180 protein-coding genes, 4 tRNA genes and 1 riboswitch (2 of these 185 running past the window's edge) are annotated in these 230,686 nt (G+C 46.1%); of the genes, 90 read left to right on the forward strand and 94 right to left on the reverse strand.

Going from position 1 to position 230,686, the window contains the following annotated elements; all coding sequences use genetic code 11:
- Both K1X61_02200 and K1X61_02205 read left to right on the forward strand, forming a co-directional pair.
- Positions 1–924 carry the 3' portion of an ABC transporter permease gene (locus K1X61_02200; protein ID MBX7107438.1) on the forward strand. It extends 183 nt beyond the left edge of the window, so the window shows 924 of its 1,107 coding nt (coding positions 184–1,107); its start codon lies off the left edge, out of view; the stop codon is at positions 922–924.
- Positions 925–1,043: 119 nt separating this feature from the next.
- Entirely contained in the window at positions 1,044–2,165 is a 1,122-nt protein-coding gene (locus K1X61_02205; GenBank protein MBX7107439.1) for an ABC transporter permease, read from the forward strand.
- Between the two features lie 334 nt (positions 2,166–2,499).
- Here the strand turns inward: K1X61_02205 and K1X61_02210 are convergent, their stop codons facing one another.
- The 3 genes from K1X61_02210 to K1X61_02220 form a co-directional block, all read right to left on the reverse strand.
- Positions 2,500–3,189, reverse strand: a complete 690-nt coding sequence (locus tag K1X61_02210) for a PorT family protein (GenBank protein MBX7107440.1) — start codon at positions 3,187–3,189, stop codon at positions 2,500–2,502.
- A gap of 98 nt (positions 3,190–3,287) precedes the next feature.
- A complete protein-coding gene (locus K1X61_02215) occupies positions 3,288–4,010 on the reverse strand; it encodes a PorT family protein (GenBank protein ID MBX7107441.1) in 723 nt (240 codons plus the stop codon).
- Positions 4,011–4,115: 105 nt separating this feature from the next.
- The gene (locus tag K1X61_02220) at positions 4,116–4,613 is read right to left on the reverse strand and encodes a DinB family protein (GenBank protein ID MBX7107442.1); all 498 of its coding nucleotides are present in this window, start codon (positions 4,611–4,613) and stop codon (positions 4,116–4,118) included.
- Positions 4,614–4,891: 278 nt separating this feature from the next.
- Between K1X61_02220 and recG the strand changes: the two genes are divergently transcribed.
- The gene (recG, locus tag K1X61_02225) at positions 4,892–7,006 is read left to right on the forward strand and encodes an ATP-dependent DNA helicase RecG (GenBank protein MBX7107443.1); all 2,115 of its coding nucleotides are present in this window, start codon (positions 4,892–4,894) and stop codon (positions 7,004–7,006) included.
- Positions 7,007–7,108: 102 nt separating this feature from the next.
- Here recG and K1X61_02230 read toward each other — a convergent pair whose 3' ends face one another.
- Positions 7,109–7,264, reverse strand: coding sequence for a hypothetical protein (locus K1X61_02230; protein ID MBX7107444.1), 156 nt, complete (start codon positions 7,262–7,264; stop codon positions 7,109–7,111).
- A 476-nt stretch (positions 7,265–7,740) separates the two neighbouring features.
- Here K1X61_02230 and K1X61_02235 point away from each other — a divergent pair, with 476 nt between their 5' ends.
- Both K1X61_02235 and K1X61_02240 read left to right on the forward strand, forming a co-directional pair.
- Positions 7,741–8,013, forward strand: coding sequence for an HU family DNA-binding protein (locus K1X61_02235; protein ID MBX7107445.1), 273 nt, complete (start codon positions 7,741–7,743; stop codon positions 8,011–8,013).
- Between the two features lie 146 nt (positions 8,014–8,159).
- On the forward strand, positions 8,160–8,339 hold the full coding sequence (locus K1X61_02240; protein ID MBX7107446.1) for a 30S ribosomal protein THX: 180 nt from the start codon (positions 8,160–8,162) through the stop codon (positions 8,337–8,339).
- A gap of 51 nt (positions 8,340–8,390) precedes the next feature.
- Here K1X61_02240 and pdxH read toward each other — a convergent pair whose 3' ends face one another.
- A complete protein-coding gene (pdxH, locus tag K1X61_02245; protein ID MBX7107447.1) occupies positions 8,391–8,993 on the reverse strand; it encodes a pyridoxamine 5'-phosphate oxidase in 603 nt (200 codons plus the stop codon).
- A gap of 220 nt (positions 8,994–9,213) precedes the next feature.
- On the opposite strand from pdxH, the gene K1X61_02250 reads away from it, so the two are divergent.
- Together K1X61_02250 and K1X61_02255 are read left to right on the forward strand one after the other, a co-directional pair.
- A tRNA-Pro gene (locus K1X61_02250) sits at positions 9,214–9,287 on the forward strand.
- Positions 9,288–9,295: 8 nt separating this feature from the next.
- A tRNA-Thr gene (locus K1X61_02255) sits at positions 9,296–9,368 on the forward strand.
- A gap of 160 nt (positions 9,369–9,528) precedes the next feature.
- On the opposite strand, the gene K1X61_02260 is transcribed toward K1X61_02255, so the two are convergent.
- Both K1X61_02260 and K1X61_02265 read right to left on the reverse strand, forming a co-directional pair.
- Positions 9,529–11,028, reverse strand: coding sequence for a magnesium chelatase (locus K1X61_02260; GenBank protein ID MBX7107448.1), 1,500 nt, complete (start codon positions 11,026–11,028; stop codon positions 9,529–9,531).
- A gap of 42 nt (positions 11,029–11,070) precedes the next feature.
- Complete coding sequence (locus K1X61_02265; protein MBX7107449.1) at positions 11,071–12,165, reverse strand: hypothetical protein; 1,095 nt, start codon at positions 12,163–12,165, stop codon at positions 11,071–11,073.
- A 287-nt stretch (positions 12,166–12,452) separates the two neighbouring features.
- On the opposite strand from K1X61_02265, the gene K1X61_02270 reads away from it, so the two are divergent.
- Positions 12,453–12,526: transfer RNA gene (locus K1X61_02270), tRNA-Asn, on the forward strand.
- A gap of 87 nt (positions 12,527–12,613) precedes the next feature.
- Here K1X61_02270 and K1X61_02275 read toward each other — a convergent pair.
- Positions 12,614–13,456, reverse strand: a complete 843-nt coding sequence (locus tag K1X61_02275; GenBank protein ID MBX7107450.1) for a hypothetical protein — start codon at positions 13,454–13,456, stop codon at positions 12,614–12,616.
- 165 nt (positions 13,457–13,621) lie between these two features.
- Between K1X61_02275 and K1X61_02280 the strand changes: the two genes are divergently transcribed.
- On the forward strand, positions 13,622–14,602 hold the full coding sequence (locus K1X61_02280; protein MBX7107451.1) for a sugar kinase: 981 nt from the start codon (positions 13,622–13,624) through the stop codon (positions 14,600–14,602).
- Between the two features lie 170 nt (positions 14,603–14,772).
- Here the strand turns inward: K1X61_02280 and K1X61_02285 are convergent, their stop codons facing one another.
- Genes K1X61_02285 through K1X61_02295 form a run of 3 tightly spaced genes read right to left on the reverse strand, consistent with a single transcriptional unit; the run spans position 14,773 to position 17,619 of the window.
- A complete protein-coding gene (locus K1X61_02285) occupies positions 14,773–15,006 on the reverse strand; it encodes a hypothetical protein (GenBank protein ID MBX7107452.1) in 234 nt (77 codons plus the stop codon).
- A 39-nt stretch (positions 15,007–15,045) separates the two neighbouring features.
- Positions 15,046–16,599 carry a beta-lactamase family protein gene (locus tag K1X61_02290; protein MBX7107453.1) on the reverse strand — a complete coding sequence of 518 codons (1,554 nt, stop codon included), beginning with the start codon at positions 16,597–16,599 and terminating at the stop codon, positions 15,046–15,048.
- A gap of 12 nt (positions 16,600–16,611) precedes the next feature.
- Positions 16,612–17,619, reverse strand: a complete 1,008-nt coding sequence (locus K1X61_02295) for an aspartate-semialdehyde dehydrogenase (GenBank protein MBX7107454.1) — start codon at positions 17,617–17,619, stop codon at positions 16,612–16,614.
- 277 nt (positions 17,620–17,896) lie between these two features.
- Here K1X61_02295 and K1X61_02300 point away from each other — a divergent pair, with 277 nt between their 5' ends.
- A complete protein-coding gene (locus K1X61_02300) occupies positions 17,897–18,124 on the forward strand; it encodes a hypothetical protein (protein ID MBX7107455.1) in 228 nt (75 codons plus the stop codon).
- 11 nt (positions 18,125–18,135) lie between these two features.
- Here K1X61_02300 and K1X61_02305 read toward each other — a convergent pair whose 3' ends face one another.
- On the reverse strand, positions 18,136–19,140 hold the full coding sequence (locus tag K1X61_02305) for a sulfotransferase (protein ID MBX7107456.1): 1,005 nt from the start codon (positions 19,138–19,140) through the stop codon (positions 18,136–18,138).
- Between the two features lie 82 nt (positions 19,141–19,222).
- Positions 19,223–19,654, reverse strand: coding sequence for a CBS domain-containing protein (locus K1X61_02310; protein ID MBX7107457.1), 432 nt, complete (start codon positions 19,652–19,654; stop codon positions 19,223–19,225).
- 183 nt (positions 19,655–19,837) lie between these two features.
- Between K1X61_02310 and K1X61_02315 the strand changes: the two genes are divergently transcribed.
- Positions 19,838–21,787, forward strand: a complete 1,950-nt coding sequence (locus K1X61_02315) for a cytochrome c family protein (GenBank protein ID MBX7107458.1) — start codon at positions 19,838–19,840, stop codon at positions 21,785–21,787.
- Positions 21,788–21,872: 85 nt separating this feature from the next.
- Positions 21,873–24,740: an FG-GAP-like repeat-containing protein gene (locus tag K1X61_02320; protein ID MBX7107459.1), complete on the forward strand. Its 2,868-nt coding sequence runs from the start codon at positions 21,873–21,875 to the stop codon at positions 24,738–24,740.
- A 46-nt stretch (positions 24,741–24,786) separates the two neighbouring features.
- Here K1X61_02320 and K1X61_02325 read toward each other — a convergent pair whose 3' ends face one another.
- From K1X61_02325 to K1X61_02430, 22 genes are all read right to left on the reverse strand, one after another.
- Positions 24,787–25,155 (reverse strand): DMT family protein, encoded by a 369-nt coding sequence (locus tag K1X61_02325; GenBank protein MBX7107460.1) that lies wholly within the window; start codon positions 25,153–25,155, stop codon positions 24,787–24,789.
- Between the two features lie 182 nt (positions 25,156–25,337).
- Positions 25,338–26,318 carry a GDP-mannose 4,6-dehydratase gene (locus K1X61_02330; protein MBX7107461.1) on the reverse strand — a complete coding sequence of 327 codons (981 nt, stop codon included), beginning with the start codon at positions 26,316–26,318 and terminating at the stop codon, positions 25,338–25,340.
- A 104-nt stretch (positions 26,319–26,422) separates the two neighbouring features.
- Positions 26,423–27,607, reverse strand: a complete 1,185-nt coding sequence (locus K1X61_02335; GenBank protein MBX7107462.1) for a glycosyltransferase family 4 protein — start codon at positions 27,605–27,607, stop codon at positions 26,423–26,425.
- Positions 27,600–28,481, reverse strand: coding sequence for a sulfotransferase (locus tag K1X61_02340; protein ID MBX7107463.1), 882 nt, complete (start codon positions 28,479–28,481; stop codon positions 27,600–27,602). The genes K1X61_02335 and K1X61_02340 overlap by 8 nt, the downstream gene beginning before the upstream one ends.
- Positions 28,482–28,484: 3 nt before the next feature.
- The gene (locus tag K1X61_02345) at positions 28,485–29,408 is read right to left on the reverse strand and encodes a sulfotransferase domain-containing protein (protein MBX7107464.1); all 924 of its coding nucleotides are present in this window, start codon (positions 29,406–29,408) and stop codon (positions 28,485–28,487) included.
- Between the two features lie 9 nt (positions 29,409–29,417).
- Complete coding sequence (locus K1X61_02350; GenBank protein ID MBX7107465.1) at positions 29,418–30,779, reverse strand: hypothetical protein; 1,362 nt, start codon at positions 30,777–30,779, stop codon at positions 29,418–29,420.
- Positions 30,764–31,852, reverse strand: a complete 1,089-nt coding sequence (locus K1X61_02355; GenBank protein ID MBX7107466.1) for a glycosyltransferase family 2 protein — start codon at positions 31,850–31,852, stop codon at positions 30,764–30,766. The genes K1X61_02350 and K1X61_02355 overlap by 16 nt, the downstream gene beginning before the upstream one ends.
- Before the next feature lie 98 nt (positions 31,853–31,950).
- Positions 31,951–32,913 carry a sulfotransferase gene (locus K1X61_02360; GenBank protein MBX7107467.1) on the reverse strand — a complete coding sequence of 321 codons (963 nt, stop codon included), beginning with the start codon at positions 32,911–32,913 and terminating at the stop codon, positions 31,951–31,953.
- Between the two features lie 94 nt (positions 32,914–33,007).
- Positions 33,008–33,934, reverse strand: coding sequence for a sulfotransferase domain-containing protein (locus tag K1X61_02365; GenBank protein ID MBX7107468.1), 927 nt, complete (start codon positions 33,932–33,934; stop codon positions 33,008–33,010).
- A 50-nt stretch (positions 33,935–33,984) separates the two neighbouring features.
- On the reverse strand, positions 33,985–34,875 hold the full coding sequence (locus tag K1X61_02370) for a sulfotransferase domain-containing protein (GenBank protein MBX7107469.1): 891 nt from the start codon (positions 34,873–34,875) through the stop codon (positions 33,985–33,987).
- Between the two features lie 121 nt (positions 34,876–34,996).
- Complete coding sequence (locus K1X61_02375; protein MBX7107470.1) at positions 34,997–36,466, reverse strand: flippase; 1,470 nt, start codon at positions 36,464–36,466, stop codon at positions 34,997–34,999.
- Positions 36,467–36,491: 25 nt separating this feature from the next.
- Complete coding sequence (locus K1X61_02380; protein ID MBX7107471.1) at positions 36,492–37,370, reverse strand: sulfotransferase; 879 nt, start codon at positions 37,368–37,370, stop codon at positions 36,492–36,494.
- A 126-nt stretch (positions 37,371–37,496) separates the two neighbouring features.
- Complete coding sequence (locus tag K1X61_02385; protein MBX7107472.1) at positions 37,497–38,549, reverse strand: hypothetical protein; 1,053 nt, start codon at positions 38,547–38,549, stop codon at positions 37,497–37,499.
- Between the two features lie 4 nt (positions 38,550–38,553).
- The gene (locus tag K1X61_02390) at positions 38,554–39,996 is read right to left on the reverse strand and encodes an MBOAT family protein (GenBank protein ID MBX7107473.1); all 1,443 of its coding nucleotides are present in this window, start codon (positions 39,994–39,996) and stop codon (positions 38,554–38,556) included.
- A 206-nt stretch (positions 39,997–40,202) separates the two neighbouring features.
- Positions 40,203–40,979: a 3'(2'),5'-bisphosphate nucleotidase CysQ gene (gene cysQ, locus K1X61_02395; GenBank protein MBX7107474.1), complete on the reverse strand. Its 777-nt coding sequence runs from the start codon at positions 40,977–40,979 to the stop codon at positions 40,203–40,205.
- A gap of 135 nt (positions 40,980–41,114) precedes the next feature.
- Positions 41,115–41,855 (reverse strand): hypothetical protein, encoded by a 741-nt coding sequence (locus K1X61_02400; protein ID MBX7107475.1) that lies wholly within the window; start codon positions 41,853–41,855, stop codon positions 41,115–41,117.
- An 11-nt stretch (positions 41,856–41,866) separates the two neighbouring features.
- The gene (locus K1X61_02405; GenBank protein ID MBX7107476.1) at positions 41,867–43,027 is read right to left on the reverse strand and encodes a hypothetical protein; all 1,161 of its coding nucleotides are present in this window, start codon (positions 43,025–43,027) and stop codon (positions 41,867–41,869) included.
- Between the two features lie 22 nt (positions 43,028–43,049).
- The gene (locus K1X61_02410) at positions 43,050–45,479 is read right to left on the reverse strand and encodes an SLBB domain-containing protein (GenBank protein ID MBX7107477.1); all 2,430 of its coding nucleotides are present in this window, start codon (positions 45,477–45,479) and stop codon (positions 43,050–43,052) included.
- A gap of 236 nt (positions 45,480–45,715) precedes the next feature.
- Positions 45,716–46,687, reverse strand: coding sequence for an NAD-dependent epimerase/dehydratase family protein (locus K1X61_02415; protein ID MBX7107478.1), 972 nt, complete (start codon positions 46,685–46,687; stop codon positions 45,716–45,718).
- Positions 46,688–46,808: 121 nt separating this feature from the next.
- Positions 46,809–47,891, reverse strand: a complete 1,083-nt coding sequence (gene rfbB / locus K1X61_02420) for a dTDP-glucose 4,6-dehydratase (GenBank protein ID MBX7107479.1) — start codon at positions 47,889–47,891, stop codon at positions 46,809–46,811.
- Between the two features lie 24 nt (positions 47,892–47,915).
- Complete coding sequence (locus K1X61_02425; GenBank protein ID MBX7107480.1) at positions 47,916–49,205, reverse strand: nucleotide sugar dehydrogenase; 1,290 nt, start codon at positions 49,203–49,205, stop codon at positions 47,916–47,918.
- Between the two features lie 33 nt (positions 49,206–49,238).
- Positions 49,239–49,829: an N-acetyltransferase gene (locus K1X61_02430; GenBank protein MBX7107481.1), complete on the reverse strand. Its 591-nt coding sequence runs from the start codon at positions 49,827–49,829 to the stop codon at positions 49,239–49,241.
- A gap of 169 nt (positions 49,830–49,998) precedes the next feature.
- On the opposite strand from K1X61_02430, the gene K1X61_02435 reads away from it, so the two are divergent.
- Positions 49,999–51,291, forward strand: coding sequence for a choice-of-anchor L domain-containing protein (locus K1X61_02435; GenBank protein ID MBX7107482.1), 1,293 nt, complete (start codon positions 49,999–50,001; stop codon positions 51,289–51,291).
- An 85-nt stretch (positions 51,292–51,376) separates the two neighbouring features.
- Here the strand turns inward: K1X61_02435 and K1X61_02440 are convergent, their stop codons facing one another.
- The 6 genes from K1X61_02440 to K1X61_02465 all read right to left on the reverse strand — a co-directional run bounded on the left by K1X61_02440 (position 51,377) and on the right by K1X61_02465 (position 54,827).
- Positions 51,377–52,324, reverse strand: a complete 948-nt coding sequence (locus K1X61_02440) for an SDR family oxidoreductase (protein ID MBX7107483.1) — start codon at positions 52,322–52,324, stop codon at positions 51,377–51,379.
- 170 nt (positions 52,325–52,494) lie between these two features.
- Complete coding sequence (locus tag K1X61_02445; GenBank protein ID MBX7107484.1) at positions 52,495–52,788, reverse strand: T9SS type A sorting domain-containing protein; 294 nt, start codon at positions 52,786–52,788, stop codon at positions 52,495–52,497.
- Positions 52,784–53,308, reverse strand: a complete 525-nt coding sequence (locus tag K1X61_02450) for a tail fiber domain-containing protein (GenBank protein ID MBX7107485.1) — start codon at positions 53,306–53,308, stop codon at positions 52,784–52,786. Before K1X61_02450 ends, K1X61_02445 begins: the two co-directional genes overlap by 5 nt.
- 29 nt (positions 53,309–53,337) lie before the next feature.
- Entirely contained in the window at positions 53,338–54,018 is a 681-nt protein-coding gene (locus K1X61_02455) for a hypothetical protein (GenBank protein ID MBX7107486.1), read from the reverse strand.
- Between the two features lie 45 nt (positions 54,019–54,063).
- Entirely contained in the window at positions 54,064–54,342 is a 279-nt protein-coding gene (locus K1X61_02460) for a hypothetical protein (GenBank protein ID MBX7107487.1), read from the reverse strand.
- Between the two features lie 248 nt (positions 54,343–54,590).
- A complete protein-coding gene (locus tag K1X61_02465) occupies positions 54,591–54,827 on the reverse strand; it encodes a T9SS type A sorting domain-containing protein (protein MBX7107488.1) in 237 nt (78 codons plus the stop codon).
- A gap of 404 nt (positions 54,828–55,231) precedes the next feature.
- On the opposite strand from K1X61_02465, the gene K1X61_02470 reads away from it, so the two are divergent.
- Positions 55,232–56,395: a thioredoxin family protein gene (locus K1X61_02470; GenBank protein MBX7107489.1), complete on the forward strand. Its 1,164-nt coding sequence runs from the start codon at positions 55,232–55,234 to the stop codon at positions 56,393–56,395.
- Positions 56,396–56,418: 23 nt separating this feature from the next.
- Here the strand turns inward: K1X61_02470 and K1X61_02475 are convergent, their stop codons facing one another.
- Together K1X61_02475 and K1X61_02480 are read right to left on the reverse strand one after the other, a co-directional pair.
- Positions 56,419–57,753, reverse strand: a complete 1,335-nt coding sequence (locus tag K1X61_02475; GenBank protein ID MBX7107490.1) for a UDP-glucose/GDP-mannose dehydrogenase family protein — start codon at positions 57,751–57,753, stop codon at positions 56,419–56,421.
- A 180-nt stretch (positions 57,754–57,933) separates the two neighbouring features.
- The gene (locus tag K1X61_02480; protein ID MBX7107491.1) at positions 57,934–59,058 is read right to left on the reverse strand and encodes a DegT/DnrJ/EryC1/StrS family aminotransferase; all 1,125 of its coding nucleotides are present in this window, start codon (positions 59,056–59,058) and stop codon (positions 57,934–57,936) included.
- A gap of 266 nt (positions 59,059–59,324) precedes the next feature.
- Between K1X61_02480 and K1X61_02485 the strand changes: the two genes are divergently transcribed.
- Both K1X61_02485 and K1X61_02490 read left to right on the forward strand, forming a co-directional pair.
- A complete protein-coding gene (locus K1X61_02485) occupies positions 59,325–60,095 on the forward strand; it encodes a hypothetical protein (protein ID MBX7107492.1) in 771 nt (256 codons plus the stop codon).
- Between the two features lie 90 nt (positions 60,096–60,185).
- Entirely contained in the window at positions 60,186–61,448 is a 1,263-nt protein-coding gene (locus K1X61_02490; GenBank protein MBX7107493.1) for a 3-deoxy-D-manno-octulosonic acid transferase, read from the forward strand.
- Here K1X61_02490 and K1X61_02495 read toward each other — a convergent pair.
- Positions 61,417–62,160 carry a hypothetical protein gene (locus K1X61_02495; GenBank protein MBX7107494.1) on the reverse strand — a complete coding sequence of 248 codons (744 nt, stop codon included), beginning with the start codon at positions 62,158–62,160 and terminating at the stop codon, positions 61,417–61,419. The genes K1X61_02490 and K1X61_02495 overlap by 32 nt on opposite strands.
- Positions 62,161–62,229: 69 nt before the next feature.
- On the opposite strand from K1X61_02495, the gene K1X61_02500 reads away from it, so the two are divergent.
- The 3 genes from K1X61_02500 to K1X61_02510 all read left to right on the forward strand — a co-directional run bounded on the left by K1X61_02500 (position 62,230) and on the right by K1X61_02510 (position 65,228).
- Positions 62,230–62,820, forward strand: a complete 591-nt coding sequence (locus K1X61_02500; GenBank protein ID MBX7107495.1) for a thymidine kinase — start codon at positions 62,230–62,232, stop codon at positions 62,818–62,820.
- Positions 62,821–62,995: 175 nt separating this feature from the next.
- Complete coding sequence (locus K1X61_02505) at positions 62,996–65,056, forward strand: OPT/YSL family transporter (protein MBX7107496.1); 2,061 nt, start codon at positions 62,996–62,998, stop codon at positions 65,054–65,056.
- A 101-nt stretch (positions 65,057–65,157) separates the two neighbouring features.
- Positions 65,158–65,228 (forward strand) — tRNA-Cys (locus K1X61_02510).
- Between the two features lie 661 nt (positions 65,229–65,889).
- Here the strand turns inward: K1X61_02510 and K1X61_02515 are convergent.
- Together K1X61_02515 and K1X61_02520 are read right to left on the reverse strand one after the other, a co-directional pair.
- Positions 65,890–66,624, reverse strand: a complete 735-nt coding sequence (locus K1X61_02515; protein MBX7107497.1) for an acetolactate decarboxylase — start codon at positions 66,622–66,624, stop codon at positions 65,890–65,892.
- Between the two features lie 79 nt (positions 66,625–66,703).
- Entirely contained in the window at positions 66,704–67,447 is a 744-nt protein-coding gene (locus K1X61_02520) for a hypothetical protein (protein MBX7107498.1), read from the reverse strand.
- Positions 67,448–67,752: 305 nt separating this feature from the next.
- Between K1X61_02520 and K1X61_02525 the strand changes: the two genes are divergently transcribed.
- From K1X61_02525 to K1X61_02565, 9 genes are all read left to right on the forward strand, one after another.
- Positions 67,753–68,721: an aldo/keto reductase gene (locus K1X61_02525; GenBank protein ID MBX7107499.1), complete on the forward strand. Its 969-nt coding sequence runs from the start codon at positions 67,753–67,755 to the stop codon at positions 68,719–68,721.
- 74 nt (positions 68,722–68,795) lie between these two features.
- The gene (locus K1X61_02530; protein MBX7107500.1) at positions 68,796–71,390 is read left to right on the forward strand and encodes a lamin tail domain-containing protein; all 2,595 of its coding nucleotides are present in this window, start codon (positions 68,796–68,798) and stop codon (positions 71,388–71,390) included.
- Between the two features lie 96 nt (positions 71,391–71,486).
- A complete protein-coding gene (locus tag K1X61_02535) occupies positions 71,487–72,383 on the forward strand; it encodes a response regulator (GenBank protein MBX7107501.1) in 897 nt (298 codons plus the stop codon).
- A gap of 146 nt (positions 72,384–72,529) precedes the next feature.
- Positions 72,530–74,014: a hypothetical protein gene (locus tag K1X61_02540; GenBank protein ID MBX7107502.1), complete on the forward strand. Its 1,485-nt coding sequence runs from the start codon at positions 72,530–72,532 to the stop codon at positions 74,012–74,014.
- A gap of 5 nt (positions 74,015–74,019) precedes the next feature.
- The gene (purN, locus tag K1X61_02545) at positions 74,020–74,586 is read left to right on the forward strand and encodes a phosphoribosylglycinamide formyltransferase (protein ID MBX7107503.1); all 567 of its coding nucleotides are present in this window, start codon (positions 74,020–74,022) and stop codon (positions 74,584–74,586) included.
- A gap of 282 nt (positions 74,587–74,868) precedes the next feature.
- A riboswitch (SAM riboswitch) is annotated at positions 74,869–74,973 on the forward strand.
- A 116-nt stretch (positions 74,974–75,089) separates the two neighbouring features.
- Positions 75,090–76,094: a homocysteine S-methyltransferase family protein gene (locus K1X61_02550; protein ID MBX7107504.1), complete on the forward strand. Its 1,005-nt coding sequence runs from the start codon at positions 75,090–75,092 to the stop codon at positions 76,092–76,094.
- Positions 76,095–76,356: 262 nt separating this feature from the next.
- Positions 76,357–79,098, forward strand: a complete 2,742-nt coding sequence (gene metH / locus K1X61_02555; GenBank protein MBX7107505.1) for a methionine synthase — start codon at positions 76,357–76,359, stop codon at positions 79,096–79,098.
- A 136-nt stretch (positions 79,099–79,234) separates the two neighbouring features.
- Entirely contained in the window at positions 79,235–81,157 is a 1,923-nt protein-coding gene (locus K1X61_02560) for a PQQ-dependent sugar dehydrogenase (protein ID MBX7107506.1), read from the forward strand.
- Positions 81,158–81,195: 38 nt separating this feature from the next.
- Positions 81,196–82,881 carry a S8 family peptidase gene (locus K1X61_02565; protein ID MBX7107507.1) on the forward strand — a complete coding sequence of 562 codons (1,686 nt, stop codon included), beginning with the start codon at positions 81,196–81,198 and terminating at the stop codon, positions 82,879–82,881.
- Positions 82,882–82,949: 68 nt separating this feature from the next.
- Here the strand turns inward: K1X61_02565 and polA are convergent, their stop codons facing one another.
- Both polA and K1X61_02575 read right to left on the reverse strand, forming a co-directional pair.
- Positions 82,950–85,748 carry a DNA polymerase I gene (polA, locus tag K1X61_02570; protein MBX7107508.1) on the reverse strand — a complete coding sequence of 933 codons (2,799 nt, stop codon included), beginning with the start codon at positions 85,746–85,748 and terminating at the stop codon, positions 82,950–82,952.
- 242 nt (positions 85,749–85,990) lie between these two features.
- Positions 85,991–86,329: a carboxymuconolactone decarboxylase family protein gene (locus K1X61_02575; protein MBX7107509.1), complete on the reverse strand. Its 339-nt coding sequence runs from the start codon at positions 86,327–86,329 to the stop codon at positions 85,991–85,993.
- Between the two features lie 90 nt (positions 86,330–86,419).
- Here K1X61_02575 and K1X61_02580 point away from each other — a divergent pair, with 90 nt between their 5' ends.
- The 4 genes from K1X61_02580 to blaOXA all read left to right on the forward strand — a co-directional run bounded on the left by K1X61_02580 (position 86,420) and on the right by blaOXA (position 89,255).
- Positions 86,420–87,043: a LemA family protein gene (locus K1X61_02580; protein ID MBX7107510.1), complete on the forward strand. Its 624-nt coding sequence runs from the start codon at positions 86,420–86,422 to the stop codon at positions 87,041–87,043.
- A gap of 14 nt (positions 87,044–87,057) precedes the next feature.
- The gene (locus K1X61_02585; protein MBX7107511.1) at positions 87,058–87,501 is read left to right on the forward strand and encodes a TPM domain-containing protein; all 444 of its coding nucleotides are present in this window, start codon (positions 87,058–87,060) and stop codon (positions 87,499–87,501) included.
- A gap of 25 nt (positions 87,502–87,526) precedes the next feature.
- A complete protein-coding gene (locus tag K1X61_02590; GenBank protein ID MBX7107512.1) occupies positions 87,527–88,267 on the forward strand; it encodes a TPM domain-containing protein in 741 nt (246 codons plus the stop codon).
- Between the two features lie 178 nt (positions 88,268–88,445).
- Positions 88,446–89,255, forward strand: a complete 810-nt coding sequence (gene blaOXA, locus K1X61_02595; protein ID MBX7107513.1) for a class D beta-lactamase — start codon at positions 88,446–88,448, stop codon at positions 89,253–89,255.
- Positions 89,256–89,427: 172 nt separating this feature from the next.
- On the opposite strand, the gene K1X61_02600 is transcribed toward blaOXA, so the two are convergent.
- The 6 genes from K1X61_02600 to K1X61_02625 all read right to left on the reverse strand — a co-directional run bounded on the left by K1X61_02600 (position 89,428) and on the right by K1X61_02625 (position 96,133).
- Entirely contained in the window at positions 89,428–90,402 is a 975-nt protein-coding gene (locus K1X61_02600) for a deoxyhypusine synthase family protein (protein MBX7107514.1), read from the reverse strand.
- 90 nt (positions 90,403–90,492) lie between these two features.
- Positions 90,493–91,383 carry a septal ring lytic transglycosylase RlpA family protein gene (locus K1X61_02605; GenBank protein MBX7107515.1) on the reverse strand — a complete coding sequence of 297 codons (891 nt, stop codon included), beginning with the start codon at positions 91,381–91,383 and terminating at the stop codon, positions 90,493–90,495.
- A gap of 208 nt (positions 91,384–91,591) precedes the next feature.
- On the reverse strand, positions 91,592–92,035 hold the full coding sequence (gene rpiB / locus K1X61_02610) for a ribose 5-phosphate isomerase B (protein MBX7107516.1): 444 nt from the start codon (positions 92,033–92,035) through the stop codon (positions 91,592–91,594).
- A 43-nt stretch (positions 92,036–92,078) separates the two neighbouring features.
- Positions 92,079–92,954, reverse strand: a complete 876-nt coding sequence (tatC, locus tag K1X61_02615) for a twin-arginine translocase subunit TatC (protein MBX7107517.1) — start codon at positions 92,952–92,954, stop codon at positions 92,079–92,081.
- Positions 92,955–93,042: 88 nt separating this feature from the next.
- Positions 93,043–94,002 carry an OmpA family protein gene (locus K1X61_02620; protein ID MBX7107518.1) on the reverse strand — a complete coding sequence of 320 codons (960 nt, stop codon included), beginning with the start codon at positions 94,000–94,002 and terminating at the stop codon, positions 93,043–93,045.
- Positions 94,003–94,216: 214 nt separating this feature from the next.
- A complete protein-coding gene (locus tag K1X61_02625; protein MBX7107519.1) occupies positions 94,217–96,133 on the reverse strand; it encodes a T9SS type A sorting domain-containing protein in 1,917 nt (638 codons plus the stop codon).
- Between the two features lie 129 nt (positions 96,134–96,262).
- Here K1X61_02625 and radA point away from each other — a divergent pair, with 129 nt between their 5' ends.
- Positions 96,263–97,630: a DNA repair protein RadA gene (gene radA, locus K1X61_02630; protein ID MBX7107520.1), complete on the forward strand. Its 1,368-nt coding sequence runs from the start codon at positions 96,263–96,265 to the stop codon at positions 97,628–97,630.
- 61 nt (positions 97,631–97,691) lie between these two features.
- Here the strand turns inward: radA and K1X61_02635 are convergent, their stop codons facing one another.
- Genes K1X61_02635 through K1X61_02645 form a run of 3 tightly spaced genes read right to left on the reverse strand, consistent with a single transcriptional unit; the run spans position 97,692 to position 101,422 of the window.
- Positions 97,692–98,549 (reverse strand): T9SS type A sorting domain-containing protein, encoded by an 858-nt coding sequence (locus K1X61_02635; GenBank protein MBX7107521.1) that lies wholly within the window; start codon positions 98,547–98,549, stop codon positions 97,692–97,694.
- A gap of 55 nt (positions 98,550–98,604) precedes the next feature.
- The gene (locus K1X61_02640; protein MBX7107522.1) at positions 98,605–101,169 is read right to left on the reverse strand and encodes an alkaline phosphatase family protein; all 2,565 of its coding nucleotides are present in this window, start codon (positions 101,167–101,169) and stop codon (positions 98,605–98,607) included.
- On the reverse strand, positions 101,150–101,422 hold the full coding sequence (locus tag K1X61_02645; GenBank protein MBX7107523.1) for a hypothetical protein: 273 nt from the start codon (positions 101,420–101,422) through the stop codon (positions 101,150–101,152). The genes K1X61_02640 and K1X61_02645 overlap by 20 nt, the downstream gene beginning before the upstream one ends.
- 159 nt (positions 101,423–101,581) lie before the next feature.
- On the opposite strand from K1X61_02645, the gene K1X61_02650 reads away from it, so the two are divergent.
- Positions 101,582–102,283: a ComF family protein gene (locus K1X61_02650; protein MBX7107524.1), complete on the forward strand. Its 702-nt coding sequence runs from the start codon at positions 101,582–101,584 to the stop codon at positions 102,281–102,283.
- A gap of 77 nt (positions 102,284–102,360) precedes the next feature.
- Complete coding sequence (locus K1X61_02655) at positions 102,361–103,776, forward strand: hypothetical protein (GenBank protein ID MBX7107525.1); 1,416 nt, start codon at positions 102,361–102,363, stop codon at positions 103,774–103,776.
- A gap of 12 nt (positions 103,777–103,788) precedes the next feature.
- Here K1X61_02655 and murB read toward each other — a convergent pair whose 3' ends face one another.
- A complete protein-coding gene (gene murB / locus K1X61_02660) occupies positions 103,789–104,805 on the reverse strand; it encodes a UDP-N-acetylmuramate dehydrogenase (GenBank protein ID MBX7107526.1) in 1,017 nt (338 codons plus the stop codon).
- Positions 104,806–104,977: 172 nt separating this feature from the next.
- On the opposite strand from murB, the gene K1X61_02665 reads away from it, so the two are divergent.
- Positions 104,978–105,856, forward strand: a complete 879-nt coding sequence (locus K1X61_02665; GenBank protein ID MBX7107527.1) for an amidinotransferase — start codon at positions 104,978–104,980, stop codon at positions 105,854–105,856.
- A 63-nt stretch (positions 105,857–105,919) separates the two neighbouring features.
- Here the strand turns inward: K1X61_02665 and K1X61_02670 are convergent, their stop codons facing one another.
- Positions 105,920–107,800: an amidophosphoribosyltransferase gene (locus K1X61_02670; GenBank protein MBX7107528.1), complete on the reverse strand. Its 1,881-nt coding sequence runs from the start codon at positions 107,798–107,800 to the stop codon at positions 105,920–105,922.
- A 478-nt stretch (positions 107,801–108,278) separates the two neighbouring features.
- On the opposite strand from K1X61_02670, the gene K1X61_02675 reads away from it, so the two are divergent.
- Positions 108,279–108,635 (forward strand): hypothetical protein, encoded by a 357-nt coding sequence (locus K1X61_02675; protein ID MBX7107529.1) that lies wholly within the window; start codon positions 108,279–108,281, stop codon positions 108,633–108,635.
- On the opposite strand, the gene K1X61_02680 is transcribed toward K1X61_02675, so the two are convergent.
- From K1X61_02680 to rsfS, 4 genes are all read right to left on the reverse strand, one after another.
- Complete coding sequence (locus K1X61_02680; protein MBX7107530.1) at positions 108,632–109,414, reverse strand: UDP-2,3-diacylglucosamine diphosphatase; 783 nt, start codon at positions 109,412–109,414, stop codon at positions 108,632–108,634. The two genes, K1X61_02675 and K1X61_02680, sit on opposite strands and share 4 nt — an antisense overlap.
- Positions 109,414–110,058, reverse strand: coding sequence for an LUD domain-containing protein (locus K1X61_02685; GenBank protein MBX7107531.1), 645 nt, complete (start codon positions 110,056–110,058; stop codon positions 109,414–109,416). Before K1X61_02685 ends, K1X61_02680 begins: the two co-directional genes overlap by 1 nt.
- Before the next feature lie 10 nt (positions 110,059–110,068).
- Positions 110,069–112,144 carry an ATP-dependent zinc metalloprotease FtsH gene (ftsH, locus tag K1X61_02690; protein ID MBX7107532.1) on the reverse strand — a complete coding sequence of 692 codons (2,076 nt, stop codon included), beginning with the start codon at positions 112,142–112,144 and terminating at the stop codon, positions 110,069–110,071.
- A gap of 212 nt (positions 112,145–112,356) precedes the next feature.
- The gene (gene rsfS / locus K1X61_02695; GenBank protein MBX7107533.1) at positions 112,357–112,749 is read right to left on the reverse strand and encodes a ribosome silencing factor; all 393 of its coding nucleotides are present in this window, start codon (positions 112,747–112,749) and stop codon (positions 112,357–112,359) included.
- A gap of 47 nt (positions 112,750–112,796) precedes the next feature.
- Between rsfS and K1X61_02700 the strand changes: the two genes are divergently transcribed.
- A complete protein-coding gene (locus tag K1X61_02700; GenBank protein ID MBX7107534.1) occupies positions 112,797–113,555 on the forward strand; it encodes a biotin--[acetyl-CoA-carboxylase] ligase in 759 nt (252 codons plus the stop codon).
- Positions 113,556–113,618: 63 nt separating this feature from the next.
- Here the strand turns inward: K1X61_02700 and K1X61_02705 are convergent, their stop codons facing one another.
- A complete protein-coding gene (locus K1X61_02705; protein ID MBX7107535.1) occupies positions 113,619–114,287 on the reverse strand; it encodes an MBL fold metallo-hydrolase in 669 nt (222 codons plus the stop codon).
- A 170-nt stretch (positions 114,288–114,457) separates the two neighbouring features.
- Here K1X61_02705 and K1X61_02710 point away from each other — a divergent pair, with 170 nt between their 5' ends.
- The 8 genes from K1X61_02710 (at position 114,458) to lspA (ending at position 126,811) form a co-directional block, all read left to right on the forward strand.
- Positions 114,458–117,844, forward strand: coding sequence for a hypothetical protein (locus K1X61_02710; protein ID MBX7107536.1), 3,387 nt, complete (start codon positions 114,458–114,460; stop codon positions 117,842–117,844).
- A 561-nt stretch (positions 117,845–118,405) separates the two neighbouring features.
- A complete protein-coding gene (locus tag K1X61_02715; protein MBX7107537.1) occupies positions 118,406–119,323 on the forward strand; it encodes a DMT family transporter in 918 nt (305 codons plus the stop codon).
- Between the two features lie 68 nt (positions 119,324–119,391).
- The gene (locus tag K1X61_02720; protein ID MBX7107538.1) at positions 119,392–120,264 is read left to right on the forward strand and encodes a YicC family protein; all 873 of its coding nucleotides are present in this window, start codon (positions 119,392–119,394) and stop codon (positions 120,262–120,264) included.
- A 74-nt stretch (positions 120,265–120,338) separates the two neighbouring features.
- Positions 120,339–120,887 (forward strand): hypothetical protein, encoded by a 549-nt coding sequence (locus tag K1X61_02725; GenBank protein ID MBX7107539.1) that lies wholly within the window; start codon positions 120,339–120,341, stop codon positions 120,885–120,887.
- Positions 120,888–120,981: 94 nt separating this feature from the next.
- Entirely contained in the window at positions 120,982–123,204 is a 2,223-nt protein-coding gene (locus tag K1X61_02730) for a TonB-dependent receptor (GenBank protein MBX7107540.1), read from the forward strand.
- 248 nt (positions 123,205–123,452) lie between these two features.
- A complete protein-coding gene (gene uvrB, locus K1X61_02735) occupies positions 123,453–125,489 on the forward strand; it encodes an excinuclease ABC subunit UvrB (GenBank protein ID MBX7107541.1) in 2,037 nt (678 codons plus the stop codon).
- Between the two features lie 159 nt (positions 125,490–125,648).
- The gene (locus K1X61_02740; protein MBX7107542.1) at positions 125,649–126,167 is read left to right on the forward strand and encodes a hypothetical protein; all 519 of its coding nucleotides are present in this window, start codon (positions 125,649–125,651) and stop codon (positions 126,165–126,167) included.
- A gap of 119 nt (positions 126,168–126,286) precedes the next feature.
- The gene (lspA, locus tag K1X61_02745; protein MBX7107543.1) at positions 126,287–126,811 is read left to right on the forward strand and encodes a signal peptidase II; all 525 of its coding nucleotides are present in this window, start codon (positions 126,287–126,289) and stop codon (positions 126,809–126,811) included.
- Positions 126,812–127,109: 298 nt separating this feature from the next.
- Here lspA and K1X61_02750 read toward each other — a convergent pair whose 3' ends face one another.
- From K1X61_02750 to K1X61_02760, 3 genes are all read right to left on the reverse strand, one after another.
- Positions 127,110–129,386, reverse strand: coding sequence for a T9SS type A sorting domain-containing protein (locus tag K1X61_02750; GenBank protein MBX7107544.1), 2,277 nt, complete (start codon positions 129,384–129,386; stop codon positions 127,110–127,112).
- Between the two features lie 273 nt (positions 129,387–129,659).
- Positions 129,660–130,259: a PorT family protein gene (locus K1X61_02755; protein MBX7107545.1), complete on the reverse strand. Its 600-nt coding sequence runs from the start codon at positions 130,257–130,259 to the stop codon at positions 129,660–129,662.
- A gap of 85 nt (positions 130,260–130,344) precedes the next feature.
- Positions 130,345–131,295: a formylglycine-generating enzyme family protein gene (locus K1X61_02760; GenBank protein ID MBX7107546.1), complete on the reverse strand. Its 951-nt coding sequence runs from the start codon at positions 131,293–131,295 to the stop codon at positions 130,345–130,347.
- A gap of 419 nt (positions 131,296–131,714) precedes the next feature.
- Between K1X61_02760 and K1X61_02765 the strand changes: the two genes are divergently transcribed.
- From K1X61_02765 to K1X61_02810, 10 genes are all read left to right on the forward strand, one after another.
- Positions 131,715–132,425, forward strand: a complete 711-nt coding sequence (locus tag K1X61_02765) for an esterase (protein MBX7107547.1) — start codon at positions 131,715–131,717, stop codon at positions 132,423–132,425.
- Between the two features lie 64 nt (positions 132,426–132,489).
- On the forward strand, positions 132,490–133,452 hold the full coding sequence (locus K1X61_02770; GenBank protein ID MBX7107548.1) for a hypothetical protein: 963 nt from the start codon (positions 132,490–132,492) through the stop codon (positions 133,450–133,452).
- Positions 133,453–133,666: 214 nt separating this feature from the next.
- Entirely contained in the window at positions 133,667–134,773 is a 1,107-nt protein-coding gene (locus tag K1X61_02775) for a carboxylate-amine ligase (protein ID MBX7107549.1), read from the forward strand.
- A gap of 374 nt (positions 134,774–135,147) precedes the next feature.
- Positions 135,148–136,026 (forward strand): homoserine O-succinyltransferase, encoded by an 879-nt coding sequence (locus tag K1X61_02780; protein MBX7107550.1) that lies wholly within the window; start codon positions 135,148–135,150, stop codon positions 136,024–136,026.
- Positions 136,027–136,254: 228 nt separating this feature from the next.
- Positions 136,255–137,445, forward strand: a complete 1,191-nt coding sequence (locus tag K1X61_02785; GenBank protein ID MBX7107551.1) for a hypothetical protein — start codon at positions 136,255–136,257, stop codon at positions 137,443–137,445.
- A gap of 185 nt (positions 137,446–137,630) precedes the next feature.
- Positions 137,631–138,206 (forward strand): redoxin domain-containing protein, encoded by a 576-nt coding sequence (locus tag K1X61_02790; GenBank protein ID MBX7107552.1) that lies wholly within the window; start codon positions 137,631–137,633, stop codon positions 138,204–138,206.
- 171 nt (positions 138,207–138,377) lie between these two features.
- Entirely contained in the window at positions 138,378–139,862 is a 1,485-nt protein-coding gene (locus K1X61_02795) for a hypothetical protein (GenBank protein MBX7107553.1), read from the forward strand.
- A 207-nt stretch (positions 139,863–140,069) separates the two neighbouring features.
- Positions 140,070–140,768 (forward strand): hypothetical protein, encoded by a 699-nt coding sequence (locus K1X61_02800; protein MBX7107554.1) that lies wholly within the window; start codon positions 140,070–140,072, stop codon positions 140,766–140,768.
- A 239-nt stretch (positions 140,769–141,007) separates the two neighbouring features.
- Complete coding sequence (locus tag K1X61_02805; protein ID MBX7107555.1) at positions 141,008–142,030, forward strand: COX15/CtaA family protein; 1,023 nt, start codon at positions 141,008–141,010, stop codon at positions 142,028–142,030.
- Between the two features lie 325 nt (positions 142,031–142,355).
- On the forward strand, positions 142,356–143,183 hold the full coding sequence (locus tag K1X61_02810; GenBank protein MBX7107556.1) for a universal stress protein: 828 nt from the start codon (positions 142,356–142,358) through the stop codon (positions 143,181–143,183).
- 108 nt (positions 143,184–143,291) lie between these two features.
- Here the strand turns inward: K1X61_02810 and K1X61_02815 are convergent, their stop codons facing one another.
- Positions 143,292–144,815, reverse strand: coding sequence for an asparagine--tRNA ligase (locus K1X61_02815; protein MBX7107557.1), 1,524 nt, complete (start codon positions 144,813–144,815; stop codon positions 143,292–143,294).
- 242 nt (positions 144,816–145,057) lie between these two features.
- Here K1X61_02815 and rpoN point away from each other — a divergent pair, with 242 nt between their 5' ends.
- The gene (rpoN, locus tag K1X61_02820) at positions 145,058–146,620 is read left to right on the forward strand and encodes an RNA polymerase factor sigma-54 (GenBank protein ID MBX7107558.1); all 1,563 of its coding nucleotides are present in this window, start codon (positions 145,058–145,060) and stop codon (positions 146,618–146,620) included.
- Between the two features lie 24 nt (positions 146,621–146,644).
- Entirely contained in the window at positions 146,645–147,253 is a 609-nt protein-coding gene (locus K1X61_02825) for a hypothetical protein (GenBank protein ID MBX7107559.1), read from the forward strand.
- 74 nt (positions 147,254–147,327) lie between these two features.
- Here K1X61_02825 and K1X61_02830 read toward each other — a convergent pair whose 3' ends face one another.
- A complete protein-coding gene (locus K1X61_02830; GenBank protein ID MBX7107560.1) occupies positions 147,328–148,140 on the reverse strand; it encodes a DUF4198 domain-containing protein in 813 nt (270 codons plus the stop codon).
- Between the two features lie 176 nt (positions 148,141–148,316).
- Between K1X61_02830 and K1X61_02835 the strand changes: the two genes are divergently transcribed.
- Positions 148,317–150,164, forward strand: a complete 1,848-nt coding sequence (locus tag K1X61_02835; protein ID MBX7107561.1) for a choice-of-anchor B family protein — start codon at positions 148,317–148,319, stop codon at positions 150,162–150,164.
- A gap of 463 nt (positions 150,165–150,627) precedes the next feature.
- On the opposite strand, the gene K1X61_02840 is transcribed toward K1X61_02835, so the two are convergent.
- From K1X61_02840 to dinB, 4 genes are all read right to left on the reverse strand, one after another.
- Positions 150,628–150,789: a hypothetical protein gene (locus K1X61_02840; protein ID MBX7107562.1), complete on the reverse strand. Its 162-nt coding sequence runs from the start codon at positions 150,787–150,789 to the stop codon at positions 150,628–150,630.
- Positions 150,790–151,067: 278 nt separating this feature from the next.
- Positions 151,068–151,886 (reverse strand): helix-turn-helix domain-containing protein, encoded by an 819-nt coding sequence (locus K1X61_02845; protein ID MBX7107563.1) that lies wholly within the window; start codon positions 151,884–151,886, stop codon positions 151,068–151,070.
- A gap of 115 nt (positions 151,887–152,001) precedes the next feature.
- Positions 152,002–155,778 carry a DNA polymerase III subunit alpha gene (gene dnaE, locus K1X61_02850; protein MBX7107564.1) on the reverse strand — a complete coding sequence of 1,259 codons (3,777 nt, stop codon included), beginning with the start codon at positions 155,776–155,778 and terminating at the stop codon, positions 152,002–152,004.
- 131 nt (positions 155,779–155,909) lie between these two features.
- On the reverse strand, positions 155,910–157,148 hold the full coding sequence (gene dinB, locus K1X61_02855; GenBank protein ID MBX7107565.1) for a DNA polymerase IV: 1,239 nt from the start codon (positions 157,146–157,148) through the stop codon (positions 155,910–155,912).
- Positions 157,149–157,467: 319 nt separating this feature from the next.
- Between dinB and K1X61_02860 the strand changes: the two genes are divergently transcribed.
- The 8 genes from K1X61_02860 to K1X61_02895 all read left to right on the forward strand — a co-directional run bounded on the left by K1X61_02860 (position 157,468) and on the right by K1X61_02895 (position 170,428).
- Positions 157,468–158,826 (forward strand): alginate export family protein, encoded by a 1,359-nt coding sequence (locus K1X61_02860; protein ID MBX7107566.1) that lies wholly within the window; start codon positions 157,468–157,470, stop codon positions 158,824–158,826.
- A 204-nt stretch (positions 158,827–159,030) separates the two neighbouring features.
- Positions 159,031–159,924 (forward strand): T9SS type A sorting domain-containing protein, encoded by an 894-nt coding sequence (locus tag K1X61_02865; GenBank protein ID MBX7107567.1) that lies wholly within the window; start codon positions 159,031–159,033, stop codon positions 159,922–159,924.
- Positions 159,925–160,072: 148 nt separating this feature from the next.
- Complete coding sequence (locus K1X61_02870; GenBank protein ID MBX7107568.1) at positions 160,073–161,959, forward strand: aryl-sulfate sulfotransferase; 1,887 nt, start codon at positions 160,073–160,075, stop codon at positions 161,957–161,959.
- Positions 161,960–162,195: 236 nt separating this feature from the next.
- Positions 162,196–164,508, forward strand: a complete 2,313-nt coding sequence (locus tag K1X61_02875; protein MBX7107569.1) for a gliding motility-associated C-terminal domain-containing protein — start codon at positions 162,196–162,198, stop codon at positions 164,506–164,508.
- 382 nt (positions 164,509–164,890) lie between these two features.
- Positions 164,891–166,024 carry an N-methyl-L-tryptophan oxidase gene (gene solA / locus K1X61_02880; GenBank protein MBX7107570.1) on the forward strand — a complete coding sequence of 378 codons (1,134 nt, stop codon included), beginning with the start codon at positions 164,891–164,893 and terminating at the stop codon, positions 166,022–166,024.
- 64 nt (positions 166,025–166,088) lie between these two features.
- Positions 166,089–167,327 carry a hypothetical protein gene (locus tag K1X61_02885; protein MBX7107571.1) on the forward strand — a complete coding sequence of 413 codons (1,239 nt, stop codon included), beginning with the start codon at positions 166,089–166,091 and terminating at the stop codon, positions 167,325–167,327.
- A gap of 441 nt (positions 167,328–167,768) precedes the next feature.
- Positions 167,769–169,004: an MFS transporter gene (locus K1X61_02890; protein ID MBX7107572.1), complete on the forward strand. Its 1,236-nt coding sequence runs from the start codon at positions 167,769–167,771 to the stop codon at positions 169,002–169,004.
- A gap of 245 nt (positions 169,005–169,249) precedes the next feature.
- Positions 169,250–170,428 carry a T9SS type A sorting domain-containing protein gene (locus K1X61_02895; protein MBX7107573.1) on the forward strand — a complete coding sequence of 393 codons (1,179 nt, stop codon included), beginning with the start codon at positions 169,250–169,252 and terminating at the stop codon, positions 170,426–170,428.
- Positions 170,429–170,510: 82 nt separating this feature from the next.
- Here the strand turns inward: K1X61_02895 and lhgO are convergent, their stop codons facing one another.
- The 4 genes from lhgO to K1X61_02915 are packed head-to-tail and all read right to left on the reverse strand — an operon-like array spanning position 170,511 to position 173,321.
- Positions 170,511–171,749 carry an L-2-hydroxyglutarate oxidase gene (gene lhgO, locus K1X61_02900; GenBank protein MBX7107574.1) on the reverse strand — a complete coding sequence of 413 codons (1,239 nt, stop codon included), beginning with the start codon at positions 171,747–171,749 and terminating at the stop codon, positions 170,511–170,513.
- A gap of 34 nt (positions 171,750–171,783) precedes the next feature.
- Positions 171,784–172,290 carry a GNAT family N-acetyltransferase gene (locus tag K1X61_02905; protein ID MBX7107575.1) on the reverse strand — a complete coding sequence of 169 codons (507 nt, stop codon included), beginning with the start codon at positions 172,288–172,290 and terminating at the stop codon, positions 171,784–171,786.
- Between the two features lie 12 nt (positions 172,291–172,302).
- Complete coding sequence (locus K1X61_02910; GenBank protein ID MBX7107576.1) at positions 172,303–172,872, reverse strand: dihydrofolate reductase family protein; 570 nt, start codon at positions 172,870–172,872, stop codon at positions 172,303–172,305.
- A gap of 23 nt (positions 172,873–172,895) precedes the next feature.
- Positions 172,896–173,321 (reverse strand): VOC family protein, encoded by a 426-nt coding sequence (locus K1X61_02915; GenBank protein ID MBX7107577.1) that lies wholly within the window; start codon positions 173,319–173,321, stop codon positions 172,896–172,898.
- Positions 173,322–173,491: 170 nt separating this feature from the next.
- Between K1X61_02915 and K1X61_02920 the strand changes: the two genes are divergently transcribed.
- A complete protein-coding gene (locus K1X61_02920) occupies positions 173,492–176,149 on the forward strand; it encodes a T9SS type A sorting domain-containing protein (protein ID MBX7107578.1) in 2,658 nt (885 codons plus the stop codon).
- Positions 176,150–176,429: 280 nt separating this feature from the next.
- Here the strand turns inward: K1X61_02920 and K1X61_02925 are convergent, their stop codons facing one another.
- Entirely contained in the window at positions 176,430–176,981 is a 552-nt protein-coding gene (locus K1X61_02925) for a cupin domain-containing protein (protein MBX7107579.1), read from the reverse strand.
- Positions 176,982–177,389: 408 nt separating this feature from the next.
- On the opposite strand from K1X61_02925, the gene K1X61_02930 reads away from it, so the two are divergent.
- The 9 genes from K1X61_02930 to K1X61_02970 all read left to right on the forward strand — a co-directional run bounded on the left by K1X61_02930 (position 177,390) and on the right by K1X61_02970 (position 189,641).
- Positions 177,390–178,964 (forward strand): T9SS type A sorting domain-containing protein, encoded by a 1,575-nt coding sequence (locus tag K1X61_02930; GenBank protein ID MBX7107580.1) that lies wholly within the window; start codon positions 177,390–177,392, stop codon positions 178,962–178,964.
- Between the two features lie 171 nt (positions 178,965–179,135).
- Complete coding sequence (locus K1X61_02935; GenBank protein MBX7107581.1) at positions 179,136–179,465, forward strand: hypothetical protein; 330 nt, start codon at positions 179,136–179,138, stop codon at positions 179,463–179,465.
- A gap of 270 nt (positions 179,466–179,735) precedes the next feature.
- The gene (locus K1X61_02940; GenBank protein MBX7107582.1) at positions 179,736–180,077 is read left to right on the forward strand and encodes a hypothetical protein; all 342 of its coding nucleotides are present in this window, start codon (positions 179,736–179,738) and stop codon (positions 180,075–180,077) included.
- Positions 180,078–180,363: 286 nt separating this feature from the next.
- The gene (locus K1X61_02945) at positions 180,364–183,711 is read left to right on the forward strand and encodes a DEAD/DEAH box helicase family protein (protein ID MBX7107583.1); all 3,348 of its coding nucleotides are present in this window, start codon (positions 180,364–180,366) and stop codon (positions 183,709–183,711) included.
- A gap of 9 nt (positions 183,712–183,720) precedes the next feature.
- Positions 183,721–186,993: an Eco57I restriction-modification methylase domain-containing protein gene (locus K1X61_02950; GenBank protein MBX7107584.1), complete on the forward strand. Its 3,273-nt coding sequence runs from the start codon at positions 183,721–183,723 to the stop codon at positions 186,991–186,993.
- Positions 186,990–187,559 (forward strand): hypothetical protein, encoded by a 570-nt coding sequence (locus tag K1X61_02955; GenBank protein ID MBX7107585.1) that lies wholly within the window; start codon positions 186,990–186,992, stop codon positions 187,557–187,559. The genes K1X61_02950 and K1X61_02955 overlap by 4 nt, the downstream gene beginning before the upstream one ends.
- Positions 187,560–187,605: 46 nt before the next feature.
- Positions 187,606–188,898, forward strand: coding sequence for a hypothetical protein (locus K1X61_02960; protein MBX7107586.1), 1,293 nt, complete (start codon positions 187,606–187,608; stop codon positions 188,896–188,898).
- Positions 188,899–188,909: 11 nt separating this feature from the next.
- Positions 188,910–189,122 (forward strand): hypothetical protein, encoded by a 213-nt coding sequence (locus K1X61_02965; GenBank protein ID MBX7107587.1) that lies wholly within the window; start codon positions 188,910–188,912, stop codon positions 189,120–189,122.
- Positions 189,123–189,176: 54 nt separating this feature from the next.
- A complete protein-coding gene (locus K1X61_02970; protein MBX7107588.1) occupies positions 189,177–189,641 on the forward strand; it encodes a hypothetical protein in 465 nt (154 codons plus the stop codon).
- A gap of 559 nt (positions 189,642–190,200) precedes the next feature.
- Here K1X61_02970 and hypE read toward each other — a convergent pair.
- The 6 genes from hypE to K1X61_03000 all read right to left on the reverse strand — a co-directional run bounded on the left by hypE (position 190,201) and on the right by K1X61_03000 (position 196,129).
- Positions 190,201–191,238, reverse strand: a complete 1,038-nt coding sequence (gene hypE / locus K1X61_02975; GenBank protein MBX7107589.1) for a hydrogenase expression/formation protein HypE — start codon at positions 191,236–191,238, stop codon at positions 190,201–190,203.
- Positions 191,228–192,349, reverse strand: a complete 1,122-nt coding sequence (gene hypD, locus K1X61_02980; protein MBX7107590.1) for a hydrogenase formation protein HypD — start codon at positions 192,347–192,349, stop codon at positions 191,228–191,230. The genes hypE and hypD overlap by 11 nt, the downstream gene beginning before the upstream one ends.
- A gap of 13 nt (positions 192,350–192,362) precedes the next feature.
- A complete protein-coding gene (locus K1X61_02985) occupies positions 192,363–192,662 on the reverse strand; it encodes a HypC/HybG/HupF family hydrogenase formation chaperone (GenBank protein ID MBX7107591.1) in 300 nt (99 codons plus the stop codon).
- Positions 192,663–192,681: 19 nt separating this feature from the next.
- On the reverse strand, positions 192,682–195,000 hold the full coding sequence (hypF, locus tag K1X61_02990; GenBank protein ID MBX7107592.1) for a carbamoyltransferase HypF: 2,319 nt from the start codon (positions 194,998–195,000) through the stop codon (positions 192,682–192,684).
- A gap of 8 nt (positions 195,001–195,008) precedes the next feature.
- Positions 195,009–195,824 carry a hydrogenase nickel incorporation protein HypB gene (gene hypB / locus K1X61_02995; GenBank protein MBX7107593.1) on the reverse strand — a complete coding sequence of 272 codons (816 nt, stop codon included), beginning with the start codon at positions 195,822–195,824 and terminating at the stop codon, positions 195,009–195,011.
- Between the two features lie 101 nt (positions 195,825–195,925).
- Positions 195,926–196,129 (reverse strand): hypothetical protein, encoded by a 204-nt coding sequence (locus K1X61_03000; GenBank protein MBX7107594.1) that lies wholly within the window; start codon positions 196,127–196,129, stop codon positions 195,926–195,928.
- A 372-nt stretch (positions 196,130–196,501) separates the two neighbouring features.
- Here K1X61_03000 and K1X61_03005 point away from each other — a divergent pair, with 372 nt between their 5' ends.
- The 4 genes from K1X61_03005 to K1X61_03020 are packed head-to-tail and all read left to right on the forward strand — an operon-like array spanning position 196,502 to position 201,473.
- Positions 196,502–198,265 (forward strand): NAD(P)H-dependent oxidoreductase subunit E, encoded by a 1,764-nt coding sequence (locus tag K1X61_03005; GenBank protein MBX7107595.1) that lies wholly within the window; start codon positions 196,502–196,504, stop codon positions 198,263–198,265.
- Positions 198,266–198,271: 6 nt separating this feature from the next.
- Positions 198,272–199,543 (forward strand): (2Fe-2S)-binding protein, encoded by a 1,272-nt coding sequence (locus K1X61_03010; GenBank protein MBX7107596.1) that lies wholly within the window; start codon positions 198,272–198,274, stop codon positions 199,541–199,543.
- Positions 199,544–199,555: 12 nt separating this feature from the next.
- Positions 199,556–201,007 (forward strand): Ni/Fe hydrogenase subunit alpha, encoded by a 1,452-nt coding sequence (locus K1X61_03015; protein MBX7107597.1) that lies wholly within the window; start codon positions 199,556–199,558, stop codon positions 201,005–201,007.
- Positions 200,988–201,473, forward strand: a complete 486-nt coding sequence (locus K1X61_03020; GenBank protein MBX7107598.1) for a hypothetical protein — start codon at positions 200,988–200,990, stop codon at positions 201,471–201,473. The genes K1X61_03015 and K1X61_03020 overlap by 20 nt, the downstream gene beginning before the upstream one ends.
- A 109-nt stretch (positions 201,474–201,582) precedes the next feature.
- Here the strand turns inward: K1X61_03020 and K1X61_03025 are convergent, their stop codons facing one another.
- The 5 genes from K1X61_03025 to purD all read right to left on the reverse strand — a co-directional run bounded on the left by K1X61_03025 (position 201,583) and on the right by purD (position 209,568).
- Positions 201,583–202,260, reverse strand: a complete 678-nt coding sequence (locus tag K1X61_03025) for an SRPBCC family protein (protein MBX7107599.1) — start codon at positions 202,258–202,260, stop codon at positions 201,583–201,585.
- Positions 202,166–202,732: a hypothetical protein gene (locus K1X61_03030; GenBank protein ID MBX7107600.1), complete on the reverse strand. Its 567-nt coding sequence runs from the start codon at positions 202,730–202,732 to the stop codon at positions 202,166–202,168. Before K1X61_03030 ends, K1X61_03025 begins: the two co-directional genes overlap by 95 nt.
- 115 nt (positions 202,733–202,847) lie before the next feature.
- On the reverse strand, positions 202,848–204,878 hold the full coding sequence (locus K1X61_03035; GenBank protein MBX7107601.1) for a tetratricopeptide repeat protein: 2,031 nt from the start codon (positions 204,876–204,878) through the stop codon (positions 202,848–202,850).
- Positions 204,879–204,978: 100 nt separating this feature from the next.
- Positions 204,979–207,885: a histidine kinase gene (locus K1X61_03040; GenBank protein MBX7107602.1), complete on the reverse strand. Its 2,907-nt coding sequence runs from the start codon at positions 207,883–207,885 to the stop codon at positions 204,979–204,981.
- 408 nt (positions 207,886–208,293) lie between these two features.
- A complete protein-coding gene (gene purD, locus K1X61_03045) occupies positions 208,294–209,568 on the reverse strand; it encodes a phosphoribosylamine--glycine ligase (protein ID MBX7107603.1) in 1,275 nt (424 codons plus the stop codon).
- Positions 209,569–209,780: 212 nt separating this feature from the next.
- Between purD and K1X61_03050 the strand changes: the two genes are divergently transcribed.
- Positions 209,781–210,662: a hypothetical protein gene (locus tag K1X61_03050; GenBank protein ID MBX7107604.1), complete on the forward strand. Its 882-nt coding sequence runs from the start codon at positions 209,781–209,783 to the stop codon at positions 210,660–210,662.
- A gap of 62 nt (positions 210,663–210,724) precedes the next feature.
- Here the strand turns inward: K1X61_03050 and K1X61_03055 are convergent, their stop codons facing one another.
- On the reverse strand, positions 210,725–212,767 hold the full coding sequence (locus tag K1X61_03055; GenBank protein ID MBX7107605.1) for a hypothetical protein: 2,043 nt from the start codon (positions 212,765–212,767) through the stop codon (positions 210,725–210,727).
- A 760-nt stretch (positions 212,768–213,527) separates the two neighbouring features.
- Here K1X61_03055 and K1X61_03060 point away from each other — a divergent pair.
- The 3 genes from K1X61_03060 to K1X61_03070 all read left to right on the forward strand — a co-directional run bounded on the left by K1X61_03060 (position 213,528) and on the right by K1X61_03070 (position 217,118).
- Positions 213,528–215,636, forward strand: coding sequence for a T9SS type A sorting domain-containing protein (locus tag K1X61_03060; GenBank protein ID MBX7107606.1), 2,109 nt, complete (start codon positions 213,528–213,530; stop codon positions 215,634–215,636).
- Between the two features lie 149 nt (positions 215,637–215,785).
- Complete coding sequence (locus tag K1X61_03065; protein ID MBX7107607.1) at positions 215,786–216,508, forward strand: EcsC family protein; 723 nt, start codon at positions 215,786–215,788, stop codon at positions 216,506–216,508.
- A gap of 208 nt (positions 216,509–216,716) precedes the next feature.
- A complete protein-coding gene (locus K1X61_03070; GenBank protein MBX7107608.1) occupies positions 216,717–217,118 on the forward strand; it encodes a hypothetical protein in 402 nt (133 codons plus the stop codon).
- Between the two features lie 106 nt (positions 217,119–217,224).
- On the opposite strand, the gene K1X61_03075 is transcribed toward K1X61_03070, so the two are convergent.
- On the reverse strand, positions 217,225–217,728 hold the full coding sequence (locus K1X61_03075; GenBank protein MBX7107609.1) for an SRPBCC domain-containing protein: 504 nt from the start codon (positions 217,726–217,728) through the stop codon (positions 217,225–217,227).
- A complete protein-coding gene (locus K1X61_03080; GenBank protein ID MBX7107610.1) occupies positions 217,725–218,051 on the reverse strand; it encodes a metalloregulator ArsR/SmtB family transcription factor in 327 nt (108 codons plus the stop codon). Before K1X61_03080 ends, K1X61_03075 begins: the two co-directional genes overlap by 4 nt.
- Before the next feature lie 298 nt (positions 218,052–218,349).
- Here K1X61_03080 and K1X61_03085 point away from each other — a divergent pair, with 298 nt between their 5' ends.
- The 3 genes from K1X61_03085 (at position 218,350) to K1X61_03095 (ending at position 224,203) form a co-directional block, all read left to right on the forward strand.
- Positions 218,350–221,478, forward strand: coding sequence for an ATP-dependent helicase (locus K1X61_03085; protein MBX7107611.1), 3,129 nt, complete (start codon positions 218,350–218,352; stop codon positions 221,476–221,478).
- Positions 221,479–221,480: 2 nt separating this feature from the next.
- On the forward strand, positions 221,481–222,476 hold the full coding sequence (locus K1X61_03090) for a hypothetical protein (protein MBX7107612.1): 996 nt from the start codon (positions 221,481–221,483) through the stop codon (positions 222,474–222,476).
- A 176-nt stretch (positions 222,477–222,652) separates the two neighbouring features.
- Positions 222,653–224,203, forward strand: a complete 1,551-nt coding sequence (locus K1X61_03095) for a hypothetical protein (protein MBX7107613.1) — start codon at positions 222,653–222,655, stop codon at positions 224,201–224,203.
- 63 nt (positions 224,204–224,266) lie between these two features.
- On the opposite strand, the gene K1X61_03100 is transcribed toward K1X61_03095, so the two are convergent.
- Together K1X61_03100 and K1X61_03105 are read right to left on the reverse strand one after the other, a co-directional pair.
- A complete protein-coding gene (locus K1X61_03100; protein MBX7107614.1) occupies positions 224,267–225,349 on the reverse strand; it encodes a mannose-1-phosphate guanylyltransferase in 1,083 nt (360 codons plus the stop codon).
- 129 nt (positions 225,350–225,478) lie between these two features.
- On the reverse strand, positions 225,479–226,381 hold the full coding sequence (locus K1X61_03105) for a KpsF/GutQ family sugar-phosphate isomerase (protein ID MBX7107615.1): 903 nt from the start codon (positions 226,379–226,381) through the stop codon (positions 225,479–225,481).
- A gap of 569 nt (positions 226,382–226,950) precedes the next feature.
- Between K1X61_03105 and recQ the strand changes: the two genes are divergently transcribed.
- Both recQ and K1X61_03115 read left to right on the forward strand, forming a co-directional pair.
- Positions 226,951–229,152: a DNA helicase RecQ gene (gene recQ / locus K1X61_03110; protein MBX7107616.1), complete on the forward strand. Its 2,202-nt coding sequence runs from the start codon at positions 226,951–226,953 to the stop codon at positions 229,150–229,152.
- A 142-nt stretch (positions 229,153–229,294) separates the two neighbouring features.
- A protein-coding gene (locus tag K1X61_03115) for a hypothetical protein (protein ID MBX7107617.1) crosses the window boundary here: on the forward strand, positions 229,295–230,686 show its 5' portion. It continues 846 nt past the right edge of the window; only the first 1,392 of its 2,238 coding nucleotides appear in the window; its start codon is at positions 229,295–229,297; the stop codon falls past the right edge of the window.

A 230,686-nucleotide genomic window follows, 5' to 3' on the forward strand; every position in this document is an offset into this window, starting at 1 on the left:
CGGCTTGAAAACAAGATTCTTTCTTCCGGTTATTTCACTTTGCACAATTATCTGCAATCCAACAGCCAGATTGAAAATGAATTCAGGGAAGGCACGGTAAAAGAAGTAATCGTTATCGGGCCTGACTTCAGCCATCAGCTGGCTCACGATGGCAAGGCTGATATTCAGATCATAGCAGACGCCACCGATCCGAATACGGCCAATACGCTCACAAGTTATACCATGGCAATCATCAGCGATTTCCAGCACGAACAGATGGCAGGGATCAATGTTCCATACACCGTCACGCCAGCGGTACGGTTCTATTACAACCCTGAACTAAAGAGTGTTTTCATGTTTGTTCCCGGCCTTATCACGATCATCCTGATGCTGATATCCGCCATGATGACCTCCATTTCCATCACACGGGAAAAAGAAACGGGTACAATGGAAATACTGATGGTGTCGCCGATGAAACCGTTGCAGATCATTGTCGGTAAAGTAATTCCTTACCTGTTGCTTTCATTCATCATCGCCAACATCATCCTGCTGCTGGGCAGGTTTGTGTTTGAAGTGCCGGTAACCGGCAACATTATTTTGCTGGAAGCAATGGTCACGTTGTTTATCATCACCGCGCTATCGCTGGGCATCATGATCTCTACGGTTACGGATAAGATGCAGGTAGCGATGATGATTTCCATGATCGGACTGATGATGCCGACGATTTTGCTCAGCGGTTTCATCTTCCCGATCAAAAATATGCCGCTGCTCCTGCAAGTGATCAGCAATGTAATTCCTGCAAGATGGTTTATCATCATTGTGCGCGGCATCATGCTGAAAGGAAACGGACTGGAATATATCTGGAAAGAAGCATTGATTCTTTCTGGCATGACTTTTTTCTTTTTAATGGTGAGTGCAAGAAGATACAAGGTGCGGCTGGAGTGAAAAAAACAGACCGGCGTTCTGCAGGCAGTTTATCACTCACTTGCGGAATGAACGGCTCACGGTGCTGATTACCCGTAAACATGCAACCATGAAAAACACAAATCCACATACTCCATAAAATGCGCCGCATCGGATTCATCCTACAAAAAGAATTTCTGCAGATCTTCCGTACGCGCAGCATGATACTCATCATTTTTGTGATGCCGGTGATTCAGCTGCTCATCCTCAGCAATGCGGTAACCTATGAAATCAGGAACATCAGTTTACATGTAATGGATGCGGATCAGAGTACGATGTCGAGGCAGCTGATCAGTATGTTTACGGCTTCCGGTTATTTTCAACTCGTTGATCATTCCTTTGATTTTGCCAGGGCGAATGACAGGCTAGAGAAAAATGAAGCGGAAATCATCGTTCGTATTCCACCGCATTTTGAACGCGATCTCATCCGCAATCAGCACAATGCTGTTGAGTTTATCATCAATGCAGTGGATGGAGCTGCCGGTGGACTGGCGAATGCATATGCTTCTCAGATTGTAAATGCATTCAGCAGGAACATACAGGCTGAACTGATGCCGGTAAGAGACAACCCATCCGCAGGCATAATCAGTGTCAACTATTCAAACTGGTTTAATCCGGATATGAACTACAAGACGTTCATGGTACCGGGCTTGGTGGTATTGCTGATTACACTGATCGGTATGTTCCTTTGCGCCATGAATATTGTTCGTGAAAAAGAGATCGGAACCATTGAACAGTTGAATGTGACTCCGATTTCCAAAACTGAATTTATCATCGGTAAATTACTTCCTTTCTGGATGCTGGCATTGCTGGAGCTGACGATCGGTTTACTCATTGGGAAGCTGGTCTTTAATATACCGATTGTGGGTAACATCGCATGGATTTATCTCTTCGCTGCTGTTTACCTCCTTGTCATCTTAGGAACAGGTCTCCTCATCTCCACTTTCACCGACACGCAACAGCAGGCCATGTTTCTCTCCTGGTTTTTCATGGTTCTCTTTATACTCATGAGTGGCTTGTTCACACCTATAGAAAGCATGCCACTGTGGGCGCAAAAAATTACACTCTTTAATCCAATTGCTTACTTCATTAAAGTGATGCGCATGGTAATGCTGAAGGGAAGCGGATTCCAGGATATCAAGCATTACCTGGCCATTATGCTGGCATTCGCATTAGTGATAAACGGTTTTGCCGTATTCAACTACCGGAAAACAACGGCTTGAAGAAATTTATACACAGCTCATTCCATGAGGCAGTTTTCAAGTCAACCTTACGGCAGATCATCCGGTCTGCCAAAGGGCACACCATACTTGGGGCAGGTGAAAAAAAGTAAATCGTCTTAATGAAACAAGCACAAATTATATCAGAAGCTATCGTAAAATACCTGGAGTCATCCTCCCGATTGATCAAGATCAGGATCTTTTCAATTCATGGACAGATGCCGAAATAAATCCGGCATGACCACATTGATTGCCTGTTATGAGCTAACTTCTGATTCACTGATCCGGTCTCTTTGGCTAGCGGCAACTGTCTTACATAATAACGCAGCAATGCACACTAAAAATAGATGCCGAGCTGCAGCCGGAAATGCGTCAATGATGAAACTGTCTTGTAGTCTTTCGGATTATCAGTAACATCAATAAAACCATTGTGAAACTGAATGCCGGCCAACAGAGCCGTCTTACCACTGATCTCATATTCGATTCCGCCTCCAAGCAGCAAACCAAGATTACCAGGCGTCACATCCTTGCCAAAATCCACTTTCTCTTCGTCAAGCGCGGCGTTATAGGCATCAAGATCGGCCCTCGAACGGATGGCAATTCCACCTTGTAATCCAAACTGGCCAAAATAGGTGAGGTATCCAATCTGATTGGTGCGGAGCTTCATGCTCAATGGAATTTCAATATACTGTAACCTGTAATCTACATTGGTGCCTGCCGGATAAGTATTGTCGGGGTAAGTATTAAATTTTGTGGAATCAGTATAGGTCAGCTTACCGCCCTCATACGAAATCAGCAACCCTGTTGCAAAAGCATAGTTGGTGGGTATCAGGATATCCATCAGCAAACCATAGGAAAATCCAAGGTAAGATCCGTTTCCTTCCAGCCCCTTATCAACAGAGGATAACCAGCTGATCTGCGGTGACAGGGAAAGTCCGAACCGTACACCGGAATCCTGTGAGGTTCCCTGAGCGGAAGCTTTCATCATGCATACTCCGAGTAATACAATAAATAATGCTTTTTTCATTTTCTGCCGTGATTTGATGTGAAACGATGATTGTATAAAATCAAGAGAGCACCAAGATAAGCCGAATTGAATAATGAAGTTTCACGAACGGATGGATTTTAAAAAGGAGAAACTGAAACTCCAATTGAGAACGGTGTAATGGCTGGCCCTTTACTTTCTTCAAAAAGATGGTTCAGCTGATAATATCCAAACAACCCGAATTTATAATACATCAGCCGAAGTGAAACACCATAACGGAAAGGTGAAATATTTTCAATGCCATACACTTTAACCTTTTCCGCGCCGGCAACTGATGAATGATAGTTTAATTTCCAGAAGTCACCTGCCAGCACGCCTGCCCTGAATCCCGGAGCAATTAAAAAACCAAGTCTCCTGTTATTCGGTTTCAGGTGAATATGCACCTCCAGTGGTATTTCAAGATACGAAACAGAGAGCTTGCTCTTTGTGTAAAGCGTATCATAAGGCTTCAGGTCGGTAAATAACACTTCACTGCCGCTGCTGTTAAACTCATAATCATAAACCGCATTACTTTTTACACCGGATACGGAGTAACTGATGCCCGGTGCGATTCCCAGCTTGGAACTGATCACGTTAAACTCATAGAGGAAATTAATGTTCAGTCCGCCTGAAATGAGTTTAGTCTGCACATCATCCGGCGCATTCAGCCATGTGGTATTGCTGATATCAAAAAAGAAAAACTGTTTTGGAAAATTCAGCACACCGGCAACCTGCGGCGGCATCATGGATGCGGTAGTATCATTCACCTGCGCAGATGCAGCAACGGTACAAACAAGGAAGAGAAAAACTAAACGGCATTTCATAGACAAAATATTTCAGTAAAAATAGCTATTGAAGCGTTGACAAATGAGCAGGAGCATTTCAAATATTGACCGACTTTAATCAGCAAGCCAAACAAGCGGTATCCTTCACTTCACTTGCTTTTGCCAATCATCAGCATTGCGTTGTATTTCCCGCATCACCCGTTCAAAGTGGCCCGTGTACAGATCGAGCAGGTCTTCCAAAGATATCTGACCGTTGTCAGGATAGTTTACCGTATTCAGCCAAGCGTCCTGCGAAATATTTTTCAGTAACAGATAATTGCTTGCCCGCAGCAACCGGAACAGTTTCAGCGAAGCCTCCACCGGCTGATTATAATAAGGCAACGATTCCACCCACAAATCCTTATCAAATGCCATGATGCTCTCCGTCGGCTCGGCCACGGCTCTTCTGAAATTAACATAAGCCGTTGCTTCGAGATCTGCCAGGTGAATCACCATTTCATTGATGTTCCAGGCATCATAATGGGCACGGTATGACAGCACTTCTTCCGGAATATTTTGCAGCAACCCCGTTAAATGCTGATACCCGTTGCCAAAGGAACTGATCTTGGATTTTCGTTTTTCAGGCGAGGAAAAAGCGGTCATGATAACTGAATTGGATGAACAAGCTACAAATTTGCAAACATTCGCTGAATCGTTTCAGCTTAAGGTGGTTGCCTGTTGCAAAATCAGGAAGCCGTGCTGAATGAACAACAGCAACAGCGTATTGGTAAGCGCATGCCGTTGTGGATGTACAAAGCTGACTGTTGCACCATGCAGGAGATAGTTGCTGAAACAAGCAGGTCACTGTTTAACCGTCATTTATTATTTTCACTGCTCATATCCTGACAGGTTCCGGCAACGGTATCTTATTTTTGAAAGTTATGGCACAAATTTATCAGCTGCTTGCTTCCCCCATTGAATACCTGAAGGGCGTAGGGCCACAGCGTGCCGATATGCTCAAAAAGGAACTGCACATCTTCACCTTTGCCGACCTGCTGCATCATTTTCCTTTCAGGTACATCGACCGTACTTCATTTTATAAAATAAATCAGCTCACGCCGCATACGCAATACGTTCAGATCATCGGCAAAGTGATGGAGAAAAACCTGGTAGGCGAAAACCGTGGAAAACGGTTTGTGGCTTACTTCGCCGACGAAACCGGTGAAATGGAACTGGTGTGGTTTCAGGGCATACGCTACGCTGAAAAGATGGTGGAGACCGGGAAAAAATATATCGTGTTTGGAAAGCCGGGCATTTTCAAAGGGGAATATTCCATAGTGCATCCCGACATCACACCTTTTGAAGAAGCTGCTGATAAGCCGGATGGCAGGCTGCAGCCGATGTACTCTTCCACTGAAAAACTAAAAGCGCGCGGACTGCATTCCAAAGGGCTGGAGAAACTCATTACCACGCTCTTGGCCATGATCACTGCGCCTGACCTTCCGGAAAACCTGCCGGAGTCATTGCAGCAACGATTTCATTTCGTTTCACGGCACGAGGCTTTCCGGCAAATTCATTTTCCGGACAATGATGCCATGCTGGAAAAAGCGCGTAACCGTTTGAAGTTTGAAGAATTGTTTTTCAGTCAGCTGCAGATTTTACAATTGAAACTGGGGAGGAAACGTTCCTCAGCAGGCTTTCTCTTTGCAAAACTCGAACCCACTTTTAATCTTTTTTATCATAAGAAACTTCCTTATGAGCTTACTGCTGCACAAAAAAGAGTGATTAAGGAAATACGCATGGACCTGATCTCGGGCAAACAGATGAACCGGCTGTTGCAGGGTGATGTCGGGAGCGGTAAGACTATCGTCAGCTTGCTGATCATGCTGATGGCTATTGATAATAATTTTCAGGCGGCCATGATGGTACCCACTGAACTGCTCGCCCTGCAGCATTACCGTAATCTCACTTTGCTGACGGATGGACTTGGCCTGCGTGTAGACCTGCTTACTGCCTCCGTAAAAGGAGCTGACAGGAAAAAGACCTTGTCGGCATTACAGCATGGCGAAACCAACATCGTGATTGGAACACATGCCCTGATTGAAGAAAAAGTCATTTTCAGTAACCTTGGACTGATTGTAATTGATGAACAACATCGCTTTGGTGTTGAACAGCGTGCAAGCCTCTGGACAAAAAATCATTTACCGCCGCATGTGCTGGTGATGACGGCCACGCCCATTCCAAGGACATTAGCCATGACTTTGTATGGAGACCTTGATATATCAACTATTGATGAACTGCCGCCGGGAAGAAAACCCATTACAACTGTTCACCGCTTCGACGCATCGAGGCTCCGTGTCTTTGGATTCATCAAAGAACAAATTCAACAGGGGCGGCAGATCTATATCGTTTATCCGTTGATTGAAGAGTCGGAGAAACAGGATTATAAATTTCTTATGGATGGCTACGAAAGTATCGCAAGGGCTTTTCCATTGCCGGATTATGCCATCAGCATCGTACACGGTAAGATGAAAGCTGATGCACGTGACCTTGAAATGCAACGGTTCATCCGTAATGAGACGCAGATCATGGTAGCCACCACGGTAATTGAAGTTGGTGTGGATGTTCCGAATGCAAGTGTGATGGTGATTGAAAGTGCTGAACGGTTCGGACTATCACAACTTCATCAGCTGCGTGGCCGCGTAGGCCGCGGAGCGGAACACTCCTACTGCATTCTGCTGACGGGTGATAAGCTCTCTGCCGAAGCACGCGCACGCATGAACATTCTCACGCAGACCAACGATGGCTTCCGCATTGCGGAAGAAGACTTAAGATTGCGAGGGCCCGGCGACCTGGAAGGAACGCAGCAATCCGGGCTGGTGCCCTTTCAACTGGCAGATCTCGCCAGAGATCAGAAGATACTCGCACTGGCAAGAAGTGAAGCGGAACAATTGCTGGAGGCAGATCCATTGCTGGAGTCATCAGATAATTTAGGGCTGAAAAACTTTATTGCTGCACATCACAAAAAGGATAAAAAGTGGAGCCGAATTTCCTGATCTATGGAATCTCGATTACATCCTTGCATGCTTCAAAACTTTCAGCTTGTATAATTACAATGCTTCAGCTCCGGCAACATGTTGCTGATGAAAATGACTGTTTTATTTCTTCTTCATTGCCGGCGGAAACAATTCCATTTTCTTTGCCTTGGTACCAGAAGTGCCCGTTGCTTCGCCATTCAGATACGCCGGGCAAACAGACCTGTTGCAGGATGCAATAATTATTAATACAAAGAGTGCCGCAATTATCTTCTTCATACCAGGCAAATTTAACTGATATTGAAATAGCACCTCAGCTTTTGTGTTGACATTCCCCTGTCATCCCGGAATTTTCTATCGAACAATCCTGCAAGACTACAGCCTTATTGTCTCGTCATTGCTCATTCCCACCGAAGAAATTCAAGAACAATAACCAGGCACTGCCGCTTTTTGCATGTCGTGAAAGAGCGAATTTTTCATGACAAAATATGGTTGCGCATGAAAGCCTTTGCCAGTAAGCGTTTCAGACATCAGTTGAAAGCGTGCAGCGTTTGCACTTAGCACGCCTTCCTGCAATAAATGCTGCGATAAGCTGCTGCTTTTACAAGGTATAAAAATTCATAATGCTTTTAAATGCTTGTCCCGTAAGCATTTCATCAAAATAACAGGCCAAATGATTTGGAATATTCTCAAAAGCATATATTTTTGATGCGCTAAAGAACTTAAAACTATTTCACAAAAAAATTTTCATTCTTATGAACAAAGGTCAACTCATTGCTAAAATGGCTGCTGATTCCAAAGTTTCAAAAGCACAGGCAGGTGCTGCGCTGGACTCATTTATTAATACCACGATGAGCACCCTGAAAAAAGGCGACAAGGTGACCTTGGTCGGCTTTGGCACTTTCAGTGTTTCAAGACGATCTGCTCGAAAAGGCAGAAACCCGCAAACCGGAAAATCCATCAATATACCTGCACGCAAAGTGGCAAAATTCAAAGCAGGAAAAGAGTTCGCTGCTAAAGTTAAATAGTAGTATTTAATTTAGTCAGCATCAGATAAACGCATTCCAGGTACGGAATGCGTTTTTTATTTGCGGGTTTAAAAATCCTCATCAATATTCACAGATTTTTATTCACCTTTGCGCATCCTGATCATTCACTAAAAAACAAATAATTCATGGGCAGAGGTGATAAAAGAACCAAACGCGGAAAGATTACCATTGGCTCTTTCGGCAACAGCAGAAAGGCAAGATCCGCCAAGCGGATTGCAGTGAAACCGGTGGCGGCCGTAAAAGAAACTGATGCAGCACCGAAAGAGGCACCGAAGAAAAGAGCACCCAAGAAAAAAGAAAAGTAACATGCAGTGATTGCCGCATGAAGCTGTCCCGACTGTGTTGGGACACTTTTTTTATGGGGCAAGCCGTTCGAGCTTCCATTCCTCTCCCAGGCGTGTAAATAACAACCTGTCATGCAACCGGTTCTCACGCCGCTGCCAAAACTCAATACTGTAAGGAACCACTTTGTATCCGCCCCAATGCGCAGGGCGCCGTATATCCTCTGAAATTAATTCCTTTTGAAGACGCATCCGTTCATCTTCCAGCACAGACCTGCCGGCGATGACCTCACTCTGCGGAGAAACAATTGCGCTGAGTTGACTGGCTGAAGGCCGGCTGTGAAAGTAGGCATCTGATGCTTCGTTCGGCATCTTCTCAATTCTGCCTTCGATGCGCACCTGACGGTTCAGTTCATTCCAGAAAAAAAGCAGTGCGGCATACGGATTCCACAAAAGTTCTTTCCCTTTCCTGCTATTGTAATTTGTAAAAAACATAAACTTCCCGTCTTCGACCCCTTTCAGCAACACCATGCGCGCCGACGGTTTGAAATCTATTCCACAGGTAGCGAGTGTCATGGCATCAGCCTGCGGAATGCCGGCTGATATTGCTTCCTGCAACCACTGCTGAAACTGACGGACCGGATCGCTGTTCACGGATTGTTCGTCAAGAATAGCCATGGGATTTTCCACCTGCCGGCTTCCGCGTTTTTCATTTTCCGTCATGTCCGTTTATTATTGGTGTGAGAGAATAGTAAACCGTCAGATTGTGTTGCCTGCATCCCGATACGTTCCTACATGAAGGAAGAACAAATCTTTCTGCAATTTAGATTTTAAACTAAATTTGCCGTCCCGCTAAATGATCATAGTATTATTTTGCTTTTTAAGTAAGTTAAGCATTCGGGGTGTAGCGCAGTTGGCTAGCGTGCCACGTTCGGGACGTGGAGGTCGGAGGTTCGAGTCCTCTCACCCCGACTATTTTCGCCTCCTTAGCTCAGTTGGTAGAGCAATTGATTCGTAATCAGTAGGTCGAGGGTTCAAGTCCCTTGGGAGGCTCTCTTATTTTATTGCTATGTATTATGCATACATTATTCAATCAGATCCATCCGGATGTTGGTACTACTGAGTTTCACACAATCCATTTTTGCGATTACAGCAACATAATGACTAAACAAATATTTCAACAAGTAACTATCATTACTCCTCCCTCCTCCTGTCACGAATTCCCTTCTTCCTCTTCTTCCCCGATTCCAAAATTCATCATACTGCCCAACAGGTCCTTGAACTGAATGCCTTCTTCCAGCCGATGCTTACTCAGCTGTGAAAATTCGGCAAGACCGTGCAGCGCGAATTCCATCATGAATATCTGCTCCTGCTTTGCCGCGCGCGGAAAATAAAGTTTCACCAGCTCAGGCAACCCTTTCACAAAGAGCAGTGATTTTTCATAGGCTGCCTGCGGTGCATCCTTGATTATGTCCGCTTTGTTTCCTTCATTGAACCAGTTGATCACCTCGGCATAAGGACTTACTGTCTTTGTCTTGCTTTTCTTGTTTTTTTCCGGGTTTGGGAAAATGCCGGCAAACTGTTTTCGTAAGGCCTTTCCGATCAGCATGGTGGCAACAGTGGCAATGCCTTCCACTTCGCCTTCATACACCAATTCCACCTTCCCGGTAATGGATGGCAGAATACCATAAATATCAGCGATCCGCGCATACCCTTTGGATTCTTTATTGATGAGCATTCTCCGCTCAATCGTGCTGTACAGGTTTTCGAGTGCGGAAATGGTGAGACGGGCCGACACTCCGCTTTTCTTATCTACAAAATCACTTTCACGTGCTTCGAATGCCACCTGCTCAATGAGATCATTCAAAATGGAAGGAACCGTTATAGATTCGCGCTGTGCAACGGTAATGTCCGATTCCTGTTCCGTGATGGCACGCGATGTTTCAATGCTCTTCGGATAATGCGTGAGTATCTGACTGTCGATACGGTCTTTTAATGGCGTAACAATCGATCCGCGGTTGGTATAATCTTCAGGGTTGGCGGTAAACACAAACTGAATATCCAACGGCAGCCGCATCTTGAACCCGCGGATCTGAATATCGCCTTCCTGCAAAATATTAAACAGCGAAACCTGTATGCGCGCCTGCAAATCCGGTAATTCATTGATAACAAAAATGCTGCGGTGTGAGCGAGGTATGATACCGTAATGTATTACCCTTTCATCGGCATAATTGAGCTTCAGCGAAGCAGCCTTGATAGGATCCACATCGCCAATCAGGTCAGCCACCGATACGTCAGGCGTGGCCAGCTTTTCCGCATAACGCTGATCACGGTGCAGCCAGTCAACCGGTGTTTGCCCACCCCATTCCGCGACGAGGTCTTTTGCATACCTGGAAATGGGCTGCAAAGGATCATCATTCATCTCCGACCCTTTCACTACCGGAATTTCTTCGTCGAGCAGATGCACCATCAGCCGGGCCAGGCGGGTTTTAGCCTGTCCGCGTAATCCCAGCAGAATAATGTTATGACGGGAAAGAATGGCAGTCTGCAGCTGAGGAATAACCGACTCATCATATCCCTGTATGCCTTCAAACACATTTCTTTTATCCTTCAGCGCGGCGACCAGGTTATCACGCATCTCCTCTTTAATAGGTTTGGGTTGATAACCGGCTGCCTTTAACGCGCCCAATGTGGTAATCTTCTCTCTGTTCATGATCGGTGGTGTAATAGAAAAATGTATCTGTGGAATAAAAAATCAATGCAGGTGCTTTCTCCTGTTGCGGACAAAATCTTCGAACAGATATGTGCCGACATTATCAGGTGATGCATAAAATGCCTTTCCGTTGTTAATTGCTGTAAACTCGCGTACAAACTGTTGGAGGTATGCATCTTCCGCAATCATGAAGGTAGTGATGGGAATATTCAACCGCTTGCATTGCGCTGCCTTGTTTAAAGTCTTATTGACGATCTTCCGGTCGAGACCAAAGCTGTTCTTATAGTACTTTCCATGTTCCTTCAGGCAGGATGGTTTGCCATCGGTAATCATAAAGATCTGTTTGTTACTTGCTTTCTTTCTGCGTAACAACTCCATCGCAAGATCGAGGCCGGCGCAGGTATTGGTGTGGTACGGCCCGACCTGCAGAAACGGCAGGTCCTTAATCTCCACCTTCCACGCATCATCACCGAATACAATGATATCCAGCGTATCCTTGGGATAACGCGTAGTGATTAACTCGGCAAGCGCCATGGCCACTTTTTTAGCGGGAGTGATGCGGTCTTCGCCATAGAGGATCATGCTGTGAGAAATGTCTATCATGAGCGCAGTGGAGGTCTGCGTCTTCAGCTCACGTTCCTGTATCTCCAGGTCATCTTCCGTGAGCCGGAATTCTTCAGTGCCATGATTGATCTGCGCATTCCGGATAGAAGAAGTGATATTGATATGATCAATGGAGTCGCCAAAGGTGAATGGCCGTGCATCAGTGGTGAGATCATCTCCCTGCCCTGAATAAGTGGTCTTATGATGGCCGGGCCTTGATCTTTTCAGCTTTCCAAAGATCTCCTCCAAAGACCGTTTCCGGATTACCTGCCCTGCTTTTTCAGTTACGGAAAAATTGCCGTTGGCAGGATGCTCCTCTATGTAACCCTTGTCTTTCAGATCTTCAATAAAATCACCCATGCCGTATTCATCATCCGTCATCTTGTATTCCTTGTCCAGCTCATTCATCCAATCCAGTGCTTCATACACATCTCCTTTAGTGTATTGTAACAGTTGCAGAAACAAATCGAGGAGCCGTTTAAAGGGATCACCTCCATCGGCAGGCGGAATGTAATTGGTGAATCGGAGGTTCAAAGGAAATTATTAGGTTGATTAATTGATTTAGTCAGTTGAAGATTAAAAGTAAAACAATCCTGCAGGAAAAAGTTCATTCATTGATGCAAAGAACTGCAATTGGCAGGTGCCGGCACCTTCCTTCCTGATGGATGGATATTCCGCATCCGTCCTTTCGCTATTAGTTTCCCCGCGCTGCCATTTCTGAACTAAAGTTTTCTTTTTTGAGCGAAAACTCTATTTTTGCCGTCCCATTTACCGCAGCAATGCGACGAATTTCAGGGAAAAATATCAAAAGGAAATTATACTCCTCCTTAGCTCAGTTGGTTAGAGCGGCTGACTGTTAATCAGTAGGTCCCAGGTTCAAGTCCTGGAGGGGGAGCAGGAAGGCAGTCATCCGTGGCTGCCTTCTTTTTTATACGCTTCAGCCATCGTAAACCGGCAATATCAGTTTTGCCATGACGGTGCATCAGACAGTCTGATGATAAGCCACCAGTTCCTCAATGGGTGACCGGCTAACAGCCTGAATATGGACATTATATTCTTTTGCTGTTTCCAGCAGGCACTCTTTAAAAATAGATGCTACAGAGCCGGTGCAACACATAGGTTGGTTTTGATAGCCTGCATAATGACTGATGAGGTGTTTGAAAAAGTCGTTAAAGGATTCTTTCACGAGCTGCCGCAAATAAGGATCTGAAAGATGATTGACTGCAAAAGGAACAAAGGAAGCAAGGAATCGGTTTGGAGATGGTTTTGTATACAACTGCTGCAGCACCTGTTCACGGTCGAACGGACAGAGCTGTGCGAATTCATTATGCATTTGCTCCGGCAGATAGCCTCGTAAGAAGTCGCGCAAAAGTTTTCTGCCAATCGCTGCACCACTGCCCTCATCGCCTAAAAGATAACCGAGCGAATCGATGCTTTGTACAATCTGGCGGCCATCATACCTGCCACTGTTGGTTCCGGTTCCGAGGATAACCGCAAAACCCGGCTCATGCTTCAGCAGGCTCCTCGCGGCCCCTAACAAATCGGTGGCAATGCTGATGGCCGCTCCCGGGAAAAACCGGTTGAGCACATTGCCGACCTGTTGCTTCCTGCTGTCTGTGCCACACCCTGCACCATAGAAATAGATGCTGCCTACCATTTGGCCGGCTGTATGCGGTAGCACTTGCAACCGGATGATTGTTTCAAATTCATCTGTATTGATAAAATAAGGGTTTAATCCCTGCGTCGGGAAGCCGGTAATCTTATCTGCTTCCACAGCCCGCCAATCCGCCTTGGTTGAACCCGAATCAACAATTAACTGAATCATGCAGCGCGGTCATTTACCGGGCAAATTACAAAATAGGATGGTGAGCATGGAATGGTTAGCACATAGTGATAATATTCATGAGCAGAATGTGAATTTTTTGTGAACTTCGCCGCGCGAACAGGCCTCATGCCAGCAACTGTTCGGCCAACAAACAAAAATCACCGTATGTCGATATTGGATTCCATCCAAAAAACTTTTCAGCCACAAGTGCCCAAATCATCTTCCCTGGTTGTAGTAGGTACCGTTGCATTTGATTCCATCGAAACACCCTTCGGTAAATCAGAGCGTATTATCGGCGGCGCTGCCACGTATATTTCTCTGGCAGCCTCCTACTTTGGCAAGAATATTAACCTGATCTCTGTAGTCGGTGGCGACTTCCCCAGAGAGCAGATTCTGCTGATGAATGCGCGTGGTGTTAAGACGGACGGGCTGCAGGTGAAGGAAGGCGAAAAATCTTTTTTCTGGAAAGGATCCTATCATCTAGACATGAATACCCGCGATACGCTGGTGACAGATCTGAATGTGCTGGCTACCTTCGATCCCATTGTACCGGAAAGCTACCAGGACTGTGAATTCCTGATGCTCGGCAACCTCACGCCCACCATACAGATTACCGTAATCAACCGGTTGCGCCGCCGCCCGAAGCTCATCGTGCTCGACACCATGAATTTCTGGATGGAACATACGCCAAAGGAACTGGCTGAAGTGCTGACCATGATTGACGTATTAACCATCAACGATGCAGAAGCGCGTGAACTTTCCGGTGAATATTCGCTGGTAAAAGCGGCGAAGAAGATACTCGAACGCGGGCCCAAATACCTGATCATTAAAAAAGGTGAACATGGCGCTTTGCTCTTTCATGAAAACAATGTGTTCTTCGCACCTGCATTACCACTTGAAGAAGTGTTTGATCCAACCGGTGCCGGTGATGCTTTTGCCGGAGGATTTATTGGGTACCTGGCGCAAACGAATGATATCAGTTATGAAAATATGAAACGCGCCATCATCTATGGTTCCACAATGGCCTCTTTCTGCGTGGAGAAATTCGGCACCGAACGGCTTGTCGGCATCACGGAAGATGATATCGAAGAAAGGGTGCAGGATTTTGTTGACCTCGTTCAGTTCGACATCTCACTGGTTGAATAGACAACGGTACTTTCAGGATCCACGAATCCTTTCTATTCGGGTCTCCACCGGATTGCATAAGCAGCATCTGCTCCAAACTAGAAGCAGATGTATTCCCACCGGCGCAGCTACCATGTAAGTGACCTTTCGCTTTAATCAGAAAATTTCAGGAATGATCATCAACGGGAATGTCAGATCAGTATCCCCACCTTTTCCCAACCTTCAAATACCTGCTCCGTATGTGGAGCATCTTTCAATTCTTCTGTCAGATCCTGTCCGGCCCAATGCTCGTAATGGTGGCCATTGCGCCAAAGCCGGCTATCGGTCAGATCATAGATGAACCCTTTATAAGCAACCCAAATCTGTGGCTTATCCTGTCCGTTGCGGAGCGCAAGTTGTGAACGGGTGAATGCAGGCAGGGACAATGGCGTAAGTGATAGGTCAGCAGGAAATTAGAATTGGTATTACAGCCTGATAAACGGCAACTGGTAATAAGCATCATGCACCTTGAATCCGAGCCTGTACGTTCCGTGCGGCAATGCCGCAACATTGATACTTCCTGAAACCGCTGGCGCCGTGTACCATAAGTTACCATAAATATCATAGATGGTGATCTTCTCCATGTTACGAAGTCCGTCCGGTATAGACGAATGCACCGTCAACCAGTCTATTGCCGGATTGGGCACAATTTCAAAATCACTTACTTGCCTTGGATCTGTTGCCGCCGCACAGTTTAGCAGGTCGGCGTACACCGCATCAAATATCTCCTTTTCTACCGTATAAAAAGCAGAACCTGCACCAACCACATAGGGGAATTTACTGCCGTTAGTAATGAAGATCACGCCATTCTTTACGCTGTCAAAATACATGTCGCTGATCAAACCGTACGCTTCGCCCGGATGCCCTGCCATAGTACGGCCGGGAAAAACAATATCGCTGCCTGCTGTATTGGTCGTAAGGTGCAAACCCAATCCCCATGCTTTAAACAATCCGTAATAGTCGTTGCCATTGCTGCCATTATATTGCCACTGAACGTCGTGCATTAGTGCTGCGGTAGTACTCTGAAGAATTGCCGTGTTGTTATAGGTTCCATCGTTTGCCAGCATCAACATGAAGGTGGCAAGATCGTTTGCACTGATGCGAAGGCCGCCCTGCGGGCTGAAGATGAAACCGTTGTTTCCCACCACATATTGACTGAGGTTTAACGGCGGCGGCATCACACCGTTATAATTATCAGCCTGTGGCAACCAGTTGTTCCCCGAGTACCGGTACAGAACAGCCACATCAGAAATGTCGGGCAAATCCTGAACATTAAAACTTCCCGTTATACCCAATGGATCGAGTATATGCTGCTTGCAGAAAATATCGAATCTCTGCCCGCTTATCTTTTCAATCAATGTCCCGATCAGGCCAAAATTGGAATTACTGTAACTGAAGTACTGGCCTGGCTTCTTATTCAGAAAAATATTGCCGGTATAATAACTTCCACCTGCCACGAAATAAGTGCTGATGGAAGGAGGAGGATTTTGAGCGTAAGTAGCGCTTAGAAAATTATCATACTTGCTTCCATCCACAATAGAAGAAGTATGTGACAGCAACATCCGGAAGGTGATCGGATCATTTGGGTAATGCCAGTTACGAATCGAATAACCGAGATAATTATTGATATCGTCATCCAGGTCAAAAAACCCCTGATCATATAAAATCATCAAAGCCGTTGCAGTTACCGATTTTGAAACAGACGCAATTCTGTAAAAGGTGTTGCCGGTGACCGGAATATTGTCATCATAGTCGGCGAGGCCGTATGCCCCCGAGAAATTCACTTGTCCTTCGCATACTTCCACAACAGACATCCCCATCAGTTGATAATCGTTCAGGATTTGCGCCAACTCAGTGTCCAGTGACTGAGCAGATACAGGCCGCAGAACCGGCAACTGACAAAGCAAAAAACAGGTGATGAAATACTTGCTGAACATAAGATAAAGCAGGCTTTGGTTTTTAGGTATAATACATTCCAAAAGGAATGAAGTTTAATGAACTGCTTTTGCACCCGCTAATTTCGCCGACACCAAATATTCTGCAATCTGCACGGCATTGGTGGCGGCACCTTTGCGCAGATTGTCGGCAACAATCCAGCAGTTTAATGTTTTGGGCTGAGAAAGATCGCGGCGGATGCGTCCGACAAAGACTTCATCCTTTCCTTCGGCATACAATGGCATGGGATAAATATTCCTTGCAGGATCATCCTGTACAACCACTCCTTGTGTATGCCGGAGCAGTGCATAGATATCCTCCAGCTCAAAATCATATTCAAACTGAACATTCACACTTTCAGAATGACCGCCCTTCACCGGCACCCGAACCGTAGTTGGCGAAACCTGTATATCAGGTGATCGCATAATCTTGCGTGTTTCATTCACCATTTTCATCTCTTCTTTCGTATAGCCGTTTTCCAAAAACACATCGATATGCGGAAGGCAATTCAGATCAATCGGATGCGGATATGCCATCACTGTCTTTTCTCCCTTTCGTTCCTGCATGAGTTGATCAACTGCCTTTACGCCTGTTCCGCTCACCGACTGATAGGTGGAAACCACGATGCGTTTAACCTGGTACTTCAGGTGCAGCGGATGCAGTATCATCACCATCTGAATGGTGGAACAGTTGGGATTGGCAATAATCCGGTCGTTAGCTGTGAGCACATCCCCATTTATTTCAGGAACAATCAAGGGAACAGCAGGATCCATACGCCAGCAAGATGAATTATCAATTACGGTGGTTCCTGCTGCTGCAAACTTTGGCGCCCATTCACGTGATACGGCAGCGCCTGCAGAGAACAATGCAATATCAGGTTCCTGCCTTACCGCTTCCTCCAGCCCGATTACGGTATACTTTGTATGCCGGAAGGTTAGTGCTTTTCCGGCTGACTGCTCGGAAGCAACAACGAGCAATTCATCGAGGGGAAAATGACGCTCCTCCAATATCTTTAGCATCGTATTCCCAACCAACCCGGTGGCACCAACAACGGCTACTTTCATAAAAAGTGAATTTGAATCGTAAAAATACATATTGCTGTAATGCAGTGCTGAATCCATATTGGCCAAAAAATACTTTTAGAACATGTATTTGCAAGACTATATAGATTGAACAACGGATGGCAGGCGCCCATCGCAGTTGGGTTACTTCAACGACTATGCATGAGATCAAGCAAGCACCACTTTTATCTTATTGATAAATCATCACACCATATATTCACCAAGATTATTTGCAGGAAGAAAATGATTCTGCTTAGGTTTGCGCCTCCATTATCATGAAATGAATCTGTTCCACATCATACTGCTGATTGGCGGCATCCTTGTACTGATATTCGGCATAGTCACCTTTTCAGGTAAAACCGCATTAGGGAAGCGATCCTATTTTTTCTCCGGTACCGAACTCGACAAAACCGTGATGGGAATTTTGTTTTTCCTGATAGGTATGCTGCTCATCATCACTTTCCTGATTGAAGTGGTGGGGCCGCATTTTAAAAAGGAAGGGTTATAAATTCCGCCGTATTATTTCAGCCGTTTCTTCAAGGTCTCCATTATATTCTTCATCCGGTGCAGGTTCAGCAAGAAGGCAAATCCAAGTTTCACAGGGAAAATTAGGTAGTAGAAAAAAATGATCACCGGATTCGCAGCCACCTTCACTGGCTCATAACCGTAAGCCTGCATATAATTGCAGCAGGTTCGCTGGCAAAACCAGATTTCTGTGGCGCTCAAACCTCCTTTGCTCCAGCTTTGTGACCGGTCGGGATTAATTCCCTTCACATCCTTTTTATCCATGCCACTGGATGAACCCACCTGGGGCACATCCTTCAGTTTGGCGGAAAAAGGAAGCTGCAGGAAAAAACAGATATTCTCTATCATATTATCAGGATTTTCCAGCAGCTTTTCAAACTGAACGCTCATTACTCGCTTGTCCTTTACATTTTCGCGGGCGCGAATAGCCGAGTTCCAGAGTTTGCTGATGGTAAGCGGGTGATAGTTGGTCCATGCACGGATGGTTTCATACCAGGTGGCATGCGAGCCACCCAAAAAACGGCGCTTCCATTTTCGCTTTTGCGACAATAAAACATCGCGCGGATCGCGGACCATATTAATGAAATAGGAATCAGGGAAAGCATCGAGCACTTCCCGGATATAAAAAACATTCTGTGGTGTCTGATCACAGGGAAATTGCTTCCCCTGCTTTAGGGATTCATGCTGAATAACGGCTGCGAAAATACGCAGCGAGGTAAGTTCATTTTGCCGGATCGCTGTCACTATCTCCTTTGCTTCAGTCTCATATTTTTCAGGTTCCTTCTTTGCAAAATATCCGGCTGCGGAAATATTGAGCAACCTGGCAGCGAGCTTTAATGCCTCTTCAAATGATAAGATTTTGCCTTTGTCTTTGCCCGACCACATCTGTTCAAAGAAATGCAACTCCGGAAAAGTATGCACCTGTTCATGATTGTTGAGTATCCTCCCCATCATGGTGGTACCGCTCCTGCTGTTTCCTACTACAAAAATAAATGGCATGACTGCGCTATGGATTTTGCGCAAAGGTAAAGGAAGCGCTCAGAGAGTCTAAATAGTTTGACAGGTTTTTCGGGCAACCCGGTCACTGGCCGGCAATATAGCTTTGAAGATGTTCAATAATGCCCTTTTGTTCTTCGATCAGCAACTTCACCACATCGCCAATAGAAATAAGGCCGATCACCTTTCCGTTTTCCATCACCGGAAGGTGACGGATGTTTTTTTCTGTCATCATTTTCATACATTCATCAATCTCCGTATCCCTGCTGACGGTGCGTACCTGTGCAGTCATCACCTCTGTAATTGGTGTGTCTTTGGAGGCACGTCCGAGCAAGATCACTTTGCGTGCATAATCCCGCTCCGTAAAAATGCCATTCAGCTGATCCCCCTGCATCACGAGCACACCTCCAAGGTTCTTTTCAGCCATCAGGCTCAGGGCATCATAAACGGTACCTTCCGGGCTAACGGCAAAAATCTGGTTACTCTTGCGGCGAAGTATGTCATTTACTTTCATGATCAGTCAATTGAAGGTGTAAAAAAAGGTGTCGCTATGAAGTTAGTAAAAATCCCTCAACCTGCAATATCTGATTTGTTTATGGTTTCCACTTAAAATAATCAAAGCTACTGACCGCGATGCACGTTTTTTATTATTCAGTTTTGACTGCTTAATTTTTACTTTCGCAATGCCACACCGTTACACATGATATACTTTTCCCGCCGCCATTTTTTTCTGCTTACCACAGGAGTCGTGATACTGCTGTTTATTTTTTCAGCAGGGAAAAACGACGCACAACCATTTCACAGCAGGATAGAGATGGACTATTTTGAAGAGGAAGGCATACGGTCTCCCATTGATTCCGGACAGTATTTCCTCGTTTCCGCACGCTGCAAAGGTTGCCATGGATATGATACGCTGCAGGTTGCCAATGTTGATTCAAACGGTGTTGACATCAACCTGTATGACGACTGGCAAACAACCATGATGGCCAATTCAGCCAAAGACCCGCTCTGGCGTGCAAAGGTCAGCCATGAGATCCTTGTAAATCCGGGCCATGCAGCTGAATTACAGACAAAGTGTACCGCCTGCCATGCCCCGCTCGGGCATTTCACGGCAATGTTTCATGGGTCAGATACTTACACCATAGACGATCTGATCAATGACACGCTTGGCCTCGATGGTGTTTCCTGCGGCGGTTGTCATGAAATAGGCATTGAAAATTTAGGGAAGACATTTTCTGGAGCCATTCCATACGACACCAGTAAAAAGGAGTTTGGGCCATTTGAAAATCCGCTTACCGGGCCGATGCAGCTGTATGAAGGACTCACGCCAACCTTCAGCACGCACATGAGCACCTCACAGGTTTGTTCACCGTGCCATACACTCATCACGCATACGGCCGACCTGGAGGGCAATTATACCGGCAGTACTTTTATTGAGCAGGCTACTTATCATGAATGGCTGAACTCTGCATTTTCGGCTGATAATATTACCTGCCAGAAATGCCACATGCCACAACTGAAAGATTCCATTATCATTGCCAATAACATCCTCGCACTGGGGCCACGCTCACCATTCAATCAGCATCAGTTCGCCGGTGGCAATGCATTTATGATCAGTATGATCAAAGAAAACAAAACATCGCTGAACATTACCTCACCGGATAAGAACTTTGATTCAACATTAGCTGCCACATACAGGTTGTTACAACAAAATACAGTTGGCCTGTTCATGTTTCTCGACAGCATTACAGCAGATACCCTGTACCTGAGAGTGCGTGTGTCAAACAAGGCCGGCCATAAATTTCCGTCAGGCTATCCAAGCCGCAGGGCAGTATTGCAACTCGTGATTACGGATCAAAACGAAGACACCGTCTTTCAAACCGGCACCTTTGATTCGAACTATGAAGTGCATGCGATCAATGCAGGCTATGAGCCACACTATAATATCATCAGCAGTGAATCGCAGGTTCAATTATATGAAATGATAATGGGTGATGTAAACAATAATGTCACCACCGTGCTGGAAAGGGCTGATCATATGATCAAGGATAATCGCCTTCCGCCGGAAGGTTTTACATCGTCGCATCCTGTTTACGATACGGTGCGCATTACAGGTGAAGCAGCTGAGGATGCTGATTTCAATAAATCAGGCGTGGCAGAAGGCACCGGTATGGACTTCGTTCATTTTCACATTCCAATAAACGGCGTAAATGGCATCTTAAACATTTATGCGGGCATGTATTTCCAGGCTGTCCCGCCGCGTTATGTGACTGATATGTTTGGATACAGCGGTGCGGCAATTGATTCTTTTAAGCATATGTACCTTGAAGCAGACCGCACTCCGGTGTTGCTGACTGCTGCACAAATTCAGACGCCTTTCATTTTGTCGGAAGTACAACCTGCCGGAACAGCGACGATCAGCATTGTTAATACAGTCAGCCATTCAGGTGATGTGCAATTGATGAACCTTCAACACCTGATGATAGAATCCATCAGGATCTATCAGCCCGGCGGTGTGTTGCTCTCTCATGCATCACCGCATGATAACGATGCCATGCATTCAGTTACATTACCCGTTCAAGCCGGAATTTACCTGGTTGAGATTTATGCCAATGGCCAACGGTTTGTATTCAAAGCCATCCGGCTGTAATGCAGCCTGCAGGAATTATATTTACAGTGAACATCCGGGATTTATTTACTTTTAATTTTCCTTTACAGCCACAATCATTTTAAACATGCAATTTTTTACAAAACTTAAGCTGATCGCTATCGCTGCTGTCTGCTGCTGCTGCGGAAATGTATCCGCGCAGGTGAGTTTCCTCAATGCCAACGCCAAACTTTCTGCTACCAATATTCACAGCGGATGCCCGGTTGGTGTGGCTGATATCAATGGCGATGGTCTCGATGATATTGTGCGACTGGATCAGGCACACCTCCTTTATATAGACTATCAACGTCCCGGCTTGCTTTTCGATCATCATTATATCGGCGACTACGGCGGTGGCGTGTCATGGGCCTGGGGACTGTGTATTGCAGACGTTGACCACAATGGCTATAAAGACATCGTGGCAGGTGGTTACGGACCGTCTGTCAAGATCATGAAACTAAACAGTACCGGAACAGGTGGCACCTTGTACAGCCTTCCTTCTTCGAACTTCTTTCTTCAAAACATAAATTTTGCCGACATCAACAACGATGGATGGGAAGATATTTTTGGCTGTGATGATAATGCCGAAAGCCATATCTGGCTGAACAACGGCAGCGGAAACTTTACCGTGTCTTCCATTATTGATTTTGATGTTACCGGCACGGATGACTCAGGCAATTACGGCAGCGTGTGGACTGATTTTGACAACGACGGAGATATTGATCTTTACATCGCTAAGTGCAGGCAGGCAGTGAATGACCCTAACGACGGCAGGCGGATTGATGTGCTGTTTGTGAATGACGGCAACAACAACTACACTTCCGATGCCGCTGCCTACGGGCTGGCCGACAGTGCACAAACCTGGACCGCCAATTTTGCCGACATCGACAATGACGGAGACCTTGATGTCATTCAAACAGATTATGATGTGCCCGCCAAACTGCTGGAGAATGATGGTACCGGGCATATGACAAATATCACGGCGGGATCAGGTTTTAACATGACGGTGATTCCTATTGAATCGGTGATGGAGGATTTTGACAATGATGGATTTGTTGATATACTTGTTTCCGGCAGCGACTATCAGTTTTTTCATAATGACGGTGATAAAACTTTCACCAAACTGCCGGGCATCTTCGGAACAAGCAACATGGAGTCATTTGCCATTGGTGATCTTAATCACGATGGCAAGGTTGATGTGTATGCCAGTTACGCCAACATTTACACCACGCCCACATCAGTTGATGATATATACTGGCTGAACAGTTCTTCCAACGGAAATCATTTTATCACCATCAATTTGACAGGAACCACCAGTAATGCCGGAGCGCTGGGAGCACGTGCTACCATTTATGGAGCATGGGGAAAACAAGTGCGGGAAGTGCATGCGGGCGAAAGCTATGGTACCTGCAATACAAGCAGCCTTCACTTTGGTACAGGTTCAGCGTCAGTTATAGATTCGATAGTGATCAACTGGCCTTCCGGTGCCGTCACTTCTATCATGAATCCGGCCGTTGATCAGTTTATTGATGTGGTGGAAAATGAATGCACGACGCCTGATTTAACCATAAGCAACAGCGGGGGAACAGTCATCTGCCCGGGCGAAACAGTTACACTTTCAGCTTCAGCAGTTCCATCAGACTATTCATATCTATGGTCCAACGGAGCCACTACACAGTCTGTGGAAGTAGGCGAAACCGGTGATTACAGTGTGAAAATATCGTCTTCCTCCAATAACTGTTTTACCACTTCTCCGACGATCACGATCACACAAAATCCGGTGGAAGTACCGGCTGTAACCGTATCCGGTGCATTAACCTTTTGCGACGGCGGCAGTGTTGAATTATCTGCTCCGGCTGCCACTTCATATGCCTGGTCAAACGGTGCAACCACTCAATCCATCACCGTAACATCATCCGGCAGCTATACTGTCAGTATTCCGGGTACGTGCCAGTTGATTTCGTCAACTCCCGTGGAAGTAAATGTTTTGATTTCTCCGTCACCTGCAGCAGCTGATGTCCATCTTACTACTCCCGGAACAGCTACGCTCACCGCCACCGGCGACCTGGTGAACTGGTACAGTGAACCCATTGGAGGCACATTGCTCAGCACCGGCAATCAATTCATTACGCCTATACTGTATGACACCACTGTTTATTTTGCCGACAACACAACAGCGTTTGGTGCTGATACTTTCTATACCGGCCAGCCATATCATCAGGGTGTGTTGTACAGTGGCAGCAACAGCACCAACAGCAGCATAATTTTTAATGTTTATCAGCCTTGCGTATTGAAATCAGTGAAAGTTTATACCGATACGCCCGGCGAGCGGCTGATAGAATGGAGAAATCACAATGGAAGTGTGCTGCAGAGTGTATTGATCAATATCCCGATGGATTCAAGCCGTATTACACTTGACTTCAACCTCGTGCCTGGAGAAGATTATGAGCTCACCACCAATAAAACGCAGAATAACCTGTTATGGGGTTTTGACAGCCCGCGGCTGCAGCGCAGTGATGCCGGTGTCAGCTATCCTTATGTGATACAGGACTTCGTTTCCTTAACCGGCTCACCTAATGGAAGCAACCTGTTCTATTATTTTTATGACTGGGAAGTAGATAAAATTCCGACGCTGTGTATCAGCGATCGTGTGCCGGTGACTGTATTTGTCGACCTTGCCTCAGGCATCGCTGCTGCTCATGAAAACATGATACTAAACGTCTTTCCTAACCCATCTTCTGGCATTGTGAATATTGCAGGCGGCAGTATGATGCCTGATCAGGTTAACATACAACTACAGGATATAACCGGTAAATTGTTGCTTTCACAATCAGCGAAGGCCATGAGCAGCGGAGAAAACTTACAGCTCGACCTCAGCAGTTTTCCGGGTGGAATTTACCTGTTGAATATTGAAACGGAAGGCTCCGTGCAGCAACATAAAATAGTCATTCAGTAAACAGGCGATTCTTTACCTGGTTGATTTCATTAACCATGCACAGCTGCTATTTCCTGAAAATAAAATACACCGCAAGTACCAGGAAAGAGAAGCCGACAAAATGATTCCACTTCAGCGCTTCATTCTTAAAAAACAAGACCGTAAAAATCGTGAACACGACAAGTGTCACGACTTCCTGTATAACTTTCAGCTGCACCAGTGAAAATGGCCCGCCATTCTCCTTAAAACCAATTCGATTCGCGGGTACCTGAAAGCAATATTCAAGCAAGGCGATTCCCCAACTGATCAGCACTACTGCTATAAGCGGCAAGGCGGCAAACCATTTGAATTCACGGAATTTCAGGTGTCCATACCATGCCAACGTCATAAAAATATTGGACAGAATAAGCAACCCGATGGTTTGTACTGATTTCATTTAAACAGCTTTTTATTGAGAGTGCAAAAACAATGTAACAAAGTAGGTGCCGGCCAGGAAGAAATCATTCAGCATTATAGAAGCTGAAAACAATTCCCGAATAATGAAAAATCACATGCTGAAAAGGGCTGGCATTGCATCCGAAATGGATTACACCAATTTCAACATGCCATGTTCAGCGTTTAGACAGTTGCCTTCTTTTTCAAATACCGCAACATATCCTGAATAGTCTCTTCCAGGGAATATTGTTGTTTCCAGCCGGTATCCTTTTTAAGTCGCGTACTGTCGCCATAGATGATGGGTTCGTCCGTTGGCCTGAGCAACGCCGGATCTGTTTCGATATTCAGCTTCATGCCGGTCGCTTTTTCAATAAGCGGAATCAGCTCTTTCACCTGGTACACCTTTTCACCACTCACATTATAAACTTCACCGGCAGTTCCCTTATCTGCGAGCAATACCAGGGCTGAGACAAGGTCGCGCACATCGGTAATAGAGCGTTTTGTTTCCAGCGTTCCTACTTTAAACTTATTCTCTGCGCCCTTCATAATCCTGTAAGCACGCAGTACGAAATCCGATGTAACATCATTGGTTTTACGGGCACCGGTAGTATTAAAAATACGGACACGGATACAACGGATGCCGAAGTTCTGGAAATACTGAAAGGAAAGGAGGTCCTGCCCCACCTTGCTCACACCATAAGGATGCAATGGCAATAGCGCGGTGTCCTCCTTAACCGGCGTATTCTCCGGTGTTAATGACAATCCGTATTCAGCACTCGAACAGGCCACCACGACCATCGGATCATAATCCGGCTCTGTCAGGCGTATTTTTTTGACAGCTTCAAACACATTCACCGTGCCATTCATATTGGTGTTAATCGTTTCAATAGGCTTCTCCCAGGAAACGGTAGGATAGCTTTGCGCCGCCAGATGAAAAATGCGGGAAGGACGAAACTGATTGATGATGGAAAAGACTTTCCCGGCATCGGTTACGTCGCATTCGATGGCATTGCAAACCGGCAGGATGTCAGTTACATCAATGGTAGGTTTGAAATATGTGCCAATAATATTTTCCTTAGGCAAAAGGCTGCGGTAGTGATCAATCAGATGCGATCCAACCATACCTGCTGATCCGGTAATCATGACATGTTCTGTTGCTGACATGCGAAGCGATTGTTAATTGATTATTGTAAATTGTTATGTGATTCGGACTGCTGAATGCATTGATGCTTTCGATTAACAGCAGACGAATCCTGCCCTGCCAACGGCTAAGCGCTGTTACTCAGTGCCAATCGGTAAATTTCATTCACCCTGCTGCCAATGAGTTGCCAGCTGAACTTTTCATCTGCGGTTTTTTTTGCCTGCATGCGCAGGCGTTTCATTTTTTCTTCATCCTGCAGCAAGGCCATTATTTTTTCCGCAAGGTCTTTTTCGTCTTCATTCCGGAACATCACTCCATTCTCTCCTTCCACAATTATTTTTTTAAACGTATCGAGGTCGGAGGAAACGATGGCCGCGCTGTAATCGAGTGAACGGATCATCACGCCACTGGAATAAATCTCCCGGTAAGGAAGCGTTACGATATCCGCTGCCGCGAAATAGTATGGAATGATTTCATTCGGCACATAGGAATAGTTGAGGATGCAATCCTTTTCCAAATTCTTCTCCTGTACGATTGCATCAAATTCCTCCTGTTCCACTTTCCACGGCTTGCCGACCACGAGCAGTTTTACATTGGGCATCTTATCGCGAACGATGGCATGTGCGCGCAGCAGCACATCGAGGCCTTTTACCTTTTTTATTTGTCCGAAGAAAAGCACCAGTTGCTGATCCATGGGCAAGTTCAGCTTTTGCCTGGCTTCTTCCTTCGTGATGGGTTTATTGAAAAGAAAATCAGAATCACCATGCGGAACAATGTGAATGTCGTGTTCCGGAAAACCGGGGAAATATTTTTCCAGGGATGTTTTTGCATAGTCAGAATGAACGATGATCTGATCAATAGCATGGCGGAATTTGCCGTATTTGCGCGGATTGATCTCCTGCCCGTATTTATCAAAGCTTTCAATGTCGTGAATGGTAGCCACCACCCTGAACCCTTTTCTCCTGAAGAGGAAAAAGTTCAGGTATTCCCTTAACGCAAAATGATACACGTGAAAGTGAACCACTTTCGCACCGGCTTTAGCGGCATCCTGAGCAGCATGCCATGCGCCGATGGCGTAACGGACACCGCGGATCAGCTTGTTATCTTGTCCGTAAATTTTCTTAAACGGTTTTATCGTGCGGAAAGGAAAGCTGAATTTGGTATCGAGATCGGTTTCATCGCAGGTATAGAAACTGAGTTCTGTTCCCTGGTCGGCCACCGCCTTGCATAAACCAAAATCATAAAAGTCATTACCGCTGTGTCCGCCGATGGGTTCAACCATGGCAACCCTTAACTTATTATTTTCACTCATACCAGCGGCTTAGATCTTTATGGAGCAATTTTTCAAGTTGCATGATATCAGGTTGGAAGATGGCATGCATGCGGTCCACCGTGGCATCATGCTTGTCTTGCTTTTTGCTGCGGGTGAGAAACAGGTTCTTAATGGATTCCACCCGGTGATCCGGGATGATTTTACGGGCAAGCGTACGCAGATTCTTCTGCGAATAGATGGCACGTATGATGCTGTTGCGCGGCGTTGAATAGGTATTGTACTTGCCTTCCAGGTCCGGCAAAAAGGAAGGATCAATCTGGAGAAAATGCAGCAGCTCAACAATCATGGCTCCCATATTTTCTGATAATTCATCGTAAATAAAGATCCTGACGTTCTCTTTTCCGAATGTATCGAGGTAACGCTTTACCTGTTCATAGTAGAGGCCCAGTTCAACATATTGCTGATACCAGAGGTGAGCAAATTTGTGCTTTGACTTTTTACTGACGATATCTTCCAGCGAATCATTCACATAACCCAGCTTATGCTCCATGAAATAATGCGAGAAGGCACGGTCAACAGGATTGCGCAGCGACATGATGATTTTTGCGTCGGGCACCAGTTCTTTGATTTTGGCAGGAACCGGCGGATAGAAAAGATAAGAGACACTTGCTTCACCGATGGCCTTGTGCCGTCCGTTGGCGGCTTCGAAAAGTTGCATGTACTCCTGCAGGGTTCCAACCCCTTTCTCTTTGTGATACAGGCTTTGTTTCACTGTTTCGTCATAGGAGAAATAGTTGGGTTCCTTCACCGGACTCATATACACTTCCGGATGTTTCTTCAGGTAATAATACAGGGAAGTAGTGCCGGCTTTAGGAGCACCTACAATAAAAAAGTTGGGCAATTTCTTTGTCATAGTTCAGCTTAACCAATCAGGCAACTGTGCAATCCCTTTCCCCCTCAGGAATTCAGCTAACCGTTTATTGTAGGGTTCATAAATTTCATTCAGCAGGTTCCGTTCTTCTTCCGTCATCTTTTCCCGTGCGCCGGCATTGGCATTTATCTTTTTATACAAGCCACGTAAAGTTCGCTTCAATCCCACATTTTTTCTCCAGAATGATTCAAACGTTTTGTTAATCCGCAGCATGGTCTTGTGCATCCAGCGGTTCCTGTAAGCGATGGTTTGGTTTTCAATGACAAAATCCTCCGGTTTATACCGGCTGAAATCAAGCTGCAGCCAGGCACACAGCTGTTGCATGAAACCCATTGCATCCTTCTTCAGGTCTTCGAAAAAAAGTATTTTCAGGTTTTCACCATATACATCAAACCAGGCAGGCAGGTAATCGATATAGTAACCTTCGCTGATGCCCCGCATGAAAAGCGCTTCTTCGTCTTCACGGTGTTCATCCGGCCCGGCATCTGTGTAGGCAAGGGATTTCCGGATAAAATCGGTGAAAGTGGTGTTGACGGAAAGGTAGGCATTTGCCTTTTTTCGCTCGTAAAAAGAAAACAAGCGGTCGGCAGGATTACGGAAGATGAATATTATTTTCACTTCATTGCCAAGTTCCTTCAAAATGCGGGATGCAATAATTTCTTTGCCATAAAGATAGCTCGGGCTTGCCTCCAGGCGATATCTTTTGCCTGCATCACAATGCGTAAAGTAGGCTGCATATTTTTCCATTGGCGGAATTTCGCGGCCATATCTAAGCGGCATAAAGAAGCCGATCTCTTTGGCCGATGATCCGCAAACGGCAGGATGCAAGGAGAGATAAGTATAAACCGACGTAGTACCGGCTTTATGAACACCTCCGATAATCAGGTTGGGCAATCGCGAATCAGTCATCAGAGTCAATCAGTTTAAAACCTGCTTATTGGCCCAACGGTAATTCCTGTCAGGGTGGCGCTGGATGTAATAGAAGAAATAATGAATGGCCACGAATGATGCGGCTATGGCAATGCCCGGGTCAAAAAAGCTTCCTCCTGTCGGTATGCCACGGATAAAAAAGAAAATGATGAAAAACAAAATCGACTGGTAGAAATAATCTTTTCTGAATTCCAGGTTCAGTTTTCTATGCGTCCGGTACACGAGCCAGTATTGCAACAAACCTATAAACAAGCCCAGTACGCCAAATTGATAGATCACCCCCAATACACCGATATCCGAAGCGTAGAAGTGGCCTAATTCGGCAGTGGGACCGCCCAGCCAGTCGTTATTGATTTTTCCGTTCCCGAAAAACCAGCTGAAAGAATGCTTGTTGAAATATTTGAATGCGATAGCTGTTTCACGGATTCGTGCATCTGCTGAAGCCTCACCTGTTTCTTGTCCCTGCAGGGCAAGAATAACGTCGGTATACATTAATATAACCCTGTCAAGAATATCAGGCCGCAGTAACCACAGGCCTCCCAACGCGGCGGCAATAAAAAGAATGAAAGAAGCAGTATAGTAAACGATTTTCTCCCAGCTGAGATAAAGCAGGAAATACAAACCTACCGTTCCGAGTAAGGCAATGGAAGTACCTCTTTTCTGATTGATAAAAAAGATATATGCATAAAAACCGATAAAGAACAGTGCATATTTTATATGATTGGTTCTTACATAACGGATAAAATAATAGATGGTGGCGAAGGCAAATCCGAAGATGTCAAACTCAAACTGGCAGCCCCCTTTAATCGAATTGCAATACACGAACAAGGTTCCTGCAAACTGGTTGGGGTTAAGCGCCAGTATCATGGCAAGGTAAAAAGGCAGGTTAAACCAGGCACCGAACAACAACGCATCGCGTACAATAGTTAGATCAATAGATTTTGATTTTAACAGGTAGAACATGAATATACCTGATAGTATGGCCAGCCATGATTTTTCTGCCGACATACCCAGAAACACCGGCTGCCCGAAATAGAAGTTGGTAACGAAGCCTGCCTGCAGCATGATATACGTCAGCAACACCAGGATAATGATCTCATAGATGTTAAACCCTGCTTTTTTAACTATGAGCTTATCTACCAAATAGATGGAAGTAAATGTCAGATAAACAAAAAGCATCGGATATCCGCCAAATACGAGATAGATCAGCGAAACCGGGCTTTTAATAAGGGTGCCGAAAATATTGATGAACAGCAGGTAAATCAAAAATACTTTAATACGACGCCGCCAGGTATTGTGGATGGCCTCAGCAAAATGTAATGGCGTTGTGAGTTCTAATCCCTGCTGCACGTTCTTTTTCCCAGTAGTATTTTAAGGATTAACAGGGATTCCTTTGCATTTCCCTCTGTAAGATTTTTTAAGGCTTTCCCTGCCAGGCGTATGACGGGTGCGAAGATAAGATACGGATAGTAAAGTTGGTAAAATAACATCCAACCTCGGTATTTGCAGCACATAAAAAATAACGGCCTTTGCTTGCTCTTGATTTCTTTGCCGGTAGTAACTCCTTGCTTGTGATAAATAATGCTTTGGTAACAATAACCATGTTGCCAGCCTTTGCGCAAGGCTCTTACTTCCCAGTCCATCTCTTCAAAATAGGCATAGTAAACATCATTCATCAGCCCCACATCCTGCAAAAATTCTTTCCGGATAAAAATAGAAGCACCGTAGACATAATCAAACTTCACATCATCCCTGTCGTACTGACCATGGTCCACTTCCCGCACCCCAAGATGGTATGACCAGGTTGTCCATTTATTAAACATGCCGCCAATGGCATTGATCTTATCCGGCCAGCGGTACCAACGCAGCTTGGAACCAATCATCCCTACCTTTTTTCCGGCAGCCTGATATGCAGCAGCCTTTTCCACGAGGTGTTTTAAGGCATCATACTCCAGCGTGGTGTCGTTATTCAACAGCCACACAAAGTCTCCATCGGCTTTTTGCAAAGCATAACGGGAACCCACATTGTTTCCACCCGCAAAACCGATATCGCTGAGCGCCTGCACAAAGATGAGCGGATACTTAAACGGCGCTTCGGCATTTTCCGCAATTTGTGCTTCCAGCTCCTTTTCCTTCCTGCCATCACCACCCTTTTCAGCCTCAGCCACCTCATAGCTAAGCCAGCGAGCAGGTTTGTTACAGGCCGGTGCGGAATACTGACTGATCTCTGCAGGCGGATTGAATTCCATCACGCGGCTGCCGTTCGCCCATTCCTTAATAATCTGCAGCGAGGAAGGCGTATGGTTATCCACCACCACAATCTGAAACTCTTTGTAAGATTGTTTGGCCAGGCTTTCCATGGTTTCCACGGTATTGTTGTGGCCATTAAAATTCACCAGTACGATGTATATCTTCGGTTGCATCTTGCTCAATTTGAAACAGCTAATCCCTTTATGGGGAAATATCTTAATCCTTTAACTTCCTAATTTAGGTGACTATGGCAACTGCTTGCTGCACATATTCACTTCACCCATCCGCTGAGGTCGCGGTTCAGCAACGTGCCGAGTTTCATTACATCATCGCGAAAGATATCAGCCAGGAATTTGCGTTCTTCAACAGTGATTTTCGGCAGATCCTTATCGGTATAAAAAGTCTTCTTGAAGGCAGACTTCATTGATTTGGGAAGCACGCCCTTCAGCCAGTCTTTCACCTTCTTCTGCGTATTCAGCTTGCCGATGAGTTTATTTTTAGGAATGAAGGAAGGGTTGAATTTTTGGGAATAATCAATATCCACGTCAGGATCAACACCAAGAAAAGAGAACATATCCTTCACCACTGCACCGGGATTCTTCTTGAAATCATCGAAGATATAAATGCGCAGCTGCTGCGCCGGGAAAACATCCATGAACCGCTTCACCTGCCCGGCATACATGCCTATTTCCACATACAGGTTAGAAATACCCCAGCCTTTCGGGTTTCGTGCCATATCCTTCCTGAGCGCTGTCATGAAATCCTCAGTCTCATAACCTATCCGCAAATCCATCAGGTAGTGGCTGAAAGCCCGCTCAACAGGATTGCGCAGCATCATAATAATTTTTGCATCCGGGAATTGCCGGATGATATTTCCGGCAGCTGCTGCTGAATAGAGGTAGGAGTTGGTGATTTCGCCCACCGCCTTTTCATCCTTTACATTTTTAAAAAGCTGAACATACTGATCCCAGTCTTTCACGAAGGCATGAAAGATGCCTTCCTGCATATCGGACTCTAAAAATCTGGTCAGGTCTTTATTCAGCGACCTTGCATAATTGGGCCGGAACTTTGTATTGTCGATGTCAGTAGAAAAATGATGTGTTTCCTTGATGGGTGCCATGTAAATCTGCGGATGCATCTTCATGTACTCATATAAGGAAGTAGTGCCCGATTTTGCCGCACCCACCACAAAAAAATTAGGAAGTTTTGATTCCCCTGTTGTATTCGTTTTCATCTCAGTTTTTTTTCCGGCTTCCATTCACTGCATCAGCTTCTTTGATCTTCTGCAGTTCACAGCTACATAGGCCTGCAGTGATCCTTCTGTGGTATTAATTAATCCAACTGCTTAAGTCTCGCTTGATGAGTTCCTGCAGTTTTAACACATCGGCGCGGTAGACCTTCTTTAACTGTTGCCTTGTTTCAGGCTGCAGTTCTTTCTTTTCAAGATTGTATTTATACACAGTACTCTGCACCTTTAAACGCATTTTGCGGCGCAAATCTTTCGGCAGCAGCTTACCCAGGAAATTCTTCACCGGGTTGGGTTTTTTCAGGAACCGGTTCAGTGATTCCGATTTCGGTTCACCGCTGGCATTCAGTTCATCACCAAAATCAAGCGGACAACGGTCAATCAGCAGGAAATCTTCCAGCGATTGAATGAGGCCGGAAGCGTCCGTACGCAAATCTTCATGCAGGTACACTTTCACATTCCTGAAATTTTCCATGTAGGCTTTCACCTGCTCATAGTACATGCCGCGGCCGGTATACTGATAGTCGAAATGCCAGTTATCCTTCATGCGCTGTGATTCTGTTTTCAGGGCCGCTTCAAAATCGAGCGATTCGGCGCCATCCCGGAGTTTATGCATATACTGGGAAAATGCACGCTCTGCCGGATTACGCAGCACGATCACAATGTTCACACTTTGCGGATCCGGATGAATGCGTTTGATATTCGCAATCGTTTTCGCATAGAAATAAAGGTAGGTGGTCGACGACTCACCACGGATTTTTTTATCCGCTCCTTCTTCAAACAGCGAGAGATATTCATCGAGGTGATTGACGAGGAAACGCGGCCTGGTGACGAGCTTACCGTTATTGATAAAAGACAAATCCTCTTCCGGCCAGGCGAAATAGCCGGGCTCCTTTTTCCTGCTCATAAAAACCTGCGGATGCTGATCGAGTGCATAATGCAATGAAGTAGTACCTGCCTTCGCAGCACCTGCTATTAAAAGATTTGGCCAGCATTTCTTATCTGTCATACTATTATTTGTTATTCATGCGGAGCAGCCGGCACCTGCACGTTTATCATTTATGATGCACTGCGCCCATACCACGTGCTCAGGTCTCTGTGAATCAGTTGCTCGAGCTGATGTATATCGCTGATGAAAAATTTATCAATCAATTCCATTTCCTTCCTGCTGTCAAGCCGTGCATTTTCCGCAACGACGGCGTTCTTGCTGGCGATAAATCGTTGCAACCATTTTCTCATGGTTGAAGGCAACAATTTACCGAGCATGCTTCGCAGCGGATTTTTTTTCCTGGTAAGCTCATGCACGGCCTTGCTTCTCGGTGCAGCGGCTTCATTGCTTCTGATCTGCAGGTTCAGTTCCGCATGCTTAACACCGAGGAAATCCTGGATACGGTTAAATGTTTCCAATCGGTTCTTAATAAAGTCGTCTTCAAAAACCAGGCAGAGTATATTCTCTTCCTTAAAATATTTTCTGAACCGGTTGAGTTGCGCAGTATAGTAGCCCCTGGAGATATAGCTGAAGTTAAATTTCTGTGAAGGGTTTGATTTCAGGCGATCTGCTTCCGCGGCAACAGCGGCATCAAATGAAAGATCCTCAAAACCTTTCCGCTGCGACATCAGATAATGGGAATACGCACGGGCCGCAGGATTTCTGAAGATGAAGATCAGTTTGACATCATTTCCCAACGACTCATAGATGCGCTGCGCGGCTTTTTCTTCATACATCATGGCAGGATCCACTTCCCCTATGGCCGCCTGCATGCCATATTCGCTAAAGTATTCCTTCTCATAAAACTTCAGCCCTTTGGCATACTTTTCCGCATTCACAAAAAACTTAGTCTCCTTCACTTTTTGAGGGAGAAAGATATCGGGATGTTGTTTAAGAATTTCGTAAAGTGTAGTTGTTCCTGCTTTTTGCGCGCCCACACACAGGAAATTGGGTACAGCCATCAGCACTATCCGGTTTTGTTACCAAAGGCGCAAATGTAACAAAAAGTGCAAGGAGGAGAAAGGCCGAAGCCCGATACTGTTTGCCGGTAAACCAATGCAATGATAAAGAGGAACCTGCAGATCAGTCTATGCTGCCTACCTGATCTTCTACCGTAGTTTCCTTTTCTGAGTCGCCCTTCTTTTTCTTTTCCGGCTTTATTGCCTGCCGTATCTGCCTGACAAAGGTTTTCGGATTCACCTTAAATAATTCGGTGAAGTCGAGTGTATAGAAACCATAATAATATTTTATCAGGAAGAAGGGAACCAGGTTCATGATAATGATGCCGAACGTATTGACGCAGGCCGCGCCAACAATACCAAACCGCGGAATAAAGATGAGATCGAGCACGATGGCCAATATCGTGGTAGCAACCATGAGGTTACGGTTGAGCTTTTGCCTGCCTGTCATCATGAGGATGTTGCTCACCGGGCCGGTGGCGGCGTTAATGAACTGCCCGACCGATAAAATGATGAGCGCTTCGGTGCCGGCAAGAAATTCCTTACCAAAAATGCCCATGATAAACGGCGCCAGCAGAATCACGCCTGCGAGTATAGGTGCAGAGCACCAGAAAATGATCTTAGTGGCAAACTGTGCAGATTCTCCAAGTTCCTTCATCTTTCCCTGTGAAAACAATTCGGCAAACTTTGGCGCAGCAGGTACCAGGAAGGCCGTCAGCGCAATGCGCGTGATGGTAGCCACTTTAAAGGCATTGCGGTAAATTCCGACATCCTCAATTGTGGCATATCTGCCAAGTATGAACGTATCGGCATAGCCGCGAATGAGCGAGGCGAGAGAAGCGACAAACAACGAAATGCCGATCAGGAATTTTTCGTTGAACTCGAGTCCCTGCTCCACCTGTGTGGATGAGTAATTGGAATATTTCAGAAAAAAGTAGCCGCTCAGGATGCCGCCAATGGTAACGAATGCGACATAGGTGATGACGGGCACCACCTTATCATCAGTGACAAAATACAAGACAGAAATGATGATACAGCCAAAGAAAAAGTTACTGACGTTTTGCAGCATTGCATAAATACGGATCTTCTTCAATCCGCGCAGGCCGCCATTGGAGATGTTGAAGATAGTAACAGGCAGCAAGGCTAAGGTTGCAATACGGAAGGCCCTGATTAGGTCGGCATCCTGCTTCTGAAATACTTTGGTGGCAATCAGCGGTGCCAGGAAATAAAGTGCCGTGGAAAATAATATGGCCAATGGTACTGATACCATCAGCGACTTATTATACAGATCCTTAATCCATCCGAATTTTTTCTGTGCGTTATACTGCGCACCATAACGCGTCATCAACGTATCGCTGCCCAGCTTGGTAATGCTGGCGGTGAATGTCATCAGGCTTTGCGACAGGTTATAAACTCCGTTTCCGGCGGCGCCATACATCCTGGAGATCAGGAAAGTGAACAGATAGCTGAATCCCATGCCTACCAGGCGGGTAGTAAAGGCGGAGACGCCTCCTTTTACAATCTCATTTTGATGCGCTTTATCCGCTGGCTCTGCCCGCTGCTTTTCATCCATATGATCATCGGTGCTATTCATCTGCCCTGATAGAAGAATTTAATTGTTACTGCAGCCAGTTGTCAAGATTCCGGCCGGTGATTTTTGAGAGCTTTTCGATATCACTCCGGAAGAAGGCAATAAGTTTCTGGCGGGTTGCAGGCTTCATCGGTTCTGTTTGCTCCATAAAATTCTTCGTAAAGAATTCATTGGTCCTTACACCCTGCCGCTTCGGAAAAAATAATTTGTATCCCTTCTTGAAAATATTATCTGACATGAACAGCCAGCGCAGGACCGGATTCTTCCACTTCTTACCGCCTTTATTCCACTGCCTTGAATAGTCAATACTGACCTCAGGATCTATCCCGAGGAAGGTAAAGACACCTTTCAATACTTCCTGCGGGTTACGCCTGAATTCATCGTACCACATGATGTGCACATTCCTGAAATTATCCAGGTATGCTTTCACCGCATCGGCATACAGGCCCATCGACTTGTACTGCATGAACAGCGATGCGTGGTTGGCAAACCGTTCCTCTTCCAGCGCCAGCGCATCTTCAAAAGAATATTTCTCATCAGGATTATTGACATGCACGAAGTTGTATGCCGAATAAGCACGTTCAACAGGATTGCGCAGGATCATGAGGATCCGGACATCATCACCCAGGTATTTCCTGATATTTTCAATTGCCTGCTTGTAGAAGAACAGGTACATCACGCTGGCTTCACCTATTGCTTTCTTACCGGCCGAGCCGTCGAACAGCTTCTCATACTGATCATAATTTTCCACCCATTTCTGTATCCTGTTCCTCACCTCATCTGCCACAAAGAACTGCGGCTCCTTTACCTTAGGCATAAATACCTGAGGATGCTGCGTCATATAGTTATATAACGATCGTGTAGCAGATTTACCTGCTCCTACTAATAAGAAATTAGGCAGTGCCATTTTGTTCGGGTTTACCAACACAACATTTTTTGCGTACCGTCATTGCCTTCTTCTTTTTTTGACAATGAACTGCTGTGCCTGCTGAATTGCCTCATTTTTTTGTAAGCTACTATTAAATAGCTGATTTTAATGATGCGCGAATTGCTTCTTCACATCACTTGCCAGGTTTTTTGAAAACAGGTTCGCACCATCTTTATTCATGTGATTATCAAAAAAGTATTCAATCTTATTGTATTGCAGATCCTGGCTGTAGTCTTTGAATGGAACATTGTATTTGCTGCAAACATCCAGTATAGCCTGGTAAGAAGGCTCCATGGCAAACGGAGCCAGTGCCGGAGACATACTCACATACACCTTTGTTCCCTTTGCGGTGAGCGATGTAAAAATTTCTTCCAACCCTTTTACCTTATTCGGATCCACAATCTTATTTTTTTCATTGCGAAGTTTGGCATTCTCCCTGATCAGCTCATTTGCCTTTTCCTGTGTTATCACTCCTTTCAGCGGCTTGAATCCGGAATCAGATTTTCTGTTCTTGAAAATACCGGTGAGCACATCGAGCAGGGATGAATTATACCGGTAAATCATCGACAGCATTTTGAATCGCTCGGCATTAAATGGAATTGCATATTGTTCCATTGCTCCGTGGGTCATCCAAAAATCTGCGGCCACAGATTCAGATGGTCCTACCAGAAATTTACCTGATGTCTGCCGGTCACGGATACCCTTCAGCAGATAGATATCACGCACTTCCGGGTAATCTTTATAGTAGGGCGCAAGTACATTCAGCCGGTCGTAATGAACGTCCTTGTAATACATTTCCTCAGGGTTCAGATCAAGGATAACAAGTTTTGGTGTATAACGACTGAGCGCCATCCGGATAATCGCCTGCTCATAAAAGATAGTCTGGCCGTCATGCCCTGCATTGTAACAGGATATGCCCAGCGAATCGGCGATAAACTGCGGGTTATAGTTTCTCCTTCCTCTTGATGAACCGAGAATAACAGCGTCCTGGTTCATCTTCGTAAACGTGAAGGTGGATTCCGCTTCCGGGCCATTCTTCTGCGCGAAATACATCTGTTGCAGGATCATGCCAATCATTTGATCGGATACAATAACAGTCAGCAGCAGCAGCAAGCCGTTGCGAAAGAATATCCATGTACCGTTAGTAGTCTTCTTCATCGGCTTAGAATTGGAAGTAGATGAACTGGCTGGCATCGAAAACGCCGATTAACAAGATAATTGAAATGACGCCGGCATAAAAAAGGTATTTAAGCGACCTGTTTTTAGGCTCAGGGAAAATTGCATTCTTGTCTTTTGTCCAGTCTTCCTGGTAGATCTCAACGAGAAAAAGACAGATAATAGCAAACATGCCATACCACATGGTGGAAGCATCACCATCATAAAATTTTGTGCCCCGGAAACTAAACATCTGCCCGTAATAATACAATGCATCGGAAACGGTAGGCGAACGGAAAAAAATGTAGGAGAAGATACCACAATGAAATGCCATGATGGTACCTACGATACGGCCAAACATCGGGTGAATGCCATATACGAGGTTGTCGAATGCCGTTATCTGCTTCTTGATAACAAGCCGTGATGCCAGGAATACAAAAAATACCAGGAAGCAAAGTACATATGTCCAGTTGGCGCCATGCCACAAGCCGGCGAGGAACATCAGGACGCCAAGATTAAAGATGCCTCTCCATTTTCCTTTCCTGTAGCCGCCCAATGGCTTAAAAACATAATCGCCAAACCAGGTGGTAAGTGATATGTGCCATCGCTGCCATACTTCGCCGACAGACTGCCCGAGGTATGGCCGGCGGAAATTCGTCATCAGCGTAAAGCCCATAACCCGTGCAGAGCCGATGGCTATATCGCTGTAACCGCCGAAATCGCAATATAGCTGAATGGCAAAAAACCAGGCCGCCACCCAGAAAGTAAGCGGTTCGCCATCATGCTGATGCGGAAAATTAAACACGTTGGCCACATACGATCCCAGCCTGTCGGCCACCACCACTTTCTTAAACAGGCCCCAGAGCATCAGCTTTAATCCTGATACGACACGATCATAATCAAATTCATGCTTTTCATAAAACTGGTGAATGAGATTCTGCGGCCGTTCGATAGGGCCTGCCACGAGCTGTGGATAGAACATGACATATAGCGAGTAAATACCGAAGTCGCGTACCGGTTTGAAATTGCCACGGTAAACTTCAATGGTATAGCTCATGGCCTGAAACGTGTGAAAAGAAAGGCCTATGGGCAGTATAATATTCAGGTAAGGAATATCGAGCTTAATCCCGAACAAATCGGTAAGCCAGTTAAGATTGCCCAGAAAAAAATTGTAATACTTGAAAACAGCCAATACACCTACATTGGCAGCGATGCTCATCAGCAGGTAAGCCTTTCGTCGCTTTCCTGTTGCCTGATCTATCCAGATTCCCGCATAGTAATCGATAACAATGGTGAAGAGGAGTATGAGAATATACACCGGTATAAAAAACATGTAGAACACACAACTGCTCATCAGCAGGTGGAACCACCTGTATTTATGCGGAAGCAAAAAATAAATGATGGTGACAAGCGGGAAAAACAATAAGAAACTGAAAGAGTTAAAAACCATGATTTCCCCGGTGCTGTGAAGCTGCTTGTTATGAGTTGCGGCAGAAAAAAGCCGCGCAAATGTAAAAATTATCTTGTGATGGGAAAAGGCGCCGGGCAGGGCAGGTACAGGCAGAACGAAGAGGCTGCTTCCTGTATAAGATGATGGTTATTGCTTACCATCATTGATCAGGCACCGGCTTGTATTGGCAACAAATGAAGTTTCGCTCAGAACTCCACGATGAAAAAAGGATTCAGCAGATTCTCCTTGTTGTATTGCAACGGTTGCTTGGTTTCCCAGTTGAGCACCTTCCCTCCTGCTATTGCCACCACGGCATGTCCTGCGGCGGTATCCCATTCCATTGTAGGACCAAATCTCGGATAGACATCTGCTTTACCTTCCGCTACCAGGCAGAATTTAAGTGAACTGCCGGAAGACACAAATTCAACCTCTTTGCCCTGCTTTTTCAACTCCTCTACAAACTGCAGGGTTTCTTCGCTCATATGTGAACGACTGCCTACCACATTCACTTTTTGCAGGTCACGCCAATTGGCTCCTTTGCGCAATGGCATGCGTGTCCCGTCTTCATTTATCATGAAACTGCCTTCTCCCTTTACGCCGTACCACATACGTTTTTGGGCCGGTGCGAATACCACTCCTGCCACCGGTTCGCTGTCACTCATCAGTGCGATGTTCACGGTAAACTCTCCGTTCTTTTTAATAAACTCCTTGGTTCCGTCGAGCGGATCAACCAGCCAGTATTCCTTCCAGTTTTTCCGATCCGCATACGCCATCACTTTCGTTTCCTCAGAAATAATGGGTATGTCCGGATACAGATTCTTTAAAGCTGTCACGATAATACCATTCGCCCTTTGATCGGCCATGGTGAGCGGCGAATTATCGCCCTTTAATTCCACTGAAAAATCCTGCGCATAGATCACCATGATCTCTTCTCCGGCCTTATGCGCGATGTCGATGATTTTATTGATATCAATGTTTGTCATTGGTTGTTCGGCTGTATTTTTTGCGCGGCAAATGTAAGAAAGAAAATGTTGCAGCGAAATGAAGCGACCAACCGCTGCACGATTCCTCTAAGTTAAACAGCACCGATTTCCTGCGTCAGGTGTTGAAGAGATGATTTAAAGTGTGCTGTTCAGCAACTTAACGGATGAAAGTAACCGGATAAAATGGCTGTCGCGCTGCACGTTTTGTAATACCTGCAAATGTTTTTGCTTGTGAAGGTCTGTACCCGCAAACTCAACCATTTCATGCCTGATCAGCGCTCTGGCAGCATCACGAATGCTATTGTTGTAGTAACCGGTGAGTGACATGAGGTTAAGCTGAAAATAAACGCCGTAATCTTTCAGCTTCCCGTATTCGCGCATACTGCTTTCATGAAAATAGGGATACCGTTCCGGATGTGCCAGCACAGGTTTATAGTCATTCAGGTTCAGGTTAAATATCACTTCCTCCATCATGGATGGTCTGCTGTTTACGGGCAGCTCAAACAGCACATAGTTGTTGCCGAAAGTGAGTAATTGCTTCTTTTGCGCCAGCTCAAAAAAATTATGGTCGAAAAAATATTCGGCAGCTGCTTCCAGCAAAATCGGGATGGAGTTTCTTTCACAGATATCCCTAAGCCTGGCCAGTCCGCTAAGAATGGTAGCGGGTGTGTTATTGTAAAGGCCGGGATAACAATGCGGCGTAATGATGCATTTATGGTATCCCAGGTCGAGCAAGCCATTCAGCAACTGCAATGCTTCTTCATCCGATTGTGCTCCGTCATCAATGGCGGGAATTAAATGTGAATGCAGATCAGTACGGAGAGGCGGAGCAGGCTGCGACGGGTTATTGTTTTTCCCTATTAAGAAATTCCACACGACGGATAGGATCAGGCAGCAGCTGTATCACCGTTATTTTGCCCTAACAATTCCTGTCTTTCCCTGAATTTCCGGTTGGATTCAGCCACCGTACGTGCCACGATGGTAAAGATACTTCCCAGGAATATGCCAATGATACCGCCAACGATGAATGCCGCAATTTTAGATACAAAAGAGACGTTGGTAGAGAATACAGGATCATCAATCACCTGCAGGATGGGTGCGGTAGTGAGAATGGTTACTTTCGCCAGCTCCACATTATTCACAGCGGCGGCATATTGTTCATTCAGCAAATCGCGGTCGCGGGTAGCTGACGTTACACCAACCCTTCCTTTTTGACGGATCAGGTTATTCGTCATATCCTGCATATTGGCAACACGGTAATCGAGCGATTTGAGTGCGCGGCCCAATGAATCAACACGGCTGTCGGCGATACCAAGGTTTTTCCGGTTCAGTTCATATACATCCTCGATAAAGTATTTGGCAGACTTATCTACCATCAGCTTCATCATATGCATTGAAAAATCGTAATCCCTGGTGGTGAAAGTGGCCGTATTAAAAGGGCTCGACTCATCATATTCCATCGTGAGATTATTATCAATAATACTTTGATAAATCACGGTGAGCACACTGTCTTCCAGGCGGTTCAGCTGTTCAAGTGGCTTTGGCACAAATTTGAAATCCTTTAACACCGGGCTTTCATTCCATCCCTTTTTCAGAAGGCTCCCGGTGCGCCATTTATACAATTCAATATAATGATTGGCCATGAGGTCTTTCTTGCCATCCATAAGGCCTTCCTGCATCAGCGACTCTTTAACCACCCTGCGTGACTGAATGAGGCTGGCGAAGAATTTATTGTCGAAACCACCACCACCTTTTCCCGTAGTTCCCGATAAACCGAGTGCATTGGCAAGAGAAAGTGATGAACTCAATAATCCGCTTGATGCGCTCTGCCCCTGTGTGGCAAAACTGGTGGTTGCAATATATTTAGTGCCGTACCACCATGCATACAACAGGCCCAGCCCGCCAAAAACAAGCAACCAGATCAATAGCAGGTACCACTTGCGCAGCAGGTAATAGAATGATTGCTTAATACCGGTCCATAGCGGACCCAAATGAATTTCTTCATCGTCCTGGTAAGCGGGTTGTATCTTGTAATTATCCTGGGCCATGAAGGCAAGAAGATTTTTTCCGTTAGAAATTAATTCTTGTTACTAAGATGTATAAGGTAAGCAACCCGGTTATTTTAACCATGGCACTTTCGATAAACTGATTTACATCAAATGGTTCTGCAGGCGCCTGCGGAGCCGCCAAAGGATCAACACTTGGGATATAAGGAACAACGATATAGGCACCCTTTTCCACTTTGGGATATTTCCGGATAAACGTCCAGCGACGCGGATCTTCCACCGTTCCACCAGGCTGTATTACATAGGTGCGTACCCGTTTGGCGCCATCGGCAAAACCCAATCCGTAACGCTTGATATAGAATTTTGCGCGATGTCCTTCATGATAAGGAGCATTTAAGAATCCCATGGAATCAGCGTATGGATAATTAATCATTCCGGAAATACTCACGAGGTCGTTCGTGGTTGGAATATTGATCTTGTCGCCCGGGCGCAGGATGAAGTTGTATTCACTGCCCGGATCTTTCATCGCCTTTTCCAGCTCCATGAAAATGATGCCGCGGTCGCCTTCCGCACGAACGAGTGTTGCCTGATTGGCATTAGCCCATTGTGATAATCCACCGGCGCGGTTAATAACATCTACCAGTTTTTCTTCCTTGTCATTCATCAGGTAATCGCCCGGATAGGTCACTTCACCGGAGATATTGACCATGCCAGGTGACACACCTGAAAGCAACGACCTAACAAAAACAATGTCATAAGGTTCCAGCTGAAACGATTGCGCATCGCTGCCAATCATCAGTGAAGAGTCGATGGGGAAAGAAGCCACCACTCTTTCCTGTGGCGCCGACTTACCGTTATCACCCTTATATCTTGACACTTCAATTTTGGTATTGGCAGCTTCCCGTTTGATACCACCGGCTGTATAAAGCAGATCGTACAATGTCATGCCTTTCGCATAAGTATATTTACCCGGCAGCCTGATTGCACCGTTGATGCTCACTGTCACAGAATCAATGAACGTGGTTTTATCATACAGGTAAATTTCATCGAGGTTTTTCAGCAACAGGTTGTCGACTGATCTTGTATCCTTAATCACATTAGACGGATTAAAAGGAATATATGATGAGGTGAGATCATCATTCTTGCGAATTACGTAAGCGCGATCGGCCAGTGCATCACCACGAAGGCCATGTGCTTTGGCCAGCACATCGCTGATACGAAGTCCTTCCATATAGTTGAATTCACCCGGCTGCATTACAGCACCGCTGATTTTTACAAACTGGTATAGCTGCCCGGGAACGGTGCTGATAAAAACTTCATCGCCACTGAATAATTCATATTTGCCTTTGATGCGGGCAAGACTGTCGACATTGACATCCAGCAGATTCAGCCGGTTACCAACGTAGCGTTTTACCTGCACCGACTTTGTATACGCTTTCGGTGTCATTCCGCCGGCATAATTAATGAGTGTCATAAGGTCTTCACCGTCGATCAACTCATACTTCATCGGGCGCTTCACTTCACCGGTAATAGAAACTGTTTTGCCTATGGGCGGAACAAAAATGTAGTCATTGTTTTGGAGGAAATAATCATCGCCGGTTCCGGGATTCAGCAGGTAAGCATACACATCCAGCGTTTTCACCGTCTGTCCCTGCCGTTTGATATAGATTTTACGCAATGATCCAAGATCAGTTGGGCCGTTGGCAGCGAGCAATGCATTGAATGCCGTATTCAGTGCGGGAATAGAATAGGTTCCCGGATTAAAAACTTCACCCACGATATTGACACCAATCACCCTTGAGTAAATAATCGTCACCTCAATCTGCGAATTAGGCATATCCAGATAAGTAGCAAAACGGCTGCGGATCAGCGCCTTTGCCTTATCAAGTGTTAAGCCTTTCACATATATTTTGCCTACACCTTCCGGGAATACAGATCCTGTCTGATCTACGGTATAGCTTCCGCTGAAACTGGAATAACCCCAGACATTAATGCCAATCTGATCACCCACTCCAATGATGTAGTTGCCTCCTGCCTGTGCATCCAGTGCACGGTCGAACATATTGATGGTTTTGTTGCGGAAAAAACTATAACCATAAAGTTCTGATGCAGGGAGCAGGGTGGTATCACGATAAGCACGTGGAGAATCGGTAGCCGCAGTCGGTGTAACTGCCGGTGCTGCACCAGTGGTGGTGATTGGGTTTGTGGTATTCTTGGGCGCAGCTTCGGAAGATGCCGGTGCAACGTCTGTTGATGTTGCCGGTGTGCCGGTTGCGGGAGTAGTTGTTGTAGCGGCTTTCTTCGTGTTTTTTACCTGGATGGGATTGATGCCCAATAGTTGAAGGGAAGCTGCATTTTCAGTGATGGCTGCTTGAATGGTGCCGCTGCTGGAAGGAGCATTTTTGGGTGGTTCATCTTGCGCAAAGGCTGATTGCGATATTGATAATTGACCAAGTACAACAAACAGTAGTGATAGCCGTAGCAACACGTTCATGGAAGGATTTTTAATCTGCGAGATGCAAAAATAGAATTAGTTTTCAATTTACGCGACCAATGTACTCATTTTTTCAATCTGAAATGCCCGCCAGCATTATATTTCAGGCAACTCTTATCTGTAAAAACAAACTTTAAAGTATCCTGTTTTTGAAGCGGAACAGCCAGTATTATTTCTTTGATAACTATATATAATTAAACTAACTTTTTGCGGTAATGCCCGGCATCGATCGAATATCACCGGTTCAATAAGATTCGCAGACCATCTTCCAGTCTGACAGCCGGCCGGTATTTCAGCAACCTGGCGGCCTTTGAGATATCGGCAAGAGAATGCTGAATATCACCTTGTCGTGCAGTTTCAAAACGGGGAAGCATCCTGCAATTTAAAAAGTGGCAGATGAAATCAAACAGTTGACGGATCGAATATTGTTCGCCAACTGCGACATTGTAGACCTCGTTCAATGCAAGGGCATCTTCAACAAACAGTGCCCTGATGTTAGCCTGTACCGCATTTTCAACAAAGGTAAAATCGCGACTGTTCAAACCATCACCATAGATGAGGGGCGCAACACCACTTTGTATATCACGGATGAAGGCAGGCACTACAGCAGCATAAGGTCCATCAGGGTTTTGCCGCGGGCCAAAAACATTAAAATAACGGAGGCCGATTATTTCCATGCCATAATTTCTTGCAAACACGCCTGCGTAGAGCTCATTTGAACACTTTGATACAGCATAAGGTGATAATGGACGGCCCGTTTGTGCTTCCACTTTTGGCAATACCGGGTGATCGCCATAAACCGAAGAAGACGAAGCGTAAACCACACGCTTTACCTGTTGCTCTTTAGCCGCCCAGAGGATGTTCAGAAATCCACCAGTGTTAATGCTGTCTGTGGTAACCGGATCAAGTATGGATCGCTGCACCGAACCAAGCGCAGCCTGATGCAATACAAAGTCAATCCCGCTACAGGCTTGCCGGCAATCTTCGCTTTCGCGTATGTCGCCTTCCAGCCATTCATAGGCGGGATGATGCCGGAATAACGCTATGTTATCCTTTGAGCCCGTCATCAGGTTATCCATCACCCGCACCTTTCCCGCACCATGCTTCAATAAATACTCAACGAGATGTGAACCGATAAATCCCGCACCGCCTGTTACCAGGAATTTTTTTTCGGACAGGCAACCGGGATGAAATGCAGATTCGTACAAGAATGAAAATATTTAGGACTGCCAGTGAGAAAAAAAATAAGACGGATAAGTGAAACAACTTATTTGCAGCGCCTTGCTTTGTGGCAAGTCAAAATCAACTGCATACCGGCGCATGTGCAACTTATCTTTTTTCATATTGTTCAACATAGTAGTGCTGATAATCACCGGATGTAACATGTTCAAGCCATTCTGCATTGGCAAGGTACCAGTCTACCGTTTTTGAAAGGCCTTCTTCAAAGGTAAGAGAAGGTTTCCATCCAAGTTCCGCAGTAATCTTTGATGAATCGATGGCATAACGCAGATCATGACCTGCACGGTCCTTTACATACGTGAGCAACTTTTCCGCAGATCCTTTGGCACGGCCAAGTTTCTCATCCATAATTGTGCAAAGTTGCTGGATCAGGTCAATATTTTTCCGCTCGTTGAAGCCACCGATGTTATACGTAGTGCCGGGTTTCCCTTTGTGAAAAACCAGATCAATGGCAGCGGCATGATCTTCCACCCACAACCAGTCGCGCACGTTTTCTCCTTTGCCATAGATGGGTACAGCCTTGTTGTTTTTTATGTTATTGATGGCAAGGGGTATTAATTTTTCAGGAAACTGATACGCACCATAGTTGTTGGAACAATTGGTAATCACCACAGGCAGCCGATAGGTATGTCCATAGGCGCGCACGAGATGATCAGCGCTTGCCTTGGAGGCTGAGTAAGGTGACCGCGGATCATATGGTGTGGTCTCGGTAAAGTAACCGCCATGGTCAAGCGAGCCATATACTTCATCGGTTGACACCTGGTAAAAAAGATGCCGGCGGGAAAGTGCACTATCCGCTTTTTCCTGCTGCCATGACTGCCTTGCTGCATTCAGCAGATTGACAGTGCCTACGATATTGGTAAAAATAAAATCCGTGGGAGCAACAATAGAACGATCAACGTGGCTCTCCGCGGCAAGGTGAATAACAGCATCAAACTTATGCTGCCGGAACAACTGCTCAATGAATGCCGCATCCACAATATCGCCTTTGATAAACCGGTAATTGGCTGCCTGCTGCACATCACGCAGGTTTTCCAGGTTACCGGCATAGGTTAATTTGTCAAGATTGTAAATGAGGTAATGCGGATATCGGTGAATGAACCTGCGCACTACATGCGAGCCGATAAATCCTGCTCCGCCCGTAATCAATACTTTTAACTGAGTTTCTGACATCCGCTCTTTTTATGTCAACTGATTTTACAACGACCAATACATCATCCTGGTAATCTTATTCCTGAAATTTCCCTTCACATCCACAAATAATGCTTTCGGTTTGGTGATGGAAAGAAAATAATCTTCCGAAAGGTTATGAAATTCACGGTGATTCACTGCCATGATTACGGCATCATAATCGGCTGCCGGTGATGGAACAAGCCTGAAACCATATTGCTGCAGTACTTCATCACCTGATGCGTGCGGATCCATCACTTCCACTTTGAGGGAGAAAGCTTTCAGTTCTTTGATCAGGTCAACCACTTTTGAATTGCGCAGGTCTGTGATATTTTCTTTGAAAGTAGCGCCCATCACCAACACCTTTGCTTTGCCCGGATCTTTGCCGAGTTTCGTGAGCAACTGCACGGTTTTGCGCGCGATATAAGGGCCCATGTCGTCGTTGATACGCCTTCCGCTGGTAATCACTTCCGGCTCATATCCCAATGCATTGGCTTTATAGGTGAGATAATACGGATCTACACTGATGCAATGACCTCCGACAAGCCCTGGATAAAATTTCAGGAAGTTCCATTTGGTGGCAGCCGCTTCAATCACATCGTAGGTATTAATTCCCAATAAATGAAAAATGAGTGACAGCTCATTCATCAATGCGATATTCACATCGCGCTGCGTGTTTTCAATAATCTTGGCAGCCTCTGCTACTTTAATGCTTGGTGCTTTGTGTATGCCGGCCTTCACGGCAATGCTATACACTTTAGAAATCACATCCAGCGACTCTTCATCGCAACCGGCAACCACTTTTGTAATTTTCTCCAGTGTATGTTCCTTATCACCCGGATTAATCCGTTCCGGTGAATAACCAATTTTAAAACCGGTCTTCACCTTCAGGCCCGACCATTTTTCAATAACCGGCAGGCAATCTTCTTCCGTACAGCCGGGATAGGTAGTTGATTCAAATACCACGTAATCGCCCCTCTTCAAAACTTTGCCAATTGTTGCCGCGGCCAGTAACAATAACTGCAGGTCGGGAACATTGTGAACATCAACGGGTGTGGGCACCGCTACAATGAAAAAGCGGGCTTCCTTCAACACTTCTGTGCTATCGGTAAAGATGATATCGCAATGCTCAAAAGCTTCCGGATTCAGTTCGCTGCTCGGATCAATTTTGTTATTCAGCAATGCAATCCGCTTTGCGTTGATATCAAATCCGATGACGCTGATATGCCTTGCAAAAGCCAGCGCTACCGGCAATCCCACATAACCAAGACCGATAACTGCGAGTTTTGCTTTTTTCTCTAGGAGATCTTCAACCATGATTCAATCTATTTTGCTACGGACACCCTCCGGTTATGGTTTGAGTTTTTCAACTGCCTCGTCAAGCAGTACGTAAATGGCGCCGCTTTCAGGACAGACCGCCCTGTTGTTTTCATCAAAACGCAGGCGATGACCAAATTCACTCATCCATCCTGTCTGTCTGCCCGGGTTACCAACGATTAAAGCATACGGTTTCACATCCTTTGTCACGACAGTGCCCGCGCCGATAAATGCAAATTCTCCAATCGTATGCCCGCAAATCACAGTTGCATTGGCACCAATAGTTGCACCTTTTTTGACGAGTGTTTTGCCAAACTGGTTTTTCCTGGAAATGGCGCTTCTTGGGTTAATCACATTGGTAAATACCATCGACGGGCCCAGGAAAACATCATCTTCACAAACGACGCCTGAATAGATGGATACATTATTCTGAATCTTTACATTGCTTCCCAACACTACACCGGGACTGACCACTACGTTCTGCCCGAGATTACAGTTTTCACCGATCACACAGCCTGACATGATATGGCTGAAATGCCAGATATGCGTGCCTGCTCCAATAGAACAACCCTCATCAATCACCGCGGTTTCGTGGGCAAAATATATATGTTCATTCACTGGCATCTGACGATGATACGGCGTTTTCTGCAGTATCGTATAAAGGCAAAAAACAAATACTGCAATTCCCCCTGCAAGCGGCGCAAACTTAACAGATTTCAAACAGATTTTAACGGGCGGCAGCATCAGGTGGAAATATATGACTATCTTTAAACACCCATAAAACTTTCTACAGATGAAAAAAATTTACACTACATTCCTAAGCGCCGCATTACTCTGCATCATGCTGCCGCAACAGTCTAAAGGACAACTGGTGGTGGATACAGCGATCTCGGTTTCCACCATGCTGCATGATTTTTTCGATAATACCTGTGTAACCATCAGCAATATCACTTACAATGGTGATCCTGCGGCAGTGGGATTTTTCGACGGCTCCGGCACTAACCTGGGCATCAATGCCGGCATCATGATGACGAGCGGCAGTGTGTTTAATGCCATTGGTCCGAATAACACAGGTTCCATCAGTGTGGCAAACAATCTTCCCGGCGATCCTGCGCTCGATTTGATTGCCGCCTTTACGACGTATGATGCCTGCGTTATTGAGATGGATATCGTGCCATCGCTCGATACGCTCTATTTCAAGTATTCATTCGGTTCGGAAGAATATTCAGAATGGGTGAACACTGCCTTCAACGATGTGTTTGCCTTTTATATCAGTGGCCCGGGCATAACAGGTGAACAGAATATTGCACTCGTTCCGGGAAACAACAATCCGGTAACGGTCAGCTCCATTAACTGCATCAGTTCCAACCAGGCTTATTATGTCTGCAACAGTCTTTTTGATTGCCCAGCACCTTCCTCCTGCCCGGGCGATATCAATGAGACGACCATTCAATATGACGGATTCACGGTGCCGCTCACCGCGCAGATTACGGTTGTACCTGAATCTACCTATCATGTGAAACTGGCCATTGCTGATGCCGGTGACGGCATACTGGATTCAGGAATTTTCATCGGCGTAGAGAGCCTTTGTGGCGATGGACAACTGAAACCTGTTGCAGGCTATAGTTTTTCACAGAATGATAACCTCGTTCAGTTTCATAACGAATCACGTTACGGCACGAGTTACACCTGGGATTTTGGTGATGGCATAACATCCACGGAAGCCAATCCTTCCCACACTTACGCTGAACCGGGTTTTTATAATGTATCCCTCAGTGTCCATAATTATTGCTGTGACAATGCGGCAACAGAAACACTGAATATCGGAATGGCTACAGGTTTGCAGCAAACCAATGAGGATAAAGTGTCGGTATTCCCTAATCCTTCAACAGGGCTTGTTACCATTCAACTGGAAAACAATCAGGCAGGCATCGTTACATTATATAATTATGCGGGAACGATGATAGATTCATACGAACTGAATAATTCCACCACACTTGATCTGTCAGGATATCAGAAAGGCATCCTGTTTATGCAGGTGATTACAAATGATAAGGTATACCTGAAGAAGTTAGCGCTGAAGTGACAGGAATAGCTGCAAAGACAAAAGGCGCTGCGTGGCGCCTTTTGCTTTTTGCACGGATTAAATTCAGTTGAACTCAGGGTTTGAATCAATTACCGAGTGCTTTCCTGAAATATTCATAGGTGATTTTCAAACCTTCGCTGCGCTGCACTTTTGGTTCCCAGCCTAAAATGGTACGCGCTTTTGTAATCTCCGGTTGGCGTTGTTTAGGATCATCTACGGGAAGCGGTTTATACACCACCTTTTGATTTGTTTTCGTAAGGGCGATGATTTCTTCCGCAAACTGACTGATCGTGATTTCATCAGGATTACCCACATTCACCGGCAGGGCATAATCGCTGAACAACAGGCGATAGATGCCGTCTACTAAATCACTCACATAACAAAATGACCTTGTCTGTGATCCGTCGCCGTACACCGTAATATCCGATCCGGTAATGGCCTGGTAGAAGAAGTTAGGAAGTACCCTTCCGTCATTGAGCCGCATCCTCGGGCCATATGTGTTAAAAATTCTCACAATACGTGTTTCCAGCTTATGCGCATTGTGATAGGCCATAGTAATCGCTTCCTGGAATCGTTTGGCTTCGTCATACATGCTGCGCGGGCCAACCGGATTTACATTGCCCCAGTATTCTTCTGTCTGCGGATGAACCAATGGATCACCATACACTTCACTTGTGGACGCGACAAGAATACGCGCCTTTTTTGCCCGGGCAAGTCCAAGGCAATTGTGCGTGCCTAAAGAACCCACCTTCATGGTTTGTATGGGCCACTTCACATAATCCACAGGGCTGGCCGGCGAAGCAAAGTGAAGGATGTAATGCAATTCATCAGGCACGTGTATGAACTTCGAAACATCATGATGATAAAACTGGAAATTGGAAAGCGGCAGCAGGTGTTCGATATTCTTCATGTCGCCGGTAATCAGGTTGTCCATGCCAATCACCTGGAAACCTTCATTCACAAACCTGTCGCACAGGTGAGAGCCAATAAATCCGGCCGCGCCGGTAATGAGGATGCGTTTATCTCGATTCATGATTGCTTTAAAAAATTATGGCGGCGAAGGTAACAAAAATGAGTTACGGAATAAGGCTGGCAAAAGGTGTTGAGGTGCGCGACAAATAATTAATGGAGTACCGTGTCACCGCTCTGTTTACATTCCCTGATACAGCAATGCAGTATCAAAGAACAGCAACAAGTTCTTGTCTAATCCTGTTTGATCATCTTCTTAGTATTAATAACATTGCCATCTACGACTAATGAAAAAGTATAAACACCATTTTCCAATTGAGATGTTAGTACAGTAAGTTGACCGTTACCACGACCAATAATTTCAACACGGTTGATTTCCCTGCCGGTTTCATTATTGAAAATGATAAGAGCTTGCTGAACTGATGCATCAATATAGTATGGAATGGTGCATTGATCTTTATGTGGGTTAGGAATAATTTGACCAAGATAGGTTTGATGATTTGATGTAAGCTCAACGATTTGCTTAATTTACATTTTCAACTCCATCATTGAAAGTGTTGCGGATACCTAAGCCGCAGCAACCATCGAGTTGTGCCTGCAGTTCATTTACTTTTTGATCTTCCTGCTGAAGGGCTGAAATCAATATTGGAATAACTCCGATATAGTTCATATAGGAAACATCAAATGCTTCGTGAGTCTGATTACCATCAGCATCGTACTGTGCAGGAATTGTAAAGTTCTTTACCAGACTTGGGTTTGTTTGATGAACATCTTCGGCAATCAAACCATATTGCAGGGTGCCGGGAAGGTTCATGAAATGGAACTGTACAGTATCAAAGTAATAGTTCTTTGGTTGCAGCAGGTTAATCATTGAAAGACCATCTGCCAAAGGTTGCACGCCAGTTTTCAAAATTGCATCAGAAGGATTCCAATTGGTGGTTCCACCTGCATTACCATTTGCATACACGGCCCAGTTTGTAGTTCCGCCGGTTGCCTGACCATACACTCCGTAATTGGTAGTCGCAGTTCCGTTCGCGATGCCTATCACGCCGGTACTCGCCGTACTCGCATCACGGCCTAAAAAATATCCTCCATACGCCGTTGTTCCCCCACGCTTTCCCCATAAACTCCAATATTCTCATTGGTAGAACCTTGCACCAGTGCATTAACCCCGTAGTTGGCGCTTTGTGATCCTGTATTTGTAACTGGATTAGAAATGGTTACACCGGTAGGATAAGGAGTATTCAAATTTGAAGTGCTGCCTGTCAAAGCAACGTTTACGCCGGTATATTTGGCGGCTACATTCAATCCATAATTCAATGCATTTCCTGTAGTTGTTTGAATATCCATCCGGTAATCGGTATTGGGCGAGGTGGTTGCAACGCCGATATGCGTTCCATCATCATAAACCTGGCTGTTGCAAATGCTTGTTGAACCGGTGTACTTCGTAAGGAGATTACTTGTTCCCGAGCAAACCGTTGCCGAAGGCGTTCCCAGGGAATTGTTTGATTCAATCTCCTTCGTGCTCGAATTATAAACAAGGTAGTTAAAGTTAGCGGTATTGGAATTGACCGTATTTATTTTTTCATTTCCAAAAACATGCAAGGTGGCGGTAGGGCTGGATGCGGTTGATCCGATGCCGACATTGGCAATGGGAACAATCGTTAAATTCCCACTGCCATCCGTTGTAAAGTCAGTATAATAGCTCGTTCCCTGTGTAAGACGCAACTGTGCACTGCTTGCATCTTTTACCTCCAACTGTTTGTTTGGACCTGGCACCCCAATTCCTACATTCCCTCCGGACTAAATGATCATGCGCCCCAATGGACTGCCACTACTATTGGTTTGAAAGATTATGTCACCACTGCTGGCAGACGCATACAAGCCAAGGTCGTTATCATTGTTATTCCAGATACGACCCACTTCAGTGGTGCCTCGAAACATTTTCCAATATCCGATAGAAGTTGAACCTACCGTCGTGCGGAAGACTTCGCTCGTGCCAGTTGTGCTTCCGTCTACATGAAGAGCAGAAGAAGGAGAAGTAACACCAATTCCCAACCAACCTCCCGTAGACAACGTCATATACTGAGTATTGTTTGTATAGAAATTGATAGGCAATGCACTACCTCCGGTTTCTATTGTTTTGAGTTGTAGAGCAGATGTTTACGAACCAATTGTCCCTAAGTATTGGCTTGTTAGCGTTACATTATTACCCCCTGTAAAATTCCATTGAGATTGAGCTCTGCTTGTGCACATTGCAAACAAGCAAAAAGCTAAAATTTTAATACCAAATTGATTTTTCATTTTGATTTAATTAAATGATGAAAATTTTAATGATCAATTATGATCGCTTGAGAAAATATCCGTTGATTCAACTCAAATTTTATTAAGTAAATACCATTCGGATAATCTCTTACATCAATTTGTTCTGCTTCTCCTATTACTGGCGATTCATAGACGAGTTGCCCTACAGAATTGAAAACAGATAGGGTTTGGGGTAAGCTGAAATTGAAACGTAAAACAATTAAACTCGAAGCCGGATTGGGGAAAATTGAGAATGGCGTTATTCATCAACCAGCATTATCTAAATCTGTGGTCGGTGAAAACACCGAACGCAGGCAGAAAGATACAGATGCAGGCAACATCGTTTATAGCAACTGTTTCTCTCAGGTGATATGAAAGAAACAGTGAGCAGGTTGGGTTGACCTGATGAAAAATGAAAGACGGAATGTGGAAGAAACATTTGCATATAATACGTATTTAATATGATTAAGTTACAGATTAGTTGAAGTTTACCTGCATGAGCTTTTGCAAATCTATTCATCACGCGAATTCCCAACTGGCGCGATCTTCCCTGCCACACAGCTTCAGTAAGACTTGGTCTGTCCAAGACAATTTATCAATGGTGTACTGTGCCACAGTTCATTTCATATGCCGGACATTTTTTATTTTCGTCTCCCGTAATTTACTGATGAAACCTGGCCTGTTTTCTATCCTTTTGCTGCTTGCCGGAATTGCGACGGCTCAATCCCAGCCACTCTTCCGTGAACTGAGTTATGCAGCAGCATTGGAAAAATCAGCCGATGAGTCGAAGCCGGTCTTCCTCATGTGCTATACTTCCTGGTGCGGTCATTGTAAAAAAATGAAGGAAGAAGTGCTGACCGACAGCGCAGTTGCTGCATTCTACACGGCGCATTTCATTTGCATTAAAGCAGATATGGAAGCCGGTGAAGGCATTAACTTGCACAACAGGTTTTCGGTAAAGATGTACCCGACCTTTATTTTTCTAGATAAAAACGGGACCACGCTTTACCGGTTGATGGGAGAATTTAAGCCTGCCGAATTAATTGAGCAGGGCAAGAATGCCTTAACGCCGGAGAAGCAGCTGCCATACCTGCAACAGATCTTTGAAGCTGACCCTTCCAACGCCGAGAAGTGTTACACCTACCTGATGGCTTTGCGGCGCGGCGCCATGGATTTCACTGCAGTAGCCACCACATATTTCGCCACCAAGCAAGATGCTGATTTACTGAATGAACTCAACTGGAAAATTATTGCCAACGGTGTTACGGATATCAACTCTCATCAATTTCAGTTTGTATTGAAACACCAGCAGGAATTTTCGGCCATTGCTTCGCCGGGAAGGGTGCAGCGCAAGATCAGCAATATGGTAACAGAAACATTATCGCCCATGGTGGAAGCAAAAGACACTGCTGCGTATTTCCGGATGCGACCTTCAGTGGTTGCGATTCAGAACTATAAAGCTGATTCGCTGCTGTTCCTGATGGACAAAGAAATTTATGAGCACACCTTCAACTGGAATGGCTATAAACGTACCTGCCTGGCCGGTGCGGAAAAATTTGCCTGGAACGACTATCACCAGTTGCACGACATGGCTGATGTGTTTTATAAAAACATTACGGAAACAGGGGCGCTCTCCCAGGCTGCCTTATGGGTGCAACATTCAACCGAGTTGAACCAGAACTATGCGGCCTTTGTGCTTGCTGCCAGGCTTTTCCAGAAAACCGGCAATAAACCGGAAGCAACACGCATGGCACAGCAAGGCAAGGAACTTGCGTTGAAAAACGGCTGGGACACTTCAGAAGCTGATCAGCTGTTGTTACAGCTACAATAATGATATCTGTTTTCAGCAGGTGATTACTGACTGTTCCTGCTTTTTTTGCCGGTCACCGTTTGCCGGCCGATACTGTTATAGTAGAAGCCATATTCCTCAATCTGGTCTAGGTTGTAAAGATTGCGGCCATCAAAAATCACTTTCTCTTTCATCAGCGAGGCCATCTTTTCAAAATCCGGTGTACGAAACAGGCTCCATTCCGTCAGCACCATCAACGCATCAGCATCCTTCAGTGGCGCATAGAGATCGGTACAATATTCCACCTTGTCACGGAATGTCTTTTTCAGGTTTCCGAGTGCTTCAGGATCATAAACGGCAACCGAACAACCTTTCTTCAGCAACTCATTGATGATGTATAATGCAGGTGCTTCGCGGATATCGTCGGTATTGGGCTTAAAGGCAATGCCCCAGATGGCAATCCTTTTATGCTCCAGTTTTCCTTTGTAATACTCTTCCATTTTCTTCACCATGCCTACCCGCTGCTTTTCGTTCACACCCATTACTGCATTCAGTATCTTCATTTCATAACCAACATCTTCCGCTGTTTTTGCCATGGCTTTCACATCTTTTGGAAAACAGCTGCCACCATAACCGATGCCGGGAAACAGAAAACGTTTGCCAATACGTGCATCACTTCCCACGCCTTTGCGCACCATATCAACATCGGCGCCCAGCAATTCGCATAAGTTGGCAATCTCATTCATGAACGATATGCGGGTAGCGAGGTATGAATTGGCGGCGTATTTTGTCATCTCAGCCGACCGTTCATCCATAAAAATAATCGGGTTGCCCTGCCGCACAAAGGGTTCATACAACTGTTCCATAAGTTTCTTCGCACGTTCCGATGAAGTGCCAATCACTACACGGTCGGGTTTCATAAAATCTTCCACCGCTATTCCTTCCCGCAGGAACTCGGGGTTCGACACCACGTCAAAATCAACTTTCGCATTTTCAGCAAGCATCGCCCGCACGCGTTCCGCTGTTCCGACGGGCACCGTGCTCTTGTCCACGATCACTTTATATTCTGTAATGATCTTGCCGATATCGCGTGCGCAGTTCAGCACATAAGAAAGGTCAGCGCTGCCATCTTCACCTTCCGGCGTGGGAAGGGCAAGAAACAAAACCTTCGACTGGTCAACTGCTTCTTTCAGACCGGTAGTGAAACGCAGCCGCCCCTGCTTTACGGTTCTTTCAAAAAGCACATCCAAATCCGGCTCAAAAATGGGCACCTTGCCATTGCGCAATGCATCAATTTTTTCCTGGTTGATATCAACACAGATCACGTTGTTGCCCATTTCGGCAAAACATGTTCCTGTAACCAAACCAACGTAACCTGTTCCTATAACTGCAATGTTCATCTTCCTGAGTATTCTGTAATGTGAAAATTAATTTGTGGTCTGCTGATTTTTTGACGCAAGAGCCTGATGTCTTCATGCCACCACTGCTTCATTGCTGTCCGGCATTCTATACGCCTAAAACCTTTTTGCAACGCACTGCTTACTGTTACTATAGTTTACTATCCAACCGTTATTTATTAATCATTTCAAAAATTGCAACACCGCTGCTGTAATGTAACCCAGCTGTTCCTCATCCAGTTCCGTATGCATCGGCAATGAAATCACGCGCTGTACGAGCTGCATTGTGTTATGCATGTCGCCTGTTACTCTTCCCTTTCCCTCAAATGCTTTCTGCAGGTGGCAGGGCACAGGATAATAGATCATGGACGGAATCCCCTTTTCCTGCAAATACTGCACAAGCCCGTCACGATCGCCCTCCACCTGCAGCGTATACTGATGAAAAACATGATCGGAATAAGCTGCCTGAAGCGGAATGGTTATGCGCGGATGATTGGCAAATGCATTGTCATAAAAGGCGGCGGCCTTTCTTCTTGCCGTGATGTATTGATCGAGCAACGGAAGTTTCACACCCAATACTGCAGCCTGTAATGTGTCGAGCCTTGAATTCACCCCAATCATATCATGGTAATACCTGGTCTGCTGCCCGTGATTGGCAATCATGCGCAGGACAGTTGCGAGTGCATCATCATTGGTAAACATAGCACCGCCGTCGCCATATCCGCCGAGGTTTTTGGATGGGAAAAAAGAAGTGCATCCGATAATTCCCATCGAACCTGTTTTCTTTCGCGTACCATCGGCGTACGTATAACTGCTGCCGATACCCTGGGCATTATCTTCAATAACCGGTATGGAATATTTCGCAGCCAATGCAAGCAAAGGCTCCATATTGACAGACTGACCGTAGAGATGAACCGGAACAATCGCTTTTGTCTTAGGTGTAATCGCCTTCTCCACGTTAGCGGCTTCCATGGTAAATGTGCGGAGATTCACATCCACAAATACCGGTGTCAGCTTCAGCAGTGCTACTACCTCCACCGTTGCATAGTAGGTGAAAGAAGGGCAGATCACTTCATCACCGGGCTGTAAGCCGAGCGCCATCATGGCAATCTGCAAAGCGTCTGTTCCATTGGCGCAGGGAATCACATGCTTCACTCCCAGATAAGTGGCCAGCGCTTTTGAAAATTCCTGCACGGGCTTACCATTTATGAATGCAGCCGACGTCACCACATCCTGAATGGCAGCATCTATGGCAGGCTTAATCTGCTGATACTGCGCCTTCAGATCCACCATTTCAATCTTTCTCATAGCTGCAGTTTCTCCATTGAAGGCGCAAATATAGGCAGCCGATGTGAATAAGAAAGGGAAAGTTGACAGCGCGTACTTTACATGCAGCAGTCGAACATCCACGTCACAATTTATCAGCTTCGCTTCAAGTGATGGCCATCTCTGGCAATGCATACGGACACACCATTGCATGATAATCAGTCCAACGCTGATGGCTGCATTAAGTCAATGCTTAACCGCCAAACGATTCATCTGAAAAATATTAATTGAATTACTTTTACCGGCAGATGCAACCCATTCGCAATATCTGTTTCCTGTTCCTGCTGCTGCTCGCTGTTCCGGCATTCGTGCACGCTCAGTTTAAAAGTAATATCAATGATACCACGGTGAATGCGAAGCTGCTCACATTCAGCTATGCCATACAGTTACCGTTTGGTGATTTGGCCGATCGTTTCGGGCCTGCCAACAGCTTGAGCGCCGGTTTTTACTTTAAGCTTTCCCATAATTTTCTGCTTGGCGCAGAGGGCAGTTACCTGTTCGGTGGCGCGGTGAGAGAAGACACTATACTGGATTATCTCTACACGCAATCAGGCGGATTAGTGGGTATTGACGGATACTATGAAACAGTCTTTCTGTTTGAAAGAGGGACGGTCTTCCTGGGCAAGTTTGGTAAAATCATTCCTGTCGGGAAATCCAACCCTAACTCCGGAATTACCCTGATGGCAGGTGCCGGTTTCATGCAGCACCGCATCAAGCTATCTTCGCCAAATCATACGCTGCCCTATGTGGAAGATGACTACGCCAAAGGCTATGACAGGCTGACGAACGGGCTGGCGCTTTCGCAGTATGTCGGGTTCACGCATCTCGACAAGCGAAGGCTGATCAATTTCCAGTTGGGGCTGGAAGCGACCGAAGGATTCACCCAAAACAGGCGCGACTGGAATTTTGATCAGATGAAAAAAGATGAGCAGCAACGGCTCGATGTGATGCTGGGTATTAAACTGAGCTGGATACTTCCGTTTTACGGCAGCGGCGAAGAACGTATCTATACTTTCTGACGCTGAAAAGTCAACATGCCTAGCATATCATAAAGCAGACTTACTCTTAACGGTGAAAGGAAAACGCCAGCAGTCATATAAGTCAACCTGATGCATCCATTCTTCACCCTGCTCTATAACCTCGCCATTCAATGCTACTATGCAGGCATCGTAATAGCCGCTCCCTGGAACAGCAAGGCGAAGCAATGGCTCAACGGCAGAAAAAATCAGTTTGCACTTTTACAAAACACTTTGCAAGAAGATGAGCAACGCATCTGGTTTCACTGTGCCTCAGCAGGTGAATTTGAACAGGGACGGCCGGTGATGGAAGCCTGTAAAAAAAGGTGGCCGCAACATAAAATCTTACTGACTTTTTTTTCACCATCAGGATATGAACTGCGGAAGAATTATGCCGGCGCTGATTATGTGTTTTACCTGCCGCTGGATACTGGGGGTAATGCACAGCAATTTGTATCGCTGGTGAAGCCTGCGGCAGTTATCATTGTAAAGTATGAGTTCTGGTATCATCACCTGCAGGTTTTACACAAACAGGGAATTCCGGTATTGCTCATTTCCGCCATCTTCCGGAAAAACCAGCTTTTTTTTACCTGGTATGGAAATCCCTGGCGTAAGGTGCTGCATCTCTTCCAGCATATTTTCATACAGGATCAGCAATCACTGCAACTGCTGCATTCAATAGATATTGAACATGCCGGTATTGCGGGCGATACACGCTTTGACCGGGTTTGGGAGATTGCACAGCATCCGCAAGTGCTTCCCATCATCCAAAGCTTTAAAGGCAATTCACATCTGTTTGTGGCCGGGAGCACATGGCCGGAGGATGAAAAGTTACTGGCTGATCTGATCCGCATGAATCCGCCGCAATGGAAGTTCCTGATCGTACCGCATGAATTAAAACCACTCCATCTTACTGCATTAATCAATAGGTTTAAGGAAGAAGCTATCCTTTATTCATCTGCCACCGTGGAAAACTGTACTTCCAAACGAATCCTGGTTGTGGATGCAATAGGTTTGCTGTCATCCATCTATAGCTATGGAAATATGGCTTATACCGGTGGTGGTTTCGGCAAAGGCATTCATAATGTGCTGGAAGCCGCCGTATTTGGGTTGCCGGTCATTTTCGGACCGAACTATCATAAGTTCAATGAAGCGGTCGCACTGCTTGCGAATAACGGAGCCATCGCTGTGCATACTGCCGGAGAATTGCACGAAGGTTTTGATCAGTTCAATGAACAGGCAGATGAAGTACACACAATCAACCGGAATTTCATTGCAGCAAATAAAGGAGCAACCGATCGTATCATGGCATACCTGACTCCAATCATTGAAGATACCGGCGCATCAGCAACGTAAAAAATTCCGAGACAAGCGGCGCATCATCTCTCCATTGATAAACGGGCGCAAGTTGCTCCTGCACAAATTGCAATGCATCATGATAGCTGCCAAAACCATCGAGCTTTGCAATAGCATCATCAAACTGCTGCTCGGAGCCATTAAATAACTGATGAATAAAATTTACGCGCTTATTCAGGCCGATATAGGATTTAAGATCCCTGATTGGTGTATGCTTTAAGGCATCCGCAATCTCCTTTCCCTGGCTTTTGTAGCGGTCATTCAGGGTTACACGGCCATTGTCTTTCTTTTCCGCATATATCTCTGAAATACTTTTTTTAACGGAAGTATCTGCTGCAGGCTTGCTCCCGGTAGCATGTGCACCACGGATAACTTCCGGTTTCGTTACCGGAACCTGTTCTTCAATAAAGTCAGGCAAAAGAGTTTCAATCTGTATCGGCTGCTGATTAAGTGCCGTCAACTCCTGCTGCTCCATTGTTGCTTTGTCGGTTATGATGACTTTTTCTTCCATGGCGGGTGGTGATGCAGGTGATGGCTGCAATGGCAGGTTGCTATCGGCTTGAACCGCCAATACTAATTCATATAATTCCCGCATATAACCGGCTAACAGGTCTTTTTCGATACCTGAAAAACGCTCTCCATGTTTCCCTGCCGTTTCCAGCACGTTACTGATCTTCCTGTTCAGTTCGCTGATCCTGCTGTAATCACTCATCCTTTACATTTTTATTTTCAAAAATACAAAGCAAAACGGAAGCGCAGATTCTTTTATTTTCACGCCTGCATGTTTATTGAACCCTACATACGTCAGCAGAAAGCGGGATGGATTGAAGTGATCTGCGGCTGTATGTTTTCCGGCAAAACAGAGGAACTGATCCGCAGGCTGAAACGCGCAAAAATTGCGAATCAGCAGGTAGAGATCTTCAAGCCCGCCAATGACGTGCGTTACCACGAAACAAATATCGTTTCGCATGATACCAATTACATCCATTCCACACCGGTGGCACATTCCGATCAGATATTACTGATGGCCGGTAACATAGAAGTGGTGGGCATTGATGAAGCGCAGTTTTTTGATATGGAATTACCGCGTGTGCTGGAAACACTGGCCGGTAAAGGCATCCGCGTTATTGCTGCGGGGCTCGACATGGATTACACCGGTAAGCCGTTCGGGCCAATGCCCGAACTGCTGGCCAGGGCTGAATATGCAACAAAGGTGCATGCCATCTGCGTAGTGTGCGGAAACCTCGCCTCCTACTCCTTCAGAAAATCGCATGAAAAATCACAGGTGTTGCTGGGCGAAAAAGATTTATACGAACCGCGCTGCAGAGCTTGTTTCCTCGAAGGCATGAAGAAGCCGGACAGTGGCGGATGAAGTGCATGCTGCCAAAAATACAGATACCGTGATGCGCTGGAAGGCAGCAGCAACATCAGCAGTATGACCGGAAGCGCGAAAGGAAATGCAGACATGGTAATTGTTTGAAATGTCCCTGAATAACCTTTCTTTTATGATTCCTTATTAATTCCAAATTTCTAACTCCAAATTCCTGATGTCCGAACCAATCAAATCATTCAAACCCTACATCGAGCCCGAATCTTCGATGAAAGAATTTACGCCGCGTGCCATTGTGCTTGGCGGCATATTCGGAATACTGTTTGGCGCAGCAACCGTTTACCTGGCGTTGAAAGCCGGCCTTACCGTTTCCGCATCCATACCGATTGCCGTACTGGCCATCTCGCTGGGTAAAAGATTTCTGGGTACAACGATTCTTGAAAACAACATCATTCAGACGACAGGATCAGCGGGAGAATCAATCGCCGCAGGCGTGGTGTTTACGCTGCCGGCCTTCCTGTTTCTCAGCACCGATGATGCCACCGGCAACAGCATCGGCCTTGAATATTTTTCTTACTGGACCATTCTGACATTAGCCATATTCGGTGGCATTTTAGGTGTGCTGATGATGATACCGCTGCGCCGTTCACTCATTGTACAGGAACATCATAATCTGCCTTACCCGGAAGGAACAGCCTGCGCTTCGGTGCTGATTGCCGGTGAAAAAGGCGGCGACTTCGCCAAACCGGCCTATATCGGATTAGCTGTTTCCACCTGCTATGCCGTTTTGCAACATATCTTCCATGTAGTGGCGGAATCACCTACGTGGATCACCGCACAAAAAAATAAATATTTTCCTTCGGCGCAGATTGCCGCTGACATCACACCGGAATACATGGGTGTAGGATACATCATCGGCCCAAAAATTTCAGGTGTACTCGTGGCCGGTGGCGTGCTGGCATGGATGTGCCTGATACCGTTGCTTGCCACTTTAATTTCACCGGACCTGATCGCATTGCAACAGATTAAACTCGGCATGCTAAAAGATATGATGACTGCCGGCGGACGCGGAAGCTGGAATCCGGAAACACATGAATGGGGCAACATGGCCGAAGCGCTTTACAGGGCTTACGTCAGGCAGATTGGTGCTGGTGCCGTGGCAGCGGGCGGATTTATTACGTTGCTGAAATCCATTCCCACGATTGCCAATGCATTCAAAGGCGGCATGGCCTCCATGCGCGAAAAAGGCGATGTGATGCGTTCCCGTACGGAAAATGATTTGAACTTTAAGATCGTGATTTTCGGAAGCATCGCCTTGGTTGCTTTGATGGCCTTTCTTCCGCAGATTCCCGGAACGAACATTTTCTACAAGCTGCTGCTCGGTCTGCTGGTGATCATTTTCGGATTTTTCTTTGTCACCGTTTCCAGTCGCATCGTAGGCCTCATCGGAAGCAGTAACAACCCTATTTCAGGAATGACGATTGCCACCATCATGGCTACTGCGCTTGTATTTATTGCCATCGGCTGGACCGGGCATGTTTATGAACCAATGGCATTAGTGGTTGGCGGAATGATCTGCATCGCCGCTGCCAATGCCGGTGCAACTTCGCAGGATCTAAAGACCGGTTATATCATCGGTGCAACACCACGCTATCAGCAGATAGCTTTGTTTATCGGCGTTATTGTTTCTTCACTTGTCATAGGATTCACGGTCGCCTTTCTCGATCAGCCTACTGCAGATCAGGCGGCGCAGGGTATCACCCATCGTATCGGCACGGAGTTTAATGCACCACAGGCAACGCTGATGGCAACACTGATCAAGGGCTTATTGTCCTTCAATCTCGACTGGCAATTTGTACTGGTAGGCGTATTTATCGCCATCGTAGTGGAACTCTGCGGCGTGAAGTCACTGTCGTTTGCCGTTGGTTTATACTTACCACTTTCTACCACGTTTCCTATTTTTATCGGTGGTGCAATCAAAGGGCTGGTTGATTACCTGACTAAGCGCCGTGGCGATAAACAAGAGGATGCTGAATTGGGAAGAGGAAGTCTGCTGGCAACCGGATTAGTGGCTGGCGGCGCTTTGATGGGAGTAATTGTTGCGTTCATGCAGGCTTCGGATGGAATCAGTAGCTGGCTGAAAGATCACAGCCAGGAACATACGCTGATTACCCTGCTCGGTGAAAACGGTTATCAGTTGCTGGGTGTATTATTTTTTGCGGCAATGGGATATATCCTGTTCCGCACTGCAATGAAGAAATCTGAAATAGAATCGTAAGATGCGGAATTTCTGAAGCCAATTTCTGATGGTAAGCTATCAGAAATTGGCTTCAGAATTTCCAAAATATCGATTAGCTTTGCTCCCCCTTAAAAAAATAAGGTCAGATGGCCGAGTGGCTAGGCAAAGCTCTGCAAAAGCTTCTACAGCGGTTCGAATCCGCTTCTGACCTCTGAATTATATACGGCAGATGAAAATTATGTCTCTTGCCGGCAAGCGATGAACCTGCAGCGGCGTTATTTCAACACTACCCGTATATATTTTTGAAAGTCGCCAATCATCATTGTGCATAAATCTATATTCCCGGAAAGTAAATTGACAGAACATGTCTCATAGCGGCAAAGTGGTTTCCGGTTTTAATAGGGTAATTTTTATATAAACTGAAACTTGAAATTGCCGCCGGGATTTTTTTTATGTACCATACTGTTAACCGGATTATTGCCTTACAATAATTTCACCTTGCTTCCGGTCAAGCTGTATGGCATGCAGGTAAAAAATGCCAGGTGAAAGATCGGCAGTATCAAAGTATAGGATGGAGGATTTCCCTTCAACAATCATGGTGGTCTGTGATCCTGGCTGCATACATTTAATCGCCCGTAACGCGACCACGATAAATTGCATATTGATTACCTCTAACCTGGAACAAGCAACTCAGCGGAAGAGGTGAAGAGATGCTTTGATTTTGAAACAGCATGCCTCATCTATGAAACATACTGTGAGAGCTATATCACAGACGGATAAAAAACCAAATCAGCAACCTGGAAAAATTTTCCATTTTGCGATTTGGGCACTTATCCTGCTGAATCATTTCAGCAAATACCGACTCTCAGCAGCTAATCTTTAGCTGTTTCCACCGGCAGGTACAATTTCATCATTCCATTCAGCGCGAGGTCATCGGCATGACCAGAGACCTTTCTGTCGTCGCTCACGAAATGAATGTGCATCTTGGTGCTGTGCTCGGCAAGCACGCGGTACTGTTTGGTACAATAGAAACCAACCAGCGTTGTCTCCACATTGTTGGCTGTGCCTGTAAGCCCTGAACTCTTGACTTTTTTATTGGTTACTTCCTTATCGTTGATGTCCCAGTCTGTCACACGCCAGTCTACGCGTTGCAGCTCGCCTTTCAGCAAAAACGGGAAAGCGACATCCAGGTTGATCTTTTGTCCTTTCGCGGAATTCATGACAAATTCTTCCAGTTGTTTCCAGTTTTGAATATCGGCCGGAACCGGAACCTCAGTCCATTTTTCTACCGATGCGTACACCAGCAAGGTCGCTTCCGTATTCCAGCTTGAATCAATCGCCACTGAATCGCCCTGCACAAATGAAGTATATGGTTTTCCATCATCCACCACTATAAAGCCTTTGAGGTTGGTGACCGAACCGATGGCATAACTGTGTGGCGCAGCGGAGATATCCTTCAATGCAATGTGCGTAGTCATATCGCCTTTCTTGATGAGATCTTCCATCTCACCGATGGTAGTGGCATTATAACTTTTGAAGGAATTGCACGAATTCAGCGATACCGCTGCCAGCAACAGCAGGGTCAACATTCCCAGGTAATGTTTCATGGATTTTTTTTCGCGCAAAGATGCTGACTAAATCGGCATTAAGCTGTGAACAGCTTGTAAATCTTTTTTTAACATGCCATCACTCGGGAGCGGCTTCGGGAAGCAATAATTTCATTCTGCCATCCAGCCTGATATCTTCAATACGCGCCGCCAGCGAATGATCGTGATTCACAAAATGCATGTTCAGTACCGTTTCCTGGTGAACGAATATTTCCTTTGCATCCTTGGAGAAAAAACCAACTACATCCACCTGCTCATCAGATAAATTACCGGTAATGCCGAGCGTATGCATCTTTTTATAGGTAATTTCCCTGATGTTGGGCCTCCACTTCAATACATGCCAGTTGATATTTGCAGCAGTTCCCACAAGACGGAAACAAAATACGGATGTCCTCGAGACATTGTACTTGGTAGTGATATTGGAAATAAATTGTTCGAGTTGCTTCAGTGTAGTTACTTCAGCGGGAATGTCAAATGATTTCCATTTCGAGACGGTTGAATATAGCAGCAGGGTTGCTTCGGTATTGCAACTCGAATCGATGGTCATCGTTCTCATCGTATCAACGGAGCTGGCATAACACTTCCCGTCTATAACGGTAATAAACCCTTCATTATTGGTGGCATTGCCAATGGCGTATAAATGAGGCTGACGATTCAGCTCACTGAGGCGGGCATGCGTGGACAGATCACCGTCGCGAATGAGCTTTTCCAGCTCTCCGGCACGGGTAACGCTTACCACTTCCCTGCTTTCGCAGGATTGGATTAACTGGAGCGGCAGGGCAACCGTAATGATGAAAAACAGCCGGTGAAATGAGTGCAGCATACCGAACAAAAATAGAAAAATGATGGTGTGAACCATAATAATACAGCGTGAAAAATCTCCAACACCGCAAGAGGATGTCAGTTGCAGCGTCAATAACGGAAACTTGCGCTGCTGCAATCGTCCTTTCATCACCTGTCAATTCAGAGAAATCCGGTTGGCATTTTATTGAAATAAATACTTTTACCTTTTGCCACGTCAGCCTTTTCAATGAATAGATGAAACGCATGACAAAGGCAGCGTGCTCCTTAGAAGGTATCGGAATAAATTAAAAAATAGTAATCGTTACTCACCATAAAATGCATCTTATGGAATACAGAAGATTGGGTAAGTCAGGTTTGCCGGTCAGTGCTTTATCACTCGGTTCATGGCTGACCTTCGGAAAACAAATTGAAGACGCTGTTGCGGAAGACCTGATGAAGACAGCCTATGACCATGGTGTGAATTTTTTTGATAATGCGGAAATCTATGCACGCGGTAAATCAGAAAAGGTGATGGGAAAAATACTGAAGAAGATGAAATGGCAGCGCGACTCTTATTGCGTCTCCAGTAAAGTCTTCTTTGGTGTAGGCAGGCTACCCACGCAAAAAGGGCTTCACCGCAAGCATGTAACAGAAGCCTGTGAACAAGCCATGAAACGGCTGAACGTTGATTACCTTGATCTCTTCTTCTGTCACCGGCCTGATCCTGAAACACCTATAGAAGAAACGGTATGGACGATGCATCAGCTTATTCAGCAGGGGAAAATTCTATACTGGGGAACATCGGAGTGGAGTGCCGGTGAGATCACGGAAGCGCATACCATTGCAGAAAAACATCACCTGATTGGCCCTGCCATGGAACAACCTCAATATAACATGCTCCACCGGCAGAGGTTTGAATCGGAGTACGCCATACTTTTTGCAAGGTATGGCATGGGCACCACCATCTGGTCGCCGCTTGCTTCCGGGCTCTTAAGCGGAAAATACCTGTCGGGCAAAACAGGAGAAACCAGGCTCAGCATGGCAGGCATGGAATGGCTGAAGGAACAAAAACTGAATGATGTTGCAGCCTTGGAAAAAGTGCAAAAGCTGAAAACTGTCGCTGATGATTTACAGGTTTCCCTTGCAAAACTGGCCATTGCCTGGTGTCTTAAAAATCCGCATGTCAGCACCGTGATATTAGGCGCCTCCAAAGTTCAGCAGCTTAAAGAAAACCTTGCCGCACCCGAAGTGGTGCCCCTGCTGACAGAGGATGTCATGCAACTTATCGAAGGCTTGCTGAATAATAAAGCATAGTACGCCGCCATTTCTATATTAATAGCAAAACATGCTTACTTTGGTAAGCAAATCACAAGGCATCAGACATCCATATGAAGGCGTTATCGTTCCTCCTTTTCACACTATTATTTTTCGACCACTCTTTTGCCCAGGTACAGGATGATTTTACCGATGGCGATTTCACGGCCAATCCGGCATGGACCGGTGATGCAGCGAAATTCGAGATAAACACCGAACATCAACTGCATCTGAATGCTCCTGCCGTAACCGATATTGCTTATCTTTCCGTACAGAATACAAGCATCAATAACACAGAATGGCTGTTTTATGTTAAGCTTGATTTTTCTCCTTCCAACAGCAATTACCTGAAAGTTTACCTTGTGGCGGATGCGCCCGACCTGAAGCAACCGCTGAACGGATATTTTTTGAGAATGGGTGAAGACGGAAGCAATGATGCCATCGACCTTTACCTGCAGCAGGGAACCACTACAACTTTGATCATGCCTGGCATCGACGGTCATATGGCCGCTTCGGTGAACACCGTTGGCATAAAGGTGGTTCGTGATAATGCCGGTCATTGGGAGGTGTATTCCGATCTTACCGGTGGCACCAGCTTTTCGCTGGAAGGCACCGCTACAGACAATACTATCACATCAACGTCTTATTTCGGATTTCTTTGCACCTATACCAGTACACGGTCCGACGCATTTTATTTCGACAATATCTATGCCGGGCAGCCTGTGGTGGATGTTGATCCTCCGCTGCTTTTGCAGGCCACTGCCCTGTCATCCAATCAGCTTGATATGTTGTTTAATGAACCTTTGGAGCAATCGTCAGCGGAAACAGCTTCCAACTATTCCGTAAACAACAGTATCGGAGTTCCTTCCTCATCGCAGCTTGACTTCAGCAATCCGGAACTGGTGCACCTCTCATTCATTAATGCGTTTCCAAATGGTATTACCTGCACCGCCACTGCCATGCATATTAAAGACCTTGCGGGAAACGAGTTGCTTTCGGCCACCGCCGATTTTGCCTACTACACGTCGCAGGCAAATGATGTTATCATCAATGAAATAATGGCGGATCCCGATCCTGTAGTCGGGTTGCCTTCCGCAGAATATACGGAGTTGTATAATCAGTCGTCGCTGCCTGTTGACCTCAGCGGCTGGACCTTCAGCGATGCCAGTTCCACACAAAACATCTCCGCTTATGTGTTACAACCCGGTGCTTATGTGATACTATGCGACGATGCCAATGCAGGCCTTTTCTCTTCTTTCGGAAATGTAGTCGCTCTTACCTCCTTTCCCAGTTTAAATAATGATGGCGACCAACTGACGCTGAAGAATGCTTCAGGCAGCGTGATAAATTCTGTCGCGTACAGCAGTGCATGGTATGCAGATGTTGTGAAAGCCGAAGGCGGCTGGTCGCTGGAACTGATTGACCCCAACAGCCCCTGCCAGGGAAGCAATAACTGGATCGCATCCACGGATGTGAGTGGCGGGACACCTGGAAAACAGAATGCTGTTTTTGGCGCTAATCCGGATACGACAGGCCCGCACCTTATCAGCGCCGCATTGCTGAATGCTTCCAGCATAAGATTGAATTTTAATGAAACACTTGACAGCGCAGTGGCCTCACAAATAATCAACTACCAGGTGGATCCGGTTACGGCAGTGCTTGCTGCCGATGTCATTGCCCCCGACTTTACAACAGTGGAATTGTTATTGAATCCTGCGGCAGATTCAAATGTAGTTTACACGATCACAGTAACCGGACTTGCTGATTGTTCCGGCAATGTGATAGACAGCAATAACACGGCGCAGTTTGCCATTCCGGGAAAAATTACAACCGGTGATATACTGATCAATGAAGTGCTCTTCAACCCGGCTAGCGGAGGCTATGATTACCTGGAAATCTACAATAACTCACAAAAGATAACCGACCTCAAAGAGCTGAAGGTGGCCACAACTGATGATTTCGATTCTTTGGTCAGCGTGAAAAGCATTACCACGGAAAGCAACCTGCTTTTTCCGGGACGATATATGGTGCTCACAGAAAACCCCGCGGCTGTCCGGCAATTTTACTTTGCTGAAAATCCGGATTGGTTCATCGAAATGGATCTGCCATCTTTCAATGATGATGAAGGCGTGATCGTATTGGTAAACACAGATGGCACACGGATCGATCAGCTGCATTATTTTGATTCCTGGCAGTTTCCATTGATTGATAATGTGGAAGGGGTGTCGCTCGAACGTATCTATTTCAGTTCACCAACGCAGGATTCTCTCAACTGGCACTCAGCAGCATCAACGGTTGGTTTTGGTACGCCGACCTATAAAAACTCGCAGTACATGCAGCCCGGAATTGGTGATGAGATTACGGTTTCACCGCAGGCATTTTCTCCTGATCAGGATGGGTTCAATGATGTATTGTCAATCGCCTATCAATTTGATCAGCCGGGCTACACGGCCAACGTTCGCATCTTTGATGATAAAGGAAGGCAGGTGAACGACCTGGTGCACAATGCCTTGTTGCCGCAGTCAGGATCCTTTACCTGGGACGGCTTAACCGATAAGAATGAAAGAGCCTCCATCGGCATATACATCATTTACCTCGAAATCTTTAAGTTGGATGGCACAGTGAAACATTATAAGAAAGCCTGTGTACTGGCTGCCAAAAAAAGTTAAGGCCCGAAGCCTCCGGCACATCGCACCGCGAAAAATATTTAAACTTTTTTCTATCTAATTACGTAAACCTGTACAAACAACTTATTCCGCTTTAAATTGTCTCACACACTGCTCCTGGTTGACGATGATGTCACCTTCTCCAACGTCATCAAACTCTCACTTGAAAAGGAAGGGTACAAGGTACATGCTGCGCACCATGCCACCGAAGCGATGCAATACCTGAACAAGCATCCGCACGATATACAGGTGATGCTGCTGGATTGGAGCATGCCTGATATATCAGGTATTGAGTTATTGCGGAGCATGAAACAAAACAAGAACTATGAAGACATACAGGTGATCATGCAAACCGTACTCGGAAGTGCTGATGACATCAGGCAGGGCATTGATGCAGGCGCCTTCTTCTACCTCGTTAAACCCGTAAAGAAGAACCTGCTGATCTCCACGATCAATGCTGCTATCCTCGATTTTGAAAGGAAGAAAGCACTGCTCAAAAAACTGTCGGAAAGCGAACGGGCGCTGCACAACCTGTACGAAGGCACGTTTCATTTTCAAACGGTGGCGGAAGGCGATAACCTCGCTGTACTGATCGCCAATGAATGCCCGCAACCGGAGGAAGCCGTTTATATCTCAGAATTGCTGGCCAATGCCGTGGAACATGGAAATGCCGGACTCACTTATGACGAAAAAACAAAACTGATCAGCAAAAATCAGTTGGCTGCAGAAGTAGAACGCCGGCTGTCACTGCCGGAAAACCGGAATAAGTTCGTATCCGTCACACTGAAAAGATCAGACGAATACTTTTCCATTATGATAGAAGATATGGGCAAGGGATTTAACTTCAGCAAATACCTGCAGTTTGAGGATGACCGCATCTTTGATAATCACGGTCGTGGCATTGCCATTCTCAATTCATTGTTTCCGGTTCAGTTCAAGGAAAGAGGAAACAAGGTGATGGTGAAGATTCCCTTGGGAGGCCCTGCAAAACTGTAAAGATTTTTCTTGCTTACCTCCCGTATCATCGCCGTCCAGCATTCATCTGCCTTCCGCGCATTGTCTACGCTGGTCAAAGTAACTTAATCTCAATTCTTACAATCCTTTCTGCATTCAGGTCAAAAGGATATTTTTGAGCATTCGTCATGCGCACTCATCACCTTTCTTTTGGCACTGTAATAGTTTTCAGCGTGTTGCTGTTCGCAGCCTGTAAAAGTTCACTGGAAGGCAACCTGTTGCCTGATACACCTCCCGAGACCTTTACGATTGTAGATACCATTATCCGCAATGGCGACGATCGTTTCAACTCGCAGGTGGAAATACACTGGTGGGCAGATGATCCTGATGGCTACATTGCCGGATATGAATATACCTTCGACAGTATTATTGATGAAGATCACAGCTGGCATTTTACTACCCGGCAGGATAGTATTTTCCTGCTGGCTACGCCTCCGGGCGAAGATACCCTCGATTTTAATTTCCGTGTCCGTGCCATTGACAACCTCGGCATAAAAGATCCGACTCCGGCTACATTAGTGTACCCGGTAAAGAACTCTCCTCCTGCCGTCAAATTTGTTCCGGCTGCCAATAACCCGACAGTCACCTTTCCGGTGATCCGTTTCTATTGGGAAGGAACTGATCCCGATGGATTCGAAAACCTGCATCATTATGAATGTTGCTGGAATGATACAACGTCGCTTCCTTACACTATCGAAATTTCTGCTACAGGTGCTGTGTTTGAAGCGAATGACCTGTCATCAGACTTCCCGCTTTGCAGGGTTTACCTCAACAACAATGGCGACCCGCAGCAAGAGTTGATGAATGGCATGGCGCTCAACGACACTAATGTGTTCTACATACGTGCCGTTGATAATGCGCTGGCGGTATCTCCATTTGTTGCTTCCTACAAAGTGTATGTAAAAAAACCGGTGAGTTCCATCTTGCTCGTTGATGGCTACACATCGGGAACAGCGGCCGTTGAAAGTTTCTTCACACAGCAACTCGCCTCCGCCGGATTCCCGACGGCAGATACGATGCAGATTTTCCAGCAAGCCAACGGCGCCTATACACAGCTGTCAGCCGATAATATTTCTCAATCGAAATTGTTCGCCCTCTTTAACACCATCATCTGGTTCAGCAATGATGCTGTTAACTCACTGTCACTCGGTCAGCGCACGCTCAACGATTTCTTCAATAATAATGGTAAGCTACTGATGTCAGTTTATGTTTCTTCCTTGTTTGATGAACAATCAGACTTCCTTGATTTTACTCCGGTGCAGTCATTCGTCGTACCGGCTGATACCACCTTACTGCTGACCGACACTTCTTCCATCATTCACCTGGCAGCAGGTTACAGCGACCTGAGAAGCGCTTCCTTCCTTGGCGTGGTGCGGCCTTTCCATCTTGCAGTGGGAGCCACAGCATTGTATGATGCAAACCTGATAGCAAAAGACAACAATACGCTTGCGCTCTCTGACTGGACGGGCATCTCCACCGTCATGGCCAAAAAATATGATGGCGCCGGCCATACCAATTTTGTTATCTCCACGCTGGAATTGCAAAAGCTGGACGGGCTGGGCAACATGCATACATTTTTTGAACAGGTACTGATCAACGAATTCGGCCTGTAACAGCTATGAAACGCATCACCATCTTTGCTTCAGGCACAGGCACCAATGCAAGGGCCATACTCCAGCACTTCCGCCATAATCCGCAGGTTAAAGTGGAAGCCATCATCTGCAACAAGCCTAAGGCAAAAGTGATCAGTGTTGCACAGGAATTCCAGGTTCCCTACTACCTCATAACAAGACAAGATCTTTATGAAACGAGTCATGTGCTGGATTTATTAAAAAGTTCTGCAACGGATCTTGTGGTGCTGGCAGGATTTCTCTGGCTGATCCCGGAAAACTTATTGCAGGCATTCCCAAGGCGCATAATCAACATTCACCCTGCCCTGCTTCCTTCACACGGCGGACCAGGAATGTATGGCAGCAAAGTACATGAAGCTGTTTTACAGGCGAATGAAAAAGAAACCGGCATCACGATACATTACCTCAATGATAAGTATGATGAGGGAGAAATTATACTGCAACAACGCACAGCAGTTGATGCAACTGACACGGCGGAAACCATTGCAGCCAAAGTACATGCATTGGAACATGAATGGTATCCGAAAGTGATAGAAGATTTGCTGCTTCATTAACCGGTCGTTGCCATCCGTCAGTATTGCTGCTGCAGGAAATCAATCATCCGCAAGTTATTTGGTCATGAAATCAGTTTTCGAAACGGATTTCACTATCCGTCTAAAGGAACGAAAATGCTGAATCTGTCAAGGAAGCCGTTCTCAATACATGCTGAAATCTAATGTTGCTTTCAGGTTTACATCATATGCATGTCGCATTGGCTGATCCGGAAAACCGTTAATCACATTGCATGCTCAAACAGCGACTGGTTGTATTTAACACTTCATCATGTATATTTGCCCCGCTTATCAAGAAAGACGGAGGGAATAGGCCCTGCGATGTCTTGGCAACCCATCCCGGTGGGTGCTAATTCCTAATCCCGGCTGCAGCAGGGATGAAGATAAGATCAGCGGTTTAACCGACGATTTTTCCTGGTAAGTATTATGCAATGAAGAAAGGCGGTGCAATAAACTGTACCGCATAAATCATTTTTCAGACTTATTCAACAAAGAAATTACTTACCATGGAAATAAAAGCTATTCTCAATGAAAGAATCATGATCCTGGATGGCGCAATGGGCACTATGATTCAACGCTATCAGCTGCAGGAAGCTGATTACCGTGGCAACCGGTTTAAAGATTACGAGGCTGATCTGAAAGGCAACAACGACCTGTTAAGCATTACACAACCATCGGTTATACGCGAAATTCATGAAGCCTACCTCGAAGCAGGTGCCGATATCATTGAGACCAATACATTCAATGCTCAAAAAATCTCACTCGCCGATTATAAGATGGAGACATTGGCATATGAAATAAACTTTGAGTCGGCGAAAATTGCCAAAGCTGCTGCCGAAAAATTTTCACAGCTCACGCCCGGCAAACCGCGTTTTGTTGCCGGTGCACTCGGACCCACCAATAAAACTGCTTCGCTTTCACCGGATGTGAATGATCCCGGCTTTCGTGCAGTTACTTTTGATCAGCTGGTGGATGCCTACACCGAACAGGTACGCGGGCTGATGGATGGCGGTGTCGACCTGCTGTTGGTGGAAACTATTTTCGATACCCTGAATGCCAAGGCAGCATTGTTTGCCATCTATGAAAATTTCGATTCAGTCAACCGGCAGTTACCGGTCATGATTTCAGGTACCATTACCGATCAAAGCGGCAGAACACTGTCCGGTCAGACACCAGAGGCATTCTGGAACTCAGTCGCACATGCCGAACCATTGTCGGTGGGCCTCAACTGTGCACTCGGTGCTGAATTGATGCGGCCTTACATCGAAGAGTTGTCGAATGTTGCCACCTGTTTTATCAGCTGCTATCCGAACGCTGGACTCCCCAATCAGTTTGGCGCCTACGATGAATCACCCCTGCACATGGCAGGCGTGATGCGTCAGTTTGCCGTAAGCGGTTTTCTGAACATCGCAGGTGGCTGCTGTGGTACTACCCCTGAACATGTCAAAGCAATTGCTGCGGCTTTACAGGATTTGGCGCCGAGAAAAGTGCCTCAGCTTGAGCATGCATAAATAATTGAATCCCGGCTATTGGAAATTTTCTCATCACAGAAATATTGTACCTCGTGCCGGCTAAAAATCCTGAACTATTTCCTCATGAACAAAGACTCTTTCAACGGCAAAAGTATTGATGATGTTGGAACAATTTTTTTGCATCTGCTTTCAAATGCATGTAAATACAAGTTGTCATTGCGGAATATGAAAGATCGTTGCTTTCATACAGCAGCGATATTATCGTATTTAACCATGCAGTAAAAAGCCGTTCATACAATCCATGACCACTCATACCATAAAACCATACCTGAGACTTAGCGGGCTTGAGCCACTCACGCTTACACCTGAAACTAATTTCGTCAATATCGGTGAACGCACCAACATCACCGGCTCGAAAGAATTTTCCCGGCTGATCCTGGCCGGAAATTATGAAGCCGCCGTCGCTGTTGCGCGGCAACAGGTTGAAAACGGCGCACAGATTATTGATGTGAATATGGATGAAGGCATGCTTGATGGCAAAGCCGCCATGGTGAAATTCCTGAACCTGCTTGCTGCGGAACCGGATATCTCAAAAGTTCCCGTGATGATTGACTCATCAAAATGGGAAATTATAGAAGCGGGGCTGAAATGCCTGCAGGGAAAAGGCATCGTGAATTCAATTTCTTTAAAAGAAGGTGAAACAGGTTTTCTCCGGCAGGCCACAAAAATAAAACGTTATGGTGCCGCAGTGGTGGTAATGTGTTTCGATGAAAAGGGGCAGGCTGATACTTTTGAAAGAAAAATCGAGATCGCTAAAAGGTCATATGACCTGCTTACTAAAAACATACATTTTCCTCCGCAGGATATCATTATTGATCCAAACATTCTGGCCATTGCCACCGGCATGGAAGAGCATAACAGTTATGCAGTGCACTACCTGCGCGCCACGAAATGGATTAAAGAAAACCTCCCGCATGCCAGCGTGAGTGGTGGCGTAAGCAACCTTTCTTTTTCATTCCGCGGCAACAATACCGTGCGTGAAGCCATGCACACCGCTTTCCTCTATCATGCCATCAAAGCGGGAATGGACATGGGCATCGTGAATGCAGGCATGATCAGTGTCTATGATGAAATTCCAAAGGACCTGCTCACGCTGGTGGAAGATGTGATCCTCAACCGGCGCGCTGATGCCACCGAACGGCTCGTGGCTTTTGCCGATACGGTAAGGTCAAAAGGCAAAAAAGCGGCGGAGGAAGATGCATGGCGCAAACTTCCTGTGCAGGAGCGGCTGAAGCATGCGCTTGTTAAGGGCATCACTGAATTTATTGATCAGGACACCGAAGAAGCACGTTTGCTGTACAAGGCACCCATCGAAGTGATTGAAGGTCCGCTGATGGAAGGCATGAACATCGTAGGCGACCTTTTCGGCTCCGGTAAAATGTTTCTGCCACAGGTGGTGAAGAGTGCCCGCGTCATGAAAAAATCTGTAGCGCTCCTCACACCTTATATTGAAGCCGCGAAAACGGCAGGCAGCTCAAAAAATGCGGGAAAGATTTTACTCGCCACGGTGAAAGGAGATGTTCATGATATCGGAAAAAATATTGTTGGTGTTGTGCTCGCCTGTAACAACTATGAGATCATTGATCTTGGCGTGATGGTGCCGGCGGAAAAAATTCTTGATACGGCCAAAAAAGAAAATGTAGACATTATCGGATTAAGCGGACTGATTACTCCGTCGCTGGATGAGATGGTTCATGTAGCAGGTGAACTGCAACGGCTTGGCTACTCAATACCGTTGCTCATCGGCGGTGCCACCACATCGCGCATACATGCCGCCGTAAAGATCGCACCGGCATATGCTGCTGATACGATTCATGTGGTAGACGCTTCAAGAAGTGTTACGGTAGCCGGCAGCCTCATGGGCAAGGAAACGAAGCAGTCATTTTCGCAAAAGATAAAAGAGGAATACCGCGAACTGCGGGAGCAATATGCAGGCCGCAGGCAAGACAAAAAATATGTTCCGCTCGCCTTTGCCCGCAGCAACAAAATAAAAATCAACTGGGAAAATTACGTGCCGCCACAGCCTTCCTTTACCGGCATAAAAACCTTAACAGCGTATCCGTTGGAGGAAATAAGAAAAAATATTGACTGGACGCCATTCTTTCAGACATGGGAATTGTACGGCAAATACCCTGCTATACTCAGCGATGAAAAAGTGGGAGCAGAAGCGAGGAAGCTGTTGGAGGATGCCAACACTTTGCTTGATGAAGTGGTAAGCAGGCAGCTGCTCACGGCGAATGCCGTCATTGGATTTTTCCCGGCTGCAGCCATTCATGATGATGATATTGAGATCAGCATGCCGCAGCATCATCAGCCTTCAACCGGCTCCGCGGCTGTCAATGACATGCACATGACCTTTCATTTCCTGCGGCAGCAAAATGAGAAGGCAATTTCACAACGTTATTATTCACTCGCAGATTTTATACTGCCGAAAAAACACGCAAAAACCTTAGCTCCTTGCGTACACGACCACCTTGGCTTTTTCGCTGTTACTGCAGGCATTGGCATTGAGTCTTTAATTGAACGGTTCGAACAGTCACATGATGACTATAATGCCATCATGATCAAAGCCCTTGCCGACCGGCTGGCGGAAGCATTCGCGGAAACCTTGCATCAAATGGTGCGGAAGGAATACTGGGCATATGCACCGGCGGAAAACTTATCACCGCAACAGTTAATTGAAGAAGCCTATTCCGGGATACGCCCTGCTCCGGGCTACCCGGCCTGCCCTGATCATACAGAAAAGAAAAAGATATTTGAACTGCTGCAGGTGGAAAAAAATACGGGCATCCGCCTCACAGAAAATTACGCCATGTATCCCGCTTCCTCCGTTTGCGGATTTTATTTCTCGCATCCGGATTCAAAATATTTTGGTGTCGGAAAAATTACACGGGAGCAGGCGGAGGATTATGCCAAACGCAAGGCAATGACGTTGGAAGAAACAGAAAAGTGGTTATCGCCTAACCTCTCTTACCGGCTTTAATTTTTTTTATCTGCCCGTTCCCTGCTACATCGCTATCTGACCATGTTATCCGGTGAACAGCTTTACTTATTACATGGCATTGTTCCCCTGCCTTTCAAAATATTTTAGTCTAAATTTACTGCCCTTAAATGCCACCATGAAGCAAATTCATAGCTACGCTTTCCTGACTTTTTTCACCCTGTTTTCCCTGCAACTTTCCGCGCAGTCACCGGTAATCTCCCTGCAGGTGTTTTCATCCGGTTACAGCAGCCCGGTTGACATAAAAAATTGTGGCGACAACCGTTTGTTCATCGTACAGCAAAACGGTTATATCTACTGGTGCGACTCCGCCGGCGTTAAGAATACAACCCCATTCCTGGATATTCATACCAAGGTCCTTTTTGGCAGTGAACGCGGCTTGCTGGGATTGGCATTCCATCCTGATTATGCAAACAACGGCTACTTCTATGTCTACTATACAAGGACCACTGACGGCTATCTGCGTATTGCGCGTTACACCACCGATTCGCTGAATGCAAATGTGGCAGATCCAAACAGCGAACTGATATTAAAGGAAGTTCCACATCCTAACTTTGCCAATCACAATGGCGGCGGCCTTCAGTTTGGACCGGATGGCTACCTGTATGCAGGCACAGGCGATGGCGGAAGCGGCGGCGATCCGGATGAAAATTCACAAAACACGAAAAAGTATTTAGGTAAACTTTTGCGGTTTGATGTGGATGGCGGTTCACCCTATGCCATACCCGCCGACAATCCTTTTATTGCAGACACTGCCAACTATTATCCTGAGATATGGGCTTATGGCCTGCGCAATCCATGGCGTTTCAGTTTCGATAAACTGACCGGCGATTTGTGGATTGGCGATGTCGGCCAAAACACATGGGAAGAAATAGACTATATGCCGGTGGATGCCGGTGGTGGTCAGAACTATGGATGGGACTGCTATGAAGGCACCCATAACTATGAACCCGGAAATTGCTCCGTCGGTGATGTGCTTACCTGGCCGGTATATGAATATCAGCATTGCATCGGATCTAATTGTGATTGTTCTATCACCGGCGGTTATGTTTACCGCGGCGGACAATATGCCAATCTGTTTGGCAGCTACCTTGCTGTTGATTATTGCAGCGGGAAATTCAGGGCTACCGTACAAAATGCAAACGGCACATTCACCACCTCGCTGGTCGGTGATGAAGTTATCACGCAGGATGAATCTGCCTTCTCATCATTCGGACAAGACCGATATGGTGAGTTGTATGTTGCCAATGTTACCAACGGTAAAATTTATTCCGTGATTGATACCTCCTGTTTACCGGTAGCACAAATTCTTGCGAACAACATCAATGGTTATGCAATAGATTCATTTATCTGTGCCGGAACGCAGTTACAGGCAGTAACCGGCGTGAGTAACAGTTACCAATGGCAATTAAATGGCTTTGATATTATTGGCGCTACATCACCGGCACAGATGGCAGATGAAGCAGGCGTTTATACTGTAGTAGTTACGAATGCGGCAAATTGCACGAACACCTCTGACGCCGTCACAGCCGGGCTGCCAACTCAGCCTGCCATTGACGGCATTGATCTTCTCTATTGCGTGGCACAAGCATCGGATACCCTGCTTGGTAACCCGGCCGGCGGAACCTTTTCCGGCGACGGGATGAATGGCAATGTCTTTAATCCTTCCGATGCAGGTATTGGTTCACACATCATTACCTATACCTATGAAAATTCTTATGGTTGTACGGCCATGCAATCGGAAACCATTGTTGTGGATGCATGTACCGGCATTCAGCAAACTAAAGACAATGCTGATTGTATCATTTCTCCAATGCCCAGCAACGGATCTTTCACCATCTCATTTCATCATCCGGTGATAGAGCCGATTGAACTCAGCATGTTCTCCATGTCCGGTAAACTTATCAGCGAAAACATTTACACCGCATCTCCATCAGGATCCATCGCATGCAATGTTCAGCCATCAGCGGATGCCATGTACCTGTTAAGAATAAAAACAGGTAATGCAATAATTTTCCGGAAATTAGTGATAGCCCATTAACCCTTAGCAATCCCGCCAGCCTCCAAAATATTTTCATCATGCTCCCTTCATTCACAAAAAAGCCGCTGCTGATCATCATCATCATTGTATTGCATGGATACCATGTCAGCTTATTTGCACAGGAGTCAGCGCATGTTCCCGGCGATGTGATCGTGCTGTTAAAACAGGGAAGTGATGTGAACCGTTTGGTTGCTGATTGCAGGATGATAGAAAATCAGTCAACGGAGTTTGCTGCCTTACAACAACTCTCGGCACGATTAAATATTTGGTTGCTTCATTTTAACAGCACGCTTGTTGATGAAGCAAAGATGCTCTCTGCCATTAAAGCACATGCATCAGTGACCCTTGCGCAGTACAATCATTTCACCGAAAGCCGCAACGTGCCCAATGATGATCAGTTTGGTGCGCAATGGAACATGCTGAATATCGGGCAAACCGGCGGAACATCGGGTGCAGATGTGCGGGCAACCAATGCCTGGGACATCACTACCGGTGGCTTTACCGCCGGAGGCGACACCATTGTAGTAGCGATTGATGATGACGGATTTGACCTTGCGCATCAGGACCTCAACTTCTGGAAAAATCACCAAGAAATTCCGGGTAACCTCGTGGATGATGATCACAATGGTTATACAGATGATTATGATGGATGGAATTCACAGACAAGCAGTGGTGTCATCACCTCAATCGGAAGCGGCCATGGAACGCATGTGGCCGGCATAGCCTGTGCCAGGGGAAATAATACCATCGGCGTTGCGGGTGTGAACTGGAATGTTAAGATTCTGCCGGTACAGGGAAATTCAGGCACGGAATCCATTGCAGTGGCAGGCTATGGATACATTCTCGAGCAGCGGGCAAGATACAATGAAACGAATGGTGACTCGGGCGCCTTCATAGTTGCCGTGAATTCATCCTGGGGAACTGATTTTGCTTTACCTGCCAACTTCCCTGTCTGGTGTGCCATGTACGATTCAATGGGCGCTCAGGGCATATTGAATGCTGCAGCCACCAATAACAGCAGCAATGTGAATGTAGACGTGCAAAGCGATATGCCGACAGCCTGCAGCAGCGATTATCTTATTTCCGTTACGAATACGGATAAAAATGATAACCGCACCGCTGCCTTTGGCGCCACCACCATTGACCTGGGTGCACCGGGTACTTCGATTGTTTCCACCATTCCCGGTAATGGCTATGCTTCCAAAACAGGAACCTCCATGTCATCGCCACACGTAGCCGGAGCCATTGCCCTGATCTGCTCGCTTCCCTGCGATTCTTTAAGCAATGATTTAAAGCATGACGCCGCTGCAACCATGTTGCGTATCAAAGGATTTATTCTCGATGGCGTTGATCCTGTCAGCGGGCTTGATGGCGTTACCGTCAGTGGCGGACGACTGAATGTGAACCAGGCACTCCTTAATGCCGCTGCTTATTACAATTGTAATGTTGGCGTGAAAGATCCTGCACAGGCTGTAAACGGAATCAGCGTTTTTCCGAATCCGTCAACCAATGAAGTGACCATTACTGCCGGTGTGCGACTGAGTGGAAATATTTCCATCGCGCTCATCAATGTAATGGGACAAGTAATGAAAGCAGCAACACTGCCGGGCAGCAATAACTATGAAATGCAGACGAATGTATCCGACCTTCCTACAGGAATTTATATGCTCCTCCTGAGCAATGAGCAGGGCGTGATCGGGCAAGAGAAAATCATAGTAGAGTAAAATAATTGTGCTGTCGGTGATGCATGGTATCTCATCTCAGACATGCCACTGATTTCACCAATGATAAATCAATGCGCATCTAACCAATTTCTCCCTACGCCTGCTCCCACCTCAATGGGCACACCAAGCGGCATAGCGTTTTTCATCAGCTCCACAACCATTTCTTTCACTTCTTCAACTTCGGCAACATGCGCGTCAAACACCAATTCATCATGTACCTGTAAGGTCATCCTGGTTTTGAACTTCCGTTGCTTAAACGCGCGGTGAATATTGATCATAGCCACCTTGATCATGTCGGCAGCCGAACCTTGTATAGGTGCGTTGATCGCCAATCGCTCAGCCTGTGCGCGCACGGTGAAATTCGCCGAGTTAATATCACGCAGATAACGCTTCCGGCCAAGCACTGTTTTTACATAGCCATGTTCATGCGCGAAAGCGATATTACTCGCCATCAGCTGACTCACACCCGGAAATTCCTTCTGGTAATTATCAATGATCTCTTTAGCTTCTGTGCGGGAGATGCCAAGTGTCTGTGACAATCCGAATGCAGATTGTCCATATGCAATGCCGAAATTCACCGCTTTTGCATTCCTGCGCATTTCCGAAGTCACCATACTCAGCTCAACATTATACACTTTTGCTGCCGTAGCGGAATGAATATCAAGTCCCTTCTTAAAAGCATCGAGCATATTTTCATCACCGCTCAGCGCTGCAATGATGCGTAATTCAATCTGAGAATAATCGCACGACAACAAGACATACTCCTCATCACGTGCGATAAAGGCCTTGCGAATTTCTTTTCCGCGATCAGTACGGATCGGAATATTCTGCAGGTTAGGATCCACCGAACTCAGCCTTCCGGTGGCAGCAATGGCCTGGTTGAATGAAGTATGTACTCGTCCTGTCTTTGGGTTGATCAGCAATGGCAATGCATCCACATAAGTTGATTTCAGCTTGGTCCATTCACGATAGTCCTGTAATTTCTTCGCGATCTCGTAGTCCTTCACCAGCTTGCCGAGCCTATCTTCATCGGTCGAATACTGCCCGGTTTTTGTCTTTTTTCCCTGGTAAGGAATCTTCAGTTTGTCGAACAGTACTTCCCCTAATTGTTTGGGCGATGCCAGGTTAAAGCGGACGCCGGCCAGATCATACACTTCCTTTTCCACCTGAATGATCTCTTTCTCCAGCTGTTTAGAATAATCATTCAGAAATGTCTTATCAATTTTTACTCCTTCAAATTCCATATCGGCAAGCACCGGCACCAATGGCACTTCCACTTCCATGCATAACTGTTCCACTTCTTTTTCTTTCAGCAATGGCATGAAGATTTCTTTAAGCTGCAGTGTTATATCAGCATCTTCGCCTGCATACTCCGCCACCTTCGACACTTCCACATCGCGCATATTGCCCTGTCCTTTTCCTTTTTTTCCAATCAGCTCCTCAATATGAATCGGTTCATAGCTGAGATAGTTTTCGGCAAGTATGTCCATATTATGCCGCTGATCGGGCTCAATGAGGTAATGCGCCAGCATGGTATCAAACATCGGCCCCTGCACTTGCACGCCATACCACTTCAGCAGCAGCATGTCGTACTTGATATTCTGTCCGATCTTCCGGATTGTTTCACTTTCCAGCGCTGGCCGGAACAGGGCAAGTATCTTCATCACCCTGTCACGATCAGCAGGCAACGGAATATAAAATGCCTCAAAAGTTTTAAAGGAAATGGCAAGCCCAACCAGTTCAGCGAGGTTCGCATCTACATGGGTTGATTCTGTATCAAAACAGAATTCCTCCTGTTTCATCAGTTCCTCCACCAGGTTTTTCATTTTCTCTTCCGTATCAACAAGGTGATAGGTATGCGGTGTTGAAGCTGCATTTTTTGAAGCCTGTGGCTTCGTGGCCGGTGAATCAGGCAGTGTTGCACTTTGGGCAACAGGAACTTCCTGACCGAACAAATCCCTTTGCCTTGCTTCCGGCGCCACTACGGAGTAACCCTCTCCGATTATCCTTTTGCCGAGTGTCCGGAACTCGAGGTCATTAAAAAGCCTGGTGAGCTCTTCCTTATCCGGTTCTTCCATCACCAGTTGTTCTTCTGTTGCTTCCACCGGTACATCGGTTATGATAGTGGCCAGCTTTTTCGAAAGCAATGCCTGCTCTTTCAGGTCGATTACAGTTTGCTGCAGTTTACCTTTCAGTTTTTCCGGATGCGCTATGAGGTTTTCCACGGATCCAAATTCATTCACCAGTTTTTTGGCTGTCTTTTCGCCCACACCGGGCAAACCAGGAATATTATCTACGGAATCACCCATCAACCCTAAGATGTCAATCACTTTTGTTACATCGTCAATCTCCCATTTTTTCATGATCTGTTCAGGACCTAACACTTCTACCGGCCTTCCCTGATATGCCGGTTTATACATAAAAATATTGGGTGAAACGAGCTGGCCATAATCCTTGTCAGGGGTAACCATATATACTTTGTAGCCGTCCTTCTCCGCTTTCTTTGCCAGTGTGCCAATCACATCATCCGCTTCAAAGCCATCGAGCTCGACAATAGGAATCTTAAATGCTTCGATAATCTTACGGATATAAGGAATGGCGATGGTGATATCTTCCGGTTGCTCCTGCCGGTTGGCTTTGTAGTCGGCAAAGTCATCTTCGCGGTTGGTTTTCGCAGCGGTATCAAAGCAGACTGCTATATGCGTGGGCTTCTCGCGCTGTATCAGGTCAACGAGTGTATTGGTGAAGCCAAATACTGCCGTCGTATTTATTCCCTTGGAATTATAAAATGGTGTTTTACTCAACCCGAAGTAGGCGCGGTAGATGAGTGCGAAAGCATCGAGCAGGAACAGGCGTTTATCGGTCATTTCGTGAAACTGTTTTTGCGGCGGATCAAAAATAACTGCAAATACTGATGAATGAATCTTGCAAATGTGGCAATTAATTGATGATTGATGAGGTGACAATACTGCTAAAGAATCTCGCCGTATAAAACACTGCTGTAGTCATATCCATTTACATGATCACCACTGGCGGATTACGATTAAACAACTTTTCGCTGCTGCCAACACATTGGCCTCCGGCAATTGCAATTCAATCGCTTAAGCGTTTAACCTAATTCCTCCCAATACTCCACGGCTCTTCTGAAATGAGGAATCACAATCGTCCCGCCGACAATATTAGCAACCGCAAACACCTCATAAATTTCATCAGTGGTCACACCTTCCTCTTTGCATTTTCCAAGATGATACTTGATGCAGTCATCGCAGCGGAGCACCATCGATGCCACCAGGCCGAGCATTTCCTTGGTCTTCACAGGCAATGCACCTTCAGCATACGTATTAGTATCAAGATTGTATAACCGGTTAATCACTTTGTTGTTTTGTGCAAGAATCTTCTCATTCATCCTCGAACGGTAAGCGTTGAATTCATCTGCTGACTGGCTCATGTTTTATTTTTTTGTATGAGTTAAAGAACTTCAAATAAGTACCTTTGTTATTCGTCTTTCTTCAAAGTAAACACAAAAAAAATTATCGCCATGAACAAAACCATTATCACCATTGCAGTCATCGCATTGATTGCATTCGTGCTGTACTCTACCTTCAAAGGCGCCTACAACAACATGGTGACAAAGGGAGAGGATACCAAATCCAAGTGGTCGCAGGTGGAAAGCCAGTATCAGCGCCGCACCGATCTTTATAACAGCGTAGTGAAAGTGATTGAAGGTTCTGCCAACTTCGAAAAGAGCACACTCGTAGAGGTGATCCAGGCAAGGGCCAATGCCACTGCAGTAAATGTGGATGCTTCCAAACTGACTGCGGAATCTATTCAGCAATTTCAACAGGCCCAGGATCAGCTGAGTTCGGCATTCAGCAAGCTTATGGTAGTGGTAGAACGCTATCCTGAGCTGCAAACCACACAGCAATTCAAGGACTTTCAAACGCAGATTGAAGGCACTGAAAACCGCATCAATAAATCGCGCGATGACTTCAACCTCTCGGTGCAGGATTACAATACCTACATCAAAAAATTTCCCACCAACCTGATAGCCGGCATGTTTGGATTTGCGGAAAAAGGTTATTTCAAATCCAATGCAGGTTCAGAGAATGCACCTGACATCAACTTTAAGATCAACTCATCCGCGCCTGATACGGCCAGGTAATATCATCAGCCCAAATGGCAACATCCGGTACATTTCTATCTGCTGAACAGCAGGCACAGATTGTGACTGCTATCAGGGAAGCGGAAGGCAAATCTTCAGGCGAGATAAAAGTCTATTTCGAAAAAAACTGCAGGAAAGACCTGCTCGACCGTGCCGTGGAAATATTCCACAAGCTAAAGATGGAACAGACCGCGCTGAAAACAGGTGTGCTGATTTACATTGCCTATGGTGACCGTGTCTTTGCGATAATCGGTGATAGCGGCATCAATGAAAAAGTTCCTGCCGGTTTCTGGGAATCCACCAAAACGCTGATGGAAGGTTACTTCAGGGAAGAAAAATTTACGGAAGGATTGCTGAAAGGCATCAAACTGGCCGGCGAACAACTGAGTCAGTTCTTCGAAATTTCCGGTAACAACACCAATGAAATCTCTGACGATATCATCATAAGTAATGAATAAGCTGAAGCATTTACTGTTGTCTGTGATGATACTGTTGACAACAGGATGGTATTGCATGGCCTTTGATATTCCGTCAAGGCCCCAACCACCCAGGCTGGTGAATGATTTTGCCGGCATGCTGAGCAGCGAACAGGCGGATCGTCTGGAAACAAAGCTGGATGATTACAGTGATTCCACCTCCACACAAATTGCCATCGTCACCATTGTATCCCTTGATGGCAGCGACATCACGCAAACAGCTTACCGCATAGGTGATGCATGGGGTGTTGGCGGAAAAAATCAGGATAATGGTGTGGTAATCCTGCTTTCAAGAGATGACAGGAGTGTATGGGTTGCCACCGGAAAAGGTATGGAAGGTGCTGTTCCTGATGTGACAGCCAAAAAAATCATCGACAATATCATGCTGCCTTCCTTCAGGAACGGAGATTTCTATTCCGGGCTTGATGAGGGAACGGATGCCATCATGAAGCTGGCTTCGGGTGAATTTGTGGATGAACTCGGCGATCAGCAGTCACAGGATAAAATTCCGCTCATCGTCATCATTATCATCATCATCATTATTCTGTTTATCATTTCAAGAAACAACCGTGGCCGCGGCGGAAGGTACATCAGCCGTGGCGGCACCTTTTCGCCCTGGTACTGGGGAGGCGGCGGCTTTGGCAGTGGCGGCTTCGGCGGCAGGGGATTTGGAGGAGGCGGAGGTGGAGGCTTTGGTGGATTTGGAGGCGGAAGTTTTGGCGGTGGTGGTGCCGGTGGCCGGTGGTGAGAAATATCGGACAGACACAATTTAAGATGCTATTAATGACAGGCATGCCAACTCATCATACTTACTGCATCTTTTTAATAAATCATTGCGTGGAGATTATATTCGTGTTATGATATTGATCGGAAGACTCCCTCAAACCTTCACACTTTGTTGCCTACTCATCGCAGGACTATCTCTTATGGAATCCTGCACACCGTCCGGTAATCACCGGCAGGATCTGAAACCTTATTTTGATGCGTTCCAGGTAGACGGCTGCTTTGAGTTGTTTGATCTGAACAAAGGCGATTTCACCGACTACAACACCGACCGTTGCAGTCAGCGATTTATTCCTGCATCCACATTTAAAATATTCAATGCACTTGTTGGACTGCAGCTGGGTGTTGTGTCCGATGAGCACTATGTCATGCACTGGGACAGTGTGCAGCGATCCGTTCCTTCCTGGAACCACGATCAGGATATGGAAGAAGCAATGAGAAATTCTACCGTATGGTATTACCAGGAGGTGGCGCGAAAAATCGGGCCGGGCAAAATGCAGCAGTATCTCAACCTCGTGCACTATGGCAATGCGAATATGACCGGTGCGATAGACAGCTTCTGGCTGAATGGCGGCCTGCGCATTTCCTGCGATGAACAAATTGAATTTCTGAAAGATTTTTACCAGAATACATACCACTTTTCAAACCCTGCCATAGCGGCTGTCAAAAAAATGCTAGTGCTGGTGGATACGATGGGCTACCGGCTGAGCGGAAAAACAGGATGGGGAGAAATGAAGGGCGAAGAAACCGGAGGACAGGCCTTAAACATCGGCTGGTTTGTAGGTTATGTGGAGAAAGAGGGGAATGTTTATTTTTTCGCCACCAATATCAGCTCACCGGAACCTGCGCCTGAAAATTTTGGAAGCGCAAGCCGGCAGATCACCTTAAAAATTCTGGAGGAAATGGGCATCGTCAGCAACACAACCCTATCAGGTTCTTTACAAGCACATTGATTTGTATGTTTTCAGAAACGACCTGCTATATGATAAGAAGGTCTGTAATACTTGCTGATCGGTACAGGATGCATTAGACGAATTATTAATTGTGCTTTCAATCACTTCACACAATACGCCTTACGGCAACATTTTCAGGATTACAAAATTATTATCGTGCACTAAGATTGTATCACCAGCCCAATATCCATCCAAACATCAGTGGTGCAACGATGCTTGCATCTGATTCCACGATAAATTTCGGAGTGTCAATTCCCAGCTTTCCCCATGTAATTTTTTCATTTGGCACGGCGCCGCTGTAGGAACCATAACTGGTGGTTGAATCGGATATCTGGCAGAAATAACTCCAGAAAGGAACATCATGCCATTCCAGGTCCTGGTACATCATCGGCACAACGCAGATAGGAAAATCACCTGCAATACCGCCTCCAACCTGGAAAAACCCTACTCCTTTACCACCTGAATTTTTCCTGTACCAGTCGGAGAGTTGTACCATGTATTCAATGCCCGACTTCATCGTTGATGCCTTCAACTGATTTTTGATCACATAGCTGGCGAATATATTTCCCATGGTAGAGTCTTCCCAACCGGGCACTATAATCGGAATATTTTTCTTTGCCGCTGCCAGCATCCATGAATTTTCCGGATCAATCTCATAGTACTGCTCCAACACGCCACTCAGCAGCATCTTGTACATGTATTCGTGCGGAAAGTAACGCTCGCTTTTCGTCTCAGCTTCCTGCCAGATCTTATATATATGCTGCTGTATCCTGCGAAAGGCTTCTTCCTCTGGAATACAGGTATCGGTAACCCTGTTATAATGATTTTCGAGCAAGTCCCATTCATCCTTCGGTGTCAGGTCGCGGTAACCGGGCACGCGTTTATAGTGACTGTGCGCCACAAGATTCATGATATCCTCTTCCAGGTTGGCGCCGGTGCAGGAGATAATCTGCACTTTATCCTTTCGTATCATCTCTGCAAAGGAAATCCCCAGTTCAGCGGTACTCATGGCACCGGCCAGCGTTACCATCATCTTTCCGCCATCATCCAGATGCTGCACATATGCTTTGGCAGCATCCATCATGGCAGCAGCGTTGAAATGGCGGTAATGTTTTTCCATAAACTGCGAAACAGGTCCCTGTGGCATAGCTTATTATTTTTTGCGAAGATAGAAAAAGAGTAGTGAGCTAATGTGAAGCAATGCAGCACAACATGCCTGCCGGCTGCCGTCCTTTCATTACTGCTTCACCCGTTGCAGCGTGGCTACCTGCAGATTGGAAATGCTGTACACGCCAATTAATGGGATGGTATCGGCAGGGTGCTCAATATTTCCGGTAGACCACTGAATGCTTTCCCTGCCGGCAGCGATACTGAACTTCAGCTCATCATAGTTCAGCAATTCATAATCACAATCGAGGAGGCTTCCCATAACAGAAAACCGGCTGACAAAGTGGTTACCGAATAATCCACTCATGATATCAATGCCGTTGCGCTCATCCAGCGAGTAGGAACCCAGTGCCGAGTCGCGCACCACTAACTCATAATTGCGCGGAATGCCATCGTAAATAATATCCCAGCAGTAACGGTCAAGGGCCGGCGTCGGCATAATCGTCAGTTTCATCGGCACATTTTTCTCCAGGCCGCGTTCAGAATATATTTTTAATATGCCGTCCCATTCTCCGATCCAATCTTCCGGAAAACACAATTTATACGGATCAGCCAGCGGAGGTACCGGCAGCGTATTCAAAACAATCACCGGCTCAGGACTCACCTCCTCCACTTTCACCATGGCCCAGCCGGCATGTATGATATCGAGCGAATCTGCCGCGGCACGGGAAAGATCAATGATGCGGCTTTTAATATATGGCCCCCTGTCATTTATGCGCACTATTACAGACTTGTTGTTTTTCAGATTGGTTACCCTTACCAGCGTGCCAAAGGGAAGTGTAAGGTGCGCTGCCGTTAATTTCCTGTTGGAAAAAATTTCTCCATTCGCTGTTTTGCGGCCATCAAACTTGGAAGCATAATAGGAGGCATGACCGGTAGTGGAATACAGTTTTTGTGCATGACTTGTGCCGTACAACAGACACAAGGCTGCCATCAACAAATATTGCCGGAATGGTTTCATCCTGAAGAAAATTTCTGCTTCCACTAATATTTTTATTTGCACAGCACTGCGCCGCTGTTATCACGGAGACAAACCGGCTACATGAGCCACGAACTGCACTGCGGGCGAATGCACATGTTGCTCAATATAAACAAAATCAAGAGACGGGAAAGTAAGGACAGGTACCGGATTTTTTGATCAACGGCCGAAGCAATAACATTGCTATGATTTAAAGCTCAGCAATCTTCTCCACCCTGCGCTGATGACGGCCACCTTCAAATGAGGTATTGATGAATTCCGTCACCATCAGTTTTGCAGACTCCAGCGAAACAAAGCGGGCAGGCAGGCAAATCACATTGGCATCGTTGTGCTGACGGGCGAGATGCGCTATCTCCACGGTCCAGCAAATGGCGGCACGAATCTTCAAATGCTTATTAGCGGTAATTGCTACGCCGTTGGCACTTCCACAAAGGAGAATACCGAGGGCGGCTTCTGCCTGCTCAATAGCCCGGCACAAAGGATGAACGAAGTCAGGATAATCTACGGAGGATAATGAGTCTGTTCCAAAATTGATTACGACATAACCCTGGCTGCCGAGCCATTCGCGTAATGATTCTTTATACTCAAAACCTGCATGGTCGCAACCGATGGCGATTACTTTTTTGTCATTCATGTTTCATTAATTTATTTGAGCATGATGTGGTGCATGTCATTGCTTATGCTGCATGGTAGGTATCATCTGCCGATTCGTTCTCCGCAACCAGCTTGCGGTTGGCTGCCACCTTCCTGGAAATGATGATGCCTATTTCAAACAATCCATATAAAGGTACGGCCACGAGAGTCTGACTGAACATATCCGGCGAAGGCGTGATGACAGCTGCAATCAGCAAGATCACCACCAGCGCCATTTTCCGGTATTGCGACAAGAGCTCGTGGGTTGTCAGCCCCACCTTTGCCAGAAAATAAATCAGCAACGGAAATTCAAAAACCAATCCGCAGGAAAAACTTAAGCCGGTTACCGTATCAATATAAGAGGAAAGGTTGATATTGTTCTTCACCTCCTCACTCACCTGGTAAGAACCCAAAAAATTTACCGTAAACGGAACAATGAGGTAATAACCGAATAACACGCCCAGGTAAAAAAGCAGGGAGGCGGCGAAAACGGCACCACCGGCCTGTTTTTGTTCTCCTTCAAACAATGCAGGCTTAACAAACTTCCAGAACTCCCAGAAGATATAGGGAAAAGTGAATACCAGGCCGAGTACAAAAGCGATCTGCAGGTGGATCATGAATGGTGCCGACAGATCGATATTGGTCAGCGTAAAGGAAATTTCAGTAGTGCACAAACTTTTCCAGTGCAGCAGGTCACCAAGCCGGCACATCATCCGGTATGTCCAGAACTGCGGATTCTTCGGTGCCAGTATCACCTGGTCGAAAACAAATGATTTGTTCAGAAACAAAACAATGCCGACGATGATGATGGCCAGCAAAGAACGGATGATATGCCAGCGTAATTCCTCCAGGTGTTCGAGAAACGACATCTCCGCATCACGGCCACCCCTGCGCTGAATAAATCCATCTAACCAACCCATGCAGAATATTCCCTCTTAAAATTCAAGTTCATAGCGTAAGCAACTCAAAGCAACAAACAGCTTCCATCACAATCCGGAATAGAGCCGCTTAGTTACCCAATATCTTCATCAATTCATCCAGCCGCGGGGAGAGAATGATTTCCGTGCGCCTGTTTTTTGATTTTCCTTCCGGTGAAGTGTTGGAGGCAACCGGGAAATATTCGCCCCTGCCCGATGCTGTTATTTGCCTCGGGTCAACGCCGTTTTCCGTGAGTATCCTGATGATGCTGGTGGCACGTAAAACACTCAGATCCCAATTATCTTTCATGGCACCGGTTCCTGCCAGCGGAACATTATCGGTATGGCCTTCCACTTCAATAGTAAGATCCGGATTCTGTTTCAGCACAACAGCCAGCTTCCTGAGTGCATCAGCTCCTTTGGGATCCACTGCAGTGCTGCCTGATTTGAACAAGAGTTTTTCCGCCATGCTAACGTACACCTTGCCATTGCGTTGTTCCACGGTCAGATCGCTTTTTTCAAATCCGAGCAAAGCCTTATTCAGCTGTGCTTTTAATGCGGAAGCAGCAGAGTCCTTTTGATGAAGCATTGATTGAAGCTCAGACAGTTTCTTCTCACGTGCCGCCAGGTTTTGCTGTAATGAATCAAGCTCCTTTCCTTTATTATACAGATCCGCCTGTTTCTTCTTCAGTGAATCATTGAGCGCCAACCGCTCTGAAGAAGCCTTTGATACCAGCAACTGATTCTGTTGAATAGCCTGTTCGTACAGTTCATTGACATCACTATTGATCTCATTCGCTTTCCGGTATTTTTCTCCCAGGTAAGCAGTATCGCCTGCCAGTTTATTCACCTGGTCATTTGCTTCATTAATCTTCTCTGTAAGCATCTTCAGCTGACTGCCCTGTTCATCCAACTGTTTTCGCATGCTGCTGTTTTCATCCATCAGCCTGCTGTTCAGCGCAGTGGCATCTTCCAGCTTCTTAGCGGGAACACAGGCACTGAAAAGCCCGGCAAGCAGGAGCAGCGACAACATTACTCTGTATCTCATCATGTGTTTTGATTTTAAGCGCCCGAAATTACAACAAATCATCCCTAACCCGTTCATCCGGCTAACATTCTAATTTGTGGAAAACCGGAGTACATGTTCAACGAATAAATAAGAAAGCAAGGAAGAACCATTACCGGATTTGTCGCCATGGAAATTATTGCAGGCATAAAAAAAGCCACCCCGCAAGAGGTGGCTTTTTAATTGATGCAAAGAAATTTTACTTATCGATGCTGAACTTCATGCGGCTGGCTTCATTGCCATTGCGCACTTCGAACATGTACATTCCGGTAGCAATGTTGCTGATGTTAATGCTGTAAGTGTTGGTACCTTCTGTCGCAAAAGTCGACTGGTTGAAGATAACCTTGCCAAGCATATCATACGCGATGAGTTGTACGGCAGAATTTGAAGTACTGCTGTATTCAACTACCATGTTACCGTTGGAAGGATTCGGGTAGATGTTGGTCATTTCACCGCCAATTACCTGGGCAGCAAGTTCAACAGTACGGAAAGGTGAGCTGCTGATACTAGCGGTAAGTGCATAGCAAACAGTTGCATTGGCTGCACCGCCGGTGCTGTAAACTCTTGCTTTGTAAGTACCCACCACGCTAGTGTTATAGTTGATAATATCATCCTGCGTGCCTGTCTTCTTGGAAGCCACGATCTTAGTACCGTTCGGGTCATAAAGATCAAGGTTGTAGTTGGCCGGCAAAGAGGTGAGCGCTACCTGTATATTCGGCTCTGAAACAGTGTTGGCAAATGAGAAGAAGTCAACATCTGTGGAGACATTAATCAAAGCATTAATGGTAACACCGGTAGAGATCGGCTTAGCGGTTGATTTTGTATTATTAGCTTCGTAAGCATCGGTGCAACTTGGTGCGCCGGTAGTGAAGTTAGTAGAAGCAGAGAAAGCACTCGTATTTCCGCCGGAGCATGATGATTGAACCTGGAATTCATATTGTGTGCTTGAACTCAGGCCGCTGATCGCTTTAGAAGTGGTAGCCGAAGTAGTAGAAGTCCAGGTGCCTGAACCTACCATTCTGTATTGAATATTGTAGGTCAATGCGCCGGTAGCAGCACTCCAGTTTAAAGTAGCGCCTGAGGAAGTGATACCGGTGACATTTAAGCCTGCAGGCACATTACAGGTTCCGCCACCGCCCGGAGGGGTGCAACCATCAGAAGAAAGAATGGAAACGCGTGAACCACCTACGCCAAACAAAGCCTGCATTCTTGATTTCTGGCCGGTCGTGAAGAGGTTCATGCAACCATCATCCGTGTAATCCATGTAGTTGGAATACATGTCGCCGTTAGGACCATTGGTACAGCTGATACGAACCGTAGGAAGCGGGCAACCATAGGTCTCATCTGCCTGATTTGGTGTATCGCTTACCTGGTCAGAGCCATTGCAGCCGTTACCATCATCACCCCAGATGTGATAAAGATTCAGCCAGTGGCCAACCTCATGGGTAGCTGACCTGCCATACTGATAAGGAGGCGTAGCACCAATGTTGCCGGTGTAAGCATAATCAATTACAACGCCGTCCGTGTTAGCGGGGCCGCCGGGGAATTGTGCATATCCCAGCAATCCGCTGCCAAGGTCGCAGATCCAGATGTTCAGGTATTTACTGCGGTCCCAGACATCATGTCCGCCCTGTGAAGCGAACTTCACATTGTTATTGCTGGAGAATGAAGTCTTGGTGGTGGAAGTACGGGTGATACCGGTAGTGGCATTTCCTGAAGGATCGCGTGCTGCAAGGCAGAAGTTGATTTCGCAGTCAGCAGCTACACCGGCAAAAACAGCAGGTGTTTCATTAACATCAGGATTCAAACGACGGTAGTCCTGGTTCAACACGTCCAGTTGTGATAATACCTTTGCGTCTGAAATATTTTCAGCAGTGGTATTGTAAACAACGTGAAACACAACAGGAATGGTAACCTGCGTGCGCGTTCCGGAAGGATTTGCCTTGATGTATTCACTGGTGAATGCATCAATCTTTTGCAATTCCTCCTGGTAACCGGGATTTTCCTCGAAGAGTTGTTGCATTACTTCAGTAGTTCCGCAACGGTTTACCTGCTGGGAGAAGGCTGAAGTTGCCATCATTGCAATGACAGCAGAAAGTAGAAACAATTTTCTCATTGATTGTAAAGGGTTTTGAAGGGGGTGAAAAATTAATTAAGTGGGGAGTACTTTAAAATGAGGCGGTAAATGTAAAAAGAATGCGCTAAAAGAAAAAAATTTATTTTACCTCCTGCTTATCGCATTTATATGGCTGCAAACAAGACCATTTTCTTATGCCAGCACTGTGGCGCACAGTCTCCTAAATGGATCGGGAAATGTCCATCCTGTGGTGAATGGAATACTTATGTGGAAGAAGTGATCCGGAAGGAAAGCAGGGCTGCGAACTGGCGCAAGAAAGACCGCGGACTGAAAGAACTTCGGCCGCAGCGAATTGATGAAATCAGTAATGAACTGAATAAAAGATATGTGACGCCCGATGAGGAGATCAACAGGGTATTAGGAGGCGGAATTGTAGCGGGCTCCATTATCTTGATTGGCGGAGAGCCCGGATTCGGGAAATCGACATTGCTGTTGCAACTGGCCCTCAGGCTCAAAGGGAAAAAAGTACTGTATGTGTCGGGCGAAGAGAGTGAGCAACAGATAAAGCTTCGTGCAGAACGGCTGCAGCAGCAGCATGCGGAATGTTATGTACTCACGGAAACCAATACGGAAAATATTTTCTTCCAGGTGGCTTCCCTGGAGCCGGATATTCTCATCATTGACTCCATTCAAACCATGCAGACACCGACGATTGATGCATCGGCCGGAAGTGTGTCGCAGGTGCGGGAATGTACCAATGAATTGCTGCGCTATGCCAAGGAATCAGGAACACCTGTTTTCCTGGTCGGACATATCACTAAGGAAGGTACGCTGGCGGGGCCGAAGGTGCTGGAACACATGGTTGATACCGTTTTACAACTCGAAGGTGACCGTCACTATGCTTACCGTATTTTGCGTACCATTAAAAACAGGTACGGTTCCGCCTCTGAGCTGGGCATCTATGAACTAACGTCGACAGGTATGAGGGAAGTGAAGAATGCTTCCGAACTGCTCATCACACAACGCGATGAAGCTGTAAGTGGTATTGCAATCGCTTCCATGATGGAAGGCATACGGCCAATGCTGATAGAAACACAGGCACTGGTGACTCCTTCCGTATATGGAACGCCTCAGCGTACTTCCACCGGATTTGATTTAAGAAGGATGAATATGCTGCTGGCGGTTTTGGAAAAACGTTGCGGCTTTCATTTTGGCGTAAAGGATGTGTTCCTGAACATTGCCGGCGGATTACGCGTGGAAGATCCGGCAATTGACCTGGCCGTTGTGGCTGCATTGCTGTCTTCTTATGAAGATGTGCCTGTTCAGAATAATTACTGCTTTTCGGGGGAAGTAGGACTCTCCGGCGAGATCAGGGCAGTGAACCGGATTGAACAACGTATCAGTGAAGCGGATAAACTGGGCCTGCAGAAAATATTTGTTTCCAAATACAACCGTAAGGGTTTGGATGTTTCCAAATATGCGATTGAAGTAAACTGGGTGGGAAAAGTGGAAGATATTATCAACCGCTTGATTTAATACAAAGAAAAGAGGCCGTCTTATTATTGAGACGACCTCTTATTCAATATTCCGGCTCAGCTTATTTGCGAATGGCAATCTTTTGTGTGTAGACCGCTCCGCCATTGATTACGGTAACAGCATAAATGCCATAGGCAAGATCTGACACATCAACCTGTGTGGATGAATTGTTAAGTTTCAGCGATTTCACCTGTTGTCCCATCATGTTCGTCATCAGCAGTGAAGCATTGTCAAGCTGCTGACTGATAAGGGTAGCATGCAAAATGCCGTCATAAGCAAAAATGGTAACCGGCTGTGCTGTCGGAACAGCAGCTAGCGCCGTCGGGTCTCCCTGCCCTGCAAACAATCCTTCATTTGCGGTCGGGTTATATGCTATATCTTTTATGGTGATTGCATTTACCAAGCCTGACACATCCAGCCTTGCCCATCCGTAGAATTTATTGGTTCCGATTTTAAAACGCAATGGGATGTAACGGTCTTCCACGCCATACCATTTTCCGAAAACAGAATAAAGCGAACTGCTTCCCGGCAACAATATGCCTTTTCCCATGGTTTGTGAAGCAGCGTTCTGCCATGGAATATTGGCATCAATCATTTCACCGGCTTCAAGCGCATAGGGAAAATGATACACACCGGAATGCGTGCCACCGATAGATCCATTGTATGGTTTGGCAAATATTCTGTTCACGGAATTACCACCGGCTGAGGTGCTGTGCGACAAACCAAGCGTAAAATCATTGGCTGCATTGTTATCCAGATCAATCATGTAAACAGAGCCGCTCTGATCCAGCATAACATCCGGTTCGATATCCGTATAGATCACCTGTGCACTGGCTGTTCCGGCAACTGCCACAATGGAACCTGCCATCGCAGAATAGGAGGTTAGCTTTCTTAAGAGTGTAGTATTTTCCTTTTTCATAGATATTGAGTTTGGCTCAAATGTAAATTATTTTTTTGTTCATCAATACTTCGTGTCAGACCTTTTCGACAAATTTATTCCTGTATAGTGATTTATCGACAGCAGCCACCATTTTGGCGATATCCATGTCTTCCCCGAGAAATTCTGCTACAGCTTCCGCCACTTCTTCCGGCCTTTCAACAGCATCAGCATATTCGACAAACAAGGCATTCACATTTGGCGAGCGCTTGATCCATGCCATGGATTGCTCCAATTGTTTACTGAATGCTTCACTTAATACAATTGGAAAAGCATTTTGCTGCACGGCTGATTTTCTTCCCAGCATCACCTGCTGCGATTTAAGCACTTCGGCCATATCACGCTGCATGAATATTATCTTGTAATCATATTTTGCCGGAAGGTAACTTAACAGCGGTGCCACTATTTTCAGTGTCTTGTTATTGGCTTCTTCCAGCCACGACACATCCGACATCATCTTCTTCACTTTTTCATATTCCCAATATCCTTTCGGATTGTTATTGTCTGCCTGCCGGATTTCATCGGTAACAATTTCCGCGCCGCCGGCTTTCAGCATCTGCATCATCATGCTGGTGCCTGAACGTGGCAAACCGGATACTACGGTGATAACACCTTTTATTCGTTCCTGGATAAACCTGCGGTGCTCCGATGCTTTTTCCGGCTGTTGCAGCTGTTCTTCATACAGCCTGATCAGCCATAAATGCGCTTTGCGGTTACCGGGACTGATGGCACAGCACACTTCAAACGCTTCAGCGGCCCTTTCATATTCGCCTAAATTCATCAGTGCTTCTGCAAGATTATAATGCGCAACGGGATAATAGTATAACAGTCCGATGGCATTTAACGCTGACTCTGCAGCCTCTTCAAATTTGCCCTGCCGCAGATAAACGCCGCCCAGCCCCTGGTGTGCATTGGCATTCTGTGCATCAATAGAAAGTGCTTTTAAAAATGCACGTTCCGCGTCCGGCAGGTGCTGACTCCGCAAATAGATTCTTCCGATCTGCACATGCAGCTGCGACATATGACCGGCCCGTGCTTCCGCCTTCAGCAACATTTCAAGCGCCTTCCTCGGCTTATACTCCAGCAGCAGCAATGCGCCTTCCAGCATATCGAGCTGTACCATATTATTCGATTCAGACTCCGCCTGACGCACTTTTTCCAGGATTGCCCTGAACTCCGCCACCTTGCGCATCTGCTGATAGCAACGGATCAGCGACAAACCATAGCGTATTTCAGGTTCTTCACCGTAAATTTCTTCCAGCAATTCCACCGCTTTATCGTACTGCTTTTTATACATGTATACCCTGGACAGGTACCATTTCGACTCACGGGTTATCTTCTCAATATTCTTCTGTTGATTTTCGCCTGGTGCTTCAATGTAACCGAGCTCGACCAGCTGTTTCATGGCCTCTTTCGCTGCCCATGGATCCTGTCGCCGCTCCGAAGGATGCATGCCCGCTTCGCCTTCCACGTTTTCCCATGATTCAATATAATCAGGCTTGTTCGGTGTTTCGAAAGCCTGCACCAGCACCTTGCCATCCATATCCTGTCCTACAGGCAAGCCTAACATGGTTAAGATGGTGGGCGTTACATCCAGCAGGGTGGCGCCGTAAATGCGCTGATCTTTCTGAATGTTATCCCCGCGCATACAGAGTATGCCGTACGGTGAATGTTCATGCGCCGGGCCGGCCGGTTCTTTCGGTAATTTATTCGGGCGCAGATGATCCGGATGAAAGCCATGGTCACTCATCAGGATCACAGTAGTATCCGGACCGGCAATTTGCAATAGCCTTTCCAGCATCATATCATGAAAACGATAGATGCCGCTTACTGCATCTTTATACAGTTCAAACGCCTCATCCGGAATACCTTTCCGTTGCGGCGGATGAAACTTCATGAATGCATGACTGTAATGATCAATAGCATCATGATACACGGCGAGAAAATCCCAGTCCTTATTCTCCATGATCCACGTAGAGGCATTGTGAATACATGCCGCATTAGCAAGTATCTTGGCTCCCTGTGCCAGTCGCGGATCCACATCCTGGTTGATTTTTTTGAAATTAGGAAATAATGGCGCCAGGTGAGAAAGTGTGAGTTCGCTGGGATGCACCCTTAATTCCTCAAAAACGGAATTCAAATCATCAGGGTAAACGGTTCCTTCTGCCATGGGCCATGGTTCATGATAAGCACCGACAGCACGCTGATAAAAGTTTGATACCATGACGCCGTTAATGGGCTCAGCCGGATGACTCGGCCACCAGCCCACAACGTGCGACTTAAATCCTTTTTGTGTTAAAATATTCCAGATGGCTTTCACCTTACGGGAAGTGGAGAGCACAGGCCTAACCTGCATCTTCTCGGCATCCGGCTCAACAAATCCAAGGATGCCATGCTTATCTGCCAGTTTACCGGTAGCAATGGATGTCCATAAGATAGGCGACAATGGCGGATCGAGTGTTGCCAGATTGGCAATCACCCCTTCATTCACCAATTTGTTCAAGGTGGGCATCATCCCGTTGTCCATTAGCGGGTTGATCACTTTCCAATCAGCGGCATCCCAACCGATCAGCAAAACTTTCTTAGCCGTTCTTTTGCTCATGCTGCTCCTGTTCTTTTTTTAGCTTCGCTTCTTCCAACTTTTTCTGACGTTCTTCTTTCCTGCGCGCACTCTCTGCTGCCTGTTTCCTGCAACGTTCCAACAACTGTTCCTCATATCCTGTCTCCATCCGCTTCTGTCTCCACGGTTTCATGGCAACAGCACCCAAAGCCAGTAAACCCAATGATCCTTCAACAGGAATTTCAAATACCGCACGCTTGTTTGCGGACTGGTTGTTGTTTTCTTGCCCATTCATAGGTTATCAATTTAGATTACCCGTCTCCGGATGAACTGCTTCTTAATATTTTGAGGGCGTGAAGAAATAAAAAAAAACGACGGGTAACAAATTCATTTGGCAGTTGATTGCGGGGCTGATTCGTTTTTACTACCTTTTCATCCTATTTTATCTGTTTGTATGCTTCTTGTTAAAGAATATCTGGCTGACTTTATTTCTCTTTTCTATCCGCAGCTGTGCAGTTCCTGCGGACACGCTTTACAAAAGGGGGAAGAAGTCATCTGCACATTTTGCCGGCACTATCTGCCGAAGACCTATTTCCACCTGGAACGCAATAACGCCATTGAAAAACATTTCTGGGGACGTGTTGCCATTACCCGTGCTGCAGCCTGTTATTATTTTCAGAAAGGCAGCCGGGTGCAGCACCTTATCCACCAGCTGAAATACAAAAACAAAACGGAAGTAGGCGTTACCATTGGAAAGATCTACGGCCATGACCTCCTGCAGTCTGTTGATTACCGCACCGTTGATTTAATAGTGCCCGTGCCACTGCACAAGTCGAAAGAACTGCTGCGTGGTTATAACCAGGCCGACCTGTTCAGTGAAGGGCTTTCGGTAGCGATGGAAAAGCCCTGGAGTAAACATGCGCTGCAGCGTATCTCTGCAACGGAAACGCAGACGCATAAGTCGAGGTTTGAACGATGGCAAAATGTTGGTTCCGTATTTAAAGTTTCGAAGCCGGCTACACTGGCCGGAAAGCATATACTGCTCACCGATGATGTTATCACGACCGGTTCAACACTGGAAGCCTGCGCACAAATTTTACTGGAACTGCCGGAAACGAAGGTGAGTATCGCAACGATAGCCTGTGCAGTGAAATAGTATTTATGGCGATTCCTTTTATGTGACAAGGCGTACACCATGCAACAAGTCGTAATAAAAAATGATCTTTGCCGTTCATGACGTCTGTGCGTATTCCATTCATTCCGCTCTTTCTGCTTTTCCTCGCAGGAGCCGTATTTTCTTCCTGCAAAAAGGACACAATTACTACCAATGCGTCCGACAAACTCTCCTTTTCCACCGATACACTTACGTTTGATACGGTGTTCACAACGCTGGGCACCACCACCCTTTATTTCACCGTACATAATCCGCACAATCAAAGAATCAGCATCAGTGACATACATCTTGCCGGCGGGCAACAGTCATTTTTCCGCTTGAATATTGATGGCCAGCAGGTGAACAGCATCAGCAATATTGAAATTCCGGCCAACGACAGCATTTATATTTTCGTGTCGGCGACCATTGACCCCAATGAGGAAAACAATCCTTATGTGCTGTACGATTCTGTACTTTTTGAAACGAATGGAAATTTTCAGTCAGTCACTTTACAGGCCTGGGGCCAAAATGCCAATTTCATTTATGGTGAAGTGATAGGAACACAGATATGGACACCGGAAAAGCCCTATGTCATCATACACTCCATCCTGGTTGATTCAAATAAAACGCTTACCATTCAGCCTGGCTGCAGGATATTTATGCATGCTGATTCACGTTTTTATGTGCAGGGAACATTGAAAGTGATGGGACAAGTGAATGATTCCGTCATCTTTCGCGGCGACAGGCTGGAATCATACTATGTGGATGATCCCGGAAATTGGGAAGGCATTCATTTCCTGCGCAGCAGCCATGATAACGAGATCAACTATACGGTCATTAAGGAAGCCATTGTTGGGATAAGAGTTGACTCGCTGAAAGAAACGGCAGCTCCCAAACTCACGTTACGCAACTCCCAGATCAGGTTCACCTTATCATCAGGCTTGCTGGGAATTACAGCTGACCTCTATGCAGAAAATTGCCTTATACAAGGTTGCGGTGAATGGAATGTTCAGCTGGAATATGGCGGCAACTACCAGTTTGAAAACTGCACCTTCGCCAATTATTCTTCCATTCTTATCAATCATCAAAGTCCCGTGGTAAGAATGAGTAACTATTATGCGTATAAAGATGAAAACGGTATTGAACAGATCTTACCGGCCAGCCTGAATGCCTCTTTCAGGAATTGTATCGTGTATGGATCACTCGAAAAAGAAATTGATCTTGATCCGAGCAGTCTTGCAGCGTATGATTATTCTTTTAATCATTGTCTCCTGAAGGTGAACGAGGACATTGACACTACTGCGGCTGCCTTCAGTGACTGCCTGTACAACAAAGATCCCTTGTTTGCTGATCCTTTCGATCATGACGACTATCACTTGTCTGAAGGATCGCCGTGTATTAATGCAGGATTCGCCAATGGCATATTACTGGACCTTGATGGTAAGCCGCGCAATGATGGCTTGCAGGACATCGGCTGCTATGAATATCAGCCCTGATAAGAGATGATGTCAGATCAGGTTCACTTCAGGCATTATTTCAATTCCGAATTTTTCGCGCACCGATTGCTGAATCTCCAGGGCCAGATCATAAATCTCCTTTCCTGTGGCATTGCCATAATTTACCAGCACAAGCGCCTGTGATTTATGTGCGCCCGTGTGACCAACAACCTTCCCTTTCCACCCGCACTGTTCGATCAACCAGCCCGCCGGTATTTTTACCTCGCCGCCGGACAGCGGATAGTTTGGCATTAACGGGTTTTTCGCAACCAGCGCATTGAACTGTTTTTTAGGTACCACCGGATTTTTAAAAAAACTGCCGGCATTGCCTGTCACTTTCGGGTCGGGTAACTTTGCTGACCGGATTTTTATCACCGCATCACTCACCGCTTTAAGGGTGATTTCATTTACCCTCATGTCCTCGAGCGTTTGCCGAATGTCACCGTAACCAATTTTTGGTTTGAAATGTCTGCTGAGTTTGAAAGTGACTGCAGTGATCAGGAACTGATCTTTCAGCCTGTGCTTAAAGACACTTTCACGGTAGCCGAATGCGCAGTCGGTGTTTGAAAAAACCTGCATGTCACCTGATAAGATATGCACGGCTTCCACCGTTTCGCAACAATCTTTTATCTCCACACCATAGGCGCCAATATTCTGCATAGGAGCAGCACCTGTCAATCCGGGAATCAGGGATAAGTTCTCAATGCCGGCGAGGTTACGGTTTACACAATGCAGTACAAATGCATGCCATGGTTCCCCGGCACTGACTTTAAGCCATACATTGGCGTGATCCTCCTTCACTGTTTCGATGCCCCTGATCGCATTCCTGATCACCAGTCCGTCGAAGTTTTGTGTAAACAGGATATTGCTGCCTCCGCCAAGTATCAGTTTCTTTTCATGCCTGAAGCGTGGTTCCGCGGCCAGCATATTGAACTCATCCACAGATTGTATTTCCGTAAAATACCTAGCTGACACATCAATACCGAAAGTGTTGAAGGGTTGAAGCGATTTATCCGATTCGATGTTCATGGCATAGCAGGAGGCCGGTTATGGCCGTCAATCGTAAAAGTAAAAATTACCCGCACATTGAAAGACAAGTGCTGAAGGAACAGCCTCAGCGCCGATCCCATTGAAATATTAACTTGCATGCCACTGTATGACATCAACATCACCTGCTTCGCAGGCCACGGATTGCCTGCTGATGGTACGCCCTTCGCGATTCGGCTTCAATGCAGAAACGGCAGGCACTAACATTTTTCAGCAACATATCGCCGGCGGCAACAGCAGGCAGGTACATGAAAAAGCATTAAAAGAATTTGATGGCCTTGTTCAATTACTGCGCAGCCATAAGTTATATGTATTGGTGTTACAGGATCCCGGTAATGAGGAAACGCCGGATTCCGTTTTTCCCAATAACTGGATATCATTTCATGATGACACCATGGTACTCTACCCGATGTTAGCCCCGAACAGGCGAAGAGAACGGCGAAGCGGATGGATAAACCTGCTGAAAAATTCGCTGCGCATGGGCAAGGTGATTGATTTTTCCGGATACGAAAACATGAATCAATACCTGGAAGGCACCGGAAGCATGGTTTTGGACAGGATGCACGGTGCCGTGTATGCAGCACTGTCATCACGTACGAATGCAAAGGTGTTGGAGCATTTTGCCGCGCAGTTGAATTTTGAACCTGTATGCTTCAATGCCACAGATTACGATGGCAGAGAGATTTACCACACCAACGTAATGATGGCTGTAGGCGAAAGGACAGCTGTGGTATGCAGTGAAGTGATTCGCAGTGACGAAGATAGAAGCAGGCTTCTGCAGAAACTATCTGCGGATCATGAAGTCGTAAACATCAGTTACGATCAGTTACTGCACTTTGCCGGCAATATACTGCTGGTAAAAAACCGCGATGATGAAAAATTCTGGGTGATGAGCCAACAGGCATTTCTGTCATTAACGGATGCGCAGATAAAAATCCTTGAAAAAGACGGAACCATTATCTGTTCATCGCTGCGCACGATTGAAACCATAGGCGGCGGCAGTGCGCGTTGTATGATGGCGGAAATCAGCTGAAGGCAACCATTTATTGGACCAGCATAAAATACATGGAACGTAAAAGTACCATCAGGAAAAATACTATGAATAGGCTCTTACATCCTTGCCTTCCATATAGTTGATGAAGGCCCTGTTCACCACTTTATTGCCACCGGAAGTTGGATAGTTGCCTGAAAAATACCAGTCACCGGCATGGTTTGGACAGGCTGCATGAAGGCCATCAATGGTTTGAAAAATGATCTGAACCTCTGCTTTCACATTTTCATCTTTTACCAGCAGGCTGATTTCATCGGCAATTTCTTCATCGGTATATAAATCATACAGCACTTTCACTTCATTCACCATTTCGTGGAGCGGTTGCTGCATCTGCAGCCTGCATTTTTCATACACTTCATCCAGCATATTTTCCTTTCCATGTTTTTTTATGAGTGAAACCAATGCACGGAAAGCGATGAAGTCCTTCATTTTACTCATGTCAATGCCATAACAATCCGGGTAACGGATCTGCGGGGCGGATGAAACAATTACAATTTTCTTTGGCCCGAGCCGGTCGAGCATGCGGATGATGCTGCGTTTAAGTGTGGTGCCGCGAACGATGGAATCATCAATCACCACAATGGTATCAAGCCCTGCTACGATGCTGCCATAAGTAATATCGTAAACATGTTCCACCAGCTCATTGCGTTGTGAGTCCTGCGTAATGAAGGTGCGCATCTTAACGTCCTTGATGGCTATCTTTTCCACGCGCTGCCGCAAAGCCAGCAGTTCCTTCAGCTCCGTTTCATTCAGATCATTCTTACGGATGCGTTCAAACTTGTATTGTTTCAGGTGATCTTCCAGGCCTTTCATCAGCCCGTAAAAAGCAACTTCCGCCGTGTTGGGGATAAATGAAAACACGGTATTTTTCAAGTCATAATCAATGGCATTCAACACCGGTGTGGCAAGCAGATGACCGAGCTTTTTGCGTTCCTGGTAAATGTCCTGATCGCTGCCTCTTGAAAAGTAGATGCGCTCGAAGCTGCACGGTTTAACGTTTCCTTGCTCCGCACATGGATACTCACCCACATTGCCCAGCCTGTCGGCGATGATGGCATGGCCGGGTTTTAATTCATGTATGTCGTCCACCAGCAGGTTGAATGTGGTTTGAATGGCAGGCCTTTCACTGGCTACTACCAGTATTTCATCGCTCTTGTAATAAAATGCGGGCCTGATACCGGAAGGGTCGCGCAGGGCAAAGGCATAGCCCGCACCCGACAAACCGGCAAGTACATAGCCGCCGTCAAACTCGCTTACTGCATTGGTCAGCACCTTTTTAAAATCGATGCCATCACGCAGCCTGTTGCGGAAGTTTTCTTTTGTCACCCGCTCTTCCTGCAGCTTACCGGCAACATGTTTGAGTTCATTTTCCAGGTGCCACGTAACGCGGTCAAGCACAACGGCAGTATCGGGACGGTTTCCATCCTTTCTCCAGCCGAGGTCCTCTATATTGGTGAGGTTGAAATTTCCGGCCATGATGAGAGAGCGGGTGGAGGACTGATGATTATTGATGAACGGATGGCAACTGTCGATTTCATTTCTGCCATAGGTGCCATAGCGCAAATGACCGAGCATCATTTCCGCCACAAAACTTACATGCTTGCGCAGCCATTCCGTATCATCCATCAGTGCAGGATCCATCTTCGTCAGCTTTTCAATGTTATGATGAATTTTCTGGAAGATTTCCGCTATGGCCTGCGGTGAATTGGAACGATAACGGCTCATGAAACGATGGCCCTGGTAAGCATTGAGCTTAATTGCGCCGATGCCTGCACCATCCTGCCCGCGGTTGTGTTGCTTTTCCATCAGCAGGTAAAGCTTATTCAATCCGTATAGTGCTGTACCGTATTTTTCGCGGTAATAACTGATGGGTTTCAGCAGGCGGATAACGGCGATACCGCATTCGTGTTTGATAGGGTCACTCATTAAGCGGATCAGTGCATTTTATTGGTAAAAAGCAGCGTGTGAAGTTAATACAATTATGACTGCCGGAAGATCAGGTGAAAACCGGATATCAACAGCAACGGCAAATGCAGCAACATGCAAACAATGCCGGGAGAATAAATAACGGTCTATTGTATAAGAATTTAAGATCAGGTAATGCCAGGACGCATACTGCTTATGGTTTGCACAAGCTGGCTCATAGAGAAAATGGCTTAAAAATCTTCAGCGGCTTTCTTTGAGGACGGCACCATTGCAGTCATGCTATGATAAGGCGGCTTAACCTTGTTACTACCCTGTTCGGCACGCCTGTTTCCCTGCTCATACCTTCACTGCACCATCCTGTCCATAATACGGTAATCAACCTGTCTGATTAATTGTAATTTTACTTCTTTAAGAAGCAGGAATATTTATCCTGCGCAAGAATACTGAACGTCAGATTATACATTATTATCTGGAACAGATGAGCGCCATATCAAACAGGATAAATCCACGCAAATGGATAGTGTTTGGTTTTTTCATAACATTTCCCAGTGTGATCTTTTGGTGCTTCGTAATTTATGGAAGGATATCTCATGATTATGCTTTACTGAACACCTTGCTTAACAGCGGCGGCGACTTCTGCGACTTGCTGTTAAAAGGATTATTTCCGGCTTTCAGCCTTATGATTGCTTATATCTGTAACAGGGCAATTCAGCGAAGGGCTATTACCCAAAATGTGTGGCACCAGGAGACGAACCTGATGCGGCTGAACAGGATACTGATTAACTGGAATGCATTGTTATTGCTGGTTATGATATTCAGTTACTTCAACAATTAACCTGTTTGCTCTTCTTCCGTGTTAAATTGCTTTAACTGCAATGCGGTGCCATCAAATACGGCATAACTATTAAAACGGATCCAGTCGCCGAGATTGATATAGCGGCTTGTATCCGATAACTTATAATCCAGCATGATATGGCGATGTCCGAAAATAAAATAATCAACAGTTTCCGTTTTTAACACCGTGCGAGCATACTGCACCAGCCATTCCTTGTCTTCTCCCAGAAATTCCGCCTGTTCTTCGCCACTGATCAGCCGGTTATTCTTCGACCATCGCCGGCCCAGCCAGACTCCTATATCGGGATGCAGCCATCCGAAAAGAAAGCGGCTGAACTTTCCCCTGAACAATGTTTTTAAAAATTTATATCCATGATCACCCGGACCCAGCCCATCGCCATGAGCAATCAGAAATTTGCGGCCGGCGATATGGAAACGCCGGGGCTCATGGAATACCGTAATTGCAAGTTCCTTCTCAAAATAATCCTTCATCCACTGGTCGTGGTTACCTGTAAAGAAATAAATCTTTATACCGGCATCATGCATTGCAGCCAGTTTGCCAAGCACCCGCACATAGCCACGGGGTACGACTTGCCGGTATTCAAACCAGAAATCAAATAAATCGCCAACGATGATAATGGTATCGGCGTCTCCCTGAATGGAATCAAGCCATTGAATGAATTTCTTTTCTCGCTTCAGCGAAGTTGCATGATCAGGAATACCAAGATGTAAATCGGAAGCAAAGTAAACTTTGCCTTTCAGGATCGGGATATCATTCATTATGCGCCGGGCTGGTCGACGAAAAATACATAAACTTCTTTAGGCCCGTGCGCCCCGAGCACGAGCGTCTTTTCAATATCGGCGGTTCGGCTGGGTCCTGTCGCAATAGAAATCATCGAAGGCGTATTGCCATTGTGTTTATCTGTCACGAATTGCAATGCTTCCTTCAGATCGTAGATCAGTTGTGAATTGTAGGCCAGCACCAGGTGTACGGGAGGATAGACAGGGATACTTCTGCCGGAAGCCTGGCGCGAGCTGAGCAGGATGCTGCCGGTACGCGCCACAAGGCATTCACATAGGGAAATGCCGGCATCCGCCTTTTCAAGATTGTTACCTACACGCAGTCGTTTAAATCCTTTCTGCTGTAAAAAATCCTGCAGGTAATATTCCCAGGCAAAAATATTATTCCATTTCTTTTCATCAGCTAACGCATTCAGGTTATCGATGAAATCCTTTTCGTTCTCGCAATAGACGAAGTTGCCCTGTATTTTCGTGAACTGTTCCGCAAAAACAATATCAAGCGTGTCGGCAGCCGGCGGAAAAACTACTGCTGCTGTCTCAAAGTTGGGAAATGGCTGATCGGTTGACTGTATCAGTCCTTTCCGGATATTTTTCAGCATTCGTTCCTTCGCAGTAGGCTCCATGCACTATAGGTTAGGCAATCTTCGGTTGAATACGCCCGGAGTTTTCGATCGCCGCTTCATCCTTAATAATGTTGTTATCTGTTTCAGCTTTTTCAGCTGTTTCCACTTCCGGTTCTGCTGCAGGGATTTCAATTTCTGCTGCATGCTTGCTTTCGAATGGCCGTTTTCCAATCAGGCGTTCGAGGTCTTGTTGAAAGAGTATTTCTTTCTTCAGCAATTCCTGGGCAAGTATCTCCAGTTCAGGACGCTTTTCTGTCAGCAATTTTTTCGTATGAATATAGGCTTTGTCTACCAGCGCCCTTACTTCCTCATCAATCATCCGTGCCGTTTCATCTGAATAAGGTTTTTGAAAACCATATTCATTTTGCGGATCATAGTAGGAAAGGTTACCCACTTTTTCATTCATACCATAGATGGTTACCATGGCATAGCTCAGCTTCGTGATACGTTCGAGGTCGTTCTGCGCTCCGGTTGATATCTTATCGAAAATAATATCTTCAGCAGCCCTGCCACCCAGCGTCATGCAGATGCTGTCGAATAATTGCTCTGTGGTATAGAGAAACTGTTCTTTAGGCATATACTGTGCATAGCCTAATGCTGCCACACCACGCGGGATAATCGAAACCTTAACCAGCGGATCGGCATGTTCGAGAAACCAGCCGCAGATCGCATGGCCGGCTTCATGATACGCAACAATTTTTTTCTCATCCTCTGAGATGATTTTGTTCTTCTTCTCCAGCCCGCCAATAACGCGGTCTATGGCATCCTGGAAATCACTCATATCCACTTCCTTCTTGCCTTTACGGGCGGCAATCAAGGCGGCTTCATTGCATACGTTGGCAATGTCAGCGCCGGCAAAGCCAGGTGTCTGAGCAGCCAGCTTTTTCATATCGAGGTCTTTCAGCACCTTGATATTTTTTGAGTGCACTTTAAAGATCTGTTCGCGTCCTACCAGGTCCGGTTTATCGATGGATATCTGACGGTCGAAACGGCCCGGGCGCAACAAAGCGCTGTCGAGCACATCAGGTCGGTTGGTAGCAGCCAGAATGATGACACCGGAATCTGTACCGAAGCCATCCATTTCCACCAGCAGCTGATTGAGGGTATTTTCCCGTTCATCGTTGCCGCCCTGAATCACATTCCTTCCACGGGCACGGCCAATGGCATCGATCTCGTCAATAAAAATTATACAAGGTGCCTTTTCGCGTGCCTGCTTAAATAAGTCACGCACCCGGGAAGCGCCTATTCCCACAAATAACTCCACAAAATCAGATCCTGAGATGGAAAAGAAAGGAACCTGCGCCTCACCGGCCACAGCTTTTGCAATCAGCGTTTTACCGGTTCCCGGAGGGCCAATTAGCAATGCACCTTTGGGAATCTTGCCGCCCAGTGCAGTATATTTTTTAGGGTTTTTCAGGAAGTCCACAATCTCCATCACTTCGGCCTTCGCTTCGTCCAGTCCGGCTACATCGGCAAAGGTGATATTGACCTTCGTTCCTTTGTCAAACAATGTGGCTTTTGATTTTCCAAAATTAAAAATCTGACCACCGGGGCCGCCGACACCACCGGTTACACGGCGCATAATAAAGAGCCAGATGGCCACCAATAACAAGATCGGCAAGAGCCAACCCAAAGCATTAAACCAGTCGGTTCTGTTTTCAGGATAAACTTCTATGGGTTTATAAGCAGGATCATTTGTCCTGACAGCAGTTTCCGCTTCACTCAGCTTTCTGGTAAAATCATCAACACTGAGAATCTTAAACCGGTAATGTGGTCCGGGATTGACGGTGTTGAAGTTAGTAGTAGCTACTGCCTTATATTTCTCTTGTTGCAGCTTATCGGGTTTGATATAGACCTCCACATACTCCTTGTTTACCACCACAAGTTTCTGAACATCCTCCGACTGCAGCATGTTTTGATTCACTTCTTCAAAACTCACCAGCTTTGATGCTTTGGTAAAAGGGAAAAACTGCAGGGCTATCAGTATGATGGCAATAATACCATAAACCCAATAGATATTAAATTTAGGGCCATTGGGCGGCACTATTTTAGGCAGCTTTCTTTTTTCCTGATTATTATTTTCCATTCCTCACTGTTTTTTTAACTGCATTGTCTGACGTATGATGCTACGTAAAATTTTACACGGCTGCACTACCAATTATTAAACCAAATATATCTGCTGACACTTCTCCGGGCTTCACATCCTGCTTATTAAACGATCCGACAGGGTGATTTGTGCAAATGAACCGGATTCAGAAACGATGATACTGCAACTACATCTTACCGTAAAACACAAATTTACTCATTATGTTCTTCAATCACGCCATCGCTCCACAATTCATCCAGCTGATAAAACCTGCGCTGTGGAGCAAGGAAAATATGCACGACCGTATCCACATAATCAAGCAGTATCCATTCGGCATGCTGCAAGCCTTCATGGTGCCATGGCTTTTCACCATGCAACGAAGCGGTTTGCTGCATGATATGGTCGGCAATGGCTTTAACCTGCGTGGTAGATGGTGCATCACAAACGATAAAAAAATCACATACGGCGTCCTGTATCTTTCGAAGATCAATACTGATGATATGTTCTCCTTTTTTGTCGCGGATACTGTCGAGGATGATAGCAACAAGGCCCTGCGGCTTCTTTTTCCTGGCAGGTGTTTTTTTCTTTACTTTCAGCGCTTTGATAGGCTTTTAAAATTTTGGCAAAACTAAGTAAATCCCGATAATAAAATATGCCGGATCCAGCCTTTACAGGCAAGGTGTTGCTGGAGTTTGCATCACTTGCTTCTACCAATGAATATGCACAGCAGTTACTCGCGAATCAACCTGTTTTTGAAGGCACCGTGATACGCGCAGATTATCAGACGGGCGGAAAAGGATATGCCGGAAACACCTGGGAAAGTGAAGCAGGAAAAAACCTGCTGCTCAGTATTATTTTGAAACCTTCCTTTCTGCCACCCAAAAATCAATTCTTCCTGAACCAGGCTATTTCGCTTGCATTGGCCGAGACGGTGAGTGAGGCAACAATGGCCGATGAAGTGAAAATAAAATGGCCTAATGACATCTTTTATGAAGACAAAAAAGCAGGTGGCATGCTTATCGAAAATGCTATACAGGGCAATCAGCTGCAACACTCGGTGATAGGCATTGGGTTAAATGTTAACCAGCAGGTTTTTTCCGGTGTAACAAAGCCGGTGACTTCCCTTAGCCTGATGGCAGGCCACCCACTGAATCTAAGCAACGTGCTCAATTTACTCTTTGAAAAGGTTGAAGCAAGGTACCTGCAGCTGAGAAGCAATCATATAGATCAGCTGCAGAAGGATTATATGAAGCGGTTGTACCGTGTTACGGAAGAGGCATTATTCCTTGCCAATGGCAGGCGATTTAATGCAAGGATTGCCGGATTGACGGCAGAGGGTAAGCTGATCCTTCAACTCGGCGATCACCATGAAGTATTCGGCTTTAAAGAAGTTGAGTTTGTAATTGAATAGTACCGGGAAGATCAGCATAATACCTCCAATGGAAAGCTTGTATTTTCAACAAGGGCTAATGATTCATAAATGCATGTTGGCATCCGCCGCATATTCGAGGATGAAAGGATTGTGGCGCCGTTCTTCACCAATGGTTGTTACGGGGCCATGACCGCTGTAAACCCGGGTCTCATCAGGCAACAACAGGAGTTCCTGGCAAATGCTGTTCATCAATACCTGATAACTGCCTCCCGGCAAATCAGTCCGACCAATTCCGGATCGAAACAGCACGTCACCACTGATCACAACTTTATCTTCCGCAGCATACAATGAAATGCTGCCGGGTGAGTGACCGGGAGTGAACAAAACATGCATTGAAGACTTACCAAAAGTAACCCTCTCACCTGCTGCAAGGTAGCGATCGGGTGCGGGTGAGGTTTCCGCATAAATTCCATACATTTTGCTGATCTCCTCCATGGTCTGCAATACCACTAACTCCTGCTGATGAATAAGCAGATCAACCTGATAGGTTTCCTTCACCCATTTATTACCCAATACATGGTCGATATGGCAATGTGTATTCACAAGCAGCACCGGCTTCAGCTCATTGCCACGGATAAATTGCACCATGTCTGATTTTTCAGCCGGCGTGTTGCAACCCGGATCAATAATCACACACTCATTGCTTTCATCCCATAAGACGTATGTATTCTCCATAAAATCATTAAACACAAAATGCTGTATGTGAATCATGGTTTTCCGTTAAATTGATTAATTTGAACGCTCGAAATGAGTTGTATGTATGCCTGCGGATGCCGAAACGGGGCCGAAGATAACCAACCGCGCTTTTATACATCATTTCATTCGTCGAACATTTTAATTATAGACTATATCCATCCTGTTTATTAAGTAAAGAAAGAAGCGTGAACAGAACTGCCCATCTTTTATTCCTGCTGCTATTGTTCGGTGCCGGCTTCCCCTCATTTGCCCAAACCACCGATGCCGAATTTGGCCAGAATCGTGTACAGTACAAAGATTTTGCATGGTCGTATTACCAGACCGAGCACTTTATGGTGTACTTCTACCTGGGAGGCCAGGATATCGGCAAGTTCACCATCCTCGACGCGGAAAAGGAACTCACTGATGTAGAAAACAAGACTGAATACAAACTGAATGACCGCGTGGATATTCTTGTTTACAACAATTTATCCGACCTTAAACAATCCAATATCGGTTATGGTGCGGAGCTCAACAATACCGGTGGTACCACCAAGATCCTGGGCAACAAAATGTTTGTGTATTTTGATGGCAACCATCAGCACCTCAGGCAACAAATCCGCGAAGGAATAGCGAGCATCTTTTTGCAGAATATGATGTTTGGCGGCAGCATACAGGAAGTGGTGCAGAATGCGGTATTACTGAAACTTCCGGCGTGGTTCAAAGACGGCCTCACTTCCTATATCGGTCAGTCGTGGAGCACTGAGCTTGACAACAGGTTGCGTGACGGTGTTTTGAGCGGGCGTTATAAAAAGATGAACAAACTCACCGGCACGGATGCCCGTTTTGCCGGTCATGCAGTATGGCATTACATCGCTGAGAAATACGGTGAGGCCACGATACCCAACCTCTTATACCTGACACGTATCAACCGCAGCATGGAAAGCGGGTTCAGTTTTGTGCTTGGCAAATCAGTAAAGGATTTTTTGGAAGAGTTTAACCAATATTACACGCAGCTGTATAAAGAAGAAGCGGTGGGCAAGGAAATGCCTTCCGCAAAAGAGGTGATTAAGAAGAAAGACCGGCGGGGAGTTGAATATAATCAGCTACACGTAAGCAATGATGCTTCGCATGTGGCATTTGTCAGAAATGATCTCGGAAAGTATAAAGTATGCCTCAAAGACCTGAAGACCGACAACACAAAAACACTTCTTAAAGGCGGATACAAAAATATTTCGCAGCCAATTGATTATTCGCAACCGGTTTTAGCTTTTGATCCTACCGGTAAAAAATTAGCGATGGTTTATGAGAAACGAAGTAAGGTTGCGTTGTTGCTGTATGATATCGATGAGCGGAAAAAAGACAAACGTTATGTCGCGAATTTTCAAAAAGTGCTTTCCATCAGCTACAGCGATGCCAATACACTCATAATATCCGCTATCAACCGTGGACAATCCGACATCTTCACGCTGAACACGCGCTCTTCCCGGTTTGAACAGATTACCAATGACTTTTACGATGACCTGAATCCGCATTTTATCAAGCTGCCGACCAGGCAAGGCATTGTCTTCTCTTCCAACCGGCACGATGATACGTTACGCACAAAATTCATGGATACCACGCGTGCCATCAATAACTATGACTTGTTTTTTTACAACACGAAGAGCAAATCGAAGGAACTGGTACGGATCAACAAGACGGCAACGGTAAATGAAAATCATCCTTCTCTTTTCAACTCCGATTACTTTTCTTATATCAGTGATGCGAATGGCATTGCCAACCGTTACATCGCATATATTGACAGTGTCTTTGATCACTATGATCAGTATTATTATTTTCAGGATTCAACGGTCGTTAACCCTGCTTACAATATTGATTCGCTGTTGGTGGCTGAAAAGCGGCAACCGGATTCCACTGCGCAGGTGCCTGTATTCAGGGATACCGCGATTTCATTCCCGCAAACCAACTATGCCAGGGGCATACTCGAGCAGGACGTGGCAACCAGGGCAGGAAAGGCTGCACAGGTGATGAAGAATAATGACCGCTTCGAATTCACGCTGGTCAAAATACCTAAAGAAATTGACCGAGCAACGCTGCCGGTTCTCAGCAATACCACTTATGCCAATCAGCTGGCACGAAAAACAGAACCAGCAGCAGATGTTCCCGTGGTAATTCCTGAAAAACCGAAGCTGCCTGAGATAAAGCAACTGCCTGATTCTTTGAGATTGTTTCCCGATTCCACAAAGGCTGACACGACGACACAATCGCTCCAAAACAATTACTACTTCCAGAGTGACTTCTCACTGGCACCTGTAAGGGTGACACTCGATTCGATGATCAACCGTACGCCCGGGAAAGTGCCCGCTTTCCGTTATTCAAAAATTCTTCCATACAATGTAAAGTTTTCCACGAGCCAGGTAGTAACGCAGCTGGATAACAGCCTCGTGATAACACGCTATCAACCCTTCGCCGGAAATGGTGGTGTCTTCGATAATCCAAACCTCAATGCATTGTTGCGCGTTGGAATTTCCGACCTCATGGAAGATTACCGTATCACCGGAGGATTCCGTTTCCCCACTTCTTTTGACGGAACGGAATACTACCTCATGTTTGAAGACCTGAAGCACCGGCTCGACAAGCGGTATACGGCCTACCGGAGATCTAAAACTGTTTCCTATGATGCGAATCCGTTATGGTACCTGCCCGTGAATGCAAAGCAACGCACATACATTGCTGATGTAACCTTACGTTATCCGATTGACTATAACAGAAGCCTGCGGCTCAGCACTTCGTACCGCAATGAACGCATCAACTACCTTGCAACAGACAGCTTCAGCCTTGGACTGGCACAATATACACAACACTGGGCGGTGATGCGGCTTGAATATGTATTCGACAATACGCTAAAAATTCAAACCAATATTTATGACGGCATCCGTTATAAATTTTATGTGGATGCGCAAAGACAGATTAATGAAAAAAACACCTACCTGTTTGCCACCGGTGCCGATTTCCGTTACTATAAAAAAATATCGCGCAACCTGATCTGGGCATCGCGGTTAAACGGCGCCACTTCATGGGGCGATCAGAAAGTGGTTTATTACATGGGCGGCGTGGAGAATTGGTTTGATCCCAAGTTCAGCACAGAGACACCCGTTGACAGGAATGCCGGATATGCCTTTCAGACATTAGCCGTGAATGTGCGCGGGTTTCCGCAAAATATTCGCAATGGCAACTCCTATGCGCTGGCGAATACAGAAATCCGGTTTCCTATATTCTCGTATTTCATTACAGCACCGATCCGCTCTGAGCTGGTGCGCAACTTTCAGCTCGTAGCTTTTGCCGATGCCGGAACAGCCTGGCAGGGTATTTCTCCTTACGATGAAAACAATCCGTTTAACACGCTCAACATTACACAAGGCCCCGTTACCGTGCATGTGAATTATTTCCGTGAACCGGTGGTGGTGGGTTATGGCGGTGGCGCACGCACCACCATACTGGGTTATTTTCTGCGCGTGGATTGCGCACAGGGCATTGACAGCGGCGCCCGCAAAAAAGTGATGTGGATGTTTTCCATGGGAACAGATTTTTAAGGCTTGTGTTTGGCAGGGTTCCCTGCTGTAGTATATTATGTAAGAAATATGATTACGCTGTGATTTGCCAACGGAATCACGACGTGCATGTAAGAAGCCTGTTGTAAGTGATTATCGTTTCCCCTTCTTGCAATCATACGGCTGACGCATGCAACCTGTGGTTACAACTAACGGTCAATGATGCTGCTGCATACAGCGGCATGTGGTGCGGGCAGTATCTGTACAAAATAAATTCGCGGGACAAACTCCTTCATTTCAAAGTGCTGCCGATAAGTGCTGGCCTTCACACAAATGGTGCTGTCCGCTGTAGTTACATATAATTCTATGTGTCGGAAATGCTGCTTATTCAAATCAGCAATTGATAACATCTGCGGCTTGCATCAATTAAATTTCGATTGCATACTGAATGGAAAAAGAATGATTACATGATCCGGCGAGAAGCCAGGGTTTGCACTGCAGCGTATTAGAACCGGTTCATTTTATCGGTGATTACATTCGCGTAATAGCGCGGCTTCAATTCCTGAAAATTCAAAATTAAGCAGGTAGCTTTGCCACCCCGTTATGAACTACCGTTACAGCACGCACTTCTATCTCTTTGCGGCCAACCTGATTTATGCATTAAGCTTTACCATTGCCAAAGATGTGGTGCCGCATTATATACAACCATTCGGGGCAATTGTAATCCGCGTTTCGGTCGCACTCGTGCTTTTTACAGCTGTTCAGCTCCTCTTTATCAGGGAAAGCATCCGGCGAAAGGATATTCCGCTGCTGATCCTTTGCGGACTATTCGGCGTGGCCATCAATCAGTTGCTTTTTTTCAAAGGCCTCAGCATCACCACGCCCATCAATGCATCGCTGATGATGACGACCACACCCATCCTTATTTTATTGCTGTCCGGCATCTTTCATGATGAAAAAATTACCTGGCTGAAGATAACAGGCGTGTTGCTGGGCGCCATTGGTGCAGTCCTCGTCATCATATCCGGCAAAGAATTCACGCTCGGTGGCGGACAGACAACCGGCGACATGCTCATTCTGATCAACGCTGCGTCTTATGCTGTTTACCTGATTATCGTAAAACCTCTGATGAAAAAGTACCGGCCCGTCACCGTCATCACCTGGGTTTTCCTATTCGGCTGGCTCTTTGTGCTACCGGCAGGCTGGCAGGAGTTCTCGGCCATTGACTGGCAGCTATTCACGCCGTGGCTGTGGGCAGAGCTGTCCTTCATCGTCATCTTCACCACCTTCTTTGCCTATCTGCTGAACACCCTCGCCATGGAACATGCCTCACCCTCCGTAGTGGGCATATATATTTACCTTCAACCGGCATTGGCTACGATCTTTGCCCTGTTGCTGAACAGGGATGAGTACCCGCTGATAAAAATCATTGCCACTGTTTTCATCTTTGCAGGCGTTTATTTTGTGAGTGCGAAGAACGCGTTCAGCAGGAATGAAAAGGAAGAAACGAACACCATTTAAAAAAACAATTTCAAAATCAGGAACACCTTTCAACATAAATTATTTTCCATTGAATAATTCAGGCACGCATGATTCAATCAATGACCGGTTACGGGAAAGCAGCATTGTTACAAAACGGCAAAACGATAAAAGCCGAGATCCGATCGCTTAACGGCAAGTTCCTGGATCTTAACCTGCGGCTGCCCTTTTCCATTAAAGACAAGGAGATGGAAATACGCAGCCTTATTGCGGAGCAGCTGCAACGGGGCAAAATTGATCTTTCCATTTCGATCGAAGCTGCCGCCGATGAAAACAATACTACCATCGACCGTGCGCTGGCGGGGCGGTATTACACGGAGTTGCTATCGCTTTCGAAAGAACTGCATGCCGGTAAAAAAAATCTGCTCGAACTCGTGCTGCAGATGCCCAATGTGATGGGCCCGGAAAAAAACATAAACACTGAGGAAGCAGTCGCGCCGATGCTGCAAACCGTGCGGGAAGCAGTTAAAGACCTGCAGGAATTCAGGCGCAAAGATGGCGCAGGGCTGGAAAAAATTTTCAGAGAAAATATTGCGGCCATTCTTTCACTGCTCAGCCAGGTGGAAACACACGAGAGAGAACGCGTAGGCCTCATCCAGACAAAACTGCGCAATCAGTTGTCGGAAATGGTGGCCGCTGAAGAATATGACCGCAACCGCTTTGAGCAGGAATTGATCTATTACCTTGAACGCATTGATTTTTCTGAAGAAAAAGTACGGCTCAGGAGTCATTGCGATTATTTTTTGAAAGTGATGACGGAAAATGAATCCAACGGCCGAAAACTGAATTTCATTTCGCAGGAGATGGGAAGGGAAATCAATACACTCGGTTCAAAAGCAAATCATGCTACCATTCAAAAACTGGTGGTGCAGATGAAAGATGAACTGGAAAAGATCAAGGAACAATTGCTGAATGTGCTTTGATGGGGCATTGCCATACCATCATTTAATACCTGATTCTTGTATTTAACTTCTAAATTTGACGAACCGGTATTTTTTTGAAACTCCTTTCATGCATATTATCCTTCCTGATGGTGCTGTTTTATGCAGCCGGATACTACCTGCTTTTTACATTCAGCGAGTTGCATCTTAAAGAGGAGATGAAGGAAATGATCCGAACCGGAGAGCTCGCTGATTATTACGCAGAGCTGACGTTTCCTGCTCATCAATTCGAGCAAATGAAAATGGATGAGCATGAATTTGTTTATGAAGGTGAACGCTTTGATATCGTAAGCGTCCGTACAGCCGGAGATGATGTAGTAGTTACCTGTGTGCAGGATGCAAAAGAATCCTCCCTCCTTCGCAATGCCATCAGCTGCCTCGACGCGGATTATTCATCAGCTCCCAAACCCACAGCAGCGAATAATACTGTCAACTTACTCAAACTGCTGCAAACTTTTTTTGTAATGCCTGCTGCGGAGCATGCTCCCGTAACCGTACCTGGCAGCCTCCTTTTCGCCAGTCAAATTCCCATCTATCAGATTCCGTGTACCGTGCTCTATTGTCCGCCGCCGGAACACAGCCTTAGCAGACTATTCCATCTTTAATGTTGGGCACAGGAATACTGTGCGGCCAGCGCATTGCATTTGCCAATGCCTGTTCATGGACAGGCTTATCCATTCTCCACTAAACTCCTAATCAATGAAACAGTTTTTCATTTTATCATACTGCCTGCTTTTTCTTTTCACAATCCCTGTTGTGGCACAGACTTCGGATCCGGATACAACTCTTACAGACAGGGTTATTACGCTGGATGAAACAGTTGTATCGGCGAATAAGGTGCCGGAAGAAAAAAGAAATGTGGCGCAACAGGTTGAAGTCATCAATACAAAACAGATTCAGCAATCAAATCCTGCTACTGCATCGGAAATGCTTGCCAATACCGGACAGATAATGGTGCAAAAGTCGCAACAGGGCGGAGGAAGTCCGGTACTCCGCGGATTTGAAGCAAGCCGTGTATTGCTGGAAATAGATAATGTGCGTCTGAACAATCTCATTTACCGTTCAGGCCACCTTCAAAACATCATCACGATGGATCCGTCTATGCTGGAGAATACCGAAATATTATTTGGACCCGCTTCGACCGTTTACGGGAGTGATGCATTGGGTGGCGTCATTCACCTGCACACCAAAGACCCAGTACTCAGTGATGAGAGCAGCAAACTGAATGTGCATGGAAATGCTTTCCTGAGGTTTGCATCTGCCAACACGGAAAAAACCGGTCACATTGATCTGAATATCGGTGGTGCCAAACTGGCTTCCATAACATCCGTCACCTATACAGACTTCGATGATCTGATACAGGGAAAAAACTTAAATAAGACAGCAGACAGCACCTGGTTAAGACCTTATTACATTGATCGGATCAATGACAAAGACTCGCTGGTAAAAAATGACAACATCTATAAGCAGGTTTTTTCCGGATATTCTCAATATGATATCCTGGAAAAATTGTTGTTCAAACAATCAGATCATGTGCGTCATGTGCTGAACCTTCAACTATCCAATTCATCTGATATCCCGCGTTACGACAGGCTGACAGATCCGGATGGTGAAGGGCTGAGAAATGCTGAATGGTACTACGGCCCGCAGCTGCGGACACTGGCATCTTATGAGCTGCATCTTGATGACATGGGTGGCTTTTTCAATGCTTATACCGGACGCCTGAACTATCAGTACATCACCGAAAGCCGTCATCAGCGAAGGGTGGATCGCACAGGACTGCAAAACCGCACCGAAAAAGTGGGCGTATTTGGTTTTGGAATTGATGCCAGGAAAACCACCGAGCGCAATGACCTGCGTGTTGGTTTGGAAGGTTACCTGAACTCACTCACCTCTACAGCGGAAGAGGAAGATATTGAGACCGGGGAAATTTCATCGCTTGATACCCGTTACCCGGATGGTGATAATACGATGAACACTATCGGGCTTTATGCTACTGATACCTGGAAGATTGATGATCATTGGGTCTTAAATGGCGGGCTGCGCCTCGAATCCATCATGTTACATTCTACGTTTGTCAGCAAAGAATTTTTTGACTTTCCATTCAACGAAATCAAACAGTCACATCTCCCGCTCAGCGGTTCGCTTGGTATTATCTGGAACGGCGATACAGGATGGCGACTGGCAATGATTGGTTCATCCGGGTTTCGTGCGCCCGATGTCGACGATCTTGCCAAAGTATTTGAGAGTGCACCCGGCAGCGTGATAGTTCCCAACCCTGACCTTGAACCGGAAAAAACATACAATCTCGATTTGAATGTCTCCAAAATATTCAGCGATAAGGTGAAAGTGGAAGTAGTTGGATTTGCGACCATGTTCCGCAATGCCATTGTCACTGACAAATTCACTTACAACGGGCAGGACTCCATTATCTATGATGGCGAACTCAGTGAAGTGCTCGCTAACCAGAATAAGCGGAAAGCATTTTTATATGGAGCGAATGCGAATCTCTTCATCGACTTTACGGACTTCCTCTCACTGGTAAGTACGATCACTTATACAAAAGGTGAGATTATTGAAGATGAAGGCAATGATCCGCTCGACCATATTCCACCCGTGATCGGCAAAACAAGTGTTATTTATCATCAGAAAGGATTCAGGGGTGAGTTGTTTGCCAACTACAATGGATGGAAGCATATTGAAGATTACAATAGCGGCGGGGAAGACAATGAGCAATATGCCACTCCTGAAGGAATGCCTGCCTGGTGGACGCTCAACCTCAGGTTACAATATCAGCTCACCAAAAACCTGATGATTCAGGCTGCCTGTGAAAACCTGCTGGACGCTAACTACAGGGTGTTTGCTTCCGGCATCAGTGCACCTGGAAGGAATTTTATTATTGCATTGCGGGGAAGTTTCTGATGCTGCAGACAACCTCATCATAAACTGTAACGTAATTATCTGTAAGTAGCGTACTTCATAATACTTGCCGTTGCAGCAGAAAAATGTTTGCCATGGCATCACCGTAATAAATGACCGTTACAGGTCAGCCATTCCGGTGATGCCATGTCAATTTATTTTTTATCCTTACCGGGAATGTGGCAGAACGGAAGAAGCGCTAAATTTGAGCCTTCAAAAAAATTATGAAATAGCGGTTGCTATATTGCATCATGCCTTTCAAATTATCCTCGCAATACAAACCCACCGGAGATCAGCCCGAAGCCATCAGGCAACTGGCTGAAGGCGTGCGCCGTGGTGATAGTGCACAGGTCTTACTGGGTGTTACCGGCTCCGGAAAAACTTTTACCATTGCCAATCTTATACAGGAATTGCAGCGGCCAACATTGGTGCTGAGTCATAACAAAACACTGGTTGCACAGCTTTATGGCGAGTTCAGAAATTTCTTTCCTGAAAACGCAGTCGAATATTTTGTTTCCTACTACGACTACTATCAGCCCGAAGCGTATCTGCCTGTTTCCAACACATATATCGAAAAAGATCTTTCTATCAATGCAGAGGTCGAGAAACTAAGGTTACGTGCCACGTCTTCCCTCATGAGCGGCAGAAAAGACATTATCGTTGTAGCATCGGTATCCTGTATTTATGGTATTGGTAACCCCACGGAGTACACCAACGGCATCATACGCCTGAAGGTTGGTGAAACCCGCAGCCGTAACAGTCTGTTGTATCAGCTGGTCGACAGCCTCTATTCCCGTTCAGACGGTGAGATGAAAGGCGGAAAATTCCGCGTGACAGGTGACACCGTTGATGTCTTCCTGCCGTATGCTGATTATGCTTACCGGATCACTTTCTTTGGGGATGTCATTGAAGAAATTGAGACGCTCGATCCCGAAACAAGCCGGAAGATTGGCAACATGGAAGATGCTGCAATTTTCCCGGCTAATATGTATATCACGCCCAAAGAACAGTTCACACAGATCATGAATGAGATTCAGGATGACATGAATCTGCAGGTGGAATATTTCAAAGAAGCGGGAAAAGTGGTGGAAGCTACCAGGCTGAGAGAACGGGTGACCTTTGACCTGGAGATGATGAAAGAACTGGGTTATTGTTCAGGCATTGAGAACTACTCACGTTATCTGGATCATCGTAAACCGGGCGAAAGGCCTTTTTGCCTGCTCGATTATTTTCCCAAGGATTTTCTGATGGTGATTGATGAGAGCCATGCTACCATACCACAGGTACATGGCATGTTTGGCGGTGACCGTTCGCGGAAACAAAACCTGGTAGAGTTTGGATTCCGTTTGCCTTCGGCGATGGATAACCGGCCACTCAACTTTGAAGAATTTGAAAACATGGTTGGACAGGTGATATATGTTAGTGCCACTCCAGGCGATTATGAACTGGAACAGTCGGAAGGCGCTGTAGTGGAACAGGTAGTGCGGCCAACCGGATTGCTGGATCCGGTGATAGAGGTACGGCCAAGTATCAACCAGGTGGATGATCTGCTGGAAATGATTGATGAACGGGTGAAGCAGGGTGACAGGATACTGGTTACTACCCTTACTAAACGCATGGCCGAAGAGCTATCAAAATATATGACCAGGCTGAATATCCGCTGCCGTTACATTCATTCTGAGGTAGAGACGCTGGAGCGTGTGGAAATTCTGCGTGACTTGCGGTTAGGTGTGTTTGATGTGCTGATTGGTGTTAATCTTTTACGGGAAGGCCTCGACCTGCCGGAAGTTTCATTGGTGGCCATTATGGATGCCGATAAAGAAGGCTTTCTTCGCAATGCACGTTCACTGACACAGATTGCAGGCCGCGCCGCACGGAATGTGAACGGGCTGGTAATCATGTATGCCGACCAGGTTACAGAATCGATGCAGAAAACCATTGATGAAACCAACCGGCGCCGTGAGAAACAGCTGAAGTATAATGAAGCCAATCATATCACACCGAAAACCATTTTACGCACGAAGGAACAGATTCATCAGCAATCATCGGTATTGATGATACGGCCTGTGGTAGAAGGCGCTTATGTTGAACCGGAAGAGGTGTCGCTGGTTGCTGATCCGTTGCTGGAATATATGACGCAGGCACAATTGGAGAAAGTTATTCAGCACACGAAGAAAAAAATGCAGAAATCGGCTAAAGAACTTGATTTCCTGGAGGCAGCAAGGCTCCGCGATGAAATGTTTGCCCTGGAAAAACTGCTCAGTGAAAAGTTTGACGTAAAAGCATGAAGGAGATGCATACAATCAATAGGATCATTCAGAAAGGCAAGTGATTTGCTGTATAATGCTGCTTACGCATCTGTACCGAAATCTTCTTTTTCACTCTTTAAAATATTGCGGAAATTGCAGCCTTGTAAAAAACATCACGGTATTAAAATATCAATGAACATGAAATTACAACATCTCTTTTTCCTGATAGTCATGCTGCTGCCGATGACCTCCTTCGCGCAGGAACAATTACTGGTGTATGAAGATACTGTCAATCATTTCACGATTGGTGTACCGCAAAACTGGCGTTATGGTATTCCCAAAGACAAGTCAACCAGTTTCATGGCCGCCAGGAAAGCGAAAGACAGTACAGATTTGGTGAGAGAAAATTTCTCAGTGAATGTGCTGTATAACAAACCTGCCGACCTGAATACTGCTTATCAGCAGTTTTTGAGTGCGATTCAAAGAGCGCCTGAATTTAAAATTGTGGAGCAGGGAGAGAAAGACATCAACAAGCGTCACTATAAATGGCTTATTGAAACACATAAAAATCAGCGTACCAACGAAACAGTTTATAACTACGTTTATTTCGCCAACAGCGGTAAATCTGTTCTCATCCTCACCATGGTATCCAGTGCACAATCATTTCATAAGTACCGTGAACTGTATGACTTGGTTGCGAAAAGCCTGAAATACTAAAGATTGAATTATTTGCGGCAGCACGCTGATACGCTGCAACAGATACATGGAACGATGTTGGCTGAAAACAGGTGTGCAGGAAAAATCAAATTAACTCCGGCGCGGGAATCCGCGAAATCATGAAGCACAATCCGAAATTATTAAGATCAATAGTGATGTTGCTGATTGTAGTGGTAAACATCGGCTGCGATCAGCTTTCAAAAAATGTGGTTCGTAATAATATCAACCCTGCGGAACCAATCTATTTTCTGAATAATCATCTCGTGCTCATGAACGTAGAAAATTCAGGTGCTTTTCTGAGTCTCGGCACTTCACTTTCCGGGCCGCTGAAATGGTTAATATTATCCGTTCTTCCGGTGCTTGCATTGACGGCATCATTGCTGTACCTGCTCTTTTACCGGCAAGTTTCCGTAATATTTTCTGTTGGGCTTTGTTTTGTAATCGGCGGAGGAATAGGAAATATAGCCGACCGCATCTTGTATGGTTCTGTTACAGATTTTCTGTTTTTCCATACCGGTATATTCAGAACAGGCGTCTTCAATCTTGCTGATATATCCATCATGCTTGGCGCTTGCCTGATGGTGATACCGTTGCTTATGCAGGAAGTAAAGAAGTTTTCCTACCGGCATGCTGATAAATCATAGCCGGAATGTTCTTATGCACTGCTGAAAAGTCTGTGATAGTGCAATTGTTCAATGTTTCTGGTTTTTATCTTGAACCAGCCTTGTGTTCTCAGCAAGAGATAAAGCGTAATCCATAAAGGAAGATTCCTTGCACAATATCATTTACTTTCCATTTGATTTACAGGCACAACCTAAACTGACAAAAGTGCGCGGCCAGCCACTCATTCAAAAACTCGATCTATGGATCGTCAAAAAGAGAAAGGCGGTCATAGCGACCGCCTTCCGGAAAATTACTCTTTGTGTACTGCCTGCACTTTACTTATTGTTTGACCACCTTCCTCATCACACTTCCCTTATCATTCACCAATTCCACAAAATAAACTCCGTCAGGTTGCTTTGATAAATCCAGCGACACTTCCTGTTGTCCTGCAGCATTTTCAACCTGTTGTTCCATTACTGTGGTGCCAACCACATTTTTCAGGCGAAGTAACGTTCCCGCTTCAGCTACTTGCAACGTGACATGCAATATGCCATTCGAAGGATTCGGGTACACTGTAAAACCCGGTTGGGATGCAACAGCCTGTGCTATGCCGGTGCTTGCATCAATCACAAAATTCTGATCGGAGATATCGAAAAAAACATTTCCAGCTGATTGCACCATGATACGAGCCTTGGTGGTAAACAAGTCCTGATCATTAGGTAGGGTGATGGCTTCACTGCCATCATTTGCTGTATTGGATAACAGGGCAACCGGGTAAGTATATCCACCGTCAATTGACAAAAGGATATTCACCGAGCTGCAATTTATCGGTGCGGCATCCGTGGAAGAAACATCCCAAGTAACTGTATGCGTAGTGCCAATGCCCCAGGTATCGGTGGTGGTTGGATAGGTTACTTTAAACGGTGCACCGGTGTTGATTACAGAGAGAGTAACGGGTGTATCATCATAAGTATATCCGCCGCCATCGGGCCGGTTGTCGCGTACGATAAATCTGAATTTCATGGAGCGGGCATAGCCAGGCAAAGTTTCACCATTGGAAACTGCTCCTGTAACAATGCTTGACAGTTTCGGAAAATAACGATAGGGTACAGTGTCTGCTTTAAAGCTGCGGAATGCGGGTGCATTGCCTGTCGGTGCATTCATATTTGTAGCCGGTCCTTTGTCAATTTCCTCCCACATGTAGGAGAGTGAATCGCCATCGGCATCTGCTCCGGTACCGGTTAATTTGAAATATGTTTTATATGGGATGGAATAGTTGCTGCCTCCGTCAGCAGAGGGTGGCGTATTGCCTGTTTCCACCAATACCGGACAACCTGAACCTTCCGCTTCAAACGCATAATCACTGATCTCATCGTAGCTGCCTGTATGAAAAAACGGATCGCTGTGTGACTGCAGGTCGTTGGGTGAACAGATGCCGGCATAAGCCATTATAGATGAACCGCTGCCCGGTTCAAAAGCTGTACCGGGTGCCCTGTTACCACCGCCACAGGCTCCTGAAGTTGAGTTGAAAGTATGGTTGCCACCAAACTGATGGCCCATTTCATGCGCAACATAATCCACATCAAATGCATCGCCCGTCGGATTCGGCAAACCGGTGACTCCATTCGCCTTTTGGCTATTGATACAAACGACACCAAGCCCGGCGATACCACCACCGCCGGTACTGAATACATGGCCAATATCATAGTTGGCACTGCCTATAATTGAGTTAATCGTTGATTGATTCTGATCCAGCATTACATAGCCATCATTATTGGTATATGGGTCTGTTGCGTCAACGAGGTAAATCAATGTATCATTGTTTTCTATCAATTCTAGGCGGATACCGAGTTCAGATTCATAAATACCGGTTACCCTGTTCACCGAGGTTGTCATCCCTGACAAGGCGCCGCTGACCGTGCCTCCTTTAGTGGCAGCATACTGCGCAGTGCAGGCCAGTGCCAGCCTGTAAATTCTCAGCTGATCGCCCGAACTGCGATATTGAAGCGAATTGTGCTTTTTTTCAATACCGGAATCTTCATGTGATTCACTTTTCACTTCACAGTCAAAAGCATATTGCCGCGGAAGATCTCTTTTGTTATAGGCGATATAGTAATCAGTGCTTTCATTGCTGACGGGATCAATAAACACATCACCACGGGGAGATAATATCATGGCATGAAACCCGAAATCAGTTACATCAATACGGATGTGGGCACGCGGATCTGAAATACCTGTTCCGGCATACGTTTTTATTTCAGGATATTTTGCAGCCAGGGCAGGTGCCATTACCGGCGATTCAAAAATCTCAAAATCATCGATTGAACCATCCGGCATCGGCAGGCTCATCACCAGGCTCTTAGAACGCGCTGAGGCAGAAAATTCCATAGGCGCAGACAGCAAATGGTTCCGCATCGCATTGATATCCAGCTGTAGTGTACGGTAAGCTGCCGGAGTGGAATACCTTGAGCCATACATAAACGCAACTCCGGCATTAACGTCCTGCCAGAAGGAAGCAGACTGACCATAAGAATTAAATGCGGTCAAATTTAACAGGATGAGAAAGGTACTCAAGACACTGCGCCGGCGGAAGCCGAAAGACTGTAAAAATTTCATGGAAGACAGAGAATTTAAAGTATGAAGGACTGAAGTTAATAATTGTTATGTTGAACTGTGTACGAAGTGATTCGCCACTCCACCAAACAACGCTAAAATTTTTAACCTGGGGATCCGGATTACTGTCAGACTGCACGGGAAAAAGGCTGTCCGGAAAATCAGTGAAAACTCAACTGGCTGATCTGCCCTGAAAGGGTAAAAAACTGCGCGAAGGTACTTTCCGGCAGCCACTTATGCAAATCAAAATGGTGGGGGCAGATATGTTAGATGATATCAGAATTTGAGGCCAACGTTTAAAAAAGCATAGTTGCCCTTGCCGTCAAAATCGCCGGCAAACAGGTTGCCGAAACCCATTGTATAACCGGCATCAAGCGAAAAGATAAGCACGTCGAGACCGGCACCAAAAGTTCCTTCAACACGGAAGCGTGAAAAATCTTCCGGTGTCATTGAAAGACTGTTGGGCGGGATATTAAAATCATAAGACAATACAGGACCTGCAAAAGCCCTGATATTCAGTATGCTGCCAACAGCGGGCACGAGGTTAAGCCCGCCATAAAGCGGTAACTGTATCCGCTTAAATGTGACATCACCTGAAACTTCCGGTGTTGAATCCACCATCTGAAAATTGCATTTCATCAATTGATATTGCAATCCAAATTGTCCGTAAACCAGCTTGCCTGACCGGTAAAAGATACCAGCCTGGTAACCGGAACGGGTATCAGCATTCAGTTGCGGCGAACTCATATTAATATTGCTGAAATTCGGGCCTATATAAACGCCAAGGCTGTTATTGCGTGCATTGCTTTGGCACAAGGCAGTTTTACCAGTAATCAGTGCAGTGATAAAGAAGAAAACTATGACCTGAAGCTTCATCAGCAAACCCGGATTTTCAATTAAAAGAAATGACTTTGCTTTCCTAAAATCATGCCATCATTGTTTTACAGTCGCGGGCACAGTTTTATTTCTTCTTAATAGAATCCCATTGCTGACTTGTCATGACACACCTGAATCCGCAATGTTCCAGTCCTGTATCCTGGCTGGTTTTCATACGTGCGGTAATCCGGTAACTGGAGCAATAGCTGTCATTACATAAAAAAGATCCGCCACGGTTAACACGTTTTGGTATGGTAGGTTCTTCAGGATCAAAACTATCGGCAGGACCAGCCGGATTAACAACCATCTTTTGGGCTGCACAGTCCTTATAATAGTCGAATCGGTACCAATCGCTGCACCATTCCCAAACATTGCCAGCCATATCATACAGTCCGTAACCGTTTGGCGGAAAAGACTTCACTGGCGCCTGCAATTCATAGCCATCTTCCCTGGTATTCTTATCAGGAAAATGTCCGTTCCAGGTATTAGCATGCCTGGCGTATTCCTTATCATTACCCCACGGATATTTATTGCCGTTTAAGCCGCCCCTTGCCGCATATTCCCATTCAGCTTCCGTTGGCAGCCTCTTCCCGGCCCATTTACAGTAGGCAACCGCATCATCCCAGGAAACCTGTACGACAGGGTAGTCATCCTTACCGGCAATGGTACTACCCGGCCCAAGCGGCTGTTTCCAGTTGGCACCATGCACCCATGACCACCATTGACCAATATTATCCAATGCAACAGGATAATCAGGCGGATCGAATACCAATGAGCCCGGCACAAAGATTGAATCCGGTGGCTTCGGTGTTCCCGGGGGCAGCTGCTTTTTTATCTCTTCCCAGTCGGGTTTTATTTCCGCAGTGGTAACATAACCGGTAGCCTTCACAAATGCAGCAAATTGCGCATTCGTGACTTCCGTTATATCCATCCAGAATCCATCCACATGTACCTGATGTGTCGGTGATTCATCCGGTCTTGCTTCCGCGTCGGAATCTATTCCCATCGTAAAATTCCCGCCCTCAATCCATACCATTCCCGGAGGTCCGCCTGCCGGTAATAACCTGCCGTCATCCGCGTCAGTTATTGCAGGTTCTGCGGCAACAGCGGACATAGCTTCCAGATTGTCTGCGTTTAAGGTTCCCACAACCAGGCAGGAAAGAAAAAAGGGTAATACGACCGCGGAGCGGAATGGATTTATACCGGAATTCATTTTTTTTCAGGAAAGGCCAAATGTACGAGGATTAAAGGAAAAGGACAGCCCTGCCGGTAAATCATGCAATTAGCAATCACACATTCGCAACGGAAAAATTCACATCCAATCAATCCTTCTGCCGTTCTGCAGGACAGTTTATCCTTCCCACCCTTCCTTCTTCAACAATCATTTTCTACCTTTGCGCCTCGTTTTTACATTCTAATGATTCATTTATTCATTCCACTTTAAATTACTGCACTGTGAACGAACAACATATCAAATGGCACTCTCCGATTTTAAACCGTGAAACCGAGATGCTGGTATATGGTGAAAGCGGTTACCCTATCATTACTTTCCCCACTTCCATGGGTAGGTACTATCAAAACCGTGATTTCAAACTGATTGAAAGTGTTGAATGGTATGTAAATAACGGCTACGTCAAAATTTACTGCGTCGACAGTATTGATGAAGAAAGCTGGTACAACAAAAATGTAAGCCCCGCTATCCGTGCACTCAACCACATTACCTATGACCGCTTCATCAATGAAGAAATCATAACCAGGGCACAAAATGAAACCGGCCGCCCGAAAGTAGCTGTCGCAGGCTGCAGCTTCGGAGGATACCATGCCACCAATGTCGCATTCCGTTACCCGGAGAAAGTGGGCTATCTGTTCAGCATGAGTGCGGCATTTGATATTAAGCCGCAGATGGACGGACATTACGACGATAATGTGTATTATAACAATCCGACAGACTACCTGCCAGGACTGGAAAATCCTGCACTTCATGAAATGGGCATTGTGCTGGGTGCCGGCGAACATGACATCTGCCTTGAAGCCAATAAGCAGCTTTCAGATATTCTTAACAGGAAAGGTGTATCACACTGGCTGGATATCAGGATGGGTGCAGTACATGACTGGCCCATCTGGCGTGAAATGTTTCCCCATTACCTTTCCCAGATGAAATTCTAAGGCGGTAAACAGCGCACTCTGCAGCAATAGCACTTTTATTTCTTTACTCAATTCAAATCTTCTCATGAAAAAAATCGGAATTCTTTTCGGCATGGAACGTACGTTCCCAACAGCATTCATTGACCGTGTCAATTCAAAAAATGTGGAAGGCATTACCGCGGAAGCCGTCCGGATTGATAAAGTAGCGCAGGCCTATGCATCCGGCTACGATGTCATTATTGACCGTATCTCGCAGGATGTGCCTTTCTACCGCACCTTTCTTAAGAATGCTGCTTTATGCGGAACAGCCGTATTGAACAACCCTTTCTGGTGGAGTGCCGATGATAAGTTCTTCAACAACTGCCTTGCCATCAAGATCGGTGTTCCTGTTCCGAAAACAGTGATCATTCCATCACATGAACATCCAACGGATACTACCGGCGATTCCTTTTCAAATCTTGTAACACCACTGGACTGGGAAGGCATGCTGGGATACATTGGTTTTCCGGCGTACATGAAACCATATGCCGGAGGCGGTTGGAAAAACGTATATAAGATCACGGATTCCGCCGATCTTTTTGCCAAGCATGCGGAGACAGGCCAGCTGGTGATGCTGCTGCAGGAAGAGATTCAGTTTGATGCTTACTTCCGTTGTTACTGCCTGGGTGGTAAATATGTGAAGATCATGCATTATGAACCACGCAATCCGCATCACCTGCGTTATGTTGCCAATCACAATGTATCGGATGAGTTGATGCAGACGATTCATAATTATGTACTGAAACTGAATCATGCACTCGGATATGATTTCAATACCGTTGAATTTGCCGTACGTGACGGCGTGCCGTATGCTATAGACTTCTGCAATCCTTCTCCGGATGCCGACCGGCATTCTGTAGGGGAAGAGAATTTTGAATGGGTGGTGGAAAACGCGGCGAATATGGCTATTGAAAAAGCACTCGCACACCGTGATGGTGCTGACAACCTTACCTGGGGCACCTACATCAAAAATGCGGCCCAGGGGCTGAGCATCGGTAAAGATTTCTGATAACTCCGGCAATACACGAATCACAGATAGCCTGCAGTACTTCGCCTCCGGCAACTGCAATGAACATCTTGTGATTCGTGTTATTTTATAAGGCTGCAAAGCTGCACTACCGCAGCGAATACACCTGCCTTGCAGCAAAAAGCAACAGACATCTTGCCCGATTCAGCTTTTGTTGTTTATTTTACCAGCCATCGCATAACCTATCTTCTGCACCATGGTCAATAAGCTGTTTACATTAGGCATTGAGGAGGAATTCATGATTATTGATCCTGAGACAAGGGAACTTGTTTCGCACCTGCACCAGGTAGTGGAAGGCGGAATGACCCTGCTTAATGAACAGGTGAAAGCCGAAATGCACAAGGCCGTGGTGGAAGTGGGCACCAACATTTGCCATGATGTTAAAGAAGCGCGCAAAGAAGTGAAGCACCTGCGCAGCATCATTTCCGATATCGCCAAGAAGCAAGACTGCCTGATTGGCGCCGCCGGTGCACATCCCTTTTCCCGCTGGCAGGATGCGATGATTACTGACCATCCGCGATACAAAGAGATCGTGAACGAAATGCAGGATGCCGCCCGCTCTAATCTGATCTTCGGCCTGCATGTGCATGTCGGCATCGACACACGGCAGACTGGTGTGCAGATCATGAATGCTGTCCGATATTTTCTGCCGCACATTTTTGCACTATCCACCAATTCGCCCTTTTGGCTGGGAAGAAATACAGGATACAAATCCTACCGGACCAAGGTATTTGACAAATTTCCCCGTACCGGCATCCCTGAGAATTTTACGAGCGCCGCTGAATTCGATGAATACATCGCACTGCTGGTGAAAACCGGTTGCATTGACAACGGCAAAAAAATCTGGTGGGATCTTCGCCTCCATCCTGTCTTCAGCACGCTTGAATTCAGGATTTGTGATGTGCCCATGCGGTTGGATGAAACTATTGCACTGGCCGCTATTATGCAGGCGGTGGTGGCAAAGCAACATAAACTGATGCAGCAAAATCTCACCTTCCGGACTTATAAACGGGCGCTGATCAATGAAAATAAATGGCGCGCTGCGCGATATGGCGTTGATGGTAAACTCATTGATTTTGGCATCGAACAGGAAGTGCCCTTTCAAAGCCTGCTTGATGAACTGATCAGCTTTGTTGATGATGTGGTGGATGACCTGAACTGCAGGGAAGAAGTGAATTACCTGCAGGAAATTGTGAAGATGGGCAGTGGCGCCGACAGGCAGCTCAAAGTGTATGAACAAACCAATGACCTGCGAAAGGTGGTGGACTTCATTGTAGCCGAAACAAACATCGGCCTGGACTGAAACTTCACAGCGGCTGCTTACGATTGTTATTTTGAAAGACAACCTTCCCTCAATCATCCTGCATCATTGTTCCCGATTCAACTATGAACATAAATATAACCGGAGTAGTAAACTGAACTGATGATTCCGTTATCAGCAAGGATTATCGTCTTCAGGTAACAACTTCCAGAAGACTGACAGGAGATCCATAAATTTCTTTCCTGATAGTTTTATTATACGCTGGCGGCAGAAGATATGGTTTCCATTTATATCTGATAGCTGTGGAAAATTAATTCTCTGTTAGTTTTATATTTGAACCTTATTAACAGATTTTTGATTTAGCAGTTGGCATCAGCAAGCTGCCAATACCATCCGTAAGAAGTTTAGCCACCAATATGGAGAAACCGAATATCAAAGTAGCCGTTCTCGACCTTTACAACCGCGAGAAGAATGAAGGCATGCGCGGCATTCGGTCACTGCTTTACCTCGAACGTCAGAAAACTGATGCCCGTGTCCGTTGGGATGTATATGATGTGCGTAATGCCGAAGAGTTACCGGATGAAAGCTACGATGTGTATATTTCTTCCGGCGGGCCGGGCAGTCCGCTGGCAAGCGGCGAACACTGGGAAAAGAAATACTTCAGGCTCATTGACAACTTATGGGAGTACAATCTGAAGCACAACGATCAGAAGAAGCATGTCTTTTTTATTTGTCATTCTTTCCAGCTGATATGCAGGCACTGGAAAGTAGGTGAAGTCACGAAACGCAAATCCACTTCATTCGGCGTATTCCCGATTCATGAAACCAGCCGTGCCAGTAAGGAGCCGCTCTTTGAACAACTGCCGGAACCATTCTTTGCCGTTGACTCCCGCGACTACCAGGTGATTCAACCGAATCATACGCTGATGGAACGGGAAGGATTTCAGTTACTCGCGCTGGAAAAACCAAGGCCACATGTCAATCTTGAACGCGCGATGATGGCTGTCCGCTTCTCCGATGAATTTATCGGCACACAGTTTCACCCCGAAGCAGATCCGCAAGGTATGTTACGCTACTTTGCCCGGCCCGATAAAAAGGAGCATATCATCAAACATCATGGCAGTGAAAAATATTACCAGATGGTTGACTTCCTGGACGATCCCCAAAAAATTGTATTGACACAAAAAGTTATTCTCCCTACTTTCCTTGCAAACTCTTTCAGGCAGGTGATAGATGCTGCCGACATGGTGCCTGAGCCCGGATTGAACCATGCATTTGAGCGTTTCTCCGGATAAGACCTCAACACTTATGTTTTCTTCCTGCGGGAATTTTCAAAAAAAATCCATGCGGCCTGCCATTTAATCATGTGCAGCGATTGCTCCTTCCGCTATTTTGAAATTAGAAATATTGTTCTCACCACGCAATCATCAGCGCGGCTGAACGGAGCCGTTTCCCTTTAACTTTCTTTATTACCGCCTCTCTGGTATTTAATTATTTTTGATGCTGCTCAAAACGCAACAGTCATGGTTCCTTACTATCGCGAAAAATATAATGCACAGTTTACCGCCGAAAAATATAAACGCTTCCTTGCAAACCTCAATGAAGAAGCCGGCTATCACATTGAATTCAGGATTGCCGAATCGCCGATTTTTGTTCCCCGCAGCTTCGAAGATCAGCTGATTGCCGGCGGCGATGAGATCCTCCGCACCGTGACGTCACCGGAATATTACCGTATCTCCGACCGCGCCATTCCGCCACAGCTGCGGGTTCCCAATGAAGAATCAAGGCCACAGACAATTGCCATCGATTTTGCCATCTGCCGTAATGAAGCAGGCGATTTGTCGCCACAGCTTATAGAGGCACAGGCCTTCCCTTCACTCTTCGCTTATCAGCATTGGCTGGCCGGCAAATTCAGAGAGCATTTCTGGGTGCCCGATAATGTGAGCCACCTTTTCAACGGATTGAATGATGAAACTTATGTAAAGCGCATCAGGCAATGGATTGTGGGGTCCGAAAACCCGGAAAATGTTGTGCTGCTTGAAATTGAACCGGAGAAACAAAAGACGCGTGTTGACTTTGAACTAACGAAGAAAATGCTGGGCATTGAATATGTCTGCATCAGTAAAGTGATCCGTGAAGGCCGCAAACTGTTTTATGAGCAGAATGGCAGAAAGATTCCTATTCACCGTATCTATAACCGCGTGATCTTCGATGAGTTTGTTAAACGAAAAGATCTCACCTGCCAGTTTCACCTGACGGAAGAGGTTGATGTAAGCTGGACCATTCACCCTAACTGGTTTTTCCGCATCAGTAAATTCTCCATGCCATTTATTGACAGCAAGTATGTTCCGAAGACACAGTTTCTCGACCAGGTGACGGTTATTCCGGAAGACCTGGAAAATTATGTGCTCAAACCCCTCTTCTCATTTTCAGGGCACGGCGTAACTTTTGACGTGCAGCGGGCAGATATCGATGCCATTGCCGACCGGCACAACTATATCCTGCAACGCAAGGTCCAATATGCACCGGTGATTGCATCGCCCACCGGCCCGGTTAAAGCAGAAATCAGGTTGTTGTATATCTGGTTGCCGGATGAACCTAAGCCAATGCTTACCATTAACCTCGTAAGGCTGAGTAAAGGAAAAATGATTGGTGTGGATTATAACAAAGATCTCGACTGGGTTGGTGGCAGCGTTGGGTTTTATGAATTGTAATCACTTTTGGTAAGGCAATGAAAGGATGCTGTAATATCGCAGCGATCAACAGATATCTGGTTCTTGACCACATCATGATTGCGTAAGCAAAATCCTGCCTTTTGCATACGCGGCTGTAAATAAATATTGCCGGTTAAATTCTCATTCACAACTGGCCACTTACCTTTGAGGGGAATTGATTTTCCATGAGATGTATTTTATGTTTCAGCCTGCTGGTCATCGTCCTGCAAACCGGTTGTTCAAAAAAGGAATCCGAACCTGATTTTTTTGCAACTGACCTCAATACCGTACAGCATGAAAAATTTTCCTTTGCTGAGCTCCGCTCCGCGAAAGCAGTTGTCATCATTTTTCTTCAGCCGGAATGCCCCTTCTGCAACTCCTATGCAAAAACTTTTCGACGGCTCGACAGCACTTTCCAGGAAGCTGATATCGTGATGTTAGGCGTTGTGTCAGGCAAGAATTATGCAGGCAGTGAAATCACAGAATACAGTACCAAAAACCGCCTTCACTTTACAATACTGCTCGATCCGGATTTTGTTTTGCAGAAAAAGCTGAATGCCACTATTACGCCGGAAGTTTTCCTGATAAGCAACAGCGGTCAAACGCTTTACCGTGGCATGATCGACAACTGGGGTTATGAGATTGGCAAAGTGCGGCCCATGGTTACAGCACATTACCTGACGGATGCCGTAAATGCCATGCTGCAAAACAAACCCATCATCATTGATTCAACCAAAGCTATCGGATGTTATATTGAATGACGGCTGCATTGTCCGGCACTATTCCCGGATAAAAAATTTTCCCGCTAATTTCATCCGACGCATGTTTCATGGTTAGCAGAAGCCACCTTAAAATATCCGGAGTTCTCCTGTCACGACTGATCGGGGTCAGGATCATTTCCATTCATTGACAAATACTGAAATAAATTCGGCATGACCACATTGAATTCCTGTTTTGAGATAGCTTCTGGTATATTGGCCGCCGCTTTTGACAAGATGAAAAAAAAAGCACCTGTCATTCACCAACCTTTTCGATGGCACATGCGCTATGCAGGGTGCTTCCTGCTGCTCATCGCCGCATTATCATCCTGCACACAAAAATCTACTGTCACTTTTTCGAATGATGTCGCACCCATCATCTATGCAAAGTGCACCAAGTGTCACCGGCCCGGTCAGCCTGCACCGTTTACGCTCATCAGCTATAAGGATGTCGCCAAGCGCAGCAAAACCATTCGCAAAATCATTAATCTCGGAATCATGCCGCCGTGGCCTGCAGATGCTACGTACTGGCATTTCCTCGGTGAAAATCAATTATCAGCGCAACAGATCTCCATCATCAACCAATGGGTGGATGCTGGCGCGCCACTGGGTGACACCAGTAATATACCACGGCCGCCGTATTTTCCGGCCGGCTCGATGATCGGCAAACCCGACCTCCGTCTTAAAATAAAACCTTACCTGGTAAAAGGAGATAACACAGACCGGTTTATGGTGATGAAGATACCGTTTGAGTTGCCTGCCGATACTTTCATCAGCGCCATTGAGTTTGTACCCGGCAGCAACCTGGTACATCATGTAAATGGCAGGATCATTTTTTACGACAGCGACCGGAAAGCCGATGTTTTTGCCGGTGATTATGCACTGGACACTAAAGATGAAACACGCGAATCTGTTTTCAGCAAGATGAACCTGCTAAATGATGACGGAAGTTATCCGGGTAATGATCACTACATCCATTCCGCAACGAACTATCTGCCCGGCGCAATCAGCATGTTGTATCCGGAAGGCATCGGCGGTTTCTTTGTGCGGAAGAAAGGAATCATTTACCTGAATGATATTCACTATGGCCCTTCGGGCGAAGATGTGCTCGACACCTCTTTTGTGAATATTTTCTTCAGTGCAACTCCGCCCAAAAGGCCGGTGCAGGAAATTCAACTCGGCACATTAGGTATTTCCGACATTATCCCTTCATTGGTCATTCCGCCGGACACTGTTATGACCTTTGTTACACGTGCCAGGATACTGGGCGATATCTCATTACTCACCATCAATCCGCATATGCACCTGCTGGGAAAATCATTTATAGCCTATGCGTTGCAGCCAAACGGTGATACGATTCCGCTGATCAGGATCAGGCATTGGGACTTCCGATGGCAGTACTTTTATACATTTGAGAAGATGCTCCATATTCCTGCCGGATCAACCATAGAAGTAGTGGCTGTGATGGACAATACACGCAACAATCCCAACAACCCACATCATCCGCCACAACAGGTAGAAGGAAGAAACGGGAGCATGCGCACCACCGACGAAATGCTGCAACTGATCCTCACCTATCTGCCCTATCAGCATGGCGATGAAAACATCAGTCTGAATACGCAGGATGGAGCGGCTGCGATGCAAACTGATCTGAAGTGATGCTTTCTGCGGGCAGTCATGTATGAGGAGCTGTGTTGCTTGCAGCCTTACATTTTTTCGCGGATAAAAATATATCCGGCCATATTTTCTGACAGAAAGAAGCATTCACTTTGAAACAGATTGATTGACGTGCCGGGATAAAAAAAACATAATCCACTTTTTTTTCATCCTGAATTAAACACCCGTTGAAATTCATACATTTGCTGCATGAAAAATCTAATCTACATTCTGCTATTAACATGGGTAATAGCCATCTCATCCTGCGGTGTCTCTCAGGAAATTACAGGTTCATGGGTTAACAAAGAAGTGCTGGCGACCAATCCTGAATATAAAAAGGTGTTTATCGCTGTACTCTCCGGCAACCTTGACGCAAGAACAACAATTGAAAACGATCTTTCCCGTGCTGCCACTGCAAGCGGTATCAATAACATCAAAAGTCTCGATGTATTCCCGCCCAACATTTCCAAGGTAGATACCAACCTGTTGATTCAGAGCATCAGGGAAAAGGGCTGCGATGCCATTTTCACTGTAGCCATGATTAACAGCAAAAGTGAAACACGCTATGTTCCCGGCACCACCACCTATACACCAAGCTATGGTTATGGCTATGGCGGAACGTATTACGGCGGAGCTTATGGCGGATACAGCGCTTATGGCTATTACAGAAGTCCTTACGGTTATTACGATTATATGGGAACCACCGTTACCACGCCCGGTTATTATGTGACGGATGAAACCTATTTTGTTGAAGGAAACTTGTTTGATATCAATACCAATCAGTTATTGTATTCCGTGCAATCAAAGGTCTATAACCCGGTTGATATTGCAACGGAAAGCGCTACTTACACTGCCCTGATTTTCGAACAGATGAAGAAAGACGGTTTGCTACGTAAAGCACCGAAATAACTCAGCTTAATAAATTCGTTAAATGGAAAGCCGGTTCACCCATAAACCGGCTTTTTCTTTATACCCGCAATTAATATTGTATGACTGCATTGAATTCCAAATCACCTCCGCACCACTGAGTGGTTTAAACAATTTATCTGCAACCTGCCAAGCTGCAACATTGCATAAGCTACCATCCTTTCTGTGTACTTTTGCCGCGCATTTTACGCTACGTTATGACTGCATCTGCGAATAAAAAAGTGGCTCATTGGCTTTTGCTCGGCGCCTTCATGATCATGATTCAGGTAATGCTGGGCGGCATTACCCGGCTGACCGGTTCCGGGCTTTCGATTACACAATGGAATGTGATTATGGGATCTGTTCCTCCATTAAATGATGCGCAATGGCAACAAGCCTTTGATCTTTACAAAGAAACGCCGCAGTACAAACTGATGAACAGTGACATGACCACCGATGGCTTCAAGTCTATCTTTTGGTGGGAATATATTCATCGTTTATGGGCGCGCCTTATCGGCTTCGCCTTCGTCATTCCGCTGATTTATTTCCTGCAAAAGAAAATGATAACCCGGCAACTGGGAAAGCAGCTGTTGATCATCGCTTTGCTCGGGGCTTTGCAGGCATTGCTTGGATGGATTATGGTGCAGAGCGGCCTCATCGATAAACCGTGGGTGAACCCCATCAACCTCAGTTCGCACCTGATGCTGGCATTAATACTCTTTTCCTATATCTTTTGGGTAGCGTTATCATTATTGCAGCCACCAATGGAAAGTGGAATTGTATTGAAGACAAAGCGATTTTCCGTGATGTTGCTGGTACTGTTGTTTCTGCAGATACTATACGGAGGACTGATGGCAGGAAACAAAGCCGCGCTCAGTTATCCGACCTTTCCTAAAATTGGTACGTACTATATTCCCGACGGTTTATTTTCCCTTGAGCCATGGTTTGTCAATTTCTTTGAAAACTCCGCCATGATTCAGCTTATTCATCGCACACTCGGAGGCATCGTCGCCATCCTGATGATTTATTTTTTCTGGCAAACGCGCCGGCAAAAAGTAACTGCTTTGCTGAAGCGCGCTTTACGCTGGCTGCCATCGCTGGTGATTTTACAGGTGCTGCTGGGTATCCTCACACTCGTCAATTCACTGGGCAGAATTCCGGTTGTGCCTGGCGTGCTGCATCAAATGGTGGCCTTGCTGCTGCTTACAGTAATGGTTATCATTCATTTTCAGCTTTCCGGAAAAAGGGATTATACAGCTGATTAATACATTGATGTCCTTCAATGCAAAATGAAGGCGGCAATGACTTTTACATCTCATCATTTTCAGCTATGTGGTGTCGACCGTCAACCTGTTTTTCATCCTCAGCAGCAACATATATTGTACAGTTTAGCGTGATAGGCCCGTCTGTGTATCATTGCTCCTGCTAACAATCACCAAATATTTTAGCTGCGCTTGCAGCCAATTCCATAACTTTACTGTGTTGCTTATACAATGTTTTAGCCGGTGCAGTGGGGGGGGGTAAAGAAGTGCCGACCGACAAAGCAAGTGTTCAAAATAACCGGTTCACGTTCACCATAATTTTTCGCGTATGAAAAAGATACTTGTTGCTTTTGACGGAACTGTATTTTCAGAAGGTGCGCTGCAATACGCATTTCATCTTTCAGCCAATGAAAGCGCCATGATCACCGGTGTCTTTATTGAAGATCTCAGCTATGTCGGTTATGCCACCTTGTTCGGTGAAGATTATTTCACCTTCAACCCGGCACTGCTGGAAAAAATGGAACATGAGGATGACCATAAATTAGAAGCGAGCATTGCAAAATTCGAAGGCATCTGTAAAGAGAGAGGGGTTAGCTATCAGGTGCATCTCGACAAAGGTGTGCCGGTGAATGAGCTGGTGCGTGAAAGTTTATTCGCCGACCTGATAGTAATTGGCTACCGAACCTTTTTTTCGAATGTTATGGGCGAAGCCAGTTTTCTAAAGGATGTATTGCTGGATGCTGAATGCCCGGTGCTGGCCGTTCCGGATGACTTTCACCCGATTGAAAGACTACTACTCGCATTCGATGGCAAGTCACCCTCCGTTTATGCAGTGAAACAATTCACGCAACTGTTTCCCGCACTCACGCAGTCATTACCGGCTACCTTATTATCCATTACCAAAACAAAAGAAGAAATACTCGACTACCGGGAATTAATGCTGGAATATGTATCTGCTCATTACCGTACCGTTGATACAGAAAATTTTGCCGGAGAAGCAGACGATGCCATTTTACAGGTAGCGGAAACGATGCCGCATCCGCTGATCATCATGGGTGCGTTTGGCCGTAATGCCGTGTCGCGGTTTTTCTCAAGAAGTGCCGCTTCCAAACTGCTGAAGCATCAATCACTGCCGATTTTTGTGAGTCATAAATAACCGGCCACAGTTGAAAAATTTGTAGGGTAAAAAACTTCACAACACCGGTTTATCATATCAGGCGCACTATAAAATTGAGTACACTCTTTCATGCATGATGCCAGTTGCCTAAGGTTCAAGCCTTCCGTACATCCGCGGGAAAGGAATCGTTTCGCGGACATGCTGCAATTTGCAAACCCATGCAATCAGCCTTTCAAGCCCGAGCCCGAAGCCTGCATGCGGCACAGAGCCAAAACGGCGCAGATCAAGATACCATTCAAAAGCCTGCATGGGTAATTTATGCTCCACTATCTTCTCCATCAGTAAATCAATATCTGTTTCCCGTTCCCCGCCTCCGATGATTTCACCATATCCTTCCGGCGCCAGCACGTCAACACCTTTGGCCCAACGCGGATCCTTATCCCGTTTGAGATAGAATGCCTTTACGGCATGCGGCCAGTTATATACCATTACCGGTACATCAAACAAGCGCGTGATGACCGTTTCATCACTGCCACCAAAATCATTTCCATACTCAAATGTTTTGGCCGAGTTGATCCACTGAGGGATGTTGCGCTCGCTTTCTTCCAGTTCTTTTAACTCACTTTTCAGGTTGTCGATCTTCGACTGGTTAAAGGTGATCTCTCCCTTCTTCATGCCAGGCACGCTCAGCTTCTGTTCCCGTTCGGCGATTTCATTTTTAACGGCAACCATTTGCTCCTGTACATTTTTCAGTTCGACTTCTAAAGAGACAATGGCATTTCTGCCGTTAACATCCTGTTCGCCTTTAATGATGCGCACCGCCTCATCATACGTAAGCCGGGGAAACTTCTTATCCACCAGCTTTTCAAGAATGGCTGTATCGCGCCCGATTAACTTAAACTCGGGAGTACATTCCTGTAATATTGACTTTATGACAAACTTGACCATGGCCTCAATCAGATCCATATTCATGTCGAGATCATAAAAAGCCATTTCAGGTTCTATCATCCAGAATTCTGACAGGTGCCTGCGTGTCTTTGACTTTTCCGCCCTGAACGTAGGGCCGAACGTATAGATTTTCCCCAGGGCCATCGCCATCGCCTCTCCGTATAGCTGACCTGACTGTGAGAGGTAGGCAGGCTTACCATAGAAATCAGTTTCGAACAAAGTGCTTGTTCCTTCCACGGCATTACCGGTGAAGATCGGTGCATCGGCCTGCACAAATCCTTCCAGCTGAAAGAACCGGTGAATAGAAAATATCATGGCATTACGAATGCGCATGATGGCCCATTGCCGCTGTGAACGCAGCCACAGATGGCGATTATCCATCAGAAAATCCACACCATGCTCCTTTTTCGAAATCGGGTACTCCTGCGCTATACTGATGATGGAAACATGTGTGGCATGCAACTCATATCCGCCAATCTGCCTTTCATCCTGCACCACTTTGCCTGTTATCGCGCATGAACTTTCCATCGTGAGTTTCCCTGCATGTTCAAAATCTTTTTCCGACACATTTTTTTCATCCACCACGCACTGGCAAAATCCTGTTCCATCGCGTAACACAATAAAAAAGATTCCTTTTCCCGAACGCTTGTTGGACGCCCACCCTCTTAATGTCACTTGCTGCCCTTCATGCAAAGGCAGGTCACTGATATACACTGTTTTCATGGTTAAAAAAAATTGCAGCTTCCTTGCTGCTGTTTAATTATTTAATATTTCATTGCCGGACCCATCACGCAGATTTTGCAAAATCGCTTTCTGTGATTTCGCTTTCCGATCTCAACACAGTATTACTTCCTTGGCAAGTGGGCGAAATTAACCATTAATTTCTGTACCCTCAGCGCATAAAAACACAACGAGAACGTTGAATACACTATATCTTTACCACCGTTTAACAGCAGATTTTACGCATGCTCAAGCAAGGACAATTCCAGAAGATGTTGCAGAAGCTGTCGCCGCAGCAGATACAGTTGATCAAGCTGCTGCAGGTGCCGACTGACTCTTTGGAAGAACGTATTAAGGAAGAACTGGAGGCGAATCCTGCACTGGAAGAAGGACAGGAAGATGAACGAACAGAAGATGAACGGGATAATGAACAAAGTGAGGAAGATACTGAAACCGCTGAGGACACGGATAAGGAAGAAGAACAGCAGGAAACAGAAAATGAAGTGACCGCCGAAGAAGAGACAGGCAGCACGGAAACAGAAGCAGAGAAAGAAGAAGAAATGACTGTGGACGATGAACCCGATCTCAGCGATTATACAGAAGATGATGATATCGCAGACTACAGGCTGCGTGATGACAACTATCCGGAACAGGATGATAAACGCGTTTTGCCTATTCCTGTTTTCAGAAGTTTTCATGAATACCTGGAAGAGCAGCTGAGCATGGAAGAGCTGGATGAACATCATCACGGACTCGGTGAATACATCATCGGAAGTATTGATGACGACGGTTATCTTCGCCGGCCGCTCGACGCAATGGTGGATGATCTTGCCTTTTCACAAAATGTGACCTGCACGGAAAAGGAACTGTCGGAGATATTAAAAATCATTCAGCAATTTGATCCTCCCGGCACAGGCGCCAGGGACTTGCAGGAATGTCTCTTGCTTCAATTAGGTCGTAAGATCAGCAATCAGCAGGTGCGGGAACTGGCCTTTCGTGTCATTAAAGATCACTTTGATGAATTTGTAAAAAAACATTACGAGAAACTGCAGAAGCAGCTTGATGTGGATGATGAGTTGTTCAGGCAGGTTATTAATACGATCATACATCTCAACCCAAAGCCCGGCAGTGCGTACACCGGCGCCGGCGACCTGGAAAAGATTATCATCCCGGATTTCTTTATCATCAACAATGAAGGCGTGCTCGAACTTTCGCTTAACCAGATGAATGTTCCGGAGTTACGCATCAGCCAGCATTTCCGCGATATGCTGCGCGATTACCAGAAAGGCAATAAGAAAGACCGGCAGCAAAGAGATGCAGTGATGTTCATCAAACAGAAGATTGATTCGGCGAAATGGTTTATTGATGCCATCCGTCAGCGCCAGCAGACCTTGCTGCTCACCATGAATGCCATCATGGAATATCAGTATGATTACCTTATAAGCGGTGACGAAACGAAATTACGGCCGATGATTCTTAAAGATATTGCGGAAACAACCGGTTTGGATATCTCCACGGTGTCGCGTGTTGCCAACAGCAAATACGTGCAGACCGAATGGGGCACCTTACGGCTGAAATCATTTTTTTCCGAATCACTTTCCACTGACAGCGGCGAAGAAGTTTCCACGCGCGAAGTGAAAAAAATTTTACTAGATATGATTTCGGTGGAAAACAAGAAGAAACCACTGTCGGATGAAAAACTAACTGAGTTGCTGAAAGAAAAAGGTTATAATATCGCACGCCGTACCGTCGCAAAATACCGCGAACAACTGGAGATACCGGTTGCCCGTCTCAGGAAAGAACTATAATTACTCACTGTCACCCACCAATCCGTGCAACTTTCTGCCAGGCTCCTTTCATTTTTTTTTCACCCGCTCATCCTGCCCACATATGCATTCCTCCTGATTTGCTGGACCAACCCGTTGTTGTTTTCGAATTATAATGATGAAGCGCTCAGCAAGATTCTGCTTACCGTCTTCATCAACACGTTTCTTTTCCCGGCTATCGCCATCCTGCTTATCTGGCGGCTCGGTTTCGTCAAATCCCTTTACATGGAAACACAACAGGAGCGCCTGGTGCCTTACATAACAAGCGGGGCGATGTATATCTGGACCTATGTTGTCTTCCGCAAATCAGGATTGCCCGAGATCCTCAGCATCGTCATTCTCGGTGCCACCATCACCTTGTTTGCCTGTTTCCTGATCACGATATTCAGAAAGGTAAGTATTCACGCCGCCGCAATGGCCTGCCTCTTCATACTCACTTTTGCCATGTGCCTGCTCTCACAGGCTGATTACAGTTTTTTACTGATAGCAATAGCCATGCTGGCCGGCATAGTTGGCAGCAGCCGTTTGTTGCTTGGTGCGCATGACATCAATGAAGTTTCATTGGGTTTTTTTATCGGTGTGATGAGTCAGCTCGTGGCGCTTAAATTTTATTAAAACACTGTATCCTTATCGAAGCTGAATGATGCTTCCATTTTTTCGCAACTGGCCTGTTACAAACCAATTGGCTGTCATTTTGCCGAAGTCTGAAAACTGTAGCTCGCCCACACACTTTCGTAGTCAGCAGCAGGATTATCCTTCAGCCGGAGCATGTAAACAGTGTGCAGATAATATATGGTGTTTAATGACAAGGTAAATCCGGCCATTCCCTTATTGTCCGTTAACACTGAAATTTCCTTCACGGATCCATCCTCCGCTTTGTAGGCTGCACTGACCCATTGATCCGGTAATGGCTTTCCTTCCCACAAAACTTTTACAACCATGCGCTGATTGGGTTCCATCAGGTACGGATTACTCATGAGCAGTATCTCCAGCCGTTGTCCTACAATTTTATGGTAAAGGTTTTCATTACCCGGTTTGCCGGAAGTGATGAGTGATTTAATACAGCGTGAATAGTTTTCCTTCACTGCGTTTTTCTTCCATTTACTGCTGTCGAAGCGTACCGTAGTAATTTTTTCTTCTGCAAGGTATTTTGCAAATGCGCCCGGCTGCTGTTCTATTGTGGATGCATTGCGCTGCATCTCAATCAGTGCCAGACCTGTAAAATTTGTGGTTGACCGTAGAACAGGCTTAGCACTATCGGCAGCCAATGGCAGCAGGTTGGTTGAATCAACACCTGAATAGAGCATGAAATGCGGCGTCATGCCATGCTGCAATTCCCGTTCGAATTCAAAGTCGAACGGCTCACCTACCATCAGCCGAACAATCAGTGAATCACCGCGCTGAAAGATGAATTGCTGGGGCACTAAAATATAATGATGTGAAAACAGGCAGGCTGCCAGCAGCAGCAAAGTAAACATCAAGGGCAAAGAACGCCGTATCATAGCGGGTGAGTTAAGTGAGAAAAAACGAAAAATACGATGCTCTCTTCACAGATGGCATGCTGTCTCTTTTTATTTCATTTACTTTCGCTGCAACATATTTCGCTACAATAAGTATAATCCTCACCGAAAAACTTCATGCTACCATGAACAGAAACTGCCACCTACTTCTGCTTTTAATGCTCTGTACCTCCACCCTCTTCGCGCAGCAAAACATGAGTTTGCTCGGTAAACTAACTTACTCCAACGACCTTGGCAGCCTTTGGGGTTATGCGGATGGCAATGGAAAAGAATATGCACTCGTTGGCGCTTACAACGGGCTATCCATAGTTGATGTAACGGTGCCGACCAATCCGGTGCAGGTGCAGTTCGTTTCCACCAGCAATTCGTACTGGCATGAAGTAAAAACCTGGAGCCACTATGCTTATGTGGTGAATGAATCCGGCGGCGGCCTGCTGATTGTCGATTTGAATAACCTTCCCAATGCTGTCACTTCCGTTAACTGGACCGGAGGATCGTTAGGATTATCTACGGGGCATACGTTATTTATTGATGATAACGGCATTGCCTATATCAATGGCTCCAATGTCGGCGCAGGCGGTGTATTATTTCTGAATCTCAACAGTAACCCGATGAACCCTACCTACCTGGGATCGTATACAAATGGTTATGTGCATGATTGTTTTGTACGGCATGACACCATGTGGACTGCGCAGATTTACAGCGGCCAGTTTAAGGTAGTGAATGTAGCGAACAAGACCTCACCGGTTATTCTTACTTCACAGTCAACACCCGGAAATTTCACACACAACACCGCATTATCCAATAATGGCAAATACCTTTTCACCACCGACGAAGTCACTAACTCCTATGTAACGGCTTACAATGTTTCCAATTTATCCAACATCAGCGAGACAGACCGTTTTCAGGCCAATCCGGGCACTAACAGCATAGCACACAATGTGCATGTGAAAGGTAATTTCCTGGTGACAGCGTACTACAGGGACGGTGTGGTGATCACGGATGCCAGTGATCCAACCAATCTTATCAAAGTAGGCAACTACGACACTTCACCGATGTCGGGCAATGGCTACAACGGTTGCTGGGAAGCATATCCCTATCTGCCATCCGGCAATATCCTTGCAGCGGACATTGAACAAGGATTGTTTGTTTTAGGCGTCAATTATGTGAAGGCTTGCTTCCTCTCCGGAAAAGTCACTGACTACACAGGAGGAGCCAGCCTGAATGGTGTCACGGTTTCCATTGTAAACGCATCCAATACATCTACCACCACCGACCTGTCGGGCAACTACAAAACAGGTTATGCAACGGCGGGAACATACAGTGTTCAACTATCGAAGTCCGGTTATTATACCAAAACAATCTCCGGTGTTTCACTCGTCAACGGTACGGTGACAGTGCTGAATACCACGTTGAAAAAAACAACCATCCCGCAATGCGTTGTGCCCACCAACCTCTCTGTCGATAATGTTGCGGCCGGTACAGCCACCTTGCACTGGAGCGATGAATACGCGAGCAAGTATACCATTACGCTGAAAAATAATAATACCGGTGTTTCGCAGACACTTACTTCCACAACTAATTCATTGCCGCTATCAGGACTTTCAGCCTGTACCAGTTATAAGTTTAAAGTAAAGGCAAAATGCACCGCCGGTGGCAATACTACCTTTTCACCCTTTTTCACCTTCAATACTACAGGTTCAGGATGCAGGATTACCGGTGAAACTACCGTATCACATTTAACAGGTGAAGAGATGATTGTTTATCCAAATCCTTTCACGGATCAGTTTGAGGTTTCGTTTACACTCGAAACACCGGCTTCTGTGATGTTATCGGTATATGATGCGGCGGGCAGAAGGATAAAAATGATCAGTGATCAGTACGTTGATGCAGGGCCGCAGGTTCTGCAGGTGGATGCTTCCGGCTTCAATGCGGGATTGTATGTTTGTGTATTGCAGGCGGGCGACCGGATAATCATGCGTAAGCTGGTTAAAGAGCAGCATTGAGGAGGAGATGGTCCATTGTCAATAGTCAGTAGTCAATAGTCAGTGGTCAATCGCAAATAGTATAGATTTTTTGATTTGCTGCTGCCCTTTTTAATTCGCTGATGCATCAGCCTGTGAGTCATTGCCTTAAATTGAAAGTCAGGAATTCATTGTGGATTCCTGACCATGTTGGTCTGCCATTTACAAGTTATTGGTCTATCCATCCCTCAAGGCCTTGATTAGGCCCGCAACCGTGGCAATGTTCGCGCAAGCATGGATGAAGATTATTTATTGGGGCGCTGATTTATTTATTGAAAAAAATATCCTCGTTCCATTTTTCCGGATTGCTGATATTGTATGCTGCAATGGTAATACAGGATTGTTCATTGCGGATGATGTGTTCGTAATAATTACGTTGCCATAATTTGCCCATCATTTCATTCATTGATTTGCAGATAACCAAACATGCATTTGAAACCATTGATTAATATGCGCCGGCAATATCACCAACGGTTACATTCTTCAATCCGACACCCGTCGGGGCAATCCATTGCGGTTGCCCTTCTTCGATTTGGGAAGGGGCACGGATGAACCGCACCCCAACGGAATCCATCAATGCAATAATTCCATATACATGGCTGGGCATAATTTGAAAAACATCCAATTCAAAATTTGGAAATCGTTTTCAGTTAGCTTTTAGAATAAGTTGGTCAATATGCTTTTCAACTCCATACTGTTTGGTTTTTTCTGTTTGTCTTTGAAATATATTTGATGCCGTAGTTGGTCTTACCCAAACTGGCAGGAGGCCGGGACCAGCAATGGTGGAAAAAAGATCACTGCATCATGATGCCTGTCAAGATTGGCTTTGATTGCAGGTAACTGATCCGCTTCTGCGTTTCCGGTTATATTGTTTGCTCAGCAGTTTTATCCCGCCGTTGCTTCCAGCTTCAACGCATTCTTAATGATCATCAGCTCTTCTTCCATCTTCTCCACCATACCCAGTAACTCATCTTTATGTCGCACCGGTTCCGGAATTTCGCTGCTGATATAATTGCAGAATTTCCAGACTTCCTTCACCTCCGCCACATCCAGCTCATACGGTTTGTATTGTGTATTGAGTGAATGCAGTTCCAGTTTTTTCTTCTTCCTGAGCTGGTTAAATACATTTTTAAAGACGATACCATCTTCCTGTGTGAGGAGGATATAGGCGTGGCCGTTTTTTATGTCGTGCCAGTTTTCCACATACTCGCCGATTACCCAGCTTTGATCGGGAATGGGCAGCATGGAATCGCCGTCAATCTGGAACATGCGGTACTTGCGGTCGTTGTACAGGATCGGCAGCTGAAACGTAGGCAGCCTTTTGATAAAATCAGGATCTGCATAGCCGTTGCGGTAACCGGCTTTGGCCTTCACGTTTACCGCTTCAATATTTTCATGGTTGTTGCTGTCCACGGTAGTTGCCAGCACACGCAGCTTACTGCCGGTGATGTACACATCATGCCCGCGTTCAAGCTCCGACAGCTGAAAGGCGGATAGCCTGGCAAGATCCATCTTTACCAGCGTGTCAATTGATACTTTATAATACCTGGAAAATCCCATGAGTGCATCGAGTGTAGGATTTTTGACGCTGCCATTCTCATAGCTGTTGAGTGTGGAGCGGCTCATGCCGAGCTCGCGTGCCACGATGTCCTGTGTTTTGTTGCGGCGTGTGCGCAGCAGTTTTACATTTGAACTGAAGACCATAGTTAACTGATTTTTGTTTTCTGACAGCTGGCGTATGTTGCCGCCGAACTTGTTTTTCGAAATTAAGGATAGCTGATGTTTATCTTTTTCATCCTGCAATGGATGTGGTGTTTTATTAACGGCTCCGGGCCGCCAGATCCATTCTCTGCATTGGTTGTTTCTTCTTTGCGCCAGCCGCCTCAAAGTTAAACTCCATCACCTCTTCATACTTTGCAAACTGCTGCGATGCCTCTCTTTTCAGCAGCACCATATTGGCAGCCATAAAGGAAGCGGCATATTCCTGTTCACAAAAAACAGCCGATGCCTGCCTGAATTTCTCCTTATCCAGCCCGCGCGCGATGGCAAGGCAGGATTTTGAAAAGAACCTTGATTCTTTCGGTGAAAGCTGCAATGCATGCTTCAAACCATCCATTACGTTCAGCAGCTCACCGGTGTCCTGCAGTTCAAGGTATATGGTATGAGATGAAACGGTGTTAAAATTTTTTAAGGATATCCGGAAGCTGGTATGGCGTGCCGCAACAGCCGACACCATTTTGATCAGCCCTGGTTCTTTCGTTCCGCTTGCCCGGAAGGTGCAGAGTTGAAGGTGAGGCTTTGATACCACGGCCTGGCAGTGATCGAAATGGCGGTGAAATTTTTTCTTCAGTAACTCCACCTCATGCCTGATGTGTGGCGGCAGCTGGATGGCCAGCAGGTATTGGTATTCTTTCGATGCAGGCACCACTACAGGCTGCACCACCGGATCAGGCCTTGACCTCGCCTTTGCTTCGGCGTCTTCTTCATACATCAGGTAATCCAGCTTATACATCTCCAGCACGTTGATGGAATAGAATCCAAACTCCTCCGCTACTTTGCCTTTGATACGATAGCACCCTTTGCCGCGGAAGGGAAATTTTCTGGTTGCTTCGGGAAAATGGTTGGTATCGAAGAAGCATCCGTTGCGGTCGAGGAAACAGCCGAACATCATGGCATCACCCTTCTTTGTACGCGTTGGTTTATACGTAACATAATAACCGGTGATTTCCACGATTTTGTTTTTGTGGTTTTTCAGATCGGCAGCAAGCAGCAGGTCATCCGTGGCCTTGTGCGCATCATGGGTGGCGGCCGGGAGCTGTATCAGCTCAAAAGGCGAACACAACGGGAAACCCAGTATCTCCTGCTCATCGCGCGGATCGGTGAAGGCATCCTGCGTCAGCTCGGGTAAGGCGAACTTTTTGTTTTCTCCTTCAAACAGTTCCATACGGGCCACTGTTTTTTTATGCTGCCCGAGAATGGTATGAATATCCCAGAGCAGTTGCTGCTTTGTGCGGCCGGTAAAGCGGAAAGCGCCGATACGGATGAGGATGCGGAGCTGATCAACAGCAACAGCAACACGCCGCATAAAATTTTCGAGCGAAGAAAACGGGCCCTTCCTGTTTCGTTCGGCGACGATGTCGTCCTGCAGCTTTCTTTCGAGGTCGGCCACCAGCGACAGCCCCAGGTATATATCGGTTCCGTAAATGGCCGTGAGCTGCGTACTCCTGTTGATGTCGGGCGCATGCACGGTTGCACCACACATGCGCGCTTCATGGATATAGTATTCGGTTCTGAAAAATCCGCCGCCATTGTTGATTACGGCCACCATAAATTCAAGCGGGTAATGGGTTTTGAGAAACATACACTGATAGCTTTCCACGGCATACGAGGCCGAGTGGCCTTTCGCGAAGGCATATCCTCCGAATGTTTCCATCTGGAACCACACATCACTGATCAGTTGTTCGCTGTGTCCTTCCCTGCGGCAGTTCGCAAAAAACTGCTCCTTCACTTCCAGGAATTCCTGCCTGCCCCGGTACTTTCCTCCCATTCCCCTCCGTAGTTTATCGGCTTCGGCGAGAGTGAGCTTGCCGAAATGATGGGCTACCTTGATCACATCTTCCTGGTAAACCATCACGCCAAAGGTGTCTTCCATCAGTTCCCACATGGCAGGGATGGCATCCTTCTTTCCGTGACCGGGATCATGAAAGCGGCGGATATATTCCTGCATCATGCCCGACTGTGCCACGCCGGGACGAATGATGGAGCTGGCCGCCACGAGGTCGAGATAGGTGGATGCGCGCAGTTTGGTAAGCAACATCCGCATGGCGGGCGACTCCACATAAAAGCATCCCATCAGCCGGGCATTTTTCAGGTTCTCCCGCACGGCCTCATCATGCATAAACCGTTTCACATCATGAATATCAATGCGGATCTGTTGATTTTGTGCAACAAGGTCTACGGCATCGCGCATCTTGCCAAGCCCGCGCTGGCTGAGGATATCAAACTTATACAAACCCACATCCTCTGCCTCCAGCATGCTGAACTGTGTAAGCGGAAATCCTTTCGGTGGATTGCTGAGCGCCGTATAACAGGTGACCGGTGCTTCGGAAATGAGGATGCCTCCGGCATGAATGCTGAGGTGAGCGGGAAAATCGTGGAGGAGCCGGGCATACTGATAGATCAGTTGTGTGATGTGGTCTTTAGCCGGCGGAAACAGGCGGGGATTCTGCAGCGCATCAATTTCCGCTTTCGGCAGGCCAAACACTTTTCCCAGCTCACGCACTACGGCATCTGCCTGAAATGTACTGTAGGTACCAAGCAGGGCGGTGTGGTCATTTCCATATTTTGAGAAAATGTAGCCGATCACCTCATCACGTTCATCGGAAGAGAAATCGATATCAAAATCAGGCGGGTTCTTCCGGGAAGCATTGATAAAGCGTTCGAAGTAAAGATCAAGTTCAATCGGGTCAACATCGGTGATGTTGAGCAGGTAAGCCACCATGGAGTTGGCGCCGCTTCCCCTTCCCACGTAGAAAAAATTTTTGCTGCGTGCAAAACGGACAATATCATGGTTGATGAGGAAATAAGCCGTGAACTGCTGACTGCTGATCAGGTCAATCTCCTTTTTAAATCTTTCACGGATGCTGTCGCCGGAAACGGGATAACGGTAATGCATGCCCTCTTCACATAACTGATGCAGCAAGACACGGTCGGCCGATTCGGATCCGGTGAAATATTTCCTGTTTTTGTTTTTGCCAAATCCGAAATCGATGGTTTCACATTCATCGAGCAGCTTCCTGGTATTATAAATGACGGCAGGAAAATCTTTGTACAACAAACACAGCTCCGCTTCATGCATCATGATTTCATCGGCAGGCGCCTGTTCGCTCACCGGCAATTTACTGAGCACGGTATTGTTGTCCATTGCCCGGAGCAGCCGGTGCATGTTAAAATCAACTTTGTTGCGCAACGTGACCGGTGCCAGCAGCACCAGTTTTCCCGGATGATTTTTCCAGGAAGAAAAACGCAGGTGGTTGATGTCGGACGGTTTAATACCGATGAATTCATGTGGATGAAGGCCGGATGCCGTAAGGGCAACCTCACTCCGGATAAGGTTCCCGGAATTTACTCCGTTACGAACGGATGCATAAGGATAAATGATAAAGGCGTCCGTAAAAGCGGGGGCGCGATCCGGCACCTGCGCTGCTTTACCGGTGAGGCCTGTCTCGCCTTCGCTCAGGCACTTCGACAGAAAGGTGTTTAATTCAAAAAAGCCATGGTGATTCCTGGCAATGCCAATGAACTGCTGCTGAGCGCCCCTTCTGAAATCAATGCCTGCAACGGGTTGTATGCCGCATCTGCCTGCAAGGCGGTGCATATCGAGGATGGCGGAAGTATTGTTGATGTCGGTTACTGCCAGTTTGCGCACACCTTTCTCTGTTGCTTCTTTCAGCAGGCTTTCCGGACTCATCGTCCCGTATTTGAAGCTGTAATAGGTATGGCAGTTCAGGTACATGTGGCAATTATTAAAGCAATACAGGATGCAGCCCGGCAGGCAGATCCGTTTCAACCCCGGGATGCCGGCAGTTTTTTTCATCCGGTTCAACGGCAAATTTTTGCAACCCCTGCGGGGCCTGTTTCCTTTTCATCTGTGTTTTACCATCCTTTGCAGCACCTTGCTCAGACCTTACGCGCACCGTCACCGGCTGGGCCGGGTAACGGTGGCGCTCAGGTCATGGCTACACTTTTATTTTGTATGCCTGCCGCCACGTTTTTGCGGATGCCGTTAAACGGGTTAAAATCGCGCAGGCGGAATCCCAGGCCCGTGGCACGCTGCACGGCATGATCGCCGTAACGGCGGCGCATATTATCCATGGCCTGGTAAAGGCGGATCATCTCCGGGGAATCTTCAAACAGGTTGATCTGGTAACCGCCGCCTACAAGGTGGCTGCACCGGACTCCCACCAGCCGGATCAGCATGCGGCGGTTGTAGAGCTTGTCGAACAATTCCTTTACCCTTGGTATCAGGTGATGATCGCAATTGGTGTAAGGGATGCGGCACTGCATGGTATGCGTATCAAAATTTGAATAACGGATCTTCACGGTGATGCAGGAGGAGAGCCTCGTCTCGCTGCGCAGCTGCAACGCCAGCTTTTCCGTCATGGTGACGAGCAGTGATTTCAGTTTTGTTACATCAATAGTATCCTGGTCGAAGGTTTCTTCCGATGAAATGGATTTGCGTTCGCTGTAGGGAATCACCGGCGTATCATCAATGCCATTCGCCTTCTGCCAGATGGTGATACCATTCTCCCCCAGCACATCGCGCATCAGTTCCACGGGCATCTGTTGCAGCGTATGAATTTTTTCCACGCCCATCTGCCGCAGCACGTGGTAGGTTTTCTCTCCCACCATCGGAATCTTGCTGACACTCATCGGCGCCAGGTAGGTCTTCTCCGTGCCGCGATCCACCTTCTTACTGCCATTGGGTTTTACATCATCCGTTGCCACCTTGGAAACCGTCTTATTCACTGATAAGCCAAAGGAACTCGGCAGCCCTGTTTCCTTGCGCACCTTCTGCCACAGCTCCGTGGCCCATTTGTAACAACCGAAAAACTTATCCATGCCCGTGAGGTCGATATAAAACTCATCCACCGATGCCTTTTCATACAGCGGCACATTGTCGCGGATAATTTCCGTTACCTCGTCCGATTTCCTGGTGTACATCTCATAATCGCCATGCACGATCAATGCTTCGGGGCACAGCCGTTTGGCAAGTTTGACAGGCATGGCGGAATGAATACCATACCTGCGGGCTTCGTAACTACAGGCCGCCACCACCCCACGGTCGCTGCTGCCACCTATCAGCACAGGCTTGCCATTGAGGGCAGGATTCATCAGCCTCGACACTGCTACAAAAAAGCAATCGAGATCCAGGTGTACAATCGTTTTATCGGGAGCAATAACCATGACTACATTACAATCAAAGTGAAGGATTGTAATTTAATCAATAGTTTCAGAAACGGAAAAAATAATTTACAGCAAAAAGAAAAATTGTTGCCGGAAAGCATGCTGTGTATATCACCGGTAAAAAGGCGGTCAGCCGCAGGGCTGCCGTCATTCACCCGTCACTGACAAATACAATACAGGGCTATTTTTTCAGAAATATTCTTTTCTAATTACTTTCGTGGCGGTTAAAAAACAGTTCGCCTTATACCCGGCACGAACTGCGGTTTCAATCATTCATAGCAAAATGCATTCAATATCCACTTCATCAAATAAATCCAGCATGAAAATCACTCTCTCCGGCAAACATAACCTTCTGATGCTGCCCGTTCTCTTCCTGTTGCTGATGATCTCAATTAGCCAACCTGCCGTAGCGCAGACTGCATTTATCGGCGCCGAGATCCGACCGCGGTTTGAAGTACAGTATGGTTATCGTTTTCCGCCGGATACCAGCAGTACGCCACAGATACTGGTAACGCAGCGCACCCGCCTCAATGCAGGCTTCAACAGCGAACGGTTCAATGCATACATCAGCATACAGGATGCGAGAATATGGGGTGATGAAGTGCTGGTATCCGATGTCCCTTCCTTCGGCATGCATGAAGCATGGGGGCAGTATAATTTCACCAAGCATGTTGGGTTGAAAGTCGGCCGCCAGGAATTTGCTTACGACAATAAACGAATGCTTACCGATGGCGCCTGGATTCAAATAGGCCGGGCCTATGATGCCGCCACACTTAAAGTCAACCTGGGCCAGGGATGGAAAATGGATGTTGCGGGTTCTTACAATCAACAGGTCAACAACTATTTTGGAACCTTCTATAACCTCAACAATCCCAAAACCCTCGATTTTATCTGGCTCAATAAATCGAAAGTTGACAGCAATTATAAATACAGTGCTACCTTAATGGCCATGGGTGATGGCTATCAGACTCCGGATACAACCGGCGTTTACATGCGCTACACCTATGGTGTAAATACCAGCTTCGATCATCATAAATGGGGCATCAACCTGGAAGCATACGGGCAAAGCGGAAAAACGAGGGCCATCAATCAGAGCGGTAACATCGTACCCGATTCTTTTCAAACCGTTAAGGCTTATATGTTTTCTGTAAATCCATGGCTGCAGGTAACGAGCAGTTTCAGGGCCGGCATTGGTATTGATTACTTATCAGGAAGCGATGCCTTGCGGGATTCATCCGAAGGCGGCACTACCAACATGTTCAATTTCCAGTATGGAGCAGCACACCGTTTCTATGGCAAAATGGATATCTTCTTTAACCTGCCGCAGGGAACGCGTAATGCAGGACTGGTAGATGCATACCTTAATGCCAAGTACACCTATAAGAAGTGGGACTTTAACGGTGAGTTTCACCGTTTCCATTTGCAGAACAATGTGGAAGATGTGGAAAACCCCGGAGAGGCGCTTGATAAATTCCTCGGATCTGAACTGGATATAATTGTAACCAGGGAACTCAGCAAAGAAGTGAACCTGAATACAGGCTTCTGTTTATTCTTCCCCACCCGTTCACTTGAATTTGTGAAAACGGCCACTTTCTCGCAGATTGGAAGCCCAACAGTAACCGGCGCCTGGTTTTATGTAATGCTCACCTTCAAGCCAACCTTCTTCCTGAAATCATAAACAGCCATGCAGGTTATGCTGCCGGCTTTGTGATTTTCCTGCTGAGTTAACCTGCCCGGCTGGTCTGCAGCCATGGTAACCCATTGCACTTCATGTATGGATTCCGCTGCCATGCAACAGCGACAGTGCATGTATTTGCATCCGAACATTCATTTTTGTTATTCATACAAGATGCTTTAATTTGCACACATTAAAATTCATCTCATGAACAAATACGTTACCCTCACTGATAAATTGAAAGGTTATTCGTTGCTGGCCGGTTCCATTATTGCTTCATCATTTGCCGCGCAGGGCCAGATCATTTACACCGATATCAATCCTGATGTGGAATTAGGGGGCAGCGTTCCCTCATCTTATCCTGAAGTTACTACCTATGGCATCGACATGAATAATGACGGTCATGTAGAATTTAAGGTAACGATGAACCTGAAAGCTCCTTTGGGTACCAATTTTTCATTCAATGAAAAGATTGATGCGGGTTCCAATCCCAGTAACCTCATTCATTCCTATACCATAGAATACGTTCCGTTCGCCTTTAAAGATGATTGTGGCGACAGTATTCCGTTTGGTCCGTCGTTCTATGGATTTATCAATGTAAATTTTGCCTTTCAGACGGCAGGCGCCGTTTCCTATATCTGGAATAATCAAAGCGACCGTGCGCTCGGCCTACGGTTTAATGATGGTACTGACTTCTATTACGGCTGGGTCAGGCTCGATGTGAATACCAATGGCACCGTTCCCAACATCGTAATTAAAGATTATGCTTATGAACAATCGCCGGGTGTAAAGATTGCGGCCTGCGATACCGGAAGCGGGCTGCCGGTCAACATTCATCAGCTATCGAAAGCAAAAGACATGGTGGTTTATCCCAATCCATCCAAAGGCAATGTTGTGCTGAAACTGCAGGAGCCTTTAAAGGGAAATACTGAAATTACGGTGAAAGATGCATTAGGCAGAGAAGTGTATGCCACGAAAGTGAACACGGCATCGCTGCAAAAAGAACTGCCCTTTGACTTCACGCATTTTGCACCGGGCACTTACTTTATTCAACTGGTTTCCGAAGCAGGTTCCTATACTGCAAAATGGATCAGGCGATAGCTTAAGAAGATAGACTCCGTAAGCTATGCCACACAGGATATTCCCATCAATCATCTCATCTGAAATTTTTTTTATCATTCAATTCATCACCGCTCCTGCAATAAGCAAATAATGCTTCAGGCAGCATAAAAACAAAACTTCAAACACTTTGAGCAACCTTACCTCCCGACTGCTGACGCTACTGGCACTCCTGATCTTCTCTACCGGTGCTGCCAATGCACAATTTGAATACATCTCTCCGAAGAACGGTTCCATCAATAACTTCCGCGATGCGCACATGATTTTGCGCAATGGCGCACTGATGAATGCATCATCCGTGTCAGCCGACAAGATCATCCTGAGCGGTTCTGAAAGCGGAATAATAGCCGCCAATGTGGTGCTTTCCACCGACGGCAAAACCGTTTGCATTACACCATCGCTGCCATTTAAATATGGTGAAACGGTTGATGTAACCGTGCTGGACGGGTTGAAAACCCTTTCCGGTGAATCGCTAACAGGAACAACCTTCAGCTTTTCCATCCGCAAGCAGATGACGGCAACGCAACAACAACAATTAGAAGAATATCTCGCTACACACGATGATGGCGGTTATCTGCTAAGCGAACCACGTGAGTCCATTTATGTTCCGCATAATAATGCAACGACCCGCGACAACACTTTTGATTTTATCAATATTCTCACCAACAACAGCGCGGCACTTGCCCCCGGTGAATTGTTTTTTCACAGAAACAGCGGCGCATCACCCACTTCTTCATCAGGCATCGGTTATGGTATCATGACTTCCGATGCAGACTCTGTCTTCTACCGTGCCTCCACTTCCGATGGTTCAAATTTTCATGTCAACCTCAATGGCGACCTAACGGCACTCCGGCTGGATGCCAATGTAGATACCGGAATCATCGTAATGGATTCGTCTTATAACATTACTGATGTAGTGCATTGCAAAAACGGGCTGGCACCCAGTCAGCATGAGCAGTTATTTTTTCCCGACGGATCGAAGTGGTTCTGTATCTATGACTGGCAGGCGGGATGGGACTTATCACAGTATCCGGGAGGAAGCAGTTCCTGCACGGTGAATGTATCATGGATTCAGGCAGTGGATGGCAACGGCAACGTAACTTTTGAGTGGAGAACAGATGAACATTTTCTGCCATCCGATGCAACGCCTGATATCAGCTTGGGCACTACAACAGTTGACCCATGGCATATCAATGCCTTTTTCAAAGATAACGACGGCAATCTTATCGTCTCTTTACGCAACATGGACAGGATCGTGAAAGTGAAGGTCAGCAACGGAAGTATTCTCTGGCAGTGGAAGGGGCTTAAGTCCACCGACATTGATAACAATGTAATCATCACTTCCAATGATCCCAATGGAGGCTTCAGCCATGCACATAATGTGCAGCGCATTGCCAACGGTCATATCCTGATGTTTGATAACGGCAATTCGCAACCTTCTCCCAATCAGCGTTCGCAGCCAAAAGAATATATACTGGACGAAACCAACCTTACCGCCAACTGTGTATGGTACTATACGCATCCGCAGGTGAATGGATTTAACATGTACACCCGCAACCAGGGAAGTGTACAACGTTTTGCCAACGGCAACACACTTATCGGTTATGGATTGCCTGACAAGCAGGGATTACCTAACGGAGGGGAAATTGATGCGAACGGAAATATTCTTTGGGAATTCCGCTTTAAAGACTCTACCGAATACACCTACCGGCTGTATAAGACAGCATGGGATCCTAATGTTGGTATTGCTGATGTGAAAGCTGACAGGAATCAGTTGCAGGTTTATCCGAATCCCGGAAACGGGTTGATTGCCGTAACAGCAAATATTCCTGCTGCCGGAAAGGTAACCATCTCCGTAGTGAACCTGCTCGGCCAAAAGGTCTTTACCACCACTGAAAAACTACATGCCGGACTGAACACCCTTTCACTTGATCTTACTGCATTGCATGAAGGAATATATGTGCTTGATATGGTGGCAGGAAAAATGAAACTGGAGCAGCGGCTGGTAATTGAGTAAGGCTTAGCAGTTGAATTAACCGATTATTCTACTGATTGCGGCGAAGCGGGAACAGAGCATCCTGCTTCGCCGCAATAATTTTACGCTAAAGTCCGGCAGTAGGGCACCTTTTTATTATCTCCCTCTTAAACAGTTGTCATTCATGCTATACCGGTCGTGAAGCTTCCTGTGAAACAGGGAAGAATTATTTACCTTCGCGCGGATTTTTTACCCTGACAACAGCTTACATCGGCAATATGATTTTAACACGGAGGCATTTTGCACATTGCCTGAAATTCCATTTCCTTTCCATTGCCTTGCTTATTGCCACCAACGGCGCCGCACAGGTGCTTGACCTCCCTTCAGCAACCAACTTTGTTAAAGTGGGCGATCTTGATGTATCAGGCAACCAGATAACCGTGGAAGCGCTGATTAAATGGAGCGGAAATTCCGGTGGCAATGATGTAGTGAGCAAGCACACGAATCCTTTCAACGTCAACTACCTGCTGCGGCCATTGACCTTTGAGCTGACTACCTATGTGAGCGGTAACAGCGGGCCGACGCAATTCATGCAGATGACGAATCCGTTTGCACTGGTGGTGAATCAGTGGTATCATATTGCAGGAACATACGATGGCAGCTTTGTACGCTATTATGTGGATGGCTGCCTTGTGATTGAACTGCCTTTCACCGGCAATCTGTGTCAGAATAATCTGCAAACCGCCATCGGCGCGCAAAGCACAAGTCAGTCAGAGCAATTCATCGGCAAGCTGGATGAAGTGCGTATCTGGAACGTTTGCCGCAGTGCTTCAGAGATAAAAGCCAACATGCTGGACCTGCCGTCACCGGCTACACAAGCGGGCTTGCTCGCTTATTATAAATTTGATAATGACCTGGTCAATGTGCAGGGTAATGCAACCTACGACGGCGTGGCGGTCGGATCGCCGCAATACCTTGTTGAAACCGTTGCCATCGATCCCATCGCCATCGACAGCGTGACGGTGACACCTGCCACCTGCAATGCCATTGCCGATGGCAGCATCACCATCTATGCCAGCAATGCTAACCTTCAATATTCTGTTGACGGTATTAATTATCAGAGCAGTTCCTTTTTCCCGAATATGGCAGCAGGGTTTCATACCGTATTTGTGAAGTCATCCGTTGGATGCATCGTTGACAGCACGATTGAAACAGGTATCGTTTACCCGCCAACGCTGCTATCTGTAACAGCTGCTATCTGCGATGGAGACAGCTACCTGCTGCCCGGTGGAAATACAATAACTGTTTCAGGCATCTATAAGGATACGCTGTATGCAAGCAATGGCTGCGACAGTGTGATTATCACGACCACATTAACGGTCAATCCCGTCACCAATCAAAATATTGCGGCAGCCATCTGTCCGGGCGGCAGCTATATTTTACCGGATGGCTCCAGTACTGCGCTTGCCGGCATTTATCATGACACCCTTTCTACATCCACCGGTTGCGACAGCATCATCATTACCACGCTCACGGTTTTACCGGTTACTACGCAAACAATGGTGGTGAGCGTATGCAATGGCGACAGCTATTTGTTACCATCCGGCAATACGGTGAGCGTTAGTGGCATTTATCATGACACACTTACCGCGTCAACAGGTTGCGACAGCATATTGATCACTGATCTTTCCGTGCTGCCGGCCATCATACAAAACATTTCAGCATCTATTTGTGATGGCGAGAGTTACCAGTTGCCATCCGGCATTTTCGTGAATACAACCGGCATCTACACCGATACCATCTCCTCCGCCATTGCCTGCGACACCATTTTCATCACCAGCCTCACAGTGCATGCGGCCTTAACTGACACCTTCAGCCTGATTGGCATTACCTGCAACGGTGCTGCCGATGCCACAGCACTCATCATTCCCTTATCAGGAACAGCTCCTTATCACTACAATTGGGGAATTGCATCTGCCGCCGATACCAGCTTCATGGAAAATCTCCTGCCGGGAAGTTATACTGTTTATTGTACCGATGCCAACGGATGCAAAGACACGGTATCGTTTGAAATTACCGAACCTGCTTTGATGGCAGTCGTTACCACCTCCACGCCATTATCTCAATGGCAGTCCGGCGATGCCACGGCAACAGCAACAGTAACCGGTGGTGATGTTCCTTATGAATTTGTATGGAATTCTGAGCCACCACAGTTTTCATCAATGGCCAATGGCCTGCCTGCAGGAACTTATTATGTGGAAGTGAAAGACGCAAACGGTTGCATCATTACAGACAGTGTTATGATTGAAGAATCACCTGACCTGCTGGCCGTACCCAATGTGTTCACGCCGAACGGTGATGGCCTGAACGATTTTTTTCTGCCGCATCTGTTAAATGTTCAGCGCTTTGAGATGCAGATCTTCAACCGTTGGGGAAAGCTTGAATATGCGGCAACCGATCAGCAGCCCGGCTGGAACGGAAAGAATAAAGGCGCAGAAGCAGAGACCGGTATTTACATGTATCATATCACTGCAACATTCCTGGATGGCACCACGGTGAACAAATCAGGCAGCGTGATTTTGCTTCGCTGATTTTTAATAATGCATGCCTGGAAATACCATTTGGCTTTCTGCATTATCATCCTTCCGGTTTTGCGACACGCTTACGAGGTTCTTCCGCTCATTTACATAGTGCATTTAAGCGCTATTCTTCACGCAAATGTTCACGTAAAGTTACCGTACAACGAAGCGTGGCATTTTATTCTTCCTGCATAAAAACAATTGATGAAACATTCCTGATAAGCCCTGCGCCAGACTTTAACCAGTGCAGTTTTACTTAACCTTCAGCATTTAGTTCCGATGAGAAAATGCATGCTGACAAGTGACTACGGAAAGATCATATGATAGAATTTTTTATAAATTGCATCAGTCAGTCAGTATATAGCCGGCATCAATCTCTCCGTAAAGAATCAATATGAATCCTGCTTATGATATTGCCATAATCGGAGCAGGCGCCATGGGCAGCGCGGCAACCTATCACCTGTCAGATTCAGGTTTGAAAATTCTGGTGCTGGATAAATTCACACCACCGCATGCCTTCGGCTCATCACATGGTCAGACAAGAATTATCCGTGAAGCATATTTTGAAAACCCGCTGTATGTGCCACTTGTGCAGCAGGCTTATGTTTTATGGGATAAGCTTGCATCGGCATCCGGCAAAAAACTTTTCTTAAAAACCGGCGGACTGATGTTAGGGCATAAAGACCAAAAAGTTTTCAGTGGTGCGGCACACAGTGCGCAACAATTCGGCATTGCCTGTGACTTACTTGATCAGGCACAGCTACAGCGGCAATTTCCTGTAATGAAAACAGATGCCTCCACCGTGGCCTTGCTGGAAAAAAATGCCGGCGTGTTGTTTCCCGAAGAATGTATCCGGGCACAGTTGCAGTTGTCGGCAAATCCCTTTGTCGATTTTCACTTCCATGAACCGGTGGTTACATTGGAAAGTAAAGGTGATGTGGTTACCATTCACACCACACAATCGACCTATACGACGCGCAAAGTAATTATCAGCAACGGCGCATGGATTACTGACTTGCTGCCTGCCCTGCAACTGCCTTTGCAAGTGAAAAGGCAGGTTTTGTTCTGGTTCGCCTGCAACGCAGCAGCGGCATCACAGTTTCAGCACGGCCGTTTTCCGGTATTCATCCGGGAATATGAAGCAGGTAAAATGTTCTATGGATTTCCCGATCTTGGTAATGGCATTAAGATCGCCATCCATCACCGCGGGCAGCTCACCACGGCGGATGATCTTCAGCGGCATGTTGATGCGAAAGAGATACAGGCAATCACCGAACTGGTGAATTATTATTTCAATGCAACACTCACCTGCATCAATGCAACGGCTTGTATGTACACCAATACGCCGGATGAACATTTTATCATTGACTATCATCCTGATCATAAAAACATCATCCTGGTGAGTGCCTGCTCGGGACATGGTTTTAAATTCAGCAGCGCCATCGGAAAAATATTGCGCGAAATGGCAATGGAAGAGCCGCTGAGTTTTGATGTGACACCTTTCCGGCTGAATAGAAACTTCACGTGAAAGGCCGTCGCAGAAAGGCAACCACGGATATTCAGTATATTCGGTTCACGTAAAAAATCAGTTTATGCAACCCATTATCCTGATTCCCGGCATTGAAGCAACCGCTTTGTCAAATGCCAACACTTTCGATTTTGCCACAGTATGGAATGCATACGATACCATTGGCACTGCGCTCGCCACCAAGGTAACCGGACCTTACATATCGGAGCGGCTGCAACTGAATGCCTTGTATGATGAGAATGTGCAATCGCTGATTGAACGAAACCACATGGCACGCCTGCCTTATGAACGGTCGGTGGTGAACCTGGCAGCCAAGCTCAGCGAAAACGGTGATAACAGCCCGATCTACCTGTTCGGTTATGACTGGCGTCTTTCCTGCGTGGTGAATGGAAAACGGTTATATGAATTCACGCAATACCTGAAACAGAAACTGGCAGTCAACAAAAGTGATCCGTGTGATGGATTTCGCTTTCTTACCCACAGCATGGGCGGCCTGATTTTTTCGTGTTACCTCGCCGAGCTGAAAGGCAAATACAATGACATTGCAAAAGCCGTGATCACTGCGCCGCCCTTTCGCGGATCACCTTATGCTCTCATACACATGATTAAGGGAGATGGCGGAGTGAAAAGCCTGCTCAACAGCATCTTTGGCCGCAATGAAGATATCCGTAAAGTAGTGCGTACCTACCCTTCCATTTTTGAATTGTTGCCGTGGTATGACAGCTCCATTGTAACAGAAGACGGTAATAAGAACATTGAACTCACGCAGTTCAATCAATGGCAATCCAATGTGGGTGACGATGATCCTGACTTGTTCAGGGCACGGCTGAAAGACCTGGCCGATTTCCGGTGGAATAAAATGTTTCAGCTCCATAACCTGCCGGAAGAACTGCGCACGAGGATGATCATTCTGGCCGGTTCGGGTGATGATACCGTAACACAATTGCAGGTAAGGAAACAGGAAGGCAAGATCAGCAACTTTGTAATCATAGATGATAAACGCTGTGTCAAAACAGGGCAGGGTGACGGCACGGTGCCGGTTCCAAGTTCAACCGTGTATAAAGACAGCGTGAAGACGCTGATCATTTTTAAGAAAGGCCTCTTATCAGAACCGGTGGATCATCTCGATTACCACGGCCTCTTTCTTCGCGATAGCAGGGTACAGAATATTGTGCAACGTTTCTTCACCATGAATGTACTATCCGCCAAACTACGTGATGGCGCACTTGCTACACTGCAAGGGCCGAATCCAAACTGGTGGAAATCCATCGGTGATACGGTGGTGAATGCATCGCCTTTCTGAAACAATATTTCATTCAACAGGCATCGTCACCGGATGAAAATCCGCAACGTCGATTTTGTTTGATCAGCAATTATTGCACGCAAGGATTTTACTGAAGCAGGAAGATGCTAATTGCAGCCAGCATGGCCAAGCAGCCAATAGAGGAACAGGAAAACGATAACTGTTCCGAAGCATCCGCCGCCCCATTTGTAAGCGCCGTATCCGGCCAATAAAGTTCTGAGCCAATTGGGCATTGTTTCGTGTTTGATGGATGCATAAAGTTAAGATCATGCTGAGCATTTCAAAACAGTGGTGATTGAGAGGCAATGTCAGAAATTCATGGCCTGCATATTTATCCTACAGGGAAAAACTACTTTCCTTTCATTCAAGATGTCAATAATTTGATACACAGACATTGCATACACTCACCAATTCAAAATTTTACTTTTACCGGCAATTGCCATGATGCCGGTTATCGCACTATACAGGCAGGCCTTCAGCAACCTGCAGAAAAATATCTGGATGCTATCCATAGCCATGTTTATCAACAGGAGCGGATCGATGGTATTGCTCTTTGCTTCCCTGTACCTCACCAACGACCTGCACTTCAGCATCAGCGATGCGGGTATCATCATGAGTTTTCTTGGTGCCGGCAGCATCCTGGGCAGCTATGCCGGCGGCTGGCTGACCGACCGTAAAAATTATCACGACATCATGATGCTGTCCCTTACGGGAAGCGCCTGCATTCTGTTGCTGATGTTGCTTTTTACAAATGCGATTGCCATCGCGGCCATCATCTTCTGTTATTCTTTCATGGCTGATATGTTCCGGCCGGCCAACGCTGCAGCCATCGCTTCCTTCACCAACGCACAAAACCGTACACGTTCCATTTCACTGGTGCGGCTGGCGGCCAACCTGGGGTTTACCGTCGGGCCGGCCATTGGCGGAATGGTGGCGCTGCACCTCGGATATAAGTGGCTTTTCATCATCGACAGTATGACAAGCCTCACCGCGGCACTGATGTTATGGTTATATCTTCCGCGTCAGCAGGCCATTAACACAACACATAACAGCACGGTATTAAATGATGCGGGCACATCGGCTTACCGTGACTGGAAATACCTGTTTTTCATCCTGCTCGTTGCATTATATGGCATCTGCTTCTTCCAGATAATTGCCACCATACCACAGTTTTTCAGCAGGCAATGCCATTATTCAGAAGATACCATTGGCTGGCTGCTGGCCATCAACGGGCTGATGGTAGTATTGATAGAAATGCCGCTCATCACTGCACTGCAGCGGCAGAAAAATATTTTCCGTTTCATCATCGGCGGTACGTTGTGCATACCCGTTGCTTTTGCCATGCTGCTCACCGGACATTGTGTGCTGATCTGGCCGGTCATCTATATCCTCATCCTTTCCCTGTCAGAGATATTTGCCATGCCGTTTATGATGAATCATGCTTTGTCGCAGCCATTGAAAGAACGGCAGGGCCAGTATGCCGCACTCTACTCCATCGCATTCGGCATCGCACTGATGACAGCGCCGCCTATCGGCCTCGGCATAGCAGACCATTTTGGGTTCGATGCAACTTTTTATTCACTCAGCATACTCAGTGTGGCCATAGCCATAGGATTTGCCTGGCTGAAAAAACAACTGAGTCATCAGCCGCCCAGGGTACAGGAAGGTGAAAGCTGATCAACAGCTCTCGGAAACAGGTACTGTTTCCATCTATGAAACGTTTGATTTTATGAATGACATAGCATGATGATTATGCATTGACCATGTATTGTTTGCTATGCTTCCTCGGAAACATTTTTTAGGACTGCATACCACTTTCTATGCTCACACAACTTCATAACAATTCAAAGTCATGAAGTCAGCTCACGGCAATGAATATTCCTTAAATTGCAGCATGCCGTTCCTTAATAGCGGATTCACCCATGAAAAAAGCAATAGCACTCCTGTTATTCGTGTCTGCTGCGATAGCAGCGGCAGCTCAAAGCGGCGTACAGGTTTTTACCGCATCAGGCACGTTTACTGTTCCTGAAAATGTTTCCGCCATCACCATAGAAGTGGTAGGCGCAGGTGGAACCGGCGGCATCAATGGCGGCGGCGGTGGTGGCGGTGGCGGTTATGCAAGTGGTGAATTCACGGTATCACCACTGAGTGTGCTGAACATTACTGTTGGCATCGGTGGAAATGGAAGTGCTGAAGGAACAACGAGTGTGGATCAGCTGATAGCCGCCTCAGGCGGAGAGAACGGATTTTCCGTTTCCAACCCGAACCTCGGCGGCGGCGGTGCAGGCGGCATGGGATCAGGTGGTAACATTTCCAACAGGAGTGGTGGTGCAGGCGGCGGTGGCTACTGGACTTACTTCGGTGGCGGTGGCGGTGGTGCTGCCGGTGCGGCAGCCAATGGCAGCAATGGCGGTAATACTATAGTATGGAATGGCAGCAACTGTCTTACACCCGGCGGTGCCGGCGGCATCAGTGGCGGAGCACCCGGAGGCAATGGCGGAAAAGGCGCCGGTTTTATTGATGCTTTCTGTAACGTCAGCAATCCTTCGGTAGCAGGTGCAAGTTACGGAGGCGGTGGTGGCGGTGGCAATGGCAACAGCGGCCCTCCTGCAATTGGCTCAAATGGTTATTGTAAAATCAGCTGGTGCAATCTGGATCTTACCGTCATCGTGGGTGATGCATCACTCGCTACTAATTCCACATTCGCCAGTTATCAATGGCTCGACTGCGACAACGGTTTTCAGCCTGTTGCCGGCGCAACGGATCAATACTATACACCTGATCCCAACGGCAGCTATGCCGTAATTGTTTCCAATGAATTCTGCAGTGATACTTCTGCATGTGTTAGCCTGCTGAATACCGGAACAGCCGGCCTGCATGACGACGGGCTTATCATTTATCCGACCCAATTCAGCGCCAACATTCATGTGCTGCATGCGAAAGGCGGAGAGCAATATGAACTGGTGAATGAAACAGGACAGATAATCTGGGCAGGAAGGCATGTGGAGGCGCAGGATTTTTCACTGCTCGAAAATGGCTGGTACCTTTTAAAAGCGAAGGATGATCTTTTCGTGAAAACATTTAAACTGCTAAAACAATAAAGGATGATGCCAAGCACGTATGGCGTCATAAAAATCACGTGATACATTGTTCAGCCATGCGAAAGGAAGCGGGCAGAAAGACTCAGGCAAGCTGAAAGTGTTCCGTGGCCATCCCTTCGATGGCGGTACCGATAGCCAGTGAAGCTGTGGCAGCAGGTGAAGGCGCATTCAACACATGAATGGTGTTTCCATTCACCTCAATTTTAAAATCATCAATCATCTCACCTTCCGGCGCGAGTGCCATGGCGCGCACGCCGGCACGACCGGGCTGAAGATCATCAGACTGCAGATCAGGGATGAGTTTGCGCAATCGCTTCAGGAAAAATTTCTTGGAGAATGCGCCGCGGTATTCATCCAGTCCGAAGCTGATATTTTTAGCAAAGAACTTCCAGGTTCCGCCGAATGAAAAGGCTTCCGCTGTATCCTTCAGTGAAAAATCAGTTTTACCATATCCTTCGCGTTTAAAAACAAACACGGCATTAGGCCCGCATTCTGTGCCACCATGAATCATGCGTGTGAAATGAACACCGAGAAACGGGTACTTCGGATTCGGAACCGGATAGATCAGGTTACGGACCTTCTTCATTCCCTTTTCCGTCAGGTCGTAGTAGTCGCCGCGAAAACCGACGATGGCTGTATTGATCTTCGCTCCTTCCTTTCTTGCAATACGGTCACTTTGCAGGCCGGCACAAGTGATGATATAGTTTGCCGTGAATTTTCCTTTCGGCGTAATCACATCCGTAGTGCCATCATGCTTTTCAAATGCGGTTGCTTCATGGCCTGTCAGTACACGGCTGCCGGCAAATGATGCATGAATCAGCTCTACGTATTTGCGTGATACTTCGGCATAATCAATAATGCCGGTACACGGAACCCACAAACCTTCAATGCCGGTGCAATACGGCTCAATATCACGGATCTGCGCCGCAGTAATTTTCTCAATGCCTTCCACGCCATTGGCAAGCCCATTGTTAAAAACCTTGTTCATGTGCGCCAACTCAGCCGATTCGGTAGCTACCACTATCTTTCCGCAGATTTCATGTTTGATATGGTGCTCCTTCGCGAAAGCCACGAGCTCCCGCCTGCCATCCACACAGTTTTTTGCTTTGTAGGAGCCCGGCTTGTAGTACATGCCGGAATGAATAACCCCGGAGTTATGACCGGTCTGATGCGCTGCAACTGCAGCTTCTTTCTCCAGCACCAGTATTTTTTTTGACGGATATCTTTTGTTGATCTTATATGCGGCGGCCAGCCCTACAATGCCTCCGCCTATGATGATGATGTCGAACCGGTTATTTTCCAATGCCGAGATTTTTGGCAAATGTAATCAGACGGATTTTTTTTGATTGAATAAATTATGGAATGGCAAATAGCAACAGTTCTTCTGCATCTCCTACCATGAACATCTTCTTTTCAAAATGCATCCCCGTCTTTTCCAGCAAACGTATCGAGTGGAGGTTATCCGCCGTAGTGATGGCAACGATACGTTTTAGCCCGAGCACCTGCCATCCATAATTTAAGGTAGCGGAGGCGGCTTCTGCAGCATACCCTTTTCCGGTGTGTCTTTCAAGAAAGGCAAAGCCTATATCCACATCATCCAGCGCAGGACGCCTGATAAGCCCGCAGATACCAAGCGGGGTGCCGTCATCTTTTAGTTTCACCAGCATCAGGCCGAAGCCATTCTCGGCGTAACTCTTCACCGGCCCGTTCAATATGTAATTGATTGCGTCTTCCTCCGACTTAATGCCGCGGTCGCCGATAAACTGCAGCCATCCGGGTGTGTTCAACAATTCAAAGATAAAAGGTGCATCCGCTGTGGTCAGATGGCAAAGCAAGAGGCGATCTGTTTTGATATCATCCATGTTTTGAGAAAATCAGGCGTTGCTGTCTTCATTTGTACGAACCACTTCATAATGCAGTTGTGTAAGGCCTTTCTCAAATGTCTTCGCCGACAACAGCTTTAACGGCATTTCCGGCAATCCGTCTTTGAATAAAAGTATGCCTTCACCCAGCACCACCGAGATAATGGAAATATACAGCTCATCAATCAGTTCTTCCTTCAGCAATGCACTCACCAGCTCGGCGCCGCCGTCAATGTAAATATGTTTTCCTTCCGCATCTTTCAGTTCAGCAATCAGTTTTTTCAGATTGCCGGAATAGAACGTGATGTTGCCGGTTGCCGGACGGGAAGTCCGGGTGATCACAAAAATTCGCTTATCCGCATGAGGAATTGCTGTACCGAATGTCTGCACTTTATCATAAGTTTTCCTTCCCCAGATTACAGTATCTATACTTGCAACGAATGCCGCATAACCATAATCTTCTCCCGGCTGCTCCACCGTTTCCAGAAAGCGAATATCACCATCAGGTTTTGCTATGCGGCCATCCAGGCTCATGGCAATGTAAAGCAGTACTTTTCTGCGGGGCATCAGCTTGACATTCATTGTGGCAAATGCATTGCTTTGTTTCAGGGAAGCATGAGATTGCCTTGCTGGTCCATTTCCCAGAAAGGATTAAAGGCAACTTCAAACAGGTGTCCGTCAGGGTCTTTGAAATAACCGCTGTAACCGCCCCAGAAAACTTTCTGCGCGGGTTTAACAATGGTAGCTCCCAGCGATGCAACCTGCTTCATTACCTCATCTACTTCCGATGCTGATGTTGCATTGTACGCGATGGTAATGCCTGTAAATCCACTGCCTGCAGCATCCACCATCGCATCTTCCGCCAGCAACACGCGCGGATAAAGGGCCAGAACGATGCCGCCCGCCGGGAAGAAGCAAATGTTGTCGTTGCTTGCCGCTGACCTTTTCCAGCCCAGCCCCTGCTCGTAAAAATTCAGTGAACGGTGCAGGTCATCTACGCCCAGGGTAATGATGCTCAGTTGTTGTCGCATTTTATGGAGATGTTGATGAATACAATCCGGAAGCAATGCAAGCTGTGGCAGCATGCAGGACAAACATCACCTATTCACCTGCAAACAACTGCCACGGTCATGCATACGCAAGATGACTTAAATTTGTCAAAAATTGATTTCTATTAATTTTACCAACAGAAACATCATATATGATTCGATTTTTACTTTTGATCACCCTGTTGCCCTTTATTTCCTCAAAGCTTTTTGCGCAGGATTTTGAATGGGCGATTAAGCAGAGCGGCACTGATTTTGAAAGTGTATTCCAGGTTGCAGAAGACACAGCAGGTAACATCTATGAAATTGGCAGTTTCTGGGGACTGGTTGATTTCAATCCTTCAACAGCTACTTTTTTCCTTACATCGGCAGGACTGACCGACAACTTCATCTGTAAGTTAGACCCAACAGGCGGATTTGAATGGGCCAAGCGTGTAGGCAGCACCGGTTCGGAATCCGGTACAAATATCTGCATCGGCGGCAACAATACCGTTTATACCGGAGGCAAATTTCAAAACACCGTTGACTTCGATCCGTCGCCTGCAACGCATAACCTGGTATCTGCCGGCATTGATGATGCCTTTATTGCAGCTTATTCTGCCAATGGCAATTATGGCTGGGCCGCGAAATTCGGTGGCACCGGCACTGACTATATTACCGGCCTTACGGAGAAAGACGGATTCATTTATGCAACGGGATATTTCCAGGGCACCGTGGATTTTAATCCCGGAACCGGCATTTACAACCTGACTGCAACCGGACCAGATGCCACCTTTATCCTCAAGCTCGATGATAACGGAAATTTCGTATGGGCTAAATCCATCAGCGGCTCTTCCTCCACCTTGTCATTCGACCTTGATGTGGACGACCTGGGCAATGTGATCACCGGCGGCGAATTCTGGGGCACCTGCGATTTTGATCCTGGAAACGGCACACAATCCATGTCGGCTTTCGCCTTCGGGTCTGATGCGTTTTTGCTGCAGCTCGATGCAGACGGTAATTACGGATGGGTTGATGTATTCAGCGGGGAACAAGATGAATGGGTTAACTCCATTGATATCGGCAACAACGGAAGCATTGGCGTGAGCGGTGTCTTTCAGGGCACCATGGATTTTGATCCGGGTTCCGGAACGTTTAATCTTATCAGCCATGGCGGTTACGATTTGTTCGCGCTGCGACTGCATGGCGGCGACGGCAGTTTGCAATGGGCTGTTTCAGCAGGAGGTACCTTTAATGAACAAGCCGGTGAACTGGATGTCGCTTCATACGGAGATTATTATATCAGTGGTGCATTTTCAGGCACCGTTGATTTCGATCCCGGCGCCGGCGTTTTCAACCTCACTGATCCGGGCATCAGCAGTATTTTTTACCTGCGGCTTGACAGTGGAGGCAACTTTGTGAATGCCTATGGATTCGGCAGCACACTGTCATCGTCCATAGGTCATTCTATTCATGCTGATGATGAAGGCCGCATCACACTGGCAGGTGCATTTGAACAAACCATCGATTTCAATCCAGGAACGCCTGTCTTCAACTTAGCCTCCTCATTAGGCACAAGCGATTGCTTCGTGCAGCAGATGAGTGTATGTCTTACGCGGTATGCTGAAGTCAATACTGCTATTTGTTCGGGTGACAGCATTTTCGCAGGTGGTGCTTACCAGAAAACGCCGGGCACCTACATTGATAACCTGTTGACGCCGAAAGGGTGTGACTCCATTGTCACAACAAATCTTTCCGTACTGCCAAATTCCGTTACGCTGCTGACCGATACTTTTTGTGAAGGCGATGTATATCTTTTTCAAGGCAGCGTGCTGGACTCGGCCGGCATTTATACAGCACACCTTCCGGCGGAGAATGGCTGTGATTCTGCTATTACCTTATCGCTTGGTATGTATCAGCGTTATGATGTCATTGTGTATGACAGCATCTGTGAAGGCAGCACCTATCTTTTCAACGGTTTGGAAATTACGGAAGCAGGAACTTATACCGCGGATCTGTTTGCCATCACCGGCTGCGATTCAACGGTAACCCTGATGCTTAGCATGCTGCCCGGCTATGATACCTTGCTGGAAGCCACCATCTGCGAAGGCAGCACTTACTTTTTTAACGGAGCTGAAATCTCCACGGAAGGCACTTATATAGCACAACTCCATTCCGTTAACGGATGTGATTCAACGATAACGCTTACACTGCAGGTTTTACCCTTACAGCTCACAGAATTCTATGACAGTATCTGTGAAGGCGAAACGATACTGTTCAACGGTACGGAACTCGATGCCGGAGGCGACTATTCATTCACCGTTGCCGGCAGTAACGGTTGCGACTCTACGGTAACGCTTCACCTCACCGCTACCGTTATCAATGCTTCGGTGACAATATCCAATGATACACTTTTTGCCACGGGCAATGGAAGCGTGCAATGGATCTTTTGTGAAAGTGGCTTGCCCGTGCCGGATGCCGATCAGCCGGTTTTTGTGCCGGGTTTCGCCGGCAATTTCGCTGCTGTATTTACCAATGGCAACTGCACGGATACCACGGCATGCAGTTATTATACGGCCTTGCCGGAACAACAGCATGATTTCTATGTTGCACTTTTCCCTAATCCTGCAAGCGAAAAAGTAACGCTGTGGCTGCGCAATTATACAGGGCCGGTGAATCTTACATTGAGAAATGTTATCGGTGAAGTATTGCTGCAAACTGAATTCATATCAAAAACAGAAATTTCACTGCAACAAGTGCCGGCAGGTTTGTATTTCCTGTATCTGTCGGGCAACGGAATGAAGGCGTTGGAGAAGCTGGTGATTGAGCAGTAAAGCGGAATAGCGTAAATGATTTCAGTCATTACGTTGTTTGTTTCAGGTGCTGAAATTAATGCAGGATAACCGCTGCTGCGTAGAACGTTTCGGGGGTTTGCGATGGCGGGCTTTATTAGCACTAAACTTCATTCGGAGAATTGAACTTCCAGCTTGCACAAATGTGTCTGCGAAGCACGGAACCCCCGCTATTGCCAACCCCTTATTAGCGGCTGTAAAACTGTTCGAATGAAGCTCGTCAGCCCGAAGTCCGAACACACTTTGTTGTGGCTTGTGAATATCAGTCAAGATATTTTTTGTAAGTAGGTCTGTAACCGAATAAATATGAAAATGGTGTCAGGATAATGAACAGAATTTTTTGAACTGCAAAGGGTGGCTTAGAAAGTCGGAACACATCGGAATATTTATTTGCCATTAATGCAACTTGTAAAATGTTTGGCATTCCATCGTCATTTGTCTTGCCATCTATTGCAAGTCCGGTTGCCGTTTCTAATAAGTTGTCGGTGTCCATTGCCGGCTGAACTTTCCAATTTACTATCGTCTTTCCATCTGTGTCGTTCCACATCGAGTGAACTTTGTTTATTGGAATATGCAAAGTGTCACCTTGTATTAAAATCTTTAGTTGTCCGTCCATACGAACCGTTAGTTGTCCTGATAAAACTGTGAAATCCTCAACCTGGAATGGATGATAGTGTGCCGCAGGTTCTTTAGAGTGAGAATTGTACGTTGCCTCCATCTCTAACATTTTTCCATCAGTGTCTTTAGCAGTTTGCAGAAACTTAATGTCCTGTCCTGTTTTTGGATTACTGATTTGTTTGTTCTTAAAAGCCATCTTTCAATGCATCTGTTTAGGTTACAAATTTAGTTTTTTGTCTGTTCGTTTTGCACTGCCTGCTGATGTTTGCACAGTCGCGATATCAGTGCAGCTAACCTATTTTCTGCGCTGTCATCATATCAACTAACCGGACTTCCTGGCGAACTTGTTTCGGCATCCTTTCATATCCAATCACAGCTGGCACCAATATCATCATTGGCTAATTTCCGGTCGTTCAGCATTGAAGCATCACAATGCCCTGTATACTGCAACAGTTTCGGATAAATTTCCGCGGATTCAAAACAGCAACACCGCGCATACCTTGATATAAATCATACCTGGTAAAAGCCGCCGGTTCTAATTTTACATTGGCGATAATCAATGATGATATCGCCGGTAAATTATTATTGAGCAAATTGAAATTGTATGAAATATACTTTTTCATTGTTGATCATGCTGGCTTTTGCAGCGATCAATGCCGTGCATAGTATTGCACAGGCGCCGGTCATTGACTGGCAAAAATGTCTCGGTGGCAGCGGTAATGACTATGGATACTTTATTCAACAAACAGCCGGCGGTGGATTTATCATCGCCGGAATAGCCGGTTCTGTGGATGGTGATGTAACCGGCAAGCACGATGCCGAGGATTACTGGATGATAAGGCTTTCTTCCGCAGGCAATATCGAATGGCAAAAAACACTGGGAGGTAACGGATATGACTATGCATTTTCAGTTCAGCAGACAACGGACGGTGGATTTATAGCGGCCGGCCTTACCACATCCGTTGATGGTGATGTAACAGGCAATCATGGATCTGAAGATGCATGGGTGGTAAAACTGGATGCTTCCGGTAACATCACCTGGCAACATGCATATGGTGGCAGCAACTATGATGGACTGTTTGCCATTCAGCAATCGGGCGATGACGGTTACATTGCTGCCGGCTATTCAGCTTCAGCTGATGGTGATGTTACCGTGAATCATGGTGACCTGGATTGCTGGGTTATTAAAATTGACAACGAAGGCAACCTGCAATGGCAAAAAAGCCTGGGCGGCAGCATGCAGGATAGGGCCTACTCAATTCTTGTAATTCCCGAAGATGGTTTTATGATGGCCGGCACTACCGCATCATCCAATGGTGATGTAACCCTGCAACACGGTGCAGAAGATTACTGGCTGGTGAAACTCGATAACAGCGGCAATATGGAATGGCAGAAAACTTATGGCGGTGCGGACAACGATGGCTTGCATTCCATCAGCCAGGCCGGTGAAAATGGATATGTCTTCACCGGCTATTCCGGATCGAACAGTGGTGATGTAACCGGGAATCACGGATCCTACGACTACTGGACGGTACGCACCGATGCAACCGGCAATATTTTATGGCAACAATCGCTCGGCGGCAGCGGAGATGACGAAGCATGGGCTGTAAGTCCGGCAAATGATGGCGGATTTATCGTTGCAGGCAATTCCATTTCCAGTGATGGCGATGTTACAGGGAATCACGGCTCACAGGATTACTGGCTGGTGAAGTTATCAGCAGAAGGCAGTATGGAGTGGCAAGGTTGCTATGGCGGAACCGATATGGATAATGCAACTTCCGCTGTGCAAACCGCTGATGCCGGCTATGTGCTGGCAGGATCAACTTCATCATTCAACGGTAATGTTGCAGGCAATCATGGCTACACTGATGTCTGGATCGTACGGCTTGACGCTGTAACCGGTATCAGTGAGCCATCTTTAACGACCGGCAGCCTGCTGGTGTATCCCAATCCACTCAGTAATGCGTCCACCGTTTCATTTTCCCTGAAAAGGAAGAGCGTGGTGGAATTGTCGCTTTATGACTTAACAGGTAGAGAAATTCAACGGTTACTGCATGAAAATTTAGCTGCAGGCACACACTGCCTGCTCCTTGATAAAGTGAAACAGCCCGCAGGAATTTACCTGTTGCGGCTGAGTATTGATGGTGAATCATTGGTTCAAAAAATTGAAGTTCAATAAGGTGAAAATGCTGTTGGCGGTGCCTCCTGATTTTGGTTGATGATCAGGGCGCGAAAATGATGAGTACCGGGTAAGGCATCCATATACCATGCATTAACCTGTAATTGCACCCATCGAATCAGTACTAAAGTTCCGCTTCGCTGAAACGCTGTACAAAACAAGCATCATATCATGATCACTTGTCTTTTTTCATTCCTGCTTTTTATACATGGCTGCATTCACCTGGCAGGCTTTGCGAAAGGAACAGGCATCGCAAAAGTCGCTGCCATCCAGTCCGGCATATCAAAAGGTGCAGGTTTATTATGGTTGCTGACGGCGTTGTTAATGATCATTTCATCCATCAGCGTACTGGCCGGCATGCAGCATTGGTGGATCACCGCTGTGCCGGCTGCGCTGCTTTCACAGCTGTTGATCTTCAATGCCTGGAAAGATGCAAAGTTTGGAACAGCAGCGAATGTGATCATTCTTCTGGCCGCATTACTTGCCGGGACGGATTTTTGAAAATCAGTTTCACAGTGATGTCAACGCTGAGCTTCAGCAATCTTCAGCTGTTCTATCATCCGTACTGACGTAAGCTGACCTTCAGACATTACCCGCACCTGTGCAAGGCTGCCTGCGGCATGCCGGTGTTGTGAACAAGCCAAAGGTGAAGAATGCCCGTATTGAATCTGATGGTGAAATGCGCGCAAAGGAAAAAGCTATTTCCCGTTCACCTCCGTACAGCATAATTTTTTCACGCATCCTTCACGTTTGTCTTTTATGCGAGCAGGCATGCCGGGCCTTCCGGTATATGGCTATCATCACCATGCAGCCGGCACTGCCACAATAAACATCAGGCTTTTGGGATTTTTCACGGTCTTGCATCAGGAAGGCGACACCATGAATAAAGCAGAAACTGCTACACTTTTTAATGACATGTGCCTGCCGGCACCTGCCACCTTAATTGACCAAAGGATTCACCGGGCTATGCTGCATGACAGCACCGTACGCGGTACCTTCACCAATGGCAATATCATTGTTTCGGCTGTGCTGTATTTCGGTGAAGACGGCAAGCCGGTAAATTATATTTCCGGCGATCACACGGATGTAGCAGACATGTGTCAAGATCCATGATACCGGAAACCCTATGACGCCCAAGCAACTTCCAACTGACGAGCATTGAACAAACTTTTTTTGACGCACATGGACCACAACCGACACTGTTCTAATGCCAACGCTTCAAAAAATAAATTCGTAAAAATCCCTCCCACTCAACGCTCAAAACACATTTTCATTTTTTTTGCAACCGCACTAAAACCCAACCCAGAAAAAAAATGAAAGAGTGCTTTCTCCAACGCTTTGTTCTATCCAAATCCTACCTTTGAATACTTTTTTAAAAACAATAATTTAGAGGAAGCATATGCCAAAGATTTACGACAACATAAAGAACCATTTAACGCACGGACTTAACGAATCCATGCAGCATTCAAAGCGAACGGACTTTTGTGTTGGTTATTTTTATTTAAGCGGTTGGAAACAGGTTGCTGAAAAGGTTGACAGTTTAGAAGGCGACACAGTTGTTGAAAAAACAACCGATGTTCACAGATATTGCCGCTTGCTTGTAGGCATGAACAAATCTCCGCTTGAAAGTATTCGTGAACATTTTGCAAAGCGTGATGACGAAGTTGATTTACAACAAGGCGACATTCCACCACTGAAAAAAAAGTTAGCACAACAATTCAAAGAGCAGTTGACAGTTGGAACACCAACTGATGCTGACGAAAAAGCATTGCGGAAACTCAGTCAGCAAATGAAGGACAACAAAGTTGTTGTCAAACTTCACTTGCGACATGCACTTCATGCGAAACTTTATTTGTGCTATCAGAAAGAACGCAGCCGAGTGGAAGGTTTTGTTGGCAGCAGCAACCTTACATTATCAGGACTTTCAAAACAAGGCGAACTGAATGTTGATGTGTTGGAGCAAGATGCAGCAATCAAACTTTCAGAATGGTTTGACGATAGATGGAACGACCGTTGGTGCATTGACATCACACAGGAGTTAATTGAAATCATAGACAACAGTTGGGCAGCAGACCGTTTACTTTCGCCTTACCATATTTATTTGAAGATGGCTTATCATCTTTCACAAGAGGCAAGAGCAGGTTTGAATGAATACAGTTTGCCTGCAATTTTTCAGAAAGAACTTTTGGACTTTCAGCAAGCGGCAGTAAAAATTGCAGCAAAGAAATTAGACAAGCGTGACGGAGTTTTCATTGGTGATGTAGTGGGATTAGGAAAAACAATTACCGCTTGTGCATTGGCAAAAATGTTTGAGGAAAACTACTTCTACTCTACTCTCATCATTTGCCCACCGAATATTATTCCGATGTGGAAAGATTACATTGAACGATACGACCTGAAAGCACAAGTGCTTTCAGTCGGTTCAGTTCAATCGCAGTTGGGTGACTTGAAAAGATTTCGCTTAGTAATCATAGATGAAAGCCACAACTTGCGAAACGACCAGGGAAGCCGTTACAGAGCAATCAAAAATTATCTGGACGAAAACGAAAGCAAAGTGATTTTGCTTTCAGCAACTCCTTACAACAAATCGTTTATTGATTTGTCAAATCAGCTTCGCTTATTTATTCAGGACGACAAAGATTTAGGCATCAGCCCAGAGAGATACATCAGTGATTTAGGCGGACAAGTAAAGTTTATGGAAAAACATTCTGAAACTTTTATCCGAAGTATTAAAGCATTTGAGTGGAGTTTATTTTCTGACGACTGGAGAGAGTTGATGCGTTTGTATATGGTTCGCAGAACAAGAAGTTTCATAAAAAACAATTATGGAATCACTGACACAGCAACAGGAAAAATCGGATTGAAATTTCCTGACGGACATTTTGAAGCATTCCCCGAAAGAGTTCCGAAGAAAGTTGAATTTGAATTTGACCCCGACAACAAAAAAGATATTTACGCTAAGCTCTATTCTCAAAACATAGTTGACAGCATCAACAAACTTGAACTTGCACGATATGGACTAAAAAATTATTTGGAGAAAGCACCATCAGCAAATCCAACTGAAAAAGAAAAAGTAATCATGGCAAATCTTTCACGGGCAGGTAAACGCCTGATGGGATTTTGCAGAACAAATCTCTTCAAACGATTAGAGAGCAGTGGATATTCTTTTCTGCTTTCGTTAAGCAGACACATCTTGCGGAATTATGTTTTCGCTTATGCTATAGAAAATAATTTGCCGTTGCCCATTGGAAAAAACATTTCTCAAAACTTGGATGAGTTTTTAGAAGACAGCGACACAGACGGAAATGAGAATGAACTCAAATTAATTCTGAATCCCGAAACCTATTTGCAGAACGCTGCAAAGCTTTACCAAGCATTCAAGAGTCCTGCAATGGAAAAACAATTTGACTGGATAAGAGCAGATTTTTTTTCAAACACACTTACACAAACTTTAATCAGCGATGGAAATAAAATTATTGAGATTCTGAAAATCGGAAAAGAGTGGACAGCAGAACAGGACAGAAAACTAAATGCACTTTACGAATTGCTTTCTAAAAAACACAAGAACGAAAAAGTTTTGGTGTTCACACAATTTGCCGACACTGCAAATTATCTCTCCGAAAATTTGAAAGAAAGAGGAATCACAAAAATGGAATGTGTAACAGGAGACAACGAAAACCCTACTGCACTTGCAAATCGTTTCAGTCCAATCAGCAATAAGAAACAAACCAATCAAGACCTCAGAGTTTTAATTGCAACCGATGTGTTGAGTGAAGGACAAAACTTGCAGGATGCACACATTGTTCTCAATTACGATTTGCCTTGGGCAATCATTCGCCTCATACAGCGTGCAGGACGGGTTGACCGTATCGGACAGAAAGCAGAAAAGATTTTGTGTTATTCTTTTTTACCTGAAGATGGAATTGAACGCATCATTAATTTGAGAGGTAGATTAAGAAACCGCATCGGACAAAATGCAGAAGTAGTTGGAAGCGATGAAGTTTTTTTTGATGGAGACCCCATCAACATTGCAGATTTATACAATGAGAAAAGCGGAATGTTGGACGAAGATGAAACCGACACTGAAGTTGATTTATCTTCTTATGCTTTTCAGATTTGGGCAAACGCAATTAAAGAAGATGCTTCTCTCAAAAAATTAATTCCCGATTTGCCCAATGTGGTTTACGCAACCAAGCATAACACATTTGAACCCGAGAAGGAAGGTGTCATAATCTACACACGGACACACGAAGAAAATGATGTGCTTGCATGGCTGAGCAACAAGGGAAATATTTTAACCCAATCGCAACTCACCATTTTGAAAGCGGCTGAATGCACCAAAGAAACAGAACCGAAATACAAATTGGAGAACCACCACGAAATTGTAAAAACAGGAATTGATTTCATTCGTGAAGATGAACGGAACACTGGAAGTTCATTGGGAAAAAAGACAGGCGTGAAATACAAAACCTACACACGACTGAAAAACTTTTGCGATGAAAACGAAGGAACATTGTTTGTGAACGAGGCATTGAAAAAAGCAGTGGATGATATTTTAAATTTCCCGATGAAAGAATTTGCAAAGGACACCATCAACAGACATTTGAAATCGGGAATCGGTGATGATGAGCTGGCATCATTAGTTGTTTCATTGAGAGATGAAGATAAACTCTGCATTGTAAATCCTGATGAACAACCGCTGAAAGAACCACATATTATTTGTTCACTTGGCTTAACCAACAACTAATTATTTCCGATGGCAATTTCCAAACAAGAATTTTCTGACTACATAAAACAGTTTCGCTTTCGTGAAATGTTTAATGAAATGGGTTGGGACAACGATACCACCACCACTCCCATTGTTGTTGATGCAATCAGTTACGAACTGAAAGCAGTTGCAAGAAAAAGCGGCTTCAAAATATTGTTGTGCAACACCACCGACAAAAACATTCCTGATTACAGCACACGAAAAAAAATTGAAACAAAAGTTACCAAATCTTTTCAAGAACATCTGCTCATTTTCACCGATGCAAAAAAACAAGAACAGATTTGGCAGTTGGTAGTGAGGCACACAGGCAAACCAAGCAAAATAACCGAAACCCGTTACCATATTTCGCAAGACCCCGAACTGCTTTATCAGCGAGCCGCAGGAATTTTCTTTGAACTGGATGAAGAAGAACACATCAACATTATTGATGTAACAAAACGGGTAACAGAAAATTTTCATCAGAACAACGAGAGAGTTACCAAACAGTTTTACGACAAGTTCAAACAGCAGCACACTTCTTTTTTGAAGTTCATAAAAGGCATTGATGAAAAAGTAAATCAGGAGTGGTATGCTTCGCTCATGCTGAACCGACTGATGTTTTGCTACTTCATTCAGAAGAAAGGTTTCTTAGACAACAACAAAAATTATTTGAGTGATAAACTCAAAGAGTGTCAGAAGAAAAAAGGCAAGGACAAATTCTATTCTTTCTACCGAAACTTTTTGCTGCATTTATTTCATGATGGTTTGGGAGCACCCGACCACAGCAAAAAGCTGACAGATGAAATCGGAAAAATTCCTTACCTCAATGGTGGTTTGTTTGACGAACACGAACTGGAAAAGAACCACAGCAAAATTGAAATTGACGACAAAGCATTTGAAAAAATATTTGAATTCTTTGACCAATACGAATGGCACTTGGACACACGGCACACCGCAAGCGGCAAAGACATTAACCCCGATGTGATTGGTTACATCTTTGAAAAATATATTAACGACCGTGCCGACATGGGTGCTTATTACACCAAGGAAGATATTACCGATTACATCAGCAAGAATTGCATTCTTCCTTTTTTGTTTGACGAAACAAAACGGCAGCAACCAAAAGCATTTAATGCTGATGCTGAAATTTGGAAAGCAGTAAAAGAGAGCAGCGACAAATACATTTACGATGCAGTAAAAAAAGGAGCAGAAGAAAAACTTCCGAAAGAAATTGCAGACGGAATAAAAAACATTTCGGCACGAACCGAATGGAACAAACCCGCACCGGAAAATTTTTCATTGCCAACAGAAATTTGGAGAGAAGTAGTTGACCGCAGAAACCGCTACACCGAAATAAAAAACAAGATTGAAAAAAGCGAAGTAACAGCCATCAATGATTTTATTACTTACAACTTAAACATTCGGCAGTTTGCTATTGACAGCATTGCCAACACCAACGACCCTGAATTTTTAAAAGCATTTTACAAAGCACTCAACAGCGTTACCATCATTGACCCTACTTGTGGCAGTGGTGCATTTCTGTTTGCTGCAATGAATATTCTGGAAGAACTTTATGAGCAGTGCATACAGCGTATGCAAAACTTTGTGAGTGATGCACCCAAAGGAAAATATAAATTCTTTGAAGAAACCATTGCACAGGTAACAGCACACGAACACCCGAACCTGCAATACTTCATTTACAAAAATATTATCCTTCGGAATCTTTACGGAGTGGACATCATGAAAGAAGCCGTTGAGATTGCCAAACTTCGTTTGTTTTTAAAGTTGGTTGCAACCGTTGAAGCTAATTACCGCAAACCCAATTTGGGTTTAGAACCATTGCCCGATATTGATTTTAATATTCGCAGCGGAAATACTTTGGTTGGTTTTGCAACAGAAGCAGAACTGACAAAAGGTTTGGCTTATACCCTTGACGGTGTGCTTGCACAACCAGTGATTGAAGAAAAATGTGATGTGGTTGCAAAAGCATTTTCACGATACAAAGAAATTCAACTTTCTTATGGTGATGATTACAAGGCATTCAAAAAAGCAAAAGATGATTTGCAAAGACGATTGAAGGAATTAAACCACGAATTAAATTTGCTTTTACACAAACAAGCCGAAGGATTGAAATTTGAAAAATGGTTAGAGAGTTACCAGCCCTTTCATTGGTTTGCGGAGTTCTATGAAATTGTAAGCGGCAACAAGGGCTTTAATATTATAATTGGAAATCCGCCTTATGTTGTTTACACCGCTGCATCATATCAATATAAAGTCAAAGGTTACGACACTTTGACTTGTGCTAATCTTTATGCCTTCTGTTGTGAAAGGTCATTCAAAATAATGAACACCACTGGGAGATTTGGAATGATAATTCCCAACAGCAGTATTTCAGCAGACAAATTAGAACCACTTCAAAAGATTATTACCAAAGAAAAAAATACTTGGATTAGCAATTACGCTTGGAGACCAGCTAAACTTTTTGAAGGTGCAAATATGTTGCTTGCAATTGTACTTTCATCAAAGAGTGAGAAGAAGAATGTAATGACAACTATTTATCACAAATGGTATAACGATTATAGAGATTCTCTATTTGAAAATTTGACTTATCGCAACGCAACTGAAATAATTCAAAGCGGAACTATTCCTAAAATTCCATCAGAAATATTTTACACAATCAATACTAAACTGAAAAAGGAATCTGGAAAATCCACCATTAAAAACTATTTCTTGAATCAACCGAATTCACACAAATTTTTTTATTTCAGAGCAGTGCTGTATTGGGTGAAAATTCTTGAGAAAGCACCAATATTTAGAGAAGATGGAAAACAAACTACTACAGGTGAAATGAAACCTGTTTATGTTGAAAGTGATGATTTGAAATACATTTTGGTTTCACTGCTTTCTTCCACAGCTTATTTTATTCATTACATAACATGGTCAAGTTGTCAAGTAATTAATAGTCGTGATTTTGAATTTCCTTTTAACCTTGAAAAACTAAACGATGCATCAAGAAAGAAATTAGCAAAGTTTGGCAAGGAGTTGCAAAAAGACCTACAAGAAAATAGCACAGTAAATTTGAGAAACTATTCTGCTAAAGGCAGAACTTTTAAAATGGAGAAGCAATACTTCTACATTAAGAAATCAAAATCAATCATTGACAAAATTGACGAAGTGCTTGCGGAACATTATGGATTTACTGACGAAGAACTTGACTTTATAATTAACTATGATATTAAATACAGAATGGGCAAGGAATCAGAAAACGGAGAAGAAGAATGAGTAAGCACAACAACAAATGGATTCATGGTGTTACCAATCTTGTAATGCCACCACCGCCTAAAGGTTTTATGGAGGTAGTAGGAATTTATTATTTGAGTTTGGTGCTTGATAAAAATGTAGGCGAAGAAGTTGTGCTCATCATTTTTGACCCAACAGATTTCATTCATGATTTGAGAGCAGTTGAGCCGTTTCGTTTTTTAACAAGCAGTGTTGCAGTCAATACTAATTTTGGACCTGTTTACAGTTTCATCTTTTGGGTTGCACAGGCAAATGATGTAAACCAATCGTTCGTAATTTTTGATAAGCCACTTGACATTTCAAGACCAACAATGATTGAACCTTGGAGAAAGTTGGCAAACCAAACACACTTGCATTTGCTTCTGGTGAGTAAAAATTATGAGGTAGAAGGTTTCTATGAATTTGAAAACAACTTTGGCTTTGATGAAGCAGTTGACACTATTTCGCAATTAGATGCAACAAGAGTAAAGGACTTTGCAAAAGCAGAGCAGGAATATTTTAATGATTATGCATTGGAAGATTTGTATAAGATGGTAAAAAATTCGTGATGAAATTCACGACACAATATTTTAATTGATTAATCTTGCAAAATAAATGACAGCAGTAGTAGGCATATTAAACAAACAGGCAGTTGCACTTGCAGCGGACAGTGCTGTTACCATTTCAGGCAGCAACAACCGAAAAATATTTAACAGAGCCAACAAGGTTTTTACTCTTTCAAAATATCATCCTGTTGGAGTGATGCTTTACAATTCGGCTTCGTTCATGGCAACACCATGGGAAACAATCATCAAAACATACAGGAAAAAGTTGGGCAAAGATTCATTCCCCACAGTAAAAGCGTATCAAGATGATTTCATTCAATTTCTCCATGAGAAGAATTTATTTTCAGATGAAGCGACTCAGAAAAATTTTCTTTTCAGTTTTTGCTTTTCAATGATTGATGTGATTACAAAAGATGCAGTGAGAGCACACCGAAATCTTTTACAAAACCCCACATATGAAAATCAACAGCAGATTATTGACTTGCTTGATGCGAAAGCAGATGAAGTAACTCAGCAACTTGAAACGAACCTTGAAATTTGTGAAGAGTTTGAAAATTATACTTTGGAAAATTTCAGTGCCTTTGCTGATGATTTGTATGCTGAAGTGATATCACAAGAATTTACAAACAACGGATTTGTACTTCCACCAGAACTGATTACCAAATTCAAAAGCATCTTGCATCAGTATCTCAGGCGAAAAGAAGCGTTCACGAATTTTACAGGACTTGTGTTTGTAGGTTTTGGCGAAGAAGAAATTTATCCGCAGTTGTTACCTGTAAACATTTCACTTGCTGTTCAGCAACGACTCAGGTATTTTGCCGACACAAATAACGAAGCATCCATTTCAAACTTAGCACAAGGAGCAATCAGACCATTTGCACAAACAGATGTGATTGATACTATCCTCACAGGAATTGACCCGACATTAGACAATACTTATTTGAAAAATTTCGTTTCTGCTTTTACAAAATACAATCAGGAAATCCTGGGAATAATCGGAGATGCAAACCCAGAACTTGCTGCCCAAATTCAAGGACTTGATGTAAATGCACTTGCAGAAGCATATGCAGCAAAGAACAATGAGACAAAGCGTTCCAACTACATTGACCCGTTGATGAATGCAGTGAGCAATCTCTCAAAAGAAGACCTTGCAGAAATGGCAGAGAGTTTAATCTACTTGACCTACCTAAAAAGAAGAATTACCTTTGCAGAAGAAAGTGTAGGAGGTCCAGTGGATGTTGCGATAATTTCAAAGGGAGATGGTTTCATTTGGATAAAAAGAAAACACTACTTTAGACAAGAATTGAATCAGCATTTTTTAGACAACTACTTTAATACATAAACAATATGAACTTGATAACATTTCATGCAGACGAAAATCAGAGTTTCAATTCAGAGAGAAATATTCTTTCTGCATTCAAACAACATTCTGACAAACCAAAAGAAATCAAACAGGGAATGTCTCCAGATGAAATTGCTGACATTGTTTCAGACCGTTTGATTGAAGTTGTAAGGCATCAGTTTGAAGAAGCAAAAAAGCAATTTCAGGCAAAGGCGAAGAAATGATTCTCTCAAATAATTATTTTTGAAGGTCGGTTCACCCGACCTTTTTTATTTACGATGGAAATATCAAATCAAATTGGTAACAAAGAAATTCTAAAGCAGCACAAGACAGCTTTTTTGTGCAGCCGAAAAGTTCCTGCATCAGTTGTATTGAAGTGTTACGATTGGGCAATTGAGCAAAGAGAGAAAGGTAATTGCATCATCAGTGGTTTTCATTCGCAATTAGAAAAAGATGTTTTGCATTATTTACTCAAAGGCAATCAGCCGATAATTGTTGCACTGGCAAGAGGAATGAAAAAAAAAGTGGAAGAAGAATTTCAGAAACCAATTGAGCAGGGCAGAATGTTAATCGTAACTCCGTTTAATGAAAAAGTAAAACGGGTAACAGAAAAAACCGCAGCAACAAGAAACAAAATGATGATTGAACTTGCAGACAACATCACAGTCGGTTACGCAAGCGAAGAAGGAAATTTGAAAAAGCAGTTGAAAGAATCAGATAAGAAAATAAATTACATCTCTTGAAATAACCAACGCACATTCCAAGCACACTCTTAAAAAACGCACAAGCCAAAACTGAAAGCATTTTTTTTAAGAGAGTATTTTCTTCTCCCGCCCAAGAAAAATTTTGGCCAACCCTTCTTTTTTTAAGAAATTATTTTCGCTAACGCATGGGCTTACAGTAATCAGGGCAAGTTCTGCTTCTAATCTAAATCTCTTCTCCGACGGTGTGTGCGGCATCGACACGACACATCTTCAGACAGGCAGAAGGGCATCTGGTAACAAGGGGTTTATGAAATTGGCGGTTCAGTGGTTAAATCAAGTTCAGTTTTCAAATCAAACTTTCGTGCAGGTTGACAGTTTTGTGCTTCGTATTCGCCACCTTCGTCAAGCCCCGAAACGGTCAACGCCGCTGCGTGATTATAAAATGAACGGCGGCGTTAACATCATGTCCTATGGTGAAGCAGTATGGCATTATCCGGACGGTAATTTTGTATACGGAAAATTTCACCTGAAGAGTACTGCATACCATGTGCAGGAATAGCCGTGCACCATGCTGCTATTGCGTGCCTTCTTATTTACATCAGCAGATACGCGGTAGTTGCTCACCCTGCAGGTAGCTCACCATGCGTTTCCCGCCAATGGCACTCCTGAGTATAACTTTTCCCGGTTGCGTTGTGGTTACTTCGCCGATGACAGCGGCATGCAATCCGTTCTCATCTGCTCTCAATTCATCAACAAAACTTTCCGCTATATCTTTCGCCACCACAGCCACAAATATTCCTTCATTGGCAATATACAACGGATCGAGGCCGAGCATTTCACAGGCGCCCGCCACCTGCGCATCTACCGGAAGCGCCGTTTCATGGAGCTCATACGTCAGTTGATTCAACCCGGCAATTTCATTCAATACACTGGCAAGGCCTCCCCTCGTCGGATCGCGCAGAAATTTTATGGAGCGGCCAAAACGGTGCAGGAGCTTCATCACCGTACGATGAAGCGCAGCGGTGTCGCTTTTCACGGTAGTTTCAAATTCCAACCCATTGCGCAAACTCATGATGGCAATGCCATGATTTGCAAGCCGGCCGCTGATGATGATCTGATCACCTGCAGCAATATTGCTGTGATGAATGGCCGCCTGCGGATGAATGATGCCGATTCCTGATGAATTGATGAAGATCTTATCTCCCTTTCCTTTCTCTACCACCTTAGTGTCGCCGGTTATGATCATGACACCGGCTGCTGCAGCTGCATCACGGATGCTCACCAGCACCTGCCAGAATTCCGTCATTGGCAACCCTTCTTCGAGGATAAATGCCAGTGACAGATACTTCGCCTCGGCGCCGCACATGGCAAGGTCATTCACGGTTCCATTCACGGCGAGGTCGCCGATATTTCCGCCCGGAAAAAAAACCGGTGTAACAACATAGCTGTCGGTACTGAATGCAACCTTGCCATTTAGTGAAAAAGAAGCACCATCATGTTGCTGGCTGAGCAAATCATTTTTAAAAAGGTTGAACACACCGCTTTGTAATAACCGGTGCGTCAGCAGGCCGCCACTGCCATGACCCATGGTGATGGTATCAAAATCAAAGGATGGCATCGGGCATTCAAACTTCATCTGCTATGGTATTTTTCACATTTGCAATACCGGATGTATAATGATAATAGGCCGCACAGGAACCTTCACTGCTTACCATCGGTGCGCCCAGCGGATGTTCAGGTGTGCAGCGGCTGCCGAAGTTAGGACATTGTACAGGCTTCTTCAGCCCTTTCATGATATCACCGCTGATACAGTCTTTGTTCTCTGCTGCCGGTGGAATATGCAAACGGAAACGTAGTCTCGCATTGTATTTCTTATACCGGTTATTCACCTCCAGCCCGCTTTGCGGAATCGGCCCGATTCCACGCCATACGCGGTCGGTTACGGCAAACACTTCTTCCATGGATGCTTTCGCCATTGTGTTGCCTGCTTGCTGCACGGCGCGTGCATACTGATTTTCCACTTTGTATTCGCCACGCTCCAGTTGCATCACCGTCATGAGGATTCCCTGCAATAAGTCGAGCGGTTCAAACCCTGTTACCACAATGGGCACTTTATATTTTTCGGCTACCGGATAATATTCATCCATACCCATGATGGTACAGACATGACCTGCGGCGAGAAACCCGTCGATTTTGTTTTCCGCATCGCTCAGTAAAGCCTCCATGGCAGGAGGCACAAGCACATGTGAGGCGAGGATGCTGTAATTCTGTACCTGCATCTTCTCTGCCTGAATCACACTCAATGCATTTGCCGGTGCAGTTGTTTCAAAGCCTACGGCGAAGAATACAACCTCTTTTTGCGGATTTTGTATGGCGATCTGCACTGCTTCCAGCGGTGAATACAATATCCTGATATCAGCGCCCCTTGCTTTGGCATCGAGCAGGCTGATGGTGGAACCAGGAACGCGGAGCATATCACCGAATGAACACAGTATCAGATTTTCCTGCATCGCCAGATAAATCGCTTCATCAATCACCTGTATGCTGGTTACACATACCGGGCAGCCCGGACCATGCACCATGGTAATCTGCGGGGGCAACAGTTCGATGATACCGTTTCTGACAAGGCTGTGCGTTTGCCCGCCGCAGATTTCCATGATCGTCCACGGACGGGTTGTTACACGATGCAACTCTTCAAGGTAACGCCTGGCCAGTTCAGGATTCCTGTATTCTGATAAGTATTTCATGTTCGCATCCTGTTTAGGATATTCCCTTGCTATCGTTGTTTCCGGCACTTTGTCTTTCTTCTCTTTGCTGTCCGGGTACATCTGCTTCCCCGATGAGCTTCAGGTATTCAAACGTTACTTTCGCCTCTTCCTCATCCACCTTGCTGATGGCAACACCGGCATGCACGAGCACATAATCATCAATCTTTGCATCCGTAATAAGGCACAGGTTCACTTCTCTGCTGATGCCGCCGAAAGACACTTTGGCGGTTCGGAATGCGGCGTCACCGGCTTCGCTGACGGAAATTATTTTACCGGGAATTGCTAAACACATTGTACTCGATTTTTTATTTTCAGTTAATCAGAACGGATACGTTTTGCAGCTTCTCCTCCTGCTGCTGTTGCCGCAGGAGCTGATAACAGGCCAGCTGACCGAATGCAATGCATTCATCATTCGGACTCAGTTGCCGGTGCCAGTACAATTCGTTATTGCCGCCCATTAAATCAGTAATCATATCTGCCAGCAGTGCATTTTGAAAAACACCGCCGCTGAATGTAATCTTACGGGTATTGAAATGTTCACTTACGCGCCTTATGGCATGTGCCAGTGAATAAAAAACTTTTTGCGCTATTTCATCCCTGGCTTTATCCTGTGCCAAATCATCGGTCAGCTCCTGCAGGAGCACGGAAAAATCAAGCCTGTTATTTTTCAGCGGAACAGGATAGTAATCCTTCCAGGGGCGATTACACTTTCGCGCCAGTGCTTCCAGCTTCATGGCTGCTTCACCTTCATACGAGTTGATATCACAGATGCCTGCCATGGAAGCGATGCCGTCTAAAAATCTTCCCATGCTGCTCGTGAGCAGATCAGCAGGCTGACTGATCAGTTGTAAATAATATTTCCATTCCTGCACAGAGAAGCGGGACTGCATGATCTTCATTCTTTCCGGTAAAAATTTCAGCATGGATAAAGCAGACAGGCGCGGCTCCCTGCTCATCTTATCGCCGAGGAGCTGAGGAAAATATTCCAGTTGCGCCACACGCTGTTGAACAGCGTTTTCCAGCAGAAAAAATTCACCACCCCAAACCTGTTGATCATCGCCATAACCTGTGCCGTCCCAGATAACACCAAGCACCGGGTCCCTGCTGCAGAGCAGGTTATTCTCAGCCAGCACAGCGGCAAAATGCGCCTTGTGATGCTGAATGCTGATGTAAGGAATTCCCTGTTGTGCAGCTATTTCCTTTCCATGCTCCGATACAAAATAGCCGGGATGCTTATCAACAAGGATCATATCGGGCTTCATTTGCAACAGCTGCAAAAGATGATGCAACGTTTTGTCATAGGCAAACTGTGATGCTGCATTTTCCTGGTTGCCGAGGAACTGACTGATAAACAGCTGCTGCTTATGTTGAATGGCAAATGCGCTTTTGAGCTCCGCGCCCATGGCAAGCAGGCACTCCGGTGTGTCAGCAAGCGGATTGGGAAAGTAACCCGGCGAAAGTCCCCTGCTCCGTCTCAAAATTATTTGCCGGCCCGTGGCAGTAACCTGCAGCACACTGTCATCCTGCGGCATTACAATATCGCGATCGTAGGTTACTACATAGTCTGCGATGCCGTGTAACAGCTCCAGTGCTTCCTGATCATCTGAAATGATCGGTGATCCGCTGATATTGGCACTCGTAGCCACGAGTGGTTTTCCAAATGTGCCGGCAACAAGCAACAATAACGGTGAACACGGAAGCATCAACCCAATGCTGCCGAGCCCGGGCGCGATGCCGGCAGCACAGATATTTATTGCTTTATCATCCCGCAACCGGCAGAGAACAATGGGTGAGGCTTTGCTTTTCAAAACGGCTTCCTCATGTCGGGAAATAATCACATCTTCTTTTGCGAAGTTAATGTCAGCGTATAACAGGGCGAAAGGTTTCGCTGGCCGGTGTTTTCTCTGACGCAACTGCTGCACTGCCGCTGCATTGCCGGCATCACAAAGCAGCAGGTAGCCGCCTATTCCTTTAACGGCAGCTACAGCACCTTGCAGCAGTACAGTGTTTAATTGGTGAAGCAACTCATCCGTATGACTGCTTAGCAATACACCTGCTGCATCGTATAAGTGCATCGGAATAGCGCAGGCCGGGCAAGAGTTGGTCTGACTGTAGTACCGGTCATCGCCGACATCAAAATATTCCTTGTTGCACACAGGGCACATCTTCAAAGCAGCCATTGAGGTATTGCTTCTTTCATACGGCAATTCCCTGATGATGGAATACCTTGGCCCGCATTGCAGGCAGGTGGTGAATGGATAATGATAACGCCTGTTGCTGCTGTCGAGCACTTCATTTCTGCAGGACTCGCACATACCAAAATCAGGTGTAAGCAGCAAATCGGTGCCGGCATTTACTTCGCCCTCGCGGATGGTAAACGAAACAAAGACATGCGGCTTTATTTCCTTTATGGTATGGCTTGTAATAACCGCATTCACCGGAGCTGCGGCAAGGATGCCGGCATAAAATTGCTGTGCACTTTCTTCCGATGCATTGCATTCGATATGCACGCCGTCCTTTGCATTACTAACCCAGCCATTCAATCCATGCTGCATGGCCAGCCGGTATACATGCGGCCGAAAGCCAACACCCTGCACCAGCCCTCCGATATGAATGTGATATGTTTTCATGACATGCTTCAGGCGGGTTCGTGCACCTTCACTTTCGATTGCAGCCAATGGTACCAATCCTGCATACCATTTCCGGTAAGGCAACTGAGCTCTATGATATCAAGTTGATGATTGATGCTTTTCGCATATTGCTTTGCCTTTTTCATGTTAAACGGAACATAAGGGAGCAGATCCGTCTTATTGATGATGCAGAGTGTGGAAGTGTGAAACATCTCAGGATATTTCAACGGCTTGTCTTCCCCTTCCGTTACACTCATAATCACCACTCTTTCTTTTTCACCCAGATCAAACATAGCAGGGCAAACAAGGTTGCCCACATTCTCAATAAAAAGCACCGCATTTTCATTCAGCTTCATACGATGAATTGCCTGTTGAACCATATTGGCATCGAGATGGCAACCCTTTCCTGTATTGATCTGCATCACTTTTGTTCCGGTCGCATAAATGCGGTCGGCATCAAGGCTTGTCTGCTGATCGCCTTCAATCACAAAAAATTCATAGCCTGATTTAAGGTCCCTGAGTGTTTTCTCCAGCAAGGTGGTCTTGCCGGAACCGGGAGAACTCACCAGGTTGATGGCAAAAATGTTTTTTGCTTCCAGGTAGCCGCGGTTTCTTTCCGCAAGCAGGTTATTCTGCTGCAGTATATCCTGCTCTACGGAAATGAGCGTCTTATGCTGGCTATGCTTTTGCGGATCCTGCTGCAGCGGTTCCGCTGAAGAAGCAGCCGGAGAACGGTCGAGGTGCAATTGCCCCTGCCGCGGAATACTGCCCGGCATATGGAGGGAAACACTTCCATTACTTTCACAACCACAAGTTGCACACATAGTATTTAACTTTTAACATCATGATAAGATTATGCAAGCCATTCACCCCTGGCAGCTGACCATCATTGCGGAATATGATACGCTCATGCTGCTGTCATCAGCTATTCTGCCGGCTTGTCCTTCTTCCTGAAAAAAATTGTTCCGGCAATTACTACTGCCGCAAGGCCTAATACAAAGACAAGATGTTGCGGTTCCACAAAGTAATGCGTGATAGTGTTGCCGTCGGTATGGCCGTGGCCTTCATGCCCTAAAGCAATAGACGGCAGTAACCCTGCCAGCAAACTCAGGCTCATTAATTTTTTCATGTTGTACTGTTTTTTTCTTTCCAATATTACGATAAAAAGCAAGTTATGCACCCTTAACAAAAATCATATGTCCTCATGATTAATGTCATTTCGTTATGGTTGACTGTTCAATGCCATCACTTGTGATGAGAGCCTGTACCAGCAGGATGTATCAAGAAGCTATCACAAAATGCCTGGAGTCATGCCTAAAGAAATTCGGCATGACCGCACCGATTACCTGTTTTGAGTTAGCTTCCAATTAGCACCCGGGGAACAACTGCTGCTTTCATTGATGACTGCCTAAAATCAGTACCGATCATGATATTAATCATATGGCATAACGTATTAAAAAAAGAGTTTAGCCTTTCTTTTTAACATAATTATTCAGTAGTCATGTCTGAAGAAAAATTTTTGAAACCCGACGAACCTGCTCAAACGCAAATGCTGAATCATTTGTGGGAGTTGCAGCGCAAGAATGGATTTATTAACGATGACGATATCAGGCAGCTCTCGGAGAAGTTTAATCTGTCAGCTATTGAAGTGGAGGGAGTAGTTTCCTTTTATCATTTTTTCCACCGCAAGCCGGCCGGCAAATTCACGATCTATCTTAATAACAGTATAGTTGCGGATTTAAAGGGATTCAGCCGAATTAAAGAAACCTTTGAAAGGGAGACCGGTACCACCTTCGGATCGGTGGATCGTACCGGAACATTTGGGTTGTTTCTTACACCTTGCATTGGCTTGAGCGATCAGGAACCTTCCGCTTTAATTAACTTCTATCCTTTCACCAACCTGAATGCCATAAAGGTGAAGGATACGATTGCGGCACTGAAAAACGGTATCAGGCCGGAGGCCATCTGTGATGCGCCTGCCGATCATATCCGCTATACACCATCCGACGGCAAGAGCGTTTTCTTTAGTGCATTCAAAGAAGGCGCAGCACTGTCGAGAGCAAAAACACTGGGCGCTCAGGGTGTTTTGGATGAATTGAAAAAAGCGGAACTGGCGGGCCGCGGCGGAGCAAACTATCCGACGTGGAAGAAATGGAATGCCGCCATGCTGCAACCTGCACAGCCGAAAGTCGTGATCTGCAATGCCGATGAAGGAGAGCCCGGTACTTTTAAGGATCGTGTATTAATCAACAGCCAGGCAAAATCTTTGATAGAAGGCATGATCATCTGCGGTTACACCATTGGAGCAGGCTATGGCATCATTTACCTGCGTGGCGAATACACGTGGCTGAAAAGCAGGCTCGATGATGCCATCAATGAATACAAAGCCGCCGGCTTGCTTGGTGACGACTGCGGTGGCATTCATGGTTTTCATTTTGATATCAGGATTCAGTCAGGTGCGGGTTCTTATGTATGCGGTGAAGAGACAGCGCTGCTGGAATCGCTTGAAGGCAAACGTGGCGAGCCGCGTACGAAGTGGTTTTTCCCGGTGGAAAAGGGCTACCTGCAACAACCTACCGTCATCAATAACGTGGAGACGTTTTGTGCAGCAGCGCGCATCGTGGAGATGACGGCTGATGCTTATGTTCAGCTTGGCATTCCCGGCTCGCCCGGCACAAAGCTCATCAGTGTTTCAGGCGATTGCCGGTTACCGGGCATCTATGAGATTGAATGGGGCATGACGGTGGCCGAGTTACTCGAACTCTGTGAAGCGGATGATCCCTATTACATTCAGATCAGCGGCCCGTCGGGCGAATGCATTTCGGTGAAAGAAAAGTACCGGCGTATTTCCATGCTCGACCTGATGGCACGCAAAGATGTGCGGTGCGGAGGCTCTTTCATGGTATTTAACCGGCAGCGCGACCTGGTGAAGGTGCTGCTGAATTATGCTGAATTTTTCAAATCCGAATCATGTGGCATCTGCACGCCTTGCCGCGCCGGCAACTTCATTATTCAGCGCAAGCTTGAACGGCTGGATAACGGTTTGGCTACAGAAGTTGATCTGGAACAGTTGAGAAGCTGGGGAACCATCATGAAAAACACAAGCCGGTGCGGATTAGGCAAGACGGCGACCAACAGCCTGATCTATGCAATGGATAAATTCCATGACTATTTCAAAAGCAAGCTGGACAAAGATTTTAATGGCCTCAGCCTGAAGTTTGATATGGAGGCCGCTACGGAAGAATACGAGAGATATAAAATTTAAGTGGTTATGTCAAAGATGATCAACATCACAATAGATGGCAAAGCCTTACAGGTGGAAGAAGGAAAAAACCTGATGATTGCAGCCAGGGAAAACGGAATCTTCATACCATCGCTATGTTACTATGAGCATATTGAACCACCGCTCGGAAGCTGCAGGGTTTGTTCGTGTAAGATCAATGGCAAGTTTGGGCCGGCCTGCACGGAGAAAGTAACGGAAGGACTTACGGTGGAAGTGAACACGCCGGAACTGACAGATACACGCAAAGCGCTCGTGGAAATGATGTTTGCCGAAGGCAATCACATCTGCCCGGCCTGCGAGAAGAGTGGTAAGTGCGACCTCCAGCATATGGGTTACGAACTCGGTGTTTCTTCAACCCGTTTTCAACATCTGTTCAAAGACCGCATTATCGATTTTAATCCCAGCAGGATGGTGATGGAGCACAACCGCTGCATCAAGTGCATGCGCTGCGTAGTGGACGTGCTTACCAGCGATGGCAAACGGGTGTTCACGTATCAGAACAGGGGCAATGAAACATTTGTCGGCATAGACTATGAGCAGGAAGCGCGGCTCACGGAAGAAGAAGCCATCAATGCAATGAAGATCTGCCCTACCGGAGCCATTATTATCAGGGGCGTCAATCAGTCGGAGCCATTCGGCGAACGCAAATTTGATTTGCAGTCGTCACAAAAAGACTACAACAAAAAAACCGCACACAAGAAGCGCACAGTGCCGATGGAAAAAAAGATAGTTGCCACGGTTTCATTAGCCGGTTGCTTCGGATGCCACATGTCGTTACTTGATATTGATACGGAGCTGCTCGACGTGGTTGAGCTGGTCTCATTTACCAAGTCGCCGCTCACCGATATCAAGAAGTTCAATAACCGCTGTCATATAGGGTTGATTGAAGGCGGATGCTGCAACTCAGAAAATGTTGAAACACTCCGCTACTTCAGGGAAAACTGCGACATCCTCGTAGCATTGGGTGAATGTGCCGTGTGGGGCGGATTACCAACCATGCGGAATGCCATTCCATTGAGTGAATGCCTGGAAGAAGCGTACCTGAATTCTGTCACCAGCGAGCCGGGCAATACCATTGTTCCCTATCATGAAGATTTGCCGAAAATTCTCGACAGGGTGTATGCCTGCAACGAGATCGTAAAAATCGACTATTACATTCCCGGCTGTCCGCCTGATGCCAATCATATCTGGAAAGCCGTGAAGAACCTGTTGTGGGGTGAAGAATATTCCATCCTGTATTCAGAATTTAAATACGACTAATGCACCACTGACATGAACAGAAAAATAATGATTGATCCGGTTACAAGGGTGGAAGGCCATGGAAGGGTCACCATTCACCTCGATGAATACGGACAAGTGAAAGACTCCTTCTTTCATATAGTTGAGTTCAGGGGATTTGAAAGATTCATACAGGGACATCCTTACTGGGAGGCACCGGTACTGGTGCAACGGCTCTGTGGCATCTGCCCGGTCAGCCATCACCTAGCTGCGGCTAAAGCTGTGGATCAGTTGGTTGGCATCGACCCCAAAGACCTTTCACCAACGGCCATCCTGCTTCGCCGGCTGATGCATTTCGGGCAGGTGTTTCAATCGCATGCCTTGCATTTCTTTTATCTCGCATCACCGGACCTGCTCTTCGGAATGGATGCACCTGCCGAAAAAAGAAATGTGGTGGCTGTTGCCGTGGAGAACAGGGAGTTGGCCATCAAGGGCATTACCATGCGCAAATTCGGGCAGGAGATTATCAAAGCCGTGGCAGGAAAAAAAATACATGGCATCCTGGCGGTGCCCGGCGGTGTTCACAAAACACTTACCGAAGAAGAACGGGACTACTTCCTGAGTGGGAAGCAGATTGAGAATATTGATACGATGATTGAATGGTCATTGGCCATCGTCAATTTCATGAAGGATTACCATGCGAAAAACCGCAAATTCCTCGATGAGTTCGCGGCTTTCCCCTCCGGCCATCTCGGCATGGTGAATCAGGAAGGCGGGCTTGATTTATATGATGGCAGGCTCCGCGCCATCGACAGTGACGGCAACATCACGCTCAACGATATCTCCACCGACTTGTACCAGGAATATTTTTCTGAAGCTGTGGCGCAATGGTCCTATATGAAATTTCCATACCTGAAAGAAGTAGGTAGAGATAAAGGATGGAACCGCGTCGGGCCGCTGGCGCGCATGAATATCTGTGATTTCATTACCACGCCGCTGGCTGAAAAAGAACGGCAGGCATTTATCGCTTTTACCGGCAAAAAAGTTAACAACAGCACGATGTATTCTCACTGGGCCCGGCTGATTGAAGTGCTTCATTGCGCTGAAGTGATCAGGGATTTGCTGCATGACCCTGCTCTCATGGGTAACGACCTTATTCGAAAAGGTACACCACGTTTAAAAGGCATTGGCATTATTGAAGCACCGCGCGGAACGCTTACACATCATTATGAAGTGGATGAAAAAGGCATGATTACACGTTGCAACCTGATTGTTTCCACCACCCACAATAATGATGCGATGAACACTGCCGTAAAATGGGTGGCCAATAATGTGATCAGCCGCAGCGGCACCATTACAGACGGCATGCTCAACCAGGTGGAAGTAGCGATCAGGGCCTATGATCCATGCCTCAGTTGCGCGACACAGGCAATGGGTAAAATGCCGCTGCATGCAGAAGTTTATAATCATCTCGGAGAACTCATTGATGAAAAACATAAAAACTGATAAACCGGCGGCGTTGTTAATCGGCATTGGTAACAGCGGCCGCAGCGATGATGGCGCAGGTTGGTTGTTTGCCGACATGGCTGCTCACCTGCCCAACCTGCATTGCGAATACCGTTATCAGCTGCAGATTGAAGATGCTGAACTGGTGAGCCGGTACGACAGGGTATTCTTTGCCGATGCATCGCATATTGCATTGCCCGATGGATTTGAAATCAAACGCATCAAAGCAGCGGGCCATTTTTATTATTCTTCTCACCTGCAGTCACCGGAAACCATTCTTTATCTCGCCCGGATGTTGTACGACAGAAATCCTGTTGCATATACCATCGCACTGGAAGGTGATAACTGGTCGCTGGGAACAGAGGCCGGGCCGGTTGTGAAACATCATTTACAGGCAGCCTACACTTATTTCGAAAAGCACCTGTTGCCGGCTGATGACTGTCCGGTATCTTTCATCAGGACATAATGTAAAAACGCAACCTGCTCCATCTTCATAACCGGGCATTGAATAATTTTTTTCAGGCTTTAAGTATGCGACGCAGTTCCGGATACATGCTGTGATACTGAAAGCATTCTTATGGATACAGATAAGGCGCTTTGCTATATGTCAGCTTTCTTACATTTTCCAGCACCTGTCTCATGTAAGCCTTCCAAAAAAACTTTGTAAACAGCCAGTTCAACGGGTAGAGCCACGGAGTAGCGGCATATAATTGATACGTATATGTAATCGCTGTTTTATCCGCTGCCAGCGGTGTTGTTTTCCACTCACCAACAAACTTATTAAAACCTAACATCCAAGATTGAAAGTCATCCACCCGGAATTTCCAATATTGATTTTCATGTCTCTCCAAAATCGTATCCACTGAAACGAATCCGCCTTTTTGTGTCAGTGATTTTGCAGCGTAAACTTTTTTGCTGCTTCCCGGCTTTCCCCAATTCGCATCGCCTGATGTATGCGTTACCTTAGGCATGATACCAAAACCTGTATGCACTTTGGAAACATCACACAGCATAGGTGTTTTAAAGGCCCTTTCCAATGAGCATTCATAAATGGCGTTAACAGTTACACTAATCATCATATTGGCACTGCGGCATTCAGCACACCATGCAGCTTGTATTTCTTCATACTGATAGACCCATGACGGGTGATGGCAAATGTTATTTATCCTTGATATACCTGACAGAAAAACCATTCGCCCTGCGATAGGTGGTTTTGACAATGGAAGGATTTCCTTTCTCAAAATGAATTCCATATGCAGTCTGTTCACCGTCGGTGGTGGAGCTCCAGTAGAATCCCCAGGTATCTTTGAAATTGTAAATGTCGGTCGGGCTGATATTTGCACTCTTATTACCACCCATCAGCAGGTTCAGTCCGGAAGCGCCGCCTTCCAGCAAAGCGGGCAGTGCTTTATCGTCGCCGCCAAAATAATTGATCAGCTCCTGCCATTCATCCAGCGTTGGAAGGTGCCAGCCCGGAGGGGCTGCTGCCAGCGCATTGCTGAAATAGTAGAGCCGGCCATACTTCAGGTTATTAATGGAGTCGTTTTCAAAATACCAGCTCTTGGGAGTTTTGTAGTCCCAGTTTTTTGCCATCCAAACCTGGTTACCAATGGTAACAGAAGGAAAATCAGTGGCGGCTAGAGTACTGTTGCCGGATGGATGATCACCACCTGATACCGCAACGGAAAGCATCAATAGAGCGGCAAGCAATGTGTAAGTCTTCATAAACTCCTGTTTTCTGACTGAAAAATTAGAATGAATTATTGAATTGCAAAAATCTGCGTGCGATCCGTGTCGCTGTCCTTTACGCAAACTTAGTTTGTTATCGCAGCTTCAGCTTTCACTGCCCTTCGCTTGCGGCAATCAGTTGTTGCAGGTAACCTTCCGGCAACTGAATACCCAGCTTCAACACCTGCTGTGCATCGGCAGTCGCTTCCTTATACCGTTGCAGCTTTTCCAGCGCCTGCATCCTGAAGTAATAGTTATTGGGCACATTGGGGTTGTTGGCGATGGCCGCCGAAAGATCTGCCACGGCTTGAGGATAATTGCCAGTCTTCAGGTAAGCCAGCCCGCGATTGTTCAGCACATCAAAAAAAGCAGGGTCATATCGCAGGGCGAGGTTGTAATTGACGATGGCGGAATCAGGCTGCTCTTTAATCATGTACAGGTTGCCGAGGTTATTATATGCCCGTGCATTAGCAGGATTTTGGCGGATGGCAATCATAAAATCGGTGAAGGCGCTGTCATTTTTCTCCGCAATGCTGAAAGCGATGCCACGATTCATGTGCGCATCAGCATCACCCGGCTTAAGTTTCACTGCGCGATTACCATCCATGATGGCCGAATCAATTTTGTTGAGCACCCGGTACAGGTCGCAGCGGTTCACCAGTGCCTGCGCAAAATCCGGTTGAAGTCGCAGCGCATGATCATAGTTTTTCTTGGCAAGATCGAGCTGATTTTTTTTCTGGTAATAAGAACCCAGGTCGTTATATGCAATAGGCACCCGTGGAAATTTGGCTATCACATCTGTCCATAGCTGTTCACTGCTGTACCATACAGCCGTGCGAGTGCTGCAGGTATATGCAAGAAAAAGCATCCAACCGGATACACAAATCATCAGCGGCCACCTGATGACAGCAGTATGACGAAGCTGTTGTTGCCACGTAAGGGAAGTAAACATGGCGATGGCAAAAAACAATCCTGTAAAGGAAAGGTACGTGTAACGGTCAGCAGTAATCGCACCACCCACCGGCAACAACTGCAAGACGAGGAATATATTCACCAGGAAAAAAAGCAAACCAAAAACAAGCCAGCCGGCTTGTTTCCTGAACCAGGCAACCGGCAATGCGATCAGCAGCACAATAACGGGTGCGGCATACACCATTGCCGGAAATGCATGGTTGCTTTCTTCCGGGTACGGATAGTATGCCGAAAGATAAACCGGCCATACTAATCTGTACAGGTAGCTTACGATGGCATAAGCGGAAAACATCAGCCTTTCAGGAAAAGTATATAATGTGATATCCTGAATGGAGTCGGAAGCCCGCTGCGCATAGATGGCCATCACCCCAAACAACAGCGACAAAACAAACAGCGGGAGTTTTTCCAGCAACAACTTGCCGGTGAACTTCTCCTTCCGGTACCAATCCACCAGCAGCATGATCACCGGAAGGGTGACAGCCTGCGCCTTTGACAGCAGCGACAGCAGGAAGAAAAGCAACAGGAGTACATACAGAAGACGCTTCCGCCTGTCATTCTTATAACCAATATAACAGAGCAATGCGGCAAAATAGAAGCAGGTATACAGCAGGTCTTTCTGTGCACTCACCCATGCAACCGACTCCACATGCGCAGGATGAATAGCGAACAGCAGTGAGCAGATGAATGCCGCAATGTCATTTTTCGAAAGCCGCTGTACAAGAAAAAACAATAGCAATGCATTCAACAGATGCAGCAATAAGCTGATGACATGAAAGCCCTGCGCATCATCCTGAAAAAAAGCATACTCGATGGCTTGCACGAGCACCGTTACCGGGTGATAGTTACCCATCACCTGTTCGGTCATGATGCGGCTGATGTCGAATCCTGTTACTATTTCATTCTTCAGCACATAGCCTTCATCGTCCCAATTCGTCCATTTGTTATTAAGAGAAGGCGCATATACTATAACCGTCAGCAGCAATATCAAAGCCACCGGCAGCAAGGCCCGGTTGCTGCGCGCAGGAGGGGCATCTTTTTTTGCAGCAATGTTAGTTTGTTGTGCAGGAAATTTTTTACTCCTGCTTTTCTTAGATGAACTCATGTAGCAAAAATAATCGAGACCGGAAAAGTAAGCAGAAGCTATCTCAAAATAGTCAATCAATGATGTCATGCCGAATTTATTTCGGCATCTGTCAATGAATGGAAGAGATCCTGCAACAAGTTCAGGATGACTCCGGAAATTTTCCGATAGCTTCTGGTAAAAAGGGAAATCATTCGCTGAACACCGGCACACAAACCTGGAAGTATCCGTTGGTTTGTGATACCTGGAAATCCTTGCCACCGAGCAGTTCACAACGCGCCTTTATATTGTGTAATCCAAAACCGGTGGAGATGACATCTTTTTTTGTCTGTATTTTATTGCGGACGCAAATACGTTTATTTTCCAGTGAATAAACCTGCACTTCCAGCGGCTGTTCTTCGGATGCCACATTGTGCTTCACTGCATTTTCGATCAGCAACTGCAACGTAAGCGGCGGAATTTTTTTCTGCAGGAGGCTTTCAGGAATATTCATCTGCACAATTAAGCGGTCACCATGGCGCTGCTTCAGCAGGAATACATAGTTCTCCGTCAGTTCAAGTTCTTTTTCAATAGTGATAAGGTCAATGTCTTTATAGGATAGCAAACTGCGGTAAAAATCGGAAAGGTGATCAATATACGACAGGGCGACGGCCTGATCTTCCTCCACCAGTGTAGCAAGTGTGTTGAAACTGTTGAAGAGAAAATGCGGATTGATCTGCGATTTCAGGTTTTCGAACTGAAACTCGATTCGCTCGCGCTTTAATTTTTCTTCCTTCTCACGGCGCCGGTCACGTTCTTTAATCAGGAAATTGACCAGGAACGCTGCGGCGATAACGCAACCGGTAATAAACCACCAGGTGGTCCAGAAGGGCGCTTCAATCGTAAAGGTGTAGGTGGCAGTCGGTGCATCATCGAAATTATGATGAATGGTGGATTGTATCTGAAACGTATAAGTTCCCGGCGGCAATCCCGGATAGATGGCCCGTTCATCTTTTGTGCGCACCCAGTCGAGGTCATGGCCTTTGAGCATGTACCGGTATCGAAGCTGTGAAGGATCAGAATTCCAGAATGCCTGGAAATCAAATGCGATGTGATTCTGATTATGTTTGAACTTATTGACGAGGTTAATATTGACAGGTTCCAGGTACACCATTACTTGCCTGATTTCCACCTGCGCCTCATGAGAATAATCGAGTGCCGGTGAATAGTATTTCAGTATTCCTTTTTTGGTGGCTATCCAGATATTACCAAACTGATCACGGCAGAAGGCATTTAGGTTGGGAGCTATGTTTTCAAATATTTGCCTTGTCCGGTAACGCCTCACCTGGCTGGCTTTATGTTCCACGATGTCCACGGCATCGTTTTCTATCACTACAATATCGCCGTTGGCATCTGTCGTAATGCCGGTGATGGATAAATCGCTGAGTCCCGACTTTAAACCGAAATTGGTGAAGGACTTGCCATTATACCTGAACAATCCGCTTGTGGGTGTACTGAACCAGATATTACCGTATGGATCTTCTGTAATGGAATAGACTGTATTAATGGCAAGATTGTCTGCCTTTTCAAATGACCTGAAATTTCCATTGTCATATACGATCAGTCCATTGCCATCTGTGGCAAACCAAACCCTTCCTTTTGTATCAATATAGGTCTGATAGAGGTAGTTGCTGTGCAGACCGCTTTCACTCGTGAAGTTCTGCAGTATGAGATCGCCTTTGCTTTCAATATCCATTTGAATATTGCAACGTGTAACGCCTCCCAGTGTGGCAATCCACACGTTAATCATATCGCCGCTGACGGATAAGACATTATCGTTTGCGAGTCCATCCTGTTGCATCACCCTTAAAAAAGCTTTTTTGCCGGCTGGTCTTAAAAAAACGCCATCATCAAAAGTGCCGACCCATAGATGATGATGATAATCCTCAAACACTGAGGTGATGACCGGCTGTGCCGCGCCGGCGGTAAGTTTGATTTTTTCAGTAATGCTGTTGCCGGTTGAGTCAAACTGCGTTCTGAACAAACCATCTATGGTAGCATACCAGAGTGAAGCATCGCTGTCGTAAAAGACTGCCTGCACCGGCTTTTTCAATTCTATATTTTCCGGTGTAACCCATTCAAAGAGTGCAGGAAACTGATCAAGGCCTCTCGTGGGTGAAACGACCCAGAAGTTACCTTCACTGTCGATCGTAATGTCAGTTGCCTTAATATTATCGTAACCGGTTTCCTGGTTATAAAAAATCGGATGATAGCTGTCATGCAAAGAAATACTCACCAATCCCCTTCCCATAGTGCCAATCAGCAACCGGTTATGATCCTTAATAGCTAATGAAGTTACGGGGCCATTATCCCAGTCGCGGCTGAAGGAAGGAATATCTAATTTATTCTGGGATATTTTAAATACGGAGATGCCATGGTCCTGTGTGCCTATCCATACATTATTGAATTCATCTACAGCAAGTGACCGTACAATCTCTTCCGGCAATCCTTCCTTAATACTGTAATTGATCAGCAGCGGCTTTCCATCCGATAAGGTACACCTCGTGAGGCCGCCATCAGTGCCCAGCCATATCGTTCCATCCGCTGATAAAATCATAGTATAGATCTGATTGTCCGGCAGTCCTTCAGCGGTGGTTACATGGTGAAGAATGCCATTCTGCCTGATATACAATCCGCTGCCATAGGTGGCTATCCATACAGTGCCGGCCCGGTCAACCTGTATGCTGACGATAGACGCCGGCAGGGATTCATCAATGGAAAATTCCTTGTTCCATACTTTCAGCGACCGGTGCATCAGTTTGCCGTCTTCAAATCCCATATAAACAAACTGACTGTCGCAGAACACGGCGGTGATGTTCTGAGAGGAACTGTCGCGGAAGGCAATAGAGTTAAAATCGGCGCCGTCGAAACTGAAGAGCCCTTTTGTGGTGCCCAGCCACATTCTGCCATATGGATCCTGTGTAATCCTGTTGATGGTGACAGGCTGATAAGATGATCCAGGTTCATATTGCCGCCATATAGGCGTTTGCCCGCTGACCGGCAAGTAAACCATTTGCAGCAGCAGGCAAATAATTACAATGTTATAAAAGCGGATCAAGCGAATTCAAATTAACTAAATTTCATCCACAGTTGAATTGCAGCACATCAGAACTTCACCATCGTTGCACAGCGCCCGCAATTCTCTTTTCCGTCCTGGAAAAATAGAGGTAACCAAAACAATTCAACCCGGATTTTTTCAAAATCAGGTCTTGCCATTATCAACCTGCCTTTAATAATAAAGGCAGACAAAGATATGATTACCGGTCGCAGGTGAATTACAGCACCAATCCGGTTATCACCTTATTTCGTAAACAACGGCACAGACAAACCATCATGTAAAAGGCAAAATTTAAATATTCATGATAAGGCAACAACAAATAGATGCCAAAATGATTTTTCAGCCTGTTAAGTGCGGTAAATCACCTGCTGAATAATTGCAGCAGCGGCAAGCACCGGCACATTTTCCTTACATCACATCTTTTCCAATGTCCTTCCTGAAGTACTTTCCTTCAAATGATATGATGGCTGCATTGCGATTGGCAATCTTTACAGCATCAGTGAGCTTTCTTGCAAATGCTGTTACGGCTATCACCCGACCGCCGTTTGATTCAATATCACCATTTGTGCGTTTACGGGTACCTGCGTGAAAGACGAGGCTTTCTGTGGTTAATCCAAGGTTTTCAATCAGCTTGCCTTTTTCATATGCTTCCGGATAACCGCCGGATGCCAGCACAACAGTTGCCGCCGCATAAGGCAATATCTCGATGTGCTTTTCATCCAGGTTTTCATTGGCAACGCCAAGGAAGAGTTCAACGAGATCACTCTTCAATCGTGGAATAACGGCCTCGGTTTCCGGGTCTCCCAACCGGCAATTGTATTCGATCACCCAGGGCTCATCGTTCACAATCATGAGCCCGAAATAGATGAAACCCTTGTAAATGATTTTTTCCTTTTGCAATCCGGTAATCGTCGGCTGAATGATCCGCTCTTCAATTTTTTTCATAAGCCGGTCATCGGCAAATGGTACAGGCGAAACGGCACCCATGCCACCGGTGTTAAGACCGGTATCGCCTTCTCCTATCCGTTTATAATCCTTTGCCGTTGGCAGCAGTTTATAATGCTTTCCATCAGTCAATACGAAAACACTCATCTCTATGCCATCCAGGAATTCTTCAATCACTACCATATTGCCTGCGGCACCAAACTTACCATGCAGTATTTCCTCCAGTTCCGATATTGCTGCTTCGCGTGTCGCACAAATCACTACTCCTTTGCCAGCTGCCAGTCCATCGGCCTTCAATACTATTGGGGTGGAATGACTTTGCAGATAAGCTACGGCATTCTTCATGTTTGCGGCCGTAAAGGTTGCATAACCTGCCGTCGGGATGTTGTGACGGTACATAAACGCTTTGGAAAAATCCTTGCTGCCCTCCAGTTGTGCTCCTTCGCTACCCGGACCAATTACAGGAATATTTCCGACCAGCTGACTTGATTCAAAATAATCGCTGATGCCTTTTACCAATGGCTCTTCCGGGCCTACCACAATCATCTGCACCTTATTGGCCAGCACAAACTGCTCAATGGCCGGAAAATCCGTGGATGCGATTGGCACATTTTCGCCATGTTTTTCCGTGCCCGGATTTCCCGGTGCAATAAATAATTTATCACAATGCGAACTCTGCGAAATTTTATACGCCAATGCATGCTCGCGGCCACCACTGCCGAGCAAAAGAATATTCATACGAAAGTTTTATGTGAGATGGTCTTGCAGATCGTGTTTTCTGCGGGGTTGAAAATAGGAACAAATCATTTCTTAAGAATACAAATGTGTAACAGGCTTCCCGGCAAAATAACTTCCGTAAAACCAACGTAGCGAAAGGCCTTCACCTTTCTCTGCGCTTATTGAGCCGGATGATCTATATTTCCACCTCATGAGCCCAATCAAAACAAACCGTGAATTCACCTGATATAACAAGCCGTATACTCCTCGATTTCAAACATCCGGTGACGGCTGCCAATATCACCATCCGGCCTGAGCCATTTACCATTCCGCCGACAGCATTCGCGCCACTGAAGGACTATTGGACACAGCAACTGAAAGAAAAACAATCCGCATTGCAGAAGGCTGGTATCATCTCCGTCATAAAAAGCGATACAGCACACGGAGCCCTTGCAACTTTATATGTGCATGAAAAACCCGTCATGTGGCCGGGCACTGCGGTTACGTTGCGCGATGCAACGATCATCAACGGGCAGGTACTGCTTACCGTAAGTGATATTCCATATCCATTCATTGCTGCACTGAATGATGCCGCTTTTCTCACGCAATCAGGTTTGCATGGCCTTGACTTGCGGCCACCACTTGCTGTCTGCACTTTCGCTATTACCACCGACAACATGCTGGTGCTTACCCAACGCGGACAAACCACCGGTGTTTATCCCGGACGTTTGTATGGGCAGGGCGGAAACCCGCACGATGCTCAATTCAATATCATTGAACATCAGCTGGAAGAAATGGCTGATGAATTGCTGGTTGCGCCGGAAGAAGCTGATGCAGACTCATTCAGATATTACGGCCTTGCAGAAGACCTCGAATCATTTCCGCGCAAACCCGATTTGGTGGGCATTGTGAGGCTTCGCATGGATGCGTCAACCTTGCTTGCAAGAAACAGGGAATGGCCTGCGGAAGACCGGCCGCCGGATGTCGCATCGCTGCTGTGTGTTCCGTATAACAAGCAGGCATTGGATCAATTCCTCCTGCAGGAAAAAACAGCGGCAGACTTTTGTCCGCCGGCATATGCCGGATTGCGATGGCTGATCAGCGAAGCATGGTAATTACTCCAACTATTTCTTAAGGAAACCGGAACAAAGAAATGGTCAGGCGTTCAGTCATACTGCTATTCAAACAACAACTTCCTGCTGAAGTGAGATGCTCCATCATAAATATTAATCAGTTTCACGCCGGCCGTGCCATGCAGTGGTATGAGGGTGGTTCCTTCCTGCAACTGCATTGCCTTTTGCCATTCGATACGCCCGAGCGGATCGCAGAGTTGCAGTGTTACAACAGTTGCCATGTTGACGGTAACATGTGCTGTATATCCATCTCCTGATTTTTCAATGGTAATTACCGGATCGGTTTTTAACTGACGCGGCAACTGTTCCTGTTTCATCAATTGCTGCACCTGCAGGGCAACGGTTGATCCTTCCCGCAGGATGGTGATATTATGCAATGTTACAGGTGAACCATCATAGCTGATAGTGCCGCTGTTCAGGATATTACCGTTATTATCCTTCACTGTCCAGTCAATCAATTGCCCTGGCAATGCATGAAACTGCTGCAGGCGCCGCAGGGTAACATCTGTTGTACAGCTATTATACTGTGTCATCAATACACCGCTTGCATACATATCCCTGATCTTGCACTTAATGCTATAGTAAGATGGCTGATCGGTGATGGATGCATCTTCCCAATCAAGATATCCGTTCCATGCCCCATACGGTGCACCGGACGTTGGTGTGCCGTTTCCCCAGTTCTGATTGATGGAACAGAAAGAAAATGCAGGGTAAGAACGGTTGTTATAAAACCGGTCGTAGTTGATGAATGCTTCAGAATCAGTGAAATTTTTATTGTTCCCGTTATGATTGCGCTGATCCCAATACCAAACGCCACCCTGACGGCCTACTTCCAGTGAATCATACCAGTAATAGTATTCCACCCATCCAAGCGTGCCGTCGTTTTTACCATGTACGCCACCCATGTAAGGCACGCCAACGGATTTATTGATACGGAACATCACACGCATGTCAAACAAATCCCAGATCATCAGTGGCAGGCCGTCATTAGGGTCGGGAACATCCGTCATCAGCGAATCATAATAGCCGCCCCATTGCTGTTCGCGCCAGGTGCCGGGAAAGGCCCGTACAAAAGGAGGCGCAACGGACACCCATACTGCTGCAAATAAACCCGGATACATCGCACCGCTCACCAATGGCCCGAATCCATTGTGCGAAGTACCATGCGCATACACACGGTGCGCATCAATATTTTTGTTGGCAATCACCCAATCGAGCGTCCACTTCACACGTGTTTGGGTAAAAGACTTTACGATCCCTGTATGCTGTACGGGGTTGCCGGTTCCATACATATCATAGTTTTCGTGAAAGCCATACCAATACGTGTTTTCGCCGTTAGGCAGCCAGTCATCGAGCAGCAGCATGTTGCAGTTGGTGCAATTGCTGGGAGTGAACGGTGTGAAAGGATCATTGTCGCGGTAATACACCATCAGGCCGCCGGTGCCCGTGGCATGCGCGATGAAGGTGAAATTATATCCGTAGGATCCCGAATTATTGAAAGCCGGTTGCAGTACGGCGGAAAGGTTATTTCCCCAGATCACATATTCATAACACACATCGCCGTTGGCCGGAACAGATTGCTGCAGCACAGGTTGTGGCGCTGCCAGCTTATTTTTAACTGCCACAGTAGTAGTGTTCTGCCCTGCAGTAAGCAGCGTATCCGCAATGCCGGTAAGGGTATTTTCTACAATCACCGCATAGTAATACTTCTTGGTGGTGGTGCAGGTGGTCACATACAATCCGTCAGCGGCAGTGAGCGCACCTGCCAACGGATCAATTGTGTAATAGATGCTTTGATTATAGAAGAGTGATTTGTGCCCGTTCTTACTGCTGTTATCACGAACATAACCAACATAGGCTGTGTTCTTGATTTGTTTCTTGCTGGTAAATGGCTTCGTGGCCTGGTAGAGGCGGTATTTCAACGAGGTTGCGGAAGGATTTTTCCAGGTGATGAAAACCTGCCCGTTTTTATAGGTGGCTTTTATCTGCGTAACGGTGTACGCATTTGCCGGTGAAGCGGATAACAGCAGACAACAACAGATGGTGATAAGGCAGGCAGCCATTTTGATGTGGTGAAGATGATGCATAAGTGCAGGGTTAAATCTATTATCAGTTTACGGTATGAGAAACCAGAAGCTATCGCAAAACAGGCAATCAATGCGGTCATGCCGGATTTATTTCGGCAGCTGTCAATGAATGGAAGAGATGCTGATCCCTATCAATCGGTACAGGATGACTCCGGGTATTTTGAGATAGCTTCCAATGAAAGCATTTCTAAAGATCTCCAAATTATTTAAATTTTTATATATAAAAGCCACAACTGCCTTTCCGGAAGCTTTTTAGTTGCTATTAAAACATCTCTCACAAAATAAGATGCGGCCGCAACAATTACGTGGCATGTTTGGCCGGCATAATGACCGTAAACTTCTTCACGCGCCGCTAAGCCATGGCATATTTTACGACTGACTAAACAGGTCTTCTCAACCACTGATGGCCGGTTGCTGCATCCTGCATCTGCAAACTGAATTATAACGGATATCACCCCAAACAATCACGTTTGTATCACAGAAACATCTTAACTGCCACAATGCGCACATCAGCGCAGCGGCAACAAATTCTTTTAACGCATCATCTGAATGATATCTGTCATGTTTTTAACAGCATGGTGAATGTAATTTTGGCGGATTAAATATGAAAGAATACGCATATAAAAAGTAAAAAGAGCAAAGCGGCATTTCTTTCCGGAGGTATGTGGGATTTCGCAAAGTCAGCTACTTCGTGAGATGTACCTAGTTACCGGTGAGAATTGACCGGATTATTTAACCATGTTTTTAAATCTATTGTCCTATGAAAAAATCAATTTTTCTATTCATGCTTGTGCCGGGTATATGGTCTTTGACAGCAACAGCACAGATTTCCGCTCCTCCCATTCAATGGCAAAATACGATTGGCGGAAGTTATATTGACGAACTGTATGACGTGATACAAACTACCGACGGAGGATACCTGCTCGGAGGAAAGTCCTACTTCGGCGCATCAGCCGATAAAACCGAACCAGGCTATGGCAGATATGATTATTGGGTGGTGAAGCTCGATGCAAGCGGTGCTGTCACCTGGGAACGTTCGTATGGTGGCGACCTGGATGACCAACTCAACAAGGTATTGCAAACACCGGATGGCGGATACCTGCTGGCCGGCTATTCTTATTCAGGCAATACCGGTAATAAAACGACTACTGCTTACGGCGATGCTGATTACTGGCTGGTTAAACTGGATAACCTCGGTGATATTGAATGGCAACAGTCTTATGGCGGTAAAGGAGCTGATTGGTTAACTTCCCTTGCCTCCACCGCCGACAGCGGATTCATACTCGGTGGAACATCAGGCTCCGGTATTTCAGGCATTAAGACGGAACCTGCTTCAGGTCAAACTGATTACTGGGTGATTAAAACCGACAGCAAGGGTGTTCTGCAATGGCAAAATACTATTGGCGGAAACCGGCGTGACTACCTGTTTGCCATTGAACAAACAACTGACGATGGATATATCATCGGCGGCCAGTCCTGGTCACCGGTATCAGGAGATAAAACCGAGGCCAAAATAGGCGGTACCGATTTCTGGGTGGTGAAACTGGATAGTGCAGGTTCCATTGTTTGGGAAAATACCATCGGAAGCAATCAAACTGAAGCACCAAAAAGCATTCATCAGACACCGGATGAAGGATACATAATTGGCGGTTATTCCAACTCTGCCGGATTAAAAGATAAGACGGAAGATTGCAAAGGAGAAACCGATTACTGGGTGATTAAACTGAGCGCCGGCGGTATTATAGAATGGGACAGAACCATTGGTGGCAGTCATGTCGAATATTTAAATGATGTTGCGTTGACCAACGATGGAGGTTACATTATAGGCGGTGAATCGCTTTCAGGCATCTCCGGTGACAAGAACGAACCTTCCCGCGGTGGCTACGACTACTGGGTGGTTAAAATCAACAGTACCGGTACCATTATATGGCAGAAGACGCTTGGTGGCAGCGGATTCTACGATATCTTGCATGCAATCCGGCAATGCAGTGACGGCGGATATATTCTTGCAGGATTTTCCGATTCGGGCTTGACGGGCGATAAGACGGAAGCCGGGCAGGGCGCTGCCGATTACTGGGTGGTGAAACTGGAACCGCTTGCCTGCAGCGGCTGGACCGTGTATGTGGATGCCGATAACGACGGTTATGGTGATCCTGACAATAACTTCTTTTCCCCGGATTGCATCTTACCACCGGGTTACATTACTGACGGAACGGATTGTAACGATGCGGATCCTGACATCCATCCGATGGTATTCGATATTTGCTACAATAATATTGATGAGAACTGTGACGGTCTCATCGATGAAAACTGCATCTGTGCAGCGCCGGTAAATCTCAGCATAGTCAGTGTTACACCTGCTTCGGCACTGCTGAGTTGGAGCGCAGCTGCCAATGCCATCAGCTATAAAGTTCAATTCAAGCAGAAGAAAACCGATACCTGGACTACCATTAAAGTAGAGGGTACTAACACAGTTGAAGTTACCGGATTAGATGCAAGCACTGAATACGCATGGCAGGTAAAAAGCAGGTGCGTTAAAAATCCGGATGTGCTTTCCGACTGGTCTAAAAAGAATTTCTTTATCACCGGAGCACTGAAGGAAAGCCTGGTAACTCCTTTTTCATTAGAGATTTATCCCAATCCTGCTTCAGGCAATACGACCCTTCATTTCAACCTGCCGGATGCATCACGGATTACTTTGCAGATTTTTGATGTGAACGGAAAACAGGTGCAAACTGTCATTGATAAAACACTTGCAGCTGGAGATCATGCCTTTCAAATCAACACTGCGACTTTATCTCAAGGCATCTACTTTGTGCGGATGACAACCATGGATGGAACAATGAATCAAAAACTGATCGTGGAGTGAATCGTATTCATTAAAAAATATTTGACGAGGCGTGTAAACCCCTGGCATTATGTTGCTGCATCGTGTCAGGGGTTTCACTTTGCAGGCAGCATGCCGCACCTCGAAGTGATGCTGCATTACTCTCGTTGTATCCATCGTATCTTTATTTTATGACAGCCTATGAAACCGCAGCACTGCAGGAATTAAAACGCTGGCAACGCATCACTGCCAGAGGGCCGTCGCCGGCCGGGCAACTCGCCAAAAAAATTCAGGATAGCATGAACAGCGTTATTCCTGAAAAAGTACACAGCACCCTCACTGTTGCCATCAAAGAAATGGTACGTGTAGTTTTATACGGCGCCGGTTTCACCACTAAGAAATTTACTGCTGCCGCATCACTGGAAGAAAAGGAGATGAAAGTGCAGGCACAGGTTGATTTCTATAAAAAGACAGCGGCTACGGAAGGCGGCATAGCTGGCCTCGGTGGCATTTTCGCCGGCATTGCGGAATTCCCGGTTTTGCTGGCCATAAAAATGAAACTGCTTTTTGATATTGCAAGCATCTATGGATATGATGTAAAGGATTACAGGGAGAGACTGTACATCTTATATGTCTTTCAGCTTGCGTTCAGCAGTCCGCAACGGCGACAGCAAGTTTTTCAGCGATTGCATAACTGGGATGAATATGCCCTTCATCTGCCGCGCAACCTGCAGCAGTTTGACTGGCGAACCTTTCAACAGGAATACCGCGACTATATCGATCTTGCCAAGTTGGCACAGCTCCTTCCTTTTATCGGTGCATTGGTCGGCGTGATGGTAAACTACAAACTCCTGCACAAATTAGGCGAGACGGCCATGTATGCTTACAGGATGCGATTGTTTGCTGATAAATGAAAACGACCCTCTCGAAAAACTTGCCGGCATAGCATTGACTAACCCGGCGTATTGCATGGCAAACAGGTACGGCAGTTACCATTGCAAACCATGCACTCCAATAAATTCCTTTGAGCAATGCCCGTCGAATGTGGGAATGCGCGGCCATTTTTTATGCCTTTCAGAATTTTAGTTTACTTTTGGCTGTCATCATCAATCCTTCACCTCAATGAAAAAAATCCTTTTAATTCTTACCATTGCTTTGTTCGCCAATGTGATGGTTACAAAAGCACAAACAGCCGCAACTTCACCCGCTGCCAGCGACCAGAAAGAAACAGTTGCCAAAGAAACCATGCCGCAATGCCATGGCGTTACTGCAGCATGTCCGAAATCATGCCTGGATGAAAAGGCGAAAGCTTCATCTTCCACCACCACGCTTTCTGATAATTATGCGAATGCCGGCAGCGCGCCCGACACAGACAAGAAAGAAGCGAAAGCCACCTGCGCCGGTGATCCTTCAAAATCCTGTTGCAAGAGCGGCAGCCGTTCTTCTTCGATGATAAAAAACGCGAAGCCGGCCAAGACCTCTACTGCCATCGCTCCGAAAGAATCGGAAACACCCAAGCAATAATTTTTACCTTATTTCAGGAAAGGCACTGTATGAATTACGGTGCTTTTTTTATGCGCCTTTGCATAAACCTGCAGCAGCAGAACTGCCTGCCTGACGATAGCGCTTTCTAATGACGGCGCGGTAATGCCTCCAATAACACATCCAGGTTTTGCAGGGCCATCGCAAAACCTTCCCTGAATCCCATTTCTATCAGCCTTTCCATCCGCTCAAGTGATTCATTGAAGATGGCAATCGTGACCGTTGTCAATCCGTTGGCTTCGCTGAAACGCAGATCCCAGTCGGATCCTTCCGGTTCTGTATGCTCATCTTTATCTGCAAAAGCATTAAAGAACTGATAATGGGTCTGCGGACTGATAACGGTAAAACGCTGAACGGCCCAGCGCTCTTCACCTTCCGGACTTACCATAGCATAAAACCTGCGTCCGCCTGCTTCAAAATTCATCGCCTTGGTTCTTGACAGCCACGGCTTCGGCGCCCACCATTGATCCAGCAATTCCGGTTTTGTAAATGCATCCCAAACCAAAGAAAGTTCTGCGGCAAATTCCCTGACAATGGTTACGGTTTTTGCCGCCTTGTCAACGGATAGGTCATAAAGTAAATCGTCTTTCATCTTTTTTGTTTTTTCATGTTTGATAATACTTTGTCTAACTGATTGAAACGTGTTTCCCAGATTTTTCTGAACTGGCTGAGCCATTGATCAATCTCTTTCAGCTTCTGCACCTCCAGCGAGTAATAAATCTCCCTGCCTTGTTGCTCCTGCTTCACCAGTGCACACTCCGTCAAAATCTGCAGGTGCTTTGAAATCGCCTGCCGCGTGATATGAAAGTTTTCCGCCAGCGCATTGGGCGTCATGGCCTGCAAGGCAATGAGCGTAATGATGGCCCGCCGCGTCGGGTCGGCAATGGCCTGGTAAATGTCCCGTCTTACTTTCATCGTAACTGATTTTTGAGCAACTATCTGGTTGCAAATATATGCAACTAAATGATTGCACAAAATATTTTTCATTTTTTTTGTGATGAATGAAGGATGTGTCAGAACCGGAAGTTAAAGGAGGAGGCTTATCCGCTAATCAGCATTAAGCCGGAATAGAGCTCCCTGAATTGCATTGCTGCAATGCATTGAAAGCTGCCTTACCTGCATTTGTTCAGGGCTGCTTACTTTGTGCCGGGCAAAATGTGTTTCATCATTCAGCGATGCCGTTTGCCATCTGTCAATCAAGTATCTTTATCTTATGCAGGAAACCAATGCAGGCAGCCATCATTCCGAAGCGTTTGAAAAGGAACTGCAACGCCTCAACAAAAATCAACGACTTGCCGTAGAAAGCATTGAAGGCCCGGTGCTCGTAATCGCCGGACCCGGCACCGGCAAAACACAAATCATTGCCACACGCATCGGGCAGATGCTGGCCACGCAGGATGCGCAGATTCAGCCGCATAACATTCTTTGCCTCACCTACACGGAAGCCGGTGCCATTGCCATGCGAAAGCGGCTGCTGAAAATTATCGGTACCGATGCGCACCGGATCACCATAGAAACCTTTCACGCTTTCTGCAACAGCGTGATACGGGATAATATCGAATACTTCGGCAGGCGCGACCTCGAACCGCTGAGTGAACTGGAACGCTACACGGTGCTGGAAGCAATCATCAACGAGCTGGAACCGTCGCATCCTTTGCGAAGGCTGAAAGGTGAGGTATATTTTGAAGCCGGCCGGCTGCAGCACCTTTTCAGCACCATGAAACAGGAAGACTGGACACTGGAACATCTCACCGATGCCGCCGACCGCTATATAGCCGACCTTCCTTTGCGTGATGAATACATTTACAAACGCGATACTAAAGACAAAAAGAAAGGCGATCTGAAAAAGGATGCCATCGCGGCGGAGACGGAAAAGATGGAACTGCTGAAATCAGCAGCACGGCTATTCCCGGTGTATAAAATGAAGATGGAACAACTGGGCCGATATGATTATCACGATATGATCCTGTGGGTGATAGAAGAATTCAGGCGCAACGAAACACTGCTGCGCAATTACCAGGAGCGTTACCAGTATTTGCTCGTAGATGAATTCCAGGACACCAATGGCGCTCAAAATGAAATCATCACGCTGCTGACGAATTATTGGGCAACACCCAACATCTTTTGCGTAGGCGATGATGACCAGGGCATTTATGAGTTCCAGGGCGCACGCATCCAGAATATCGTGGACTTTATGCAACGCTATGCCGCTGCACTGCAAACTATCGTGCTGAAAGAAAATTACCGAAGCACACAGGCCATACTGGATGTGGCAAAAAAAGTGATTGACAATAATCAGTTGCGGCTGGCAGCGGTGAAAGCCACGCTGTCAAAGAATTTAACGGCCGCTCTGCCGGAGAGAAGCATTGTAACGGCGGTTCCGTTTGTACACGAATATGCCAACGACCTGCAGGAAGTGGCCGGTGTTGCACAACAGGTGCTCGCCCTGCAGCAGCAAGGTGTTCCGCTGCAGGAGATTGCGATCTTGTATTACCGGCATGCCCATGCGGAAAGGTTGCTGGAGCTGTTCGAAAAGAAGTCCATTCCTTTCCAGGTCAACCGCAGCGTGAATATTTTAGAACTGGTAGAGGTGCAGCAACTGCTTAATATCCTCCGTTACATCGACCAGGAACTGCGACAGCCTTATACCAACGATGCTCTGCTTTTTGAAATCATGCACAGCCGGTGGCTGGGCTTGCATGCATCCGACATCGCCACCATTTCCTTCTTCGCCAACAGCGAGAAAAAACCGCAGCCCTGGCTGCTGCTGATGAAACAGGATAAATTTCTTGCTTCCCTTCCGCTGGAAGACAGGGATGCCATACGGCAGTTCCGGAAAACCATGGATCATTGGCTGAGTGAAGCAAAAAATCTCACCCTGCCCATGCTCTTCGAAAAAATCATCAATGAGAGCGGTTACCTGAAATGGGTGCTGATGAGCAACGACAAAGCATGGAACCTGCAGGTGCTGCATACGCTGTTTGATTTCGTCAGGCAGGAAGCAGTGCGGCAATCCGGGCTTTCACTTACTTCATTGCTCAACATGATCAGTCAGATGCAAACGCATGCCATCAGGCTGGAGGTGGAGAAGACGGTGGCAGCACGTGATGGTGTTTTGTTTTCAACCTGCCATTCGGCTAAAGGGCTGGAGTTTCAGCATGTATTCCTGATTGGCACAAGCGACAACAATTGGGAGAAAGCGCGCAGCGGCGCAAAAAATTATGCGCTGCCCGATACACTTACCTTCACCACCGAAGAAAACAAAGTGGAATCGCTGCGCCGGCTTTTTTATGTAGGCATCACCCGTGCGAAGGAAGGATTGTATATCAGTTATGCCCTGCAAAATGACAACGGCAGGCAGAAAGTGGCATCACGGTTTGTGACAGATACCGGTATTGTTGCTGCTGCCATGCCGGTAACAGAAGACGTGATGGTTGATACCCTGGGTGATTTACTGAAAGCAACGCCGCCGCCACAGGCAGCTAAAATTGAAAAGCAGCTGGTCGAACAAAGACTGCAACACTTTGCACTCAGTCCGTCCACACTGAATGCCTATCTCGATTGCCCTGTCCGCTTTTACTATGAAACAATTATCCGCATTCCGCATGCCGCCAACGACTCCATGGCATTTGGTTCGGCTGTGCATTACGCACTGCAACGGTTGTTTGAGAAGATGAAAGCGAACAATGATATTTTTCCTGCCAAAGAAGAAATGGTGAATGATTTTATCGGCTACATGTTGCGCAACAAACTTTCGTTCACCGAGAAACAGTTTGCAAACAGGATGGAGCTGGGGAAGCAACTGCTGCCTTCCTTTTATAATTTCTATGCAGATAAATGGATCAGGACTGTAGTACTCGAATATTTTGTGAATGATATTGCGGTGGATGGCGTGCCGCTGAAAGGCAAGCTGGATAAGATTGAATTTGCCGGTAAGGAAGTGAGAGTGGTAGATTATAAGACCGGCAGTTTGATGAATGCTCAGAAAAACAAAAAACTAAATCCTCCTGATGAGGAGCATCCGCTTGGCGGCGATTACTGGCGGCAACTGGTCTTTTATAAAATCCTGCTGGATAACCTTCCTGCTAAAAACTGGAAGATGCATACTGGCATTATTGATTTCATTGAAGAAGATCCGAAGAGCAAATCCTTCCATCAGTTTCCGCTGGAAGTAACACCGGCTGCCGTAGCCTTTGTAAAAGAGCAGATCAAAACCACGTATGCCGCCATTATGGAACATAAATTTTATGAAGGTTGCGGAAAAGAAGAATGCCGGTGGTGCACATTTGTCCGTAACAACTACTCCGCCGCCGCCATGCCGGTTGCCACCACGGAAGACTAATTATGAAAAAATCTTTACAACATCAGCCGGGTGATGGACTTTCCAGGTTGCTGAACCAACTCCGGTTCCTCTCCACGCATCTCGAAAGAGCATCAACGTCACCGTCGCCTGCACGCGCGCTGTTTCTTTCGCCGGCCAGGCAAAACACATTTTATCTTGAAGCTTTAGCCCGCATCCACCGCAAGCTGCATGACCGGAATTTTTTTAACGAGTTGCGTAAAACCATCAAGCAGCTGGAAGATCAGCTTGGACGCGTGGATTACTACCATGCTTTTGCAGTGGAATTTTCGGCCACAGCAAACTTTCCTCCTCTCCTCCTGCAATACTTCAACACACAAACCGAATCAGCAATGCAGGCATTACAGCAGCTGCTCGAAGAACAGCAATGGCTGGATCTTTCATCGGGCATGGTGCCACAGCTGATCCACGACTTCGAAAAAATTTCCTGGATGGAACCCATGGAGGAATGCAAAGCAATCATGCACTTCCTGAATGATGAATGGTCGGATTTCAAAAAAGATTTCAGCAGCAACAAATTTGATTTCACCCTGCTTGAGCAGGGCGTGCATGAATTCCGCCGGCAGTTGCGCTGGTTCAGCATTTATGCGCAGGCCCTGCAGGGTTTGATCCAGCTGAAAGAAAACCCGCATCGCGCCACCCTACTGGAAAAATATCTTACCGATGAAATTCTGCATTCGCCGTTTAACAAAATGCCCGCAACAGCAAATTCGCTGACTGCCATTTATGTTTCGGCTCCCGATTTCTACGCAATCAGCTATGTCATACAAGCTATCGGCACACTGAAAGACAGCGGCCTCCGGCTACATGCATTGTCTGAGGCCATTGTGGCAACAGAAATGAAAGACGAAAACGAAGCAACCCGCTTTGCCGCCCGTTTGCTGCATGAGGATGAAGGTGCCTCAGAAGATATTGCAAGGCAGGCCAGAACACTTTGCAGCAGGATGATGGAAGAAGTAGAGATAACTTACACGTTGTAAGCAGCCACCTAATGAGCTGCCCGGCTGATGCTTCTGGAATATTTTTTTCTTTGAAGCATCAGGCAATAGCAGCACAAGCGGAAAACCGGACGAAATCTTCATAGCCGCGTACTTCAAAATAGAGCCGGCAAATTGAAAGTAATTTTTTTTAACACCCGGCTTCAAAAAATGTCATTATGTTATTTAAAATGCTGCCTGTTACATCAAGTAGCCGGTCAAAGCCGGTGAGCCTGCTTACAGGCAGTATGTTACTGCTCTCCTGCTGTTGCTACCTGTATATTGGTTATGGATTGGAACGTGAACAGTTCACGCTGCTGATCTCCTGCTACCTGCTGCTCTTCGCCGCTTATCTTCAACTGCTGAAAAAAGTTGAACAGCCTGGAATGAATAACTTTGCTGGCCTCCAACCGGATCAGACTGCTTTATTATTGAACAGGAAATCTGATTTGTCGCTGCTGATTGCCGCAGCCATCGCCTTCCGCATTGCGTTTCTCTTTTCACTGCCGGCATTATCCGATGATTATTTCCGGTTCGCCTGGGATGGATACATGCTGCATCTTGGCGAAAACCCATACACCATCTTACCGGCTGTTTATATGCAGGAGGCCGGCCATCAAACCAGCTATCTCATGCATTTGTTCAAAGGCATGAATTCACAGGCATACTTTACCGTCTATCCTCCTGTCTGCCAGTTCCTGTTCGGTTTCAGCGCATCACTGTTTCCGGGCAACCTCGCGGGAACTGTTACCGTGATGCGGACTGGTTGCATAGCAGCGGAGGTGGGCACCATCTTCCTGTTGCCGAAAATACTTGCCATGCTGCACCTGCCCGTGCGAAATGTATTGATCTATGCGTTGAATCCCCTCGTGATTATTGAACTCACCGGTAACATTCATCCGGAAGCAATCATGATTTTCTTCCTCGTGTTATCTGTTTTTTTTCTGCTGAAAATCAACGGGCAAAAAAAGCCAGCCGAAGAACCCTCTTCATTTTTTTCCCAAAAATATTCGCTGACGCAGCCCGGCGGTGAAGCCGCCATCCTGAATCATATGTCAGCCAACGGCCGGCGATGGCTGCTCTTTTCAGCACTGAGCTGCGCCGCTGCGATTGCCACCAAACTTATTCCATTGATTTTTCTTCCCATGCTCATTAAAAGGCTGAAGTGGCAACAGATCAGTATATATTTCCTGGTCACCGGCACGGCATTCCTGGCCATGCTGCTTCCCTTCATCAACCGTGATCTGCTGATGCAATGGGGCAGCAGCCTGCAATTATATTTTCAGACTTTCGAATTCAATGCAGGCATCTACTATCTCATCCGCTGGGCCGGTTTTCAAATCGTGCAGTATAATATCGTGCAGCAGGCAGGTCCATGGCTGGGCATCGTTACCTTTATAGCTATCCTGGTTTTTGCGGTGAGAGAAAAAGAAACTACCGTGAAGCGTTTTTTCTCCGCCATAACGTGGACACTTACCATTTATTTACTGCTGGCAACAACCGTGCATCCGTGGTACATCACCACATTGGTGATGTGCGCTGCCATTACAGGTTATAAGTATCCTGTTGTATGGTCTCTGCTGATTGTACTCAGCTATGCAACTTATCAGTCCATTCCATACCGGGAAAACTTATTGTTTACCGCCATTGAATACATCGCCGTTTTATTAGTGCTGATCGCTGAACTGAACTGGTACCGCAATAAAAATCATGGCAGCTTGGTAGCGTAACCTGATAGCATAAACCGAAAAGTTTTGCATGTCATTGTTTGCATACAGCAATATGCCGGGCTTTTATAAGAACCGGTCGCCTTTGTTGCGCTTTATATCGGCTACAATCTGCTTGATTTCCTGCTCCTGGTCTTTGCGGCAGATGAGCAGCACCTCTTCCGTGTCAACAACGATATAATCTTCCATTCCCTGCAAGACCACCATCTTTTTTTCCGGCACCATCACCATGCAGTTGGTGGAATCGTAAATCATCACATTTTTGCCGGATACAGCATTGCCCAAATAATCCTTTGCATATTGTTCATACAACGATGCCCACGTTCCAAGATCGCTCCAGCCAAACTGCGCGGGAATCACGCAGACGTTCTTAGCTTTTTCCATAATAGCGGTATCAATACTCACATTCGGGCACATAGAGAAAGCCTTGGCAACAAATTCTTTCTCACCCGGAGTATTATATACTTTTTTGATTTCCTTGAAAACATCATTCACCTCGGGCAGGTAATGGTGGTATGCATTCATGAGTGTCCGCACATTGGAGATAAAAATTCCGGCATTCCAGAGGAAATCACCACTCCGGTAAAAAGTGGTGGCGATATCCAGCGGTGGTTTTTCCACGAAAGTTTTAACCTTAAAGACACCATCTTCACCTGAATCTTCCATGTACTGAATGTATCCGTAACCGGTATCGGGCCTGGTGGGCCTGATGCCCAGCGTTATAATGATATCACGCTTCTGCACCACCTTCATCGCCTGCTGCACGGCCTTGTCATATTGATCTTCGCGCAGGATCATGTGATCGCTGGGTGTGATAATGAAAGAGGCATTGGTATCGATAGACAATATCTTATGACCGGCATAGGCGATACAAGGCGCCGTATTTTTCCGGGCAGGTTCCAGCAACAGGTTTTCATCATTCAGCGCGGGCAGTTGCTGCTTCGCTATGTCGCGATAGGACTCATTGGTAATCACAAATATCTTGTCCGGCGAAAAGTTGCGTAGCAAACGATCATAGGTCATTTGCATCATCGACTGCCCGGTTCCAAGGATATCGAGGAATTGCTTTGGCATCCGGCTCTTGCTCACGGGCCAGAACCGGCTGCCGATTCCGCCGGCCAGCATCACTGCGAATTGGTGCTTTTTCATAACCGGATGATGAATAAATTTTGAACGATGATCTGCATCGACCGATGTGTTAACCTGCTTTTGAATATTTAACGCTTATCAACCCGAAACGTGTTTAACGGATCCTTCCGCAAGCCGGAAGAAACCCAATCAAACCAATCCTTCCCTCAGCAAATCATGCACGTGCACCATGCCGAGGTATTGATTCTTATCTTTCACAATCACCTGTGTGATTTTATGGCTGCGCATCAGTTCCAGCGCATTGATCGCCAGCTCCTCTTTCTGTACAGTGAGCGGACGCCTGCCCATAATGCGCTTAGCCGTAAGTGCCTCCGGCAACGTTTTCTTTTCCATCATCCTTCGCAAATCTCCATCGGTAATGATACCGGTAATCCTGCCCTGCTTATCCACCACAGCTGTTGCGCCCAGCCTGTTGGAAGTAATTTCCAGTATCACTTTTTGAATAGTATCGCTTTCCTTCACCACCGGACGCTGATGCTGCACATATAAATCACTTACTTTGAGATACAGCTTCCTGCCCAATGCACCACCCGGATGAAACTTGGCAAAATCCGCCGTGGAAAAGCCCCTCATCTTTAACAGGCATACTGCCAGTGCATCGCCCATGGCCAGCTGCGCCGTTGTGCTTGCAGTTGGAGCCAGGTTATTCGGACATGCTTCACGCGACACTGTCGTGTCCAGGACCAAATCGGCATGCTTTGCCAGGAAGCTGCCGGTATTGCCCACAATGGCTGCCAGCAGGTTCCCGTTATTTTTCACCAATGGAACCAGCACTTTTATTTCCGGACTTTCACCGCTCTTTGAAATGCAGATGATGATATCTTCATCGCGTATCATTCCGAGGTCGCCGTGAATGGCATCGGCAGCATGCATATACATCGCAGATGTTCCGGTAGAATTGAATGTGGCAACCAGCTTACTGGCAATGATGGCACTCTTACCGATTCCCGTAACCACCACACGACCGTTACATTGATAGATCTTTTCCGCCAGACGGGCAAACTGACTGTCCAGCTGCTTCACCAGCCCCATGATGGCACCGGCTTCAATGGATAAAGTCTCCCTTGCTGTACGTAGGATGGAGGCAGTAGTAATCTTCAAAGGCTTAAGAAAGTATGCTGGAAATGATATGTGAATTTGATTACCTTTCAGGTATTGTTAAATTCAATGATCGGAGTCCAAATGGACAGGATAAAGAAATTTCCGATTGAATTTTTGTAAAAGTATTAAAATTCCTACTTTTAGATAGTTGAAGCTTTGCAACTGCCTGCCGGGTAGTTGTTAAAATACATCTCACACGGGTTGTTTGGGGCTTCCCGTCTATTTAGATCTAAAACATCAAAATCCACAGCAAGCATAATGGCCTGCAGGCAGCAGGTTTTTTTGAATTTGAAACAACTGAAAGTAACATGGTTAAGAAGGCTGTAAACGGTGGAGTTGTGAAAGAGCAACCAGCAAAATTGAAGAAATTACCTAAAGGCAGCGCCAAACCGGCGTCAAAAGCTGTTAAGCATACGAATGGCATCGGAACTGATGTAATAGTAAAGCAGGAGAAGAACGGTAAGAATGCTGATGCCGACGGCAATAAGATCCTGAAAGTGATGCAAACCGTAAAGAAAGACGGCAAGCTGCATCTCCGCGACTCGCTGCATGAATACTTCGGTTTCGACAATTTCAAAGGCGACCAGGAAAAAATTATTCAGAGTGTGATGAACGGTGAAGACACCTTCGTCATCATGCCTACCGGCGGCGGAAAATCGCTCTGCTATCAGTTGCCGGCCATCCTGCTCAAAGGCACAGCCATTATTATATCGCCGCTGATTGCCCTCATGAAAAACCAGGTGGATCAAATACGCGGATACAGCAGCAATGATAATATCGCGCATTTTCTCAACTCATCCCTTACCAAAGCGCAGGCAAAAGATGTGAAGAAAGACCTCGTACGCGGCGTCACCAAAATGCTGTACGTAGCGCCGGAGACACTCACGAAGGAAGAGAATATTGATTTCCTGAGCGGGCTCGACATCTCCTTTGTGGCCGTGGATGAAGCACATTGCATCTCTGAATGGGGACATGATTTCCGGCCTGAATACCGTAAGATAAAAGGCATGATAGAAAATATGGGTAACCGTATACCCATCATGGCACTTACGGCCACCGCCACGCCAAAGGTGCAGTCTGATATCCTGAAAAACCTTGACATGAGCGAAAAGAACATCTTCATCAGCTCATTCAACAGGCCCAACCTCTATTATGAAGTACGGCCTAAAGGAAAGAAAGAAGCCACGCTGAAACAGATCGTGAAGTTTGTGAAGAGCATGTCGGGAAAATCGGGTATCATTTATGTGCTGAGCAGAAAGTCAACGGAAGAGATAGCGGAATTTTTAACGGTGAATGGTATCAGGGCCGCTGCCTATCATGCAGGCCTCGATGCGGCTACACGATCGGGCAGGCAGGACCAGTTCCTGATGGAAGACATTGATGTAATCGTGGCCACGATTGCTTTTGGCATGGGCATCGATAAACCTGATGTGCGTTTCGTGATTCATTATAACATTCCGAAATCACTCGAGAACTATTACCAGGAAACCGGCCGTGGCGGACGCGACGGGCTCGAAGGCAAGTGTATCGCTTTCTACAACTACAGCGACATCGTGAAGCTGGAGAAGTTCATGCGCGACAAATCGCAGAGCGAACGTGAGATGGGCGGGCACCTGCTGATGGAAACAGTCGCTTATGCCGAAACATCTGTATGCCGGCGCCGTTTCCTGCTGCATTACTTCGGTGAGAAATATGATAAAGACAACTGTGGCAAGTGCGACAACTGCCTGCATCCCAAGGAACAGATGGAAGGCAAAGATTACATCAAGTTGCTCGTGCAGGCTGTAGACGCCGTCCATGAAAGCTTTACCATCAACTACATCGTCGACATTCTCTGCGGCAACAAGCATAACCAGGTGACGATGTTCAAACATGATCAGCTGCCGGTTTTCGGCGCGGGCAAAGACCATGATGATCACTTCTGGAACTCTGTACTGCGGCAGGCTTTGCTGCATAACCTGATCACCAAAGACATTGAGAATTATGGTGTGATAAGGCTCAGTGAGAAAGGCCGTACGTTTTTACAGAAGCCGCATTCCATCATGATCTCCATCAATCATGATTTCGATAACCTGGAAGATACGGAAGCGGAAGGCGGCACGAGTGCCTTAGACCCGACACTGCTGAACATGCTGAAAGACCTGCGCAAACGATATGCGAAAGAACGTAACCTTCCGCCGTTTGTCCTGTTCCAGGATCCCTCGCTTGAAGATATGGCTACGCAATATCCCACCACGCTGGATGAACTCTCGCGCATCATGGGAGTGAGCAAAGGTAAAGCCACCAAGTATGGCAAACCTTTCGTGGAGCTGATTGCCTCTTATGTGGAAGAAAATGATATTGAGAAACCTTCTGAAATGGTGGTGAAGTCGGTGGTGAACAAATCAGGCATTAAAGTCTATATCATCCAGAATATCGATAAGAAAATCCCGCTCGACACCATTGCACAGGGTAAGGGTATGAAGATGGATCAGCTGCTGGAGGAAATGGAGTCCATCGTTTCATCCGGCACGCGCCTCAACCTCGACTATTACATCACCGATCTCATTGAAGAAGACCGGCAGGAAGAAGTGTACGATTACTTCCGCACTGCACATTCCGATTCGCTCGAGGATGCGCTGGAAGATCTCGGGAAAGACAATTATTCTTTGGAAGAGATACGATTGATGCGCATCAAGTTTATGAGCGAGATGGCACATTGAAAAAATGGGAAATGGGTTACCGGTTTTCCCGGCAGGCACCTGTTCTCCACTGCCGCAGCGAAGTTCACTGTATGAAATTCTCCGGCTCTTATTAGCTTGCACAAGCTGTAACTTTAGGTCTTTGTGATGATGCCCTATGCCTGTGCTCCGTAATATCTTCTTCTCCTTCCCGGTACAGCTGGTGCTGCTGCACCTGCGGAAGTTCCTTTTCATGCTGGTGCCATGGCTCATCCTTGTGCTTATGGTTACAGGAAATTTTTTATCACGGCTCGGCTTTCATTATCTCTTCCTTGATCCCGAATACTTTGGCAAGGTCAGCTTCATCAGCTTCTTTTTTATCGGCATCGCTCTCGGCGGTTTCATCTTTGTCTGGAATATCACCAGCTACATCCTGAACAGTTTCCGGTTTCCGTTTCTTGCTACCTTTGAAAGGCCTTTTCTGCGATATACGCTGAACAATGCCATCTTCCCGCTGATCTTCATCATTATCTACTTCTACTCGCTCATCCGTTTTCAGTATTATTCGGAACTCAAGTCATTTTTTGAAGTCATCACTTACCAGGTTGCACTGATCAGCGGCGTAACACTGATGATGATTATCTCCGTGCTTCAATCGCTGAATATTCATGTAGAGCGGTTCGTGCAACGGCGGGCACGCAGGCAGAAACACCAGCCAGAAGAACAAACTGCTCCGGTTGTGAGCCAGCGTTCATCAGCGCGCGCGCTCTTCTCTCCTGAGATAAGAGTTGACTATGTACTCATTCATCCATTCAGGGTAAGGCCCGTACGCAGTGTTACCCACTATCAGCCTGACGACCTCATGAAAGTTTTCAGGCTGCACCATAAGAATGCCCTGTACATTGAAATGACTGCGCTGTTCATCATTGTACTGCTTGGCTTCCTGAAAGAAATCCCTATCTTCCAGATACCTGCCGGCGCCAGCATTTTGCTTTTGCTCACCATTATGCTCGCACCTATCGGCGCATTATCCTACTGGCTGCGTTCCTGGGCAGTGTCGGCATTTATAGCCTTACTGATCGTCGCCAACCTGCTGGTGAAATTTGATTTCATCAGTCACCGCAACAAGGCCTTTGGCATGGATTACACTCACCCGGCAGCATATAACCTTTCCACGATTGAAGGTGCCGCATCTGCAGCTGTGGTGGAAAGAGATAAAGCCACCACCCTGCAGATGCTGGAAAACTGGAAGCATAAAGTGGCTCCATACTATCATCCTTTGCAGAAGCCTCCGCTGATACTGGTGAATGCCAGCGGCGGCGGATTAAAGGCATCGTTGTGGGCATTCAGGCTGATGCAGGTGGCAGACAGTGTTACAGGGAATGCCTTTTTTGATCATTGCGTGTTGATCAGCGGCGCTTCCGGCGGCATGATGGGCATGGCTTACTACCGTGAATTGTACCGCTCAAAAAAACTCGGTGATGCAATCGATTTGCGGGAACCGCGATTCATTGATAACATTTCCAAAGACATCCTGAATGCCATCTCTTTCACTTATGTAGTAAATGATGTATTG

The sequence above is a fragment of the Chitinophagales bacterium genome (assembly GCA_019694975.1).
GTDB lineage: Bacteria > Bacteroidota > Bacteroidia > Chitinophagales > UBA10324 > JACCZZ01.

Bases quoted from the DNA above. Each gene is read 5' to 3' on its own strand.
- uvrB (MBX7107541.1), top strand. From the start codon at position 123,453: ATGCCTTTCAAATTATCCTCGCAATACAAACCCACCGGAGATCAGCCC.
- K1X61_02410 (MBX7107477.1), bottom strand. From the start codon at position 45,479: ATGAACGTGTTGCTACGGCTATCACTACTGTTTGTTGTACTTGGTCAA.
- pdxH (MBX7107447.1), bottom strand. From the start codon at position 8,993: ATGGCTATTCTTGACGAACAATCCGTGAACAGCGATCCGGTCCGTCAG.
- K1X61_02685 (MBX7107531.1), bottom strand. From the start codon at position 110,058: ATGGAGCCTACTGCGAAGGAACGAATGCTGAAAAATATCCGGAAAGGA.
- K1X61_02800 (MBX7107554.1), top strand. From the start codon at position 140,070: ATGAAAAATCTAATCTACATTCTGCTATTAACATGGGTAATAGCCATC.
- K1X61_02985 (MBX7107591.1), bottom strand. From the start codon at position 192,662: ATGTGTTTAGCAATTCCCGGTAAAATAATTTCCGTCAGCGAAGCCGGT.
- K1X61_03055 (MBX7107605.1), bottom strand. From the start codon at position 212,767: ATGCATCATCTTCACCACATCAAAATGGCTGCCTGCCTTATCACCATC.
- K1X61_02840 (MBX7107562.1), bottom strand. From the start codon at position 150,789: ATGCCCAGCCATGTATATGGAATTATTGCATTGATGGATTCCGTTGGG.
- K1X61_02655 (MBX7107525.1), top strand. From the start codon at position 102,361: ATGACGTCTGTGCGTATTCCATTCATTCCGCTCTTTCTGCTTTTCCTC.
- purD (MBX7107603.1), bottom strand. From the start codon at position 209,568: ATGAATATTCTTTTGCTCGGCAGTGGTGGCCGCGAGCATGCATTGGCG.
- solA (MBX7107570.1), top strand. From the start codon at position 164,891: ATGAATCCTGCTTATGATATTGCCATAATCGGAGCAGGCGCCATGGGC.
- K1X61_03085 (MBX7107611.1), top strand. From the start codon at position 218,350: ATGCAGGAAACCAATGCAGGCAGCCATCATTCCGAAGCGTTTGAAAAG.
- K1X61_02315 (MBX7107458.1), top strand. From the start codon at position 19,838: ATGATATACTTTTCCCGCCGCCATTTTTTTCTGCTTACCACAGGAGTC.
- K1X61_03090 (MBX7107612.1), top strand. From the start codon at position 221,481: ATGAAAAAATCTTTACAACATCAGCCGGGTGATGGACTTTCCAGGTTG.
- K1X61_02325 (MBX7107460.1), bottom strand. From the start codon at position 25,155: ATGAAATCAGTACAAACCATCGGGTTGCTTATTCTGTCCAATATTTTT.
- K1X61_02875 (MBX7107569.1), top strand. From the start codon at position 162,196: ATGATTTTAACACGGAGGCATTTTGCACATTGCCTGAAATTCCATTTC.
- K1X61_02720 (MBX7107538.1), top strand. From the start codon at position 119,392: ATGATTCAATCAATGACCGGTTACGGGAAAGCAGCATTGTTACAAAAC.
- K1X61_02700 (MBX7107534.1), top strand. From the start codon at position 112,797: ATGCCGGATCCAGCCTTTACAGGCAAGGTGTTGCTGGAGTTTGCATCA.
- K1X61_02795 (MBX7107553.1), top strand. From the start codon at position 138,378: ATGACCACATTGAATTCCTGTTTTGAGATAGCTTCTGGTATATTGGCC.
- dnaE (MBX7107564.1), bottom strand. From the start codon at position 155,778: ATGAAAAAAACTGCCGGCATCCCGGGGTTGAAACGGATCTGCCTGCCG.
- K1X61_02785 (MBX7107551.1), top strand. From the start codon at position 136,255: ATGGTTCCTTACTATCGCGAAAAATATAATGCACAGTTTACCGCCGAA.
- K1X61_02865 (MBX7107567.1), top strand. From the start codon at position 159,031: ATGAACAAATACGTTACCCTCACTGATAAATTGAAAGGTTATTCGTTG.
- K1X61_02305 (MBX7107456.1), bottom strand. From the start codon at position 19,140: ATGCCATTTATTTTTGTAGTAGGAAACAGCAGGAGCGGTACCACCATG.
- K1X61_02360 (MBX7107467.1), bottom strand. From the start codon at position 32,913: ATGAAAACGAATACAACAGGGGAATCAAAACTTCCTAATTTTTTTGTG.
- K1X61_02970 (MBX7107588.1), top strand. From the start codon at position 189,177: ATGGAAATATCAAATCAAATTGGTAACAAAGAAATTCTAAAGCAGCAC.
- K1X61_03080 (MBX7107610.1), bottom strand. From the start codon at position 218,051: ATGAAAGTAAGACGGGACATTTACCAGGCCATTGCCGACCCGACGCGG.
- K1X61_02920 (MBX7107578.1), top strand. From the start codon at position 173,492: ATGATTCGATTTTTACTTTTGATCACCCTGTTGCCCTTTATTTCCTCA.
- K1X61_02830 (MBX7107560.1), bottom strand. From the start codon at position 148,140: ATGATACGGCGTTCTTTGCCCTTGATGTTTACTTTGCTGCTGCTGGCA.
- K1X61_02390 (MBX7107473.1), bottom strand. From the start codon at position 39,996: ATGGTTTTTAACTCTTTCAGTTTCTTATTGTTTTTCCCGCTTGTCACC.
- K1X61_02620 (MBX7107518.1), bottom strand. From the start codon at position 94,002: ATGATGAGATACAGAGTAATGTTGTCGCTGCTCCTGCTTGCCGGGCTT.
- K1X61_02565 (MBX7107507.1), top strand. From the start codon at position 81,196: ATGCTCCCTTCATTCACAAAAAAGCCGCTGCTGATCATCATCATCATT.
- K1X61_02275 (MBX7107450.1), bottom strand. From the start codon at position 13,456: ATGATTCAGTTAATTGTTGATTCGGGTTCAACCAAGGCGGATTGGCGG.
- K1X61_02775 (MBX7107549.1), top strand. From the start codon at position 133,667: ATGGTCAATAAGCTGTTTACATTAGGCATTGAGGAGGAATTCATGATT.
- K1X61_02240 (MBX7107446.1), top strand. From the start codon at position 8,160: ATGGGCAGAGGTGATAAAAGAACCAAACGCGGAAAGATTACCATTGGC.
- murB (MBX7107526.1), bottom strand. From the start codon at position 104,805: ATGAACATCGAATCGGATAAATCGCTTCAACCCTTCAACACTTTCGGT.
- K1X61_02215 (MBX7107441.1), bottom strand. From the start codon at position 4,010: ATGAAATGCCGTTTAGTTTTTCTCTTCCTTGTTTGTACCGTTGCTGCA.
- K1X61_02370 (MBX7107469.1), bottom strand. From the start codon at position 34,875: ATGGCTGTACCCAATTTCCTGTGTGTGGGCGCGCAAAAAGCAGGAACA.
- K1X61_02675 (MBX7107529.1), top strand. From the start codon at position 108,279: ATGAGCGCCATATCAAACAGGATAAATCCACGCAAATGGATAGTGTTT.
- rpiB (MBX7107516.1), bottom strand. From the start codon at position 92,035: ATGAATGACAAAAAAGTAATCGCCATCGGTTGCGACCATGCAGGTTTT.
- purN (MBX7107503.1), top strand. From the start codon at position 74,020: ATGAAACGCATCACCATCTTTGCTTCAGGCACAGGCACCAATGCAAGG.
- K1X61_02940 (MBX7107582.1), top strand. From the start codon at position 179,736: ATGCCGGGCCTTCCGGTATATGGCTATCATCACCATGCAGCCGGCACT.
- K1X61_02930 (MBX7107580.1), top strand. From the start codon at position 177,390: ATGAAATATACTTTTTCATTGTTGATCATGCTGGCTTTTGCAGCGATC.
- hypB (MBX7107593.1), bottom strand. From the start codon at position 195,824: ATGTGTGCAACTTGTGGTTGTGAAAGTAATGGAAGTGTTTCCCTCCAT.
- recQ (MBX7107616.1), top strand. From the start codon at position 226,951: ATGCAAACCGTAAAGAAAGACGGCAAGCTGCATCTCCGCGACTCGCTG.
- cysQ (MBX7107474.1), bottom strand. From the start codon at position 40,979: ATGACAAACATTGATATCAATAAAATCATCGACATCGCGCATAAGGCC.
- K1X61_02550 (MBX7107504.1), top strand. From the start codon at position 75,090: ATGGAAATAAAAGCTATTCTCAATGAAAGAATCATGATCCTGGATGGC.
- K1X61_02890 (MBX7107572.1), top strand. From the start codon at position 167,769: ATGATGCCGGTTATCGCACTATACAGGCAGGCCTTCAGCAACCTGCAG.
- K1X61_02885 (MBX7107571.1), top strand. From the start codon at position 166,089: ATGCAACCCATTATCCTGATTCCCGGCATTGAAGCAACCGCTTTGTCA.
- K1X61_02205 (MBX7107439.1), top strand. From the start codon at position 1,044: ATGCGCCGCATCGGATTCATCCTACAAAAAGAATTTCTGCAGATCTTC.
- K1X61_02585 (MBX7107511.1), top strand. From the start codon at position 87,058: ATGGCAACATCCGGTACATTTCTATCTGCTGAACAGCAGGCACAGATT.
- K1X61_02330 (MBX7107461.1), bottom strand. From the start codon at position 26,318: ATGTCAGCAACAGAACATGTCATGATTACCGGATCAGCAGGTATGGTT.
- K1X61_02460 (MBX7107487.1), bottom strand. From the start codon at position 54,342: ATGACGTTGTCTACGGGAGGTTGGTTGGGAATTGGTGTTACTTCTCCT.
- K1X61_02295 (MBX7107454.1), bottom strand. From the start codon at position 17,619: ATGAAAGTAGCCGTTGTTGGTGCCACCGGGTTGGTTGGGAATACGATG.
- K1X61_03095 (MBX7107613.1), top strand. From the start codon at position 222,653: ATGTTATTTAAAATGCTGCCTGTTACATCAAGTAGCCGGTCAAAGCCG.
- K1X61_02955 (MBX7107585.1), top strand. From the start codon at position 186,990: ATGAGTAAGCACAACAACAAATGGATTCATGGTGTTACCAATCTTGTA.
- K1X61_03105 (MBX7107615.1), bottom strand. From the start codon at position 226,381: ATGGGGCTGGTGAAGCAGCTGGACAGTCAGTTTGCCCGTCTGGCGGAA.
- K1X61_02925 (MBX7107579.1), bottom strand. From the start codon at position 176,981: ATGGCTTTTAAGAACAAACAAATCAGTAATCCAAAAACAGGACAGGAC.
- K1X61_02560 (MBX7107506.1), top strand. From the start codon at position 79,235: ATGAAGCAAATTCATAGCTACGCTTTCCTGACTTTTTTCACCCTGTTT.
- K1X61_02740 (MBX7107542.1), top strand. From the start codon at position 125,649: ATGAAATTACAACATCTCTTTTTCCTGATAGTCATGCTGCTGCCGATG.
- K1X61_03035 (MBX7107601.1), bottom strand. From the start codon at position 204,878: ATGACATCATTGATTGACTATTTTGAGATAGCTTCTGCTTACTTTTCC.
- K1X61_02895 (MBX7107573.1), top strand. From the start codon at position 169,250: ATGAAAAAAGCAATAGCACTCCTGTTATTCGTGTCTGCTGCGATAGCA.
- polA (MBX7107508.1), bottom strand. From the start codon at position 85,748: ATGACCGATAAACGCCTGTTCCTGCTCGATGCTTTCGCACTCATCTAC.
- K1X61_02945 (MBX7107583.1), top strand. From the start codon at position 180,364: ATGCCAAAGATTTACGACAACATAAAGAACCATTTAACGCACGGACTT.
- K1X61_02425 (MBX7107480.1), bottom strand. From the start codon at position 49,205: ATGGTTGAAGATCTCCTAGAGAAAAAAGCAAAACTCGCAGTTATCGGT.
- K1X61_02770 (MBX7107548.1), top strand. From the start codon at position 132,490: ATGAAAAAAATCGGAATTCTTTTCGGCATGGAACGTACGTTCCCAACA.
- hypF (MBX7107592.1), bottom strand. From the start codon at position 195,000: ATGAAAACATATCACATTCATATCGGAGGGCTGGTGCAGGGTGTTGGC.
- dinB (MBX7107565.1), bottom strand. From the start codon at position 157,148: ATGGTTATTGCTCCCGATAAAACGATTGTACACCTGGATCTCGATTGC.
- K1X61_02260 (MBX7107448.1), bottom strand. From the start codon at position 11,028: ATGAACAGAGAGAAGATTACCACATTGGGCGCGTTAAAGGCAGCCGGT.
- K1X61_02230 (MBX7107444.1), bottom strand. From the start codon at position 7,264: ATGAAGAAGATAATTGCGGCACTCTTTGTATTAATAATTATTGCATCC.
- K1X61_02670 (MBX7107528.1), bottom strand. From the start codon at position 107,800: ATGAGTGACCCTATCAAACACGAATGCGGTATCGCCGTTATCCGCCTG.
- K1X61_03005 (MBX7107595.1), top strand. From the start codon at position 196,502: ATGTCTGAAGAAAAATTTTTGAAACCCGACGAACCTGCTCAAACGCAA.
- K1X61_02380 (MBX7107471.1), bottom strand. From the start codon at position 37,370: ATGGCACTGCCTAATTTCTTATTAGTAGGAGCAGGTAAATCTGCTACA.
- K1X61_02365 (MBX7107468.1), bottom strand. From the start codon at position 33,934: ATGACAGATAAGAAATGCTGGCCAAATCTTTTAATAGCAGGTGCTGCG.
- K1X61_02435 (MBX7107482.1), top strand. From the start codon at position 49,999: ATGAAAAAAATTTACACTACATTCCTAAGCGCCGCATTACTCTGCATC.
- K1X61_02385 (MBX7107472.1), bottom strand. From the start codon at position 38,549: ATGAAGAAGACTACTAACGGTACATGGATATTCTTTCGCAACGGCTTG.
- K1X61_02960 (MBX7107586.1), top strand. From the start codon at position 187,606: ATGACAGCAGTAGTAGGCATATTAAACAAACAGGCAGTTGCACTTGCA.
- K1X61_02530 (MBX7107500.1), top strand. From the start codon at position 68,796: ATGAAGGCGTTATCGTTCCTCCTTTTCACACTATTATTTTTCGACCAC.
- K1X61_02910 (MBX7107576.1), bottom strand. From the start codon at position 172,872: ATGAATGTCAAGCTGATGCCCCGCAGAAAAGTACTGCTTTACATTGCC.
- K1X61_02730 (MBX7107540.1), top strand. From the start codon at position 120,982: ATGAAACAGTTTTTCATTTTATCATACTGCCTGCTTTTTCTTTTCACA.
- blaOXA (MBX7107513.1), top strand. From the start codon at position 88,446: ATGGAATCCTGCACACCGTCCGGTAATCACCGGCAGGATCTGAAACCT.
- K1X61_03020 (MBX7107598.1), top strand. From the start codon at position 200,988: ATGAAAAACATAAAAACTGATAAACCGGCGGCGTTGTTAATCGGCATT.
- K1X61_02935 (MBX7107581.1), top strand. From the start codon at position 179,136: ATGATCACTTGTCTTTTTTCATTCCTGCTTTTTATACATGGCTGCATT.
- K1X61_02590 (MBX7107512.1), top strand. From the start codon at position 87,527: ATGATACTGTTGACAACAGGATGGTATTGCATGGCCTTTGATATTCCG.
- K1X61_02580 (MBX7107510.1), top strand. From the start codon at position 86,420: ATGAACAAAACCATTATCACCATTGCAGTCATCGCATTGATTGCATTC.
- radA (MBX7107520.1), top strand. From the start codon at position 96,263: ATGGCTGCAAACAAGACCATTTTCTTATGCCAGCACTGTGGCGCACAG.
- K1X61_02480 (MBX7107491.1), bottom strand. From the start codon at position 59,058: ATGAGAAAGATTGAAATGGTGGATCTGAAGGCGCAGTATCAGCAGATT.
- K1X61_02845 (MBX7107563.1), bottom strand. From the start codon at position 151,886: ATGGTCTTCAGTTCAAATGTAAAACTGCTGCGCACACGCCGCAACAAA.
- K1X61_02505 (MBX7107496.1), top strand. From the start codon at position 62,996: ATGTCCGAACCAATCAAATCATTCAAACCCTACATCGAGCCCGAATCT.
- K1X61_02600 (MBX7107514.1), bottom strand. From the start codon at position 90,402: ATGCCACAGGGACCTGTTTCGCAGTTTATGGAAAAACATTACCGCCAT.
- K1X61_02665 (MBX7107527.1), top strand. From the start codon at position 104,978: ATGGTACGCCCTTCGCGATTCGGCTTCAATGCAGAAACGGCAGGCACT.
- K1X61_02790 (MBX7107552.1), top strand. From the start codon at position 137,631: ATGAGATGTATTTTATGTTTCAGCCTGCTGGTCATCGTCCTGCAAACC.
- hypD (MBX7107590.1), bottom strand. From the start codon at position 192,349: ATGAAATACTTATCAGAATACAGGAATCCTGAACTGGCCAGGCGTTAC.
- K1X61_02680 (MBX7107530.1), bottom strand. From the start codon at position 109,414: ATGAATGATATCCCGATCCTGAAAGGCAAAGTTTACTTTGCTTCCGAT.
- K1X61_02500 (MBX7107495.1), top strand. From the start codon at position 62,230: ATGTTTATTGAACCCTACATACGTCAGCAGAAAGCGGGATGGATTGAA.
- K1X61_02915 (MBX7107577.1), bottom strand. From the start codon at position 173,321: ATGCGACAACAACTGAGCATCATTACCCTGGGCGTAGATGACCTGCAC.
- K1X61_03065 (MBX7107607.1), top strand. From the start codon at position 215,786: ATGACAGCCTATGAAACCGCAGCACTGCAGGAATTAAAACGCTGGCAA.
- K1X61_02645 (MBX7107523.1), bottom strand. From the start codon at position 101,422: ATGAATGGGCAAGAAAACAACAACCAGTCCGCAAACAAGCGTGCGGTA.
- K1X61_02220 (MBX7107442.1), bottom strand. From the start codon at position 4,613: ATGACCGCTTTTTCCTCGCCTGAAAAACGAAAATCCAAGATCAGTTCC.
- lspA (MBX7107543.1), top strand. From the start codon at position 126,287: ATGAAGCACAATCCGAAATTATTAAGATCAATAGTGATGTTGCTGATT.
- K1X61_02475 (MBX7107490.1), bottom strand. From the start codon at position 57,753: ATGAACATTGCAGTTATAGGAACAGGTTACGTTGGTTTGGTTACAGGA.
- K1X61_02650 (MBX7107524.1), top strand. From the start codon at position 101,582: ATGCTTCTTGTTAAAGAATATCTGGCTGACTTTATTTCTCTTTTCTAT.
- K1X61_02810 (MBX7107556.1), top strand. From the start codon at position 142,356: ATGAAAAAGATACTTGTTGCTTTTGACGGAACTGTATTTTCAGAAGGT.
- rfbB (MBX7107479.1), bottom strand. From the start codon at position 47,891: ATGTCAGAAACTCAGTTAAAAGTATTGATTACGGGCGGAGCAGGATTT.
- K1X61_02340 (MBX7107463.1), bottom strand. From the start codon at position 28,481: ATGACAAAGAAATTGCCCAACTTTTTTATTGTAGGTGCTCCTAAAGCC.
- K1X61_03010 (MBX7107596.1), top strand. From the start codon at position 198,272: ATGTCAAAGATGATCAACATCACAATAGATGGCAAAGCCTTACAGGTG.
- K1X61_02780 (MBX7107550.1), top strand. From the start codon at position 135,148: ATGGAGAAACCGAATATCAAAGTAGCCGTTCTCGACCTTTACAACCGC.
- rpoN (MBX7107558.1), top strand. From the start codon at position 145,058: ATGCTCAAGCAAGGACAATTCCAGAAGATGTTGCAGAAGCTGTCGCCG.
- K1X61_03015 (MBX7107597.1), top strand. From the start codon at position 199,556: ATGAACAGAAAAATAATGATTGATCCGGTTACAAGGGTGGAAGGCCAT.
- K1X61_02605 (MBX7107515.1), bottom strand. From the start codon at position 91,383: ATGAAACCATTCCGGCAATATTTGTTGATGGCAGCCTTGTGTCTGTTG.
- K1X61_02950 (MBX7107584.1), top strand. From the start codon at position 183,721: ATGGCAATTTCCAAACAAGAATTTTCTGACTACATAAAACAGTTTCGC.
- K1X61_02905 (MBX7107575.1), bottom strand. From the start codon at position 172,290: ATGGATGATATCAAAACAGATCGCCTCTTGCTTTGCCATCTGACCACA.
- K1X61_02430 (MBX7107481.1), bottom strand. From the start codon at position 49,829: ATGCCAGTGAATGAACATATATATTTTGCCCACGAAACCGCGGTGATT.
- K1X61_02300 (MBX7107455.1), top strand. From the start codon at position 17,897: ATGAATCTGTTCCACATCATACTGCTGATTGGCGGCATCCTTGTACTG.
- recG (MBX7107443.1), top strand. From the start codon at position 4,892: ATGGCACAAATTTATCAGCTGCTTGCTTCCCCCATTGAATACCTGAAG.
- K1X61_03060 (MBX7107606.1), top strand. From the start codon at position 213,528: ATGAAAAAATCAATTTTTCTATTCATGCTTGTGCCGGGTATATGGTCT.
- K1X61_02540 (MBX7107502.1), top strand. From the start codon at position 72,530: ATGCGCACTCATCACCTTTCTTTTGGCACTGTAATAGTTTTCAGCGTG.
- K1X61_02355 (MBX7107466.1), bottom strand. From the start codon at position 31,852: ATGCAACCGAAGATATACATCGTACTGGTGAATTTTAATGGCCACAAC.
- K1X61_02625 (MBX7107519.1), bottom strand. From the start codon at position 96,133: ATGAGAAAATTGTTTCTACTTTCTGCTGTCATTGCAATGATGGCAACT.
- K1X61_02515 (MBX7107497.1), bottom strand. From the start codon at position 66,624: ATGAAACATTACCTGGGAATGTTGACCCTGCTGTTGCTGGCAGCGGTA.
- K1X61_02860 (MBX7107566.1), top strand. From the start codon at position 157,468: ATGAAAATCACTCTCTCCGGCAAACATAACCTTCTGATGCTGCCCGTT.
- K1X61_02635 (MBX7107521.1), bottom strand. From the start codon at position 98,549: ATGAAAAAGGAAAATACTACACTCTTAAGAAAGCTAACCTCCTATTCT.
- K1X61_03025 (MBX7107599.1), bottom strand. From the start codon at position 202,260: ATGGAATTCATTTTGAGAAAGGAAATCCTTCCATTGTCAAAACCACCT.
- K1X61_02495 (MBX7107494.1), bottom strand. From the start codon at position 62,160: ATGAGTGATTACAGCAGGATCAGCGAACTGAACAGGAAGATCAGTAAC.
- K1X61_02705 (MBX7107535.1), bottom strand. From the start codon at position 114,287: ATGATTCACATACAGCATTTTGTGTTTAATGATTTTATGGAGAATACA.
- K1X61_02715 (MBX7107537.1), top strand. From the start codon at position 118,406: ATGAACTACCGTTACAGCACGCACTTCTATCTCTTTGCGGCCAACCTG.
- K1X61_02575 (MBX7107509.1), bottom strand. From the start codon at position 86,329: ATGAGCCAGTCAGCAGATGAATTCAACGCTTACCGTTCGAGGATGAAT.
- K1X61_02485 (MBX7107492.1), top strand. From the start codon at position 59,325: ATGCAACCCATTCGCAATATCTGTTTCCTGTTCCTGCTGCTGCTCGCT.
- K1X61_02405 (MBX7107476.1), bottom strand. From the start codon at position 43,027: ATGGCCCAGGATAATTACAAGATACAACCCGCTTACCAGGACGATGAA.
- K1X61_02760 (MBX7107546.1), bottom strand. From the start codon at position 131,295: ATGGTATGGATTGAGGGCGGGAATTTTACGATGGGAATAGATTCCGAC.
- K1X61_02755 (MBX7107545.1), bottom strand. From the start codon at position 130,259: ATGAAGCTTCAGGTCATAGTTTTCTTCTTTATCACTGCACTGATTACT.
- K1X61_02375 (MBX7107470.1), bottom strand. From the start codon at position 36,466: ATGAATAGCACCGATGATCATATGGATGAAAAGCAGCGGGCAGAGCCA.
- K1X61_03000 (MBX7107594.1), bottom strand. From the start codon at position 196,129: ATGAAAAAATTAATGAGCCTGAGTTTGCTGGCAGGGTTACTGCCGTCT.
- K1X61_03100 (MBX7107614.1), bottom strand. From the start codon at position 225,349: ATGAAAAAGCACCAATTCGCAGTGATGCTGGCCGGCGGAATCGGCAGC.
- K1X61_03075 (MBX7107609.1), bottom strand. From the start codon at position 217,728: ATGAAAGACGATTTACTTTATGACCTATCCGTTGACAAGGCGGCAAAA.
- K1X61_02640 (MBX7107522.1), bottom strand. From the start codon at position 101,169: ATGAGCAAAAGAACGGCTAAGAAAGTTTTGCTGATCGGTTGGGATGCC.
- K1X61_02490 (MBX7107493.1), top strand. From the start codon at position 60,186: ATGCATCCATTCTTCACCCTGCTCTATAACCTCGCCATTCAATGCTAC.
- K1X61_03030 (MBX7107600.1), bottom strand. From the start codon at position 202,732: ATGAAGACTTACACATTGCTTGCCGCTCTATTGATGCTTTCCGTTGCG.
- K1X61_02335 (MBX7107462.1), bottom strand. From the start codon at position 27,607: ATGAGTGAAAATAATAAGTTAAGGGTTGCCATGGTTGAACCCATCGGC.
- K1X61_02345 (MBX7107464.1), bottom strand. From the start codon at position 29,408: ATGACTGATTCGCGATTGCCCAACCTGATTATCGGAGGTGTTCATAAA.
- K1X61_02280 (MBX7107451.1), top strand. From the start codon at position 13,622: ATGTCGATATTGGATTCCATCCAAAAAACTTTTCAGCCACAAGTGCCC.
- K1X61_02750 (MBX7107544.1), bottom strand. From the start codon at position 129,386: ATGAAATTTTTACAGTCTTTCGGCTTCCGCCGGCGCAGTGTCTTGAGT.
- K1X61_02210 (MBX7107440.1), bottom strand. From the start codon at position 3,189: ATGAAAAAAGCATTATTTATTGTATTACTCGGAGTATGCATGATGAAA.
- ftsH (MBX7107532.1), bottom strand. From the start codon at position 112,144: ATGGAAAATAATAATCAGGAAAAAAGAAAGCTGCCTAAAATAGTGCCG.
- K1X61_02470 (MBX7107489.1), top strand. From the start codon at position 55,232: ATGAAACCTGGCCTGTTTTCTATCCTTTTGCTGCTTGCCGGAATTGCG.
- K1X61_02320 (MBX7107459.1), top strand. From the start codon at position 21,873: ATGCAATTTTTTACAAAACTTAAGCTGATCGCTATCGCTGCTGTCTGC.
- K1X61_02525 (MBX7107499.1), top strand. From the start codon at position 67,753: ATGGAATACAGAAGATTGGGTAAGTCAGGTTTGCCGGTCAGTGCTTTA.
- metH (MBX7107505.1), top strand. From the start codon at position 76,357: ATGACCACTCATACCATAAAACCATACCTGAGACTTAGCGGGCTTGAG.
- hypE (MBX7107589.1), bottom strand. From the start codon at position 191,238: ATGAAGTTTGAATGCCCGATGCCATCCTTTGATTTTGATACCATCACC.
- K1X61_03070 (MBX7107608.1), top strand. From the start codon at position 216,717: ATGAAAAAAATCCTTTTAATTCTTACCATTGCTTTGTTCGCCAATGTG.
- K1X61_02520 (MBX7107498.1), bottom strand. From the start codon at position 67,447: ATGCTGCACTCATTTCACCGGCTGTTTTTCATCATTACGGTTGCCCTG.
- K1X61_02835 (MBX7107561.1), top strand. From the start codon at position 148,317: ATGCTCTGTACCTCCACCCTCTTCGCGCAGCAAAACATGAGTTTGCTC.
- K1X61_02235 (MBX7107445.1), top strand. From the start codon at position 7,741: ATGAACAAAGGTCAACTCATTGCTAAAATGGCTGCTGATTCCAAAGTT.
- K1X61_02815 (MBX7107557.1), bottom strand. From the start codon at position 144,815: ATGAAAACAGTGTATATCAGTGACCTGCCTTTGCATGAAGGGCAGCAA.
- tatC (MBX7107517.1), bottom strand. From the start codon at position 92,954: ATGGGTTGGTTAGATGGATTTATTCAGCGCAGGGGTGGCCGTGATGCG.
- K1X61_02440 (MBX7107483.1), bottom strand. From the start codon at position 52,324: ATGAATCGAGATAAACGCATCCTCATTACCGGCGCGGCCGGATTTATT.